Source organism: Kitasatospora sp. NPDC058184 (assembly GCF_042883725.1).
Lineage (GTDB): Bacteria > Actinomycetota > Actinomycetes > Streptomycetales > Streptomycetaceae > Kitasatospora.
Window position 1 is genome coordinate 1 of record NZ_JBHVVE010000014.1, and the last position, 225,229, is coordinate 225,229.

Here is a 225,229-nt window from a genome sequence, read left to right on the forward strand (position 1 = left end):
ATGGTACTGCAGGGGGGACCCTGTGGGAGAGTAGGACGCCGCCGAACAATTCTTCAGAAGAACCCCCATCCGGGTCCCGGATGGGGGTTCTTCGCGTTTTCAGAGCCTCTTCGCGTTTCCGGGCCGGCTGCGGGGCGGGCCGGAAAGAATCTTGGCCGGCCGTGTCGAGAACCCGTGCCCGGCACCGTCCCCGGAGTGGACGCGGCCACAATGGGTCGCACCAGCTCCGAGGATCCGAGGAGAAGACGATGGCCAAGTACCTGTTGCTGAAGCACTACCGGGGCGCCCCGAGCGCGGTCAACTGCGTGCCGATGGACCAGTGGACGCCGGAGGAGGTCACGGCGCACATCCGGTACATGCAGGAGTTCGCGGACCGGCTGGAGAAGACCGGCGAGTTCGTCGACGGCCAGGCGCTCGCGCCCGAGGGGACGTGGGTCCGGTACGACGGCGAGGGGCGTCCGCCGGTCACCGACGGTCCGTTCGCCGAGACCAAGGACCTGATCGCCGGCTGGATGGTGATCGACGTCGACAGCTACGAGCGGGCCGTCGAGTTGGCCGGGGAGCTGTCGGCCGCTCCCGGGGCCGGGGGCGAGCCGATCCACGAGTGGCTGGAGCTGCGTCCGTTCCTGGCGATGCCGGCGACCATCACCGAGTGACGTCCCCGATGGACGAGGCCCTGCTGAGGAGTCTCACGCCGAGTGTCATCGGTGTCCTCGTCCGCCGCGGAGCTGACTTCGCGGCGGCCGAGGACGCGGTGCAGGAGGCGCTGGTCGAGGCGGTCCGGCTCTGGCCGGCCGAGCGGCCGCGCGATCCCAAGGGCTGGCTGGTCACCGTGGCCTGGCGCAAGTTCCTGGACGCGACCCGGTCGGAGGCCGCCCGCCGGCGCCGGGAGGACCTGGTCGACCAGGAGCCGGAGCCGGGGCCCGCGGCCGCCGTGGACGACACGCTGCAGCTCTACTTCCTGTGCGCCCACCCGTCGTTGACGCCCTCGTCGGCGGTGGCGCTGACCCTGCGGGCGGTGGGCGGGCTGACCACCCGCCAGATCGCCCGGGCCTACCTGGTGCCCGAGGCGACCATGGCGCAGCGGATCAGCCGGGCCAAGCGCACCGTCTCGGCCGTCAGGTTCGATCAGCCGGGGGACGTCGCGACCGTGCTCCGGGTCCTCTACCTGGTCTTCAACGAGGGCTACTCCGGCGATCTCGACCTCGCGGCCGAGGCGATCCGGCTCACCCGGCAGCTCGCCGCGGTGATCGACCACCCCGAGGTGGCCGGACTGCTGGCCCTGATGCTGCTGCACCACGCCCGGCGGGCGGGCAGGACCGCGCCCGACGGCGCGCTGGTGCCGCTGGCCGAGCAGGACCGCGGCCGGTGGGACACCGGGCTGATCGCCGAGGGCATCGGGATCCTCCAGGGGGCCCTGGCCCGGGACCGGCTGGGCGAGTTCCAGGCCCAGGCGGCCATCGCGGCGCTGCACGCCGACGCGCCCACCGCCGGGGAGACGGACTGGGTGCAGATCGTCGAGTGGTACGACGAGCTCGTCCGGTTGACCGCGAGCCCGGTGGTGCGGCTCAACCGCGCGGTGGCGGTCGGCGAGGCCGACGGTCCGCGCGCGGGGCTGGCGGCGCTCGCGGAGCTGGACGACGCGCTGCCCAGGTACGCGGCGGTGGCGGCGTACCTCCACGAGCGCGACGGGGACCTGGTGGCGGCGGCCCGGTTGTACGCGGAGGCGGCGCACCGGGCGCCCGACCTTGCCGAGCGCGACCATCTGACCCGTCAGGCGGCCCGGCTCAACACGCTTCTGAAGGATCGTCGGACGGACTGAGTCCGGCCGGGGGAGCGGAGCTCAGAGCCGGCCGGCGGCCTTCAGCGCCAGGTAGGTGTCGGCGAGGGCCGGGGCGATCCGGGTCGGCGGGGCGTCCAGGACGGTGACGCCGTGGCGGGTGAGGTGCTCGGCGGTGGCCCGGCGGTCGGCCCGGGTCTGTTCGGCGGCGGCCGCGCCGTAGACGGCCTCCAGGGTGCCCCGCCCGGCGGCGAGGGCGTCCAGCTGCGGGTCGGCGACCGAGGCGAGGACGACCTCGTGGCGCTTGGTGAGCATCGGCAGCAGCGGACGCAGGCCGTCCTCGACCGGGGCCGCGTCGAGGCCGGTGAGCAGCACGATCAGCGAGCGCTGCGGCGCCATCTTGAGCGCGGTGGCGACCAGTGAGCGCATGTCGGTCTCGTGCAGCGCGGGTTCCAGCCCGGCCATCGCGTTGGTGAAGGCGGGCAGCACCTCGTGGGCCGAGCTGCCGGCCACCGCGACGCGCTTGCGGGAGTCGTGGGCGAGCAGGTCGACCCGGTCGCCGGCCCGGGTGGCGAGGGCGGTGAGCAGCAGTGCGGCGTCGAGGGCGGCGTCCAGGCGGGGCGCGTCGCCGACCCGGCCGGCCGAGGTGCGGCCGGTGTCGAGGACGACGAGGATGTGCCGGTCGCGTTCGGGGCGCCAGGTGCGGACGGCGACGGTGTTGCGGCGGGCGCTGGCGCGCCAGTCGATGGAGCGGACGTCGTCGCCGGGCAGGTACTCGCGCAGGGAGTCGAACTCGGTGCCCTGGCCGCGGGTCAGGACGGAGGTGCGGCCGTCGAGTTCGCGCAGCCGGGCGAGCCGGGAGGGCAGGTGCTTGCGGCTGGCGAACGGGGGCAGCGCGCGGACCGTCCAGGGGACGAGGTGCGAGCCCTGGCGGGCGGCCAGGCCGAGCGGGCCGAGCGAGCGGACCGTCACCCGGTGGGCGTGATGGTCGCCGCGGCGGGTGGGGGTGAGCACGGTGGTGATCCGGCGCCGTTCGCCGCCGGGGAGGGCCAGGGTGTGCCGGGAGGCGGCCTCGGCGGTGCCGGGGCGCCAGGCGGAGGGGGCCCAGGCGTCGCGGACCAGGCCGCGGAGCGGCCGGCCGGACGGGTTGGTGACGGTCAGTTCGACGGTGGCGGGCTCGCCGAGCCGGACGGTGGTGTCGCCGGCCCGCCCGAACCGCAGGCCGCGGACCGGGGCGGCGAGCACCAGGTCGACCGCGACGGCGACCAGCACCGCACCGGTGACCAGGCCGATCCCGGTCCAGGACGGCAGCAGCAGGCCCACGACGAGCGCGCCGAGTGCGGCGAGCAGGGCGGTTCGCCCGGTGAGGGCCATGCGGTGCGCTCCTTCGGAAGCCCGTGCGTCGGAACCCGTGGGCCGGCGGCCGGAACGGGGGCGGTACGGCGGGGTGGGGTCAGCGGGGTGCGGGCGTCTGGGTGAGGACGGCCTGGATGACGGAGTCGGCGGTGACGCCCTCCATCTCGGCCTCGGCGCGCAGCGCGACCCGGTGCCGCAGGGTGGGCAGGGCGAGCGCCTTGGCGTCGTCCGGGGTGACGTAGTCGCGGCCGGCCAGCCAGGCCCAGGCGCGGGAGGCGGCGAGCAGGGCGGTGGCGCCGCGCGGGGAGACGCCGATGGACAGCGACGGGGACTGCCGGGTGGCCCGGCAGAGGTCGACGATGTAGGCGAGGACCTCGGGGGAGACAGTCAGCTTGGCGATCTGCTCGCGGGCGGCGGCGACGTGCTCGGGGCCGGCGACCGGGCGGACGCCGGCCGCGCCGAGGTCGCGCGGGTCGAAGCCGGCGGCGTGCCGGGAGAGCACCTGGAACTCCTGGTCGCGGTCGGGCAGCGGCAGGACCAGCTTGAGCAGGAAGCGGTCCAGCTGGGCCTCGGGCAGCGGGTAGGTGCCCTCGTACTCGACCGGGTTCTGGGTCGCGGCGACCAGGAACGGGACGGGCAGCGGGCGCGCCTCGCCGTCCACCGTGACCTGGTGCTCCTCCATGGCCTCCAGCAGGGCGGCCTGGGTCTTCGGCGGGGTGCGGTTGATCTCGTCGGCGAGCAGCAGGTTGGTGAAGACCGGGCCGGGCTGGAAGGAGAACTCGGCGGTGCGGGCGTCGTAGACGAGCGAGCCGGTGACGTCGCCGGGCATCAGGTCGGGGGTGAACTGGATGCGCTTGGTGCCCAGGCTGAGCGCGGTGGACAGGGTGCGCACCAGCAGGGTCTTGGCGACGCCGGGGACGCCCTCCAGCAGCACGTGGCCGCCGCAGAGCAGGGCGACGACCAGGCCGGTGACGGCCGCGTCCTGGCCGACCACGGCCTTGCCGATCTCGGCGCGCAGGGCGGTCAGCGCGGCGCGCGGGTCGGTGGCGGGGGTGGCGGGCGCCGTGCCGGGGACGGGGCGGAGCTGGGCGGTTGCCTGGTCGGTCACGGGTTCCGTACCTGCCTTTCGAGGGCGTCGAGGTCGTCGGCGAGCCGCAGCAGTGCGGCGTCGTCGGTCGGGGGCGGGCCGTACAGCAGGGCCCGGACGTCCCCGGCGGGCCGTTCGGACAGCCGGTCGGCCAGGGCGACGCAGAGCGCGTCGGGGTCGGGTGCGCCGGCCTGGAGCGGGACGCCCAGGGCGGGGGCGAGGCGGTGCGCGGTGGCGCCGCGCAGGGCCTCGGCAGCGCGGCCGCGGGCCTTGGCGCGCCGGTAGAGGCGGGCGCGGCCCTCGGTGGTCTCGGCGGCGCGGACCACCACGGGCAGGTTCTCGCTGACCACCGGGCCGAGCCGGCGGCCGCGCCAGAGGGCGGCGAGCACGGCGGCGACGGCGAGCTGGTAGCCGGCCCAGTGCCAGCCGCTCGGCAGGAAGTCGCCGAAGCTCTTGGTGCGGGCGCCCTCGGGGAGCGGGGCGGAGTAGTCGGGCAGGTGCCAGGTGAGGCGGGGCTGCGAGCCGAGCAGGCCGAGGGCGAGGGCGGCGTCGCCGTCCTTGGCGAGTTCGCCGTTGTGCAGGAAGGTGCCGCTGCCGAGCACGACGACGTCGCGGTCGCCGTCGCCGGCCGGGAGGACGACCAGCGGGTAGCCGTGGGCGCGCGGGTAGCAGCCGGTGCCGCGGCTGCCGCTGGTGTAGAGCATGCCGCCCTGCTGGGCGCTGCCGGCCCGGACGGCCTCGGTGAGGGCGCACTCCGGGGGAGTGGAGCGGACGGAGGCGTACGGGAGCCCGCCGGCGTCGTCGGACAGCCGGATGCCGGGGGCGAGCGCGGTGAGCGCGGCCGGGCCGGGGGCGACCAGCACCAGGCGCCGGTGCCGGGCGGCGGCGACGGCGCGCAGCTGGGCGGGGTCGAGCAGGTCGGGTTCGGGCAGGACGAGGGTGTCCGGGCCGGCCGCGGCGGTGGCCGGGTCGGTGGTGAACTCGGCCTTGAGGCCCTGGCGTTCGAGCAGGGCGACGACGGCGTGGGCGCCGTCGCGGTCGTACGAGCGCGGGTCCAGCGGCGGGTAGCGGCGGTCCTGGCCGAGGGCGGACACGGCGGCGGCGCCGATCAGCAGGGCGGCGAGGACGGCCAGGTACCAGCGGGCGCGGCGCCACAGGCCGCGGGTGGTCGGGGCGAGGCTGGTCGCGGCGGCGGCGGCGGCGGGCGGTTCGGCGCCGGGCGGTGCCGCGGGTGCGGGGGCGGGGACGGTACTGGTCATGCCGCTCCTCCCGAGGACGGAGCCGGAGCCGGTGCGGGGGGCGCGAGGACCGGGCGGGTGCGCTCCAGCGTCCGGTCGAGCTCGTGCAGCAGCCGGTACGCGCTCTGGTCGGCGGTGCGCTCGCCGTACGCGATGTCGTCGAAGGTCCGGGCGGCCGCGGCCAGTGCGGCGGCGTGCTCGGGCAGCGCCCGGCCGGCCTCGGCGGCGGCCTCGTCGGCGGTGCGGCCGGGGCGGTTGTCGAGCAGGGTGCGCTCCTCCAGGCCGCGCACCAGGGCGCGCATCTGTTCGCGGACGGCTTCGGTCCAGCGTCCGGCGGCGGCGTGCCCGGCGGCGTCCGTCCGGTACTGGTCGGCGCTGCGCGGGCCCTCGGCGCCGTACACGTCCTGGACGGTGCGGGCGGCGCGGCGGGGTGCGCCGAGGCGCCACCAGACCGCGCCGCCGACCAGCACCGCGACGATCAGGAAGAGGACCAGCCCGGTGGTGCCGGTGGTGCCGTCGCCGGAGATGCTGTCGAGCGCCTTGGCGATGTGGTCGTAGATCCAGTCCGTGACGCGTTGCAGTACGGACGGGTCGTGCTTGTGGTACTCCGCGTCGAGCAGCTCGTCGCGGGCGGCCTCGCGCGCCGGGTCACGCGGCACGGTGACGGGTGCGCCGCCCGCGGCGAGGAGCCTGTCCCCCCAGTTAGGCATCCGGTTCAGCGCCTCGCCGGTGCCGGGTCGCCCTGCGCGCCCCAGCCGGTGCCGCTCTGCTCGGGCAGGCCGGCCGCGCGGGCGAGTTCGATGTCCAGGGCCTCGCGGCGGATCCGCTGGTCGATGTAGACCAGCACGCCGACGGCGGCGATGAAGGGGGTGGTGAAGGTGCCGGCGATGATCCCGGCGACCGCCAGCAGGAGCAGCATGGCCACGCCCTGGTCGGCGGTGTCGGGCAGGCCCTGGGCGTCGAGGCTCTCGAAGCCGAGCAGCAGGCCGAGGAACTGGAACGGGACGACCACGACCATCGCGACGACGAGCGCCAGCACGTGGCCCAGCAGGTTGATGCCGAAGACCCGCCACCAGGCGCCGCGGACCAGCCGCCGCGAGCGCGACAGCGCCGTCAGCACGCCCTGCTTCTCCAGCATCAGGGCGGGCGCGGCGAGGCTGAAGCGCATCCACAGCCAGACGGCGACCGGCACGGTCAGCAGGCCGACCAGGGTGAGCAGGCCGGCGATGGCGACGGAGCCCTGGCCGGCGAGGGTGTAGCCGATCAGCGGGGTGAAGCCGAGCAGGACCACGCCGGGGCCGAGCAGGACGGTGAGCAGGGTCAGCCCGAGCAGCTGCAGCAGCCGGGGGCGGGCGTCGCGCCAGGCCTCCCCGGCGGTCGCCGACCGGCCGAGGACGGCGCGGCTGACCACGATGGTGAGCAGCGCGGTGGCGAACACGTTGAGCAGCAGTTCGAGCGGCAGTCCGGCCAGCATCCGCAGGGTCTGGGTGGCCTCGCCGGTCTTGCCCTTGACCAGCAGGTTGACCAGGAGGCTGCCGGCCTGGGCGACCACGGCGAGGCCGAGCGAGAGCGCGAGCACGGTGCGCCAGTGCCGGCGGACGGTGGTGACGGCACCGTCGAGCAGTTCGCCGAAGCTCAGCGGGCGCAGCGGGATGACGCCCGGCTTGGGGCTCGCCGGGGCGCCCCAGCCGTACGGGCGGTGGCCGCCGGGAGGCTGCTGGCCCCACTGCTGTCCCCAGTGCTGTCCGTTCCCGGGGGCGCCGGCCGGGCCGGTCCAGCCGGGGGCGGCCTGTGGTGGTGCCGACGGCCCGGGCACGGCGGCGGGCGCGTCGGCCGGGGGCCGGGCGTCGTCGCGGGGCGGCTCGGACGAGCTGGGCGAGGCCCAGCCCGGGGTGTCGGTCATCACTGCTCCTCGGAGGGCGTCACGGGCGCGACTGCGAACGGATCTTCCGCCCGCGCGCAGCGCCCATCGTGCCATGGGGCCGGAAACCGGCCCCATGGCGATCCGGTTGCTGATCGGCAACGGTCCTCCGCGGCGGGTCGGGCGGTGGTCCGGCGCGGGTTCGCGGGGGGTCCGGAGGCGTTTCCGGGGGAGCATTCGCCCGGTATGGCCGGAATGCACCGGTGGGGGAGTTGGCCGTTCTGGAGCATTGGCACTGCTGTGCGGCAGGTCACAATCCGGTAATGAGAAGATGGACGCATGAAGGGACGCGTCCTCGTCGTTGATGACGACTCCGCACTGGCCGAGATGCTCGGTATCGTGCTGCGGGGTGAGGGTTTTGAGCCGTTTTTCGTCGCGGATGGGGACAGGGCGCTAGCCGCCTTCCGGGAGACCAAGCCGGACCTGGTCCTGCTCGACCTGATGCTGCCCGGCCGGGACGGCATCGACGTGTGCCGGCAGATCCGGGCCGAGTCCGGCATCCCGATCGTGATGCTGACCGCGAAGACCGACACGGTCGACGTGGTGGTGGGCCTGGAGTCGGGGGCCGACGACTACGTCACCAAGCCGTTCAAGCCCAAGGAGCTGGTGGCCCGGGTTCGCGCCCGGCTGCGCCGCGCCGAGGAGCCGACGCCCGAGCAGCTGACCATCGGCGACCTGGTGATCGACGTGGCCGGCCACTCCGTGAAGCGGGACGGCCGGGGCATCCCGCTGACCCCGCTGGAGTTCGACCTGCTGGTCGCGCTGGCCCGCAAGCCCTGGCAGGTGTTCACCCGCGAGGTGCTGCTGGAGCAGGTCTGGGGCTACCGCCACGCGGCGGACACCCGTCTGGTCAACGTCCATGTGCAGCGCCTGCGTTCCAAGATCGAGAAGGACCCGGAGCGCCCCGAGATCGTGGTGACCGTCCGCGGCGTCGGTTACAAGGCGGGACCCAGCTGACGTGACGGAGCGGGCAGACGACACCCCGTCGGGTTCCGCGACCGACGGGGCGGGGGCCGTGCGCGGCGACGTGCTGAGTTCGACCACCCGTCGCCGACGCGGCCCTTCCGGCGTGTTCGCGCTGGTGAAGCGTCAGCTGCGCCGTCCCACGCACCGGGTGGCCGCGCTGTACCGCCGGTCGATCCAGCTGCGCGTGGTCGCGGTGTCGCTGCTGGCGTCCATCGCGGTCGTCCTGGTGCTGGGCGTGGTCGTGGTGGCGCAGGTGCGCACCGGCCTGCTCGGAACCAAGACGGACGCCGCCCGCGCGCAGGCCCGGATCGGCTTCCAGGTCGAGCAGAAGAAGATCGACGAGGCCCGGGACCAGAAGCTGCGGGGCACCGCCGACCCGACCGTCGACGAGATCGGCACCTGGCTGCTGCGGCAGGTCAACGACCTGGCCGGGAGCGGGCAGACGGTCTACTCGGTGATCGCGATGTCCCCCGGCACCGGCGCCGTCGTCCCCGACGGGGGCGGCTTCGCGCCGCGCTACTCGGGCGACATCCAGCCGATCAGCATCCCGGACACCCTGCGGGCCAAGCTGGCCGCCGAGCCCGGCCAGATGTTCGACCAGCCGACCCGGATCCAGCGCTCGCCCGGGAGCAGCGTCACGTCCGAGCCCGGGCTGGCCCTCGGCATGCAGTTCCGCGGCCCGGCGGAGACCTCGTACCAGCTGTTCTACGTCTTCTCCTTCGGCCAGGAGACCGACACCCTCAACCTGGTCACCGGCACCCTGGCGACCGCCGGGGTGTTCGTGGTGATCCTCATGGGCGGCATCGCCTGGGTCGTGGTGCGCCAGGTGGTCACCCCGGTCCGGATGGCCGCCGGGATCTCCGAGCGGCTCGCCGACGGGCACCTGGAAGAGCGGATGAAGGTCACCGGGACGGACGACATCGCCCGGCTCGGGGAGTCCTTCAACCGGATGGCCAACGCCCTCCAGGCGCAGATCCGCCAGCTGGAGGAGCTGTCCCGGGTGCAGCGGCGGTTCGTCTCGGACGTCTCGCACGAGCTGCGCACCCCGCTGACCACGGTCCGGATGGCCGCCGACCTCATCTACGACAGCCGCGAGGACCTGGACCCGATGGCGGCCCGCTCGGCGGAGCTGCTGCAGGGCCAGCTGGACCGCTTCGAGTCGCTGCTCGCCGACCTGCTGGAGATCAGCCGCTTCGACGCCGGCGCCGCGATCCTGGACGCCGAGCCGGTCGACCTGCGCGAGATCGTCGCCCGGGTGGTGGAGGCCGCCGAACCGCTCGCCGAGGCCAAGGGCAGCGCCGTGGTGATCCGCGGCGACGGCGAGCCGGTGCTGGCCGAGGTGGACTCCCGCCGGATCGAGCGCATCCTGCGCAACCTGGTGGTCAACGCGCTGGAGCACGGCGAGGGCCGCGACGTGGTGGTCCGGCTGGGCTCGGCGGACGGCGCGGTCGCGGTCGGCGTGCGCGACTACGGCATCGGCCTCAAGCCGGGCGAGGCGTCCCGGGTGTTCCACCGCTTCTGGCGGGCCGACCCGTCCCGGGTGCGGACCACCGGCGGCACCGGCCTCGGCCTGTCCATCGCGGTCGAGGACGCCCACCTGCACGGCGGCTGGCTCCAGGCCTGGGGCGAGCCCGGCGGCGGCTCGCACTTCCGGCTCACCCTGCCGCGCACCCGCGGCGGCGAGATCAGCCGGGCGCCGTTCCGGCTGGAGCCGGAGGACTCCCGCAACAACCGGGGCCTGGGCGCGCAGGGCACGCCGTACCGGCGGGCGATCAGCCCGGCCGGCTCGACGGCGACGGCCGCCGTCGAGGAGCAGGCGGAGACGCCGGAGACGGTGAGCGGCGGCCTCGGCAGCGGTCTCGGCGGGGTGCTGAACATCGGCCCCGGGCTGGGCCGGCGCAAGCTGCCGGAGGGTCCGCGCGCGGACCCCTCGGGCGTGTGGACGGCCGCCGGGTACGGGGCCACCGGCGCCCAGGTGATGGTGGACCCGACGCCGGGACGGCCGTCGGTGGCACAGCGGACGGCGGAGCCGGACGCGACGGGTGGGACGACGGACGCGGAGGGGTCGCAGCGTGCGAAGGACGAGCAACAGGACTGAGCCGCGGCTCCTCGCGGTGGTCGGCGGGCTGCTCGGCGCCCTGGTGGCGAGCGGCTGCGCGGCCATGCCGGATTCCGGCGGCATCACCAGGGTGGAGCTCTCCCAGGGCTCGGCCGACAAGGACCTGCAGGCCCGGGTCTTCCCGGTGGCGCCCGCCCGGGGCGCCAAGCCGCGCGAGCTGCTGAACGGGTTCCTGGACGCGGTGACCGCCGACGAGGGGTACGACACGGCGCGCAAGTACCTCACCGAGAGCGCCGCCGCCACCTGGAACCCGGACGCCGGGACGAAGGTGCTCTCCGCCACCGGCATCCCGGTCGGCCAGGACGTCACCGACGCGGACACCACGGCGTCGTTGCAGGTGAGCGGGCAGCTGGTGGCCGGCGTCGACGAGCGGCACTCGTACGCGCGGGTCGCCGGGCAGAACAACGACTCGTCCGACTTCACCTTCGTCCGGCAGAAGGACGGCGAGTGGCGGATCGACAGGCTGGCGCCCGGCGTGATCATGAACGAGACCAACTTCCGGAACAGCTTCCGGCAGGTCGAGCGGTTCTTCTACACCGCGCCCGACCCGTCCTCGGTGGTGTCCGGGAGCACCGGCCAGGAGGTGCTGCTCGCCGACCCGGTCTACCTGCGGCGCCGGATAGACCCGCTCACCTCGGCCGTCCGGGCGCTCGTCGACGGCCCCTCCGTCTGGCTCTCGCCGGTGGTCCGCACGGCGTTCCCGGCCGGCACCACGGTCGACAAGGTGAGCATCGACGACAACCGGGTCGCCCACGTGCAGCTCGGCAAGGCGGACACCGGCGAGCCGATGGCCTGCCGGCGGATGGCGACCCAGCTCTTCTACACCGTCGCCGACCAGGGCAAGGGCCAGATCACGCGGCTGGAGCTGAAGGGGCCGCACGGCTCCTGCACGGCCGCCCGCGGTGACTCGCCGTCCACCGGCCCCGGTGCCCTGGCCGGGTCGACGACGGCGACGCAGTACTACCAGCGTGCCGACGGAGCCCTGGTGGCGACCGACGAGGTGCGCCCCGGCGATCCGGTCCGCGGGGTCCTCGGCAAGCCGCAGTCGAACACCAAGCCGCCGCTCGGCGCCTTCGCGGTCAGCCGCACCGGCTCCCAGGCCGCCGCGATCAGCGAGGACGGCCACCAGGTCTGGTCGGTGCCGCTGTCGGACAGCGCGGTGGCCATGGGCGAGCCGGTGCTCACCTCGCCGGCCAAGGGCGGCGACAAGGAGGACGGCTTCGCCTCGCCCACCTGGGACGGCCGCGGCGACCTCTGGGTGGTGGACCGCAACAAGCAGGCCCCGCGGGTGGTGATGGTGCGCGGCGCCAAGTCGTACACCGTGCCGGTCGAGGGGCTGACCGGCCAGACCGTGCAGGCGCTGAAGATCTCCTCGGACGGCGTCCGGGTCGCCGTGGTGGCCAGGACCCCGGGCTCGGCCGTCCGCTCGCTGTGGTTCGGACTGGTCGTGCACGACGGCACCCCGCAGGCGCCGACCGTGAAGATCACCGCGCTGCACCGGGCCGCTCCCACGCTCACCGACGTCGCCTCGGTGTCCTGGGCGGAGACCGACCAGCTGCTCGTGCTCGGCAAGGAGGCCGACCGGACCCAGCAGCTGTACTTCATCAGCACGGACGGCTCGCAGAGCACCGAGACCCAGCTGCAGAGCGCCGAGAGCATGCTGACCGTCTCGGCCTCGGAGTCCCGCGGGGACAGCCTGACCCAGACGCCGCCGGTGCTCGCGATGGGCGAGGTCAAGCAGACGGACGGCAAGCCGAGCGAGATCAAGGCCTTCCGCCTGGTCAACAACCAGTGGCGGGAGACCTCGCTGATCGACAAGCCGCGGTCCTTCTTCTACGCGGGCTGACGCCGCGTCCGAGCCTCTCCGGGGCCTCCGGCCCGGCCCGGCGGGGTGTCGGCGGCCGCGGTGACGGTCAGTCGGACGGGCGCACCGTGGCCGCGACGGTGGCGCCCGCCCGGACCGGGAGGCCGGCGTCGGCCAGCGCCCGGGCGGCCTCGGCGAGGCTGGCCCCGGTGGTCACCAGGTCGTCCACCAGCACCGGGTGACGGCCCGCCAAGCTCCCCGGTCCCGCCAGGCTCCCCGGTCCCGCCAGGCTCCCCGGTCCCGCCAGGCCCGCGCGCCCGGTCCGGGCGCGCGGCAGCACGGTGAGCGCGCCGTGCAGGTTGCGGCGCCGTTCGGCCGCGTTCAGCCCGGCCTGGTCGGCGACCGGCCGGGCGTGCCGCAGCAGCGGTTCGGCCCGGACGTCCAGGCCGGCCCGGCGCAGCGAGCGGGCGGCCGCCCCGGCCAGCCGCAGCGTCGGATCGTGCCCGCGGGCGCGGACGGCCGAGCGCGCCGAGGGCATCGGGACCAGCAGCAGAGGTGCGGCCCCGGCGCGCGCCCCCAGGGCGGAGCGCACGGCCCGGCCGAGGGCCTCGCCGAGCGGCGCGGCCAGCCGCAGCGCGCCCCGCTCCTTGTGGGCGAGCAGCAGCTGCCGGACCGGACCGGTGTACGGCGCGGCGGCGTGCGTCCAGGGCAGCGGGGTGGGGGCGGGCCGTGCGGTGGCCAGGGCGTGCCGGCAGGCCGGGCAGAGCTGGGTGCGCTCGCTGCCGCAGCCCGCGCAGTCGGCGGGCAGCAGGACGTCCAGCAGCCCGGCCAGTGCGTGGCCGAACGGCCCCTGGGCGGACGGCGGAGGAGCGGGGGAGGGGAACGGCGGCACGGCTGCTCCTGGCGGCGGCAGGCACGGAGAGTCAGCACAGAATCGGCCGTACGGGGGGCGTTGTCCAGGTATTTACCCTTACTTCACCCGCGAGAGGGTAGACAGGGTGGACCAGCTTGACCGCCCGACCGCAGTATCGGGTCATACCCTCCTTATCGCCTGGGGAGGCGAAAAACCCGTGTGAGGTGTTCGATAAGGCCCAGGGGGTTTCAAACGTCCCTGGTGGGGAGGAAGTGAGGTGAGGGCCAGTCGTTTCCGCCGCTGGCGGCGGGGACGGGGGGCCGGCAGTGGATGGGCTGGTCCAGCTGGGTCTCAGTCCGGTCCGGTAGCACCCGGATCGGCGTCAGCACGAGGGATCGGAGTTCTGCGTGGACATCGTCGTCAAGGGCCGCAAGACCGAGGTGCCCAAGAGGTTCCGCGAGCACGTGGCCGAGAAGCTGGAGAAGGTCCAGAAGTTCGACGCCAAGGCCATCAGCCTCGACGTCGAGGTGTCCAAGGAACACAACCCGCGGCAGGCCGACCGCTCCGACCGGGTGGAGATCACTCTCCGCAGCCGCGGCCCCGTGATCCGGGCGGAAGCCGCCGCCGGTGACCCGTACGCGGCGCTCGACCTGGCTTCCGCGAAGCTCGACGCGCAGCTGCGCAAGTCCGCGGACCGGCGTCGGGTGCACAAGGGCGGCGCGAACGGCCGCACCCCGATCAGCGTCGCCGAGGCGACCGCGGCCCTGGCCGCGCTGCCGGAGACGACGGCGCCGGAGGGCGAGACGAACGGCGCCGTCCGCAAGACCATGATGGGATCCCTGGAAGTGGAGGGCGAAGGCCCGCTGGTGGTCCGGGAGAAGACGCACCCGGCCGCCCCCATGGCGCTGGACCAGGCGCTCTACGAGATGGAGCTGGTCGGCCACGACTTCTACCTCTTCGTGGAGAAGGACAGTGGCCTGCCGAGCGTGGTCTACCGCCGGCACGGTTACCACTACGGCGTCATCCACCTGCAGACCGACCTCGCGGCCGGCCCGGGTGGCGGGGCGGGCGGCGCGATCGGCGGGGCCGACGACGAGGACTGACCGTCCGAACAGCGATGGAGGGGTGACCCCGGCGGCCGTGGCCGCCGGGGTCACCGGCGTTCGGGGGCGGTTGGGTTCGAACGGCGGCACGGTTCGAACAGCGGTGCGTCGAGGGTGCGGTGCGGTTCCAACGGCGGTGCGTCGAGGGCGGTCTCGCGCCCCGGACGGACGGGTCACCCGTTGCGGGGGAATCGGCATCGGAGCGTGACCGGGGCGGCGCCGGGGCGTGGAATGATTGGCGCACGACGACCCGCGAAGGGGGAGGAGCGGATGGGGGATCACTTCGGGCTGGGGCCCGGGGTCGGGCCAGGGCTGCCGTTGGGGGCGGAGGATGAGCCCGCGTACGAGCCGCACCGGGGTGAACCGATCCGCGTGTTGGTGGTGGACGACCACGCGCTGTTCCGTCGGGGGCTGGAGATCGTCCTCGCGGAGGAGCCGGACATCAAGGTCGTCGGCGAGGCGGGGGACGGCGCCGAGGCCGTGCTGAAGGCCGCCGACCTGCTGCCCGACATCATCCTCATGGACGTCCGGATGCCGCGCCGCAGCGGGATCGAGGCCTGCACGGCGATCAAGGACGTGGCACCGAGCACCAAGATCATCATGCTGACGATAAGCGACGAGGAGGCCGACCTCTACGAGGCGATCAAGGCGGGGGCCACCGGCTACCTGCTCAAGGAGATCTCCACCGACGAGGTCGCCACCGCGATCCGCGCGGTCGCCGACGGGCAGTCGCAGATCAGCCCCTCGATGGCGTCCAAGCTGCTCACCGAGTTCAAGTCGATGATTCAGCGCCGCTCCGACGACCGGGACCTGGTGCCCGCGCCCCGGCTCACCGACCGGGAGCTGGAGGTGCTCAAGCTGGTGGCGACCGGGATGAACAACCGGGAGATCGCCAAGGAGCTGTTCATCAGCGAGAACACCGTGAAGAACCACGTGCGCAACATCCTGGAGAAGCTCCAGCTGCACTCGCGGATGGAGGCGGTGGTGTACGCGATGCGGGAGAAGATCCTCGAAATAGGGTGAGCCTGGCGGGACTTAGCGGTCCGCCAGTAGCTTCTCCAGGGTCGGGCGCAGCCGCTCGTCGTGCAGCGTCCCGACCCGCACCGCGTCGCAGCCGACCCAGTCGGCCGCCTCGCGCAGCGCCGTCGCCAGCGTCTCGACGTGCCGGGCGCCCCGCCCCGGACCGTCCAGGGAGACCTGCCGGGCGACCAGGGTGCGCCCCTCGCGGGCCGGGTCGACCCGGCCGACCAGCCGGCCGCCGGCCAGCAGCGGCATCGCGAAGTAGCCGTGCACCCGCTTGTGCTTGGGCGTGTAGGCCTCCAGCCGGTGCGTCATGCCGAAGATCCGCTCGGTGCGGGCGCGGTCCCAGACCAGGGAGTCGAACGGCGAGAGCAGTGTGGTGCGGTGGCGCCCGCGCGGGGCGGTGGCGAGGGCGGCCGGGTCGGCCCAGGCCGGGGCCGGGGCGCCGTCCGGGCCCCAGCCGGCCACCTCGACCGGGACGAGCCCGCAGTCGGCGAGCACCGGGTCCAACTGCTCGGCGCGCAGCCGGTGGTAGTCCAGCAGGTCGGCCCGGGTGGCCACGCCGAGCGCGGCTCCGGCCTGGGCGACCAGGGTGCGCACGCACTCCCCGTCCGACCGCTCCTGCCCCAACAGGGCGTCGGGGATGGCCTGTTCGGCCAGTGCGTAGACCCGCTTCCAGCTCCGGCGCTCGGTGCAGACCACGTCGCCGAAGGCCAGCGCCCGCTCGACCGCGATCTTGGTGTCGGACCAGTCCCACCACTCGGCGGTCTTCTTGGCGCCGCCCAGCTCGGTGGAGGTCAACGGCCCCTCGGCCCGCAGCTTGTCCAGCACGGCGCGGTAGGTCTCGGGCGGGACCTGGTGGCCCCAGAGGTGGCCGCGGTCGCGGTAGCGGCGGCGCCGGAAGGCGAACAGCGGCCACTCCTCGACCGGCAGGAGGCAGGCCGCGTGCGACCAGTACTCGAAGCTCGTGCCGCCGCCCCAGTACGCCGCCTCGACGGCCGGGCGGCCGACCGCGCCGAGGCGGGCGTACGGCACCAGCTCGTGCGAGCGGGCGAGCACCGAGATGGTGTCCAGCTGGACGGCGCCCAGGTGCCGCAGCACCCCGCGCACCCCGCCGCGGCGGTCCGGCGCGCCCAGCAGGCCCTGGGCGCGCAGGGCGATCCGGCGGGCGTCGTCCGCGCTGAGGACGGCGGCGGGGGCGGGGCGGGCGGCAGCGGCGGTCATGCCGGGGAGCGTAGTCCGGGGCACCGACAGCGCGGGCCCGGGTCGGGACGGAGGGCCCGGGTCGGGGCGGAGGGCTCAGGCCAGGTCGGAGGGCAGCAGGGAGGCGATCCAGGAGTCGTGGAAGGCGCCGCGCTGCTCGGCGTACGAGCGCAGGGTGCCCTCGAAGCGGTAGCCGGCCTTCTCGGCGACCGCGCGGGAGCCGTCGTTGCCGACGTAGGCCAGCCACTCCAGGCGGCGCAGGCCCAGCTCGCGCAGGCCGTAGCGGGAGACGGCGCGCGCGGCCTCGGTGGTGTAGCCGCGGCCGCGGAACTCCTTCACGGCCCACCAGCCGATCTCGGCGCAGCCCGGGTCCTGGGGGCGCAGGACGAGCCCCTGGGAGCCGACCAGGGCGCCGGACTCGCGCTCGAACACGCACCAGATCAGGTTCGCCCCGGTGCGCCGGCCCTCGATGGCGAGATCGCGTACGAAGAACTCGGCGTCCTCGCGGCGGTAGGGCGACGGGACGACCGTCCAGCGCTGGATCTCCGGATCCTGGCAGGCGGCGTAGACCGCGTCGATGTCCGACTCCTGCGGGGGGCGCAGGACCAGTCGGTCGGTGGTGAGGGCGGGAAGTTCGGCGCGAAGTTCGTCCATGAACGGATTATTCCGCCAGGGGAGGAAGGCGGGCATCCGATTATTCGCCCGCCTTGGCGTCCAACTCCACGACCCGCCGACCGTTTTGTCCCGGTGGACGGTGCTATCGGGCCATGTGCTCGCCAGGGTGACACGGGAATACCGTGCTGACGCACCTCCCGGGGGGTTGGACTCCTCGCATACGATGGCCCGTGCGGTGGGGTGGACCCGCCGTGCAGTCGTCCAGTGCCAATACAGGCAAGGAGCCCGCTCATCGTGTCCGTCTTCGACAAGATCCTGCGCGCCGGCGAGGGCAAGATCCTTCGCAAGCTGCAGCGGATTGCCGCCCAGGTCAACTCCATCGAAGAGGACTTCGTCAACCTCACCGACGCCGAGCTGCGCGCACTGACCGACGAGTACAAGCAGCGGCTCGCGGACGGCGAGACCCTGGACGACATCCTCCCCGAGGCGTTCGCCACCGTCCGTGAGGCCGCCAAGCGCGTGCTCGGCCAGCGGCACTACGACGTCCAGCTCATGGGCGGCGCCGCGCTGCACCACGGGTACGTCGCCGAGATGCGCACCGGTGAGGGCAAGACCCTCGTCGGCACGCTGCCCGCGTACCTGAACGCGCTGACGGGCAAGGGCGTCCACCTGATCACCGTCAACGACTACCTCGCCGAGCGCGACTCGGAGTGGATGGGCCGGGTGCACCGCTTCCTCGGCCTCGAAGTCGGCGTGATCCTGGCCAACATGACGCCCGCCGAGCGCAAGCGCCAGTACGGGATGGACATCACGTACGGCACGAACAACGAGTTCGGCTTCGACTACCTGCGCGACAACATGGCCTGGTCGCAGGACGAACTCGTCCAGCGCGGCCACTACTTCGCGGTCGTCGACGAGGTCGACTCGATCCTGATCGACGAGGCCCGTACCCCGCTGATCATCTCCGGCCCGGCGGACCAGGCGACCAAGTGGTACGCCGACTTCTCCAAGCTGGTGCTGCGCCTGAAGATCGACCGGGACTACGAGGTCGACGAGAAGAAGCGCACGGTCGGCATCCTGGAGGAGGGCGTCAGCCGGGTCGAGGACTACCTGGGCATCGACAACCTCTACGAGTCGGTGAACACCCCGCTGGTCGGCTTCCTGAACAACGCCATCAAGGCGAAGGAGCTGTACAAGCGGGACAAGGACTACGTCGTGATGAACGGCGAGGTCATGATCGTCGACGAGCACACCGGCCGCATCCTGGCCGGCCGCCGCTACAACGAGGGCATGCACCAGGCGATCGAGGCCAAGGAGGGGGTGGAGGTCCAGAACGAGAACCAGACCCTGGCCACCATCACCCTGCAGAACTTCTTCCGCCTGTACGACAAGCTCGCGGGCATGACCGGTACCGGCACCACCGAGGCCGCCGAGTTCCACCAGATCTACAAGCTCGGCGTGGTGCCGATCCCGACCAACAAGACGCCGCTGCGCATCGACCAGCCCGACCTGATCTACAAGTCGGAGCCGGCCAAGTTCGCCGCCGTGGTCGAGGACATCGCCGAGAAGCACGAGAAGGGCCAGCCGGTGCTGGTCGGCACCGTGTCGGTCGAGAAGTCCGAGTACCTGTCGCAGGAGCTGCGCAAGCGCGGCATCCCGCACGAGGTGCTGAACGCCAAGCACCACGAGCGCGAGGCGCAGATCGTCGCGCAGGCCGGCCGCAAGGGCGCCGTCACCGTCGCCACCAACATGGCCGGCCGCGGCACCGACATCATGCTGGGCGGCAACTCCGACCACCTCGCGGCGGCCGAGCTGGCGCAGCGCGGGCTCACCCCGACGGACACCCCGGAGGAGTACGAGGCCGCCTTCCCGGCCGCGCTGGAGAAGGCCAAGGCCTCGGTGAAGGCCGAGCAGGACGAGGTCAAGGAGGCCGGCGGCCTCTACGTCCTCGGCACCGAGCGGCACGAGTCCCGCCGGATCGACAACCAGCTGCGCGGCCGCTCCGGCCGTCAGGGCGACCCGGGCGAGTCCCGCTTCTACCTGTCGCTGGGCGACGACCTGATGCGCCTGTTCAAGGCCGGCATGGTCGAGCGCGTGCTCTCGATGGCCAACGTCCCCGAGGACGTGCCGATCGAGTCCAAGATGGTCACCCGCGCCATCGCCTCCGCGCAGACCCAGGTCGAGCAGCAGAACTTCGAGATCCGCAAGAACGTCCTCAAGTACGACGAGGTGCTCAACCGCCAGCGCGAGGTCATCTACGGCGAGCGCCGCCGGGTGCTGGAGGGCGAGGACCTCCAGGAGCAGGTCGGCCACTTCATGGACGACACCGTCGAGGCGTACGTCCGCGCGGCCACCGGCGAGGGCTTCGAGGACGACTGGGACCTGGACAAGCTCTGGACCGCGCTCAAGCAGCTCTACCCGGTCACCCTGGACCTGGAGGAGCTGGAGGAGGAGGCCGGCGGCCCGGCCGGGCTGACCCCCGAGTTCCTGATCAAGTCCGTCCAGGAGGACATCCAGGGCCAGTACGGCGCCCGCGAGGACCAGCTGGGCGCGGAGATCATGCGCGAGCTGGAGCGCCGGGTCGTGCTGTCGGTGCTGGACCGCCGCTGGCGCGAGCACCTCTACGAGATGGACTACCTCCAGGAGGGCATCGGCCTGCGGGCCATGGCGCAGCGCGACCCGCTGGTCGAGTACCAGCGCGAGGGCTTCGACATGTTCACCGCGATGATGGAGGGCATCAAGGAGGAGTCCGTCGGCTACCTGTTCAACCTGGAGGTCCAGGTCGAGCAGCAGGTCGAGGAGGTCCCGGTCGAGGACGCCCAGGTGGCGCTCGACAAGCTGGAGAAGGACGCCGCCCGCCCGGAGATCAAGGCCAAGGGCCTGGAGGCCCCGAAGCCGCAGCGGCTGCACTACACGGCCCCCTCGGACGAGGTCGGCGGCGGTGTCATCGAGGGCGACTTCGACGACCTCGCGCCGGAGGACGAGGGCGACGGGATGACCCGCGCCGAGCGCCGCAAGGCCGCCAAGTCGGCCAAGGGCCGCCGCCGCAAGGGCTGAGCCGGCCGCCGGCCACCAGCCAGGACGCCACGCAGGGCGCCGTTCCCGGACCGGGACGGCGCCCTGCGCCGTTCCGTACCGCCGGGCGTGTGGTCCGTACCGGCGGGCGCGCGGCGGGGCGCTCACCGGGCCTCCACGGCGGTGCACTGCCACTGCCCGGCCGGGCCGCGCTGCTCCAGCCGGAAGGCCACCATGTGGTGGCGCCGGCCGAGGTCGACCCGCACGCAGGCCTCGACCGCGTCGGGTGAGGGCGAGCGGTCGTGCACCGGGCCGAGCCGGGGCCGGTCGGCGGGGCCGCCGCGGCGCAGCGCGCCGGCCCGGACCAGCGAGGCGAGCTGCCCGTAGCCGTCCAGGCTGGTGTGCCGCATCAGCTGGCCGGAGGGCCGGGCGCCGGTGAGCACCTCGACCAGCTGGCGGGCGAACCGGGCGGCCAGCGCCCCGGAGCCCGGCCCGGCGTTCGGCCCGGGGGTATTGGTGCAGGCGGCGCGCGGGTGGCGCGGGCGGCGGCCGGCCGGCTCGCAGCCGCCGGCGTCACGCGGACGGCGGTACGGGCGGGCGGCGGGGTGGGCGCTGTACCGGACGGTCACGGGGTGGCTCCTCGGCTGGGTGGTGCGGGTACGGACGGGTCCAGGCTGGGGGCGTCCCGCGCGGGGCGGCAACGGGTTTCCGGGGCGGCCGGGACGGGCCCCCGAATTCACCTATCCGGGGGAACCGGCCTGTGCGGCGCCGGGCCGGAGGGGCCGTCCGACGGCACCCGGTTGACGTGCGGGGACGGGCCGTACGGTCCAAAAGGGGACGCTCCGGCTGGGCGGACCGGGTGGCGGCGCCCGGCCGCCGCATTGCGCCGTACGGGCGCGGCGCGCACCATCGGAGCCTGACCGGGAGCGGACCGCCGGGCTCCCACGACGAGGGACGGCCGGTATGACGACACGGGTGGCGGCCCCGGCGGCCGCGGGCACCGCCCCGCCCGCCGGCGAAGGCGTGCCGCGGTACGGCGTGGTGCTGGGCGGCGGCGGGATGCTCGGCGCGGCCTGGACGGTCGGCGCGCTGTGCGCCGTCGAGGAGGCCACCGGGCGGCAGCCGGGCGGGGCCGACGTCCTGCTGGGCACCTCGGCGGGTGCGATCCTCGCCGCGATGCTGGCCGGCGGCGTCCGCCCCGAGCAGCTGCGCGACCACCAGCGCGGCCTGCCGATCACCGAGGGGCCGCTGGCCGGGACGGCCTTCGACTACGACACCGCCGTCGGCGGCGCGCTGCCGCCCCGCCCCCGGGCCGGGATCGGCTCGCCCGGCCTGCTGCGGGACGCCGTCCGGCACCCGCGCGAGTACCCGCTGCTGACCATGGTCTCGGCGATCGCGCCGCACGGCCGCGGCTCGCTGGCGCCGGTCGGCGAGCTGGTGCGCGGCCTGCTCGGCGACGGCGGAGAGCCGGAGCCCGGCGGCGGGGGATCGCCGCTGCGGGTGGTGGCCGTGGACTACCGCAGCGGCCGGCGGGTGGTCTTCGGCGACCCGGACGCCCCGGCCGTCCCGGTGCCCGACGCGGTGATGGCCTCCTGCGCGATCCCCGGCTGGTTCGCGCCGGTGCGGCTGGACGGCTCGGCGTACGTGGACGGCGGCTGCTGGTCCGCCACCAACGCCGACCTGATGCTCGGCCGGGGCCTGGACGAGGTGTACGTGCTCGCCCCGATGGCCCTGCGGCTGGACCCGAGGCCGGGGCGGGCCTGGCGGCGGGGCCGGGAGGACCGGGAGGGGCAGGACGGCCGGGATGGCCGGCTCGGGGGCGGCCGCGACACCCTGGCCGCCCTGCGCGAGTGGCGCGCCCGGGACCGTCCGCGCGGCGTGCTCGCCCAGCTGGTGAGCCGCTACCGCCACGCCGTCACCCGGCAGCTGCTGCGCGAGGCCGCCCAGCTGCGGGCCGAGGGTGTCCGGGTGCGGCTGCTCGCGCCGACCCTGGCGGACCTCGCGGTGATGGGCCCGAACATGATGGACCCGGCCCGCCGCGGCGCCGTCCTGGAGAGCGCCCTGCGCACCAGCCGGGAGGCGCTCCGGGCCTAGCGCGGGCCCGGCGCGGGTCCGGCGCGGGCCCGGCGCGGGCACCGCCCGGCCCCAGCCGGCCCCGGCCGCGGGCGCCCGCCCCCGGACCAGGGGTGATCACGGGCGGCCCGGCGGCGCTTATTCTTGGGGCGCTGGAGACTGTGCTGCTGGACGAACCCCGCTGGACGAACCGGAGAGTGCCCCCGATGCGCGTGTACGTGCCCACCACCCTGGCCGGCCTGGCGGCGGCGCACGAGGGCGGCGCCCTGGACCAGTCCGCCGCGTACGCGGTGACGCCCGCGCTGCGCGAGTGGTACGTCAGCGACGACCTGGAGGAGCTGGAGTACGCGGCGCTGAACCGGGCCGCCCAGTCCTCGCTGCGGCTGCTGGCCGCCGACCCGGGGGCCCCGCGCCGCCGGGTGGTGGTGGCGCTGGACGTGGCGGACGGGTCGGTGCGGCCGTTCCCCGGCGACGAGTACCAGGACCAGGCCTCGCTCGGCCGGGTGGTGCTGGCCGGCCCGGTGCGGTTGGCCAAGGCGGCCGCGGTGCACGCCGACGTGTCCGACGACGAGGTGGTCACGGACGTCGCGGCGGCGGTGGCGGCGGTGGCCGCGGCCGACGCCGGCGACCAGGACGCCCAGTTCACCGTGGACGGAGCCGAGGACCACGACCTGCTCTGGTTCGCGACCCAGGAGATCCCCTCCCTGCTCGGGTGAGTTCCGCCCTACCGGCGTGTCACCCGGCCGGGTTACCGTTTCACCCCGTGCGCACTCACATCGTTTGGGACTGGAACGGCACGCTCTTCCACGACATGGAGGCCGTGCTCGGGGCGAGCAACGCCGCGTTCGCGACCATCGGCGTCGGGCCGATGACGCTCCAGGAGTACCGCGAGCAGTACGAGATCCCGATTCCCCGCTTCTACCAGCGCCTGCTCGGCCGGACGCCCTCCGCGGAGGAGTGGCTGAGGCTCGACGACGCGTTCCACGACCGCTACCGGGAGCTCAGCCCGTCCTGCGGGCTGACCGAGGGCGTGCGCGAGCTGTTGGACGGCTGGCGGGCGGCCGGGAACAGCCAGTCGCTGCTGTCGATGTACGAGCACGACAAGCTGGTGCCGCTGGTCGACACCTTCGGCCTGAGCAGCGGCTTCCTGCGGGTGGACGGCCGCAGCGGCCCGTCCGGCGGTCAGAAGGCGGAGCACCTGACCCGGCACCTGGCCGCGCTCGGCGAGCTGGTGGACCCGGCCCGTACGGTGCTGATCGGCGACGCCGCGGACGACGCCCTGGCGGCGCTGGGCGCGGGCGCCCACGCGGTGCTCTACACCGGCGGTTCGCACACTCGGGAGAAGCTGGAGCCGGTCGGCGTCCCGGTGGTGGACAGCCTGGCCGAGGCGGTCGAGCTGGCGGGCCGGATCACGGGCTGAACCCCGGGGCCCGTCCGGAAGGGGCGGGACGGGATACCGGCGGACGTGGCGGGCGCCACGTCCGCCGTCCGCGTGTCTGAGCGGGCGGATCGCGCCCCGGCTGGTCAGGCTGGTGTCACACCCGACCAGCCCCAGGACGGAGCCCGCCATGCCCATCGACGCAGTCACCGAGGTGCCGGTCCCGGTCAACGAGCCGGTGCGGGCGTACGCGCCCGGCAGTCCGGAGCGGGACCGGCTGGTGCGGCGGCTGGACGACCTGGCGGCCGAGCAGGTGCCGCTGCCGATGACGATCGGCGGTGAGCAGCGCTTCGGCGGCGGCGAGCGGATCGAGGTGGTGCAGCCGCACCACCACGCCGCCAAGCTGGGCGTGCTCGGCAACGCCACCCGGGAGGACGCCCGGGCGGCGGTGGACGCGGCGCTGGCCGCCGGCCGGCAGTGGCGCTCGCTCTCCTTCGACGACCGCGCGGCGGTCTTCCTGCGCGCCGCCGACCTGCTGGCCGGCCCCTGGCGGGAGACGCTCAACGCGGCCACCATGCTCGGCCAGTCCAAGACCGCGCAGCAGGCGGAGATCGACTCGGCGTGCGAGCTGATCGACTTCTGGCGGTTCAACGTGGGGTTCGCCCGGCAGATCCTGGCGGACCAGCCGATCTCCTCGCCCGGCGTGTGGAACCGCACCGACCACCGCCCGCTGGAAGGTTTCGTCTACGCGGTCACCCCGTTCAACTTCACCGCGATCGCCGGCAACCTGCCGACCGCCCCCGCGCTGATGGGCAACACCGTGGTCTGGAAGCCCGCGCCGACCCAGACCCTGGCCGCGTACCACCTGATGCGGCTGCTGGAGGCGGCCGGCCTGCCGCCCGGGGTGATCAACCTGGTGACCGGCGACGGCCTCCAGGTCTCCCCGGTGGTGCTCGCCGACCCGGCGTTCGCCGGGCTGCACTTCACCGGCTCCACCGCCACCTTCCGCTCCCTGTGGCAGACCGTCGGCGCCAACATCGGCGGCTACCGCGCGTACCCGAGGATCGTCGGCGAGACCGGCGGCAAGGACTTCCTGCTGGCCCACCGCTCGGCCGACCCGGAGATCCTGAGGACCGCGCTGATCCGCGGCGCCTTCGAGTACCAGGGCCAGAAGTGCTCGGCGCTGTCCCGCGCCTACCTGCCGCGCAGCCTCTGGCAGCGGATCAAGGACGACTTCCTGGCCGAGGTGGACGCGCTCGCGGTGGGCGACGTGACCGACCTGTCCAACTTCATGGGCGCCCTGATCGACCGGCGCGCCTTCGAGAAGAACCGGGACGCCATCGACCGGGCGAAGGCCGATCCGACGATCGAACTGGCGGCCGGAGGACAGTACGACGACGCGATCGGCTGGTTCGTCCGGCCGACCGTGCTGGTCTCCTCCGACCACCGGGGCGAGATCTTCCGGACCGAGTACTTCGGTCCGATCCTCGCCGTCCACGTCTACGAGGACTCCCGCTGGGACGACGTGCTGCGCCGGGTCGACGCCGGCGCCCCGTACGGCCTGACCGGTTCGGTGATCGCGCAGGATCGTTACGCCATCGCCCAGGCCGTCGAGGAGCTGCGGTTCACCGCGGGGAACTTCTACATCAACGACAAGCCGACCGGCGCGGTGGTCGGCCAGCAGCCCTTCGGCGGCGGCCGGGCCTCCGGCACCAACGACAAGGCGGGCGCCGCGCAGAACCTGCTGCGCTGGACCTCGGCCCGGTCGATCAAGGAGACCTTCGTCCCGCCGACCCACCACGGCCACCCGCACATGGGCTGAGAGTGAACACCGGGCTCCGGTTTGGACATGCTGTCCAGGACGGACCCGACTTCCTGCGGGTTTGCGCCGACCTGTCCCTGTCCACCTTCGATTGATCCGGTTAGGCTGGCTGGCGTCGTCGGGTGGCTGCAGGACGAACGGAACGTCCTACCCGCTGGGAGGGCGTTTCATGCGTGCCATGAGCCCCTTTCAGTCGGATGGTGCGGCAGGATTGCGGTGACCCGTCGGTGTACATCCACACACCACCGAGTCACGCAACGGCGCGCGACAGGAGCCAAGAAGTCATGCAGACCAAGCTGGACGCAGCCAAGGCCGAACTGCTCAAGAAGGCAGCCGCAGCCGCTGAGAACAGCCAGGTGGGGGGAGCGGCGCCGGGGGAGGGTCTGAGCAACGGCGCTCTGACCGCGTACCTGCACCACTACTACCTCCACACCGCGCCCGAGGACCTGGTCGACAGAGACCCGGTCGACGTGTACGGCGCGGCCGCCTCCCACTACCGCCTGGGCCTCAAGCGCCCGCAGGGCACCGCCGAGGTGCGGGTCCACACCCCCTCGGTCGAGGAGAACGGCTGGTCCTGCGGCCACACCGTGGTCGAGGTCGTCACGGACGACATGCCCTTCCTGGTCGACTCCGTCACCAACGAGCTGTCCCGCCAGGACCGCGCGATCCACGTCGTGATCCACCCCCAGCTGGTCGTCCGCCGCGACATCACCGGCAAGCTGCTGGAGATCCTGGACGTCGACGCCTGCTCCCGCAGCCAGGCCGCCGGCACCGAGTGGCCCGCCGACGCGACCGTCGAGTCGTGGATGCACATCGAGGTCGACCGCGAGACCGACCGCGAGGACCTGCGCGCCATCGAGGCCGACCTGCGCCGCGTGCTCGGCGACGTCCGCGAGGTCGTCGAGGACTGGGGCAAGATGCGCGAGAGCGCCCTGCGCCTGGCCGACGAGCTGGCCGAGGAGCCCCCGGCCGGCCTGCCCGAGCAGGAGGTCGGCGAGGCCTGGGAGCTGATGCGCTGGCTCGCCGACGACCACTTCACCTTCCTCGGCTACCGCGAGTACGACCTGGTCGAGCACGAGGGCGAGGAGGTCCTCAAGGCCGTCGCCGGGACCGGCCTCGGCATCCTGCGCTCCGACCCGCACAGCCACGACGACGCCCACCACGCCGTCAGCGAGGCCTTCGGCCGGCTCTCCGCGCCGGTGCGCGCCAAGGCCCACGAGAAGAAGCTGCTCGTCCTGACCAAGGCCAACAGCCGGTCCACCGTGCACCGCCCGGCCTACCTGGACTACGTCGGCGTGAAGAAGTTCAACGCCGCCGGCGAGCCGATCGGCGAGCGCCGCTTCCTCGGCCTGTTCTCCTCCGCCGCCTACACCGAGTCGGTCACCCGCATCCCGGTCGTGCGCCGCAAGGTCCAGGAGGTGCTGGAGGACTCCGGCTTCTCCAGCGAGAGCCACGACGGCCGCGACCTGCTCCAGATCATGGAGACCTTCCCGCGGGACGAGATCTTCCAGACCCCGGCCTCCGAGCTGCTCTCCATCGCGACGAGCGTGCTCTACCTCCAGGAGCGCCGCAAGCTGCGGCTGTTCCTGCGCCAGGACGAGTACGGGCGCTACTTCTCGGCGTTCATCTACCTGCCGCGCGACCGCTACACCACGCGCATCCGGCTGCTGATCACCGACATCCTCAAGGAGGAGCTGAACGGCGCCACCATCGACTACACGGTGTACGCCACCGAGTCGGTGCTGACCCGTCTGCACTTCGTCGTCCGGGTCGCCCCGGGCACCGCGCTGCCGCACCTCAGCGACACGGACATCGAGCGGATCGAGAACCGGCTGGCCGAGGCCGCCCGGTTCTGGATGGACGGCTTCCACGACCAGCTGCACACCGAGCTGGGCGAGGAGCGGGCCGCCGAGCTCGGCCACAAGTACGCCAACGCCTTCCCCGACGGCTACCGCGCCGACTTCCCGCCGCGCACCGCCGTCGCCGACATCAAGCAGATCGAGTCGCTGCACGGCGAGGGCGACTTCCGCCTGAACCTGTACCAGCCGGTCGGCGCCGGCGACGACGAGCGCCGCTTCAAGATCTACCGGGTCGGCGGCCCGATCTCGCTGACCGAGGTCCTGCCGGTGCTCCAGCGCCTGGGCGTCGAGGTGCTGGACGAGCACCCGTACGCGCTGCGCCGCTCCGACGGCAGCACCGCGTGGGTCTACGACTTCGGCCTGAAGCTGCGCGAGGCCACCGAGCTCACCGACGAGGCCCGCGAGCGCTTCCAGGAGACCTTCGCCGCCACCTGGACGGGCAAGGCCGAGAACGACGGCTTCAACGAGCTGGTGCTGACCGCCGGGCTGACCTGGCGCCAGGCGATGATGCTGCGCGCGTACGCCAAGTACCTGCGCCAGGCGGGCTCCACGTTCTCCCAGGACTACATGGAGGACGCGCTCCGCAACAACACCCACTCCACCCGGCTGCTGGTCAACCTGTTCGAGGCCCGGCTGAGCCCGAGCCACCGCGCGGGCGCCCTGGAGCTGACCGAGGGCATCCTGGAGGAGCTGTCCGGCGCCCTCGACGAGGTCGTCTCGCTGGACGAGGACCGCATCCTGCGCTCCTTCCTGAACCTCATCAAGGCGACCCTGCGGACCAACTTCTTCCAGCACGCCGCCTCCGGCGAGTGGCACTCCTACGTGTCGATGAAGTTCGACCCGAAGGCCATCCCGGACCTGCCGGCCCCGCGCCCGGCGTTCGAGATCTGGGTCTACTCGCCGCAGGTCGAGGGCGTCCACCTGCGCTTCGGCAAGGTCGCCCGCGGCGGTCTGCGCTGGTCCGACCGGCGCGAGGACTTCCGCACCGAGATCCTGGGCCTGGTCAAGGCGCAGATGGTCAAGAACACCGTCATCGTCCCGGTCGGCGCCAAGGGCGGCTTCGTCGCCAAGCAGCTGCCGGACCCGGCGGTCGACCGCGACGCCTGGCTGGCCGAGGGCGTCTCCTCGTACAAGACCTTCATCTCGGCGCTGCTCGACATCACCGACAACCTGGTCGGCGGCGAGGTCGTGCACCCGGCCGACGTGGTCCGCCACGACGAGGACGACACCTACCTGGTCGTCGCCGCCGACAAGGGCACCGCGACCTTCTCGGACATCGCCAACGGCGTCGCCGAGTCCTACGGCTTCTGGCTGGGCGACGCGTTCGCCTCCGGCGGCTCGGCCGGCTACGACCACAAGGGCATGGGCATCACCGCCCGCGGTGCCTGGGAGTCGGTCAAGCGCAACTTCCGCGAGCTCGGCGTCGACACCCAGACCGAGGACTTCACCGTCATCGGCATCGGCGACATGTCCGGCGACGTCTTCGGCAACGGCATGCTGCTCAGCGAGCACATCCGCCTGGTCGCCGCCTTCGACCACCGGCACATCTTCCTGGACCCGAACCCGGAGGCGGCCTCCTCGTACGCCGAGCGCCGCCGCCTGTTCGAGCTGCCGCGCAGCTCCTGGGACGACTACGACCGGTCGCTGATCTCGGCCGGCGGCGGGGTCTTCCCGCGCAGCGCCAAGTCGATCCAGCTGACCCCGCAGGTCCGCGCCGCCCTCGGTGTGTCGGCGACCAAGCTGACCCCGGCCGAGCTGATGCGGGCCGTCCTCCAGGCCCCGGTCGACCTGTTCTGGAACGGCGGCATCGGCACCTACGTCAAGGCCTCCACCGAGACCAACGCCGAGGTGGGCGACAAGTCCAACGACGCCATCCGGGTCAACGGCGAGCAGGTCCGGGCCCGGGTCATCGGCGAGGGCGGCAACCTCGGCTGCACCCAGCTCGGCCGCATCGAGTACGCGGCCACCGGCGGCCCGGAGGGCACCGGCGGCTGGATCGACACCGACGCGATCGACAACTCGGCCGGTGTGGACACCTCGGACCACGAGGTCAACATCAAGATCCTGCTCAACCAGGTGGTCGCCGAGGGCGACATGACGGTCAAGCAGCGCAACGTCCTGCTGGCCGAGATGACCGACGAGGTCGGCCACCTAGTGCTGCGCAACAACTACGCGCAGAACGTGGTGCTGGCCAACGCCGTCGCCCAGGCGCACAGCATGGTCAACGTGCACGCCCGGATGATCAGCCGCTTCGAGTCGGCCGGGCAGCTGGACCGCGGGCTGGAGTTCCTGCCCGCCGAGCGCCAGATCCGTGAGCGCCAGCAGAACGGCCGCGGCCTCTCGCAGCCCGAGATGTCCGTCCTGCTCGCCTACACCAAGATCATCCTGGCCGAGGAGCTGCTGGCCACCGAGCTGCCGGACGACCCGTTCTTCCGCACCTCGCTGCACGAGTACTTCCCGACCGCGCTGCGGGCGAGGTTCGCCGACGCGATCGACAACCACGCGCTGCGCCGCGAGATCATCACCACGCTGATCGTCAACGACACGATCAACCGCGGTGGCTGCACCTTCGCCTTCCGCCTGAAGGAGGAGACCGGCGCGACCTACGAGGAGATCGCCCGGACGCACACCGCCGCGCGGGCCGTCTTCGACCTGGAGCCGATCTGGGCCGAGATCGAGGACCTGGACAACAAGGTCCCGGCCCGGGTGCAGACCAAGATGCGGCTGCACTCGCGGCGCCTGGTCGAGCGCGCCACCCGGTGGATGCTCAACAACCGCCGCCAGCCGCTCGACATCGCCGGCACCATCGAGTTCTTCCACGACCGGGTCAACCAGGTCTGGGCGTCGCTGCCCAAGCCGCTCCGCGGCGAGGACCTGACCTGGTTCGAGTCGATCTACGGCGAGCTCGCCGCGGCCGGCGTGCCGGAGGAGCTGGCCACCCGGATCGCCGGCCTCTCCTCGGTCTTCCCGACCCTGGACGTGGCCGAGGTCGCGGACCGCTCCGGCAAGGACGTCGCCGAGGTCGCCGACCTCTACTACGACCTGGGCGACCGGCTCCAGATCTCGCACCTGCTCGACCGCATCATCGAGCTGCCCCGCACCGACCGCTGGTCGTCGATGGCCCGGGCCGCGATCCGCGAGGACCTCTTCGCGGCGCACGCGGCGCTGACCGCCGACATCCTGGCCTGCGGCCCCGAGGGCGCGACCCCGGAGGAGCGGTACACCGCCTGGGCCGAGCTCAACGCGACCCTGCTGAACCGCGCCAAGAGCACCCTCGACGACATAAGGGGTTCGGACAACTACGAGCTGTCCAGCCTCTCGGTCGCGATGCGCGTCATCCGCACCCTGCTGCGCACCGGTTCGATGCGCTGACGGACGGCTGTACCGGAGGGGCCCGCGTCCACGGACGCGGGCCCCTTCCGCATGTCCGGCCGCCCGCCCGGAGGGCCGTCCGACGGCCCTCCGGAGAAGTCGCCCCGAGGGTCGTCCTGAGGTCCGTCCTGAGGTCCGTCCTGAGGTCCGTCAATTCCGGAGCGTGACAGCGGAATCACGCTGCGCGCGAATCGAAGTGTGGTCGGGATGTGTCCCTATGGTTAACGCGGCGTCACGAATGCCGCCATTTCTTGTCAGAGTTCCCAGCAAGTCGTGGAATTTCGCCCCAACTGCCCTTTTTGCTATCTGTTCTGACATGGCATGAGGTGCAGTAGGCTGACTCCGCGATAGGCGTCGCCGCAGGTCTCGTACCGGAACGCACTTCGATGTGGTGTGACATCGGGTGCCTTTCGGAGAGGTTCAGGCCGCCAGTCCCATTCGCGTTCCGGGGCCCGGACCGGCCCCACGCGATGCCACCTGAAGAGAGTTTCATGACGTCATTTGTGCAGGAACCCTTTTTCTGGGTCTTCATCGTGGTGATGCTCGTATCCGTCGGAGCGGCCCTCCAGGCCCGCCGGACGAACCTCGCCCTGCGACGGCGCAACGCCTCGCTGGAGGAGGAGAGCGCCCTGGCACAGCGGCAGCGCGAGGAACTCGCCGTGCTGCACGACCGCCTGCAGGGCCAGCACGCCTCCGAGCTGACGGCCGTCCGCCGGGACGCCGAGGAGGACACCAAGGCCGTCCTCAAGGCGGCGATGCGGACGCTGCAGGGCTTGGCCGACGAGCAGCAGATCGTCATCGACAAGGTGCAGCGGAAGTACGGCGACAGCCCGCAGATCCTCGCCGACCTGATGACGATCGACCACACCAACAGCCAGTTCGGCCGGCGTGCCCAGGGCATCGCGGTGCTCTGCGGCGGCTGGTTGGGCCGCCGTGAGAGCGTCGCCTCGGTCTTCGACGTGGTCCGCAGCGCCCAGGGCCGGATCCGGCACTTCGACCGGGTGCGGATCCACTCCCGGGTCAGCGTCTCGCTCGCCAGCAAGGTCGTCGAGCCGGTCGCCGTCGTGCTGTCCGAGCTGCTCGCCAACGCGACCAACTACTCCGCCCCGGACACCCCGGTGGAGGTCAGCGTCCAGGCCGTCCCCACCGGCGTCTGCCTGATCATCGACGACGCCGGCCTCGGCATGGGCCAGGAGGAGAAGGACCGCGCGTCGCTGCTCCTGAACCCGGGCGCGCCGATCAGCCTCACCAGCCTGGGCAACCCCCCGAAGTTCGGCTTCGCCGTCTCCGGCATGCTGGCCGCCCGCTACGGCTTCCGGGTCTCCGTCGACTCCGTCTCCCCGTACGGGGGCGTGCGGGCCGTGGTGCTGCTGCCGGCCGAGCTGCTGAGCAGCGAGGTCGCGGCCCCGCCCGTCGCCGAGCACACCGACTACCCCGACTACCAGGCCGCGCCGGTGGAGCAGCCCGCGCAGGCCTGGGCGCCGGGTGCCGGCCAGCGGCTCGTGTCGCTGTCCGAGCCGACGGCGCCCCTGGCCCCGGTGCCGACGCCGTACGCGGCGACGGCGGGACCGGAGACGACCGCGGACGGACTGCTGCCCCGGCGCCGCCGCCAGCGTCCCGTGTCGGTCGTCCCCACCCCGCAGGAGCCCGGTCCCGGTCGGGCCGAGGATCCGCGGGGCACCGGCCAGTACACGCCGTCCCGCCTCGGCGCGTTCCAGCGCGGCACGCTGTCCGGGCGCAACACCATGACCACGGAAGGAACCGAGATCCAGTGAGCCGCGATCTTTCCTGGGTGCTCAACGACGTACTCCAGGTACCGGGCGCCCGGCACGCTATCCTCGTCTCCGCCGACGGCCTCCTGCTCGAACGGTCCAGCGAGATCGGCCGCGACGAGGCGGAGACCAACGCCGCCGCGATGAGCTCGATGCAGTCGCTGAGCCGCGCGGTCGCCCCGTTCGTCGGCGGCGGCGCCGGGGTCTGGCGCCAGACCCTCCTGGAGTACGACCACGGCTGGATCTTCCTGATCGCGGCCGGCAGCGGCGCGTACCTGGCCGCCTCCACCGCCCCCGACGTCGACATGGAGGCGATGTCCTTCCGGATGCAGCAGCAGGTGGGCGCGCTCGGACGGGCGATGTCGGCGGCGCCGCGCCAGAGCACGCTCAGCGGCTCATGACGACCGGCGGCGAGGAACAGCGGGTCTCCGGCGGCTTCATCCGCTCCTACGTCATCACCGGCGGGCGCGCGTTACCGAGTGCGGACGACCTGTCTCTGATCACCCTGGTCACCATCGCGCCCGAGCAGGACCTCCCCGCGCTGCCGAGCCCGGAGACCCGGGCGATCTGGGAGCTGTGCTCCGGCGGCTACCTCTCGGTGGCCGAGGTCGCGGCCAGGCTGGAGCTGCCGGTGGGGGTCGTGAGGCTGCTGCTGACGGACCTGATCCGTGAGGGGCGGCTGCTGCGGCGGTCGGCCCCGCCCCCGGCCCAGGCCCCGGACCCGAGACTTCTAGAGAAGGTACTGCATGGACTTCAACGCCGGTTCGCCTGAGGACATCTACGTCCCGGGCGCGGTGACGACCGCTGTCAAGATCCTGGTCGTGGGGCACTTCGCGGTCGGCAAGACGACGCTCATCGGGGCCCTGTCGGAGATCGCCCCGCTGAGCACCGAGGAGAGCATGACGCAGGCGTCCGTCCGCGTCGACGACCTCCGCGGGGCGCCGGACAAGAAGACCACGACCGTCGCCCTGGACTTCGGCCGGCTGACGCTCGGCGACGACCTGGTGCTGTACCTGTTCGGTACGCCGGGCCAGCAGCGGTTCATGCAGCTCTGGGAGGACATGGCGCGGGGGGCACTGGGGGCGCTGCTGCTGGCCGACCCGACCCGCCTCGCGGACACCTTCCCCGTCATCGACCTGATCGAGCAGTACGGCCTGGAGTACGCGGTCGCGGTCAACAGCTTCGACCGGGAGAGCGGGTACACCGAGGACCAGCTGCGCGAGGCGCTCGACCTGCTGCCGCACACGCCGGTGGTGTTCTGCGACGCGCGGGACCAGCGCTCCTCGGCCAACGCCCTGCTGACGCTCGTCCGGCACCTGCTCGACCGCGCCTCCTGACCTCCCCACGGCTCCTCCCTCCCCCACGCCTTCCTCCCCTCACGTCTCCCGGGTCCGCACCCGCCCGGGGCCTCCTCCAAGGAACGACCCATGGAATCTCTGCAGCGACCCGTACCGCAGTCGCCTCCGCCGGGCTGCCCGATGCACGCCGGCGTGAGCACGCCGCTCTACGGGGAGATGTTCTCGGCCGACCCCGGCGCGGTCTACGACAAGCTGCGCGCCAACGGCCCGGCCGCGCCGGTGGAGTTGGCGCCGGGGGTGGACGCCACCCTGGTCACCTCGCACGAGGCCGCGCTGCGGGTGCTGCAGAACCCGGGCATGTTCGCCCGGGACTCGCGGCGCTGGGCGGCGCTGAACGAGGGCCGGGTGCCGATGGACAGCCCCGTCCTGCCGATGATGTTCTACCGGCCCAACTGCCTCTTCACGGACGGCGCCGAGCACCTGCGGCTGCGCAAGGCCGTCACCGAGAGCCTGGACCGGCTCAACGACAACCGGCTCAACCGGCACGTCGAGCGGATCGCCGGCTACCTGATCGACCAGTTCAGCGCGCTGGGCCGGGCGGACCTGCTCAACGACTACGCCAAGCTGCTGCCGCTGCTGCTGTTCAACCAGCTGTTCGGCTGCCCGGCCGACATCGGCGACCGGCTGACCCGCAGCATGTCCGCGCTCTTCGACGGCCTCGACGTGATCCAGGCCAACGAGGAGCTGACCTCCTGCCTGATGGACCTGGTCGCGCTGAAGCGCCGCCAGCCGGGCGACGACATCACCTCCTGGCTCATCCAGCACCCGGCCGGGCTGCGGGACGAGGAGCTCAAGGACCAGCTGGTCATGCTGATGGGCGCCGGCGTCGAGCCCGAGCGCAACCTCATCGGCAACGCGCTGCTCCTGCTGCTGTCCGGCGAGGGCGGTGCCGGACTGCGCATCGAGGACGCCCTCGACGACGTGCTGTGGAACAACCCGCCGATCGCCAACTACGCGACGCACTACCCGATGCAGGACCTCAACCTGGGCGGCGTCCCGATGGACGCCGGCAGCCCGGTGGTGATCAGCTTCGCCGCCGCCAACAGCGACCCGGTGCTGACCGACGCCCGACTGACCCTCAGCAAGGGGGCCCACCTGGCCTGGGGCGCCGGCCCGCACGCCTGCCCGGCCAAGTCCCCGGCCCAGTTGATCGCCCTGAGTGCGATCGAGTGCCTGCTCAACGCGCTCCCGGACGTCACGCTCGCGGTGCCCGCGGAGAGCGTCGAGTGGCGGCCGGGCCCGTTCCAGCGCGGCCTGGTCTCGCTGCCGGTGCGGTTCAGCCCGGTGGCCGCCCGCACCGCGGGGCCGGCCGTGGGCGCGGACACCGCCCCCGCTCCCGCGCCCGCGCAGGCCGCCGCCGAGCAGGTGCAGGCGTACCCGCAGGCCGCCGCCGGTCCGGCCCGGGCCCCGCAGAAGAAGGGCTGGTGGAGCTCCTTCCTGGACGTCTTCCGGGTCTGAGGCGTCCCGGGCTCCGGGCTCCCGGCCCGACCCGCCGTCGTGGGCCGTCCGGGCAGCGGCTGTTCGGTCACGGGCCGTCCGGGCAGCGGCTGTTCGGTCACGGGCCGTCCGGGCACGGGCCGTTCGGGTACCAGCCGTTCGGTCACCGGTTGTTCGGTCACCGCGAGGTGAACGGCGTGCGACGACGGTGCAGTACGTGACGGGGGCAACACGGATCGACGCTTGAGCGCGCTGGTGCTGGGTAGTACGCCGCCGTACTGCCCGCCCGCGTGTTGAAGGAGCCCGTGTGACCGCCATGTTGGAAGCCCGCCCCGCGGAGTCGGAGCACCCTGACGGCAGGGTCGACCGCCGTGCCGCCGTCCCGCTGCTGCGGAGGCTGCGGTCGGCCGAGGGGCTCGCCGACCCGAGCCCGGTCTACGACGGGCTGCGGGCGCTCGGGGACCTCGTCCCGGCGCCCTGGGGCGGCTACCTGGTCACCGGTTACGAGGCCTGCGACCAGGTCCTGCGCGGCAGGACCTGGCTCGTCCCCGACTTCGCCTGGCAGGAGCGGCAGACCGGGACGGAGCGCTGGGAGGCCGTCGCCACCCAGGAGATGAGCCGCACCCTCTCCCGCCTCAACGCCCCCGAGCACACCCGGCAGCGGCGCAGCCTCGGCAGCCTCTTCGACCGCAACACCCTCCGGGACATGACGCCGCGGATCGAGGCCGACGCCACCGAACTGCTCGACCGCCTGGCCGAGCGAATACAGGCGGACGGCGAGGCGGACTTCGCCTCCGTGGTCAGCGAGCAGCTGCCGATCGGCACCATCGGTCGCTGGCTGGACATCCCCCGCGCGGACTACCCGCACATCCTGACGATGACCCACAACCAGGTGCACGCCCAGGAACTGCTGCCCACCAAGAGCCAGCTGGCGGTCTCCGAGCAGGCCACCATGGACCTTCGCGAGTACTTCACCCGGCTCGTCCGGGAACGCCGCGACAACGACGGCGACGACGTGATCGCCGGCTGGATCCGCACCTGGGACGCGCTGGAGTCCGACCCCGAGGCCACCGACCGGATGGTCTACCAGCTCACCATGTTCGTCACCATCGCCTCGCTGGAGACCACGGCGACGCTGCTCTCCTCGCTGGTGTGGCAGCTGCTGCGGTCGCCCGGGACGTGGGACTGGCTGCGGGAGCGGCCCGAGCACATCGACGAGGCGATCGACGAGGCGCTGCGCTACGACCCGCCGATCCGCGTCAACAGCCGCGTCGCGGGCGAGGACACCGTGCTGGCCGGAACGTTCCTCCCCAAGGACACGATGGTCCACGTGATGTACGGCGCGGCCAACCGCGACCCGCGCCGCAACCCGGACCCGCACGCCTTCGACCCGCTCCGCCGGGGCACCCACCTCACCTTCGGCGGCGGCGCCCACTACTGCCTCGGCGCGGGCCTGGCCCGGCTGGAGGCGCGGGCCCTGATCGGTCAACTGCTGGAGCGCTTCCCGACGCTGCGGGCGGTGAGCCCGCCGGAGCACGCGCCCCGGATGGTCTTCCACCGGGTGACGTCCCTGAGAGTGTCCGCATGAACGTCTCCCCGCAGGCTCCCCAGTACCCCCCGTACGCGATGCAGCCGCCGCCGTACGTCCCGCACCCGTCGACGACGACCGGCTGGTACCCGCCGGCCCCTCAGTCCCCGCCGGTCCCGCAGTCCGCGCCGGTCCCCGAAGGCGCTCCCGCTCCCGAAGGCGCTTCCGTCCCCGAAGCCGCGGTGGTCCCCGAATCCGCGCCCGCCCGTACGGTCCGTTCCGAGCTCCGGGGCGCGGTGCTCCACGTCGAGCTGGACAGCCCGGGGACGGGGAACGCCGTCACCTCGGCCATGCTGGACGAACTCCTCGCTCTCCTCGCCGTCCCCGACCCGGCCGTGCGGGTGATCGTGCTCTCCGCGGCCGGCCGCGACTTCTGCCTCGGCGGCGACCGCGACGAACTCCTCGCGGGCCTGGACGAGGACCCGACCGGCGGCCGCATACGGGCCTACGGGGACAAGGCCCGCCGGGTCTGCGACGCCCTCGTCAACAGCCCCGCCGTCACCATCGCCCGGGTCCAGGGCCGGGCGACCGGTGCCGGCTTCGCCCTGGCGCTCGCCTGCGACCTGCGGGCCGGCGCCGACAACGCCGTCTTCCGGCTGCCCGAACTGGCCCTGGGCCTGCCCGTGGCCTGGGGCGGCCTGCTGCCCCGGCTGCTGCACGAGGTCGGCGCGGCCCGGGTCCGCGAGATCATCCTGACCGGCCGCCCGGTCGGCGCGGTGGAGGCGCGGGAGCTCGCCATCCTGCAGCGCGTCGTCCCCGAGCAGGAGCTGGACGAGGCGGTGGCCGAGTGGGCCCGCCCCATCACGCGCCGCTCCGAGGCCGCCCTGCGGGTCACCAAGACGCTGCTCGCCTCCCACGCGTCCGCGACCCGGCTGGCCGACGCCGCCGTGCTGGACTCCGAGCTGATGGCCTCCGTCCTGGCCGCCGCCCACTACACCCGGAGCCTGGCCGACCGGGGGCCGGCCTCCTGACCGGTGCGTGCGCGAAGGGGCCCGCGTCCTCGGACCCGGGCCCCTTCCGCGCGTGGGGGAGCCGGTTGTCGATCGTGCCCGCACGTTCGCTACCGTGTGCGGTCGACGAAGGAGAGATGATCATGGTGGGGACGACGCGCGGCGGGCGCGTGGCCGGGGCCGTACTGACGACGGCGCTGGTCATGGCCGGAGCGGCGGCCTGCGGGGGAGACGGGGGCGGCGCTGCCGAGGCGGCGGCCAGTACACCGCCGCAGCCGTTCGGCGCCGCCGGCTACCGCGGGCTCCAGCTCTCGATGACCAAGGAGGAGGCGCTCACCTCCGGAGCCCTGGAGCCGTCTCCGGTCTCGCTGCTCAACGGCTGCACCGACTACGCGTACAAGGGCGGCCCGGCGCCGGACCCGGTCCGGATGGCGGCCGAGGCGGAGGTCCGTACGAAGGCCGACAAGGCCCTGGCCAGGATCGACGAGATCAAGGCGGCCAGGAAGCCGCTCGCGCCCCCGCCGTCCGGGGCCTCGTCGAAGGAACTGCAGGAGTACCTCGCGGGCCTTCGGGAGCAGCTCGACCAGACCGAGGCGGGGCGGCGGGAGATGGCCGTGCTCTACAAGGACCTGGACCTCCTCGGGCCCGCCCGCAAGAACCGGGACCAGGCCTTCCTGACCACCGGCCGGGTCAACTTCGGCACCGAGGGCCTGCGCCAGCTGGTCGCCCCGGCGGGCGCCCGCACCGCCGAGGGCATCGGCGCCGGCTCGACGGAGGAGGAGCTCAAGCGCGCCTACGAGGGCAGGGACCTCAAGCCGATCAAGGAGGGCGGTTACGAGCTCCCGTCCGAGAGCGGCAGCGGCGGCCCGGACTGGTTCTACGAGTTCACCATGGCCGACGGCAAGGTCGCCGGGCTCGCCCTGGTGAAGCACAACACCTACTGCGCCTGAGAAACCGGTTGTGGATCGTGGCCGCACCCTCGGTACGGTGACCCTCGAAAGATCATGTGGGGGTTTGTGACATGGGGAAGAACCGGGCCACGGTCCGCGCGGTGGGCGTGGGCATCTCGGTAGTACTGCTGGCCGCCTCGGCGGCGGCCTGCTCGTCCGACGACAAGAAGGACTCGGCGAAGGCCGGGGGCGCCGCCGCGGCACCCTCGGCGGCGCCCACGACGAAGGGCCCGGAGGCCTTCGCGGCGGCCGGGTACCAGGGGATCAAGCCGGGCATGGCCAAGGACGCCGGGCTGGCCACCGGCGCCCTGGAGCCGTCGCCGGTCTCGCTGCTCGGCGGCTGCACGGACTTCGTCTACAAGGGCGGACCGGCGCCGGACCAGGCCCGGATGGCCGCCGAGGCGGCGACCGAGGCCCGCTACAAGGACCTCAGCGCCAAGGCCGACGCGGCCAGTGGGAAGGCGCCCGCCCCGGCGGGCACCCTGCCGCCGAACGCCTCCGCCAAGGACGCGGCGGCCGCCGCCGCGGGCTCCGCCGCCGGGGCCAAGGACTCGGCCGCCGCCGCCAAGCTGATCGCCGACTCGACGATGGCCCTGGTCGACCTGAGGGTGGCGCAGGAGGCCAAGGACAAGGCGTACCTGGCCACCGGCCGGGTCTCCTTCGCGGAGGCGGGCCTGCGCGAGCTGGCCGCCCCGGCGGAGGCGAGGACGGCCGAGGGCATCGGCGCCGGCTCCACCCTGGAGGCGCTCCAGCAGGCGTACGGCGCCAAGGGCCTCCAGCAGGACAAGAGCGGCAGGTACGTGCTGCCGGTCGAGGGGCAGCCGGGCTGGCAGTACGAGTTCACCGTGGACGCCGGGAAGGTCGCCGGGATGGCCGCGGTGAACCGCGACATCAAGTGCGCCTGACCGGCTGATCGTCCGACCGGTCGATGAGGGCCCCGCCGAACCGTCCGGTTCGGCGGGGCCCTCTGCCGTGCTCTGCCGTGCTCTGCCGTGCTCCGGCGGGAACCCGGCGGCCCGTGCGGACAGGTGGGGATGTGGAACTGTCACAGCGGGCGCGATTGAGGAGCGGCGACCAGTGGGCGTTCGGGGAGCTGTTCGATGAGACGGCGGACGATCTGTACCGGTACGCGGTGCGGGTGGTGGGGGACCGGGCCGCGGCGGAGGACGTCGTCCAGCTGACGTTCCTCGAAGCGTGGCGCCTGCGCGGCAGGCTGCGGGAGGACGACGGGCCGGTGCGGCCCTGGCTGTTCGGGATAGCCGCCCAGGTCCTGCGCAACACGACCCGGGCGGCCCGGCGGCACCGGGCGGCGCTGGCGCGGCTGCCCGACCGGGGTGTCCTGCCGGACTTCGCCGAGGAGTTGGCCGGGCGGCTCGACGACGACGCCCGGCTCGCCGCCGTCCGGCGGGCACTGGGTGGGCTGCGGAAGGCGGAGCGCGAGGTGTTCGGCCTCTGCGTCCTGGCGGGCCTGGACTACGTGAGCGCGGCCGAGGCACTCGGGGTGCCGATCGGCACGGTGCGCTCCCGGCTCTCGCGCGCCCGCACCAAGCTGCGCGCGCTGGTGGACGAGGAGCTCCGGGGCAGGCGGGAACTCCTGCCGGACACCGGACAGGTACGGGGTGGCCGCACCGAAGCGGCCAGGTCGACGACACCGGGGAGGACCCGATGAGTCCGATGAATCCGATGAACGAGGACGAACTGCTGCCACCGCCCACGGGGCCGGGGCTCCCCGCCGACCGCCGGCGGCAGCTGCGGGGGCACCTGATGAGCGAGTTCGCGCGCGGGCCGGCGGCCGCGCCCCGGCGGAAGCGGCTCGGCTGGGTGGCCCTGCCCGCGCTGGCGGGCGGCCTGGCGCTGTCCCTGGTGCTGGCCGGCGGGCCGACCGAGCGGGGCGCCGACCCCACGCGGCCGGTCGCGGCCGTGGTCCTGGACCGCGCGGCGCGGGCCGCCGAACAGCAGCCCGCCCCGGCGGCGCGCGGGGACCAGTTCGTCTACGTGAAGAGCCTGGACAACTGGGCGAAGTCGCAGGGCGAGGCGCCGCAGACCCGGGAGCTCTGGATGTCCGTTGACGGCAGCAAGCGGGGACTGCTGCTCGTGGACGGGCACCGGCCGAACCCCGGAGGAAGCGACGAGCACGGGGAGGCCGAACCCGTGCCGAACGCCGGGAGGTTCGGCAGCTACGCCTACGTCGCCGCCCTGCCGACCGACCCGGATGCGCTGCTGGCCAGGATCCACGCGGACACCGAAGGCCACGGGCCCGGCCCCGACGAGGAGGCGTTCAGGACCGTCGGCGACCTCCTGCGCGACCAGATCGCCCCACCGGCCGTCAGCGCTGCGCTCTACCGGGCGGCCGCGAAGATCCCCGGCGTCAGGGTGATCGACTCGGTGACCGACGCGGCAGGCCGCCCCGGCATCGCGGTCGCGCGCCGGGACAGCGGTGCGAGGGCCGAGGTCCAGTGGATCTTCGACAGCACCGACTACACCTACCTCGGCGAGCGCAGCGTCGCCGTCACCGACGGCGCGACCTTCAGGAAGGGCGACATCACCAGCCAGATGGCCGTCCTCGCCCGCGCCGTCGTCGACCAGCCCGGCACCCGTCCCTGAGGAGAGGCGCGCTTCTGCAGGCGGCGATGGTGCGATGGAAGGTCAGCTGCCCAGCGCCACGGCGGACGGCGACTGCCACCCCCGTAGGGCGGCGCGGGCGCGGGCGACGCCTCCGGGGGTCGCGGGCGCGCCGGTGCCGACGGCGACGGTTCTCGTGCCCAGGCCCGCGCAGGCGCGGCAGATGCCGGGGCGGGGCACCGGGTCGTGGCAGCGGCCGCACTCGGCGTACGGCGTCGGTGGGGGCGCGGCTCGTTCCGGCGGCAGTTTCCGTTTCAGGCGGTCCCGGAGGATCGCCACCGGGGAGTGCATCGGCTGCGGCAGCCCGGGGAGCAGGGCGTGGGCCAACTCGGCTTCGTCGCAGCCCCGTTCCAGCCACTGCGTGACGAGCGGTGCCAGCGCGCGGGCCTCGGCCTCGCCGAGGCGCAGGCGGGGTTCGGGCCGGATCACCCGGAACAGGGTGGCCACGGCGGCCCGCGTCCGTTCATCCGGGAGGGTGGGTTCTTGTCCCGGGTCCTTTACGGGAGGGGTGACAGCGCGGCCGGAACTCCCTCCACCGGAGGCCGGGCGGGGGACAGCCGGTTCGGGCTGCGGGGTGTCGAAGACGTGGGCCTCGGACCGGACCGTCCCGTCGGCCATCCGGACCCTGTCGACCCGGTAGTACCCGGCGTCCTTCAGTTCCTTGAGGGCCCGCCGGACGGCGCCCCGCCCCTGCGGACTGCTGTCCGCCATCTGCCGCCCGTCCTCCCGCCACCCGTCGGGGCGGGAGAGCAGGTCGGCGAGGAGGCCACGAGCGGTGTAACTCAACCGCCGGTCCTGCAACAGGCCGTTCGGAAGGACGGCGAACGCGCGCGTCTGAACGCTACGATGAATCCGCATCTGGAGGTCTGACTCCTGGTGCCTGACCCCGGGGTGTTCCACCACCGCCGGGGTCTCCTATGTTCTGTTGATGATGCGGAAAGTAGCACAGCGACTACGAAGAGTGCGAACCGTTCGAGCGTGAAAGCCCAAGCCCCCCGCGCCGAGTGCGCCCCCACGCCGGGCGAGGTGTTCAGGAGCACCGAGCGAGTCGATGCGGGCCGAGGTAGCAGGACAGGGCGGCGTGCGACGGCCCATCCGGAACCCCGCCGCTCGTCAGCAGCTTCACGCCCGGTTCGCTGCTGGTCATGCCCTGGTCTCCCGTACCGTTCGCGCCGGTCCTCGGCCGCCCGCCATGGGGCGGGCGCGTTCGAGGAGCCCGCGCACGTGGGGGTTGCGGCGGTGCGGCCGGGTCGCGGAGAGCATCGAGCGGAAGCGGTCGTCGGCCCGGCCGGACTGGATGGTCGGATAGTCGTCCAGGGCGAGGTGCCAGTTCTGGACGGCCTCTTCCAGTCGGCCGGCTTCGAGCTGCCACTCGGCGAGCATCGAGCGGTGACGCACACGGCCCCGGCGATAGACCGCAGGCCGGATCTTCGCGGAGTGCTGCAGTGCGCGGATCGCGCTTTCACGGTCACCGAGCTCGTAGTTGACCTGGGCGATGTGGTACGAGAGCGTGGCGGGATCGTAGGAGCCGAACGCCTTCTCTTTGGACTCGGCCCGCTCCATCGCGACTTCCGCTGCCCGCAGATGGTGCAGGGCTCCGGCCCTGTCCCCGGTCTGGGCGAGGGCATGGGCCTGCTGACCGGCGAGGAAGGCCCTCATGCGGGGGCCGGCCTGTGGGGAGGCGGAGGAGGCTGCTTCCGCGAGTCGCAGGGCGGCGCTGCCGTGGCCGAGGTCGACGGCCTGAACGCTCATGCCCCGCAGGGTGGTGCAGTAGGTGAGGTGGTCGCCCGCGTGCCCGGCCAGCTCCAGGGCCTTCAAGTAGTAGCGCTGGGCCAGGGAGTCGTGGCGTTCGTCCACGGCCATGTAGCCGGTCAGGTAGCAGTGGTCGGCGGCGGCCGACAGCATGGCCTTGCGGACGTCCTCACCGGCGTCCGCCCGCAGGTACGGGACGATCGTGTTGACCAGGAACGAGGCGGCCATCGGACGGGTCATCCGGCCGCCGAACTGGTCGTCCAGGTCGCTGATCCGCTCGGTCATCGCCGCGACCGCCTGGACCTCCGCCATGCCGATCCGCAGGTGGGGGTCGGTCCGCAGTCTCTCGAAGCGGCCCACCACGTCGGGCCAGCCGGGGATGGTGAGGGCCACCGAGTAGAGGCTGGCCGTGAGGATTCCGCGCCGGGACGGGTCCATATCGAGGCTCCCCAGGTCGATCAGCCCTGACACCGTATCCGTCGGCTGGTCGACAGGGGTAGGTGTCCCGCGGAATCCGGCCTCGACGGCGGTGATCGGCCGCTTGAGCCTCCGCGCCAGTGTCTCCAGGACGACCGGCAGGGCCTTCGCCGTAGGCGAGGTGCCGCTGAGCCAGTGGGAGACGGCCGAGGCGTCGTACTTCAGCCGCTGCCCGGCCTCGATGCCGGTCCGGTTGACGGCCCGAGCCAAATCGCCGTTGCCCCAGGCGGCTTCGGCCATCAGTGAGGCGAGCCTGTGGTTCGGCCCACGGTCGGTTCGCACGACAGTTCCCCCTGGCAGGTGGGTTTCAAGGGTTTCAACGTCCGGGCGCGCCCCGACCATAGCCGACCGCAGGGCATGGATGTTGACTGTTCGTCATCGGCCAATCACCAGCCGTGGTGCGAATGGTCCCGTCCGCGTTCCCCTTCGAGGTGCCCCCATGCTGATGTCCCGCCGCCCGCGCATGTTCGTCGCACGCCTCGACGCGCGGACCGAATCCACGCCCCTCGCGCGGTACTTGCTCCGGGCCTACCTCTCCGGGCTGCCCTCCGGGGACCGCTACCGCGACACCGCCGAACTGCTCCTCGGCGAGCTCTTCGCCAATGCCGTCCTGCATTCCGACGCCCCCGACGACCGCCACATCGAGGTCCGCTTCGCCCTCACCGGCTCCCGCTTGCGCCTCGAAGTCCACGATGCCGGCACCGGACGGCCGATCCTCCGGACCGCCGTCCCCGACGATGAGAAGGGGCGCGGTCTGTTCCTTGTCGACGAACTTGCCGAACGGTGGGGTTGCGCCGCCCGCCCTTGTGGTATCGGCAAGTTCGTCTGGGCCCATATCGCCCCCGTCACCACCCTCGCCTGAGAGCCGCTTCTTCCATGAACCTCGTCACCCTCGCCCGGCACACCCTCTCCCGTGGGGCCACCCCGGCCGCGACCTACGCCCTCCTGGCCCGCCTCGGCCACCCGCCCCTGCCCGTCGCGCGCGCCGTCTGCCTCGCCCTCGACATCCCCCACGCCGAAACCACCCGCCGCCTGGCCGAGTGCTACGACGCCCTCCTCGCCGACCCACGGCCCGACACCGAGACCGACACCGGCGAACTCCTCGAAGCCCTCGGCGTCTTCGACGTCCCCAAGTCGCTCACCGACACCGAACTCGCCGTCGTCGAACACTTCCTCGTCGCCATCGACGCCATGGGCGGCATCCGACCGGGCCACCACCACGGCCTCCAACGCTGGTTCACCACCGGCAACCTCATCTCCGCGTACCTCTCCCTCGCCGCCGCGCATCCCCTTCCCCGCACCGGTGACCCCGCCCTCTACTGGACCACCCTCGTCACGGCCGGCGAACTCCTCGCCACCACGCTCCCCTCCGACCGCCGCATCACCTACGCCCTCACCCGCTGCCGCGCCCGCGCAACCCACCCGTAAGCACGGGAAGTCGGCCCGGCCGACTTCTCACGCAGGAGTGGCCCGGCGCCGCTTCGGCAAGGCCGAAGCGGCGGCGGATGACGGGGTGAAGTGAGTGCTGCTCGGCGGCGGTTCCGGCGGCCCGGCCCTTCTCGGTCGGGCCTGCCTGGGCTTTGTCGTCCTGGCGGGCGGGCGACCTGCGGCGAGGAGCGCGGCGGTTGTGGCTCTCCCCGCACAGGAAGTCGACCTGACGACTTCCGGTGCGGGGAGTGGTGCCTGATGCCGTTGCCGCTTCGGGGTGGCCGAAGCGGCAACGGGGTGTGAGGCGAGGTGGCCGGGGTCACCGGCCGCGTGGGAAGTCGGCCGGGCCGACTTCCCACGCACAAGGCGGTGCCCGGAGGGGTCAGCGGGCGGCGGCGCGTTGGAGGGCGCTGGCGAGGAGGGCGAGGTCGGTGGGGCCGTTGCCGAGTTCGCGGACGGGCCGGCGGGCCGGCGGGGCGCCGAGCTGGAGCGGGTCTATCGCGACGACGGTGGGCCGCAGGGTGGCGGTGCGCGGGATGCGGCCGCTGATCCGGGCGGTCTGGAAGGCGGTGACGCCGCCGTCCGGGAGGCGGAGGTAGCCGCGGCCGGGGGTGTCCTCGGGCAGGGCGACCGCGTCGCCGAGGTGGATCAGCAGGTCGGAGTCGGCCGGGTCCTCGGTGCGCAGGGCGATCCGCAGCAGCGCGGCCTCGTCCACCTCGGTGCCGGCGCTCTCCTCCGGGCGGCCGGTGGCGACGGCGAGGTGGACGCCGAGCGGTCCGCCGCGGCGGGCGACGGCGGCCAGCGCGCGGGCGAGCGGGCGGCCGGCGGCGGAGGTGGGGGAGAGCAGGGCGTCGTAGTCGTCGACGACGACGACGAGCCGGGCGGGGGGAGCGGCGGGGCCGGTCGGGCGGGGGCCCTCCGCGCTGCGCGGCGGGATGATCCGGGGCGTGGTGGCCGCTCCGCCGCCGACGGCGGCGGGCACCGGGACCTTGGGGTGCTCGGCGTCCGCTTCCGGCCCGTCCAGGCTCTGCGCGTCCAGGATGCGGGCGGCATGCCAGGAGGCGAAGTCCAGCCCGTCGAACAGCCGTTCCCGCAGGGTGAGTTCGTCCTCCAGTGCCTCGGCCGCGAGCAGCGCTGCGCGCGGGTCGGCGGCGGCGTTCACCCGGCCGCTGACGTGCGGCAGCTCGGTGCAGCCGTCCAGTCCGTCCTGGCCGTCCGAGGTGGCCCGGCCCTCGATGATCGTGACGGCGAGCCGCCCGGGCCGCTCGGAGACGGCGAGCGAGGCGACCAGGGTGCGCAGCAGCTCGGTCTTGCCGGAGCCGCGGGCGCCGCCGATCAGCAGGTGCGGGCCGCCCGGGTCGGGGGAGGGGACGGTGAGTTCGGGGTCGGCGAGGTCGAGGGTGCAGAGCTCGTCCCGGGTGGTGCCGAGCAGGGCGGTGGCGGCGCCGATGCCGCCGGCGTGGGCGTCCCAGCGGGCGGACAGCTTGGCCGGGGTGACGGTGTCGAGCTGCAGCAGGTCGAGCAGCCGCAGCACGTCGGGCAGCGGGCCGCGGGCGGCCGGGGTGGCCTCGCGCAGCGGGGCGAGGACCCGGGCGAGCCGTTCGGCCCAGGCGTCCGAGACGGCGTCCAGCGAGACCTCGTGGAGGGTCTCCCGGCCGCGGGCGACCGGCCGGGACAGCGACAGCTGGGTGCCGACCTCGCCGGTGATCAGGGCGGTGGCGCCGAGGCCCCGGGGGAGCAGTTCGGGCTGCTCGGCGAGGCAGATCGGGAAGATGCCGACCGCCGGGCCCTGGCGCAGCAGCAGGTCGAGCGCCTGCCGGGCGGCCTCGGTGGCCGGGCGGCCGTCGACCACGACCACGGTGGCGGGGTGGCCGCCGAGGCCGCTGGGGCCGCTGAGCCGGGCGGTGAGCTCGGTCAGCCGGGCGGTGGCCTGTTCGTCGTCGAGGCCGATCAGCAGCCGGCAGTCCTGGCCGTCGACCGGGCGCAGGTGGGGCAGCCACAGGGCCCAGGCCCAGGTGTCGACGCGGTCCTCGGCGGCGCGGGCCGGGTCGGCGTCGACCACGACCAGGCTCAGCCCGGTCGGCGGGTGCAGCGCGGCGAGCTGGGCGACGACGGCGCGGGTGAGCGCGTCCAGGCGCTCGCGCGGGCCGCTGAGGCCGAGGCTGCCGGCGGTCTGCAGGTCGAGGGTGACCGGGACGGCGGGCAGCATGGTGCCGGGCGTGGTGCCGGGGCCGCCGGGGCGGTCGGCGGTGCCGAGCCGCAGGGTGAGCGCGTCGGGGTGGCCGGGGCCGCGCTCCCAGAGCCGGGGGCCGGGGCCGACGGCGTTGAGCAGCAGGGTGGCGAGGTCGGGCCAGCGTTCGCGTTGGGCGGCGGTCTGGCGCAGCCGGACCGCGGCGTGGTGGCGCTCGGCGCTCTCCTGACCGGGCGGTTCGGCGGCGCGGCCGGGCAGCAGGGAGAACAGGCCGCGGCCGCGGCCGGGCGCGGGTTCGGGGGCGGCGGGCGGCTCGACCACGGGCGGTGCGGGCCGGACCGGCCCGGGGGCGGCGAGCTGGAGGTGGCCGTGGCCGTCCGGCAGGGCGGCGCGGACGGCTCCGGCGGCCTCGGCCGGGTCGGGGGCGGTCACCTGGAGGGTGGACTCGCCGATCCGCAGCACGGCGCCGGGCTCCAGCGGGACGGCGGCCTCCGGCGGGACGGGCGGGACGAGCCGGCCGTCCAGGGCGGTGCCGTTGGTGGAGCCGAGGTCGCGTACGGAGATCCGGCCGTCCTCGGCGAGGTGCAGGGAGAGGTGCAGCCGGGAGACGTCCGGGTCGTCGAGCGGGACGTCGGCCTCGGCGGAGCGGCCGATCCGGATCTCCCGGCCGTGCAGCCGGTGCACGCCGCCGGCGTCGGGGCCGCCGACCACCCGCAGTTCGGCGGCGGCGGGGGCGTCGTCGGGGTCGTCGGCGGTCGGGTCGGGCTCGTTCAGGCTGAGGACGGCGCCGTCGAGCAGCGGGGGGTGGCCGAGCAGGGTGTGCTCGTCGACCCGGTGCGCCCCGGCGTACAGGTGTACGTGGGTGGCGGCCCGCGGCCCGCGCACGCCCACGGCACCCGCGAGCGCGCCCGCGATGGCGCCGAGTGCGGTGCCGACGGGCGCGGTCACCAGCACGTCCACGTAGGGAATGGCGGAGCCGGTGGCGGACGGGCCGCTGCGCGGTCGGAGGACGGTCAGCCGGATCTGCATCTCGCCCGCGGGTCCCTTCTGCTGATGTGAAGCCTGGTGCCGCTGCCCGGTGCCAAGGGCACCGTTGGGCCACACGAGTGGCGAGTGTCCATCCTGCCATCCGTCGTGGACGGTCCGCGCACCGTACCGGATTTGACGATCTTGCGATCGTGGCCGTGGCGGGGGCGACGGGGAGTCAGGTTTGCCGCCCCCTCGCAGCGTCCCGGGGACCTTCCCTAGGGGATCTCCCCCAACCCTTCCCCAGACCGTGCGGATGGCCTACCGACCACCTCAAAAACCCGTACGGTCACCGTTAGAGTGGCCGCAGACACGGGCCCGGCAGGCTCACCGCACCGGCGGAGGAGCGCCCCGCGCGGGCGGCACGGCGAGGAGTGCGACAGGTGCGGCCAGTCGGCAGCAAGTATCTGCTGGATGAGACCCTCGGGCGGGGTGCGACCGGCACCGTCTGGCGCGGCGTGGTGCGCGAGGACGTCCAGGTGCCGGGCTGCCCGCCCGGGCAGCGGGTGGCGATCAAGGTGCTGCGCGAGGAGCTGGCCGCCGACCCCGACGTGGTGATGCGCTTCCTGCGCGAGCGCTCCCTGCTGCTGCGGCTGACCCACCCCAACATCGTCCGGGTCCGCGACCTGGTCGTCGAGGGCGAGCTGCTGGCCCTGGTGATGGACCTGGTGGACGGCCCCGACCTGGCCCGCTACCTGCGCGCCAACGGCCCGTTCAGCCCGATCGCCGGCGCCCTGCTGATGGCCCAGGTCGCGGACGCGCTGGCGGCCAGCCACGCGGACGGGATCGTCCACCGCGACCTCAAGCCGGCCAACGTGATGCTCGCCTCCACCGTGGTGGACGGCGTCGAGCGGATGCACCCGCTGCTGACCGACTTCGGCATCGCCCGGCTCGCCGACTCCCCGGGCGTCACCCGCACCCACGAGTTCGTCGGCACCCCCGCCTACGTCGCGCCGGAGTCCGCCGAGGGCCGTCCGCAGACTTCCGCGGTGGACGTGTACGGCGCCGGGATCATGCTGTACGAGCTGGTCACCGGCCGCCAGCCGTTCCAGGGCGACAGCGCCCTCGCCGTGCTCCAGGCCCACCTGGCCCAGGAGCCGCAGCGGCCCAGCACCATGCCCGAGCCGCTCTGGACGGTGATCGAGCGCTGCCTGCGCAAGGACCCGGCCCAGCGGCCCGGTGCCACCTCGCTGGCGCACGCGCTGCGGGTGGTCGCGGCCGGGGTCGGCGTGCACGCCTCCCCGGCGGCGGTGGACGAGGCGCTGGCGGTCGGCGCCCTGCTGCTGCCGGACCCGCAGCCGACGGCCGTCCCCGGCAGCGTGCCGCCGCTGCCGCCCGTGACGGTGCCGGGCGCCCTGGCCCCGGGCTTCATGGTCCCCGGTACGGCCCCCGGCGCCGAGGATCACACCCAGGTGCTGCCGCCGACCAGCGGGCAGTACGATCCGGCCGCGGCGACCGCGGTGATGGGCACCCAGCCGCCGCCCCCGCAGGGCGCCCCGGACCGCACCCGGGTGATGCCGCCCGCCGCCGTGCCGCCGCCCCCGCCCGCCGGGCCGCCGCAGGAGGAGGCGCCGCACCCGTGGCAGACCCAGCTGCGCGCGGCGCGGGACCGCAACCAGCAGACCCAGGTCGGCTACTTCGGCCCGGAGGACTACGAGGACCTCCCGCAGCCGCAGGTCGCCCCGCAGCCCTACCAGGCCGGGCAGGGGGGCCCGGCCGGACCGGGCGGCCACGGCGGCCAGGGACACCGGCCGGGCCAGGGCGCCCCGGGCGGGCGCCCCGGCGGGCAGCAGCCCGGCGGCTACCGCCAGGCCCCGCCCCCGCCCGGCTACGCCCAGCGCCCGCCGGTGGCCCCGCCGCCCTACCAGGCGGGCCAGGCCGGCCAGGGAAGCCAGGGCGGCCAGCGGGGCCAGGGCGGCCGTCCGCAGCCGCCCGGCGGCTACCGGCAGGCCCCGGGCGGGTACGGCCAGTCGCAGGGCGGCTACCCGCCGCCGCCCGCGCCCACCCCGGTGCCGCGCCGGGCCGAGCCGCCCGCGCCGCAGTACCGGGAGGCCCCGCCGCAGCGCCGCGAGGAGCCGCCGGCCCCGGCCCGCCGCGAGCCCGGGCCGGCCCGCGAGCCGCGCCCGCGCAGCCGCAACCGGATGTACATCCCGGGGCTCGGCTGCTTCAAGGGCTGTCTGATGGTGCTGCTGGTGCTGGCCGTGGCCGGGGTGGCGCTGTGGAACTTCACGCCGCTGCCGCACTACTGGGACAACGTCGTGGGCTGGTTCGACTCGGCGCGCGACTGGGCGAACAGCCTCTTCGGCAAGTAGCGCCGCCCGAGGCCGGAGCCGATCCGGAGCCGGAACCGGTCCGGGTCCGGACGGCGTTCCGGCCTCCGGCCCGCCCGGGCGGCCACATTGACGCTATGTCGACAATTATCGAGATTTCTCGGCCGGGACTCCCGCTCCGGGCCCTTCGGGCGGCCCCCGCAGGCCCTCCGGGCGCGTAGGTTGGTCGCTGTTGTCCCGCCCCACCGAGCGCGCCGGACCCCCGGAGCGCTCCCGCGCCGCCCACGGAGCAGCATTGGCACGCAAGATCGGCAGCCGGTACACCGTCCACCAGGTGATCGGCCGGGGTTCGGCCGGGACGGTCTGGCTCGGTGAAGGGCCCGACGGCCCGGTGGCGGTCAAGCTGCTGCGCGAGGACCTCGCCGCCGACCAGGTGCTGGTCGGCCGCTTCGTCCAGGAGCGCACCGCGCTGACCAGCCTCGACCACCCCCGGGTGGTCGGCGTGCGCGACATGGTGGTGGACGGCAGCGACCTCGCCCTGGTGATGGAGCTGGTCCAGGGCACCGACCTGCGCTCCCGGCTGGAGCGGGACGGCGCGCTGCCGCCGCAGACCGCCGCCTCGGTCATCGCCGACGTCGCCGACGGCCTGGCCGCCGCGCACGCGGCCGGGATCGTCCACCGCGACGTCAAGCCGGAGAATGTCCTGCTCGACCTCGCCGCCGCCCCCGGCCCCGGCGGCGCCCCGCGCGCCAAGCTCACCGACTTCGGGGTGGCCCGCCTGGTCGACGCCCCGCGCCGCACCCGGGCCACCCGGATCATCGGCACCCCGGACTACCTCGCCCCCGAGATCATCGAGGGCCTGGAGCCGCGCGCCGCCGTCGACATCTACGCCCTCGCCACCGTGCTGTACGAGCTGCTGGCCGGCTTCACCCCGTTCGGCGGCGGCCACACCGGCGCGGTGCTGCGCCGGCACGTCACCGAGCAGGTCCCGCCGATCCCCGGCCTGCCGGACGGGCTGTGGCGGATCATCTCCGAGTGCCTGGCCAAGGCCCCGGCCTCCCGGCTGCGCGCCGCCGAGCTGGCCTCGCGGCTGCGCGAGCAGCTGCCCTCGCTGGCCGGCCTGCCGGTGCTCGCCGTGCCCGGCCAGGGCCGGGCCCCGGCCGAGGAGCAGCTGACCCCCGGCGAGGCCGTCTACGCCGAGATCGACGCCGGCCCCGGCATCCACAAGCGCCGCCGCGGCCCGGCCGTCCCGCTGGTGCCCGGCGCCGCCCCGGACTCCACCCGGGACACCCACACCAGCCTGCGCCGCCCGTCGGCCGACGAGCTGGCCGCGTACGCGCTCGAGTCCCGCGCCCAGCGCGCCGCCCCGGGCCACCGCCGGGACCGCCAGGCGCTGCTGCGCCGCCGCCGGCTGCTGGCCGTGCTGATCGCCACCGTGCTGCTGCTGGCGGGCGCCGCCGCGGCCTGGACGGCCTTCGCGGCCACCGTCCCGGACGGCGGCCACCCGGCCCGTCCGGCGGTGTCCGGCACGGCCCCGCGGGCGCCGTAGCCGGGGCCGTGGCCGCCGTCGTGAGGCCGGGGGGACCGGGGGTGTCGTCATGACCACTCCCGGAACCATTACCCTGGGGGCGTGGCAGCCGTCGATCCTTCCGAAGAGCTCAAGAACCTCGATACGACCATGGGGTCGATCGAGGCCGTCATCGACCTGGACAAGATCCGGGCCGACATCGCGGTCCTGGAGGAGGAGGCAGCCGCCCCCACCCTGTGGGACGACGTCGCGAACGCGCAGAAGGTGACCAGCCGGCTCTCCTTCCTCCAGGGCGAACTGCGCCGGGTCGAGGGCCTGCGCAGCCGTATCGACGACCTGGGCGTGCTGTTCGAGCTCGCCGAGGCCGAGGACGACGCGGACACCCGCACCGAGGCCGAGAACGAGCTCGTCGCCCTCCAGAAGGCGGTCGAGGAGCTGGAGGTCCGTACCCTCCTGTCCGGCGAGTACGACGCCCGCGAGGCGCTGATCAACATCCGCGCCGAGGCCGGTGGCGTGGACGCCGCCGACTTCGCCGAGCAGCTCATGCGCATGTACCTGCGCTGGGCCGAGCGGCACGGGTACCCCACCGAGGTGTACGACACCTCGTACGCCGAAGAGGCCGGCATCAAGTCCGCGACCTTCACCGTGAAGGCCCCGTACGCCTACGGCACCCTCTCGGTCGAGCAGGGCACCCACCGCCTGGTCCGCATCTCGCCGTTCGACAACCAGGGCCGCCGGCAGACCTCCTTCGCCGGTGTCGAGGTGCTCCCCGTCGTCGAGCAGTCCGACCACGTCGACATCGACGAGGGCGAGCTCCGGGTGGACGTCTACCGCGCCTCCGGCCCCGGCGGTCAGGGCGTCAACACCACCGACTCGGCGGTGCGCATCACGCACATCCCGACCGGCATCGTGGTCTCCTGCCAGAACGAGCGCTCGCAGATCCAGAACAAGGCGTCCGCGATGAACGTCCTCCAGGCCAAGCTGCTGGAGCGGCGCCGCCAGGAGGAGAAGGCGGCGATGGACGCGCTCAAGGACAGCGGCAGCTCCTGGGGCAACCAGATGCGCTCCTACGTGCTGCACCCGTACCAGATGGTGAAGGACGTCCGCACCGCGTACGAGGCCGGCAACCCGCAGGCCGTGCTGGACGGCGACATCGACGGCTTCATCGAGGCCGGGATCCGCTGGCGCAAGCAGCGCGAGACCAGCGCCGAGTAGCGGCAGACGACGACGAAGGCCCCCGACCGCAGTGGTCGGGGGCCTTCGTCGTACGTCTCGTGGGTTGTCAGGCCAGAGCCTGCCGCGCGATCAGCGCCACCGCGAGCAGCCCGGCCAGCAGGGCCAGCAGCATCGCGGGGGAGAGTGCGGCGAACGGGCTCTGCTGCTCCTGGATCCGGGCCCGGTTGGCCCGGCACACCGGGCAACGCCCGTCGCTGACGCGGCCGTTGCAGTTGGCGCACACCAGATGGTCGCAGGTCATGCGATCTCCTCCTCGCTGCTACAGCCAACGCGCCGGACGGGGCTTTGGTTCCATGTGCTGCCCTGTACGGGGGAGCGGCCGTGACGCGGTCGCCCCCTCCACTCTGCCAGGTTCCGGCGGTTCCGGCTCCCGGGCTGTGAGATGACCCCCGATATTCGGGGCATAAACGGACATTCTCCCCCAGGGGGCGGGCGTTGTCGCGGGCGGCCCCTGCGGGCCGGATGCCGATTCGCGTATGGTCCGAGTCCGGGAGCGGCCCTCCGCGCTCCCTTCGACCGCCCCCGGGCCGGGCCCCAGGGGCGGACCGACCCAAGGACTGGCGCCGCCTAGGATGGCCTCCGTGATGCAGCCGTGATCAGATTCGACAACGTCTCCAAGACCTATCCCAAGCAGAACCGTCCCGCCCTGGACAACGTCTCGCTGGAGATCGAGAAGGGTGAGTTCGTCTTCCTGGTCGGCTCGTCCGGCTCGGGCAAGTCCACCTTCCTGCGCCTGTGCCTGCGCGAGGAGCGCCCCACCACGGGGGCGGTGCACGTGCTGGGCAAGGACCTCGGCAAGCTGTCCAACTGGAAGGTGCCGCACATGCGCCGCCAGCTGGGCACCGTCTTCCAGGACTTCCGCCTGCTGCCGAACAAGACGGTCGCGCAGAACGTCGCCTTCGCGCTGGAGGTGATCGGCAAGCCCAAGAGCGCCATCAACAAGGTGGTGCCCGAGGTGCTGGAGCTGGTCGGCCTCGGCGGCAAGGAGGACCGCATGCCGGGCGAGCTGTCCGGTGGTGAGCAGCAGCGCGTGGCGATCGCCCGGGCCTTCGTGAACCGTCCGATGCTGCTCATCGCGGACGAGCCCACCGGCAACCTCGACCCGCAGAACTCGGTCGGCATCATGAAGCTGCTCGACCGCATCAACCGCACCGGCACCACGGTGCTGATGGCCACCCACGACCAGGCCATCGTCGACCAGATGCGCAAGCGCGTCATCGAGCTCGACAAGGGGCTGCTCGTCCGCGACCAGGCCCGCGGCGTCTACGGGTACCAGCACTGACCGACCAGCGCTGACCCGTAGGGCCGCCGGCCCGAACCGCCAGTCCCGGAGCAGTACCGACCCTGGAGTTGTTTCCCGCATGCGTGCCCAGTTCGTCCTGTCGGAGATCGGTGTGGGTCTCCGACGCAACCTGACCATGACCATCGCGGTCGTGGTCAGTGTCGCGCTCTCCCTCGCCCTCGCCGGTTCCTCGCTCCTGGTCCGCGACCAGGTGAACTCCATGAAGGGGTACTGGTACGACAAGGTCGAGGTGAGCATCTACTTCTGCACCAAGGCGGACGCCCGGAACTCGCCCCAGTGCGACAAGGGTGCGGCCACCGACCAGCAGGTCCAGGACATCAAGGACCAGCTGGACAAGATGACCTCGGTGGTCCAGTCGTCCACCTACGAGAGCTCCGCCGACGCGTACAAGCACTGGAAGGAGATGAACCCGGACAACCCGCTCATCTCCGTCCTGGGCGCGGACGCCATGCCGCAGTCCTGGCGGGTCAAGCTCAACGACCCGACCAAGTACGACGTGATCCAGAGCGCCTTCGCCGGCAAGCCCGGCGTCAAGTCGGTCGAGGACCAGCGGAAGATCCTGGAGAACCTGTTCGGCCTGCTGAACGGCCTCCAGACGGCGGCCTTCGTGATCATGGTGCTGATGCTGTTCGTCGCGCTGCTGCTGATCGTCAACACCGTCCGGGTGTCGGCGTACAGCCGACGGCGTGAAACCGGGATCATGCGCCTGGTCGGTGCGTCGAACTTCTACGTCCAGATGCCGTTCATCGCCGAGGCGGCCTTCTCGGCGCTGCTGGGCGCGATGATGGCCTCCGGACTGCTGATCGGCGGGCACTTCTTCGTCCAGAACTGGCTGGCCGACCGGGTGCAGTTCATCCACTTCATCGGCCTCGGCTCGGTGCTGGCGGTGATACCGCTGCTGATCGTGGTGGGTATGGGCATGGCCGGTGTGGCGGCGTTCTTCACGCTGCGCAAGTACCTCAAGGTCTGATTCCCGGACGCCCCGACGGCCCCGGACGGCACTGCGCCGTCCGGGGCCGTCGGCGTTCCGGGGCCCGTCGTTCCGGTTCGTCCCGCTCGGAGCGGTGTCTACACTCCGGTCCATGCTGCAAACTCCGCGCAGGGCCCGCCAGGTGGCCGCGCTCAGCCTGGTGTTCGGCGCCGTGCTGCTGGCCGGCGCGGCCACCGGCGCCTGGGGCGACCCGGGCGGGCCGCCGCACAGCCCGTCCGCCGACACCGCCCGGGCCACCGGCGGGCTCCCGGCGGACCCGGCCGGCGCCGCCCTGTCCGAGCAGCAGGCCGAGCACCTGCTGGCGGCCGGCGGCGACCGCTGGGGCGCGTACTACAGCGCCCAGGAGTACGCGGAGTTCAGCCAGGGCCTGGACGGCCGGTACCCGGGCGTCGGCCTCTCGGTCGGCCGCGGCCAGGACGGCGTCACCGAGGTCTCCCAGGTCGCGCCCGGCGGCCCGGCCGCCGCGGCCGGGATCGCCCCCGGCGACCGGCTCGTACGGATCGGCCAGGACCAGGCCGACCACCTGCCGGTCACCGAGGTGGTGGCGCGGCTGCGCGGCCAGGGCGAGGAGCGCCGGGCCGGCTCCGAGGTCACCCTGGCGGTCCGGCGCGGCGAGGGGGAGGAGCGCGAACTGCGGCTGCGGCGCGTGCTGCTGGACAGCCGGCAGGTCACCGCGGAGCAGCTGGGCAAGGGCGTGCTGCGGGTGACCGTGCGCGGCTTCACCAGCGGCGTGGCCGACCAGGTGCGCGCCGCGCTGCGCGCCCCGCACGCCGGCGTGGTGCTCGATCTGCGCGGCAACTCGGGCGGGTTGGTCGACGAGGCGGCCGGCACCGCCGGGATCTTCCTGGACGGCGGAACGGTCGGCTCGTACCAGGAGCGCGGCGAGACCAGGGAGTTGACCGCCCCGCCCGGCGGCGACCAGCGCACCCCGCTGGTGCTGCTGGTGGACGGCGGCACGATGAGCGCCGCCGAACTGCTGGCCGGAGCCCTCCAGGACCGCAGCCGCGCCGTGGTGGTGGGCTCGCGGACCTTCGGCAAGGGCACCGTCCAGCAGCCCAGCCGGCTCGCCGACGGCGCCGTGCTGGAGCTGACCGTCGGCCGCTACTACACCCCGGCGGGCCGCTCCCCGGACGGCACCGGCCTCACCCCCGACGTCCCGGCCGGCTCGGGCGAGGAGGCCGACGAGCTCGCCCTGCGGGTCCTCTCGGGGCTGGGCACCCGCGCCTAAAGCAGCTGCCCGATCCGGCCTCGAAGTGCGAGAATGGCCGCGTTATGGCAAAGGAAACCGGACAGAAGCTGATCGCGCAGAACAAGAAGGCGCGACACGAGTACACGATCCTCGACACCTACGAGTGCGGCCTCGTCCTCACCGGAACCGAGGTCAAGTCGCTGCGCGAGGGGCGGGCCAACCTGGTCGACGGCTACGCGTACATCCAGAACCACGAGGCGTGGATCGACAACGTCTTCATCCCCGAGTACACCCAGGGGACGTGGACCAACCACGCGGCCCGGCGCAAGCGCAAGCTGCTGCTGCACAGGATGGAGATCCACAAGATCGAGAGCAAGGTCCGCGACGCGGGCCACACCCTGGTCCCGCTCTCGCTGTACTTCAAGGACGGCCGGGTGAAGCTCGAACTGGCGCTCGCGGTCGGCAAGAAGCTCTACGACAAGCGCCAGACGCTGCGCGAGAAGCAGGACACCCGCGAGACGGCCCGTGCGGTGGCGGCGGCCCGCCGACGCCAGGGTTAATCCGCTGGACCCTCGCCCGTCGCCTCGCGTACTATGGCGCAAGCAACACGGACGATGACCGTCCGAGCTGTTTCTCAACAAAACATGGGGATGATCGGTTTCGACAGGGGATGTTGAAACAGGGGAAGCGAGCCGAGGAACGCGGCAATGATCTCGTTAACCACGTGTCGCAAAAAAATAATCGCCAACTCTAAGCGCGATTCCCAGCAGTTCGCTCTCGCTGCCTAATAAGCACCGATAGCGCTTGGGTGTCAGACCGGGGAGTTCCCGACCCGGACCCTGGCATAATCTAGGGAACTCAACCGTCCGCCCGGGCTGCGAGGGCGGATGGGAAATCAAACAGCAGCTGGGCCTGTTGGCGGCTTGTCCGTGTGACCGCCAGGGCCGAGAAAATCACAGCGGACTGCGCTCGGAGAAGCCCTGAATTAACTCCACTGGACCCGGGTTCGATTCCCGGCATCTCCACCACCCCATGTTGACACGAAGGCCGTCCTCCGCTCCGCGGAGGGCGGCCTTCGATTTTTGTACGTTCCGGAGCAGCGCGGCCGGGGGGTCGCGGCGTAGGATCATCCGTCCGCTCGTTTTCCGGAGCCGGATTCCGCCGCTACCACCGAGGCCATGCAGAGCAACACGCCCACCACCCCCGCCACCGACCACGAGACCGTCCGCGCACGCGAGATCGCCGGTGAGCAGCAGCACCTCGACACCGTCTACCACCGGTTGGAGGAGAAGCTCGCCGAGGCCGAGTACATCCTGGAGGACGCCGCCAAGCGGGTCCAGGTCGGCACCCCCGGCGCGCTCGCCGAACGCGACGCCCAGGTCTACCGGGCCGGCGCCCACCTCCAGCGTCTGAACAACGAGTTCGAGGACTTCCTGTTCGGCCGGATCGACCTCCAGCGGGCCGACGCCCCGGAGGAGCACGGCATCCCGTCGAACACCCCGCTCGACCCGGCCGACCCGGCCGTCGCCGAGACCCTCCACATCGGCCGACTGGGCGTGCTGGACGCCGAGTACGGCCCACTGGTGATCGACTGGCGCGCGCCCGCCGCCGCCCCCTTCTACCGCGCCACCCCGGTCGAACCGGGCCGGGTGATCCGCCGCCGGGTGATCCGCTCCAAGGGCCGCAAGGTGATCGGCGTCGAGGACGACCTGCTGCGCCCCGACCTCACCCCGACCCTGGACGGCGAGGAGCTGGCGGTGGTCGGCGACGGCGCGCTGATGGCCTCGCTGGGCCGCGCCCGCAGCCACTCGATGCGCGACATCGTCTCCTCCATCCAGAAGGAGCAGGACGAGGTGATCCGCGCCGCCGCCGCGGGCGCCACCCTGGTCACCGGCGGCCCCGGCACCGGCAAGACCGCCGTCGCCCTGCACCGGGCCGCCTACCTGCTCTACCAGGACCGCCGCCGCTACGCCGGGGGCATCCTGGTGGTCTCGCCGACCGCGCTGCTGGTCTCGTACACCGAGGGCGTACTGCCCGCGCTGGGCGAGGAGGGCCAGGTCGCCATCCGGGCGGTCGGCTCGCTGGTGGACGGCATCGAGGCGGACACCTACGACACGCCCGAGGCGGCCCGGGTCAAGGGCTCGGCCCGGATGGTCCAGCTGCTGCGCCGGGCCGCCCGCGCGGCGCTGGAGCTGGGCGCGCCGCAGGAGCTCAAGGTGGTCGCCCGGGGCGAGGTGCTGAAGCTGGACGCCTCCCGGCTGAAGGCCGTGCGCGGCAACGTGGTGGGCTCCGGCGGCACCCCGCTGAACCTGCTGCGCCCGCGCGCCCGCCGGCTGCTGCTGGACGCCCTGTGGCAGCAGGCCACCAGGGACCTGCCGAAGCCCGCCGACCACTACGCCCGCGAGCAGCGCCAGGAGGAGAAGGAGTCCTTCGACGAGTACGTCTCGGACGAGGCGTCGTTCCTGGACTTCCTGGACGCCTGGTGGCCGGCGCTGACCCCGCGCCGGGTGCTCGCCACGCTGCGCCAGCACCGGCACACCAACCGGATCGCCCGCCGGGCCGTCACCCCGGACGAGGCCAGGCTGCTGGCGGCCTCCTGGCGCCACCTGTCCGGGCGGGGCGAGGGCGCGCTGTCCGCGCACGACGTCGCGCTGATCGACGAGCTCCAGGTGCTGCTCGGCGAGCCGGCCCGCCCGAAGGTCCGCGAGGTGGACGCGGTGGACCTGCTGAGCGGCCTGGACGAGGTCACCACCTTCGCCGACCGCAGCGCCCGCCAGCGCGACCGCCAGCCGGTCGAGCGCACGGAGTACGCGCACATCATCGTGGACGAGGCGCAGGACCTCACCCCGATGCAGTGGCGGATGATCGGCCGCCGGGCCCGGATGGCCACCTGGACGATCGTGGGCGACCCGGCGCAGTCCTCCTGGCCGTTCCCGCAGGAGGCCCAGGCCGCGCTGGACGAGGTGCTCTCCGGCAAGCCGCGCCGCCGCTTCACGCTGACCGTGAACTACCGCAACCCGGCCGAGATCGCCGAGGTGGCGGCCAAGGTGCTGGCGCTGGCCGCGCCGGGCACCCCGTCGCCGAGCGCGGTGCGCCACGTCGGCGTGGAGCCGCGCTTCGCGGCCACCACCGACCCCGCGCCGGAGGCCTTCGGCAAGGCCGCCCGGGCCGAGCTGGAGCGGCTGCTGGCCGAGGTGGACGGCACCGTGGCGCTCGTGGTGCCGATGGACCGCCGGGGCGAGGCGGCCGGTTGGGCCGAGGGCCTGGGCGGGCGCGTGGTGGTGCTGGGCAGCCTGGAGGCCAAGGGCCTGGAGTACGACGCGACCGTGGTGGCCGACCCGACCGGCATCGCCGGCGAGTCGGAGGCCGGCCTGCGGGTGCTGTACGTGGCGCTGACCCGCGCGACCCAGCGGCTGACCGTGCTCTCCGGTCCGGACGACCTGCCGGACGCGGCCGGCGTGCCCGCGCTGCTGCACGGCTGACGGACCGTACCGGGTCCGACGGAAGAAGGCCCCTCACCGGGTGGTGAGGGGCCTTCAGACGTTTACGACACCGACCCGCCATGCTCGCCTCGCGGCAAGTGGTCCCTCGAAGGGACGAAGGTTGGGCCCGGGGGCTTGGATCGAGCCGGTGTCCCGTCCAATGTAACGCATCGGCCGGGAGAGGCAAGGAGCGAGCGGCGGGAGCCGGACGGCCATCGGGTGGGATTGTCGGGTCCGCACACTCAATGAACGTTATTTCTGGCTACCCCTTGGAAGGTGCGACGATCGACGTCTAGCATGCGCAGGCGATGCCTTCAACAAAATGTTGAGCCTGCGGGACAGACGGAAGAAGGAAGCGTCGATGGCGACGGTGCCCAGTGTCTCCAACTCGATCACGGTACGGCTGGAGGTCCCGGCCCGGGGCAACGCCGTCAGCGCGATCACCACGGCCGTGGAGTCCTCCGGCGGATCGGTGACCGGTCTCGACGTCACCGCCTCCGGGCTGGAGGCGCTGCGGATCGACGTCACGGTGGCGGCGGCCTCGGTCGCGCACGGCGAGGAGATCGTCGAGAAGCTGCGCACGATCGACGGCGTGTCGATCGGCAAGGTCTCGGACCGCACCTTCCTGATGCACCTCGGCGGCAAGATCGAGATGTCCTCCAAGCTGCCGATCCGCAACCGTGACGACCTCAGCATGATCTACACCCCGGGTGTCGCCCGGGTCTGCATGGCGATCGCGGAGAACCCCGAGGACGCCCGCCGCCTGACCATCAAGCGCAACAGCGTCGCCGTGGTCACCGACGGCTCCGCGGTGCTGGGCCTGGGCAACATCGGCCCGGAGGCCGCGCTGCCCGTCATGGAGGGCAAGGCGGCCCTGTTCAAGCGCTTCGCCGGGATCGACGCCTGGCCGATCTGCCTGGACACCCAGGACACCGACGAGATCGTCGCCATCGTCAAGGCGATCGCCCCGGGCTTCGCCGGGATCAACCTGGAGGACATCTCCGCGCCGCGCTGCTTCGAGATCGAGGCCCGGCTGCGCGAGGCCCTGGACATCCCGGTCTTCCACGACGACCAGCACGGCACCGCGATCGTGGTGCTGGCCGCCCTCACCAACGCGCTGAAGGTGGTCGGCAAGCGGATCGGCGACATCCGCGTGGTGATGTCGGGCGCCGGCGCCGCCGGCACCGCGATCCTCAAGCTGCTGATGGCGGCCGGCGTCGAGCACGCCACCGTGGCGGACGTGCACGGCGTGGTCCACCTGGGCCGCGGGGACCTCAACGAGAACCTGCGCTGGATCGCCGAGCACACCAACCGCTCGGGCCGCACCGGCAGCCTCAAGGAGGCCGTGGCGGGCGCCGACGTCTTCATCGGCGTCTCGGCCCCGAACGTCCTGGACGGCGACGACCTGGCCACCATGGCCGAGGACTCGATCGTCTTCGCGCTGGCCAACCCGGACCCGGAGGTCGACCCGGCCATCGCCCGGCAGACCGCCGCCGTGGTCGCCACCGGCCGCAGCGACTTCCCGAACCAGATCAACAACGTGTTGGTCTTCCCGGGTGTCTTCCGCGGCCTGCTGGACGCCCAGAGCCGCACCGTCAACACCGAGATGATGATCGCCGCCGCCCGTGCGCTGGCCACCACCGTGGCCGACGACGAGCTGAACGCGAACTACATCATCCCGAGCGTGTTCCACAAGGACGTGGCCAAGACCGTCGCCTCCGCGGTGCGCGAGGCGGCCCTGGCGGGGGCCCAGGAGGACCGCGCGCCGGCCCGTCCGACCCCCGGCATCGTGGGCACCCTCGACACCGCCGCGTTCCCCACCGTCAAGCTCTGACGGACGGCTCGGGCGACGTGTCGCAGATCGCTCAAATGTGCGAATAGCGGTCATACCCGCCCAGCTCGCCCCGAACCCTTGCGACACAAGGGCGAGGGGCGTGTTTGGGCTTGTCAGTCGTAGGGCGTACCGTAGCCCTGCACGGGGCAGGCGTGTCCGACAAGTACGGAACGTCCCCCTGGTCTTCCGGCGTGTCGTCCCGACCGCCGCCCGGGTCCGGTCCGCCGGAGCCGACGGAGCGTCACACCTCCGACGGGCGGGCGATGTTCGGGTGGCTCGGCCGGGGCCCGATTGGCTTTCTCGGGGCCGGTCGGGGCAGGATTCGTACCCAGGCGGGCGGGCGGGCCTTCGACGGCTCCGGCGCGCGGCATCGGGTACGGACCCGGCCTGCGACCACGCATTGCCTGCATGAGCACAGTGTGCGGACCTGCGGCCTATCCGGGTGCCCCCCGGTGGGAGCACCGATGGGCCCCCGCGCACCGCAAGCGAACAGACCACAGGAGTACACATGAACCGCAGTGAGCTGGTGGCCGCGCTGTCCGAGCGCGCCGAGGTGACCCGCAAGGACGCCGACGCCGTTCTGGCCGCCTTCGCCGAGATCGTCGGCGAGGTCGTCGCCAAGGGCGACGAGAAGGTCACCATTCCCGGTTTCCTGACCTTCGAGCGCACCCACCGCGCTGCCCGCACCGCCCGCAACCCGCAGACCGGCGAGCCGATCCAGATCGCCGCGGGTTACAGCGCCAAGGTGAGCGCCGGCTCCAAGCTGAAGGAAGCCGCCAAGGGCGCTGCCTGAGCCACCCCTTGAACGCCCGAGAGGCCGGGCTCCCCACTGGGGAGCCCGGCCTCTCGCCGTTGTGTGCTCGGACCGTCAGGCGTCGACCAGCTGCTCGCTGGGCAGCTCGACGTGGGCGCCCAGGTCGCGCAGCTTGTCCATGAAGTTCTCGTAGCCGCGGTTGATCAGGTCGATGCCGTGCACGGTCGAGGTGCCCTCGGCCGCCAGCGCCGCGATCAGGTACGAGAAGCCGCCGCGCAGGTCCGGGATGACCAGCTCGGAGCCGATCAGCTTGGACGGGCCGGAGACGACCGCGGAGTGCAGGAAGTTGCGGGCCCCGAAGCGGCACGGGGTGCCGCCCAGGCACTCGCGGTAGAGCTGGATGTGCGCGCCCATCTGGTTCAGCGCGCCGGTGAAGCCGAGCCGCGACTCGTACACCGTCTCGTGGACGATGGACAGGCCGGTGGCCTGGGTCAGCGCGACCACCAGCGGCTGCTGCCAGTCGGTCTGGAAGCCCGGGTGCACGTCGGTCTCCAGGGCGATCGCCTTGAGCTCGCCGCCGGGGTGCCAGAAGCGGATGCCCTCGTCGTCCACCTCGAAGGCGCCGCCGACCTTCCGGAAGGTGTTCAGGAAGGTCATCATCTCCAGCTGGCGGGCGCCGCGGACGTAGATGTCGCCCTTGGTCGCCAGCGCCGCGCAGGCCCAGGAGGCGGCCTCCAGGCGGTCCGGCAGCGCGCGGTGGTTGTAGCCGTTCAGCTCGTCCACACCGGTGATCAGGATCGTCCGGTCGGTGCCCAGGGTGATGATCGCGCCCATCTTCTGCAGCACGCAGATCAGGTCGACGATCTCCGGCTCGATGGCCGCGTTGCGCAGCTCGGTGACGCCCTCGGCGAGCACCGCCGTGAGCAGCACCTGCTCGGTCGCGCCGACCGAGGGGTAGGGCAGCTCGATCTTGGTGCCGCGCAGCCGCTGCGGGGCCACCAGGTAGGTGCCCTGCGGGTGCTTCTCGATGCTGGCGCCGAACTGGCGCAGCACCTCGAAGTGGAAGTCGACCGGGCGGCCGCCGATGTCGCAGCCGCCCAGGCCGGGGATGAAGGCGTGGCCGAGGCGGTGCAGCAGCGGGCCGCAGAACAGGATCGGGATCCGCGAGGAGCCGGCGTGCGCGTCGATGTCCGCGACGTTGGCGCTCTCGACGTGCGAGGGGTCGAGGATCAGCTCGCCGTCCTCGTCACCGGTGCGCACGGTCACGCCGTGCAGCTGCAGCAGGCCGCGGACCACCTTGACGTCGCGGATGTCCGGGACGTTGCGCAGTCTGCTGGGGCCCTGCCCGAGGAGGGCGGCGACCATGGCCTTGGGCACCAGGTTCTTCGCTCCGCGGACGCGGATCTCGCCTTCGAGCGGGTTTCCGCCGTGGACCAGCAGGACGTCGTCGGTCATCGTTCTCGCAATCCGGGGTGCCAGAGGAGTCGGGGGGAGGGCTCCGGGAGAGAGCCGGTGGTGGACCGGTCGTACGGGCGCGTTCGGGCCCCCGGCGAAACCGAGTCGGCACCGTATAAAGGCGTCCACCAGACGTAGATGGTAGTAGGCGTGCCGTTGGTTCCCGTGAGCCTCTCCCGTGATGGTGCTCTCTCCGGGCCCGGGCCCGCCCCCCGGTACGGCCGTACGGGTGTTCGTGGGCGTGGCCGTTTCCGGGCGTTGCGGTGTCCGAGCGGTGCGGTTCTGCGGGATCATGTGGGCATGACGGCGGCCCATTCGCACGGAGGCCGGTCCCAGACCGGCCGTCTGCTCGTCGCGACGCCCCTGCTCACCGACCCGAACTTCGCGCGGGCGGTGGTGCTGCTCCTCGACCACGACGTCGAGGGGGCGCTCGGCGTGGTCCTGAACCGGCCGACGCCGGTCGAGGTGGGCAGTGTGCTGGACGGCTGGAACAGACTCGTCGGACAGCCGGCCGTGGTCTTCCAGGGCGGCCCGGTGGCGCTGGACTCGGCGCTCGGCCTCGCGGTGGCGCCGGGGGAGCCGGGCACCGGCGAGCCGCTCGGCTGGCGCCGGGTGCACGGCGCGATCGGCCTGGTGGACCTGGAGGCGCCGCCCGAGGTGCTGGCCGGCGAACTGGGCAGCCTGCGGATCTTCGCCGGGTACGCCGGCTGGTCGCCCGGGCAGCTGGAGGCGGAGCTGGAGAGCGGCGCCTGGTACCTGGTGGACTGCGAGCCGGGGGACGTCTCCAGCCCCGAGCCGGAGCGGCTGTGGCGCTCGGTGCTGCGCCGCCAGCGCGGCCCGCTCGCCCTGCTGGCGACCTACCCGGACGACCCGACGATGAACTGAGCCGACCGGCCCGGAGCCGCGACACTGGCCGGGTTTCCGGAGGCGCCCATAGACTTGGCACCCATGAGCACTCTTGAGCCCGAGCGCGGCCTCGGCACCGGCACCCTGGTCGAGCCCGTCCCGCAGGTGTCCCACGGGGACGGCGACCACGAGCGCTTCGCGCACTACGTCCAGAAGGACAAGATCATGGAGAGCGCGCTCTCGGGGTCCCCCGTGGTGGCGCTCTGCGGCAAGGTGTGGGTGCCCGGTCGCGACCCGAAGAAGTACCCGGTCTGCCCGATGTGCAAGGAGATCTACGACGGCATCGGCAAGCCGCAGGGCGGCGACGGCGACAAGAAGTAGTCCGCGGCGCCCCGCACAACGCCGTTTTGCATAGCACCAGGGTTCCCCTGGTGGTCTATGCCAATCGTCGGGGCGTGGGCAGGATGTCGGAATGGACCTCATTCCCGCACCTTCGAGTGCCGCCCGCCGCCCGGACGAGGACTATCCGCTCGACGCCGCCACCACGCTGACCGCACCCCCCGCGCTGGCCGACGCCGAGCGCTGGCTGCGGGCCACGCTGTCCGCCGCCACCGGGCTGCCGCTCGGCCCGGGCCGGCCGGGCGCGGGCATCGAGCTGGTCCAGGACGGGACGCTCGCCGCCGAGGCGTACCGGATCACGGTGCGCCCCGGCCACGCCCTGCTCGCCGCGGGCGGCCCGGCCGGCGCGCTGTGGGGCGCGCAGACCCTGCGGCAGCTGCTCGGGCCGGACGCCTACCGCCGCTCGCCGCTGCGCCACGAGGGCTGGGTGCTGCCCGGCGCCGACATCGAGGACGCCCCCCGGTTCGGCTGGCGCGGCGCGCTGCTCGACGTCGCCCGGCACTTCCTGCCCAAGGCGGACGTGCTGCGCTTCGTCGACCTGCTGGCCGCGCACAAGCTCAACGTGCTGCACCTGCACCTGACCGACGACCAGGGGTGGCGGGTCGAGATCAAGCGCTACCCGAGGCTGACCGCGCGCGGTTCCTGGCGGGACCGCTCGATGGTCGGGTACCGGGCCGGACAGCGCCGCGACGACCGCCCGCACGGCGGTTTCTACACCCAGGACGACCTGCGCGAGATCGTCGCCTACGCGGCCGCCCGCGGGATCACCGTCGTCCCGGAGATCGACCTGCCCGGCCACACCCAGGCCGCCGTCGCCGCCTACCCCGAGCTGGGCAACACCGACGTGGTGGACACCGCCGCGCTCGGGGTGTGGACCGACTGGGGGGTGAGCCACAACGTGCTCAACGCCTCCGAGGAGACCCTGCGCTTCTTCGAGGGCGTGCTGGAGGAGGTCCTGGAGCTCTTCCCGTCCGAGTTCGTCCACCTCGGCGGCGACGAGTGCCCCAAGGAGCAGTGGAAGGACAGCGCCGCCGCGCAGGCGCGGATCCGCGAGCTGGGCCTGGCCAACGAGGACGAACTGCAGAGCCACCTGATCCGGCACTTCGACCGCTGGCTGGCCGAGCGCGGCCGCCGGCTGATCGGCTGGGACGAGATCCTGGAGGGCGGGCTCGCGCCCGGCGCCGCGGTCTCCTCCTGGCGCGGCTTCGGCGGCGGGATCGCCGCCGCGAAGGCCGGGCACGACGTGGTGATGTGCCCCGAGCAGCACGTCTACTTCGACCACCGGCAGGCGGACGGGCCGGACGAGCCGATCCCGGTCGGCTTCGTGCGCACGCTGGAGGACGTCTACCGGTTCGAGCCCGTCCCGAAGCAGCTGGACGAGGCCGCCGCCCGGCACGTGATCGGCACCCAGGCCAACCTGTGGAGCGAGTTCATGGACAGCGCCCGGGACATCGACTACCGGGCCTTCCCCCGGCTGGTCGCCTTCGCCGAGGTCGCCTGGTCCGCGCTGCCCGCCGAGCCGGCCGAGCGGGACTTCGCCGGTTTCGAGCGGCGGCTGACGACCCACCTGAAGGCGCTGGACGCGCTCGGCGTCGAGTACCGCCCGGCCGACGGGCCGCACCCGTGGCAGCGCTGGCCCGCCCCGGCCGGCCGGCCGATCGAGGGCCCGCCGCCGGTCCGTTAGGGCGTGTCCCGGGGGCCCTTTCCGGGGCCGCCGGGACCCCCGTGACACGCCCCGGTCGTGCTGACCGGGAACTTCTGAGCGGTCATCGGACGTCAAGAACTGATGAACATCTGCCCTGGCCCGGAGCGGGTCGGGGCAGATACCGCCCGGTATCGGTCCCAATCGGGCAGCCCCGTTCACCGGCCCCGAAATGATCATCGAGCATTGTGTGCCAGAGTTGCCCAACCCGGCCCGATCGCCCGTACCCTACGGGCCAGGCCGGGCTGCTGACGCAGGACGGCACGGCCGCAGGCCGGCGGGCGGCAGGCGATCGATGAGCAAGTGGAGCACGGTGGGACCCAGGTGAACCGGACGATCATGCTGCCGGCCTCCCTCGACGAGGCCGTCGACGCGCTGGCCGCCGCTCCGGCCGCGGTACCGGTGGCCGGAGCCACCGACCTGATGGAGGCCGTCAACGCCGGCCGGTTGCGCCCCGCCGCCCTGGTCGGCCTCGGCCGGATCACCGAACTGCGGGGCTGGCGCTACGAGGACGGCGGCACCGCCGTCCTCGGCGCCGGACTCACCCACGCCCGGATGGACCGCCCCGACTTCGCCGCGCTCATCCCCGCGCTCGCCGACGCCGCCCGCACCGCCGGCCCGCCGCAGGTCCGCAACGTCGGCACCCTCGGCGGGAACATCGTCACCGCCGCTCCGGCCGGCGACACCCTCCCGGTGCTCACCGCGCTGGAGGCCGGCGTCACCCTGACCCGGGCCGGGGGCACCCGCGAGGTGCCGGTCAGTCACCTGCTCACCGGACTCGACCCGGTGCGCCCCGGCGAACTGCTCACCTGGGTGCGCGTCCCGCTGCTGCACGCCCCGCAGGTCTTCCTCAAGGCCACCGGCCGCAGCGGCCCGGCCCGCGCCACCGCCTCCGTCGCCCTCGTCCTCGACCCGGCCAGGCGCTCGGTGCGCTGCGCCGTCGGGGCCGTCGCACCGGTGCCGCTGCGCCCGCTGGAGGCCGAGGCCTGGGTGGCCGGCTGCATCGACTGGGACGGCAGCCGGGAGATCGACCCGGCCGCGACCGCCGCCTTCGGCGAGTACGTGGCCGCCGCCTGCGTCCCCGACGACTACGGCGCCGAGGGCGCCTGGGAGGCCGTGACCGAGGGGCCGACAGCGGCCGCCGTTCGGCTGCGGCGTACCGTATCGGTGCTGGCCCGACGGGCGCTGGGAAGGGTGCTGAAGTGACCACAGACCCCATCGAGACCCTCGACGCCGACCCGCTCGGCCTCTCCCCGCAGGTCAGCCGCGAGCTGCGCCCGTGCGCCTCGTACACGCTGCGGGTCAACGGTTTCGAACGGCCCGTCACCGACGCCTGGATCGGCGAGAGCCTGCTCTACGTGCTGCGCGAGCGGCTCGGCCTGGCCGGCGCCAAGGACGGCTGCGAGCAGGGCGAGTGCGGGGCCTGCTCGGTGCAGGTGGACGGCCAGCTGGTGGCCGGCTGCCTGGTGCCCGCCGCGCTGGCCGCCGACAGCGAGATCAACACCGTCGAGGGCCTGTCGGCCGCCGGCGGCGCGAGCGCCGTCCAGCAGGCGCTGGCCGCCTCCGGCGCCGTCCAGTGCGGCTACTGCACCCCCGGCATGGCGATGGCGGTGCACGACCTGCTCCAACGCAACCACCGGCCCACCGAGGTGGAGGCCCGTCAGGCCCTGTGCGGCAACCTCTGCCGCTGCACCGGCTACCGGGGCGTGCTGGCCGCCGTCCAGACCGTCGCGGACGCCCGCGCGCTGGAGGCCGAGCAGGCGGAGGAGGCCGCCGAGGCCGCCGCCGCGCAGGCCGCCGCCGGGCCCGCCGCCGAGGCGCCGGCCGAGCCGGTCGCCGAGCCCGTCGCCGAGCCGCCCGCCGCACGGCCGGCGGAGGCGCCGATCGAGCCCGGGCAGGCCGTCGAGCCGCCGGTCTACGCCGACGCCGGGGACTGGATCGAGCACGTCCCGCAGCAGGCCGTCGAGCAGCAGCCCGTCCCGCAGCAGCCCGTCGAGCAGCACGCCGTCCCGCAGCACGCCGTCGGGCAGCCGGGCGTCGGGCCGGCCCCGGCCGGAGTGCCGTACGGCGACCCCCAGGGCGGCTACGACACCGGCGTGTACGACACCACCGTGCTGGCCCCGATCCGGGACGCCATCCCCGCCCAGGCCGCCGACGAGCAGGTGTACTACCCGCCGCAGGGCTACCCCGAGCAGCCCTACCAGGCCACCCCCGCGCACGGCACCTACCTGCCCTACCCGGACGGCCACCAGCAGCAGAACGGCTACGACACCGGGTACGACGCCCCGGTCTACGAGCCCACCCCCGCGCACGGCACCCCGCTGCCCGGCGCCGGCTACGACGGCACGCCGCCGCACGGCACGCCCGCGCACGGCACCCCGCTGCCCGGCGCCGTTTACGACGGCACGCCGCCGCACGGCACCCCGTACCCCGCTCCGCACCCGCACGGTGCCCCGGCCGAGGGCGGCGCCCCGGCCGGTGTCCCGTACGGGGCCACCCCCGCCCACGGCATCCGGCTCCCCGAGGACGACCACGCATCATGACGTCGCCTACCGACATCGGCGCAGCACTCCAGCAGGACGGCGGCGAGGGCGGCGCACCGGAGCCGATCGGCCTGGGCAGCTCCCCGCTGCGCGGCGACGCGCTGCCCAAGGCGCTCGGCATCTACCCGTACGCGGCCGACCTGTGGGCCGAGGGCCTGCTGTGGGGCGCGGTGCTGCGCTCGCCGCACCCGCACGCCCGGATCCGCGGCATCGACACCTCGGCCGCGCTGGCGCTGCCCGGGGTGCACGCCGTGGTCACCGCCGCCGACCTGCCGCCCGGCCCGGACGGCACCCCCGACGGCGCCCCGGCCGGGCCGATCGTCTCCGACCGGCCGGTGCTGGCCGCCGGCGTGGTGCGCCACCACGGCGAGCCGATCGCCGCGGTGGCCGCCGACCACCCGGACACCGCCCGGCTGGCGGTCGGCCTGATCGCGGTCGACTACGAGCCGCTGGAGGCCGTCACCGACCCGGAGCAGTCCTTCACCGCGCCGCCGCTGCACCCGGACGGCAACCTGTTCCGCCACCTGCCGCTGCGCACCGGGGACCCGGACGCGGTCGGCGAGATCATCGTCGAGGGCCTCTACCAGGTCGGCCGGCAGGACCCGGCCCCGCTGGGCGCCGAGGCCGGGCTGGCCGTGCCGCGCCCGGACGGCGGCGTCGAACTGCACCTGTCCTCCACCGACCCGCACGGCGACCGCGACCGCACCGCCGCCTGCCTCGGCCTGGAGCCGGACCGGGTCCGGCTGGTGGCCACCGGTGTGCCCGGTGCCACCACCGACCGCGAGGACCTCTCGTTCCAGGTCACCCTGGCCCTGCTGGCGCTGCGCACCGGCCGCCCGGTGAAGATGACGCTCACCCGCGAGGAGTCCTTCCACACCCACACCTCGCGCCACCCCGCGCTGCTGCGCTACCGCCACCACGCCGACGCCGAGGGCACGCTGGTGAAGGTCGAGGCGCAGATCCTGCTGGACGGCGGCGCCTACGCGGACGTCTCCGCCGAGGCGCTGGCCGCCGCGACGGCCTTCTCGGCCGGTCCGTACGTCTGCCCGAACGTCTTCGTGGACGCCTGGGCGGTGCGCACCAACAACCCGCCGGCCGGCCGGATGCGCGGCGAGGGCGCCCTGCAGGCCTGCTTCGCGTACGAGTCCCAGCTGGACCAGCTGGCCGCCCGGATCGGCGTGGACCCGGTGGAGATCCGCCGCCGCAACGCGATGTCCACCGGCGACCCGCTGCCCACCGGACAGGCCGTCACCTGCCCGGCGCCGGTGCGCGCCCTGCTGGACGCGGTCGCGGCCGAGCCGCTGCCGGCCCTGCCGGTGGACGACCCGGACGCCGAGTGGCTGCTGCCCGGCGGGCCCGGCGGCGCGGGCGACCCGGCGGCGGTGCGGCGCGGCATCGGCTACGCCGTCGGCATGGTGCACATGCTGGGCGCCGAGGGCGAGGACGAGGTCTCGACCGCGACGGTGCGGGTCAGCGGCGACCACGCGACGGTGATCTGCGCGGCGGTCGACGCCGGGCAGGGCTTCGCCACGCTGGCCCGGCAGATCGTGCAGACCGTGCTGGGCGTCAGCGAGGTCTACATCGCGCCGGCCGACAGCGACCAGTCGATCGCCGGGCCGTCCGCCCGCGGCCGGCACACCTGGGTCTCCGGCGGCGCCGTCGAGCGGGCCGCGCTGATGGTCCGCCACCAGCTGCTGCAGCCGATCGCGGCGAACTTCGGGATGTCGGCGGAGCTGCTCCAGATCGCCGACGGCAAGATCACCTCGTACGACGGGGTGCTCGGCATGCCGGTCGCCGAGGCGCTGGAGGGCAAGGAGCTGTGGGCGACCGCGCAGTGCCGCCCGCACCCCACCGAGCCGCTGGACGAGTCCGGGCAGGGCGACGCCTTCGTCTCCATCTCGTTCTGCGCGATGCGCGCGGTGGTGGACGTGGACATCGAGCTGGGCGCCGTCCGGGTGGTCGAGATGACCGTCGCCCAGGACGTCGGCCGGGCGCTGAACCCGCGCCAGATCGAGGACCGGATCGAGGCGGGGGTGGCCCAGGGCGTCGGCCTGGCGCTGCTGGAGGACCTGCGGACGGAGGGCGGGGTGCTGCAGAACCCCTCGCTCACCGGCTACCGGCTGCCCACCGCGCTGGACACCCCGGAGGTGCGGATCGCCGCGCTGCTGGAGGAGCGCGACGTGGTGGCCCCGTTCGGCGCCAAGGCGGTCGGCGCCGTCCCCGCGGTGGTCGCCCCGGCGGCCGTCGCCGCGGCCGTGCGCGCGGCCACCGGCCTGCCGGTCGGCCGGCTGCCGATCCGGGCGGAGGACGCCGTCACCGCCTGACCGGACGGTTCGGAAAGGCGACGGAAAGCGGTGCAAACAGCGGAAAGGAATTGCCGGCCGACTTTTCCGGGTCGACCGGCAATTCCTTTCTCCACGAGGCCATGGCGGGGATCGAACCCGCGTGTACCGCTTTGCAGACGGTTCCCTAAGCCACTCGGGCACACGGCCAGTGAATTCATAGTGGCCGATCCGGGGAGAGCGGTCAACGCTCCTTTGTAAATTCTGTATGGCAGTGTGTGCTACCGTCGGAGACCGGTGGCGGCATTTCCGCCACCCCGGACGAGCGCGTCGTACCCGGTGACGACAAGACGGCGCAGTTCAGCGGCAATCCGGCCGCTGTGGACTGCGGAGGCACCACCGTCATGGCCTGGCTCGTTCTGATCCTCTCGGGTTTCCTCGAAACCGTCTGGGCGGTCGCCCTGGAATCGTCCAAGGGCTTCACCCGCCTCGTTCCCAGCCTCGTCTTCGGCGTGGCCCTGCTGTTCAGCATGGGCGGGCTGGCGTACGCGATGCGCACCATTCCGATCGGCACCGGCTACGCGGTCTGGGTCGGCATCGGCGCGGTCGGCACCGCGGTCTACGGCATGGCCGTCCTGGGGGACGCGGTGACCATGGCCAGGATCGGCTGCCTGCTGCTGATCGTCTCCGGCGTGGTGGGCCTCAAGGTGCTGCACTGAGCCCCGGCGGGCCCGCGGCGTAGGTCCCGGGGCGGAGTCGATCACCGACCGGGGTCAGGGGTCATCGAGGCGGACGGCTCTTACGATGTTACGTATGACCACTGCCTCCCCCACCTCGGTCGACCCTGTTCCGATACCCCTCGACGACGACCCCGGTGGCGGGGTGCTCGGCGGCCGCTACCGCGCGCTGACCCTGGGGATCGTCTCGGTGGTCCTGGTGATCGCCTTCGAGGCGACGGCCGTCAACACCGCGATGCCGACCGCGGCCCGCCAGCTGAACGGGCTCGGGCTGTACGCCTTCGCCTTCTCCGGCTACTTCACCACCACCCTGTTCGCCCTGGTCGTCTCCGGCCAGTGGTGCGACCGGAGCGGCCCGCTGAGGCCGCTGTTCAGCGGCATCGCGGTGTTCGGCGTGGGGCTGGTGGTGGCCGGGACGGCGCCCGGGATGTGGGTGTTCGTGGCCGGCCGGGCGATCCAGGGCCTGGGCGGCGGGCTGGTGATCGTCGCGCTGTACGTGGTCGTCGGCCGGGCCTACCCGGAGCGGCTGCGGCCCGCGGTGTTCGCGGCCTTCTCCTCCGCCTGGGTGCTGCCCTCGATCATCGGCCCGCTGGTCTCCGGGGCCGTCACCCAGCACCTGGGCTGGCGCTGGGTGTTCCTGGCCGTGCCGGCGCTGATCCTGCTGCCGCTGGCCGTGATGGGCCCGGCGCTGGCCCGCTCGGAGCGGGAGCGCCCGGTGGTCCGGGGCGCGGCCTTCGACCGCCGTCGCACCCTGCTGGCCGCGATGGCGGCGGTCGGCGCCGGCCTGCTGCAGTACGCGGGCCAGCGGCGCGACCTGATCGGGCTGCTCCCGGGGATCGCCGGGGCGGCGCTGCTGGTGCCGGCCGTCCTGGGGCTGCTGCCGACCGGGACCCTGCGGGCCGGGCGGGGGCTGCCGGCGGTGATCCTGCTGCGCGGGATGGCGGCCGGGGCGTTCCTCGGCGCCGAGGCCTTCGTCCCGCTGATGATGACCACCCAGCGGGACCTCTCGCCGACGCTGGCCGGCCTGACCCTGACCAGCGGCGGCCTCACCTGGGCGGTCGGCTCCTGGCTCCAGGGCCGGCCCGGGGCGGAGCGCTACCGCGAGGCGATGATCCGGGGCGGCCTGCTGCTGACCGCGGTGGCGATCGGGGGCGCCGCGCTGGTGCTGTTCCCGGCGGTGCCGGCCTGGGTCGCGTCGGTGGCCTGGGGCGTCGGCGGCATCGGGATGGGGATGGCGATCGCGAGCGTCAGCGTGCTGATGATGAAGCTCTCCACGCCGGAGGACGCCGGGGCCAACTCGGCCGCCCTGCAGATGAGCGACGCGCTGGGCAACGTGCTGCTGACCGGGATGGCCGGGGTGCTGTTCGCGGCGCTGGGCGGCGGCTCGCTCGCCGCCGCCCACGAGGGCGGCGGGGCGGCCGGCTCGCCCGGCGCCTTCGCGGTGATCCTGCTGTCGATGGCCGGGGTGGCGCTGCTCGGCGCGCTGCTGGCCGGCCGGGTGCGGGCGAAGGCCTGACGGTCAGGACCCGGCGGGGGCTCCGGCCCCCACCGGGGCGCCGAGGAAGGCCTCCCAGCCGCCGGCCGGGGCCTGGCCCGGGGCGAGGGTCTGGAGCTTGCGCAGCACCGCCGGGTCCTGGGCGTCCAGCCAGTCGACCAGCTGCCGGAAGGAGACCAGCCGGACCTCCGGCTTGCCCGCGATGGTCCGGAGGACGTCCTCGACGGCGTTCATGTAGATGCCGCCGTTCCACTCCTCGAAGTGGTTGCCGATGACGTACGGCGCCCGGTTGCCGTTGTAGGTGCGGTCGAAGCCCATCAGGTAGGCGTCGCGGGCCTGGGTCTGGAAGCCGGGGTGGAGCGCCGGGTCGGCCTTGGTGTTGGGGCCGCACTGGTTGTACATGATGTTGTAGTCCATCGAGAGCACCTGGAAGGTGTGCCCGGGGAACGGGATGGACTGCAGCGGGAGGTCCCACAGGGCGCCGCCCTGGATCTTCTGCGGCCACACCTGGGTGCCGTTGCCGCTGCTGTCGTAGCGCCAGCCGCGCTTGACCGCGGTGGGCAGCAGGTTGCGCTGGCCCTCCAGACACGGGGTGCGGCTGCCGATCAGCTCCTTGCGGTAGTCGAAGGGCAGCGCCGGCAGGTCGGTGAAGCCGGTGTTGGTGCGCCAGTTCGTCACGAAGTCCATCGCCTGCTGGATCTCGCTGTCCCACTCCTCGGGGGACCACTTGCCGACGCCGGTGGAGCCGCAGAAGTGGCCGTTGAAGTGGGTCCCGATCTCGTGGCCCTCCAGCCAGGCCGCGTGCACGTTCTCCAGGGTGTCGCGGATGTGCTGGTCGCTCAGGTAGCCGATGTCGGAGGCGCCGGCCCTGTGCTGCGGCGGGCGGTAGAGGTCCTTCTTGGACTCCGGCAGCAGGTAGAGGCCGCTGAGGAAGAAGGTCATCTTCGCGTCGTGCTCCTGCGCCAGCCGGCGGAAGCGGGCGAACAGGCCGTTGTCGAGCTCGCCGGCGCCGTCCCAGGAGAAGACCACGAACTGCGGCGGGCGCTGGCCGGGCTGCAGCCGGTCGGGGACCGGCTGGTGCGGCTGGGCGCCGGTGTCCGAGGTGGAGCCGTCGCCGATCAGGACGGCCTGCGGCTTGGGGGCCGGGGCCGGGGCGGGGGTGTCGCCCCGCTCGTCGGCCGCGCCGGTGGCCGGGACGACGGCTCCGGGCACCCGCACTCCGCCGGTGGCGTGGTCGCTGCCGCAGCCGGCCGCCAGGGTGGCGGCGGTGGCGGCGCCCGCCGCCAGCAGGGTGCGGCGTGAGAGGGCTTCCATGGTCACTCCGTTCGTGGGGCGGTGGGGCGGCGTGCGGGAGTGCGGAGTCCGGTCGGACAAGTGGGTGATACAACCCGTGGCCGGGTCAGCATGGCACGGGGGCGGGGCCGGTCGGAGAGGCGCAGCGCGTCGTCCGGAGCGATCGCCCGAACGCCGCAACCGATCGGGTCCGTAGAACCGTCGGTAGCTCGTGTCGGGAGTGTTCCTGCGGCGATCGTATGCGGGGGGCGGCCGTCGCGCTCCGCGACCGGGTGCCCACGGGGCGCACGAAAGAGGGCGTCAGCCCTGCCGATCGGCGGGTGCCGGTACGACCGTCGTATGGACGTGCCTTACAGTCCGTTCCGGTTGAATTGTTTCCCAGGAAACTCCCAGGAAGCGGGGTTCCGTCGGCAGAGGGGAGCGCCCGTGGGCGTCCAGCAGAGCAGGGGGCCCTGGCCGGGCACCCTGGCGGCGGGTGCCGCGCTGGTGCTCGGTGCCTGGCTCGTGCACGACGGAGGCCCGTCGCTGCCGCCCGCACCGGGGGCCGGCCAGGCCCAGGCCGGGATCACGCCGGTCTCGGTCGTCCCTCCGCTGGGCCCGTCCGCGCCGACCCGGATCCGCATCCCGGCGGTGCGCCTGGACGCCCCGGTCACCGCGCTCGGACTGGACGCGGACGGCCACCTGCAGACCCCGCCCGAGGCGGACCGCAACCTGGCGGGCTGGTACCGGGGCGGGGCCAGCCCCGGCCAGCGCGGTACCGCGATCCTGGCGGGACACGTCGACAACAAGACCGGCCCCGCGGTCTTCTATCATCTGGGCGCGCTCCGTCGGGGGGACCGGATCGAGATCGCCCGGGCGGACGGCGCCACCGCCGTCTACCAGCTCTACGCCATCGAAGTGCACGACCGAAAGGACTTCCCGGACGATCGGGTCTACCGTCAGGCCACTGACGCGCAGCTGCGGGTGATCACCTGCGGCGGCTCGTACAGCGAGGAGCACGGCTACGACGGCAACGTCGTCGCCTACGGCTTCCTGGCCGACACCACCCCGCCGGGCAAAGCCGCATGAGCACGCTGACCCTTGCCTCCCGCTGGAACCCGATCGACTGGCCGCTCACCGAGGGCCTGATCCCGCACGCCGTGCTGGCGGCCGGCTGGGCGGCGCTGATCGCGCTCGCCGTCGGCCGCGGCCGGAGCTGGTGGCGGGTCCGCCTGCCCGCCGCCCTGATCACCGCCGCGGCGCTCAGCTGGCTGCTGGACGTCGTGGTCGACGGCTGGTGGCACCCCTTCCCGGAGGGCACGCCCAAGTACGTCACCTGGTGGATAGCCATCGCCCTGACCGGGCTCTGCCTGGCCGGCTACCGGATGCGCCGGCTCACCTGGCGGCGGCGGGGGCTCGCGCTGGGCCTGTGCGGCCTGGTGGTGCTGATGGCCTCCTCCGAGGTGAACATCGGCTTCGGCCAGTTCCCGAGCGGGCGCGTGATGCTCGCGCCGTGGCTGACCAAGACCGACGGGCTGGTCGCCGACAAGGCGGGCCAGACCGTGGCCGCCCCGCCGGGCAAGACGCTGGAGGAGGTCTGGCAGCCCCCGGCGGACCTGCCCGAGAAGGGCACCGTGTCGGTGGTGCCGATCCCCGGCACCAAGTCGGGCTTCAAGGCCCGCGACGCGTACGTCTACCTCCCGCCCGCCTACCAGGCCACCCCGCGGCCGCTGCTCCCGGTGATCGTGATGATCACCGGTCAGCCCGGCGTCCCGGGGGACTGGGTGCTCTCCGCGCAGATCAACGAGGCGCTGGACGCCTACGCCGCGGACCACGGCGGCCTCGCGCCGATCGTGGTGATGCCCGACCAGCTCGGCTCCACCTGGGCCAACACGCTCTGCCTCGACTCCAAGATCGCCAAGACCCAGACCTACCTGGCGGTGGACGTCCCCGAGTGGGTGCACCAGCACCTCCAGACGGCGGCCGGCCGGAAGTCCTGGGCGATCGGGGGCGCCTCGATGGGTGGAACCTGCGCCCTCCAGCTCGGCGTCAACGCCTCCGACGTGTACGGCACCGTCCTCGACATGTCCGGGCAGGAGGAACCGACCCTGGGCAGTCGGGAACAGACCGTCAAGGCCGCCTTCGGTGGTGACGAGAAGAAGTTCGACGCGGTCGATCCGCTCCAGGTGATGGCCCGCAAGAAGTTCCCGGACACCAACGTCGCGTTGGTCGTCGGCGAGACCGACGAGGAGTTCAGACCGCAGATGGAGAAGGTCTACCAGGCCGCGCAGGCGGCCGGAATGAAGTCCAAGTTCGAACTGATGCCGGGTGGCCACGGCTGGGTCGTCTTCCGGCCCGGCATCGCCCAGCAGCTCCCGTGGCTCGCCCAGCAGACCGGGCTGACCCGGTGACCGGGGCGGGGACGGCGCTGGCCACCGTCGGCGAGCAGCGCGGGCCGGGGCCGGACGCGGAGCGCTCGGCCGAGCGCGGCACCGACCGGGCCGACCGGGCGCCGGTCACCCGGACGCCGGAGCCGCGCCCGCAGAAGGTCCGGCGGGCGGCCGGGGTGCTCGGCGCCAGGCTGCGCTCGGCGCCGCTGACGCTGGCCCTGCTGGCCGGGCTCTGGCTGCTCGGCGCGGCCACCCGCAGCCTGGGCCGCGGCCCGTCGGACCGGCTGCTGGAGCGGGCCGGCATCGGCCTGTCCACGCTGGCCGAGGGCCACTGGTGGACGCCGGTCACCTCGATGTTCTGGTGCTCGGGCCGCGGCTCGTACGTGTTCACCAGCCTGCTGCTGCTCCTGGTCGGCCCGGCCGCCGAGCACCGGCTCGGGCGGCTGCGCACCCTCGCGGTGCTGGTCGGCGGGCAGGTGGTCGGCACCCTGCTGGGCACCGGGCTGGTCGCGTTCGGCTCCTCGGCGGGGGAGCAGTGGACCGCCTCGGTGGCCGACCAGATCTCGGTCGGCCCCGGCGTCGGCGTGTTCGCGCTGGCCGGGGTCCTCGGGTACCGGCTCACCGTGCTCTGGCGCCGTCGGCTGCACCTGCTGGTGCTGCTCGTCCCGCTGGTGATGACGCTGTACGTGGGCCACCTGCAGAGCGTCCAGCGGTGCGCCGCCGCGCTGGCCGGGCTCGGCCTGGGCGCGCTGGTCAGCCGGGGCCGCCCGCACCTGCGCACGCACCGCTCCTCGCACTCGGAGACCCGGGTGCTGGTGGCGCTCTGCCTGGTCGCGGCCGCCTTCGGGCCGCTGCTCGCCTCGCTGTACGACAACGCCAGCGGGCCGTTCAACACCTTCTCCGAGCTGTACTTCTCGCACCGGCTCAGCCCGGACGAGGTGGCCGACTTCTGCGCGCAGTCGGCGCACGACTGCGCCCGGGCGCACGCCGTCGTCCGGATCTTCGACACCCCGGGCCGGATGATGGCCGCGCTGATCCCGGCACTGCTGCTGGTGCTCGCCGAGGGGCTGCGCCGGGGGCTGCGGTTCGCCTGGCTGGTCACCGTGGCCACCGAGCTGCTCTGGGCGGCGCTGCTGTGCTGGCTCTACCTGGACGCCGGGCCGGTCAGCCGGGACGTGGTGCAGTACTTCGTCGAGGCGCTGCTGCTGCCGCTGCTGACCACCGGGCTGCTGGTGGCCACCCGCAAGCGGTTCCTGCTGCGGCTGTCCGGCCGCTCGGTGCGCCGGCTGGCCCTGGTGCTCGGCGGCGCGGCGCTCGCCTCCGCGGCCACCTACGTGGGGGTCGGGCGGCTGGTGGCCGGGGAGTTCGAGCCGGGGGCGTCCGCCCGCCGGCTGATGGCCGGGCTGCCGGCCCAGTTCCTGCCGCCCGCGTACAACGACCTGCTGCCGGACTACCCGATCGCGGTCGGGCCGGTGGCGCGCTTCCTGGAGACGTACTGCGGGCTGGCGTTCTGGGCGGTCGCGCTGGCCGTGCTGCTGTCGGTCTTCCGCCGGCCGGTGCTGCACACCGACGCGGCGGCGGCCGCCCGCGCGCGGGCGCTGCTGGCCGAGCACGGCGGCGGGACGCTCTCCTTCATCGCCACCTGGGACGGCAACCACTACTGGTTCGACGAGGGCGGCCGGGCGGCCGTCGCCTACCGGGTGGTGGGCACCGTCGCGCTGACCACCGGCGACCCGTTCGGCGCGCCGGAGGACCGGGCCCGGGCGGTGGCCGGCTTCGCCCGGTACTGCGACGCGCGCGGCTGGACGCCGTGCTTCTACAGCGTCTGCGGCGAGACCAGGGCCGCCACCGCGCAGCTCGGCTGGCGCTCGGTGCAGGTCGCCGAGGACACCGTGGTGCCGCTGCCCGAGCTGGCCTTCACCGGCCGCAAGTGGCAGGACATCCGCACGGCCCTCAACAAGGCCGGCAAGCAGGGCATCTCCGCGGAGTGGTGGGCGTACCACGAGGCGCCGCTCGCGCTGCGGGAGCAGATCCGGGCGATCTCCGAGGAGTGGGTCTCCGAGAAGGGCCTGCCGGAGATGGGCTTCACGCTCGGCGGGCTGGAGGAGCTGGACGACCCGGACGTGCGGGTGCTGATCGCGGTGGACGAGCAGCGGGTGGTGCACGGGCTGACCAGCTGGATGCCGGTGTACGAGAACGGCGTGCCGGTCGGCTGGACGCTGGACTTCATGCGCCGGCGCTCGGACGGCTTCCGCGGCGTCAGCGAGTTCCTGATCGCCTCGGCGGCGCTCGGCTTCAAGGAGGAGGGCGCGCGCTTCCTGTCGCTGTCGGGCGCGCCGCTGGCCCGGACCGGGCAGGACGAGGAGCCCACCGGCCTGCAGCGGATGCTGGACTGGATGGGCAAGGTGCTGGAGCCGGTGTACGGCTTCCGCTCGCTGCTGGCGTTCAAGGCGAAGTTCCAGCCGGAGTACCGGCCGATGTACATGGCGTACCCCGACCCGGCCGCGCTGCCCGGCATCACCAGGGCGATCGGCAAGGCGTACCTGCCGCACCTGACGGCGGCCCAGGGCGTCCGGCTGATGCGCAAGCTCTCGGGCTGACCCGCCCCTGGGGGCGCGACCGTACGGGCTTCCCGGGCCCCGGACCCGGGTCGCCGCGCGACGGACGCGGACGGACGGTTCACCACGCGGGCGGGCGCGTCACGGCCCGGAAGCACGGGGGCGCTCCCGCGGGCCGGCGCCCCCGTCAGCCGAGCAGCTGGGCGAGCGCGCGGTCGGCGTCCAGGTGCAGGTGCTCCTCGCCCTCCGGGACGACCAGCCGGCTGCGCCACAGGAAGCGGCGCAGGTCGGCGGCGTCGAACTGGAGCAGCGCGGTGCCCTCGGGCGCCCGCAGCTCGACCATGGTGCGCCGGCCGACCGCGGGCCGGACGTGGACGTCCCCGGCGCCGGACGGCAGCTCCAGACCGGCCGAGAGCAGCTGGCGCGCGAAGACCCAGACGATGTCCTCGGAGCCCCGGCGCTCGGCCGGGTCGTCCAGCGAGAACTCGGCGGGGAAGGCCATCCGGACGGCCAGCGGGTCCTCCGGCAGGTAGGAGAGCCCCACCCGCAGCCGGACGGAGCGGTGGGAGGAGAGGATCAGGCGGGCCTGGACGGTCTCTTCGACGGTGCGCACGGGCGGGGTCCCTTCGGTTCGGTGCGAGGCTGCGTGACAGCGGTGAGGGTTGCTGCGGCCTCACCCTGGTGAGAGTCCCGGGACGGGTGGTGCTTACCGGGTTCCACGAGGCAATCGGTGTGATCCGGGTCACATCGATTTCCGGCCGCGCGGGCCCGGCGCGGGGCGCCGCCTGGAGGCCCGAACGGCGCCGGACCCGGTACGCTGGGCGGGTTGTCCGATTGCCGCCCGACCGCGGGGTGAGGCCGCAAAACCGCCTCTGACCTGCGATGATCCCCCTCGGAGACCGTGAGTACTGCCGCCGCCTCCTCGATGCCGCTGTTCTCCGACGTACCGGAGCCGCAGGCGCCCGTCCGATCCGTCGGCCACGCCGCGCCCGCCGGTTCGCACCACCTCTCCCCGGCCTTCCCCGGCCGCGCCCCCTGGGGCACCGCGGGCAAGCTGCGGGCCTGGCAGCAGGGCGCGCTGGACAAGTACATCGAGACCCAGCCGCGCGACTTCCTCGCGGTCGCCACCCCGGGCGCAGGCAAGACCACCTTCGCGCTCACCCTGGCCTCGTACCTGCTGCACAACCACCTGGTGCAGCAGGTGACGGTCGTCGCACCGACCGAGCACCTGAAGAAGCAGTGGGCCGAGGCCGCCGCGCGGATAGGCATCCGGCTGGACCCGGCGTACTCCTCCGGGCCGCTCTCCCGGGACTACCACGGCATCGTGGTCACCTACGCGGGCGTCGGGGTCAACCCGATGCTGCACCGCAACCGGACCGAGGCCCGCAAGACCCTCGTGATCATGGACGAGATCCACCACGCCGGTGACTCCAAGTCCTGGGGCGAGGCCTGCTTCGAGGCCTTCGAACCGGCCACCCGCCGGCTGGCGCTGACCGGTACGCCGTTCCGCTCCGACACCAACCCGATCCCGTTCGTGGCCTACGACGCGGGCGGCGACGGCATCCGCAAGTCCATCGCCGACTACACCTACGGCTACGGGCACGCGCTCGCCGACCACGTCGTCCGCCCGGTGATCTTCCTCAGCTACAGCGGCAACATGCGCTGGCGCACCAAGTCCGGCGACGAGCTGGAGGCCCGGCTCGGCGAGCCGATGACCAAGGACCTGATCGCCCAGGCCTGGCGCACCGCGCTGTCCCCGCAGGGCGAGTGGATCCCCTCCGTCCTCCAGGCCGCCGACCGGCGCCTCACCGAGGTCCGCAAGGCGATCCCGGACGCCGGCGGACTGGTCATCGCCACCGACCAGAACGTGGCCCGCGCCTACGCCAAGATGCTGCGCGAGATCAGCGGCGAGAAGGTCACCCTGGTCCTCTCCGACGAGACCGAGGCCTCCAAGCGGATCTCCGACTACGCGGAGGGGACCTCGCGCTGGATGGTCGCCGTCCGCATGGTGTCCGAGGGCGTCGACGTGCCGCGGCTGTGCGTCGGGGTCTACGCCACCTCGATCTCCACCCCGCTGTTCTTCGCCCAGGCCGTCGGCCGCTTCGTGCGCGCCCGCAAGCGCGGCGAGACGGCCTCGGTGTTCCTGCCGACCATCCCGATGCTGCTGGGCTTCGCCAACGAGATGGAGCTCCAGCGCGACCACGTGCTGGACCGGCCGAAGAAGGAGGGCGACGGCCTCTTCGACGAGGAGGACCGGCTGCTCGCCGAGGCCGAGCGGGCCAACGACGGGCCGGACGGCGCGGGCGGCGACGAGTTCTCCTACGAGGCGCTGGGCTCCGAGGCGGTCTTCGACCGGGTCCTGTACAACGCCATGGAGTTCGGCATGCAGGCCCACCCGGGGAGCGAGGAGGAGGAGGACTACCTCGGCATCCCGGGCCTGCTGGAGCCGGACCAGGTGCAGATGCTGCTCCAGAAGCGCCAGCACCGGCAGATCCAGCGCAGCAAGACCAAGCCCGCCGAGGAGGCCGACCTGCTGGAGCTGCCGGCCGAGCAGCGGCCGGTGGTCACCCACCAGGAGCTGCGGGAGCTGCGCAAGGAGCTGAACGCGCTGGTGGCCGCCTGGCACCACCGCACCAACCAGCCGCACGGCACCATCCACAACGAGCTGCGCCGCCAGTGCGGCGGGCCGCTCACCGCGCAGGCCACCGCCAACCAGCTCAAGGCGCGGATCGTGAAGATCCGGGAGTGGGCCAACTAGTCCGGGCGGCGGCCCGGCGGGGCCTGTCGGCGGAGGGGCTTCGAAGGGCGGCGCGTCCGGTCATCGGACCGGGGGCGCGTCCGGAGCCCGACGCACCCGGCGAATCGCGGGGGTTCGTCCCGAATTCGAGGCGCTGTTGGAGTTGATCACGCCCGAATTTTGGACAACCACTTCCGTCGCGTCATTTCCTTCACTACCTTTCCCCCACGCTCTTCCGTCGGGCAACCCCCGCGGGACGGCGTCGCAGGGCCGTGCGCGTCAACGACGACGCCGTACGGCCCGAGCGCGGCCACCCCCACCTGCGCGCGACACCGACCTTGGAACGGCGCCGCCCGCCCCGCGAGCGCCGCGGAAAGGATTGCCCGTCGTGACAGCCGAGACCTCCCAGACCCTGGACCGCGGCGTCCGGGTCCTCAAGCTCCTCGCCGACTCCGAGCGCGGGCTCACCGTGACCGAGCTGGCCGCCCGGCTGGCCGTCAACCGGACCGTGGTCTACCGGCTGCTGGCCACCCTGGAGCAGCACGGCCTGGTCCGCCGGGACATCGGCGGGCGCGCCCGGGTCGGCCTCGGCGTGCTGCGCCTCGCGCACCGGGTGCACCCGCTGCTGCGCGAGGCCGCGCTGCCGGCCCTGCGCAGCCTCGCCGAGGACCTCGGCGCCACCGCCCACCTGACCCTGGTGGACGGCAACGAGGCGCTGGCCGTCGCCGTGGTCGAGCCCAGCTGGACCGACTTCCACGTCGCCTACCGGACCGGCCTGCGCCACCCGCTCACCGAGAGCGCGGCCGGCCGGGCGATCCTGGAGGCGCGCACCTTCCCCAGCCAGCGCCGGCCCGAGCAGGGCTTCGTCATCACCCGGGCGGAGGAGCAGTCCGGGGCGAGCGGGGCCGCCGCCGCGCTGGTCGGACTGAGCGGCATCGAGGGCAGCGTCGGCGTGGTGATGCTGAACGGCATGGTGCCCGAGCGGGTCGGCCCCCGGGTGGTGGAGGCGGCGACCGAGGTGGCCGACGCCCTGAGGTAGCGCCCGCACCCGGTGTCGGGTGTGTTTGGATTCCCCTTGTGTCCGACACCAAGCTCTCCAAGGCCCTCACCTCCCCGCGGACCCGCGCGCTCACGCTGTGCGGGGTGCTGGTCGCCGCGCTGTTCGGGGTGGCCGCCTTCGTCCCGCTGCCGTACACGATCACCTGGCCGGGCCTGACCGCGGACACCCTGGGCTCGTACGAGGACAAGCCGGTCCTCACGATCACGGGCGCGCCGCTGCGCACCACCGAGGGCGAGCTGCGGATGGTCACCATCACGGCGACCAACCCGGGGCAGAAGAACACCTTCTGGCGCTCGATGCAGGCCTGGTTCGACCCGAAGGAGGCCGTGCGCCCGACCGAGACGGTCTACCCGGAGAGCAACCCGGTGAAGGCCGACGAGGCGACCGCCGCGCAGATGGCCGAGTCGCAGGACGCCGCCACCGCGGCCGCGCTGAACTACCTCCGCCTGTCGCCGGACCAGGTGAAGGTCAAGGTCGACCTGGGCGCGGTCGGCGGCCCGAGCGCCGGCCAGATGCTGGCGCTGGGCATCGTCGACAAGCTGGCCGGTGACGGCAAGGGCGGCGACCTCACCGGCGGGCTCACCGTGGCCGGCACCGGCACCATCGAGGCGGACGGCACCGTCGGCCCGGTCGGCGGCGTCCCCCTGAAGACGCAGGCGGCGGCCCGGGACGGCGCGACGGTGTTCCTGCTGCCCAAGGACGAGTGCTCGGACGCCAAGGTGAACACCCCGAAGTCGCTGCGGCTGGTGCCGGTCGGCACCCTCGGCGAGGCGGTCTCCGCCCTGGAGGCGCTGAAGAGCGGCGGCAGCGTCCCGTCCTGCTGACCCCCGGCCGGCCTCGTGCGGGCCTCCGACCGGCCGGGCGTCCCCCCGCACGGGGTCGGCCCGGCCCGCGCGGTCAGATTCCGAAGGCGACCGCGGCGAAGTCCTCGCCGAGCCGGGTGCGCAGCTCGGCGGCGATCCCGGCCAGCCGGTGGGCCTGGGCCATCGGCAGGGAGACCGAGATCGCGCCGATGCCGTTGCCCGCGACGATCGGCACCGCCGCACCCGCCGAGCCGAGCGCGTACTCCTGGAACTGGGTGATCGGGACGGCCCGCCGCGGGCCCTGGCGGGGCAGCAGCGGCAGGCAGGCCGGGTCCCGCAGGGTGTACGGGGTGAACGGCACCATCGGGTAGCGGGCCAGGTGGGCCCGGCGCTCCTCGGCGGTCATCAGGGCGAGCAGGGTCTTCCCGGCCGCGTGGGCGTGGGCGCCGACCCGCCAGCTGTGCCGGTCGATCAGCGGCGCGCCGGGGGCCTCGGCGGCCTCGATCAGCTCCACCTCGCCGTGCCGGTACCAGGTGAAGTAGACGGCGGCGGACAGCTCGTCGGCGAGCAGGCCCAGCAGGGCCCTGAGCCGGGCCCGGTCGGTGGCCGGGCCGTCGTCCCGGACCAGCCCGGTGACGGCGGGGCCGGTCAGGTAGCGGCCGCTGTGGCGCTCCAGGTAGTGGTCGTGCACCAGGGTGCGCAGCAGGTGGTAGGCGGTGCCCAGGGCGAGGTCGGTGTCCCGGGCGAGTTGCTTGGCGGTGGCGCCCTTGGGGTAGCGGGCGGCCGCCGCCAGCAGGCGCAGGGCGCGCTGGGCGGAGGCGATGAGGGTGGGGGCGGTACCGTCGGCCGCGACGGCGTTCGTCATGCGGGGGCCGACCAGGGGGAGGGCGCGGCCGCCACGGGTATCAGCGGGCCGGAGAGCGGCGCCAGGATTTGTAGAACGTTCATACATAAATCTTGCGGCCCCCGACGCCTCCTGCCTATGCCGAATCGGCGCGTGGCGTGGCGCGGACCCTCCTACTCGGCGGCGGCCTGGTCCACCAGCGGCAGGATCCGGTACGGCACCGGGTTCTCCAGCACGATCGCGGTGGACGAGCGGACGATCCCGTCGAAGCCCAGCACCCGGTCGATCACCCGCTGCAGATCGGCGTTGGACCGGGCCACGATCCGCACCAGCATGTCCCCGATCCCGGTGATGGTGTGCAGCTCCAGCACCTCCGGCACGCTCGCCAGGTGCGCCCGCACGTCCGCGCCCTGCCCCTGGGAGATCTCCAGGGTGGCGAAGGCCGTCACCGGGTAGCCGATCGCCGCCGGGTCCACCTCCGGGCCGAAGCCGCCGATCACGCCCTTGGCCTGGAGCCGGTCCAGCCGGGCCTGGACGGTGCCCCGGGCGACCTGCAGCCGGCGCGAGCACTCCAGCACCCCGATCCGGGGCTCCTCGGCGAGCAGCCGGATCAGCCGGCCGTCCAGCGGGTCGATCGTGTCGTTCGTACTGCCCACGATGGAATTCCCTTGAGGGGCAGCGGAGTTGGGGGAGCCGGGGGAGCTCGGCGAGTGGGCGGGGGGCATTCGCGGCACCGTCCTGTGGTGGGCATTCTGTACAGCGGCGCGGCCGATTCTCCCGCTCCGGGGCACAGCTTGACCAGGAGGAAACGGAACAGTTGCGCGCGGGTCGGCCCGGCGACACCCTCCAGCCACACCCCCGTGCGCAGGGCCCCACCCCCGGTGCCGGGGGCGGCCACGATGGTCCGTACGCCTACCGGGAGGGCAGTCATGACCGACACCGCCGCCGAACCCGCCCTGTTCGGGGCAGACCTCCCAGCGGACCCGGCGGAGGCGGGGCCGCTGCCGATGGGCCGCGCCGACGCGGTGGTCTTCGCGGTCGCCGACGCCGAGCGGGCGGCCCGCCGCTACTGCGCCGCGCTCGGGCTGCGATGTACCGCGTACGCCGGGCCGGAGACCGGCGAGCCGGAGCTGCTCTCGTACGTGCTCGCGGCGCCGGGCACGCGGATCGTGCTCACCTCCCCGGTGCCCGCCGCCCCGCCGGGGCCCGCCGCGCCGGTGCGGACCGCCTCCCGGACCGCCTCCCGGGTGCGGACCGGCGGCCCGCGCGGCCGGGAGCTGACCGCGTACCTGGACCGGTACGGGGACGGGGTGCTGGACCTCGCGGTGAGCGTGCCGGACGTCTACTACGCCTACGACTACGCGGTGGACCGGGGCGCGCTGTCGCTGGCCGAGCCGTACGAGGCGCGGGACGACTACGGCGCGGTGCTGCTCGCCACCATCGGCGTGCCGGGCGGGACCAGGCACACGCTGGTGGACCGGGCGGGGTACGTGGGGCCGTACCTGCCGGGGTACGTGCCGTGCGACGGCCTCTGACGGGGCGTCGTGTGGCGGACCGGTTCCTGACGGTCCGCCGGGAGCGCCTCAGCGGATCGCCGTCTCCACGATCGGCGGGTGGCCGTTCCAGGAGGCGAAGACGGAGTTGGCCTCGTCGCCCCGGGTGAAGTCGACCCGCAGCCACTGGCCGTCGGTCCACACCTGCATCTGCCAGCCCGGGTCCGGGGTGGCGGAGACCAGGGTGGCCCGGTCCGGCTTCAGGTCCAGCGCGACCTTGCCGCCCGGGATCGGGTAGCTCTTCACCGTGGACGTCGTGGTGGCGGTGGGGACGGGCCGGCGGGTGGGCGGCGCGGCGGCGGTGGTGGCGGGGGCCGGGCCGTGCGGGGCGGTGGCGGTGGTGGCGGCGTTGGTGGTGCCGGTGGTCGGGGAGGCCGCCGGGGAAGGGGTCGTGGACTGTGCGGCGGAGCGCGGCTGGTCCGCGGTGGCGGGCGCGGAGTGCAGCGTGCCGTCGGCCTTCGGGGAGGGCAGCGGCAGCGCCGTGGGCCGTTCGAACGCGGCGCCGGTCAGCACCGCGTGCACGCCGAGCCAGGACAGCGCCACCGCCGCCCCGGTGGCCGCCGCCCAGGCGCCGAGCTGTACCAGTCCGTTCCGCATCGTCCGCACATCCTGCCGTATTTCCATACGGATGGAGACCGGCACCCCCGGTATTCAGCAGGGCAGTTGCACAATGTCCGGACCCACCCCCGAGGTACAGACCATTGACCGGCGATGGCGTACCGTGCAGGCCCATGGCAACAGTGCTCGTGGTCGAGGACGACCCCTTCGTACGATCCGCCCTCATCCGGCACCTGACCGACACCGGTCACGCGGTCCGCAGTGTGGGCACGGCTCTGGAGGCGCTGCGGGAGGTCGCCCAGGTCGGCTGTGACCTGGTGATCCTCGACCTCGGCCTGCCGGACCTGGACGGCAGCGAGGCGCTCAAGATGATCCGGGGCCTGACCAACGTGCCGGTGATCATCTCCACCGCCCGGGACGACGAGGCCGAGATCATCCGGCTGCTCAACGACGGCGCCGACGACTACCTGGTGAAACCTTTCTCCGGGGAGCACCTCAGCGCCCGGATGACCGCCGTGCTGCGCCGCTTCGGCAGCGGCGCGGCCCCCGTCGCCCAGGTGCTGCGGGTCGGCGGACTGGCCATCGACCTCCAGCGGCGGGAGGCCGCGCTGGACGGACGGCCGCTCGACCTGACCCGCCGTGAGTTCGACCTGCTGGCCTTCCTGGCCGCCCGGCCCGGCGTGGTGGTGCCGCGCAAGGAGATCCTCGCCGAGGTCTGGCAGCAGACCTACGGCGGCGACCAGACCATCGACGTCCACCTCTCCTGGCTGCGCCGCAAGCTCGGCGAGACCGCCTCCAACCCCCGCTACCTGCACACCGTCCGGGGCGTCGGGGTCCGACTGGAGGCCGCCGGAGGACTGCCGGAGCACCGGACATGAGGCGGTTCGGGCGCTCGCTGCGCTGGGCCCTGATCAAGGCCGCGGTGGCCGGGACCACCATGGTCGCGCTGGCCTTCCTGATCCCGCTCGGGCTGATGGTCCAACAGACCGCGCGGGACCGGGCCTTCACCGCCGCCGAACGCCAGGCCGCGGCGCTCGGGCCCGCCCTGGCCATCACCACCGACGAGGACGCGGTCAACCGGGCCCTGGCCAGTACGGACGCGGGCGGGCAGGGGCGGATGGCGGTGCACCTTCCGGCGGCCGGGCAGCCCGCCGGAGCGGGCGGCGCCGACGCGGCGGCCGCGGGGACGGGCGGGGGAGGCCCCGGGACGGTGGCCGCGGGGACGGGCGGAGGCGGCCCCGGTGTGGCGGCCGCCGGGACCGGCGGGGGCGGCCCGGGTGTGGCGGCCGCCGGGACCGGCGAGCCCGAGGGCCCGATGCTGGGGGAGGGGCGCGCCGCCGCGGCCGACGTGGCCACGGCCGGCGGAAAGGGCCGCTCCTTCACCGTGAAGGTGGCCGGCGGGTACGCCCTGCTCCAGCCGGTCGCGGTGGACACCGGGCGGACCGCGGTGGTCGAGGTGTTCGTGGCCGAGAGCGACCTCACCCGGGGCGTGGCCACCGCCTGGCAGGTGCTCTCCGCCGTGGCGCTCGGCCTGGTCGCCATCTCGGTGCTGGTCGCCGACCGGATGGGCAGCCGCATCGTCGCCTCCGCGCGGAAGCTCGCCGCCGCCGCCCGCTCGCTCGGCGCCGGGAACCTCGCGGTGCGGGTCCCGGTGGAGGGCCGGCTGGTCGCGGGCAGCCCGGAGGAACTGCGCGAGGCCGGCCAGGCGTTCAACACCATGGCCGACCGGGTGGTCCAACTCCTCGCCGCCGAACGGGAACTGGCCGCGGACCTGTCGCACCGGCTGCGCACCCCGCTGACCGTGCTGCGGCTCAACGCCGCCTCGCTCGGCGAGGGCGACGCGGCCGACGCCACCCGGCACGCGGTCGCCCAACTGGAGCGCGAGGTCGACCAGATCATCCGCTCGGCCCGCCGCGCCCCCGAGGACGCGCCCGTCGTCGCGGTCGGCTGCGACGCCGCCGAGGTGATCCGGGAGCGGGTCGCCTTCTGGTCGGCGCTGGCCGAGGACGAGGGGCGCCGCTGGCAGCTGGCCGGCGCCGAGCGGGCGGCGCCGGTGCCCGTCCAGCGCGGCGACCTGGCGGCCGCCGTCGACGCGCTGCTCGGCAACGTCTTCCGGCACACCGCCATCGGCACCGCCTTCTCGGTGGACGTACTGGCCACCGACTGCTCGGTGATCGTGCTGGTCGGCGACGCCGGACCGGGGTACAGCGACCCGGCCGCCGCCCTCAAGCGCGGCGAGGGGCACGGCGGCGAGGGCTCCACCGGCCTCGGCCTGGACATCGTCCGCAAGCTCGCCGAGTCCACCGGCGGGGACCTCGCGCTCGGCCGCTCCGCGGTGCTCGGCGGCGCCGAGACCCGGCTGCGGCTGCGCACCGGGCCGCAGGAGGCGGCGCCCGCGCGGGGCGGACGGCGGCGGAGCCGGGGCGCGCTGTTCCAGAAGTGACGGGGTTTCGGGGTGGCCGGGCGCCAGGTGTGGCGGTACGGCGCCCGTGCGCTCTTCCTTAACGGCGGCCTAAGGGACCTCTACCGCTCGCTCAGCCCGCCCGCCGCGCCCCCGGCCCACCGCTAGCGTCGGTCGCGCCGACCTCCACCCCGGCGCCGACCCCACCCCGGCCGTCACCCCCACGGCGACCGGTGTGCCCGTTCCCCCGGTCGGCGCCGGGGCCGGACACACCCTGTGCGTGGACACCCCGCTCCACCCGCCGTACGACCTGGTCGCAGGGGCCAAGGCCCATGCCGACGCGACGTGCTCCAGCGTCGTCCAGCGGCCGCCGGACTTCACCCGGGCCCTGGGGGCGTACACGGGCTGAGGGTCGCGATCGCGTGATCGCGTGATTCCCGGCCCTGGCCGTCCGTGCCCCGCTCGCGGCGAAGGACGGCTGGTCAGGGCCGGTTCGTCACGCCGGGTAGTCGATCGTGTCCGGTTCCGTCCGGGCGGCATCCGGTATCGTCGCTGGTTGGCCCAGCCGTGGACGGAGTGGACAGTGACAGCGGTGCAAGACGAGCGCAGCCCGGTGCGGACCGCACCCGACCCCTCGCCCGCCCCCCTGTCGGACCGGCTGCGCCGGGCCCTCGGCGCCCCCGTCCGGGCGCTGCGCGAGGCCCCCCGCCGCCCGCTGCTGGCGGCCTCCGCCGTCGCGCTGCTGTCCCTGCTGGTGTACGCGGTGGTCCGCCACTTCGTGCACACCTCGATGGTGGACATGATCGTCTACCGGGCCGAGGGCGCCGCCGTGGCCAACGGCACCGACCTGTACGCGCTGCGTGTCACCGAGTGGAACCTGCCCGCGACCTACCCGCCGTTCGCGGCGATGCTGTTCGTCCCGACCACCTGGTTCCCGGTCCCCTTCCTCCGGGTGGCGATCACTCTCGGCAACATCGGGCTGCTCGCCCTGCTGACCCACCTGTCCTTCAAGCTGGCCGGGTGGCCGCGCCGCGAGCTGCGGCCGATCGGCGTGATCCTGGTGACCGGCCTCGGGGTCTGGCTCGAACCGGTCTTCACCACGCTCCGTTACGGCCAGATCAACCTCGCGCTGGCCTGCCTGATCCTCTGGGACCTCACCCGTCCGGACGGGCGGCGGAGCAAGGGCGTGGCGATCGGCATCGCCGCCGGCATCAAGCTCACCCCCGGCCTGTTCGCGGTCTACCTGCTGATCACCGGACGGATCCGGGCCGCCTTCGTGGCCGGCCTCACCTTCCTCGGCACCTTCCTGCTCGGCGCCCTGGTCCTGCCCGACGCCACCTGGGGCTTCTGGACCAAGTACCTCTACGACTCCTCCCGGGTCGGCAAGACCTGGATCGTCGACAACCAGTCGATGCGCGGCGCCTTCGCCCGCCTGCTGCACAGTGCCGACCCCGGCACCGTCGCCACCCTCGGCGCCGGCCTGGTCGCGGTGGCCGGCCTCGCCGTCGCCGCCTGGGCCGCGCGCAGCGGCCGCTGGCTGCCCCGGGCCGAGGCCTGGGGCGTCTGCTGCGCGGCCGTCACCGCCGTCCTGATCTCGCCGATCAGCTGGACCCACCACTGGGTCTGGTGCGTGCCGATGCTCGTCCTGCTCGCCGCCGAGGCCTCGGTCGAGCACGCCCGCCCGGTCGGCGTCCGCCGACTGCGCTGGCGGGCCGCCTTCTGGGCCACGCTGGTCGCCTTCCTGTCCTTCGCGATGTGGGCCGCGAAGCCGGTCGGCCTGGCCGTCCTCGACATGTCACCGTGGCGCCAGCTGCCGACCTCCGTCTACCCGTGGGTCGGACTCTGCTTCCTGCTCGCCGCCGCCGTCCGGATAAGGGCCCGACGGCGCTCGGCCGGCGCGCCGCTGGTCCGGCTGCCCGGACAACGGGAGACCGGCGGCCCGGACGCCGCCCGCGGTCGTCAGCAGGCCCCCGCGGCCCGCTGAGCCGGCGGGGGCGCCGCTCCTGCTTCCCTGTTCCCGCGCTCGCGGTTCCCGCCGAGCCCGCTGCCCGTGCTCGTGGTCGCGGCCGCGGTCGTGCTCTCGCGGGTGTCCGTGTCCGTGTCCCTGCTGCTGTCCGTGCCGGTGCACGCTGCGGCGCACGCCTAGGCGAGCAGCTCGGCGAGCGAGCCGTCCATGTCCAGCGCGGCCAGCTCGCTGCCCGGCGGGACCAGCCGGTGCGCCCGCTCCAGCCAGGCCGCGACGATCGGCAGCGGGGCCTCCAGCAGGGCGTCCCCGGCGGGCGAGCTCAGGGCCAGACAGAGCACGCTGCGCCGGCCCGAGCGGGTCGGCCAGATCCGGACGTCGCCCTGGCCGCACGGGCGGAAGGTGCCCTCGACCAGCAGCTCGCGGGCGAACACCCAGGTCACCGGGGAACCGGTGTCCAGGTGGAAGGTGATGTACACCGCGTACGGGTCGTGGCTGCCGTAGGACAGTCGGGCCGGGACGGGGACGCTGTGCTCCGGCGAGAGCACCAGGTTGAGCTCCAGCTCGTGCTCGACGACGCTGACGGGACGCTCCATGATCGTCTTCCTCTCTGCCTTCGGGCGGTGCCCGGTTCCGGGCCCCTGTGACCTTTGAGAGGGCGGTCCGCACCGGCTCTTACACACGTTTCCGGGATTTCTTCGGGAAGTTTGGTGAGGGGTGGTGAACGGCGGGTGGCACGGCGCGCGGGCCATCGTCGTGCGCTGGGTTCCTTACCTTGAGCCACCCTCCGCTGTCCGGGGATTCGCGAACTTTCCGTCACGGCTTCGATGAGGTACTACCCTTTGTGACTGCCCGGCGACTGTCCGCCCATCGGTGGCTCCCCCACGCGCGCCGAACGCCGGGCGCGCGCCTGGTCGTGCGCGCGGGGGGACGCGTCTGCGGTGGTCGGGCCCGGTCGGCCCGCACCGTCCTCGTCAGGCCCTGCCAGGAAAGAAGACCCCCATGACGGACCGCCCCTTCGCCGCCGCCGGCGACCCGGCCGTCGCACCCGAGCCCGGCTACTACCCCGACCCCTCCATCCCCGGCTTCATCCGGTACTGGGGTGGCTCGGCCTGGGTGCCCGGCACCAGCCGGCCCGCGCCCGCCGAGGGCGAGGTGCCGGCGCCGCCCCGGTACGCGACCCGCCCTCCCGTCCCGGGCGGGCCGGCGGCGCGGGCGGTGCCGCCGCCGGTGGTGCTGCTGGAGGCGGTGGCGCCGGAGGCGGGGTGTGCGGAGCCGGTGGCTCCGGAGCAGGTGGCCCTGGGGGCGGTTCCCCTGGGGTCGGTTCCCCCGGGGTCGGCGCCTTCCGGGGTGGCGCCCCCGGGGTCCGTGGCGGAGGTGCGGGGCGGGCTGCCGGCGGGCGGGGGCGACACCGGGCCGGTGTACTTCGACCAGACCTCGGGCGGGGCGTCCTTCGTGCTCGGGCCGCGGGTGGCGGAGGTGATCGGCGGGCCGGTGTTCCGGACGGTCGACGGGCCGGGGGTGCTGTCGGGGGTTTCGCCGGGGGTGCCGTTCGGGGTGCCCTCCGGGGCACCGTCCGGGGGGCCGTCGGGTTTCGCCGGCGCCGAGCCGCCCGGGGTCGTGGACGCGCCGGTGGCCTTCGGCGCGGTGCCCGAGGCGGCCCCCGTCCCGGGGCTGGGGCTGGGGCTGGGCCCGGCTCCGGCCCCGGCCGCCGCTCCGGTCGCCGGGGATTTCGAGTCCGGCTGGCAGGCCGATCCGCGGGCGCAGCGGGGCCTGATGGAGACGGGCGACGCGCCCCGTTGGGTCTCCTGGGGGGTGCTTCCGGAGGCGCCCGACGCGGAACAGGGGTGTGCGGAGCCCGAGCGTGCTCCGATTGCCGCGGAACTGGCCGCCGCCGGCGCTCCCGCCGTGGCGGTGGCGGTGCGGGAGGCCCCGGTGCCGGCCGTCCTGGCCTCGGGCCCGGTGCCGGTGGTCGGCGAGGAGATGCTCCGGAGCCCGCTTCGGGCCCCGGTCCCGGCCGCGACCGCGGCCGCCTCGAAGCCCCTGGCCGCGGCGGCGGCGACCGCCTCCGCCCACGCCGCTCCGCTGCCCGCCGTACGGGCGGTCCGGGAGACCGCCGTCCAGCCCCGCCCGTCCGCCGCCACCCCCGTCCCCGCGCCCTCCCGGGCCGCCCGGACCTCCCGGGACGCCCGGACCACCCGGATCCCCGGGCCGGCCGGCCTCGGCCGCCGACTGGCGGCGCGAACGGTGGACACCGCCGTGCTGCTGGTGGTCGCGGTCGCCGCCGGGATCCCGCTCGGCAACTCGGTCTCCGACCACCTCCGGCAGAAGGTCGACCAGGCCCGGATGGCCAGCGCCCTCACCCGGCGCCAGGTCCAGGTCTGGCTGGTGGACGACGTGGTGCTGGGCAAGATCGCCGTGCTGATCGGCATCCTGCTGTTCGTCAGCCTGCTCTACGAGGTGCTGCCGGTCGCCCGCACCGGACAGACCTTCGGCAAGCGGATCGTCCGGATCCGCGTGGTGGACGCCGCCGCCCCCGCGGCCCGCACCAGGCTGAGCCTCGGCCGCTCGCTGCTCCGCTGGGCCGTGCGGCAGCTGGGCGCGGTGCTGCTGCTCGGCCTGGTCTGGCCGGTGTTCGACCGTACGGCGCGGCGGGGCTGGCAGGACCGCGCGGCCAGGACCCGGGTGGTGCGCGGCTGAGGACCGGTAGGGCCTGGTGCAAAACGGACAAAATGTCCCGAACATCAAGAATGTGTGATGTTCTACTCGGGGGCATGAGCACCCACGACCCCTCAGGCCCCCAGCCGGAGGGGGGCGGTACGCCCTCCTTCGACAAGCAGCCCCCGCAGCCGGGCGGCGGCACGCCGGAAGGCGAGCCGCCGGGCCCGACCCCGTCCCACGACCCGTCCGGTGACCGGTCCGGCGGCCCCGGCGCCTACCAGGGCACCTACGGCGGAAGCCCGTACGGCGAACCGACCCCCGGTCAGAACCCGTACGGCCAGAACCCGTACGACCAGCCGCCGCCCGGCCACGGCACCGGCTACGGCCCCGGCGCGTACGGCACCCCCGGCGCCGGCCCCGTCCCCGGCATGCCGCCGATCGGCACCTGGCCCAAGCGGTTCCTCGCCCGGCTGATCGACTACCTCCTGATGCAGGCCGTCGGCGTGATCATCGTGGGCCCCTTCACCGACCTCAGCACGCGCAACGGCTCCACCGAGGCGTTCTGGCTCGGCTGCGCCATCTACCTCGTCTACGAGGCCCTGATGCTCAGCCGGGACGGCCAGACCCTCGGCAAGAAGGCGATGAAGATCCGCGTCGCCATGCTCGTCGACGGGAACAAGCCCACCCAGTCCGCCGCCTGGACCCGCGCCGCCGTCTTCATCCTCCCGGCCGTGCTCTGCTGCGCCGCCCTCTGGTGGATCGTCGACGGCCTCTTCGGCGTCTTCGACAAGCCCTACCGGCAGTGCCTGCACGACAAGGCCGCGAAGACCGTGGTGGTCACCACGGAGGTCTGAGCGGCGCGGCGGGACGCGCCCGCGCCCGGCGGCGGATCAGCGCTGCCGGGCGTACGCGTGCCCGGCAGCGGTCGCGGTGGGGCGCGGCGGGGCGGCCGGGGCCCCGGAGCCCGACGCCACGGTGGCGGACCTGGCCGCGGCGGCGGACATCGAAAGCACCGTCACCACGGTGCCGAGCGCCAGCGCGAACCCCACCAGCACCACGACCGCCAGGACGCCCGAGGCGCCCGAGACGGCCAGCAGTGCCACCGTGGTGGCGACGACGGTGAACGAGCCGAGGCAGGCCTGGGCGACGGAGGGGCGCGGCATGGCGGGGGTCCTTCGCACGTCGGGGGAAACGGGCGGGAGTGGAGCCGGTTCCAGTGGTGCTACCCCGCGGGGAGGACGGGTACGTCCAGGCTAGCCCCCGGAGGCGGGGGCACAGGGGGCGCACGGGCTCACCCCGGGGTCGTCCGGCCCGCTCGGTACGGTGAGACCGGCGCCTGCCACGCACTGTCGCTGAGCACGTATCACCGAGCACCACGTACCCGGGGGAACCGACCATGCCCATCCCCGCCGACTGGCCCACCACCGAGGCCGAGGCACTCGCCGAACAGGAGCGGCTGCGCCCGCTCGTCCAGCCCCACGACGACCCGGGCCGGGACCCCGCCGCCCCCGGCACCCTGATCGCCGGTGTGGACGTCGCCTACGACGACGAACACGACCTCGTCGCCGCCGCGGCCGTCCTGCTCGACCGCGACACCCTGGACGTCGTCGAACAGGCCACCGCCGTCGGCCGGATCGCCTTCCCGTACGTCCCCGGACTGCTCGCCTTCCGCGAACTCCCCGCCGTCCTCGACGCGTTGGCCGCCCTCACCCGCACCCCCGACACCGTCGTCTGCGACGGCTACGGCCTCGCCCACCCCCGCCGCCTCGGCCTCGCCAGCCACCTCGGCATCCTCACCGGACTCCGCACCCTCGGCGTCGCCAAGACCCCCTTCACCTTCGACCACCACGAACCCGACGCACCACGCGGCTCCTGGACCCCCCTCACCGACCCCGCCACCGGCGAGGAGGTCGGCCGCGCCGTCCGCACCAGGGCCGGCGTCAAACCCGTCTTCGTCTCCGTCGGCCACCGCACCGGCCTCGACACCGCCGTCCGCACCACCCTCGACCTCGCCCGCCACTACCGCCTCCCCGAAACCACCCGGCACGCCGACTCGCTCTGCCGCCGCGCCCTCGCCGACGCCCGACGCACCGGGACGAACGCGAACTGACCATGCCCCGGGCGGGATTCGGGCCCGGTGTGTTAGACATGAGACACCGGGGCCCGGCCCCGGCCGCCAGGGGGACGGACGCACGGGGGAGGCGCCGACATGGGCACAGGAACCACCGGAACCGGATCGACCGGCGGAGCCGGACAGGGCTACCGCGTCGAGGTCGAACAGCTCCGCGCCTTCGCCGGCCAAGTACGGCTGCTGCTCGCCGACTTCCAGAAACACGCCGACGGCACCGACGCCCACGGCCGCAGCGGCATCGGCAAGACCGCCTTCGGGACCTTCGCCGAGGCCGCCGAGATCCACGGCCGCTACGGCACCATGCGGGACGCGCTGCGCGACGTCCTCAACCAGCTCCAGGAAGCCGTGAACGAGGCCCAGCAGAAGGCCGACCTCACCGCCACCAACTACGAGGAGCAGGACCAGCACACCGCCACGAAGCTCAAGCTCGGCGACGACGGCTGGTCCGTCGCCCAGCCCTCCGCGAGCAGCCAGGCCGCAGCCCAGCAGAACCGCACCCCGTCCACCCGCGGCAACGCCACCGTCTGACCGCCGCCCGCCCGCCCCGAACGGAGGCCGACCGCCCGTGGTCTACACCGACTTCACCAAGTACAGCCACGCCCAGCTCCGCACCATGGCACAGGCCCTCGACCCCGGCGCGGTGATGGCCGCCGGCGACCCCTGGCGCAAGGCCGCCGACACCCTCAAGCAGATCCGCCAGACCCTCACCAAGGCCAGCACCGAAGCCGCCACCTCCTGGGAAGGCACCACCAGCGACGCCTTCCACACCCGCATGCTCACCCTGGCCGCCAGCATCAACAACGCCGCCGCCTACGCCAACGACGCGGCCAACACCCTCCACAACACCTCCGAAGCCATGGCCAAGGCCAAGCGCGACATGCCCGAGGAACCCGGCAACTGGGACAAGGTCAAGGACACCGTCGGCGACGCCCTCTTCGGCGACGACGACGAACACATCCCCCTCGCCGACCGCAAGAAGGCCGAAGCGGCCGCCATCATGCAGACCCTCGCCATGCACTACCGCGTCGCCACCCCGGCCCTGAAGCCCCCGCCGATGACGAACCAGCGTGTCGACAAGCCCGTTGAGCAGGGATCACAGGACGACCCTGGCAACGCCGCGGCGATGGCGGCGGCGGTCATGTCGGGTACCTCGCTCGGAGCCGGGGGAACGTCCGCGCGGACCGCACCCGCCCCCGGGCCGCAGCGTCCGCAGTCCTCCCAGCCTCCGATGGCGGCCGGCTCCTCGGCCAGGAACGCGGCTGTCGCGACCGACTCCGGCATCAAGGGTGGTACGGCGCAAGCCCTGTCGAAGCCGTCGAGCACGGTGGGTCGCGGTCCCGAAGCGGGTATTTCCGGCACTCCGGTGTCCCGTCCGAGCGGTAGCGTGCCGACGCCTCCCACTTCGGGCACCCAGACCTCCGGCCTGAGCACCGGCCCGGTCACGGGCCCCGTGACCGGGCCGGCCCCGACCGGAGGCGGGCAGACGGTCGTCGGCCCGGCCGGACCGACCGCGCAGAATCCGGTGGCCCTGCCCGGGATCGGGAACGGCAGGCCCGGATACGGAGGCAGCGGGTCCACCAGTGGCGAGACACCGGTGCAGGGCGTGAGCCCGCGGGCGGGCCGGGCTGTCGCAGGTGGTGGCGGTGAGGTCAATCCGGGCTTCGGAGCCGGCGGCCGTGGAGCCACCGGAGGCAAGCAGACCGGTGCGCCTCAGGGCCGACCAGGCGGTTCCGTCCGAGGGGCGACGCCGCCCGATGCCGGGGCACACGGCAAGCAGGCGTTCACGGAAGGCGGGTCCGGGCTGGGAGTGCGGAACCGCCTCAGGGGCGAGTCCGGCGTCGCAGGTGCGAACGGCATGTCTCCTGGTATCCCGCTGACCGGTACCCAGGGACGCAAGAAGGAACGGGAGAAGGACGGCAAGCGGCCGGACTACCTCGTCGAGGACGAGGAGACCTGGGCGTCGGACAAGCCGACCAACCCGAACGTGGTGGAATGAGGCCGGTCCGTAGGCGGACTGGTGATCTGATCGCATCCCGCAGGTCGGTGGCCTGCGGGATGCCTCGCTGAGTGGGGTGACCGGGTTTGACGAGCCGCTGGTTGGCGCGTGGTACGGCGGTCCTTGCTGCCGGGGCACTGGTCTGGGGTGTTGCCGGGCCGGCGGCCTTGGCCGATCAGGTCAGGGACCAGCAATGGGCTTTGAAGACCTTCGAGGCCGAGGCCAAGGTCTGGCCGGTCAGCCAGGGCGAGGGCGTCGTCGTCGCGGTGATCGACACCGGGGTGAACCCGGACCACCAGGACCTGACCGGGCAGGTTCTTCCAGGGGCTGATTTCTCGGGTACCCAGTCGGATGGTCGTGTTGACACCAATGGGCACGGGACGGGCATGGCGAGTCTGATCGCCGGCCACGGCCACGGCACTCAGGCCGGAGTGATGGGCCTGGCTCCGAAGGCGAAGATCCTTCCGGTGAAGGTGCGGACGAACGACGAAGGCCCCATCCCCGAGCAGAACGACCTGGCGGCGGGCATCCGCTTCGCGGTGGACAAGGGCGCGAAGGTCGTCAACATCTCTCTCGGGGGGGGCTCGCGATTCGACTCGCAGACGCGAAAGGCGGTTGCGTACGGGGTGTCGAAGGACGTCGTTCTGATCGCGGGCACGGGCAACGACGGTTCAAGCAACGGCGTAGGGTATCCGGCCGCCTTCCCCGGCGTCGTGGCCGTGGGGGCGGCAGATTCCAAGGGTGTTGTGTGGGGCGATTCCACGTCCGGCCCCGAGACCACGCTCATCGCGCCAGGCGTCGGGATCAACCACGCCGGGGCGAAGTCACCGACGAGCTACCTGGTTGCGAACGGCACCTCCGATTCCACGGCCTACGTCGCCGCCACTGCCGCGCTGATTCGGTCGAAGTACCCCGACCTGTCCGCCGGGCAGGTGATCAACCGCATGATCAAAACGGCCACGCCGCCGGCCAACGGGACGGCGGTACCCGACAACCACTACGGCTACGGGCTCGTCGCGCCGGCGAAGGCCCTGGAGGCGAATCCCGCTGTGGACAACGGGCCCCGGGAGAACCCCCTGCTCGGGCGGATGGAGGCGAAGGGCACTCCGCCTCCGGTGGACGAGGAGACCGACGAGCCCGCCGTCGTGCCCATGGTCCCCGAGGGGGACAAGGGGAGCGGCGGGAACGGGGTCGGGGTGGTCGTGGGGGTGGCGGCCGGGGGGTTGGTGTTGGTGGTTGCCCTTGTCGGGGTGTTGGTGGTGCGGAGGCGGCGGGGGGCGGGTCAGTGAGTGGCGAGCCATTCGTCGCGTAGGGCGGCCATCTGGAGGACGTCCCAGTAGCGGTCGTCCCAGTGGTGGGCTTGGCGGGAGCGGCCTTCGAGGGTGAAGCCGGACTTGCGGTAGGAGTGGGCGGCGCGTTCGTTGTACTCGAAGACTTCGAGGTGGACGCGGTGGAGGCGGATGGTCTCGAAGGCGTGGCGCAGGACCAGGAGGGTGGTTTCGGTGCCGATGCCGCGGCCGGTGTGGTCCGGGGTGAGGGCGATCCGGTAGCCGGCGGAGGAGTTGTCGGGGTCGACGTCGTTGAGGGCGGCCTCGCCGAGGAAGCGGCCGGTGGCGGGGTCTTCGACGGCGAGGTCGAGGCGATCGGGCTGTTGGGCTCGGGTGGTGCACCACTGGTGGATCCGGTCGCGGGTGAAGGCGGTGCGGGTGCCGGTGAGCCGTTTGGTGGTCTCGTCGGCGCAGAGTTCCCACATCGGGTCGGTGTGCCGTTCGTCGAGGGGGACGAGTCGGATGGTGGGGCCGTGCAGGGTGGGCTTCACGGCGAGGGCGGCGAGATCGGTGGGAGCGGTCATGGCGGCCAGGATGGATGGTCGGCTTCCGGTTCGTCCACGTGTTTAGTCCTGGCGTGCGGGCGCGCACCGGTTGGGGTGCGCGCGGGGACAGGGGCGTGTGTCGGGCGGACGCGCCGGGTGAATGCGCCGGGGGTGGCAGTATTTCGGCGACCGCTGGCGTCATTGCCGCTGGTGGGGTTCCCCCGGTGGCGGAGATGCTGGGCCCATGAGCACTCCTGAGCGCACGCGGGTCGAGAGCACGTCGATCGCCGCCACGAACACCGCCGACGACGGGATCGTCCCCGACACCAAGGACTGGACCTGGGTGCTGGAACGCCCGTGCCCCGACTGCGGGTTGGAGACTCCGCGGGTGGTGCGGGAGGACGTGGCCGGGATGGTCCGGGCCAATGCGGAGGGCTGGCTGGCGGTGCTGGCGGGGGATGTGGACGGGTTGCGCCGGCGGCCGGCTCCGGGGGTGTGGTCGGACCTGGAGTACGCGTGCCACGTCCGGGACGTCTTCCGGCTGTTCGAGGTCCGGCTGAACCTGATGCTGGACCTGGAGGACCCGCTGTTCCCCAACTGGGACCAGGACGAGACGGCCGTCGCCGAGCGCTACGGGGAGCAGGACCCGAAGGTGGTGGCCGGGGAGCTGGCGGAGGCCGCTGAGACGCTCGCCGCCGCTTTCGAGCGGGTGGCGGGGGCGCAGTGGGCGCGGACCGGGAGCCGCAGCGACGGGGCGCGGTTCACGGTCGAGTCGTTCTCCCGGTACCTGATCCACGACCCGGTGCACCACCTGTTCGACGTGACGGGCGAGCGGGTCTGAAGCCGGTCCTGAAGCCGGTCCTGGAGCCGGCCCCGGGAGCGGGGCCGAGGCCCGGTCTGAGGCCGGACCGGAGGCGGCCGGGGCGCGGGGTCACCAGCCGGAGGCCTCGCGCAGCATGGTGCGGCGCAGCCGTCCGGCCACGCTGGCGGCGTCGGTGCCGATGACGTCGGCGATCTCGGGGGCGGCGAGGCCGACGACGTAGTGCAGGATCGCCAGGTCGTCGTCGGCCGGGTGGCGGTCCGGGGCGGGGGTCGCCTGGCGGGTGTGGTCGGCGACGGTGCCGCGCAGGATCTCCCAGGCGTGCGCGGTGGGGTTGGAGCTGCCCATCAACTCCCGCCAGTGCACCGCGATTTCCGCGAAGGCCTGTTGGACGGCGACGGCCGCGGCGCTGTGCTCGGTCAGCCACACGCGCGCGTAGCTGAGGTACCGGGGGCGGTGGAGTTCGCAGAACGCGGTGAACTCCAGGGGCACCTCCGCCGGCTCGCCGGGCCTCGGGGGCGGCTCGGCTGAACTCTCGTGACGGTTGGTCATCTCGGCTTCTCGGAAAGGGAGATGGGTTTCTGACGGTCGATCATCTGTGCTCACTCTACGGTAGGCCCTCGGTGCGCTGGGTGACCAATCCGATGGAATGCCCGGAACCCGCCGCCGCCAGGCCGGTTCCGGTGGCGACCGGGTGCGGCGAGGTGGCGGGACGGCCGGGCGGAGGGCCGGCGAGGGCCGGTGGGGCGGTGCTGCGCAGTGGCGCGGGAGTCGTAGGTGCGAGCGTGTCGCGGCTGGTCAGAGGGTGTGGGGCGACGGCGGCCGCAGGGCGGTTGATGTGCCACCGTAGGCCCTGTGGAGGCTGGCGTCCACGCCCAGGGCGCGAACCTGGGTGCGCACAACCACCCGCACAACCGCACTCACGATCGTGGGGAAGATCGCCACGGAAGAGGGCATGGTCGTCACCGCGATGACGTCCGCGCGGGCGGGCCGGACGGCGTGCGCGGAACGGGTGCGCCGTGGACGCGGTGGACCCGGCGCCCGCCGCGCGCCGGGGCGGAGGGCGCGCTGGTGGGGCGGCCGTTGGACGGGGTGGTCCCGCGACCGCCGGTGTGCCGCCGGGCGCGTCCGCCACACCCCGGCGGCCCGGGTCGGGCCGGGCGGAACGCCGGGGGCGGGAGGGCGGGCGGAGCGGCCGGCTGTCCGTCAGGAGGTCGTCCGGGCCTCCGTGGGGGAGATCCGGTCGACGGCGGTGTCCCGTTCGACCTGGGTGGGGAAGGCTTCGACGGCCCGTCGCCGGGCCGCCTGCGCCGCCGCGGCTGCCGCGGCCGCAGCCGCCGCAGCTGCCCCGGCGGCGGCCTCCTCGCGCTCGCACCGGTGCGCCGGGCCCGTGTGCGCCGCGCCCGTGGCGTGGGCGCCGGCGGCATGCGGACCCGCGGCGTGGGCGCTCGCCGCGTGCACACCCGTGGCGTGCGCGGCGGGGGCGTGCACGCCCCCCGCGAGCGCCCCGGGGGCGTGTCCGGTGGCCCGTCGTCGGCGGCCGAGCGCGGCTCGGGCGGCATGCTCCTCGGCGGCCTGTCTAGCGGCCAGGTAGGCCTGTACGGCCGCCATGCCGTAGACGGGCTGGATGAGCTGGTGGCCCTTGAAGAAGGGCCTGGCCGGGGCGAACCCGGCGGCGACCACGAGGTCGCGGATCTCTGCTATCTCGGCCTCACTGCGGGCGGTGAAGCGGACCTCCCAGCCCTTCTTGTACGTATGCCCCTTCTCGCCGCTGCGGCGGGCGGGGTCCGGGCGGCGGACGTATCCGGGCAGACGGCCGAGGCGGAGCTGGGCCGCGCGGAGGCCGGCGGTCTCGTCACGTGACATGACGTAAGCCTAGGCAATCCCCGGGGCGGGATTGACGCCTTGGGGGTCCCTCGCCGTATGCCTTTGATCACTCTGGGTCAGGCGACCAGGTCGGCGATCGTTTTCGATCACATATGACAACCTGATGAGCGTCAATTACTCCAAATGAGTGAGGGTATGAGGACTTTAGTGCGGGCTGATCCCGGTTTCGCGACGGTTGGGTAACAGTGCGTCAGGGTCTCGGTCGCGGGTCCGGACGGTTGGGGATGGTGTCGGCATGAGCTACCGGATTCCGTCGCCGCCGCCGTCCCTGGAGGAGCTGGCGAAGCGTCAACAGAACGTCGTCACCGCGAGCCAGCTGCGCGCCCGGGGCGTGCCGGCCCGGATCATCACCGAGCACTGCCGCCGGGGCGGCCCCTGGCGGCGGGTGCTGCCCCGGGTCTACCTGCTGCAGTCCGCCGAGCCCACCCCGGAGCAGCGGATGTGGGCCGCGCTGCTGTACGCCGCGCAGAACGGCCGGGAAGAGGGCCGCCGGGAGGGCGCGGTGATCACCGGTACGGCCGCGCTGGCGCTGTACGGCTTCACGGTTGTGCCCCGGCTGCCCGCGGTGACCGGGGTGGACGTCCTGGTGCCCCGGCAGCGCCGGCTGAAGGACGTCGGCGAGGTGCGGATCCGGCGCACCGAACGGGAGTTGGTGGCCCGCTCGGTGCACGGCCTGGCCTGTGCGCCGGTGGCCCGGGCGGTCGCCGACGCGCTGGTCGAGTGGACGGCGGAGCCGGGTGGCGCGGCGCCGGTGCGCGAGGTGCTGCGGGAGGCCGTCGCCCTGCCCGGGAACCGCTGCACGGTACGGGAGTTGGTGTCCGAGCTGACCGACTCGGGGCTGACCTGCGAACCGCGGGTTCGGGCCGCCCTGGACGAACTGCTGGCCGCCGAGCGGGACTTGGCGCTGGAGCGGATCGGCCGCCTGGTGGACGAGCGGCTGCTGCCCGCCCCGCTGAACGCCCCCGAGCTGCGGATGCGCGGCGGCACGTACATCGCAGTCCCGGACCTCTACTGGCCGGAGCGGGGCGTCGCGGTGGAGGTGGACTCGGAGCTGCGCAGCGTGAGCGAGGGCGAGGCCGCCTGGGTGCGCGGCGGGCAGCACCGGATGGAGTACCTGGGCATCCGGGTGGTGTACGTCTGCGGGGCCGCGCTGGCCGCCGACCCGGACGCGGTCGGCGGCGAACTGCGCGAGGCGTACCGGGTCGGCGGGACGGACGTGGTGGAGCTGCTGGTGGTCTGAGCGGGCGACGCCGGCCGACCGGAACACGCCGGCCGCACCCACAACACGCACCCACAACACGCCCGCACGGCACGCCCCCCGAATGCCGTTACGAACGGACCACCGGCGCGCCGACCAGCTCGACCCCGGCCGCCCGCAGCTCCGCCAGCGCGGCGGCGGTGGTCTCCGGGTTCACCCCGGCGGTGAGGTCCAGCAGCACGCGGGTGGTGAAGCCCGCCCGGGCGGCGTCCAGCGCGGTCGCCCGGACGCAGTGGTCGGTGGCGATGCCGACCACGTCGACCTGGTCGACCTGCCGCTCGCGCAGCCACTCCACCGGACCGCGGTTGTTCTCGTCCAGCCCCTCGAAGCCGCTGTACGCCGCCGAGTGGGCGCCCTTGTCGAAGACCGCCTCGACCGCGCCGGAGATGACGGCGGGCGCGAAGTTGGGGTGGAAGCCCACGCCCTCGGTGCCGGCCACGCAGTGCGGCGGCCAGCTGTCGACGTAGTCCGGCTCGGCGGAGAAGTGGTCGCCCGGGTCGATGTGGTGGTCGCGGGTGGCGAGGATGTGCCGGTAGCCGGGGGAGGACTCGGTGATCAGGTCGGTGATGGCGGCGGCCACCTCGGCGCCGCCGGCGACGGCCAGGCTGCCGCCCTCGCAGAAGTCGTTCTGCACGTCGACGACGATCAGTGCCCGGTGCATGACTCGCATCCTCGGATCTCGGGGGCCCGCGGGAGGCGGCGCCCCGGTGGGGGAGCCCTCGGGAGTACGCGGCCCGGCCGTGCCGGGCGCGGGGGGTACTCGGGGAGCTCCGGGGGAACTCGGGGAACTCTACGGCTGACTCTAGGGAGTGGCGCCCGGGGGCGGAAGCCCCGGGGCCGGTCCGGGACATCCCGTCCGCGGGGGCGGGAGCCCCGGGGCCGGTCCGGTGGTCCGGCCCCGGGTTCCGGTCAGCGGCCGGGGCCGGCCGGCAGGACCAGTTCGGTCGGCAGCACCGGGTCGCCCTTGGACAGCTGGGTGGCCGACAGCGGCAGCGCGGCGCGGGCGCGCACGTGCCGGTCGCGGGCGGCGCTGAGCGGTTCCCGGCCGACGGTCTCGCCGCCCAGGACCAGCGGCACCTGCGTCAGGTGCGGGCGCAGGTAGTCCGGGACGGGGCCGGTGCCGACCACCTCGGCCTCGGCGACGCCGTCGGCGTCGGGCCGGCGGGCCGCCCACTTGCGGCCGCCGATGCTGGTCTTGCCGCCGGCCGCGCGCTTGGCGACCGGGATCAGCGGCCCGCCGTCGGTCTCGGCCCGGGCGACCAGCTTGTAGACCATCGCGCAGGTCGGGTGCCCGCTGCCGGTGACCAGGCTGGTGCCGACGCCGTAGCCGTCGACCGGGGCGGCGGCCAGGGCGGCGATCGCGTACTCGTCGAGGTCCGAGGTGACGATGATCCTGGTCCGGTCGGCGCCGAGGTCGTCCAGCTGGCGGCGGACCCGGTGGGCCAGCAGGGTGAGGTCGCCGGAGTCGATCCGGACGGCGCCCAGGTCGGGGCCGGCCACCTCGACCGCGGTGCGCACGGCCTCGCGCAGGTCGAAGGTGTCGACCAGCAGGGTGGTGCCCTTGCCCATGGAGGCGATCTGCGCCTTGAAGGCGTCCCGCTCGCTGTCGTGCACCAGGGTGAAGGCGTGGGCGGCGGTGCCGGTGGTCGGGATGCCGTGGGTGAAGCCGGCCTCCAGGTCGGAGGTGGCGGCGAAGCCGGCCACGTAGGCGGCCCGGGCGGCGGAGACGGCGGCGTGCTCGTGGGCCCGGCGGGCGCCCATCTCGATCACCGGGCGGCCGCCGGCGGCGGCGGTCATCCGGGAGGCGGCGGCGGCGATGGCCGAGTCGTGGTTGAGGATCGAGAGGATCACCGTCTCCAGGATCACGGCCTCGGCGAAGGTGCCCTCGACGGTGAGCAGGGGGGAGCCGGGGAAGTAGACCTCGCCCTCGGGGTAGCCGTGGATGTCGCCGCGGAAGCGGTAGTCGGCGAGGAAGCGCAGGGTTTCCTCGTCGACGACGCCCTGGTCGGCCAGCCAGTCCAGCTGGGGCGAGGTGAAGCGGAAGTTCTCGACGGCGTCCAGCACCCGGCCGGTGCCGGCCATGACGCCGTAGCGGCGGCCGCTCGGCAGGCGGCGGGTGAACACCTCGAAGACGGAGCTGCGGTGCGCGGCCCCGCTGCGCAGGGCGGCCTGCAGCATGGTGAGCTCGTAGCGGTCGGTGAGCAGGGCGGTCGAAGCGGCCGCTCGCACGGAAGTGGCGTCCATACGGATGATGCTACTACCACTTAGCGTCAGAGTGACGATTTCTCGTCGAGCGTGCCGGGGCGGAATCGCCCGGGTGTCCCCCGGATGGCAGCATGGGGCATGAGTGGTTACGGACGACTGTGCAGCGAGGAGGACCGGGGTGAGCGTCGCGCCCGTGGAGATCGAGCGCCCGGAGGTCGAGGGGGTGCCGGTGACCGAGCCGGACACGCCCTGGGTGACCATCGTGCACAACGACCCGGTCAATCTGATGAGCTACGTCCAGTACGTCTTCCAGGCCTACTTCGGCTACCCGAAGGACAAGGCCCGGAAGCTGATGATGGACGTCCACACCAAGGGCCGGGCGGTGGTCTCCAGCGGTTCCCGCGAGGAGATGGAGCGCGACGTCCAGGCGATGCACGGCTACGGCCTCTGGGCGACGCTGCAGCACGACTGATGCCGGGCCGACTGACGCCGAGCCGACTGACACCGGGCCGACCGGCGCCGGCCGTACGACCGAAGACGACGAAGACGGGCTGACCGATACAGATGGCTGGGTTGTTCGAGAGCGCCGGCAGTGGTGGCGCGGCGATCGCGCTGGACGAGTGGGAGGCCTCCATCCTGCGCTCGCTGGAAGTGCAGGTGCTGGAGCTGATCGGCCCCGGTCCGGGCGGGGAGGGCGACGACCCGCTGGCCGCGCTGTTCGCCGAGGGCCCGACCGAGGCGCCCGCCGACCCGGTGCTGGCCCGGTTCTTCCCGGACGCCTACAGCGACCCGGAGGAGCCGGCGGACGAGGAGGCCGAGGTCGCGTCCGGGGAGTTCCGCCGTTTCACCGAGCTGGACCTGCGGGCCCGCAAGCGGGACGACGCGCTGTTCGTCGTCCGGGCGCTGGACGGGCTCGGCGGCGGCGGGGTGCTCAAGCTGGCCGCGCCGGACTGCCTGCGCTGGCTGGGCGCGCTGAACGACCTGCGGCTGGCCGTCGGCGTCCGGCTGGAGGTCACCGAGGACGACGAGGACGGCCTCTATGAGCTGCCCGACGAGGACGAGCGCAAGCCGCTGGTGATGGCGTACCTGTGGCTGGGCGCGCTGCAGGAGTCGCTGTTGGAGGCGATGGCGGACTGACCTGCGCGGACCGCTCCGCGGGGGTAGCCGTATACGCACCGTGTCGCACGGATCGCCCTGCGGGGTCGATCCTGCCCGATTCCGGGCAAGCCCCGGCCGTTTTGTCCAGAATATGGACGATCAGCCGGGGCTTTTCCCATCAAAACGGGACAGAACATACCAGGTCATGCTCAAATAACGCTCAGATGGACGCCGCTATCCGAACCCTGCGTGGTACGACTTCTCCACCCCCGAGACCGACCAGGACGGTGCACAGTGGCCGAGAAGTTGTACGACGAAAGGGTCGATACTCCACCGGATGCGGAGGGCTACGAGCGCGGGCTCGGCAGCCGCCAGATCCAGATGATCGCGATCGGCGGTGCGATCGGCACCGGTCTGTTCCTCGGCGCGGGCACCGCGATCTCCCGCTCCGGTCCCAGTCTGATCCTCTCCTACGCCGTCGCCGGCCTGGTGATCTTCGTGATCATGCGGGCGCTCGGTGAACTGCTCACCTACCGCCCGGTCTCCGGCAGCTTCGCCGAGTACGCCCGGGAGTTCCTCGGTCCCTTCGCCGGCTACGTGACCGGCTGGACGTACTGGCTGTTCTGGGTCGTCACCGGCATGGCGGAGACCACCGCCGCCGCCGTCTACGTGCGGTTCTGGGCGCCCGGCATACCGCAGTGGGCCAGCGCGCTGACCTTCCTGGTCCTGCTCTACGCGGCCAACCTGATCTCGGTGAAGCTGTTCGGCGAGATCGAGTTCTGGTTCTCCATGGTCAAGGTCACCGCCATCATCGGCATGATCCTGATCGGCGTCGGCGTGCTGACCCTGGGCTTCAGCAAGGCCGGTGACACCGCGTCACTCGGCCACCTCTGGCAGGACGGCGGCTTCTTCCCCGAGGGCATCGGCTCCACCGTGATGACCCTTCAGATCGTCATGTTCGCCTACCTGGGCGTCGAACTCGTCGGCGTCACCGCGGGCGAGAGCGAGAACCCCGAGAAGACCCTGCCGCGGGCCATCAACACCCTGCCGTGGCGGATCATGCTGTTCTACATCGGCGCCCTGGTGGTCATCCTCTCGCTCGTGCCGTGGACCGAATTCCGGCCCGGCGTCAGCCCGTTCGTCGCCGCCTTCGGCAAGATCGGCATCCCGGCGGCGGCCGGCATCATCAACTTCGTGGTGCTCACCGCCGCGCTCTCCTCCTGCAACTCCGGGATGTACTCCACCGGCCGCATGCTGCGCGACCTCGCGCTGCGCGGGCAGGCCCCGGGACGGCTCACCAGGCTCAACTCCCGCCGCACCCCGGCCTTCGCGATCACCGTCTCCTGTCTGCTGATGGGCATCGGCGTGGTGCTCAACGGCGTCGTCCCGGCGCGGGCGTTCGAGTACATCACCTCGGTCGCCACGGTCTGCGGCCTGTGGACCTGGGCGATGATCCTGATCTCCCAGATCCGCTACCGCCGGGCCTGGCGGGCCGGCCACCTGCCGCCGCCCACCTTCAAGGCGCCCGGGGGCACCTGGGTCAGCGGGGCCGCGCTCGCCTTCCTCGCGGTGGTCGTGGTGCTGATCGCGCTGGACCGGGACAACCGGATCTCGCTGTTCGTCTTCCCGGTCTGGGCCCTGCTGCTGGTCGGCGGCTACCAGGTGCTCAAGCGCCGCGACCCGCAGGCCGTCCTCGGCGCCGCGCCGGACGGGGCGCCCGCCCCCACCGGGAACGCCTCCACCGGGAACGCCTCCACCGGGAACACCCTCGACGGGAACGCCCTCGACGGGAACGTGGACGCCCGCTGACCGAGCCTCGGACACCCGGCGGACGGCCGCCGGGGCGTGGCTATCCTGACCGCATGCTGACCATCACCCGAGAACTCCGCGACCGGATCGTGGCCCACGCCCGCGCCGACCACCCGGACGAGGCCTGCGGCGTGGTCGCCGGACCGGCCGGCAGCGGCCGGCCCGAGCGGTTCGTCCCGATGCTCAACGCGGCCCGCTCGCCCACCTTCTACGAGTTCGACTCGGGCGACCTGCTCAAGCTCTACCGCGAGATGGACGACCGGGACGAGGAGCCGGTGATCGTCTACCACTCGCACACCGCCACCGAGGCCTACCCCTCCCGCACCGACGTGAGCTACGCCTCCGAGCCGTTCGCCCACTACGTCCTGGTCTCCACCGCCGAGGGCAACGGCGAGGAGGACCCCTACCAGTTCCGCTCGTTCCGCATCGTGGACGGCGAGATCACAGAGGAAGACGTGCAGGTCGTCGAGGCCTACCCGGTGTGACCGGTACCGGTGCGGACCCGGCCCGCCGACCCCTCCGAGGGGGCGGCGGGCCGTCGTCGTCTCAGCCCTGGGAACGGGAACATCCGGATCCCGAGACGGGCATGTCGAAGCGAGCCCGGGAATCTATACGATGAGCCCATGCGTTCCGTCGATGTGAGCACCCAGGCCCCGGGCACCCGCCTCGTGGCGCGCCTGCACATCGACCTGTGCCGGCACGCCGGTGCGATCTGTCCCGGCACGCCCGCGCGCTCGCGCTGAGAGCCGCTTCACCACCTCACCCGGGCCCGCCGCCCCGCGGCGACGCCGGGCCCCGGGCGCCCGCCCCGCCGCGTCCGCCGCGGCCCACCCACTCCACGACTCGCACAGGAGCGCACCCATGGCCATCGAGGTCCGCATCCCGACCATCCTCCGCACCTACACCGACGGCGCCAAGGCCGTCGAGGGCAACGGCAGCAACCTCGGGGAACTCTTCACCGACCTCGACGCCCGCCACCCGGGCATCGCCGCCCGCCTGGTCGAGGGCGGCGAGCTGCGCCGCTTCGTCAACGTCTACCTGAACGACGAGGACGTCCGCTTCCTGGAGGGCATCTCCACCGCCCTCGCCGACGGCGACAGCGTCACCATCCTGCCCGCCGTGGCCGGCGGCGCCCGCTAGCGTTGACCGGTTCCCCCGTCGCCACGGCGGGGGAACCATCCCTCTCCACCCTCACCGCCGTGGCCGGAGGCCTCCCTTGCGTTACGACAGTCCGCTCGAAGCCGTCGGCAACACCCCGCTGGTCCGCCTGCCGCGGCTGTCCGCCGCCGTCCCCGGCAACGCCGACGGCCTGGTGACCCTCTGGGCCAAGCTGGAGGACCGCAACCCCACCGGCTCGATCAAGGACCGCCCGGCCCTGCACATGATCGAGCGCGCCGAGGCCGACGGCCGGCTCACCCCCGGCTGCACCGTCCTGGAGCCCACCAGCGGCAACACCGGCATCTCGCTGGCCATGGCCGCCAAGCTCAAGGGCTACCGGATGGTCTGCGTGATGCCCGAGAACACCAGCGAGGAGCGGCGCGAGCTGCTGCGCATGTGGGGCGCCGAGATCATCCCGTCCCCGGCCGCCGGCGGCTCCAACACCGCCGTCCGGATGGCCAAGGAGATCGCCGCCGAGCACCCCGACTGGGTCATGCTCTACCAGTACGGCAACCCCGACAACGCCGGTGCCCACTACACCGGCACCGGCCCCGAGATCCTCGCCGACCTGCCGACCGTCACCCACTTCGTGGCCGGCCTCGGCACCACCGGCACCCTGATGGGCGTCGGCCGCTACCTGCGCGAGAAGGTCCCCGGCGTGAGGATCGTCGCCGCCGAGCCGCGCTACGACGACCTGGTGTACGGGCTGCGCAACCTGGACGAGGGCTTCGTCCCCGAGCTGTACGACGCCGAGGTGCTCACCACCCGGTTCTCGGTCGGCTCCGCGGACGCCGTCCGCCGCACCCGTGAACTCCTCCAGCAGGAGGGCATCTTCGCGGGCGTCTCGACCGGCGCCATCCTGCACGCGGCGATCGGCGTCGGCCGCAAGGCGGCGGCGGCCGGCGAGCGCGCGGACATCGTCTTCGTGGTCGCGGACGGCGGTTGGAAGTACCTCTCCACCGGCATCTACACCGCCGAGTCCACCGAGGCCGCGGTCGAGGCGCTGCAGGGCCAGCTCTGGGCGTAGGGCCTATCCGCCCTGCAACACCTTCCGCGCCCGGGCCCAGACCTGCCGGTCCACCGTGCCGGCCCGGCGGCGGAAGTCCGCCAGCGGCACCTCGCGCAGCTCGTCGGTCTCCAGCCAGCTGGCCCGGCCCTGCCGGTCGCCCACCACGCCGGGCGGCAGCGGCAGCACGCCCGGGCGCTCCGCGTGGTGCTTGCTGGTGATCTTCGCGACGGTGGCGGTCCGGCCGCGCACCCGCAGCACCAGGCACGGGCGGTCCTTGGCACCGGGGCCGTCCTCGAACGGCACCAGCGCCCACCAGACCTCCTGCGGCCGCGGGCCGGCCCCCGGCCCCGGCCGCGGCCGCGGACCGGCCGGCCCGGACGGACGCGGCGCCGGACGGGTGCGCCGCACCAGCGCCGCCGCGGAGGCGGCCAGCAGCGCGACGCCCAGCAGCGACAGGACGAGCCAGGTAGCGGTCATGCCGTTCATGCGGCGAACCGTACCGGGCCGGGGGTGAACGCCACCACCGCGACGGCCGGACACCCGTCCGGGCATTTGTCCGCGCATTGCTCCCGGTTCGTCACGGAACTGCCACAATGCCCGTTCTGCGCCCGGAGCCCCGGCCGTCCCGGCAAGGCTGCGTCACGAACGTCCGCCCCCGTCCCCCGGAGGTGCCCCGTGGCCCGTGGCCCCGAGCTGTGGTCCTACGCCGAGATCGCCCGCCACATCAACGTCCGGCGCGAGACTGTCCGCAGCTACCGGAGGCACCGGCTGCTGCCCGATCCGGACGTGATCGACGGCAGCGGCCACCCGCGGTGGTACCCGTTCACCATCCGCAGCTGGGCCCGCAACCGGCCCCGCCGCCGCTGATCCCCCGGCCCGTCAACCGCCCGCGCCCCCGCCCCGGGCGTTCTGGTGATTCCGCCCACAGCCCGGCACGGGGACGGGGGCAAAGTGCCGCTCCGCCCTTACCCTCGACACACCAACGCAGTGCTACCGGCCGGTCCACCGGGCCCGGCCTGCCGTTTTCCATGCTGTTTTCCACGCTGTGCCCGTGGAGGACGGCGATGCCGTTTTCCAGCAGCAGCCAGGATGTGTCGGGGCGGAGGGGCTCGGATGAAACTGACCGTGGTGGGGTGCTCGGGGAGCTTCCCGGCCGCCGACTCGCCCTGCTCCAGCTACCTGGTCGAGGCCGAGGGCTACCGCGTCGTGCTCGACCTCGGCAACGGAGCCCTCGGCGCCCTCCAGAAGTACACCGGCCTCTACGACGTCGACGCCGTCCTGCTCAGCCACCTGCACGCCGACCACTGCGTCGACCTGTGCGCCTACTGGGTGGCCCGCAACTACCGCGCCGAGGGCTGCCCCGAACTGCTGCCCGTGTACGGTCCGGCCGGCACCGCCGAGCGGCTCGCCCGCGCCTACGACATGCCGGAGAACCCCGGCATGAAGGAGGTGTTCGAGTTCCGCACCCTCACCCCCGGCGGCTTCCGGCTCGGCCCGTTCCGGATCGACGTCGCCCAGGTCAACCACCCCGTCGACGCCTTCGCCTTCCGGCTGGAGCACGACGGCCGCTCGCTGGTCTACAGCGGGGACACCGGCGAGAGCGCCGAACTCGTCGAACTCGCCCGCGACACCGACCTCTTCCTCTGCGAGGCCGCGTACATCGACGGGCGCGACACCTACCAGGCCGTCCACCTCAACGGCCGCGAGGCCGGCGAGCACGCCGCCGCGGCCCGCGCCCGCCGGCTCGTCCTGACCCACATCCCCCCGTGGACCGACGCCGAGCACAACCGGCGGGACGCCGCGGCGGCCTACCCCGGGCCGGTCGAGGTCGCCCGGGCCGGCGCGGTGTACGAGGTCTGAGAGCGGACCGGCGAGGTCTGAGAGCGGGCCGGCGGGGTCGGGCGGGATTCCCGGAAAAATGCTTCGGGACGACCCGCAACCTCCGCGCCCCCCGCACGTCCTTGTGAGTGAGCGGCGGGAAACGCCGCCGGAACGGCCGGCCCGTCGGGCACGGACGCGATCACACTACTCATCAGGCCCGCTTCGTGCTGCCCGGATCCGGTCGTACCGGTCCGGGACGGATATCCAGGGGGAAATCCCATGCGCAAGACCAACCGTGCCCTGAACCGGGCCCGCCGGCTCACCCCGGCGCTGGCGCTGACCGCCGCGCTGCTCGCCGGCGGCGCCGTGACCGCGGCCCCGGCCTTCGCCGCCGCCGGGCCGCTCAGCCTCACCGTGCACACCCCGGCGGTGGTCGGCTTCGCGGGCGGGCCGGTCGAGTTCACCGAACACCTCGGCAACCCGGGTGACCAGGGCACCTCCGTCGTGCTGGACTTCGAGATCGAGAGCGACCTCGGGACGCCGCCGAACGCCCTGAGCCTCGACTACTTCAGCGAGCTGACCGGCGGCTGGCTGCCGGTGGAGCTGACGGAGCGCCCCGGGACGGACAAGGTGGTCAACGCGGGCGGCACCGGCAAGGTCGTGGTCCCGGCGGGCGGCACCGACGTCCGGCTGCGGCTCGGCGTGCCGATGGGCAGGCCCCACGACGGGGCCACCAACGGCGGCACCGGTCCGAGCCTCACCTTTCGCACCGGCGTCAAGGGCTGGTCGCAGGACTCCCCGGTCGAGCCGCCGCTCACCGACAGCCACGTGGTCAAGGTGGAGGGGATCAGCAACGGCGTGTCCGGGGTCCCGGCCGAGGTCGTCGCGGGCGGCGAGCCCGTCGAGTTCGACGCGGTGCTCTCGAACCCGACGCCGTCCGCCTACACCAACCTCGGCAACGTGCTGTTCACCGACCGCCTCGCCAAGGTCGAGGTCCGCGGCGCCGACGGGAAGTGGACCACCGTGCCGGGCGTCACGGCCCCGGCGGAGCCCGTGGCGGGCCACTACCTGGACGGTCGCAACTCCTCGGCGGCGCCCCAGAGTTCGACTACCCGGCGGGTCCGGGTCAGCTACCCCGCCGACAGCCCGCTGGGCAGGACGGCGCTGAACCCCTGCGTGTTCGTCAACGAGGGCGAGGAGATGCCCTTCCGGGGCACCACCATGTGCTCGCAGGGCGCCACCACCGAGGTCGTCGCCCCCGCGCCGAAGCCCTCACCGACCGGCACCCACAAGGCCGGCGAGCCCTCGACCGGGCCGGCCGGCTCCGACGGCTCGCAGCCGAAGCCGGACGGCGGCGCGGGCGTCGCCCAGCCGGCCGGCGACACCACCACGGCGCCGGCCGCCCCCGCTCCGGCCGCTTCGCAGCCCGCCGTGTTGTCCGCGGACAACGTTCCCGCCGCGGCCGCCCGGCCGGTGGACGCGAACCTGGCCTCCACCGGTGCGGACAGCGACCGGACCGGCCTGATCGCGGGCGTCGGCGCGCTGCTGGTCGGCGCCGGTGCGGGGGCCTTCGTGCTGATCCGCCGCCGCCGCACCGGCTGACCGCGCACGGCCGTTCCGTCGGCGGGCGTACGGCTCTAGCGCAGGCCGGGGACGGGCAGCCCGAGGTGGTCCCGCAGGGTGGGGCCGGTGTAGTCGGTGCGGAAGACCCCGCGCTCCTGGAGCAGCGGGACCACGCGGTCGACGAACTCGTCCAGGCCGCCCGGGGTGAGGTGCGGGACGAGGATGAAGCCGTCGGCCGCGTCGCTCTGCACGAAGCGGTCGATCTCGGCGGCGACGGTGGCGGGCGCTCCGATGAAGGACTGCCGGCCGGTCAGCTCGATCACCAGTTCGCGGCTGGTCAGCTTCTTCTCCGCGGCCACCGCCCGCCACCGTTCGGCGACGGCCACCGGGTCGGCGTGCCGGACCCGGCCCTGGACCAGGCCGCTGTCCGGGTCGGGGTCGACGGCCGGCAGCGGCCCATCCGGGTCGTGGTCGGACAGGTCGACGCCCCAGACCTGCTCCAGGAAGGCGATCGCGGTCTGCGGGCTCACCTGGGCCCGGCGGATCTCCCGGGCCCGTTCGTCCGCCTCGGCGTCGGTGTCGCCGAGGACGAAGGTGGCCCCGGGCATGATCTTCAGCTCGTCCGGCTTGCGGCCGTACGCGGCGAGCCGGCGCTTGACGTCGGCGTGGAAGGCCTGGCCGTCGGCGAGGGTGGAGTGCCGGGAGAAGACCACGTCGGCGGTGGCGGCGGCGAACTCGCGCCCCTCGTCGGAGTCCCCGGCCTGGATCACCACCGGGTGGCCCTGCGGCGGCCGCGGCAGCGAGAGCCTGCCCTCGACCTCGAACTGCGGGCCGGAGTGCCGGACGGGTTCCTCCCCAGCGTCCCAGAACTCCCGTGCCAGCTGGACGGATTCGGCGGCCCGGGTGTAGCGGTCGGCGCGGTCCAGGTACCCGCCGCGGCGGAAGTTCTCCCCGGTGAAGGCGTCCGAGGAGGTGACCACGTTCCAGGCCGCGCGGCCGCCGGAGAGGTGGTCCAACGAGGCGAAGCGGCGGGCCAGTTCGTACGGCTCGTTGAAGGTCGCGTTGACGGTGGCGGCCAGGCCGAGCCGTTCGGTGACGGCGGCCAGCGCGTTCAGCACGGTGATCGACTCGGGGCGGCCGACCACGTCGAGGTCGTGGATGAGGCCCTTGGTCTCGCGCAGCCGCAGGCCCTCGGCGAGGAAGAAGAAGTCGAACTTCCCGCGCTCGGCGGTCTGCGCGAGGTGGCGGAAGGAGGAGAACTCGATGTGGCTGCCGGCGGCCGGGTCGCTCCACACCGTGGTGTTGTTGACGCCGGGGAAGTGCGCGGCGAGGTGGATCTGCTTGAGCGGTCGGTCCGTCATCGGGTCACCTCGGCGAGGGCGGGAGCGGCGGTGAAGGCGGGGGAGGCAGGGGAGCCGTCGGCGGGGCGGGCGGCGTAGCGGCTGGCCGGGCGGGCCAGGCCGAGGTGGTCGCGCAGGGTGCGGCCGGTGTACCCGGTGCGCAGCAGTCCGGCGGCGCGCAGGGCGGGGGCGATCCGGTCGGCCAGCGCGGCGAGGTCGCGCGACGGGTCGGCGGGGGAGAGGTGGAAGCCGTCGACGCCGGTGCCGGGCGCGGTGAGCTCGGCGAGCAGCCGCTCGTCGGCGGCCCGGTCGGGCAGGGCGGACAGGTCGGCGTCGAGCCGGGCGAGAACGCGCAGGTTCTCGCCGGCCCGCAGCCGCAGTTCGGTGGCGGCGGTCAGCCGGGTGGCGCGGTCGGGGGCGTCGAGCAGGACGACGTCGGCGTGCCGGATCGCGGCGTCGACCCGGGCCCGCCCGCCCGGGGAGGCGTCCGGCGCGAGGTCGGCGGCGGCGACGGGCACCACGACCACCGGGCGGCCCTGCGGCGGGCGCGGGGTGATGGACGGGCCGCGGACGGAGAAGCGCGGGCCCTCGAAGTCGATGTAGTGCAGCTTGTCGCGGTCGATGAACCGTCCGGTGGCGGTGTCGCGGATCTCCGCGTCGTCCTCCCAGCTGTCCCAGAGCCGGGCGGCCACCTCGACGGCGTCGGCGGCCTCGGCCCACAGCTCGTCCTCGGCGGCGACGGGGCGGCGGCCGAAGGCCCGCGCCTCGGCCTCGGTCGTGGAGACGCCGACCAGCCAGCCGGCCCGGCCCTCGCTCACCCAGTCCAGGGTGTTGACCGAGATCGAGGTGTGGAAGGGCTCGGTGTGGGTGGTGGTGACAGTCGGCACCAGCCCGACCCGGCCGGTCAGCGGGGCGGTCCGGGCGAGGGCGGCGAGCGCGTCGGGGCGGCTCGGCTGGGCGGCGAAGGAGTCGTCGAGGGTGACGAAGTCCAGGGTGGCCCGCTCGGCGAGGCGGGCGAGGGCGGTGTAGTGCCCGGCGTCGAGACGGCCGGGGCTGTCGAGGGCTGCGGACAGGTGCAACTGGCGGGGCATGGTGAGCCTGGCTTCCTCGTGCGGACGCGTGCGGGCACCGGCGCGCCCGTACGGGGACACGGGTGCGCGGGGGCGCGCCGGAGCGCAGTGGCGGCCCGCGGGCGGAGCCCGTACGGGCGGGGGAGGGAGGACCGGCGCCGGGCGGGACGTCAGCCGGGCGGCGGTGGGGGAACGGTCAGCTCAGCCGCGACACGCCGCGGACCACACGCGACCGAAGTCGATGTGGCTGCGGGTGACCAGCGGGCACGAGGCGTTCACCGCTTCAGTTGACCAGGGCGTCCGGCGGTTCGTCAACCGTCGTTTCCGCCCGCCTGAGCCCGCCTGAGCCCGCCGGAGCCCGCCGGAGCCCGCCGGGAGTCCGGTCGGGGACCCGCCGGAGCCGCGTGGGCGCGGCCCGGGTACGCCGAAGGCCCCGCCCCGCCGCTGGGGGAGCAGCGGCGGGACGGGGCCTCGGGAGCGGGCGGTGACGCGGGCGTCAGGCCTTGGTGACGTCCTCGATCTCGTCGTCGTCCTCGCGACCGGGGGTCTTGAGGTCGAACTTGGTGATCGCGAAGCGGAACAGGAAGTAGTAGACCGCGGCGAAGGCCAGGCCGAGCGGGATGATCATCCACGGGTCGGTGGCCTTGTTCCAGGCCAGCGCGTAGTCGATCAGGCCGCCGGAGAAGGTGAAGCCGTCGTGCACGCCGAGCGCCCAGGTGACGGTCATCGAGACGGCGGTGAGCAGCGCGTGGATGACGTACAGGACCGGGGCGATGAAGACGAAGGCGAACTCGATCGGCTCGGTGACACCGGTCACGAAGGAGGTCAGGGCCAGCGAGACCATCATGCCGGTGACGGCCTTGCGGCGGTGCGCCTTGGCGGCGTGGGCGATGGCCAGCGCGGCGGCGGGCAGCGCGAACATCATGATCGGGTAGAAGCCCGACATGAACTGTCCGGCGGTCGGGTCGCCGGCGAAGAAGCGGGTCAGGTCGCCGTGCACGACGGTGCCGTCGGGCTTGGTGAAGTCACCGGTCTGGAACCAGGCGTAGGAGTTCACGAACTGGTGCATGCCGACCGGCAGCAGACCGCGGTTGACCAGGCCGAAGGCGCCCGCACCGAACGCGCCGGCGCCGATCAGGGTGTCGTTCAGGCTCTTGATGGCGTCGCCGATCGGGCCCCAGGCCAGACCGAAGAAGACGCCGACGGCGGTGCCGACGAAGGCCATGATGATCGGGACCAGGCGGCGGCCGTTGAAGAAGCCGAGCCAGTCGACCAGCTTGGTGCGGTGGTACTTCTGCCACAGCACCGCGGCCAGTAGGCCGATCACGATGCCGCCGAGCACACCCGGGTTCTGGTAGGTGGCCGCCTCGTCCTTGCCGGGGAGGATCTTGTACTCGGTGATCGGGAACGCGGTGAGCACGTTCTTGTACACCAGGAAGCCGACCAGGGCGGCGAGGGCGGTGGAGCCGTCCGCCTTCTTGGCGTAGCCGATCGCGATACCCACCGCGAAGAGCATCGGCAGAGCGTCGAAGACCGAGGTGCCGGCGGTGTTGAACACCGCGGCGACCTTGTCCCAGCCGAGGCCGTCCTTGCCGAACACGTCGTCCTGGCCGAGACGCATCAGCAGACCGGCTGCGGGGAGCACGGCGATGGGCAGCTGGAGGCTGCGACCGATCTTCTGCAGACCCTGGAGGAGGTTCTGGCCGAACTTCTTGGCGGGGCTGGGTGAGGCCGGAGCCGTGGCGGGCGCCGGTGCCTGCGCAGACTGACTCATGGGGGTGGGTTCCTAACGGCATGGCGGTCGGTCGGGGGGAAGGCACAGGGGCCGAACCGCGAACTGGTCTACACCACACGTGGTGTAGACCAGTTTTGTAGCACGGGTGGAGAAGTCGAGGAACCCCGGAAAGCGGTGTCGCCGGGAAGCGCTATGAAATCGAAACCTACTTACCGAATGGCGATCATGGTAGCGACCGCGATTGGGATTTTGGCCGACTGCGCAACAAAATCGATTTTGGCTAATCGCGCAACAAAAGCACAGCGTGCTCCGGTGGGCCCTGCCAGGCGCGTTGGGCCCGCTCGGCCGGGCTTTCGGAAATGCCGAAGGCCCCCGGACCGGTGGTCCGGAGGCCTTTGCGGGGATAACTCGGGTGACGCCCGGGTTCAGGCCTTGGTGACGTCCTCGACCTCGGCCTCGTCCTCCCGGCCGGGAGTTTTCAGGTTGAATTTGACGATGATGAACCGGAAGAGCGCGTAGTACACGACGGCGAAGCAGAGGCCGATCGGGATGATCAGCCACGGTTTGGTGGCCAGTCCCCAGTTGATCACGTAGTCGATCAGGCCGGCCGAGAAGCTGAACCCGTCGTGCACCCCGAGCCCCCAGGTCACCGCCATCGAGGCGCCGGTCAGCAGCGCGTGCACGGCGTACAGGGCCGGGGCGATGTAGGCGAAGGAGTACTCGATCGGCTCGGTGACGCCCGTCACGAAGGAGGTCAGGCCGACCGAGAGCATCAGGCCGTAGATCTCCTTGCGCCGGTGCGGCTTCGCCGAGTGCGCGATCGCGAGCGCGGCGGCCGGCAGCGCGAACATCATGATCGGGAAGAAGCCGGACTGGAACTGGCCGGCCGTCGGGTCGCCCGCCAGGAAGCGCGGGATGTCGCCGTGCACGATCGCGCCGTCCGGCCTGGTGAACTCCCCGAACTGGAACCAGACGAAGGTGTTCAGCAGCTGGTGCATGCCGATCAGCAGCAGGGCCCGGTTGAACAGGCCGAAGATGCCGGCGCCGCCCGCGCCCAGGTCGGAGAGGGTCTGCGAGAAGTCGTTCAGGCCGCGGCCGATCGGCGGCCAGACCCAGAGCGCCACCACGGCGGTCAGCATGCCGACCAGCGCGGTGATCATCGGCACCAGGCGGCGGCCGTTGAAGAAGCCGAGCCAGTCGACCAGCTTGGTGCGGTGGAACCGCACCCACAGCCAGGCCGACATCAGGCCGATCAGGATGCCGCCGAGCACCCCCGGGTTCTGGAACGTCGCGGCCGCCGCCTTCGCCGAGCTGTAGTCCACGCACTGGTCGCTGACCAGTACCGTCGGCGGCTTGCAGCTCTCCGGGAAGGCGTGCAGGACCTTGTAGTACACCAGGAAGCCGACCACGGCGGCGAGCGCCGTCGAGCCGTCCGCCTTCTTCGCCATGCCGATCGCGACGCCGATGCAGAACAGCAGCGGCAGGCCGAAGGAGGAGTCGAGCAGCGCGCCGCCGGCGGAGGCGAAGACCTTCGCGACGTTGTCCCAGCCGAGGCCGTCCTTGCCGAACACGTCCGGCTGGCCGAGGCGGTTGAGGATGCCCGCGGCGGGGAGCACCGCCACCGGGAGCTGCAGGGAGCGGCCCATCTTCTGGAGGCCGCCGTAGAAGATGTGCCATCGTTTGGCCTGCGGGGCCGTGGCGCCTGCCGAACTCATCCTTCGCCCTCCGAGAGCAGTTGCCTGCCGGGGGCCCGGCGGGACCCTCGGGCAGGGCTCGGGAACACCCGGGGCCGTTCCCGCGTTCGTCGGAGTACACATATATTGGTGTAGACCACTTGACGCAGGTCGCACTCCGGAGGCGCGAGCCCCGCTGATCGTCATCCTCGGGCGGCGATCCGGAGCCTGCCCGCCGGAATGGGCCGAAAGTGGACTAACGTGGCGGACCGGACCGGCACGGGTGATGCTGGTCGCGCCGCTCGCAGGCCGACCGCGGCCGAACCCGCGTCAGCCACCGGCACGCACCTCACCGCACGACGGTCGAGGGACACCCAGCACCAGCGCAGGACGGCACCCGGCAGAGCCGCCGAAGGGCCGAGACAGAGGGAGAAACCAGATGGCCAGCAAGGCTGAGAAGATCGTCGCCGGTCTGGGCGGCATCGACAACATCGAAGAGGTCGAGGGCTGCATCACCCGCCTGCGCACCGAGGTCAAGGACGCCTCCCTGGTCGACGAGGCCGCCCTCAAGGCCGCCGGCGCCCACGGCGTCGTGAAGATGGGCACCGCGATCCAGGTCGTCATCGGCACCGACGCCGACCCGATCGCCGCCGACATCGAGGACATGATGTGAGCTGAACCACCCAGGTTCAGCCCGCCCGGCCCGCCGACCCGCTCAGGGGGACGGCGGGCCGTGGCGCGTCCCCGCCCTCTCCGGCTCGCCTCCGGAAGCGGCCCCCCGGAGCGACTACGCTCAGTGCCTATGTCACGCATCGACGGCCGCACCCCCGACCAGCTCCGCCCGATCACCATCGAACGGGGCTGGAGCAAGCACGCCGAAGGCTCCGTCCTCATCTCCTACGGCGACACCAAGGTGCTGTGCACCGCCAGCGTCACCGAGGGCGTGCCCCGCTGGCGCAAGGGCAGCGGCGAGGGCTGGGTCACCGCCGAGTACTCCATGCTCCCGCGCGCCACCAACACCCGCGGCGACCGCGAGGCCGTCAAGGGCCGCATCGGCGGCCGCACCCACGAGATCAGCCGGCTCATCGGCCGCTCGCTGCGCGCCGTGGTCGACCACCGCGCGCTCGCCGAGAACACCATCGTCCTCGACTGCGACGTCCTCCAGGCCGACGGCGGCACCCGCACCGCCGCCATCACCGGCGCCTACGTCGCCCTGGTCGACGCCGTCGCCTGGGCCCGCGACAAGAAGCTGCTGCGCGCCAAGGGCCAGCCGATCACCGGCGGCGTCAGCGCCGTCAGCGTCGGCATCATCGACGGCGTCCCGATGCTCGACCTCCAGTACGAGGAGGACGTGCGCGCCGAGACCGACATGAACATCGTCTGCACCTCCGACGGCCGCTTCGTCGAGGTCCAGGGCACCGCCGAGGGCGCCCCGTTCGACCGCGAGCTGCTCGACCGGCTGCTCGACCTCGGCAGCCTCGGCTGCGCGGAGCTCGACGAGATCCAGCGCAAGGCCCTGGAAGGCTGAACCGGCGAGGGCCCCGCGGCCGTGGAGCGGAACGGACGGACGGTCAACCCGTGGGTGGGGACGGCCGTTCGGACCGGTACGGACGCGCGTACGGGCCGCGGGTGGGGCCGCGGGGCGAACGGCCCGCCGAAGGGTCGACCTGACGGTCGGCCTGCTGTACAGGCCGGGTCCGGAGACCGTACGGTTCCCGCAGCACCCCCGCTGCGGGAACCGCGCACCCCTCTGCGCGCGTCCCACCCCACGGAACCCGCGCCCCCCCAGGAGGATCGGATGCCGTCGAGCATCGCCCGCCCCGCCGCCCTCGCCGTGGCCGGACTCATCGCGATCCTCCCGCTCAGCATGGTGAGCTGCTCCGCCGCCCAGAAGGCGCTCGACTGCGGCAACACCGCCGTGAGGATCACCGGCGACCTCGCCGACGTCACCCAGGCGTACGACAACGCGAGCAACGACTCGGCGGCCGCCGGGAAGGCCCTGCAGAAGCTCAAGAACGACCTCGACCAGGTCGGGAAGAACTCCAAGAACACCGACGTCGCCAAGGCCGTGACCGATCTGCAGAAGCAGGTCGAGAACGTGCAGCGGGCGGCGGACAGGAACGAGGTCCCGGACCTCAAGCCGCTCGGCAACGCGGCCGGCAACCTCACCTCGCTCTGCACCGGCTGACCGCCTCCGGCCACTCGGTAGGGTGGGCGATATGTCCACCCGCCTGATCCTCGCCACCCGCAACCAGCACAAGGTCACCGAGCTCCGCGCCATCCTGGCGGACGCCGGCCTGGACGTCGAACTCGTCGGCGCCGACGCCTACCCGGAGATCCCGGACGTCCCCGAGACCGGCGTCACCTTCGCCGAGAACGCCCTGCTCAAGGCCCACGCCCTGGCCCGCGCCACCGGCCTGCCCGCCGTCGCCGACGACTCCGGCCTCTGCGTGGACGTGCTGAACGGCGCGCCCGGCATCTTCTCCGCGCGCTGGTCCGGCAAGCACGGCGACGACCGCGCCAACCTCGACCTGCTGCTCGCCCAGCTCTCCGACATCGCCGAGCCGCACCGCGGCGCCCACTTCTTCTGCGCCGCCGCCCTCGCCCTCCCCGACGGCACCGAGCGCGTCGTCGAGGGCCGCCTCCTCGGCACCCTGCGCACCGCCCCGGCCGGCGAGGGCGGCTTCGGCTACGACCCGATCCTCCAGCCCCTCGGCGAGACCCGCACCTGCGCGGAGCTCACGGCCGACGAGAAGAACGCCATCAGCCACCGCGGCAAGGCCTTCCGCGCCCTCGCCCCGGTGGTGAAGGACCTCATCGCCTGACGCCCCGCAGTAACGAAGATGGCCCGCTCCCCTTCGATTCGAAGGGGAGCGGGCCATCTGGCCTGGTGCGCCCGGTGGGACTCGAACCCACGACACTGCGGTTCTAAGCCGCATCTCTCTTGCCAGCTGGAGTACAGGCGCGTGCCAGGTCAAGCCTACCGGCTGTCGCGCGTGGTGGTGGCACGATTCTTCCGGCGACAGTAGGTATCGGTGATGGCATGGCAGTTCGGGCAGAGCAGCCGGAGGTTGCCCGGGCGGTTGTCCGACCAGTCGCCGTTGACGTGGTCGACCTCCAGCGTCATGGGGCGTCCTCGCCACTCCGGCCCGGTGCCGCAGTCCTCGCACAGCTCGGGTCGGCCGAGTTCGGCCAGCGCACTACGGATTCGAGCGCCGGGGATTCGCTTCGCGCTCTGGGCGCGTCGGACCAGCAGTTGATCGGCTGGGATCCGCGTCGGAGCGTGCCCGCCGCGATTGTGGGCCTGTCCGGTGAAGTGCGACGTGTCGATGCCGAGGTCCTTGATGCGCCGCCCGATGTGGGCCTGGGTGCCGCCGGCCTGTCGTCGATCGAGGTAGCGTACGACGCCGGCCACGCTGTGGGATGCGGCGACGGCCTCCTGGAGCAGCTCCTTCGTGTAGATCGTCCCGGGCGTCGGGAAGTGCGAGGCGTCGACGCCGTACGCCTTGATCCGTTGCCGCAGGTACTTGCGGTTGTACTCGTTCGGCTCGCGATCGAGCGCGAGCAGCATCTCGTCGAGCGTGGTCGCGAGGGCTGCGGCTTCGGCCAGCGCCTCCTTCGAGTACTGGCGCTGACGGTAGGAGCGGCAGCCCTGGTCGAAGTGTGCGGTGTCGATGCCGTAGTGGTGGAGCCGCTTGGTGAGGTAGCTGTGTGTGCCACGCGCCATCGGGATGCCGAGCTTGCGCATCATCTCGTTCACGCTGCTCGACTCGGCGGCGAGCGAAGCCAGCAGCTCGCGGGTGTACGTGACCGGCATGATGGCCCCCAGTGCGGGCTCGTGCGGGTCCTCCCTCGGATGGGCCAACGAGCGGGGCGGGGTCGGGTTACGGGTGGCGGTGGGTTTCGGCCAGGGGGCTGACTGGATGTCGCGCGCTCCCGACCTGTGATGTTTGGCTGTTGATTACCAATTGGTACAGACCTATTGACCTATGTGGTTCAGACCACATAGCTTCTCCGCCAATTGCAACCCCCCACGTGCGTGCTCCCCCACAGGCACGCGCCGACACTCTCTCCTGGAGGACCGAGTGTTGATCCGAAACACGGCGGAGCGGCGTCCCACCGCCGCGCACCGCCGGAAGAGCCCGGCGGCCCGCGCCGGTGTGGCCTCGCTCGCGGCGGCCTCGTTGGCCGGACTGCTGATGGCGACGCTGGGTGCGGCGCCCTCGCAGGCGTCGGCGGCCGTCGACAACGCGGCCTGTCGGCCCGACGGCCTGTACCAGACGCCCGGTGTGGACGTCCCGTACTGCTCCGTCTACGACACCAGCGGGCGCGAGAAGATGGGCGCGGACCACCAGCGCCGCATCATCGGCTACTTCACCGGCTGGCGCACCGGCAAGAACGGCGACGCCCCGTACCTGGCGACCGACATCCCCTGGGACAAGGTCACCCACCTCAACTACGCCTTCGGCCACGTCGGCGGCGACAACAAGCTCTCGGTCGGCACCGACGGCCCGACCAACGAGGCCACCGGGATCTCCTTCCCCGGCGTCCCCGGCGCCGAGCTGGACCCGAGCCTGCCGTACAAGGGCCACTTCAACCTGCTGACGAAGTTCAAGAAGCAGTACCCGAACGTCAAGACCCTGATCTCGGTGGGCGGTTGGACCGAGACCGGCGGCTACTTCGGGGACGACGGCAAGCGCGTCAACTCCGGCGGCTTCTACTCGATGACCGTCAACCCGGACGGCAGCGTCAACCAGGCCGGCATCGACACCTTCGCCGCCTCCTCGGTCGACTTCATCCGCAAGTACGGCTTCAACGGCGTCGACGTCGACTACGAGTACCCGACCTCGATGAAGGACGCCGGCAACCCGCTGGACTGGCAGCTCGCCAACGCCAAGCGCGGTTCGCTGGCCAAGGGTTACGCGGCGCTGATGAAGACCCTGCGCGAGAGCCTGGACAAGGCCGGCGCCGCCGACGGCAGGCACTACCTGCTGTCGGTCGCCGCCCCGTCCTCCGGCTACCTGCTGCGCGGCATGGAGACCTTCCAGGTGGCGAAGTACCTGGACTACGTCAACATCATGTCGTACGACCTGCACGGCGCCTGGAACAAGTACGTCGGCCCGAACGCCTCGCTGTACGACGACGGCAAGGACGGCGAGCTGGCCGCCGCCAACGTCTACGGCACCGGGCAGTACGGCGGCATCGGCTACCTGAACGCCGACTGGTCGTACCACTACTTCCGCGGCTCGATGCCCGGCGGCCGGATCAACGTCGGCCTGCCGTACTACACCCGCGGCTTCAAGAACGTGCAGGGCGGCACCAACGGCCTCTGGGGCACCGCCTCGGCGACCACCTGCCCGGCCGGCTCCGGCCTGACGGCCTGCGGTGACGGCGCGGTCGGCATCGACAACATCTGGAACGACAAGGACGACGCGGGCAAGGAGTCCCCGGCCGGGTCGAACCCGATGTGGCACGCCAAGAACCTGGAGAAGGGCATCCTGCCCGACTACCTGGCCAAGTACGGCGTCTCCGACACCGCGCTGCAGGGCACCTACACCCGCAACTACAGCTCCGCGCTGGTGGCGCCGTGGCTGTGGAACGACGCCAAGAAGGTGTTCCTCTCCACCGAGGACGAGCAGTCGGTGGGCGCCAAGGCGGACTACATCGTCAACCAGGGCGCCGGCGGCGCGATGATCTGGGAGCTCGCGGGCGACTACAAGTGGGACGCGGCCGCCAACGGCGGCAAGGGCGAGTACGTGCCCGGTTCGACGCTGACCTCGCTGATGTACGACAAGTTCAAGTCGGCGGCCCCGTACGGCGCGGTCCGCGCGACGACCGCGCTGCCGCAGCAGACCCTGCCGATCGACGTGTCGTTCACCAACTTCGCGCTGGGCGACTCGAACTACCCGATCAACCCGAAGCTGCACATCGTCAACAACTCGACGCTGACCCTGCCGGGCGGCACCGAGTTCCAGTTCGACTACGGCAACTCGGCCCCGGGCAACGCCAAGGACCAGTCCGGCTTCGGCCTCCAGGTCATCAAGCAGGACAACCCGGGCCCGGGCAACGTGGGCGGCCTGAAGGGCACCTACAACCGGGTGTCGGTCAAGCTGCCGGGCTGGCAGTCGCTGGCGCCGGGCGCCTCGATCGACATGGACTTCGTCTACTACCTGCCGGTGTCCACCCCGTCGAACTGGACGGTCAACGTGGGCGGCACGCTGTACGGGATCAAGGGCGACCTGACCCGCGGCGCGGTGGACGGCGGCACGCCGACCCCGACCCCGACGCCGTCGCAGACGGCCACCCCGACGCCGACCCCCACGGGCACGCCGACCGGCACGCCGACGGCCACCCCGACCGGGACGCCGACGCCGACCGCGACCCCGACCTCGGGCACCTGCGCGGCCGCCCCGAGCTGGGACGCCGGCACCACCTACGCGACGCCCACCAAGGTCTCGTGGAAGGGCCACTACTACCAGAACAAGTGGTGGACCAAGGGCGACGACCCCGCGGCCAGCGGCTCGTGGGGCGTCTGGAGCGACCTCGGGACCTGCTGATCAGGGCGGTCCGCTGAGGTGAGGACGGCGGTGGCGGTGCACCCGGTCGGGGGGTGTGCCGCCACCGCTTCGTCGTACCGGCCGTGCTTACGCGCCGACGCTTACGCGCCGACCTTGAGGTCGCGCAGCAGCTTGGCGACGTGGCCGGTGGCCCGCACGTTGTAGAACGCGTGCTCGACCTTGCCGTGCTCGTCCACGACGATCGTGGAGCGGATGACGCCCAGGTACGTGCGGCCGTAGTTCTGCTTCTCGCCGAAGGCGGCGTACGCCTCCAGCACCTCCTTGTCCGGGTCGGACAGCAGGGTGACCTTGAGGTTCTCGGCCTCGCGGAACCTGCCGAGCTTCTCCGGCTTGTCCGGGGAGATGCCGATGACGTCGTAGCCGGCGTCCGCGAGGACCTCCAGGTTGTCGGTGAAGTCGCAGGCCTGCTTGGTGCAGCCGGGCGTCAGGGCGGCGGGGTAGAAGTAGACGATGACCTTGCGGCCCGCGTGGTCGGCGAGGGACACCTGGTTGCCGTCGGCGTCGGACAGGCTGAAGGCGGGCGCGGTGTCGCCGGGCTGGAGACGCTCACTCACGGTCGTACTCTCCTGGATGCTGGGACGGGCGGTCGTACCACGGCAAACTTACCTCCGATGGTGGGTGGGGCCGCGCGACCGTGTGCGGCAGCTGACACACTGGGTCAGTCGCACCGATCGCAGGGATCGGATGGAACAACATCGGCGAGTGAATGGGGTGGCCCGAGTGGGCGAGGCGAGCACGCAGGACAAGTCGGCGCGGACGACCGCCCAGATCGAGGCGGACATCGAGCGGACGCGTGACCGGCTGGCGTCGACCCTGGACGAGCTGGCCGTCCGCGTCCACCCGAGCACGGTGACCGCCCAGGTCAAGGCCAAGGCGGTGGCCGCCGTCGAGGAGAAGACCGCCCGGGCGTACGTGGCCGCCAGCGGCGTGGTGGAGAAGGTCCGGGCGCAGTTCGTGGACGAGAAGGGGCAGCCGCGCCGCGAGCGGATCGTCCCGGCCGCGCTGGTCGGCGTGGGCCTGGTGCTGCTGGTCGCCTCGGCGCGCAAGCGCCGCAAGGGCTGAGCGCACAGCGGGACGGCGGGGCCGGGCGCGACGGGTGCCCGGCCTTTCGCGTGCCCGGGCTTCCGGGTGCCCGGCGCTCCGCCTGCCGGGCCTTCCGGATACCGGGCCAGCGTCACGCCCCGCGCCCGGGGGAGGTACCTTCGGGACCGTGAGTACGAACCACGAACCGACGCGCTCCGACGACGCGCAGGAGCCCGCCCGCCACGACCGGCTCGGCGAGAAGCTGCCGATCCGGATGCTGCACGACCGCGTGCTGGTGCGGATCGAGGGCGGCGAGGGCGAGCGCCGTTCGACCGGCGGCATCCTGATCCCGGCCACGGCGGAGCTGTCCAAGCGCTGTACCTGGGCGGAGGCCGTCGCGGTGGGCCAGAGCGTGCGCTCGGTGGAGCCCGGCGACCGGGTGCTGTACGACCCGGAGGACAAGCTGGAGGTCGAGGTCCGCGGCGCCACCTACGTGCTGCTGCGCGAGCGCGACCTGCACGCCGTCGCCGCCACCCGCTTCGGCGACACGGAGGGCTCGACCGGGCTGTACCTGTGACGGTCTGATCCGCTCCGTGCCCTGAGGTGCCCCGACCCGGGTCGGGGGCACCGTGCTTTCGCGGCGGGGGTCCGCGACATGGCGTTCCGCCGCGGGGATCGGGGGCGTTGTCGGTGCCGCGCGCTAGGGTCCCGGCATGAGTGTGCCGGTGATCGGGGACGGGGAGCGTCGGGCCAGGCTGGGGCGGCGTCAGCTGCTGGCGCCGTCGGTGCGGGCGGCGCGGGTGGAGGACGTGGCCGACGCGGTGGTCGGGCTGCACGCGACGGACGCGGCCACGGTGTACCTGTCGGCCTGCGCGCGGCTGGCCGAGCCCTCGGCGGCGGAGGTGGACCGGGCGCTGTACGAGGACGTCTCGCTGGTGAAGCTGCTGTCGATGCGGCGGACGATCTTCGCGGTGACGGAGGGCCTGGCCCCGTACGTGAGTTCGGCGGCGGCACGGGCGATCGCGGCGAAGGAGCGGGCGACGCTGCTGAAGCACCTGCGGGACCACGCCGAGGGCTGGGACGAGGCCAGGCTGGCGGAGGCGGAGCGCGAGGTGCTGGCCGCGCTGGCCGGGCGCGGCGAGGCGACGACCAAGGAACTCTCCGAGGACGTACCGCAGTTGCGCGAGACGATGCTGATGTCCGCGGGCAAGGCGTACGAGGCGCGGCAGAGCGTGGGCAGCCGGCTGCTGCGGCTGCTGGCCTCGGACGGGCACGTGCGCCGCTGCCGTCCGCGCGGGTCGTGGCTGAGCAGCAGCTACCCGTGGGCGCTGGTGCCGCAGTGGCCGGAGGTGCCGGTGCGGGAGGCGAAGGCCGAGGTGGTGCGGCGCTGGCTGGCGGCGTACGGGCCGGCGACGGTCGAGGACGTGAAGTGGTGGACGGGCTGGACGCTGGGGGACGTCCGCCGGGCGCTGGCCGATCTCGGGGCGCTGGACGTGGCGTTGGCCGACGGGGCGCCCGCCCTGGTGCTGCCGGGCGACGAGGGGCCGGTGGCGGAGCCGGAGCCGTGGGCGGCGCTGCTGCCCGCGCTGGACCCGGCGGTGATGGGCTGGCGCGGGCGGGACTGGTACCTGCGGCCGGAGGACGTGCCGGCGCTGTTCGACCGGGCGGGCAACGCCGGGCCGACGGTGTGGTGGTGCGGCGAGGTGGTGGGCGGCTGGACGCAGCGCGCGGACGGCGAGGTGGTGTGGCGGTTGTTCCGGGGGGCCGGGGCGGAGGCGGAGCGGGCGGTCGCGGCGGAGGCGGAGCGGTTGGCGGGCTGGCTGGGCGAGGTGCGGGTGACGCCGCGGTTCCGCACCCCGCTGGAGAAGGAGCTCAGGGGCTGACCGGGAGCCGATCGGGGGCTCAGGGCGTCGGGGGCGGCGGCACCGGGTGGCTCGCGGGGCCGCCGGTGGCGCTGGGCAGGGCCGTGGGGCGGGTCGGCTGGACCAGGGTGGGCTTCGGGGTGGGGCTGGGCTGCTCCGGGTCCGTGGTCGTCGGCCTGGTGGCCTGCGGGCTGGGGGTGTTGGGACCGGTGGGGGGCTGGCCGGTGGCGGCGGGGGCGCTGGGCGTGTGGCCGGCGGGCGTGCCGGGGGCCGGGTCGGTGGTGGCGGGTTCGCCGCCGGCGGCCGGGGCGGTGGTCGGGGTGGTGGCGCTGGGGCTGCTGCCGGCGGACACGCCGGGCCAGGGGGTGGCGGTGGTGGCGCCGTGTCCGGTCCGGAGGTCGAAGTCCTGGGTGGGGGTGCCGTCGAGGGCGGCGGCGGTGTAGGCGGTCCAGATCCGGGTGGGGAAGGCGCCGCCGTTGATCCGGCTGAGTCCGGCGGTGCCGGCCAGCGGTTCCTTGGCGTGGGTCTTCGGGTTCTCCCGGAACAGACCGACGGTGGTGGCGAGTTCGGGGGTGTAGCCGGCGAACCAGGCGGAGAGGTTGGAGTCGGTGGTGCCGGTCTTGCCGGCGGCGGGGCGGCCGAGGTCGAGGGCGGCGGCGCCGGTGCCGCGCGGGCTGATGACGTCGCGCAGCACGTCGGTGACGGAGTCGGCGATCTCCCGGTCGAGGGCGTCGGTGGGGTTGTGCTCGGGCATCTTGGGGACGTCGACGGCGCCGCCGGGGTTGACGCGTTCGAGTTTGAGGACGGACCAGGGGGTGTGCGCCTGGCCGTGGTCGGCGAGGGTGGCGTAGGCGCCGGCCAGGTCGAGGGCGCTGGGGGTGGCGGTGCCGAGGGTCATCGAGGTGTTGGCCGGGTCCATGCCGCGGACGCTGTCGGGGATGCCGAGCCTGACGGCGGTCTCCCGGACGCGGGCGAGTCCGGCGTCCACGCCCTCCTGCGCGTACACGGAGTTGACGGACTTCACCATGGCGTAGCGCAGGGTGATGTTGCCGTAGTCGACGCCGTCCTCGTTGGGCGGGGCGTAGGGGGTGGGGCCGCCGGTGACGGGGCGTTCGCTGGTGCCGTCGTAGCGGGACTCGGTGGTGATCGGGCGGCCGTCGAGGTCGTGCTGGGCGACCAGGCCGGCGGCGAGGTCGATGGGCTTGAAGGTGGAGCCGATCTGGTTGTCCTGGCGCAGCGCGTCGTTGTAGGGCTGCTTGGCGTAGTCGGGGCCGCCGTAGACGGCGACGACCCGGCCGGTGGCGGGTTCGACGGAGGCGCCGGCGACCCGGACGTCGGTGTCGGTGGTGGGGCGGGCCTGGGGGTCGAGTTCGCCGGTGAGCTGCTCCTGGACGGCCTTGGCGAAGGCGTCCTGCCGGGGCTTGTCGAAGGTGGTGGTGATGCGCCAGCCGCCGGCCTTGAGGGTGGCGGCGTCGATGGTGCCGGAGGAGACGAGGTAGTCGTCGGCGACGCCGACCAGGTAGCCGGCCTGGCCGGCGAGGCCGGTGGCGGGCTGGGGGTCGATCGGGTCGGGGAAGGTGGTGGCGGCGCGGTCGGCGGGGGTGAGGAAGCCGAGTTGGACCATGCCGTCGAGGGCGTAGTTCCAGCGGGCGACGGCCTTCTCGCGGTTGGCGGGGGTGGCGGTCTTGACGTCGTAGAGGCTGGGGGCCTGGAGCAGGGAGGCGAGGTAGGCGCCCTGGCCGAGGGTGAGTTGGGAGACGTCGACGCCGTAGTAGGCGTGGGCGGCGCTCTGGATGCCGTAGGCGCCGCGGCCGAAGTAGCTGCTGTTGAGGTAGCCGGCGAGGATCTCGCGCTTGTCGCGCTGCTGGTCGACCTTGAGGGCGATGAGCAGTTCGCGGCCCTTGCGTTCGATGGTGCGGTCCTGGGTGAGGTAGTAGTTCTTGACGTACTGCTGGGTGATGGTGGAGCCGCCCTGCATGCCCTTGCCGAGCAGGGTGTTCCAGCCGGCCCGGAGCATGCCCTTCAGGTCGACGCCGCGGTTCTGGTAGAAGGTGCGGTCCTCGGCGGAGACGACGGCCTGCTGGGTCGGGAGCGGGATCTGGTCGATGGTGACGTCGGTGCGGTTGACGGCGCCGGTGCGGGCGATCTCGGTGGTGCCGTCGGCGTAGAGGTAGATGTTGTTCTGGGCGACGGCGTGGGCGTTGGGGTCGGGCACCGGGACGATGACGTAGAGCACGGCGAAGCCGCCGGCGGCGAGCAGGAGCAGCGCGGTGAGGGTGCCGAGGGTGATCCGCCAGGTGGGCAGGAGCCGGCGCCAGAGCGGGAGGGCGCGGCGGGCCTCGCGGCGGGCGGCCCGTTTGGCCTGGCGGCGGGTGCTCAAGGTCATGCCGAGATTATCTGCTATTTGACGTCGGCTCAGGTCGGAAAAACCGGGTGCGGGTGGTGCGGGCCGGAGGTACGGTGAAAGGTGAAAACCGCATAGCGCACCGACTTTTCGGTGCACTGGCCTTCCAGTGCACCGGCTTTCCGGCGCACCGACTTCCGCAGCTCCGCCCGCCAGGCCCGGCACCCCCCGGGTACGGCCGGTCGGAGCCGCTGGGGCGTGCGCGGATGTCGAGGGGCGCCTCCCTCTGCCCATATTTGTCGACAAGGAGACAATATGCTCTACGCCGCCGTTGCCCGCGGCGCCTTCCGCCGCTACTCCACCTACCGGGCCGCCACCGTGGCCGGCACCTTCACCAACACCGTCTTCGGCATCATCCTGGCCTCCTCCTTCCTCGCCCTCTGGCAGGCCCGCCCCGGCCTCGGCGGCTACGACCAGAGCCAGGCCGTCACGTACATCTGGGTCAGCCAGAGCCTGCTGGTCACCGTCGCGGTGTGGGGCGGCGGCTTCCAGGACGACCTCCAGGACCGCTTCCGCAGCGGCGACATCGCCGTCGACCTCTACCGCCCGGTCGACTTCCAGGGCTGGTGGCTGGCCTCCGACCTCGGCCGGGCCGGCTTCCAGGCGCTGGTGCGCGGCACCGTGCCGATGCTGATCGGCGCGCTGGTGTTCCGCATCCGGCTGCCCGAACACCCGCTGACCTGGGCGTTCTTCCTGCTCTCGGCGCTGCTCGCGGTGATCGTCAGCTTCGGGCTGCGGTTCCTGGTCTCGATCACCGGCTTCTGGCTGCACGACTCGGAGGGGGTGCGCTCGGTGATGCTGGTGGTCTCGATGTTCTTCTCCGGGATGCTGCTGCCGGTCGCGCTGTTCCCCGGCTGGCTCGGCGAACTCGGCCGGGTGCTGCCCTGGTCGGCGCTGGTGAACGTCCCCACCGACGTCTTCCTGGAGCGGACCGGCGGCGCCGCGCTGCTCGGGGCGCTCGGCTTCCAGCTCGGCTGGGCGGCGGTGCTGCTCGCCGCCGGGCGGGGCGCCCAGTGGCTGGCCACCCGCAGGGTGGTGGTGCAGGGTGGCTGAGCAGCTCGCACGGCAGCCCCTCGGGCCCCGCGACTCCTTCGGGCCCCGCGAGCCCCTCGGGCCCCGCGCCGCCTGGGCGCTGCGCTCCTGGTGGCTCTGCGCCCGGATGTGGATGCGCTCGATGATGGCCTACCGGGCCTCCTTCGCCCTGAACCTGGTGGCCAGCCTGGTCACCCACTCCCTCGACTTCGTGGTGCTGGTGATCATGTTCCGGCACACCGACCGGCTCGGCGGCTGGAGCCTGCCGGAGACCGCCTTCCTCTACGCCACCGCGGCCTTCTCGCTCGGCACGGCCAACCTGCTGGTCGGCTCGGCCGAGGGCCTGGGCGCGCGGATCCGGAGCGGCTCGCTGGACACCATGCTGATCCGGCCCGCGCCCGCGCTCTCCCAGCTGTGCGCGGAGCGCTTCTCGCTGCGCCGGCTCGGCCGCCCGCTCCAGGCCGTCGCGGTGCTGGTCTGGTCGCTGACCGCCCTGGACGTGCACTGGACCTGGGACCGGGTGCTGCTGGTGCCCGTCCTGCTGCTCTGCGGCACCGTCATCTTCGGCGCGGTCTACGTCGGCGGCGCCACCGTCCAGTTCTGGTGGGGCGAGTCCAAGGAGATCCAGAACTCCTTCACCTACGGCGGCGCGACCCTGCTGCACTACCCGCCGACGATCTTCGCCAAGGAGCTGGTCGCCGCGGTGGTCTTCGGCGTCCCGCTGGCCTTCGTCAACTGGCTGCCCACGCTGCGCATCCTCGACCGGCCCGACCCGCTCGGCCTGCCCACCGCCTTCCAGTTCGCCTCCCCGGTGGCCGCCGCGGTCTGCGTCCTCGCCGCCGGACTCGCCTGGCGGGCCGGGCTGCGCGCCTACCGCGGCACCGGCAGCTGACCTCCCCGCTTCGCTTCGCTTCGTGAGGAACCCCATGGCACTGATCGAACTCCAGGACGTCCACCGCACCTTCACCGTGCGGACCCGCACCGGCCGGTTCAGCCGGGCCAGGCGCGAGGTCCGCGCGGTGGACGGGCTCGGCTTCACCGTCGAGGCCGGCGAGTGCGTCGGCTACATCGGGCCCAACGGGGCCGGCAAGTCCACCACCATCAAGATGCTCACCGGCATCCTCGTCCCCAGCTCCGGACGGCTGCGGGTGGCCGGGGTCGACCCGACCCGGGAGCGCGTCGCGCTGGCCCGCCGGATCGGCGTCGTCTTCGGCCAGCGCACCACCCTCTGGTGGGACCTGCCGCTGCGCGACTCCTTCGAGCTCGCCCGCCGGATCTACCGGATCCCGGACGCCCGGTACCGCGAGAACCTCGACCGCTGCGTCGAACTGCTCGACCTCGGCGGGCTGTTGGACACCCCGGTGCGCCAGCTCTCGCTCGGCCAGCGGATGCGCGGCGACCTCGCGGCGGCGCTGCTGCACGACCCCCGGGTGCTCTACCTGGACGAGCCGACCATCGGCCTGGACGTGGTCAGCAAGGGCCGGGTGCGGGAGTTCCTGCGCGAGGTCAACCGGGACCGGGGCACCACCGTGCTGCTCACCACCCACGACCTGACCGACATCGAGCAGCTCTGCGGCCGGGTGATGGTGATCGACCACGGCCGGCTGGTGTACGACGGCGGGCTGGAGGGGCTGCACGCCACCGGCCGCAGCGAGCGGACGCTGGTGGTGGACCTCGCGCAGGAACTCGGGCACCCGGTCGAGGTGCCCGGGGCCCGGGTCACCCGGGTCGAGGGGTCGCGCCAGTGGCTGGCCTTCCCGGCCCAGGAGAGCGCCGCGCCGATCGTGGCGGCGGTCGCCGCGCGCTACCCGCTGGTGGACCTGTCGGTGCGCGAGCCGGCCATCGAGGACGTGATCGCCCGGATGTACGCGGAGGTCGCGATCGGCTGACGGGTGCCGGGTCCTGGTTCGCCTTCCCGGCCGTCGCTCACCCGTGCGACGGCCGGGGGTGCGTTCGGTTCCTAGTCACCGGTGTGGGTGATCGTCGTGACCCCCGGCCCCCACCGTGAGTTGACCCGGCATCACTCGCCGATGTCCGGAACCGGAGGCCCGCCACCCGATGGCCGTACCCGACGTGACCGTGGTGGTCGCGGTCTACAACACCATGCCGTACCTCACCGCCTGCCTGGACTCGCTGGTCGGGCAGTCCCTGGCGCCGGGGCGGCTGGAGGTGGTGGCGGTGGACGACGGCTCCACGGACGGCGGCGGGGAGCTGCTGGACGAGTACGCCGCCCGCCACCCCGGGCTGTTCACGGTGGTGCACCAGTCCAACTCGGGCGGCCCGGCCGGCCCGACCAACCGTGGCCTGGAGCTGGCCCGCGGCCGCTACGTGCTGTTCCTCGGCGCGGACGACTGGCTCGGCGAGGAGGCGCTGGAACGGCTGGTCACGGCCGCCGACGCCTGGGGCTCGGACGTGGTGGTGCCCAAGCAGGTCGGGGTGAACGGGCGGCTGGTGCCGCAGGGGATCTTCCACGCCGACGCCGAGTCGGTGGGCTTCGCCGACTCCGCGCTGGCCTGGGCGCTGGCCGACACCAAGCTGTTCCGGCTCGACCTCGTCCGGCGCCACGGGCTGCGCCGCGACGAGGGGTTGAAGGTCTTCTCGGACCAGCCGTTCACCCTGGAGGCCTGCCTGCGGGCGGCCAGGGTGTCCGTCCTCGCCTCCTACGACTGCTACTTCCTGGTGCTGCGCGAGGACCGGGGCAACGTCACCGAGCGGGCCGGGGTGCTGGACCGGCTGCGCGGGATCGCCGCGCTGCAGCAGGTGGCCGTCGAACTGGCCGAGCCGGGCGAGGAGTTGGACGCCATCCGGGCCCGCAGCTTCGGCTGGGACGTGCCCCGGCTGCTGCGGGAGGGCTTCCTGCTGCTGACCGCGGACATGCAGGAGCGGGTGTGCGTCGAGACCGCCCGGCTGGTCGAGCGGTTCGGCGCCCGCGAGGTGTACCACCGGCTGCCGGTCGCCGAGCGGGTGCGGCTCGAACTCGCCTGCGCGGTACGGCCGGAGGCGCTGCGCGACCAGGTCCGCTACGAGGCGGCGCACGGCGATCCGCCGGTGGTGGTGGACGGACGGCGGCAGTACGCGGGCTACCCGGCGTTCCGGGACGCCCGGCTCGGTCTGCCGGACGAGCTGTTCCTGCTGCGCGAGGAGGCGGCGGTGGCGGAGGTCGAGGCGGCCGCCGGGCCGCTGGACCTGGCGCGGCAGCTGTGGCGCGGTCTCGTCCCGGAGCAGGTGCGGCGCGGGCTGCGGAGGAACCCGGCGTGGCGCCGGCTGGCCGACTCGGTGAACGGAGGACGGGGATGAGCCTGGACGTCTGCGTGGTCGGGCTGGGCAAGCTGGGCCTGCCACTGGCGGTGCAGTTCGCGCTGAAGGGCCACCGGGTGACCGGCGCGGACATCGCGCCGGGCGTGGTGGACAGCGTCAACCGGGGCGTGCCGCCGTTCCCCCGGGAGGCGGGCCTGGACCAGGCGCTCAAGCGGGTCGTCGCCGAGGGCCTGCTGCGGGCCACCACCGACACCGCGGCCGCGGTCGCCCGGGCCGAGGCCGTCGTCGTGGTCGTCCCGCTGGTCACCGCCGCCGACGGCAGCCCGGACTTCGCCCTGCTGGACGCGGCCACCGACGCCGTCGCGGCCGGGCTGCGCCGGGGCACCCTGGTCAGCTACGAGACCACCCTGCCGGTCGGCACCACCAGGGAGCGCTGGGCGCCGCGGCTGTCGGCCCGGTCGGGGCTCGCGGCCGGGACGGACTTCGCGCTGGTGTTCAGCCCGGAGCGGGTCCGCACCGGACGGGTCTTCGCGGACCTGCGGCGCTACCCCAAGCTGGTCGGCGGCCTGGACGCGTCCTCCACCCGGCGCGGCGCCGAGTTCTACCGGGCGGTGCTGGACTTCGACCCGCGCCCCGACCTGCCCCGGCCCAACGGCGTCTGGGAGCTGGCCTCGGTGGAGGCGGCCGAGTTCAGCAAGCTCGCCGAGACGACGTACCGGGACGTGAACATCGCGCTGGCCAACCAGTTCGCCCGCTACGCGGACGAGGTCGGGGTGGACTTCGCGGAGATCGCCGACGCCTGCAACTCGCAGCCGTACAGCCACCTGCACCGGCCGGGCATCGCGGTCGGCGGGCACTGCATCCCGGTGTACCCGCGGCTGTACCTGTGGAACGACCCGGGGGCGACGGTGGTCCGGGCGGCGCGCGAGGCCAACCTGGCGGTGCCGGGGTACGCGGTGGGCGTGCTGGCGGGCGCGGTGCCGGGCGGGATCGCCGGGCAGGGCGTGCTGGTGCTCGGCGCCTCGTACCGGGGCGGGGTCAAGGAGACGGCGTACTCCGGGGTGTTCCCGCTGGTCGAGGCGGTGCGGTCGGCGGGCGCGCGGCCGTACGTCAGCGACCCGCTGTACGAGGCGGAGGAGCTGGCGGCGCTCGGGCTGCCGCCGTACGGCGGGGAGCCGGTGGTGGCGGCGGTGCTGCAGGCGGACCACCCGGAGTACCGGGACCTGGCGCCGGTGGACCTGCCGGGGGTGCGGGTGCTGCTGGACGGGCGGCGGTGCACGGACCCGAAGCGCTGGGCGGGCGCGGAGGTGCGGCGGATGGTGCTGGGCGGGGAGTGAGGCCCCTCCTCGCCCGGCCTGTGAGGCCCCTGGGGCGCGTGATCGCGATGCGCGCCCCCGTCCGCGCCGGGCAACGGGCAGACTGGCGGGGTGAGTGACGATGCCTTCAGCGGGACCGGCCCCGGAGTCCGGTTCACCGCGGCCGACGAGGAGAAGAGACGCGGCGTCCGCCGGATGAAGACCATCGCGACCGGCCTGCTGGCCTTCGCGACCCTGGTCTTCGCCCTGGCCACCTGGGCCAAGGCGGCCGGCGCCGGCCCCTGGGCCGGGTACGTGGCGGCCGCCGCCGAAGCGGGCATGGTCGGCGCGCTGGCCGACTGGTTCGCGGTGACCGCGCTGTTCCGCCGGCCGTTCGGCCTGCCGATCCCGCACACCGCGATCATCCCGACCAAGAAGGACGCCTTCGGCCGCTCGCTCGGCGACTTCGTCGGCGAGAACTTCCTCTCCGGCCACGTGGTCCGCGGCCGCCTGGCGGCGCTCGGCATCGGCCGCCGGCTGGGGGAGTGGCTGGCCGCGCCGGGCAGCGCCGAGCGGGTCACCAAGGAGGCCTCGGCGGCGCTCCGCGGCCTGCTCGCGGTGCTCCGCGACGACGACGTGCGGGCGGTGGTCGCCGAGGCGGTGACCAGGCGGGCCGCGGCCACCTCGGTGGCGGAGCCGATGGGCCGGATGCTCGGCAAGGTGGTCGCGGACGGCGGGCACCACGGGGTGGTGGACCTGGTCGCCGTCCGGGCGCACGGCTGGCTGACCACCAACCACGAGGAGGTGGTCCAGAAGGTCACCCAGAAGACCCCGGGCTGGACGCCCAGGTTCATCGACCACCAGGTCGGCGAGCGGGTCTACAAGGAGCTGATGCGGTTCGTCACCGAGATCCGGGACGACCCGGACCACCCGGCCCGCGGCGCGATCGACAACTTCCTCGCCGACTTCGCGACCGAGCTGCAGACCGATCCGGAGACCATCGCCCGGGTCGAGCGGGCCAAGGGCGAGCTGCTGGCCCGCCCCGAGGTGCAGGACCTGATCAACTCCACCTGGGCGGCCGTGCGCACCCTGGTGATGGGCGCGGCCGAGGACGAGGACAGCGAACTGCGCCGGCGCATCCGCGACGGCGTGCGCCGCTTCGGCGAGCGCCTGGCCACCGACCCCAAGCTCCAGGCCAAGGTGGACGGCTGGATCCAGGACGCCGCCCAGTACCTGGTCGACACCTACCGCACCGAGATCACCTCGCTGATCTCCGAGACGGTGGCGGGCTGGGACGCCGACGACGCCTCCCGCAAGATCGAGGCCAACGTCGGCCGCGACCTCCAGTTCATCCGGATCAACGGCACCGTGGTCGGCGCCCTGGCCGGGCTGCTGATCCACACCGTGGCGGTCGCGCTCGGGGGGTGAACCGGGGACGGCGCCCCCGGCGTGGGCCTATCCTGGGCCGAACTTCGCGATACGCGCGTAGAAGCACGGAGAAGGAAGAAGGGAACCACCGTGGTCCAGCCGGACGGAAGTCGGATCGTCCCCCACACCAGCCGGATCGGCTCCACCGACCGGAGCATCGAGGCGTTCATCGCCGGGATGCCCAAGGCGGAGCTGCACGTCCACCACGTCGGCTCGGCCTCGCCGCGCGTCGTCGCGGAGCTGGCCGCCCGGTACGCCGGGAACTCCAAGGTGCCGACCGACCCGGCGGCGCTCGCCGAGTACTTCACCTTCACCGACTTCGCGCACTTCATCGAGGTCTACCTCAGCGTGGTGGACCTGGTCCGGGACGCCGAGGACGTCCGCGCGCTCACCTACGGCGTCGCCGAGGACATGGCCCGGCAGAACATCCGGTACGCCGAGCTGACCATCACCCCGTACTCCTCGGTCCGCCGGGGCATCCCCGAGGTCGCCTTCATGGAGGCGATCGAGGACGCCCGGCTGCGCGCCGAGAAGGAGCTCGGCGTGGTGCTGCGCTGGTGCTTCGACATCCCGGGCGAGGCCGGGCTGCGGTCCGCCGAGGAGACCGCCCGGCTGGCCACCGAGCTGGGCCCCGAGGGCCTGGTCAGCTTCGGCCTGGGCGGCCCGGAGATCGGCGTGCCGCGCCCGCAGTTCAAGCCGTACTTCGACCGGGCCCGGGCGGCCGGCCTGCACAGCGTGCCGCACGCGGGCGAGACCACCGGGCCGGAGACGGTCTGGGACGCGATCCGGATGCTCGGCGCCGAGCGCATCGGGCACGGCACCCAGGCGGTGAAGGACCCGGCGCTGCTCGATCACCTGGGCGAGCACCGCATCCCGCTGGAGGTCTGCCCGACCTCCAACATCGCCACCCGGGCCGTGGAGCGGATCGAGGACCACCCGATCAAGCGGATGGTGGACGCCGGACTGCTGGTGACGGTCAACAGCGACGACCCGCCGATGTTCGGCACCGACCTCAACACCGAGTACGCGGTGGCGGCGCGGCTGCTGGGCCTGGACGAGGCCGGGGTGGCGGGGCTGGCCCGCAACGCCGTCGAGGCCTCCTTCCTGGACGGGGCGGGCAAGACCCGGCTGACCGGGGAGATCGACGCCTACCTGGCGGGCTGGCAGCAGGCCTGACCTTCCCGCGGTCCGCGTTTCCCCTGGTGAACCGCCCCGTCGACCCCCTCGTTCCCGGGGGTCGGCGGGGCGGTTCCGTGTTCCGGCACGGGTTGGCGTCACCGCCGTTCGGGTGATGGCGCCACAGTGGTGCCATAAATGCTCGACATGGTGCCATCGCTGTGCCATGCTTACGGCCATGGACCTCACGCCATATGTGGAAAACCTCCGGAACGAGCTCGCGGTGGCCGCCGCCACGGGCGGGGACGAAGCCCGCGCGCTGGCCGAGCGGCTGACGCTCCCGCTGGAGTCGGCCGTGCGGCTCACCCTGCTCAACGCGCTGTCGGCGGCCATGGGAGAAGTCACCCGCGACCTCGCCCCCGGCTCGGTGGACGTGCGCCTGCGCGGACTCGACCCGGAGTTCGTGGTGACGGCGCCGCCCGGATCGGATGCCTTCCACGGCGATATGGCACCACCGTCGGCGCCGGTGGCACCAGTCGTGCCGACCGTGGTGCCACCGGTGGTGCCTCCGGTGGCGTCGGAGTCGGACGAGACGGGCACCGCCCGGATCAACCTCCGGCTGCCCGCCCACCTCAAGGCCCGGGCGGAGGAGGCCGCCGTCGAGGCCGGCCTCTCGCTCAACGCCTGGCTGGTCCGGGCCCTGGCCGGCGCCCTGGAGGGCGGTGAGCCGGCCCGCCGGCCGGTCGCCGACCCGGGCAGCCGGGTCCCGCGCAGCATGGGCGGCCAGGGCTTCACCGGCTGGGTCCACTGACAGCTCCGTAGCGCCCGCAGCACCTCCCGCACCACCTTCTGCACCTTCGACGTCACCCCCGCTCCGACCAGCGGGGACACCCACACGAGTCAAGAGGACGGGACAGCCATGCCTACGTACGAGACCGACGGACCGATCTCCGCCATCCTCGAGTTCGACATCGGCTCGGTCTGGATCAAGGCGAGCAAGCGCACCGACGCCGTGGTCGAGGTCCGGCCCGCCAACCCGGCCAAGGAGGCGGACGTCAAGGCCGCCGAGCAGACCCAGGTCGACTTCTCGGGTGGCCGGCTCGGCATCAAGGCGCCCAAGCAGCGCTCCGTCTTCAGCGGCAAGAAGGGCGCGGTCGAGATCCTGGTCGAGCTGCCGGTCGGCTCCGAGGTCCACAGCGAGTCCCCGATGGCCGAGTTCGTCACCGAGGGGGCGCTCGGCGCCTGCCGGCTGAAGACCTCGCTCGGCCGGATCCAGGTCGAGCACGCCGACAGCGCCCGGCTCGACAGCGGCTTCGGGGACATCCGGCTCGGCGGGACGGCCTGGGACGCCGAGGTCTCCGGAGCCGGCCGGATCGAGATCGGCTCCGTCGGCGGCCGGCTGACGGTCAAGAACAGCAGCGGCGACACCGAGATCGACGAGGTCCGCGGCGAGCTGCACGCCAACGCCTCCAACGGCCGGATCCACGTCGGCCAGGCCGAGGGGAACGTGACCGCCAAGTCGGCGCACGGCCACATCCGGGTCGGCCGGGTGGTCCGCGGCCAGGTCACCCTGCAGACCAGCGTGGGGGACGTGGAGGTCGGCATCGCGGAGGGCACGGCGGCCTGGCTCGACGTGCACAGCAAGGTCGGCGGCGTCCGCAACGACCTCGGCCCCACCAAGGGCCCGGGCGACGCGGTGGAGACGGTCGAGGTCCGCGGCCGCACCCAGGTCGGCAACGTCATCGTCCGGCGGGCGTGATGGCGGCGAACGCGGCGGCCCCGGCGGACGCGGCGGTCCGTTCGCTCCCGGCGGTCTCGGCGACGGGGCTCACCAAGTCCTACGGGGACAAGGCGGTCCTGCGGGGCATCGACCTGGAGATTCCGGCGGGCAGCGTGTTCGCCCTGCTCGGGCCCAACGGCGCCGGCAAGACCACCACCGTGCAGATCCTCTCCACCCTGATCCCCGCCGACGGCGGCTCGGCCCGGGTGGCCGGGCACGACGTGGAACGCGAGGCGGACGGGGTGCGGAAGGCGATCGGGGTGACGGGCCAGTTCTCCGCGGTGGACAACCTGCTCACCGCCGAGGAGAACCTGCTGCTGATGGCCGACCTCAACCACCTCCGCCGTCGGGAGGGGCGGAGGCGGGCCGAGGAGCTGCTGCGGCGCTTCGACCTCACCGAGGCCTCCCGCGAGGCCGTCGCCACCTTCTCCGGCGGCATGCGGCGCAAGCTCGACCTCGCGATGACCCTGGTCGGGGACCCGAGGGTGATCTTCCTGGACGAGCCGACCACCGGGCTGGACCCGCGCAGCCGGCGCACCATGTGGGAGATCATCCGGAGCCTGGTCGCCGACCACGGGGTGACGATCTTCCTCACCACCCAGTACCTGGAGGAGGCCGACCAACTCGCCGACCGGATAGCCGTCCTGGACGGCGGCCGGATCGTCGCCGAGGGCACGGCCGAGGAGCTGAAGCGGTACACCCCCGGCGGGCGGATCCGGCTCCGGTTCACCGACGCCGGCTCGCTGGCCGCCGCCGCCGCCCTGTTCCCGTACGCCACGGCCGACACCGAGGCGCTGCGGCTGGAGATCCCGGGGGACAACTCCGTCCTCACGGTGAAGGCCGTGCTGGACGCCCTCGACAACGCGTCCGTGCAGGCCGAGTCGCTGGTCGTGGAGACGGCCGACCTGGACGACGTGTTCCTCCAACTGACCGGGGAGGGCACGCGATGAGCACGGCCACGCACACGGCCACGCGTACAGCCACCAGTACCGCCGGCCACGCGCTCGGCGACTCGCTGACCATGCTGCGCCGCAACCTCAAGCACGCGCTGCGGTACCCGTCCCTGACCTTCGCGGTCGTGGTGACGCCGGTCATGATGCTGCTGCTCTTCAACTACGCCTACGGCAGCACGCTGGGCGCCGGCATCGGCGGCGGCCACTACATCGACTACGTCACGCCCGGCATCGTGCTGATGGCGGCCACGTCCGGGGCGCTGGTCACCGCGATCGGCATCTGCACCGACATGACCGAGGGCATCGTCAACCGCTTCCGCACGATGGCGATATCGCGCTCCGCCTTCCTGGCGGGGCACGTGGTCGGCAGCGTCATCCAGACCATGATCGGGCTGGTGCTGGTGGTCGGCACGGCCCTCGCGATGGGCTTCCGGCCCAACGCCGGACCGGTGGAGTGGCTGGCCGCGGCTGGGCTGCTGCTCTTCCTCACCATCGCCCTGACCTGGATATCGGCCGGCATCGGCCTGGTGGCCAAGACGGTCGAGAGCGCCAGCAACATGCCGATGCCGCTGCAGTTCCTGCCCTTCATCGGCAGCGCCATCGTGCCGACGGACTCCATGCCCACGGCGCTGCGCTGGTTCGCCGAGTACCAGCCCTTCACGCCCATGATCGAGACCCTGCGCGGGCTGCTGCTGGGCACCGGGATCGGCAGCAGCGCCTGGATCGCCCTCGCCTGGTGCACCGCGCTGACGCTGGTCGGCTACTTCTGGTCGCGGAGCGTCTTCTACCGGCGGTGACGGGGGTATCGCCGGTGCGCCGGGTGACCAGGGCCGAGTGACCAGCGCCGGGTGACCAGCGCGGAGTGACCAGGCCGGGCGGCCCGGACAGCGGAGCACCCGCCGTCCGGGCCGCCCGGCACCCCCGTAGTAAAGTCCCGGCAAAGGGCAACTCCGGGGGGAGCAAATGACGGTGACGCGCCGCGGGCAGGTCGTCTGGTGGCTCCGTGGCGCGGCGCTGGCGGCCTTCCTGGTGTACCTGCCGGGCTACTTCTCCTCCCGCCAGGGCGGGCTGGTCGAGGTCGAGCGCTGGCTGAACCACCCGGTGCTGCTGCTCGGCACGGCCGTCACCCTGGCCATGGCCTCGGCGGTGGCCCAGGTCGAGTTCCGCACCAGGTGGGCGCAGATCGGTTTCGCGGCCGTCCTGTCGCCGCTGCTCGTCATCGGGGCGGCGGTCGGCGGCCTGGCGTACGTCTTCGGCGGCGACGGCCGGCTGGTCGACCGCAAGCCCGACCCGAGCCGCTCCGACCACGTGCTGAGCGTCACCGACGTCGCCTTCTCGATCGATCCGGTCTACCGGGTGGAGCTGGTGGCCGGCAGCGGCTGGTCGGCCCGTCACTGGGGCCTCGGCACCTGGGAGGAGGACGATGGCTTCGTCAGGGCCGAGTGGTCCGGTCCGGGCCGGATCACGGTGACCTTGGAGAAGGAGATCGAGGTCTTCACTGTGGGCGAGGACGGGACGCCGGCCGGCCCGTCGTCCACGCCCCGGCCGCGGTAGCGGGCCTGTAGTAGGGTCCGCGCCAAAGTTCGGTCAAGAACCGCCGGGGGGCGAAGGTGACAGCGGTACGCCGCAGAGGGATCGCGTGGGGGCTCAGAGGCGTGGCGCTCGTGGCGCTGTCGGCCTACCTGGTGGGCCGGCACGCCTCCCGTTCGGGTGGGCTGGTGGAGCTCGAACTCTGGTTCCACCGGCCGGTCCTGCTGGTCGGGGCGACGGTCGTGCTGGTTCTGGTCTCGTTGATCGTCGAGCTGGACTTCCGTACGCCGGAGTCGCAAGTCGGCCTGGCCGGCGGCCTGGTGGCGCTGGTCCTGCTCGGGGTGCCGCTCGCGCTGTCGACGCTCGCGGCCGGGGACTCCGGGGTGCGGACCGCGCGGGAGGCCGCCCCGGGCCACCCGGACCGGGTGCTCGTCTTCACCGATGCCGCCGACTCGTTCGAGCCGGACCGCCGGGTGGAGCTGCTGACCGGCAGCGGCTGGTCGGCGCGCCACTGGTCCCTCGGTGCCAGGGGGCCGGGCGAACGCCTGCTCAGGGCCGAGTGGTCGGGCCCGGACCGGATCACGGTGACCTCGGAGAAGGAGGTCCAGGTCTTCACTGTGGGCGAGGACGGGACGCCGGCCGGCCCGTCGTCCACGCCCCGGCCGCGGTAGCGGGCCTGTAGTAGGGTCCGCGCCAAAGTTCGGTCAAGAACCGCCGGGGGGCGAAGGTGACAGCGGTACGCCGCAGAGGGATCGTGTGGGGGCTCGGAGGGGCGGCGCTCCTGGCGCTGCTGGCCTACGCGGTGGGTCGGTACGAGTCCCGGTCGGGAGGGCTCGTGGTGGTCGAGCGCTGGCTCGACCACCCGGTCCTGCTGGTCGGGACGGCGGTCGTGCTGACCGCCGTCGCGTTGTACATCGGGATGGAGTTCCGGACCTGGGTGTCGCAGATCGGCTGCGCCGTCGCCATGGTGGCACTGGTCTTCGGTGGGCCGCTGATCGCGTTCCTGGCGCTCGTGAGCGGCGAGGGGCGGACCGCGCGGACGGCCGCCCCGGGCCACCCGGACCGGGTGCTGACCATGACCAACGTGGCCTCGATCGACCCGGTCTACCGGGTGGAGCTGGTGGCCGGCAGCGGCTGGTCGGCCCGCCACTGGAGCATGGGAATCTGGGACACCCGGGGCGGCGACTTCGTGCGCGCCGACTGGTCCGGCCCGGACCGGATCACCATCACCGGCCGCAGGAAGCTCACGGTCTTCGACGTCCACCCGGACGGCAGCCTGAGCGCGCCCCGGGAGGAGCCCAAGCCCCCGGAGGGCTGAGTCCGGCCCGGCCCTCCTCCGAAGTCCGGGGGAGGGCCGGGGCGTTCGGGCTCAGCGGGGCGGTGTCACCACGTGTCGATGTGCATCGTGTTGGCCGCGTTGTGGATGGCGTTGTAGTGCGGGATCGACATGTCGGACCTCTTCTGGCTCGCCGGCAGGTTCTTGTCGGCGGCGCGGAACTCGTCGCGGGCCTCCGCCAGCAGGCTGACGCCGTGGGAGACCGGGACGTCCTTCGTGCCGTGCGCCGGGTGGGACTTGGCGGCGGTCTTGCTGCCGGCGTTGATCAGGGTGCCGCGGGCCTGGTTGTAGTCGGCCACCTTGATCGTCTTCGGGTTGCGGAGCTCCGCCTGCACCCCCGCGGTCGGCGGCGTCTGCTCGGCGGCCAGGGCGGCGGGAGCGGCGGCGGTGGTGAGCGCACCCGTCACGATGACGGTGGCGAGGGCGTTGCGGAGGGTCCTGTGCATGAGGGTGTCCTTCCGATAAGAAAGCATCAAGGATTTCGCGCCCGCCGTGATGATGAAACGGTCGGGATGCGAACGTCTCGGCCCTACCCCGGCCCCCGGTGGCGGAAAACCGGCTTCCGTTCCGGGAATTCGCAGAGGATGAGATCAGGCCTTTTTCTGATCATGCGCAAATAGGACTGGCGTAATGGTGAGCCGAGGGACTGCGCCGGAGGGAGGGGGAGCCCGGGCGCAACTCCGCGCTGCGGCAGACGGGGCAATGCGATTCGTGCGTTGACTCCACCCGGGTTACTTGCCGTTGCGGGCGCCCGGTGCGGGTGGTTCCCTCGGCTCCGTGGCCCTGTACGCGGTCACGGAATTCGAGGAATCACCCTCGCAGAAGGAGAGATCCTTGTTCAGCATCAAGAAGGCGGCTGCCGTCGCGACCGCCGCCCTGGCCGTCACCGGCGCGGTGGCCTCGGCCTCGCCCGCCTCGGCGGGCGAAGTGCGCGTCGGCGGCCAGGAAGTGCGCTTCTACAACGAGTCCGTGAACGGCTTCCTGGACTCCGCCAAGTACGGGACCGACGCCATCACCTGGCAGGCCAACGGCACGGTCTGGCAGGACTGGATCCTCCGCCCGACCCCCGGCGGCTACCTGATCGAGTCCAAGGGGAAGCCCGACAAGTGCCTCCAGGCGTTCGCGGAGCCCGGCACGCCGATCCCGCTCGTCGCGTGCAACCCCAACATCCCGACCCAGCAGTGGCAGATCGACCGGACGGGCGACAGGTACGTCATCGCCGAGGCCACGGACCAGGACTACGTCATCGCGGCGCAGAGCAACGGCGCCAACGTGGTGAAGGCGCTCCGTGACGACAGCCCGCGTCAGCTCTGGGACGTGGTTGCCCCCGCCGCCCCCTGAGCCTCCGGCGACACCTTCCCGCCCCCGCCGGACGATCCGGCGGGGGCGGGTTCGTGTCCCGGGGGCTCCGGCTCACGACGGCGAACGCCGGGGCCGGGTGATCCGGGTCAGTAAAGGTAGGTGCCCCAACGCTGTTCGGCGCGCCCGGTGCACGGTTCGATGGTGATCTGGTTGCCGTACCCGTTGTCGGTCAGGCACTTGTTCCGCTCGGCCACCGAGTAGACCTCGTACCAGCCGTCTCCCTTGCCGAAGAAGGCCCACATGCCGTTGGCGGTGGCGTCCCAGTGGTAGAGCTGGACGTCGCGGTTGTTGGAGCCGGCGAGGTTGAGGACCTGCGCGTCCCGGAGGCGGCTGGTGAGCGCGTACTGCGGGACGCCGTCGCCGGTGTCCCCCTTGCGGTCCAGCCGCCAGCCCTGGGAGGCCTCGTTCGGGTTGTGCTGGTTCCAGGCCTGGATCTTGTTGCCGTCGCCGAAGGCGCCGTTGGCGGAGTCGACCGCCCGGCCGGTGCCCTGGTTGACGAGGGTGACCCAGGAGCCGTCGGGGTGGCCGCCGCGCTGGCCGTTGTTGCCCGCGCCGTGGGTGCCGCGGTCACCGCCGCCGCTGGGGATGTCGTTGACGGTGGCGGGGAGTTCCTGCCCGCAGCCGACCTCGTACGAGGCGGTCTCGTACCAGTTGACGTCGCTCGGGGCGTTGAGCTTGACGCTGCTCCGCAGTTCGCGCTTCGCGACCCCGTTGACCGGGTTCTTGAGCGTCACCGTGTACGTCCCGGTGCTGTCGGCGTGCGCGACGCGCACGTAGAGGGCGCCCTTCCGGCCGGGGTTGACGGTCACCTGGCGCGTGCCGGTGTACTCGTTGGTGTAGGACCACTTGTGCCCGTACTGGGTCTCGATGCTCAGCGACACCTTGGTGATGAGCGAGCCCAGGATCCCCGGCGAGGTGGACAGCCCCACCGACACGGACGTGCTGTCCTCGGAGGTCCGCGACTGCCGGAAGCTCAGGGACATGGTGTCGGCCGTGGTCTTCCCCGGGGCGCAGTTGCTGTGGGTCTCCCCGCGCTGGTAGTCGGTGAAGCCCTGGGTGTAGCTCTCGCTCCGGTAGGTGCAGTTGGCGGTGTTGTTCGGGTCGCCCGGGAAGTAGCCCTGGGCGCAGGCCTGCAGCCAGTCCTTGTCGCTGACGGCCTTGGGCCACTCGGCGTTGAACTTCTGCGCGTCGGAGTTGTTGCACCCGTACGCCCACGGCTGGACGCCCTCGGCGAAGTTGCCGTTGGGGATGTCCACGCAGAGCTTGTTGCCCTCGGTGGTGTAGATCGGCGTCCCCTTGGAGTTGTAGTACCACCAGCTCTGCGTGGGGTTCTTCCGGTTCGAGCAGGCGTCGAGGACCAGCGGCGTCTGCTGGTCCGTCCGACCGCCCTCCATGGACAGGCACTTGCCGGTCGCCTTGTTCCGGATCTGGTAGAGGCCGCCGTTCCAGTACCAGATCTGCGCGTCGGAGCCGTTGCAGGTCCACAGCTGCACCTTGGGCCCGGTGCCGTTGGACGCGTCCAGGCACAGGTCCGGCCGCTTGTCGGCGGTGAACGACAGCCACGAGGAGTCCGCTTCGGCGCTCGCGGCCGGGGCGAGGAGGCCGACGAGGCCCAGGGACATGAATAAGGCCAGGAGGGCGCTCAGGTAGCGGCGGTGAGAGCGGCGCTTTTCCATGGGTTCTCCGAACTGGATACTCGACACGGCCGGATCGCGGGCCGTGGCGTCATTGCACCGCCAGTTGGTAGACAAAAGATCAACACCGGTACGGGAGGGCCGTTGCCGTCCTCGCCGGGATGGGGAACGCGGAAGGGTCCGGCACCTGTGTGGTGCCGGACCCTTCCGGTGATGGAGCGCCAGGCCCGGGTTGCACGGACTCTTCCTACTGAAAGTAGGACGTGCTCTGGTAGCACCGCTGACGCCTGGCGAGGAATCATGTTCCTCGCGACAGAAGAAAGATTAGCAGCTCAACGCCGGTGTGCCGAATCGTGGTTCGGGGGCGACCGGGCCGGCGGGCGCGGCCCTTGTCGCCGGGGTGGGGAACGCGAAAGGGCCCGGCACCTGTGTGGTGCCGGACCCTTCCGACTGTGGAGCGCCAGGCCCGGGTTGCACGGACTCTTCCTACTGAAAGTAGGACGTACTCTGGTAGTACCGCTGACGCCTGACGAGGAATCATGTCCCTCGCGACATCAGGAATATTAGCAGTTCAGTGCCGGTGTGCCGAATCGCGGTGCCACGAGGCCGGGCGGGCAGGCTCAGGGGGTGACCGCGTACTCGGTGAACCCGCCGCAGGGCCGGAATCCGAGGCGGCGGTAGACGGGCTCACCGTCGGAGGAGGCCTGGAGGACCGCGGTGCGGTAGCCCGCGTCGTAGGCCGTGCGCAGGGCGGCCAGGGTGACGGCTCCGCCGTAGCCACGCCGGCGCTCGGAAGCGAGGGTCGCGATGTTGTAGATCCCGGCGACCCCGGCGAAGAGGAAGACCTCGGCCGAGCAGACCGGTCGCCCGGCCACGTACCCGACGAGGTAGCGGGCGGGGCAGTCGGGGGAGAGGGCGTACTCGGTCGCGTCGGCGTAGAAGCGGCGGACCGTGGCGGCCGGCGGGTCCCAGTTCGCCGCCACGATCGTCGCGTAGTCGGCGAGTTGTTCGGGAGTCGTCACGAGACGGATGTCCAGGCCGTCGGCGGACGGCTCCGGCGGGGCGGTGTGCAGGTCCAGGCACATCCCGGTCTCGGTCTCGGAGGCCTGGAGGCCGGCGGCGGAGAGGAGGGCGGGGAGATCAGGGGGAGTGGTGGCGGGGCTGACCCACCAGGAGAAGGGGCGGCCGGTCCCGGTGAGCGTCCGGACGGTCTCCGCGATCCGGGAGGGAGCGGTGTCGGCGGTGAAGCGTGCCGCCGCAACGATGTTGAAGGTGTCGTCGTCGAGCCCGCTGTCGGCGACGACGAGGTCGGCGGTCTCGGTGACGGTCGCGTGCTCCAGGTGGCGGTGCAGGTGGCAGGCGTGCTCGGCGAGGTTCTGTTCGATGCTGCTGTGCAGGTCGGGAACGGGTGGCTTCGTCTGGTCCATGCCCGCCACGATGTCAGTCGGGGGAGAGGATGCCGAGTGATTAAGTGCCGGGGGGAACGCGAAAGGGTCCGGCACCTGTGTGGTGCCGGACCCTTCCGGTGATGGAGCGCCAGGCCCGGGTTGCACGGACTCTTCCTACTGAAAGTAGGACGTGCTCTGGTAGCACCGCTGACGCCTGACGAGGGCTCATGTTCCTCGCGCTGAATGAAATATTAGCAGCTCAGTGCCCGTGCGCCGAATCGGGGCCGCCGGGGCACCGGCCGGAGGGTGGAGCGGGCCGGCCGGTGCGGCGGGGGAGGCGTCAGACGTCGAACTCGCCCGCGCGGATGGCGGAGACGAGGTCGCGCCATTCGGTGGGGGTGAGCTGGGCGACGGCGTCGGGCAGGAGGCTGCTGCGGACATAGACGGCGTCGGTGGTGATTGCTACCTCTGGGCAGTTGCCCGCATTGGAGCACGCGTTGGGCCGGGTCCAGGAACGGTTCTCCATCGGCTATATCTCCTTCTTGATCTTCGCGATCAGATCGCGGGAGTCGGCAACCGAGAGAGACCTGTCAGCCATCTGTTCAACGACTGCGCGGTACTCCTCCAGGTGCTCAGCCAGATGGAGGAAGATCGGGCCCTCCATGGAGTCATAGCTGACGGTGTCGAGCCTGGGTACGAGCCCGTTCGCGTAGTAGATGGCCTGGCCGGGTCCCTTGAAGCCTCCAGCCGCGAAGCTGATCACTCGAAGCGTGACATGTGGCAGCTGGGACAACTCCAGCATCCAGTCCAGCTGTTCCCGCGCCACGTCACGGCCGCCGAACTGCATGCGAAGAGCCGCCTCGTGGACGATCGCCGTGTATGGATGGGTGCCTTTCGCCATCAACATCTCGGATCGCAGCATCCGTTGCTCGACACGCGTCTCAACGACGCGCGGAGTCAACCGGACCTGGTTGTCCTGGAAGATCGCGCGACTGTAGCGCTCCGATTGCATGGGGCCCGGCGGATGGCAGATCTGGTACGAGTACATGCCCTTCGCATGGTGCTCGAACTCGCAGATGTCGAGGAAGCCCTGCGGAACCGATCCGCGATACTCCTCCCACCAACCCTTGGTCTTGTCGCCCGCAATCGCCGCGAGGGCCTCGACGTACTCGGAGTCGGCTTCGCCGTACTTCTGAGCCAGCGCGACCACTCGTTCGGGAGACACGGAGTAGGTCGCCTGCTCGATGAGTGTGATCTTCGTGCGATCCACGCCAAGGACGGTGGCCGCCTCTGTGGTGGTCGTACCGGCGGCATCGCGCATCTTCCTCAGCTCGATGCCAACCCGCTGCTTGCGTGCACTTGGGGTAGGTGGCATGTGCCCAAGCATCCACCGGGGCACTACAGCGAGTCCAGCCGCATTTAGGGGTACATGTGTGAGAAGTGCTCGCACATGTACCGTCCTATGCCCTACAGTCTGTGATGCACCGATCACCGAACGGATCGTCAGTAACGCCGCTCGGGCACCGAAGAACACCCATGTCCAGTGGGTTCGTTCACGGCGACGCATCCGCCGGTCTCACCCTTTCCCCCATCGGGAGACACTGTGCGCAACATCAACTCCCCCTCCCTCACCCTCTCCCGCGACGCCCTCCGCGACGGCATGGCCAGCGCCGGCTGGCCGCCCTCCCTCATCGCGGACGCCGAGCTCGCCATGGTCGAACTCATCGTCAACGCCTGGCGCCACGGCGAGACGACCTCCCCGGTCATCCTCATCGACCACCGCGTCGACACCCTCCGCGTCGCCGTCTCCGACCGCAGTCCACTCCCCCCGACCCTGGGCCCCCACGCCCTCCTCTCCGAGACCGGCCGGGGCCTCCAGCTCGTCGCCGGCCTCACCCACCGCTGGGGTGTCGACCCGCAGCATCTCGGCAAAACCGTCTGGTTTGAGCTGCGGCAGGACGGTGCCGCGTGAGCGCCCACCACCCGATCCACCCCGCCGACCCGGCCCTGCTCCACCTCACCTCGCGCCAGGTCACCGAGCTCATCGTGGAACTCCGCACCGAGGGCCGTGAGTTCGGCCTCCTCTGGCCGTCCGCCATCCCCGGGGACATCAACCTCCACGGCCGCCGCCTGGTCGACATCGGCAACGTTCCGGCGAGCACTCTGATCAACCTCCTCGCGCTCATGCGCGAGTACAAGCGCAACCGCGACGTCCGCCACCGGCTGGAGTGACGACACCTTCCCGGGAACAGTCCCGCTCTGTGATCCTGTTCGCATGCTGCTCCCCGACGTCGCCTCGCAGACCGTCCTCATCGAAGTGGTCCGGATCGCGGATCCGAGGAGCGCCTACGGCTCGGACTCCGTCACCGGCGAGGTCCTCACCGTCTGGGATTCCGAGCACCTCCGGCAGGCCCTCGACCTGATGGGCGAGCTGCCGGAGGGCGAACTGCGCCGCTGTTTCGCGCCCGGGTACGGGATCCGAGCGCACGGCCCCGGCGGGCTCCTCTTCGAGGTCTCCTTCTGCTTCAGCTGCCACGGCGTCTGGCTCGCCGGCCCCGGGGTGCCGTCCGACCTCCACGGCATGCAGGCCTTCGACGCCGACAGCCCGCCCGCCCGCGAACTGCTCCACCGCTTCCGTACGTCCGCCGGAAATCCGGCGTGACACCTCACCCCTGACCGGACCGACCGCACCCCGAGGAGCCGCCATGCCCGTACCGCAGCAGCCCGCCGACCCGTACGCGGCGATCGGCGTCGTGGGCCCCGCCCCCGAAGGGGTCACCCTGCCGTTGCCGCCGGTGTTCGACTCGGTGGGGGAGGAGCGCCGGTACCGCAAGGAGCAACTCGCCGCGGGCTTCCGACTGTTCGGGCGGTTCGGCTTCTCGGAGGGCGTCGCCGGGCACATCACCGTCCGCGACCCGGAGCACCCGGACCGGTTCTGGGTGAACCCGTTCGGCATGAGCTTCAGCCAGATCAAGGCCTCCGACCTGATCCTGGTCGACCACGAGGGCACCCTGCTGCACGGCACCCGCCCGGTGAACCGGGCCGCCTTCGCCATCCACTCCCAGGTGCACGCCGCCCGCCCCGACGCGGTCGCCGCCGCCCACTCGCACTCGCTCCACGGCAAGGCCTTCTCCAGCCTCGGCATCCCGCTCGCCCCGCTGACCCAGGACGCCTGCGCCTTCTTCGAGGACCACGGCCTGTACAGCGACTACCGGGGCGTCGTGACCGACACCGAGGAGGGCAAGAGGGTTGCCGCCGCGCTCGGCAGTCACAAGGCCGTCATCCTGCAGAACCACGGCCTGCTGACCGTCGGCCAGTCCGTGGCCGAGGCGGTCTGGTGGTTCGTCACCATGGAGCGCTCCTGCCAGGCGCAGCTGCTCGCGATGGCGGCCGGCACCCCCAAGCCGATCGACCGGGAGACCGCGCTGATCACCCGGGGCCAGGTCGGGACCCCGCTGGCCGGCTGGTTCCAGGCCCGCCCGCTGTGGGACCAGATCACCGCCTCCGACCCCGACCTCTTCGACTGACGGTCCCCGCCTTCCCCGTCCGCCTTCCCCGTCCGCCCACCCCTCGGAGAAGCCCCCCGTGCCCGCCACCCCCGCCCAACGCAGGCTCCGGATCGCCGTGTTCGGCGCCGGCTCCATCGGCTGCCACCTCGGCGGCATGCTCGCCGCGACCGCCGACGTCACCCTGATCGGGCGGCCGGCGGCGATGGCGGCGATCGACGCGGCCGGGCTGACCCTCACCGGCCCGGGCGGGGCCCGCCGCGAGGTACGGGGCCTGACCGCCGCCACCGACCCGGCGGCCGTGGCCGGCGCCGACCACGTCCTGGTCACCGTGAAGTCCGCCGACACCGCGACCGCCGCCCGCGAACTCGCCCCGCACCTCGGCCCGGACACGGTGGTGGTGAGCTTCCAGAACGGCCTGCGCAACACCCGGGTGCTCGCGGCCGCGCTGCCCGCCCACCGGGTGCTGGCCGGCATGGTCCCGTACAACGTGGTGCGGACCGGGCCCGCCGCCGTTCACCAGGGCAGCGGCGGGTCGCTGATGCTGGCGGCGGGGGAGGGCGCCGCCGCCCTCGCCGGGGCGGCCCGGGCGAGCGGGCTCCGGCTGGACCTGCGGCCGGACATGCCGGCCGTCCAGGCGGCCAAGCTGCTGCTGAACCTCAACAACGCCGTCAACGCGCTCTCCGGGCTTCCGCTGCGCGAGCAGGTCGGGCAGCGGGCGTTCCGGCGGTGCGTGGCGCGCTGCCAGCGGGAGGCGCTGGCGGCGTTCCGGGCCGCCGGGGTCGCACCGGCGCGGCTCGGCCCGGTGCCGCCGGGGCTGATGCCCTGGGTGCTCGGCCTGCCCGACGCCCTGTTCCAGCGGCTGGCCGGGGCGAGCCTGCGGATCGACGCCACCGCCCGCTCCTCGATGTGGGAGGACCTCCAGCGCGGCCGCCCCACCGAGATCGACTCGCTCCAGGGCGAGATCGTCGCCCTCGCCGAACGCCACGGCCTCACCGCCCCCGCCAACGCCCGCCTGATCACCCTCGTCCGCCGGGCCGAGGCCGCCGCCCCCGCCGCCACCCCCGCCTGGACCGGCCCCGCCCTCCTTGCCCAACTCCCCCCGGCCCGCTGACGGCTGGCGCCCGTCGACCTGGTTGGATCGCCGCATGACGGACTGGTCGCGCCTCCACCACGCCTACGGCTCCGCCGAGGACGTACCCGCCCTGCTGGACCGGATCGCGGCGGAGCCCAGCGGCGAGCTCTGGAACGACCTGTGGTCGGCCCTGTGCCACCAGGGCAGCGTCTACCCGGCCAGCTTCGCGGCACTGCCCTGGCTGGCCGACCTGGCCGGGCGCGGGGACCGGGACCAGGCGGTCAACGCCGTGGTGCTGGCGGGCGCGATCACGGCCGGCGCCGACCAGCTGCACGAGGCGGGTGACGTCCGCGCGGAGCACGCGGCGGAGATCGCCGGCCTGCTGGCAGCCGCGAACCGGTACCTGCGGACGGCCACGGACCGCGGGGAGTACGTCCACCTCCTGGAGGCCGTCCTGGGCTTCGAAGGCGTCGCGGGGTGGAGCGAGGACCTGGCCTGGGGGCTCGGGAGCGAGGAGTACGAGGTCTCCTGCCCGGGCTGCGGGGAGGGCCTGTTCATCGTCTTCGGCGAACGCGGCCACTTCTCCACCGGCGAGGACTACGCGCTCGCCGACGGGGACATCGAGACCCGGCCCCTGCGGCCGGCCGACCCCGCGGACCTGGACGGCATCGGGCGGCGCCTCCACGACCTCGCGCTCGCCGACGGACAGCGCGAGGTCGCGCACGCGCTCACCCACGTGTTCGGCGGTGCGACCTGCCCCGACTGCGGGACCGACTTCCCGGTCGCAGACCGGATCCGGGCCTCGGGCTGAACCGCTTGCCGAGCTGCGACCGGCGGGCGGCGGGCGGCGCTTGCGGGCGGGCGCCGCTCAGTAGTCGAACCAGACCACCAGCCGGACGTTGTCGTCACCGTGCTGCGAGGCGAGGGCCTCCATGACCGTCCAGACCGGCTTCCACTCGCCGTCCTCGCGGACGGCGTCGCGGCGGTCCATCCGCTCGGAGCGGTAGACGATGTCGTCGACCACCCACTCGCTGCCCTCGGGCCAGGTCCGCACCTCGCCCGGCTCCGACCCCGGTCCCGGTGTCGGCACCGGTTCGGGAATGCCGAGGGTCTCGCCGAAGCGCCGGTTCCAGGCGCTCTTGCCGACGAGCGTGAGCCCGTCGGGGGTCCGCCGGTACTCGTGGAGCCGGCTGTCGGGTGCCTCCGCCGGCTCGGCCCAGTCCACGGCCCTCACCTCGGCCCAGGTGATCCAGGTGGTGCCGTAGAAGGTGGTCCCGTAGGTGTCCACCGCCGCCCGCACGGTCTGCGAGGCGTCCGGCGGCAGTCCGCGATCGGCGGCCAGCGGACGGAAGTTGGCGTGGTTGCGGACCCCGAAGAGGCAGCCGAAGGCGTCGTAGTTCCTGGTGGTGTTGAGGAGGTCGAGGGCGACGGCGGCCTGCCAGGCCGGCTTCCCGTCCTCGTCGCGCGGGAACCATGCCCGGCACTCGATGAATCCGTTGATGTCCGTTCCCATGCCGGGCATTCTCCAGGCCGCCCCGCGCGAGAAGTCGGCCCCGCCGACTTCCCGTGCGCTCCCCTGCCGGGCCGACGTCCCGCGCGGCGCCCGCGTCGGCTCAGTCGCGCGGCCAGGGGCGGCCGTCGAGCCGCTCGATGCCGGTGTTGAAGCGGCGCAGGAAGCCGGCGAAGGAGGCGATGTCCTCCTCCGGCCAGTCCGTCATCACGAGGTTCAGTGCCCGTACGTGCGCCTCGCGTTCCGCGTCCAGCCGGCGGCGGCCCTCCTCGGTGAGGCGGAACTTGCGGGCGATGCCGCCGTCCGGGTCCGGGATGCGTTCGAGCAGTCCCGCGCTCTTCAGGGCCGCCGTCTGCCGGTTGAGGGTGGAGACGTCCAGGGCGAAGGCGTCGCTCAGCTGGCCGATGGACATCGGCCCTTCGGCGTCGACCCGGCTGAGCAGGATGTAGGCGCTGCGTTCGAGCTGGCTGCCCTCGGGGCGGGCGTTGACCTGGCTGAGGTCGCGGTGCCGGGCGAACACCAGGAACTCGAGGGCGACCTCGTGCGTGGGGCTGGTCATGTCGAAGTCCCTTCATCACCGCTTCGACCTGCGGGTTCTCCGTGGATCACCCTTCAGTATGCCAGAGGCATGCGCGGCACACATGATGTGCATCGCGCACATCCTGTGTAAGCTGACCGTCTTGTGTTTCATGCACATCGTGTGTTTTGTGCATGTTTCCGCTCTCGAACGCTCTTCGAACGTTCTTCGACTGCTCTTCGACCGCCCGAGGAGGCCCGTCATCAACGGCCCCGCCCCCACCCCCCGCACCGGTCCGATCGTGGCGGTGCTCGCCTTCACCGGCACCGTCGCCGCGATCATGCAGACCCTGGTCACCCCGCTGATCAGCCAGCTCCCGCAACTCCTGCACACCAGCGCGTCCAACGCCTCCTGGGTCATCACCGCGACCCTGCTCTCCGCCGCCGTCTTCGTCCCGATCAGCGGCCGCCTCGGCGACCTCCTCGGCAAGCGGACGATGCTCATCGCCTCCTGCGTCCCGCTGCTGCTCGGCTCGGTGCTGTGCGCGGTGGCCGACTCCGTGGTGCCGATGACCGCCGGACGGGCCCTGCAGGGCATGGGCATGGGCCTGGTGCCGATCGGCATCAGCCTGCTGCGCGACGTGCTGCCGCCCGAGCGGCTCGGCTCGGCGATCGCCCTGGTCAGCGCCTCCATGGGGATCGGCGGCGGCCTCGGCCTGCCGATCGCGGCCGGCGTCGCCGACTACGCCAGCTGGCGCGTGCTGTTCTGGGGCACCGCCGTACTGGCCGTCGTCATCATCGGCCTGCTCTGGGTCATCATCCCGGCCCCGGCCGCTTCCGCTTCCTCGGACGGCCGCCCCGCCGCCGGCGGCCGCTTCGACTACGTCGGCGCGATCGGCCTGAGCGTCGGCCTGGTCTGCCTGCTGCTGCCCGTCTCCAAGGGCGGCGACTGGGGCTGGGGCAGCACCCGGACCCTCGGCCTGTTCACCGCCTCCGCCGCGATCCTGCTGCTCTGGGCCCGCTGGGAGCTGCGCGTCACCGAGCCGCTGGTGGACCTGCGGGTCACCGCGCGCCCCCGGGTGCTGCTGACCAACGCCGCCTCCGTCCTGGTCGGCTTCGGCATGTACGCCCAGGCGCTGATCGTGCCGCAGCTGCTCCAGCTGCCGGAGGCCACCGGCTACGGGCTCGGGCAGTCGATGCTGGCGATGGGCCTGTGGATGGCGCCCGGCGGGCTGATGATGATGGTCGTCTCCCCGTTCGGCGGCAAGCTGTCGGCCGCGCGCGGACCGAAGTTCACCCTGGTCGCCGGGGCGCTGACGATCGCCGTCGGGTACGGGCTGGCGCTGCCCCTGATGGGCTCCACCTGGGGCGTGCTGATCGTGACGATCGTCTGCAACAGCGGCGTGGGCCTGGCCTACGGCGCGATGCCCGCGCTGATCATGAGCGCGGTGCCGCTGACCGCGACGGCCTCGGCGAACAGCTTCAACACCCTGATGCGCTCGCTGGGCACCTCGGTGTCCGCCGCCGTGATGGGCGTGGTGCTGTCGCAGATGACCGTCACCCTGGGCGGCCACACCCTGCCCTCGGAGGGCGGCTTCCGGGTCGGCCTGGTGATCGGCTGCGCCGTCGCGCTGATCGCGGCCGCCGTCGCCGCCGTCATCCCCGCGCCGCCCGCGTCCCGGCTGCGCTCCGTTCCGGTGCCGGCGGGGGCCGGCGCCGAGGAGGCGGACCAGGCCAAGGCCTGAGCTCCGCCGGTCCTCGAAGCCCCGCCCCGGGCGCGCCGTGCTCGCGCGCCCGGGGCGGTTCGTCTTTCCCGGTCCGCCGTTCCGCCGGGCCCGGGCCACTCGGACGGGTCAGGAGCTGTCGCTGTGGAGCGGGATGTTGCCAAGCATGGGGACGTACGGGCCCCTCGGCCGCCGAACACCGACCAGGAGAGGGATCCCTCGGTGCGTGAACTCCACAGTCCCCCCAGCCACCGCCGACCGGGCCGGAGGTGGACGCCGCAGCGGACGGTCGCGCTGATCGTGGCGGCCTCCGGTGTCGCCGTGCTCGCGGCCTGCAGCAGCAGCTCCTCGGGCACGGCGGCCGGTTCGGCGTCGGCCACGCCGCCCAACGCGGGCGCCTTCTCCGGCGAGCCGCCCTCCGCCGTCGCCTCCGCCGCCGAGTCGCTGCTGGCCTCGGCGTCCGCGGCCATCGCCTCGGCCTCGGAGGCCTCGGCGGCGTCCGTCGCCTCCAAGGCCGCGGCGGCCTCCGCCTTCGAGGCCTCCGTCTCGGCGCAGCAGGTGACGACCAGGGAGAAGGCCGCCTCGGTGCTCAGCGGGGAGCCGGACGGCGGCAACGCGGTGAACGACGTCGCGATCACCGGCATCAACCGGCAGAACACCGGCGGCCTGCACGCCGTGGTCGTCACGATCCGCAACCGGGGGCTCGAAGCGGCCTCCTACGCCGTCCAGGTCGACTTCACCGACACCAGCGGCAAGACCGTGGACAGCGCCGTCGTCGGCGCCGAGAACGTCCCGGCGAACGGCACGGCCGAGCCCGTCGCCTTCAGCAGGCAGCCGGCCGACCGGACGCTGCTGCCGGTGGTGGTCAAGGCCGTCCGGTACTGACCCCCGGCCTAGCGGAAGTCCGCCGCGTGGTCCCGCACCCAGCTGCGGACATCGCGCGGCGGACGCCCTAGCACCTCCCGCACGGTGCCGGTCACCCGCTCCGGCTCCCGGGTGAACGACTCCCAGGCGCGCAGCCGGGCCGCCACGAACGCGGCGTTCCCCCAGGCCGCCGTCAGCTCCTCGCGGACCGTCTCCGGCGGCAGCTCCTCCCACCGCACCGCGACGCCCAGCTCCTCGCCGATGATCCCGGCCGGCTCGGCGTGCGAGAGCGACTCCGGGCCGGTGAGCACGTACGCGGCGCCGCCGTGCCCGTCCTCGGTGAGCGCCCGCACCGCGACGTCCGCGATGTCCCGCTCGTGCACCAGTGATCGCCGCGCCCGCCCGTACGGCCGGCGGAGCACGCCCTCCCGCACCTGGTCGGCCCAGGCCGGCAGGTTGCCCGCGAAGTCGATCGCCCGGACGAAGGTCCACTCCAGGCCCGAGCGCCGGATCAGCCGCTCGATCTCCTGGTGGAAGACGACGGCCGGCTCGTCGTCGGCGAGGTCCGCCACGTCCGTCGACAGGCAGACGACCCGCCGGGCGTGCCGGGCGATCAGCTCCACCACCCGGGGCCGCACGGGCAGCCCGGGCCACATCAGGTAGACCGCCTCCACCCCGCCGGCCAGCGCGGGCTCCAGGCTCTCGGGCCGCGTCAGGTCGCCCTGGACGGCCTCGACGCCCGCCGGGAGCCGGGACGCCGCCTCGTCCCGCACCAACGCCCTTGCCTCGTGGCCGCCTTCGACCAGCGAGGCCACAACGTGCCTGCCCACACTGCCGGTTGCGCCGATCACCAGAACCTTGGTCATGCCCGCCCCCGACACCGGTGCGCCCGGGGCTATGCCCGGGCGGCTACCGGCCCGACTCCACCCGCCCGACTCCACCGGCCCGGTTCGCGGGCGCGTCCCGGGTTACGTCACGCCGCCGGGGGGTTACGTGACGCCGTCCGCGCGTTCCCGCTGCCGGGTGCGGTAGGCGCGGGAGCGGCAGCGGGGTGAGCAGTAGCGGGGCGGGCGGCCGCCGGGGCGCGGGCCGGCGGGGGAGGGGGCGGGGGCCGTCAGCGGGCCGCCGCAGGCGGGGCAGGCCGGGGCCGGTTCGGGCTCCTCGCCGGGGGCCGGGGCGTCCGGGACCGGGTGCGAGGTCAGGCCCAGCCGTTCGGCGACCACGCCGGCCTGGAAGCGGCTGTGCGCGCCGAGGCCGTCCAGCAGGTCCGAGACGTGGCGGCGGCAGGTGCGCAGGGAGATGCCGAGGCGGCGGGCGATGGACTCGTCCTTGAGGCCCTTCGCGAGCAGCACCAGGATGCTCTGCTTCATCGTCTTGGTGACGTCGTGCGCGGCCTGCGGGCCGCTGGCGAACGGGGCCGCGTTCTCCCAGTCCCGTTCGAAGACCGTCAGCAGGTAGGAGAGCAGGTCGGGCTCGCGGATGATCAGGGCGCCGCCGGAGCTGGCTGGCAGCAGGGCCAGCGAGCCGTCCACGATGATCAGTTGCGGCAGCACCTCCGGCAGCGTCCGGATCTCGGCGCCGGCCTCGATGAGCTGCTCGGCGTGCACCCGGGTGGGCTGGTCGAAGCGGGTCGCGTGCTGGTAGAGGCTGCGCATCCGGACGCCCCGGTCGAGCAGCGCCAGGTCGCGCGGCAGCGCCTCGCGCAGGGCGGCCGGGGAGAACGAACCGCCGTGCTTGGAGACCAGCACCTCGCTGCGGCAGGAGTCGATCACGTCGGCGAGCAGCGAGCGCACCGCGAACTTGTCCGGCAGGCGGTCGATGGTGCCCTGGGGGAAGGCGTGCTGACGGGCCTGGAGGTAGACGGGCACCAGCGCCGCGAGGCCGTCGCGCTGCTGCTGGACGATCCGCCGCTGCTCGCGCAGGGCCTCCTCCCGGGCGCGCAGGGCGGTGTCGCGGGCGGAGAGCAGCTGGGCGGTGGCGGCCTGGGGGCTGACGGGCTGCCAGGCGACCGGGGGCGCGTCCGTACGGGTCCCCTCCGTGCGGCGGTCGTCGGGGAACAGTTCCTGGAGGAGGCAGGCCCCGGTGAGCTGCCGGACGGCCGCCTCGCACTCCGGCAGGGTCAGGTCGGTCTCCGACGCCGCCTGCGCGAGGGTGGCCGGGGTGAGGCGCTCGTGCACCACCGTCCACCGGTAGAGCGTGACGGCCGCGCTGTCGAGCGCGGGCACGTCGGCGGTCGGGTCGGGGCCGGTCGGGTCGGGGCCGGTCACGGGGTGCATCGCATGCCTCCTAAAGCTGCCAGGCAGGCTCATGATCCCCTGCGGGGGATGCCGTGGCCATCCGCCGCCTGGCAGGGTGACGAGCACGGACCGGGCGATGCGGCAGGAACTGCGGAAACGCCCGGAACGTGTGGAACCGTCCCCGAAGTGATGGGAGTTGTCGTCATGCGAGGAATCGTGACGCGGACACTGGCCGTGGTCGCGCTGGGTGCCGCCGCCTGGTTGGGCGGGGTGGCTCCGGCCGGCGCCTCCGTGTTCGACGGCGCGACGCTGACGGAACCCGGCGGCGTGCACGACGGCCACCACTGCGTCCAGACGACGGCCTGGGGCGACGCCTGGTGCCCGGGCAAGCCGCTGAGCTGACGCGTCGTCGCGGGCGACTCCCGTCCCCTCCTCATCGAAAGGGAAGTCCTGTCATGCACATGGCTCTGAAGCGTTCCGTCCGTACCGCGCCCACCGCCACCGGCCGGGCCGGCTCCGCGTCCTCCGCCTCCTCCGCCGGGGCCTCCGCAGGGTCCGCGAGCTGATCCGCCCGGTGAAGTGACGTAGCGCGCCCTGCACGGGAAGTCGGCGGAGTCGACTTCCCGTGCAGGGCGCGTTGCCGTACCCGCGGGTGCGAGGGGCTCAACCGCCGACGCGCACCACGTACTTGCCGGTCGCCCGGCCCTCCTGCATGGCGTCGTGGGCGGCCGGGACGGCGTCGAGGCCGGGCAGTTCGGTGACCGGCAGGTCCAGGCCGCCGTCGGCGAGGAGGCCGAGGACCCGGCGGACGGCGCGGGCCAGCCGCTCGGGGGCGGTGGCGGCCAGGCCGCGGTGGCTGAAGCCGGTGACGGTCAGGTTGCCCGCCATCAGGCGGCCGAGCGGGGGCAGGTCGGCGACGGCGCCGCCGCCCGCGTTGCCGAACAGCACGATCCGCGCGCCGGGTGCCGCCACGGCGAGGTCGAGGTCGAGGGCGGCGGTGCCCAGCGGGTCGAGCACCAGGTCGACGCCCCGGCCGCCGGTGGCGGCGCGGATCGCCTCGGCCGGTCCGCCGCCGTTGCTTCCGTCGGTGCCAGGTCCATCGGCGCCCGGTCCGTCGGCCGCGCCGCGGGCGAAGACGTGGTCGTAGCCGGAGGCGAGCGCCGCCGCGGCCTTCTCCGGCCGGCCGACCGTGCCGATCAGCCGGCCGCCGCCGAGCAGCGGGACGAGCCGGGCGACGGCGTTGCCGATCCCGCCGCCCGCCGAGTGGACCAGGACGGTGTCCCCGGCGGTGAAGCGGCCCGCGTCGGTCAGCAGCAGCATCGAGGTGGCCAGGCCCAGCGGGACGGCGGCGGCCTCGCGCAGCGCCACCCCGTCCGGGAGCGGCACGGTGAGCGCGGCCTCCGCGACCACCACCTCGGCCAGCCCGGCGCCGACCGGCGCGGCGACCACCCGGTCGCCCACCGCCAGGCCGGTGACCCCGGCGCCGAGCTCGCGGACCGTACCGGACACCTCCTTGCCGGGCCGGTACGGCCACTCGGCGGCGTACGCGGCGTCGCCGCGGCGGGTCATCACGTCCACGAAGTTCAGTCCGGCGTGGGCGACGTCGACCGCCACCTGGCCCGGTCCGGGGTGCGGCACCGGGACCTCCCGGACCTCCGAGTTCTCCGCTCCACCGGGTGCGGTCATCACCAGCGCACGCATGTCGGGCCCCCTCGACTACGATGTTCGACGAACGACGAAATTGGCGCTGGACAGTGGTACCACGCTATTTCCATGGATGTCGAACATCGCAGATCAGGGAGGTCGACCCATGCCCCGCAGCACCCGCCGACGACCGGCGCTCGCCCACCCCGCGGCCGAGGAGATCGACCTCTTCGACGTCCTGCACGCGCTCTCCGACCCCACCCGGATGACCATCGTCCGCGTTCTGCGCACCGAGCCCGAACGGGCCTGCGGCACCTTCCCGGTGGACGTCGCGCCCTCCACCCTGAGCCACCACTTCAAGGTGCTGCGCGAGTCCGGCCTGATCGTCCAGCGCGAGGAGGCCAACCGGCGCTTCTCCGCCCTGCGCACCGTCGACCTGGAGCAGCGCTTCCCCGGGCTGCTCGACACCGTCCTCGCCGCCCACGCGGCCGCCGTCGCCCACGCCGGTACGGCGGCTTAGGCGACACCGGGGCGCTCAACGCCGGTGCCAGACCGCCCAGTTCTTCCGGGCGTCGAAGCGCTCGACGTACCAGTCGGCGGGGTGGCCCGGCCAGTACGCCTCCGGCGGTTTCCCCTCCCCGGGCAGCGGGAGGACCATCACGTTCGCCTCCGCCGGGACGGGCTGCCAGCGGGGGTCGCGGGACCAGACCCGCCCCCGGTAGACCTCGAAGGTCTGGGCGGCGCGCAGCGACCAGTCGACGTCCCAGGCGAACACCACGTTGTCGTCCGCCGTGATCCCGGCGGCGCGGGTGAAGCCGGTCGCCAGGCCCTCGCGGCCCTCCGCGTGCGGCCGGGCGACCTGGGCGGTGATCGTCGTGGTGGCGAAGGCGGCGAACAGCGCCAGCGAGACGCCGAGCGCCCCGAGCACCCGGCGGCCCCCGGCGTGGCGGACCAGGACCGCCGCACCGAGCAGGACCAGCACGGCGGCGCAGGTGCGGGGCAGGTCGATCCGGCCCCAGTCCGCGGCCAGGAACGAGACGTCGGGCAGGGTCCAGGGGATGAACATCGACGTGTGCAGCCGCTCGCCGGCCGCCAGCGCCACGACCCCGGCGAGCAGCAGGACGAGCCCGGCCGCGACCGCCGCCGTCCGGACCAGCGCGCGGCGACCGTACCGCGCGAGCACCGCGACGCCCGCGACGAAGGCCGACGGGACGAGGTAGGAGGTGTACCGGGCGTACACCCAGTCGTCGACCCGGCCGTCCAGCGGCAGGGCGGCGGCGGAGGCCACGGCCGTGCCGAACAGCAGGGCCACCAGCACGCCGCCGGTGGTCCGCAGGGCGGGCGGCCGGCGGCGGTCGAACACCGCGCACAGGCAGGCGACGACGGCGAGCCCGCCGACACCCCAGGTGGAGACGGTGAAGTACCAGATCTGACCGGCCGCCCGGGCGAGGGTCTGCACGGCGGTGCCCGGATCGGTCAGGCCCTTCCAGAGCGAGCCGCCGACGTCGCTGTCCGGGACGGTGAACCGCGCGTGCAGCCAGGCCGACAGCAGCTCGGCGCCGAGCACGCCGAGGCCGAGCGCCGCGAGCCCGGCCGCCGTGGCACGCCACGGCGCCCGGCGCGGCAGCAGGACGCCGAGCAGGACGGCGGCGGTCAGCGCCACCACCACGCCGCCGCGGTCGTGCACCGCCATCGCGTAGCCGGCCGACGCCCCCGCCCCGACGGCGTGCCAGGTGCGGCGCCGCGGCGGGCCGTCGGCGAGCCAGCCGTGCAGGCAGAGCAGCCAGGCGAGCACCAGGACGGGCAGGACGGCGTCGGTCAGCACGAACTGCGAGTAGAAGACCACCGGCGGCAGCAGCGCGGTCGCGGCGGCGAAGGCGTACGAGAGGCGGCGGTCCAGGCCGAGGCGGCGCAGCGCGACGTGGGCGAGCGGGAAGACCAGGGCGTTGACGGCGGCGTTGACGCCCATGACCAGGTGGTAGGCGGTCGTCGGGTCGTCGGCCAGGCGCAGCGCGGGGGAGATCAGCAGGGGGTAGCCGCCGGGGATGACCACGCCGACCGGGATCTCGGTCGCCGAGCCGCCGGCCAGCACCCGGGCCTCGGCGAGGTAGGAGTCCTCGTCGGGGTGGACGGACGGGAAGTCCATGGACCGGACGAGGACGAGGCGGAACAGCAGCTCGGTCAGGTAGCCGACGAGCAGCACGACGGCGGGCCGGGTGGCGGCTGTCCGGAGGACGGCGGCGCGGACGGTGGCGGCTGTGGCACGCACGGCGGTTCGGGCGGTGCTTCGGGCGGTGCTTCGACCGGTGGCGAGCGGAGTCGGGTCGGGCCGGGTCGTGGTGCGGGGTGGCATGGGCGCGCCCCCTTCTGTCGACTGTCGGACGACTGTATATGTCGTTGGACTGCATATGCAGTCCGACTGGTTCAACGGAAGGGGGCGGGTGCCTACGGGCCGGGCCGGGTCATTTCGCCGGCGGGGTCGGGTACAGGCTCGCCAGCGGGTTGACGTACTCCTTGGCCGGCATGCAGGAAGGGCCCGGGGACTTCATCAGTCCGGCCTGCATCTCGCGGGAGCTGTTGGCCGGCGAAGTCCTGGCCAGCGGCAGGTAGATGAAGATCTCCGTGCCCGCCGGGAGCCGACGGGGGTGGACGGTCAGCACGAGCGGCTCCCCGGGCCCGTGCTCGATGTCCCACCCGGCGGTGAGGTCCACGTGGGAGGGCTGCTTCGGCTCGCGCGCCTTGCAGCCCGGCTCGCCGGGGTAGACCCGGGCGCGGATCCCGAACCGGTCGATGTCGCGCTGCAACTGGTCCGCGTCCACCGGCTTGTAGTCCTCGAGGATGGTCAGCCGAACCACCTCCTCCTCGCTCTCCAGGGTGTACGCGACACCGCTGCTGCTGCCCAGCGACCGTCCGCTGTCGTCGCCGCCGGGGGCGGAGCCGTCGGCGCCGGTGGTGAGCAGGACCCCGGTCAGCGCGGCGGCCAGCCCCAGCGGGAGGGCGGCGCCCAGGAGCAGGCCGCGTCGACGGGCGGTGCGCCGGGGAGCGGAGGGGGTGCCGTCCGGGTCGGTGATGCTGTCCAACAGGTGCTCCTTGAGCAGGAGGTGGCGGCTCCGGGGGAGGACCGGAGCGGCCGGGGCCGGCAGCAGCCGGGCCAGCTCCTCCCGATCGGCCTGTTCGGACCGGTGCCGGGGGGTGGCGCTCATCGGATCGTCTCCTTGGTCGGCCGGACCGCGGGAGTGCGGTCACCTGGTACCTGTCCGGTGCTGCCCGGGCGTTGCGCGGTCTCCGCCGCCCGGTGGCCCGCCCGCTGCCCCGGCTGCGGCGCGCCCGGCTGCTCCGCCGCCGCCGCGCCCCGCCGCTCCGCCCGCGCCGAACGCGCCGCGGCCAGCTCCCGCTCGGTCAGCTCCCGCAGCCGGGCGCGGGCACGCGAGAGCCGGGAGCGGACCGTACCCACCGGGCGGCCGAGCGCCTCGGCGACGGCCGCGTGGTCCAGTCCCTCCCACACGTACAGCGCGAAGACCTCCCGCTCGGCCGGCCGCAGCCGCTCCAACGCGGCCTTCGCGGCGGCCAGTTCCTCGGCGTCGGCGATCCGGCCCGCCAGCTCGCCGGAGAAGTCCGGCGCCACCTCGCGCGGCGGCAGCTTGGCCATCGCCTTCTGGTGCCGGCGCGCCGCCCTGCGGGTGTTGCGGATGACGTTCCCGGCGATGCCCAGCAGCCACGGCGCCAGGCTCTCCGCGCCGTCCTCCCGCTCGGGGGCGATCCGGGCGCGCAGCCGCCAGGCCTCCAGGAAGGTCAGCGAGACCACGTCCTCGGCGACGGTCCGGTCCCCGGTCATCCGTACGGCGTGCCGGTACACCGCCCGGGCGTGATCCTCGAAGACCTGCCCGAACGCCTCGGCATCCCCGGCGCGGATCCGCGCCCGTATCGATTGCTCCACACCCGGTCCTGTCCGGCGGGCCCCGGGCGCTGCCGTGATCCGCGTCACATGCCTGCCCGGCTCTGCTTCAGGCCGTCCGAGGGAGCGTCATCGCCGCCGACGGCGCCCGGTGGCGGCGGTGGTACGACACGGTGACGGCCGCCAGCAGCGGCGCCCAGGCGACGGTCGGCAGGTAGAGGAAGCCGACCAGAGTGCGGCCGAGCGGGGTCATGCCCGTACCCGGCAGGGCCCACCAGCCGACGAACGGCGTCCACAGCAGGGCCAGGCCGACGGCGCCGAGCGAGGCCGCGAGCACCACCGCACGCGGGCGGACCGGGCGGCCGCCGAAGAACGGTACCCAGCGCGGCGGCACCGTGCCCCACGGGCGGACCAGCCCGATCGTGAGCAGCGCCAGCGCCTCGGTGAACAGGCTCAGGAAGACCGGCCACACCGCGCCCCACCCGGTGAGGCCCATCGCCCGGTAGCCCGCCTCCGTGTACCCGCCGTGCCAGCCCGCCACCAGCCCGAGCCGCCACAGCCCGGCCGGCAGCGCGGTGACGGCGGCGAGGTGGGCGGCGCGCACGGCCCAACGGGGCGCGGCGGGAACGGCGGTGGAGGCGGCGGCAGCGGGCCGGGGCGTCGTCATGCCCCCACCCTTCCGCGCGGCCCGGGCCCGCCGCGTCCCCCCGGCGGCCGGGGCGCCGCCCGGATCAGCGCAGCCGCGAGGAGGACAGGATCGACGCCAGGTGCGCGACCACCATGCCCCAGGTGATCGCCGTGATGCCCGCGAGCGTCCACCGGGTGGCGTCCAGGTTCCCGAGCCCGGCGTCCACCGCGGCCGCCGCCAGCAGCACCAGCGAGGCCTCGATGCCGTTCGTCACCCGGTGGATCTTGAACAGCGAGGCGACCTTGCGGGCCGTCGCGATGCCCTGGGAACGCGGCTGCGTCGACTCCTCGGTCGCCGGCAGCTGCCCGCTGCGGGCGCGGGCCACGTCCACCAGGTCCGTCGAGGCCTTGAGCAGCACCACGCCCAGCGCGGCCGCCAGACCTGCCGACACCCACAGCTCCGACCCGCCGCGCGCCGCCCGGACACCCGCACCGATCATCAGCGCGGCGTCCGCCAGATAGGCGCCGAGCCGGTCCACGTACACCCCGGCCATGCTGAACTGGCGCTTCCAGCGCGCCACTTCGCCGTCCACGCAGTCGAACAGCAGGAACAGCTGGAACAGCACGACGGCCAGCACCGCACCGACCGGGCCCGGGATCAGCAGGGCCGCGCCGCCGCCGACCCCGCACACCACCATCACCCAGGTGAGGGTGTTCGGCGACACCGAGGTGCGCACCAGCTGCCGGGTGGTCCGCAGCGAGATCCGCCGCATGTACATCCGGCCCGCCCAGTGCTCGCCGTTGCGGCTCTGAAGCTTGGCCTGCGGCTGGCACACCTCGCGCAGCTCGGCGAGCGCCGGAGCAGCCACCATGACGACATCCCTCCACCTGTCCCGAAAACGATCACCACAGGCTACGGCCTCCGGGGGAACGCCCGGACCAGGTGGCATGCCGCCGGAGGTACGGGAGGTGTCCGTCGTCGGAACGTCCGGTGCTCATACCGCGCGCGAGCGTCGCGGGCGTCCGCCGGAGCGCCCGCGGTGAAAACCGGTGGGCCGCCCGAGCGCCCCCGGGCTAGGCTGCGCGGGTTCGCCGGAACCCGAAGCCCCGGGCCCGACTGCCCGCCCCCGTACGCCGGTTGACGCGGTCCGCGGTCCCGGAGCGGAACGAGGAGCGCAGACCCATGGTGACCACGGGCGGCCCGTCCCAGAGCCCCGACCCGGCCCGACTGCTGGCCGACCACCGTCCGCGCGGCCCGGTGGAGACCGCCGACCACGAGCGCGCCCGCCGCCTCCTCGGCGTCGCCGACGCCTGGAACAGGGGCACCTTCCCGCTGCACTTCACCGCCTCCGCGCTGATCGTCCACCCGCCCACCCGCCGCGTCCTGCTGCGCTGGCACGTCCGCCAGCAGGCCTGGCTGCACGTCGGCGGCCACGGCGACCCGGGCGAGACCCGGCCGCTGGACATCGCCCTGCGCGAGGGCCTGGAGGAGACCGGCCTGACCGACCTCGCCCCCTGGCCCGGCCCCGCCCTCGTCCACCTCGCCGTGGTGCCCGTCCCCGCCTCGCCCGCCGAACCCGCCCACGAGCACGCCGACCTGCGCTTCCTGCTGGCCACCGCCACCCCGGAGCAGGCCCGGCCGGAGAACCCGGCGTCCCCGCTGGAGTGGCTCACCGTCGAGGAGGCCAAGCGGCGGACCACCGAGGACAACCTCCGTGAGACCCTCGACCGCGCGGCCCGCCTGCTGCCGTCCGCCTGAACACCCTGGAGACCGACCGGATGCACACCGACCAGACCCTGATCTTCGACGCCGACGACACGCTCTGGGAGAACAACGTCCTCTTCGAGCGGGTCATCGACGGCTTCCTGGACTGGGTCGCCGCCCCGCAGGAGCAGCAGCGCACCCGGGCCCTGCTGAACGAGATCGAGGCCGTCAACTCCGCCACCCTCGGCTACGGCGCCGCCGTCTTCCGGCAGAGCCTCGCCGACTGCCTCCAGCGGCTCAACGACCGCACCCCCACGGCCGCCGAACAGGCCCGGATCGACGACCTGCTCACCCCGCTGACCAGCCGCGACGTCGAACTGATCGCCGGCGTCGCCGACACCCTGGCCGCCCTCGCCGACCGCCACCAGCTGCTCCTGCTCACCAAGGGCGACCAGGGCGAACAGCAGCGCAAGGTGACGGCGTCCACCATCGACCACCACTTCCGCGGCGTCCACATCGTCGCCGAGAAGTCGGTCGACACCTACCGGCGGCTCACCGCCGACCTCGGCCTCGACCCGGGCCGGACCTGGATGATCGGCAACTCGCCCAAGTCCGACATCGCCCCCGCCCGCCGGGCCGGCCTGCGCACCGTCTTCATCCCGCACGAGCACACCTGGGTGCTGGAGCACGCGGAACTCGGCCCGGACGAGGCGACGCTGCGGCTCGGGGCCTTCCCCGAGCTGCTGCGCCACTTCTGACGGCCCCTCCGGGCCGTCAGCCCATCATCGCGGCCGCCGGCACCGGCGTCCCGTCCCGGTACAGCCAGGCCCGCTCGGCGGCCGACCAGACGCCGGCCGTCAGCAGGTAGAGCACGGCGGCCACCGGGACCAGCGCCGCGAACAGCACCGACCCGAACGACAGGTACGGCAGCAGTCCCGCCCCCGGCTGCGGGGCGGGCTGCGCCGTCGCCGCTGCTGCCGCGGCCGTGCGCCGGGCCCGGCGGAAGTTGACGACCCCGACCGCCGCCAGCCCGGCGAACAGCACCCCGAACACCGCCCACTGCCCGGCGCCCTGCGCGCCCGTGACGTGCAGGCCCAGCGGCACCCCGAACAGGGTGTGGTCCAGCAGGTCGTTCGGGGTGGTGAACAGGCGGTACATCACCGAGAAGAACGGGATCTGCACCAGCACCGGCAGGCACCCCGCGAACGGCGACACCTGCTCCTTCCGGTACATCTCGGCCAGCGCCTCCCGCAGCCGCTCCGGGCGGTCCCTGTGCTTCCGCTGCAACGCGGCGACCTTCGGCGCCAGCCGCGCCCTGGCCCTCTCCCCGCGCGCCGCCGCCCGCGCCAGCGGGTGCAGCGCCAAGCGGACGGCGACGGTGAACAGGACGATGGCCAAGGCGGTCGGCACCAGGTGGGCGACGGCGGCGACGACGGCGTGCGCCACGGCGACGGCAGGGTCGAGAACAGCGAGTACGGACATGGTGGAGCGAGCCCTCCGGGGTCTCAGGACATGAGTGATCGGCGGAGGACGGCCACGGGGAACGCCTGGAAGAACGTCCGGCAGGAATGATCGGAAGAACGCCTGGAAGGACGTCGGACGGAACTACGCGGCCGCCGGGGCCGCTCCCGGCGCCCTGGGGCGTCGCCTGCCCCGGGCGTCCGGATCACGCTGCGGAAGGAACGCCGTACCGAACGCCCGGCGCCGCAGCACCCCGCTGCGCACCGCCGCCGGCGCCCGCGCCCCGAGGAGCCGTGCCCCGGCCAGCGCCCCGGCGACCGCCCCGGCCACCAGTGCCACGGCCGCGACGGCGGCCACCGACGCCAGCGTCCCGCTGTCGGCCACCAGCTCCCCGGTCAGCACCCGGAGCAGGCCCAGCAGCATCGCCACAACGGCCACGACGCGCTCCCCCTCCCGGTGTCCCATCGGCTTCCTGACGTACCAGCAGGACGATCCTACGAGCCCCCGGGTTCCCGCCTGTGTCGGGGACGTCCCCCACGGCGCCCCCGCCTGGTTCCGCCCGATTCCGTTCGTACCCGAAGGCCCCCTCCTCGGAGCGGCGAAAAGCGGCCGTCCGGGGTGTAGCCGCCGGGGCTACACGGGGCTACCGTGGAGAGGTGAAGACGATTACCCAGCGGGAGTTCCGGAACAACTCCGCCGCCGTGATGGACGCGGTGGAGGCGGGGGAGACGTTCCACATCACCAGGAACGGGGTCGAGGTCGCGGAGCTGCGGCCGGTGCCCGGGCGTCGGCGGCTCACGGCGGAGGAGCTGGTGGCCCGGCACGTGAAGCTGCCGCGCGTGGACTACCAGCAGATGCGCAAGGAGGCCGAGGAGGACTTCGGCCCCGAGGAGCTGGTGGGCGACGACGGCGACGACCCGTTCGAGCGGCGGCGTGGCTGAGCGCCGCAGAGCACCCCGGCGGCGGCCGGCCGGGGTGCTGGACACCTGCGTCTACATCGACCTGGCGCTGCTCAGCCCCTCCGACCTGCCGGCCGTGCCCGAGCTGACCGCGATCACCTTCGCCGAACTGCAGCAGGGCGTGTCGATGGCCCGCGACCCGGCCAGCCGGGCCGCCCGGCTGGAGGTGCTGGGCGCGGCGATGGCGGACTTCGACCCGCTGCCCTTCGACGCGGCCGCCGCCGCCCGCTACGGGACGCTGGTCACCCTCACCATCGCCGCCGGACGGCAGCCGCGCCCGCGCCGGATCGACCTGATGATCGCTGCGGTCGCCTCGGCCCACGGGCTGCCGCTGTACACCCGCAACGTGGCGGACTTCCGGGGGCTGGGCTCCGCGGTGGAGGTCATCGGGGTGTGAGGTCCGGGCGGGTCCCGTGGGCCGGGCGGGGAGCGGCGGTCAGGAGGCCCCGAGGGCGGCGGCCCCGTCCCGCTCGACCCGGTCGGCCAGGGCGGCCGCGGCCTTCATCGCGGCCGGGCGCCGCCTGGTCCGGGCGACGACCTGTCCGTCGGCTCCGTCGATCCGGGCGGTGACCGCGAAGTGCGGGCGGCCGGTCAGTTCGATGAAGAGCCAGCGGGACAGCAGCGTCAGTCCGATGACGGCCGCCGCGACGACCTCCATGAAGGGGACGAGGGCGAGGAGGTTCAGCAGCTTCTCGCTGCGGCTGCCCTCCTCGGGGCCCTGGTACTCGCCCAGCCAGGAGAGCGAGACCGTGACCGGCCGGCTGTCCGGACCGGTCACGTCCACGACATGGGTGAAGACGGTCCGATCCCCGCGGGCCCAGGCCTTCCGCTGAAGCGCCATCGCCCCGGCGCCGGAGCGCTCCTGGAACCGCCGGTCCCGCTCCTGGTCCTGCCGGATCCGCTCCTCGTGCTCGGCGGTGCGTGCGGCCCGCCGTTCCCCCCGGTTGCTCATGGCGGCCATCGTAGGAGACGAGGTCAAGGGAGGGTAAAGCGGGCCGCACGGCCGTCAGCCCGGGCGGACCGCCGTCCCGGTGGCGGCGGAGGTGCGGGCGGCCTCCAGGACAGCCAGGGCGGCCACCGCGTCGCGCGGGTCGACCGGGGGCGGGGTGCCCGGGGTGGCCAGGGCGGCGGCGATGCCCGCGTAGAAGGCGGGGTAGTCGCCCGGGTCGGTCGGCAGCCGGATCGCCGACTCGTCGGTGCCGAGGGTGCCGTAGTGTGCGGGCTGGTCGGTGCCCCAGGGACGGGTGCCGTCCGGGCGCAGGCCCGCCCGCAGGTCGGCCTCCTGCGGGTCCATGCCGGACTTGACGTAGCCGGCGGTGTCGCCGAGCACCCGCAGCCGGGGGCCGATCAGCGGGGTGATGGCGCTGGTCCACAGGTGCGAGCGGGTGCCGCTGGTGTGGGTGAGGGCGAGGAAGGCGTCGTCGTCCACCACCGCGCCGTCGCGCCGCACGTCGATCTCCGCGTACACCGTCTCGACCGGCCCGAACAGGGTGAGCGCCTGGTCGACGAGGTGGCTGCCCAGGTCGTACAGGGTGCCGCCGACCTCGGCCGGGTCGGCCAGCTCCCGCCAGCCCGGCTTGGGCTTGGGGCGGAAGCGCTCGAAGCGGGACTCGAAGCGGTGCACCCGGCCGAGCGCGCCGCCGCGCACCAGCCGGCTCGCGGTGAGGAAGTCGCCGTCCCAGCGCCGGTTGTGGAAGACCGAGAGCAGCACGCCCTGCTCCTCGGCGAGCCGGCACAGCTCCAGCGCCTGGGCGGCGGTGCCGGCCAGCGGCTTGTCCACCACGGTGGCCAGGCCGGCCCGCAGGGCGGCGCGGGCGAGCGGGGCGTGGGTGCGGTTGGGCGAGGCGATGACGACCAGGTCCAGCGCGTCCGGGTCGGCGAGCAGCTGCTCGGGCGTGTCCACGGCGCGGGCGCCGGGGTGCTCGCGCGCCAGCTGGGCGCGCCGGTCGGGGTTGGCGGTGACCACGGCGTCCAGCCGCAGCCCCGGCGTGGTGGCGATCAGCGGCGCGTGGAACGCGGAGCCGGCCAGGCCGTAGCCGATCAGGCCGACGCGGAACGGACCGGGAGTCGTCTGCGGGTTCATGCGCCCACTCAATCACGAGGCGCCCGGTTGCTCCCGGTTTCGGCGGACGGGACGACGGGCCCGCCGCCGCGCCCTCGTCCGGGTGAGGCTGCCGCCGCGGCCCGGAGCGCGGTGATACGTGTACGCGGCGATACGTGCACGTATCACCCCACGGACTGCGACGGAGGATCACATGGCCGCCAACGGCTGGACCGACGACCTGCTCGACCGGATGCGCACCGTCGGCGACCCGCTCGGGGACGCCGCCATCGCCGAGACGTACGAGCTCGGACAGCAGGACCAGGTGCGACAGACCCTGCTCGGCTTCGGCCGCAACAGCGACGCCGTCCCGGCCGGGCTGCCGCCCAGGCTCCGGGCGTACTTCGAGGAGTCCGCCGTCCTGCCGTCCTGGGCGGACCGGGCGCGGATGGCGCGCGGCCACGAGCTGCTCGGCCGCTACCAGCCGCTGATCGCCTCGATCCTGCTCTGCGGCTCGCTCCCGCTCTGCTACACCTGCGGCAACGGCGCCGAGGTGCTCGTCCGCTCCCAGCGCCTCACCTCCGGGGTGTACCGGCGCCTGATGGAGACCTCGCAGTTCGTCGTCGACGTCCTCGACAACGACGGCCTGGGGCCGGGCGGCCGCGGACTCCGGTCGGCCCAGAAGGTCCGCCTGCTGCACGCCACCATGCGCTACCACGTCTCCCAGCTGGGCGACTGGGACGCCGCCGCCCTGGGGGTGCCCGTCAACCAGGAGGACCTGGCCGGCACGCTGATGAGCTTCTCGGTGCTGATCCCGCTCGGCCTCGCCGAACTGGGCGTCGAGCTGCTGCCCGAGGACCGGGAAGCCTACTTCCACATCTGGCGGGTGGTCGGCCACGTCCTGGGCGTCGACGAGCAGCTCAACCCGGCCAAGTTCGGCGACGGCGCGGCCCTGAAGGACGCCATCGTCCGCCACCAGCAGCGGCCCTCGGAAGCCGGACGGGTGCTGACGAAGGGCGTCCTGGACTTCATCCGGGAGGTGCTGCCGGTCCCGTCGGGAGCGGGCCCCACCCTGATCCGGCGCCTGATCGGCGACAAGTCCGCCGACGTCATCGCGGTGCCCCCGGCGGACAGCCTCACCAAGCTCGGGCTGAGCGCCGCCGCCCTGCCGAACTTCGGGTACGGCAGGACAGGCGACACCCTGCCGCCGCTCGCCGAACTGGCGAGCCAACTGGGGCTGCTGGTCTTCAAGGAGGGGCTGCTGCTCACCAACAAGGGCCGCCGCCGGGAGTGGCAGGTCCCGACCGGCCTGACCGACTCGTCGTCCTGACCGGGGCGCCACCGTGCGGCCACCGGGCCCGGCCCGTGCGGTCACCGGGCTCGGCCCATGCGGTCACCGGCCCCGGGGTGTGCGGCCACCGGCCGGGCGGGGGCCGCGCGGTGGCGGTGCGGGCGACTACGCTGGTCGGAGTTGGGGCAGCCTGTGGCGCCCGACCGGCCGAGGGTGTCCGGTCTGGGCATGTGCGAGAACGTTCAGACCTGTGCAAGACCGAGGAGACACCTACGTGGCAGAGCGCAAGCCCATCGAGTCCTGGCTGACCGACATGGACGGGGTCCTCATCCACGAGGGCACGCCGATCCCCGGGGCGGAGGAGTTCCTGCGCAAGCTGCGGGAGTCCGGCAAGCCCTTCCTGGTCCTCACCAACAACTCCATCTACACCCCGCGCGACCTCAGCGCCCGGCTGGCCGGCATGGGCCTGGAGGTGCCGGAGGAGTGCATCTGGACCTCCGCCCTGGCGACGGCCAAGTTCCTCGCGGGCCAGCGCCCCGGGGGCACCGCGTACGTGATCGGCGAGGCCGGCCTCACCACCGCGCTGTACCAGGCCGGTTACGTGCTGACCGACAACAACCCCGACTACGTGGTGCTCGGCGAGACCCGCACCTACTCCTTCGAGGCGCTCACCAAGGCGATCCGCCTGATCAACCAGGGCGCCCGGTTCATCTGCACCAACCCGGACGAGACCGGCCCCTCCACCGAGGGCGTGCTGCCGGCCACCGGCTCGGTCGCGGCCCTGATCACCAAGGCGACCGGGGTCGAGCCGTACTTCGTCGGCAAGCCCAACCCGCTGATGATGCGCGAGGCGCTGAACACCGCCGGCGCCCACTCCGAGACGGCGGTGATGATCGGCGACCGGATGGACACCGACATCGTCGCGGGCATGGAGGCCGGCATGGAGACCATCCTGGTGCTCACCGGCCTGACCTCCGCCTCCGACGTGGAGCGCTTCCCGTACCGGCCGACCCGCGTGGTCCAGTCGATCGCGGACCTGGTCGAGCTGGTCTAGCCGCTGGGTTCTCCCCCCGCGTTCTCGTCGTGGGCCCCGTTCCGGCAGGTCGCCGGGGCGGGGCCGCTCCGTGCCCGGGGTGCGGGGCCGCCTGGTGCCCGCGGGGAGGCGGCCGTTGTCGGTGGGGCTGTGTAGCGTTCGGGGTGAAAGAGGGCGTGCGGCGCAACAGCCGCGGTGTGGGAGGTAGATGTCGTGACGGACACGGTCGAGGCGGGCGTGGTCGAGGCCGGCGAGGGCGGCGGGCTGGAACTGCCCGAGTCCTGGCGCGGGGTGCTGGGCGCCGAGACGGAGAAGCCGTACTTCGCCGAGCTGGCGGCCTTCGTGGCGGCCCAGCGCGCGGAGCACGAGGTGTTCCCGCCGAGCGGCCAGGAGTTCGCCGCGCTGGAGGCCACCCCGTACGACAAGGTCCGGGTGCTCGTGCTCGGCCAGGACCCGTACCACGACAACGGCCAGGCCCACGGCATGAGCTTCTCGGTGCTGCCGGGCACCAAGACGCCGCCGTCGCTGCGCAACATCTTCAAGGAGCTGGACGCCGACCTGGGCGTCCCCGCCCCGGACAACGGCTACCTGATGCACTGGGCCGAGCAGGGCGTGCTGCTGCTCAACGCGGTGCTCACGGTCCGCGCGCACGAGGCCAACTCGCACAAGGCGAAGGGCTGGGAGAAGTTCACCGACGCGGTGATCAAGGCGGTGAGCGACCGCGACGAGCCGGTGGTCTTCGTGCTGTGGGGCAACTACGCGAAGAAGAAGCTGCCGCTGATCGACACCGCCAAGCACGTGGTGGTGCAGGGCGCGCACCCGTCGCCGCTGTCGGCGAAGCTGTTCTTCGGCAGCCGTCCGTTCTCGCAGATCAACGCCGCGCTGGACTCCTTCGGCGCCGAGGCGATCGACTGGCAGGTGCCGAACCTGAAGGAGGCCTGAGCCTCCGCCCGGAGCGCCTGCCGGCGTTCCGGGGTGCTGGTCGGCGGGCGCCGGCAGCCAGTGGTGGCCGTGGTTCGGACGGGTTCGATGTCCCGTCCGCCCACGGCCACTTGGCGTTCACCACCGGTGGCCGTCGGCCGGTGCCGGGTGTGCTTAGCTGGTGCCGACCGGTCGCCGGACCGGGGCCGGGGAGGGGCGGTACGTGCACGGGCTGGGGCGGACAGGGACGTTGCGGGGCGCCGTCGGGGCGCTGCTGGCCGGGGTGGTGCTGGCGGCCGGGTCCGGCTGCACCGGTTCGGACGGCGGGAAGCCGGGAGCCGGGTCCGTGTCCTCCGCCGCCGGGGCGGGCGCGGGGGCGGGTGCCGGTGCGGGCTTCGCCCAACTGCCCGGGCAGGCCTTCTACGTCTCCGACCGCACCAACGCCGCCCAGCAGGTGACCGCGCTGCGCGGCCAGGGCCGGACGGCGGAGGCCGACGCGCTGCTGCGGATCGCCGGCCAGCCCTCCTCGCAGTGGCTCGGCGAGCAGGGTGCCCAGACGATCGCCGAGCAGGTGAGCCGACGGGCCGCCGAGGCCGGCCGCACGGCGGTCTTCGTCGCGTACGACATCCCGCACCGCGACTGCGGCCAGTACTCGGCCGGCGGCGCCCCCGACGCGGCCGCCTACCGGGCCTGGATCACCGGCGTCGCCCAGGCCCTCGGCGACCGCAGGGCCTGGGTGGTGCTGGAGCCGGACGCCGTCGCGCACACCCTGGACACCTGCGGGATCAAGGGCGACCTGGCCGCCGAGCGGTACGGCCTGTTGGCCTTCGCCGTCCAGGAGTTGAAGAAGAACCCCAACGCGCGGGTCTACCTGGACGCGGGCAACCCCGGCTGGGCACAGGACCCGGAGGAGATGGCCACCGCCCTGCGCAAGTCGGGCATCGCGGCGGCCGACGGCTTCGCCGTGAACGTCGCCAACTTCTACGACACCGAACGGAACGCGGCCTACGGCGCCAGGCTCTCCGCGGCCCTCGGCGGGAAGAACTACGTCATCGACACCAGCCGCAGCGGCAACGGGGCGCTGGGCGGCGCCGCCTGGTGCAACCCGCCCGGGCGCGCGCTCGGCGAGCGGCCGACCACCGAGACCGGCCGGCCCGGGGTGGACGCCTACCTGTGGATCAAGAACCCGGGGGAGTCGGACGGCGACTGCGGCCGGGGCGAGCCCCGGGCGGGCGAGTTCTGGCTGCCGTACGCGCTCGGGCTGGCGCAGGCGGCGCGCTGAGGCCGCCTGCGCCTGACCTCGGGCCCTGTGCGTCGTGCGGTTCACACGGCGCGCGGTCTACGCGGTGATCTGGATCCAGCGGGCGACCGACGGGGTGCCGGCGGCGTCCGTCAGGAACAGCATGTACCAGCCCGGCGGCAGCAGGTTGGGATTGCCGGGCAGGGTGAGCGAGACGCCGTCCGCCGTCCGTCCGGCGACGTCCAGGGCCACCGAGCGCTGCTCGACGTCCGTCACGTGGGTGACCGAACTCGGCCGGATCAGCTTGGCGGTGGCCACCGCCTCCGGGCGCGCCGTCCCGACGGCGAGGGTGCCGCCGAGCCGGGCCGCCCGCGGAACGGCGCCGACCTCCGGACGGTCGCCGTGGTACAGGTACGGCGGGGTGTAGATCTCGATGCGCTGCTCGAAGCCGCCCGGCTGGGTCTCGGCCTTGTCCGCGAAGAGCGGGTTGGAGCCCAGCACGGCCACCCGTCCGTCCGGCAGCAGCAGCGCCTCGGAGTGGTAGTTGCGGCCGACGGTCGGCTCGGCGGCGGTGGTGAAGCCGTTGGTGTCCGGGTGGTACACCTGCGCCTTGAGCAGGTCGCTGTCGCCGCGGCCGCGGTAGCCGCTGGAGCCGCCGGTGGTGAAGACGGTGTCGTCCGGCAGGATCACGCTGTTGAGGTAGCGGGTGCCGCCGGCCGGCAGGTCCGGGCCCGGGGTGAAGGCGGGAGCGGCGGAGGAGAGGTCCGCGATGTCGGTGCGGGCCGTGGACAGCGGCGACTCCCCGACACCGCCGCCGCCGAGCACCATCACCTTCTGCGCCTGCGCGGGCGGCAGCAGCACCGAGGAGGAGGTCTCGGTGAGGCCGGGGTCGCGCAGGCCGGGGACGGGCTGGAAGGCCCCGCTCGACAGGTCCCACACGCCGGGCTCGCGGCCCTTGTCGCCGGGACCGTAGCCACCGTTGGAGCCGGAGTAGAAGAGCTTGCCGGAGGCGGTCAGGAAGACCGCCGGGTAGGTCGGGAAGTAGTGGTCGGGGCCCTTGGACCAGGACTTGGTCCTCGGGTCGTAGATCTCGTTGTCGTTGCCGCTGAGGATCTCCCCGGTGTCGTCCAGCCCGGAGACGGTGACCACCCGGCCGTCGCCCAGCCCGGTCAGCGTCGGGTACCAGCGGGCGTGGGCCATGTCGGTGACCGGCTCGTACAGCTCGGTGTCCGGGTTGAACTCGAAGGCGGAGCGGATGCCCTGGTACTCCTGCTTGTCCAGGGTCAGCTTCTCGCTCTGCCCGTACAGGTTGTGGGCGTCGGTGCCGCTCAGGCCCTTGATCCGGTACTGGGCGGGGGAGTCGGCGACGAAGTCCTGGCCCGGGCCGACCGCCTCCACGTACACGTGCTGCTCGCCGGCGGTGACCACGGTCTGCTTGCCGGAGCCGGTCTTGGTCGCGGCCGGGACCGTCACGGCGGCGGTGCTGGCGTACTCGTGGCCGTTCGGGGAGACGAAGACGGTGCCCTTGGGGAAGGTCCGGTCGCGCTCCGGGCTCTCGTTGCGCACCCGCATGATGCCGGCGGCCTTCTTCACGGCGCCCGCCAGCTTCTCGTAGCGCTGGGTGCCGCCGGCCACCAGGACGCGGCCGTCCGGCAGCGAGGTGTGGCCGCCGCAGAACATGTCGGCCGGGGTGGGGACCAGCTTGTAGGTGTTCCGGGCCGGGTCCCAGAGCAGGCTCTTGAAGGTGCCCGCGTTGAACTGCTTCTCGTCGTTGCCGGAACCGGCCACGATCAGGACCTTGCCCGTGCGCAGCACGGTCGCGTGCACGGCGTTGACCCGGAACTCGGTGGGCAGCGACAGGGTCTGCCAGTGGCCGTACTGCGCCTTGTACTCGGGGCGGTTGATCACGTAGTGGTGGTACTGCTGGGAGGCGAAGCCGAGGACGGCCGGCGCGTTCATCCCGGCCACGGTCAGCGCGACGGTGCTGCCGAGGGCGAGGCGCTTGGTGCGGCCGGCCTTGTGGATCTTCACGGTGGGTGCTCCCCTCGGGAGGCGGTCGGGGGCTCTGGTCGGTGGGCGGCTCTGTTCGGTGGGTGGTGCTGTTCGGCGGGGCGGTGCTGGTCGGTGGGTGGTGCTGGTCAGGCGGCGGTGCCGGTCAGTGGGAGGGTCTGCCGCTGTCGGCGTGGTCGGGTGAGGTTCGTCCGGGTCGGGGGGCGGGAGGTGCGGGCTGCGCCGGTCCGGCGGTCCGGACGGCTCGGGGGTCGCGGGCGTGGCGCGGGCGGCGCTTCTCCAGGACGACCTGCGGGGCCGCCGTCGGGTCGCCGGTGACGGTGAGAGTGGCGGTCGGGCGGGTCCGGCGGCGGCGTACGGCGTCGCCGGCGCTGATCAGGACCGGCAGGAGGGTGAGCAGCAGGGCGATCCAGGCCCAGGTGCGCATCGCGACGTGGTCGTAGCCGGTGACGTAGGAGGCGGCGATCGCGCCGCCGAACACCAGCGTCCAGAACAGGTGGAAGCGGAAGGTGCCGAGCCGGTCGGTGCTGGCCGAACTGCCCTTGGGCGTCACCACGAAGCGGCTGCGGCGGCGGACCAGCGCCTGGAGCAGCGAGGCCGCGTAGACCGGACCGCAGAGCGCCGACATCACCATGCCCGCGACCCCGGAGGAGCCGGCCGGCTCGTGCGGGCTCACGTTGTGTTTGCGGTTCCAGGTGTAGAGCAGGAGCTGGAGCGCGGCGGCGTCGCTGTAGAGCATCATCCAGATCTCCGAGGAGACGTGCACGCCGGAGGCGCCGAAGCCCAGGTAGAGCACGCTGGACAGGCCGCCGAGCAGCCAGGTGAGCGCCGCCATCGGGTAGAAGCCCACCATCAGCGAGTAGTTGAGCAGCCGGCCGGGCGACAGCCGCCACAGCACCCGCCAGTACTGGGTGAACAGGGTCTCGTAGGTGCCGCGGCTCCAGCGCAGTTGCTGGGAGAAGAAGTCGGTCCAGGAGGACGGGCCTTCGCCGACCGCGAGCACGTCCGGGGTGTACACGGACTTCCAGCGTTCTCCGGTCTCCGGGTTCCGGCTCCGGTGGAACTCCAGACCGGTCGCCATGTCCTCGGTGATGGAGTCGTACAACCCGCCGATCGACTGGAGAGCGCTGATTCTGACGGCGTTGTTGGTGCCCACGAACATGGGCGCGCCGTAACGGTTTCCGGCGCGTTGGATGAGGGCGTGGAAGAGGTACTGCTGGCTCTCGGAGAATTTGGTGACGGCCGATCCCGAGCTGCGGTAGTTCCCGTACACCTGGGGGCCGACCACGAATGCCACGTCGGGGTCGCGGAAGTAGCCGAGCATCCGCTCGCAGAAGTCCGGCAGCGGAACGTGGTCGGTGTCCACGGACACCCAGAACTCGTAGTCGTCGCCGTGGGCCTGGAGCCAGGCGTTGTAGTTGCCGTGCTTGGTCCCGGCGCGGAACCGGCCCTTCGGCCGGTTCCAGTGCGGCCGGCCGGCGCGGGTGAAGTGGCGCACGCCCAGCTCGGCGCAGAGCTCCCGCATTGCAGGATCGTTTCCCTCGTCCAACAACCAGACGTCGTACGGTCCGTTGTGCCGGACGGCCCGTGCCGCCGTCAGCGTGGCCCGGACCATCTCCGGCGGTTCCTTGCCCGGCACGCAGGTGGTGAGGAAGGCGACCCGGGTGCCGGGCACCGGCGTCACCGGGACCGGGTCGCGGGCGACCAGCGTGGCGTGGGTGTTGGAGACGACGTTGACCAGCCGGAACACCTCGACGACGGCGATGATGCCGATCATCACCTTGTCGCCGAGCAGCACCAGGGTGTTCGTCTCGTCCAGCCGCTCGGGCCAGTGCTCCGGCAGCAGCAGCCAGACCAGCAGCACCGCCTCCACCACGGGGGCGGCCATCAGCAGCAGCGCGGCGCGGATCCGGTGCGGCTCGCGGCGCAGCAGGCTGCGGTACCGGACGCGGTAGGGGGCCGCGGGGGGCGGCTCGTACGGGGTGGCCGTCGGGGCGGGGCCGTACGAGGCGGGGCTGTATGCGGTGGGGTCGTGCGGTCCGTCGTGGGAGGGCGGGTGCGGTGCGACCGGTTCGGGCCAGTAGACGCCGCCGCCGAGGTCGTCGTCCTCGTCCGGGTCGTACGCCGGGCCCGCGAGACGGCTGAAGTGGCCGTAGTCGTAAGGGGCTTCGGGTATGGGAAGGGCGCGCAGGGCGGCCTCGTCCAACTCCCCGGCACCTCGCCCGTGGGCCGTTCCGACGCCCTTGCGTCGTGAGAACGGCGGCGTGGTCATAGCTGCTCCCCCCGGAGTTCGCGCCTTGCGCGGCTCGCTCGGTTCACTCGGCTCGCTCGGCTCTTGCGTGGGTCTGCCTCGACTCGGAGCCGTCCGGGTGGAACAGGGTGGAACCGGCCGGAATCAGCTGGAAACAGCTGGGAACAGCCGGAACCGGCTGGAACGAGACCCGGCGAACTGCGGTTCTCAGGCAGTTCCCGGGTCGTCCGGCAGATTCGGCGTGTGCGACCGGTTCGGTTGTGCGTCGGTACGGCGGCCTCGAATCCGGGATCCCGATGCACTTTCCAGCTTCCCCTCCGGGTACGTCGGGATCCTTGGCCGCCTCAACTCTCCCTGAGCGCAACGGTGATCGCAACCAGTCCGGGAGATCGCCGTCGCCCAGGCATGAAGATGCCACGGTTTCCGGCCGATCCGGCGGGCGTTGGTGCTAATGCGGTGAATTCGCTCCGGCCCGGGCGGTCCATGGAACTCGGTGGTGGTGGAGGGCTGTTGCGGAGTTGCCCGTGGAGCCGTTCGCGGGGTCGCTGTCGTGTGCCGGTGGGGGCAGCGGAACGGCCGGACCGCCCCTCGGGGCGATCCGGCCGTCCGTACGGGGCCGGGCTGGACAGGCAGGCTGGTCAGGCGGGCTGGTCAGAGCGGGGGCAGCAGGGGCGCGCCGGTCGCGGCCTGGACCTCGGCGAAGTCCACGCCCGGCGCCGTCTCCACGACCCGCAGCCCCTCCGGGGTCACGTCGACCACCGCGAGGTCGGTGACGATCCGGTCCACAACCCCCCGGCCGGTCGCGGGAAGTGACAGCTTCTCGACGATCTTCGGCGAGCCGTCCCGGGCGGTGTGCTCCATCACCACGATCAGCCGACGGGCCCCGTGCACCAGGTCCATCGCGCCGCCCATGCCCTTGACCATCTTGCCGGGGATCATCCAGTTGGCGAGGTCCCCGGCGGCCGACACCTGCATCGCGCCGAGCACCGAGACGTCGATCCGGCCGGCCCGGATCATGCCGAAGGAGAAGGCGGAGTCGAAGTACGAGGCGCCGGCGGCGACCGTCACCGTCTCCTTCCCGGCGTTGATCAGGTCGGCGTGCTCGGCGCCCTCATCCGGGTACGGGCCGACGCCGAGGATGCCGTTCTCCGAGTGGAGCACCACCTCGACGCCCGGCGGGAGGTGGTTGGGGATCAGGGTCGGCAGGCCGATGCCCAGGTTCACGTACTGGCCGTCGCGCAACTCGCGGGCGGCGCGGGCGGCCAGGGCGTTGCGGGGATCGAGAGCGGTGGCGGTGGCGGCGGCGGTGACGGGGGCGGGGGCGGCAGGGGTGCCGAGGGCGGTGGCGGCGGTGGTGGTGGCGCGGACTGCGGTCTCGGTGGGCATCGGCTCAGGCCTCCTGGAGTGCGGGGCGGACGGTCCGGCGCTCGATGCGGCGGTCCTCGGGGTCGGCGGCCACCACCCGGTCGACGTACACCCCGGGCAGGTGCACCGCGTCCGGAGGGAGCTCGCCCGGTTCGACGATCCGGTCCGCCTCGACCAGGGTGATCCGGCCCGCCGCCGCGCAGAGCGGGTTGAAGTTCCGGGCGGCGGCGTGGAACACGCAGTTGCCGTGCCGGTCCGCCACCTCGGCCCGGACCAGCGCGAAGTCCGCCGTGATCGCCTCCTCCAGCAGGTAGCGACGGCCGCCGAACTCCCGGACCTCCTTCGGCGGGGAGGCCAGGGCCACCGAGCCGTCGGCCGCGTAGCGCCAGGGCAGCCCGCCCTCCTCGACCTGGGTGCCGACCCCGGCCGGGGTGAAGAACGCCGGGATGCCGGCGCCGCCCGCCCGGAGCCGCTCGGCCAGCGTGCCCTGCGGGGTCAGCTCGACCTCCAGCTCGCCGGAGAGGTACTGCCGGGCGAACTCCTTGTTCTCCCCGACGTACGAGGAGGTCATCCGGGCGATCCGGCCCGCCCGCAGCAGCAGGCCCAGCCCCCAGTCGTCCACCCCGCAGTTGTTCGAGACCACCCGCAGTCCGGTGGCGCCGGAGTCCACCAGGGCGCCGATCAGCGTGCTGGGGATGCCGCAGAGGCCGAAGCCGCCGACGGCCAGCACCGCGCCGTCGGGAACGTCCCCGACGGCGTCGGCGGGGGAGTCCAGGACCTTGTCCAAGGGGTCACCTCGTGAGGGAGTGGGCGGAGGGGGTGGAAGAGGAAGGGGCGGAGCGCGGCCGGGGTGGTGCGGCGGCCGGGGAAGGTGGGACGGGCAGGTGGGACGGGCTTGTGGGAGGGGTGGCCGGCGGGCTCGGCCGCCGCGCGGAGCCCGTGGCCGTACCAGGCCGGGCTGGGGTCCTGCCTGGGCCGGACCGGGGTCGGGCACGCCGCTGGGGTTGGCTGCCGTCGGACGGGCTCCGCGCCCCTCCACCGTCACCGGGCAGGGGTGGGCGCAGCCATGGCGGCCACCCCCATGGGTGGGCGCGGAGCCGTGTCGGCGGGCCACACCCGGGCGCCCGGGGGACGGCGGCGGGCCGACGGTATGTCGACCAGAGCCACATCCCGACCGGCTGATACGTCGACCGGGCACATGTCGCCGTTCCCACCGCACACCTACGGTTCCCGCATCCACCCGCCGCACTTCAGGAGTCGGTCACCATGCGCAGCTCGACAAACCCCTCCAGGACCGCCTCCGGCGTTCGCCTGGGCGACTCCCTGACCGGCGGCCCGGCCCGGAAGCTCGCCGCCCTCGCGGCCTGCGTCCTGCTGGCCTCGGGCTGCGCCAAGGCCGGCACGGCCGGGACGAGCGCGGCGGACGGTGGATCGAAGGGCCCGATCAAGGTCGGCCTGGTGTACTCCAAGACCGGGCCGCTGGCCGCCTACGGCAAGCAGTACCTGGAGGGCTTCAAGGCCGGCCTGAGCTACGCGACCAAGGGCACCGGCGCGGTCGACGGGCACAAGATCGAGTTCGAGGAGCAGGACGATGCCGGCGACCCGGCCAAGGCGGTGTCCGCCGCCAAGGACCTGATCGCCAAGGGCTACAAGGTGCTGGCCGGTTCCACCGCCTCCGGTGTGGCCCTCCAGGTCGGTCCGATCGCCGCCCAGAACAAGGTGCTCTTCATCAGCGGCCCGGCCGCCGCCGACAAGGCCACCGGTCTGAACAAGTACACCTTCCGTTCCGGCCGCCAGTCCTACCAGGACATCAAGACCGCGGCCTCGTTCATCGGTGACGCCAAGGGCAAGAAGGTCACCGTGCTCGCCCAGGACAACGCCTTCGGCCAGGCCAACGTGGCCGCCGTGAAGGCACTGCTCGGCGCCGAGGGCGCGACGGTCGACCAGGTGCTCGCCCCGCCGAGCGCCACCGACCTCACCCCCTTCGCCACCCAGGCCAAGACCGCCAAGCCCGACCTGCTGTTCGTCGCCTGGGCCGGCGACACCGCCTCGGCCCTGTGGACGGCGCTCAACCAGCAGGACGTGTTCGCCGACACCAAGGTCGTGACCGGCCTCGACCTGGCCGCCTCCTACCCGCTGTTCGGCCCGGCCGCCGAGAAGATCTCCTTCCTGAACCACTACTTCGACGGCGCCGCCGGCACCCCGGTGGAGAAGGCCATGATCGATGCCGTCTCCGCCGCCGGAGGGAAGACGGACATCTTCACCCCGGACGGCTTCACCGCCGCCCAGATGATCGTGCACGCCGTCGAGTCCAATCACGGCTCCGCCGACGACACCTCGGCCCTGGTCAAGGCCCTGGAGGGCTGGAGCTTCGACGGGGTGAAGGGGAAGACCACGGTCCGCGCCGAGGACCACGCCCTGCTCCAGCCGATGTTCCAGGTGCGGCTGACCGGCAGCGGTACCGCCGCCAAGCCCTCGGTGGAGAAGACCCTGACCGCGGACGAGGCGGCACCCCCGGTCACCCCGATGGCGGGCTGATCCCGATGCCCGCCCGCACCACGTCGACTCCTGCCGCCTCCTCCGCCGCGTCCACCTCGTCCGCGCGGTCCTCCGCGTCCTCCTCTCCGGTGCTGCGTCTGGACGGGCTCGGCTGGGCCGTCCGCGGCGTGCCGATCGTCGAGGACGTCTCCTTCTCGGTCGGCGAAGGCGAGTTCATCGCCTTCATCGGGCCCAACGGCGCCGGCAAGACCTCCCTCTTCAATCTGATCTCGGGCATCTACCCGGCGACCCACGGCAGCCTCCACCTCGACGGCGCGGACATCACCGCCGAGACGGTGCACGCCAGGGCCCGCCGCGGGCTCGGCCGCACCTTCCAGACCTCCTCCCTCTGGCCGGGGATGACCGTCGCCGACCACGTCCGCCTGGCCGCCCAGGCGGCGGCCGGACCGGGTGCCTCGTACCGGCTCTGGCGCCGCGCCGAACGCTACGAGCAGCAGCTGGCCGACACCCTGGAACGTACCGATCTCACCCACCGCGCGGACACCCTGGCCAGTGCGCTCTCGCACGGGGAGAAGCGCAAGCTGGAGCTGGCCGTCCTGCTGGTCTCGGAGCCCCGGCTGATCCTGCTGGACGAGCCGATGGCCGGAGTCAGCGCGGAGGAGGTGCCCGCCCTCACCGAGCTGATCCGTTCCGTGCACCGTGACCTGGGCCGGACCGTCCTGATGGTCGAGCACCACATGGACGTCCTGCTCGGCCTCGCCGACCGGCTCGCGGTGATGCACCACGGCACGCTGCTCGCCCTGGACACCCCCGAGGCCGTGATGGCCGACCCGACCGTTCAACAGGCCTACCTGGGTGAGGCGTTGTGACCTCCTCTCCGTTCTCCGCTCAGCGCCCCGCTCCTTCGGCGCACTCCGCCTCCTCTCCGTCGTCCGCGTCCTCGCCGTCGTCCGATGCCGAACCCCTCCTCTCCGTCCGCGATCTGCGGGTGGTCATCGACGGGCTGCACATCCTGCACGGCGTCGACTTCGACGTGGCCCCCGTCGGGGTGACCGCGCTCCTCGGCCGCAACGGCGCCGGGAAGACCACCACCGTCAAGGCCGTCATGGGCCTGGTGCCGCGCACCGGAAGCATCCGGCTGTCCGGCTCCGAACTCTCCTCCCTTCCCACGCATCTGGTCGTTCGTCATGGCATCGGCTACGCGCCCGAGGACCGGGGGATCTTCGCCGGCCTCACGGTCGCCGAGAACCTCCGCCTCGCCGAGCGCGCTGCCGGGAGTGGGAGCGGGAGTGGGAGTGGCGGCGAGGCCGGTGAGCCCAACTACGCACTCGTCCACGAGCTCTTCCCCGAACTCAAGCAGCGGGCCGGGCAATTGGCCGGGACGCTCTCCGGCGGCCAGCAGCAGATGGTGGCGATCGGCCGGACGCTGCTCAACCGCAACCGGTTGATCATCGCCGACGAGCCCACCAAGGGCCTGGCCCCGAAGATCGTCGCCGAGGTGGCCGAGGTGCTGGCGCGTGCGGCCGAGGCCGTGCCCGTCCTCCTGGTCGAGCAGAACCTCGCCCTCGTCCGCCGGCTGGCCGGCACCTGCGCCGTCCTGGCCGACGGCCGTACCGCCCACCGCGGAGACACCGCCGAGCTGTTGGCCGACGAGGAGGCCGCCCGCCGCCTGCTCGGCGTCGGCTCCCGTCACCCGCTCGCCGGCGGGCCCCGGCCCGCCGCCGCCCCGGCCTCCCCGGCCGCCCCTGTCGTCACCGCCGAGGTGAAGCCCTGATGGACACTGTCGTCCTCCTTTTCTGTACCGGACTCGGTCTCGGTGCGCTGTACTTCCTGGTCGCCTCCGGTCTGTCGCTGATCTTCGGTCTGATGGACGTGCTCAACTTCGCGCACGGCGCCCTGCTCTCGATCGGCGCCTACGCCACCTGGTGGGCCGGTGCCGAGGCTGGTCTCTCCTTCTGGCTCGCGGTGCCGTTCGGCACCCTGGTCGGAACGGCCGCCGCCGTCCTGCTGGAGCTCTTCCTGATCCGGCCGCTCTACAGCCGGCCGCGCGACCAGATCCTTGCCACCGTCGGGGTCGGGCTCGCCGTACCCGCCCTGCTGATGGGGATCTGGGGCGCGGACTCCCGCCCCTTCCCGCAGCCGGAGCTGCTGTCCGGCACCTGGCACGTGCTCGGTGCGACCGTCCCGGTCAACCGCTTCGTGCTGGTGGCCGCCGCCGCCCTGCTGCTGCTCGCTCTTCGGTTGTTCCTCGCCCGCACCCGCTACGGGCTGATCGTCCGGGCCGGCGTCGAGGACCGGGCGATGGTCACGGCGCTCGGCATCGACGTCCGGAAGGCGTTCACCCTCGTCTTCGCCCTCGGCGGGGCGGCCGCCGCCCTCGGTGGCGCCCTCGGCGGCCTCTACTTCGGTTCGGTCAATCCCGGCCAGGGGACCGGCCTGCTCATCTTCGCCTTCGTCGTCGTGGTGATGGGCGGCATGGGCTCCGTGACCGGAGCCGCCGTCGCCTCGGTGGGCGTCGGCCTCGTCCAGCAGTTCGCCAACTACTACACCGGCGCCGGGCTCGGCGACCTCTCGGTCGTCGTCCTGCTCGCCGTGCTGCTTCTCGTCCGACCCCGTGGACTCACCGGGAGGCTCGCGTGAGCGCCGAAACACCGATCACGAGCACCGGTGGCCCCGCGGCCGGCCGCAGCGCCGCCGCTCCGGCAGGGGGGACTGACACCAGCCCTGCCGTGACCACCATGTCAGCAGAGGGGACTGACACCAGCTCCACCGACACCGCCACTGTGGCAAGGGGGACTGACACCGGCCTTGCCGAGACCCATTGTGAACACAGGGCCGAGTCCGGCGCCATCCCTCGAACGGGTGATCCAGTCACTAATCGCTGGACTGGCGTGCACAGAGCGCTACGCTGGTGGCCGATCGCTCTGCTGATCACGCTCCTTGTCGCCCCATACAGTGCGCTTCCCGTCCCGGGACTGCTCGACGGCCCGCTCGGCAGCCCCGGAAGCCTCCAACTGCTCGCCCTGTGCCTCCTCTACGGCGGGCTCGCCACCGGTTACGACCTCCTGCTCGGTCGGACCGGACTGCTCTCCTTCGGCCACGCGCTCTACTTCGCGACCGGCCTCTACGCCACCGACCTCGGCATGCTGGAGCTGCGACTGCCGTTCGCCGCCGCCGCGGTGTTCGGCGTCTCCTGCTCCGTCCTGCTGGCCCTGCTGCTCGGCTCGGTCAGCCTGCGCGTCACCGGCATCGGCTTCTCCATGGTCACCCTCGCCTTCGCCCAGGCCGGCTCGATCCTCGTCCAGCGCAACCCCGGTGGCGCCACCGGTGGCGAGGAGGGCCGGTCCGCCCCGGCCGACCTGCTGCCCTCCGGTCTGCTCGGGATCGAGAACACCGCCAACCTCTACTGGATCGCCGTCGGCTACCTGGTGCTGACCGTCGCCGCGGTCCACTGGGCCGTCAAGTCCCCGATCGGCCGGGTCTGGGAGGGCATCAAGGAGAACGAGCGCCGGGTCGAGGTGCTCGGACTGCGGCCGTACGGCTACAAGTTGGTCGCCTTCGTGCTGGCCGGCGGACTCGCCGGGCTGGGCGGGGTGGTCTACCTGCTGCTGACCGGTGGCGCCACCCCGCAGGCCGCCACCTCGGACGCCACGCTCGCGCTCCTGGTCATGGTCGTCCTCGGCGGCTCCGGCACCCGCTGGGGGCCGCTGCTCGGCGGTGTCCTCTACACCTGGGCGAGCCACCGGCTCGGCGACCTCGCCAACTCGTCGGCCGTCGCCGACCTTCCGGCGGTGCTGCGCGTGCCGCTCTCCCAACCCCTGTTCCTGCTGGGCGCCCTGTTCGTCGCCGTGGTCTACCTGCTGCCCGGCGGCCTGGCTAGACTGCCTGCCCGCATCCGATCCGCCCGCACCGGCCGTTCCGCCCCGGCGCCGGCCGGCCTCGGAACCGCCCACCCCACCGGAGGTACCCCCGCGTGAGCCAGTCGCCGCTGAAGCCCGAGGAGTTGACCGTCCCCGTGCCCGGTGGGGACCTGGCCGTCCTGCGCTGGCCCGCCGAGGACCCGCAGGCCCCGACGGTCGTGGCGGTGCACGGCATCACCGCCAACGGCCTCGCCTGGTACGAGGTCGCCCGCCGGCTCGCCGGCCGGGTCACCCTGCTCGCGCCCGACCTGCGGGGCCGCGGCGCCAGCCGCTCGGTCACCGGACCGTACGGACTGGCCCGGCACGCCGACGACGTGGCCGCGCTGATCGGCGCGCTCGGCTCGGGGCCCGTCACGGTGGTCGGCCACTCGATGGGGGCCTGGGTCACCGCCCTGGCCGCCGTCCGGCACCCCGACCTCGTCCGCCGCGTCCTGCTGGTCGACGGGGCGGTGACCTTCCCGCTGCCGCAGGGCGTCCGCGAGGAGGACGCCCTGGCCGCGGTGCTCGGCCCCGCGCTGGCCCGGCTGTCCACGACCTTCCCGGACCGGGAGGCCTACCGGGAGTTCTGGCGCGGGCACCCCGCCTTCGCCGGCGAGTGGACCGAGGGGATCGACGCCTACACCCAGCGCGACCTGGTCGGCGCTGAGCCCGAACTGCGCTCCTCCTGCGTGCTGGAGGCCGTGCAGGCCGACGGCGCCCAGGTCCTGCTGGACGAGGACGCGGCCGCCGCCGTGCACCGGCTGCCCTGCCCGGCCGACCTGATCTGGGCCGAGCGCGGCCTGTTCGACGAGCCGCAGGGCCTCTACGACCACGAGCGGATCGGGCTGGCCGGACTGGACTCGGAGCGGGTTCCGGCCTCGCCGGTGCCGGACACCAACCACTACTCGATCCTCTGGGGCGAGGCCGGGGCGGACCGCATCGTCCGCATCCTGCTCGCGGACGCCCTCACCGCCGGGTAGCCGGTCCGTCCCGGAACGCCGACGGCCGGCGGGGGCCCGCACCCCCGCCGGCCGCCGCCGGTGCCCCGTCCCGCCGCTCCCCGGCGGGTCAGCCCGCCGTGCCGAGGAAGCTCTCCCAGCCGCCCGCCGGCGCCTGGCCGACGTTGAGCGAGCGCAGCTTGCGCAGGGTGGACTGGTCCTGCACCTCCAGCCACTCGACGAGCTGCTTGAAGGAGACCAGTCGGACGTCGGGCTTGCCCGCGATGGTCTTGAGGGTCTCCTCGACGGCGTCCATGTAGATGCCGCCGTTCCACTGCTCGAAGTGGTTGCCGACGAAGAACGGCGCGCGGTTGCCGTTGTACGCGCGCTCGAAGCCCGCCAGGTAGGAGTTGGTGGCCTGGGTGCGCCAGTCGCCGTACTTGGCCGGGTCGCCCTTGGTGCTGCCGGCGGACTGGTTGGCCAGGATGTTGTAGTCCATCGACAGGACCTGGAAGGTGTGCCCGGGGAACGGGATGGACTGCAGCGGGAAGTCCCAGACCTTGCCGTCCTGCACCTTCTGCGGCCATATCTGCAGGCCGCCCGAGGAACTGGCGTCGTACTTCCAGCCCAGCTTGGCGATGGTCGGCAGCAGCGCCTTCTGGCCCTCCAGGCACGGGGTGCGGCCGCCGATCAGCTCCTTCTTGTAGTCGAAGGGGAGCGGGTCGACATCGGTGAAACCGGTGTTGGTCCGCCACTGGGTGACGAAGCCGATCGCCTGGTCGATCTCGCTCTGCCAGTCCTCCGGGGTCCACACGTTGACCCCATTCTTGTCCGGACGGCTGGAGCAGAAGTGCCCGTTGAAGTGGGTGCCGATCTCGTGCCCGGCCAGCCAGGCCTGGCTGACGAGCTTGAGTGTGCTCTTCACCGCGCCGTCCGACAGGTACGGGATGTCGGAGGCGCCGACCGAGTGCTTCGGCGGGTGGTAGAGGTCCGCCTTGCCCTTGGGCAGGGCGTAGATGCCCGAGAGGAAGAAGGTCATCGTGGCCTTGTGCTGCTCCGCCAGCTTCAGGAAGCGGGGGAACTGGCCGTCCTCGGTGCCGCCGGCGCCGTCCCAGGAGAAGACCACGAACTGGGGCGGCCGCTCGCCCGGCTTGAGCTTCTCGGGCTTGGGCTGGTTCGGCTGCGGGCCGGTGTCCGCGTTGGAACCGTCGCCGATCGGGGTGCCCTTGGGCACCACCGCCTGGGTGGGGTCGCCGCTGCCGCCCTGGGTGGTGCTCGCGCCGCCGGGGCCGGGGGAGGGGGAGCCCTGGCCCGAGCCGGACCCGCCGCTGGAGCAGGCCGCGACCGCGCCGAGGGCCGCGGTCGCGGCGGTTGCGCTGAGCACCGTCCTGCGCGAGATGCTGGTCATGGTCTCCCCTGGGTGCCGATACCGGTGGTGAGGGCGGCCCACGGCCGCACCGGTCAAATCGGGCAATTGATGAATATTCCGCCGTTAGCATGTCATGTCGCCGCAGCGGCCACCAAGGTCGCCGAGCGCTGACGACTCTCAACACGCCGGGCGCGTACGGCTGGGCTGCGGGGATGCCTCGACTGTTGCCGTCCTGTGACGCTTCCCGCCCCGTGCGGTCCGGTCAGTACGCTACCGCCGGTCGGTCCGCTCCCCGCCGGAGTTCGTCAGCGTTCGGCCCGGTTGGTCGCCCTTTTGGGAAAACTTTTGCCCCTTGCTGGGCCGGGCAGCCCGAAGCCCGCTATGGGGCCGCTCCGGGCGGGCCGGGAGGGAGGGGAAAGGAGGGAGAGAAGGGGGAGAGGCGGCCGGGAGGGCCGTCAGAGTGCGGCGAGTCGCCGGGTGCGGCGCACCATGCGCGCGATCGCGGTGCTGATGGCGGTGGCCGCCGCGCAGGAGACCACGAGGCTCAGCCAGGCGGTGTTGAACCAGTGGCTGTTCAGCCAGCCCAGCGTCACGATGTAGGCGGCCCAGACCAGCGCCGCCAGTGCCGACCAGTGCAGGAACCGGTGCGGATGGGCGGGGGAGTGGCCGATGGCCAGGTCGAGGACGGTCCGGCCGGCCGGGACGAACCGGGCGACCACCACCATCGCGGCGGCCGCTCCGTGGGGGCGTTCGATCAGGGCCTCCTGGACCCGGGTCACGCTGGCCGCCAGTTTCGGGCGCCGGGCGAGCCGGCGGTGCAGCACCGGGGCGCCGCGCCGGGCCAGGTTCAGCAGCAGGAGGTCGCCCAGGAAGGAGGCCACCGCCACGCCCAGTCCGAGCATCAGGGGCGCGCCGTTGATCTGCGAGGTCTTGAGCACGGCCAGGATGACCAGCGTCCCGCTGGGGATGAACGGCAGGAGGGCGTCCCCGAGCACGGCGACGAGCGCCAGCGCGCAGATCCACGAGGATCCGATCGCGGCCACGAAGTTCAAGACCCTTTACTCCCTCCGTGCCTCCCGGGGGAGCAGGTGGCTGCAGGGGTCAACGCTAGCGCCTCGACTTTTCATGCCATGAAGCACCCCGGTATGGCATGGATCACGAGTGCTGATTCCGGCCGTGCCCCGAGGCGGCGGGCCGTGTGTCCGGGCCGTATGTCCGGGTCGGCCGGGGTGAGGGGCGCCCGGGCGGCGGAGGGCCGCCGAAACCGAACGAGCCCCCGGGGCGGGGTGCCGCGCCGAGGGCTCGCAGTGATCGTCCGGTGCTGGTCCAGCCCGACGATCTTGCTGGTGGAGTGCGGATCCCGCTCCGGCGGTCCGCCTCTGGGCCCAAGCCTGCCGGACGCCGACCCCCGGTCGCGAGGGCCCGGGCTGGCGACTTCCGGCGCTGGCGGGAAGTCGCCAGCCGTGTTCGCCCACTGGCTCTCCGTCAGCCGAACGGTCGGTCGGACGCCCGTGCGAAATGGCCGAAACCCACTCGGACCGTGGCCGGACGACATCCCCGAGGCGGGAACAGCGAGCCCCCGGCCGTGGTTGACCCCGGTCGGCGACAGCGACCGGCGGACCACCCGGGCCCGCGCGGCCGGCCACGACGGTCGGCTCAAGGACGGCAGCCAGGAGGGCGGACGGGATGACCACCGAGGACCAGCAGGAGCACGGGGCCGAACCGGCGGCCGACACGGCGATCCGGGGCACCGCCCGGGGAACGGCACCCGCCCCGCTCTCCATCCTCGACCTGGCCACGGTCGGCGTCGGCCACACGCCCGCCGAGGCCCTCGCCGCCACCACCGAACTGGCCCGCCAGGCCGAACAGTGGGGCTACCACCGCTTCTGGGTGGCCGAGCACCACGGCATGCCCGGAGTGGCCAGCTCCACCCCCGCCGTCCTGCTCGCCCACCTCGGGGCCAACACCACCACGCTGCGGCTCGGCTCCGGCGGCGTCATGCTCCCCAACCACGCCCCGCTGGCCATCGCCGAGCAGTTCGGCCTGCTGGAAGCCCTGCACCCCGGGCGGATCGACCTCGGACTCGGCCGCGCCCCCGGCACCGACCAGGCCACCGCCCGGGCGCTGCGCCGCGGCCTCGCCGAAGGCGCGGACGACTTCCCGCAGCAACTCGCCGAGCTGACCCACTTCCTCGACGGCGACTTCCCGGACGGCCACCCGTACGCCCGGCTGACGGCCGTCCCCAAGGGCGAGGGCCGCCCGCCGGTCTGGCTGCTCGGCTCCTCCGGCTTCAGCGCCCAGCTCGCGGGGCGCCTCGGCCTCCCGTTCGCCTTCGCCCACCACTTCAGCAGCGCCAACACCGTCCCGGCGCTGGACCTCTACCGCTCGTCCTTCCGCCCCTCCGCCGTGCTCGCCGAGCCGTACGCGCTGATCGGCGTGAGCGCGGTCGCCGCCGACGACGAGACCTCGGCCCGGCGCCTCGCCCGCTCCGCGGCCCTCGGCATGCTCCGCCTGCGGCGCGGCAACCCCGGCCCGATCCCCACCCCGCAGGAGGCCGAGGAGTACCCGTACAGCCCGGTCGAGGCCGACTTCATCGACAGCTGGCTCGACAACGTCGTGCTCGGCGACCCGGGCCGGGTCGCCGACGGGCTGGAGGCCCTGCGCAAGCGGACCGGCGTGGACGAGCTGATGGTCACCTCCCACATCCACGGCCACGAGGCCCGGCTCCGCTCGTACGGCCTGATCGCCGAGGCGTACGGCCTGACGGCGACGGTGTGACGGCTGCGGCCTGACGGCTGTGGCGGGACCGACGGCCTGCGGTCCTGCTACAGCCGTGACCGCCGCCGGGAGGTTCGACGCCCCGGGCCGGCCGGGGCGCGGGCCGAGCGCCACGCGGTGGTGGGCCACACCACCGCGGGCCGGGCGGACCGACCCGTCGGCCCGCCGGCCCTCGGCTGTTGCTCACTGCGGCCGGTTCGGCTTCGCCGGGGGCGGGCGAAGTGCCGGCTCCGGGCGGGCGCCGGCCGAGGCCTCGTCCCGTTCCGGCCCGCCTCCCGCGGCTAGCGGCCCTGTAGGGCGGGGCGGCCGTCGCGGAGTATGGCCGCGACGAGTTCGGCCTCGCCGGGGCGGGCGAAGTACCAGCCCTGGGCGGTGTCGCAGCCGGTCAGCCGCAGGCGTTCGGCCTGGGCGGCGCTCTCGATGCCCTCGGCGGTGACGGTCAGGCCGAGGGTGTGGGCGAGCTGCACCATCGCGCCGACGATCTGCTCGTCCGCGTCGCTGCGGCGGGAGCCGAGTTCCGGGCGGCCGGGCCGGTCCGTCGGGGAGGGCTCGCGGAAGCCCTCGATGAAGGTGCCGTCGAGCTTGAGCACGTGCACCGGCAGCCGGGAGAGGTAGGCCAGGTTGGAGTAGCCGGTGCCGAAGTCGTCGATCGCGATCCGCACGCCCATGTCGGCGAGCGCCTGGAGGGCCTGGAGGGGCCGGCCGCCGGGGCCGAGCAGGGCGCTCTCGGTGATCTCCAGTTGGAGCAGCCGGGCCGGCAGGCCGGTGCGTTCGAGGGCCCGGGCGACGTCGGCGACGATGTCGGAGTCCCAGATCTGGCGGGCGGCGAGGTTGACGCTCACGAAGGTCTCGGTCTCGGGGAACTCGGCGAGCCACTGCCGGGCCTGGCGGCAGGACTCCTCCAGTACCCAGGTCCCGAGCGGCACGATCGCGCCGGTCTCCTCGGCGAGCGGGATGAAGCGGTCCGGGGAGAGTGTCCCGTAGCGGGGGTGGCGCCAGCGGACCAGCGCCTCCGCGCCGTGCACGGTGCCGTCGGCCAGGCCGACCAGCGGCTGGTACTCGATCGCGAACTCGCCGCGTTCCAGGGCCGGGCGGAGCGCGGTGGCGAGCAGCTGCCGGGTGAGCTGGTGGGCGCCGCGGTCCGGGTCGTAGAGGGTCCAGCGGGCGCGGCCGTCGGCCTTGGACCAGTAGAGCGTGGCGTCGGCGTCCTTGACCAGGTCGGTCGAGGTGGTCTCGTGCACGGACCGCTCGACCACGCCGACGCTGGCGGTGACCACCAGCCGGTGCCCGGCCACGTCGAAGGGACGTTCCAGCACCTCCAGGATCCGGGCGGCCAGTTCGGTCAGCTGCTCGCTGCCCAGGCTGTCGGTGACCAGCACGGCGAACTCGTCGCCGCCCATCCGGGCCACCAGGTGGGTGTCGCGCCCGTCGAAGCCGCGCCGCAGCCGGGTGGCGACGGCGATCAGCAGCTGGTCGCCGATGTGGTGGCCGAGCGCCTCGTTGATCGCCGCGAAGCCGTCGAGGTCCAGGTAGCAGACCCCGACCCGGCGTTCGTCCGGGGCGCCGACCGGGCCCGGCTGGTCGGCCGGCGCGAGGCAGGCGGCGTCGAGCCGCTCGAAGAAGTAGGTCCGGTTGGGCAGCCGGGTCAGCGGGTCGTGCAGGGCCTGGTACTCCAGCCGGTCGCCGAGTCGGCGCTGCTCGGTGATGTCCTCGACCAGCGCGAGGGTGTAGAGGGGGTCCCCGGCGCCGTCCCGGATCAGCGAGACGGTGACCTTGCTCCAGACCGTGTGGCCCTCGCGGTGCTTGAGCTGTTTCTCCACGCGGAACCGTTCCCGCTCGCCGCGGACGAGTTCGGAGAAGAGCCGGTCCGGCATGCCCTCCGGGTCGATGATCTCGTGCAGGTGGGTGCGGACCAGGTCGCCGACGCCCTGTCCGATCAGGGCGGCGAAGGCGGGGTTGACCTCGATGATCCGGTCCTCGGCATCGATCAGGGCCATGCCGATGACGGCGTCGCAGAAGGCGGCCCGGAACCGGGACTCGCTGGCCCGCAGCGCCGCCAGCAGCCGGTCGGTGTCGATGCTCTCCCGGCCGCTGCCGCGGGTGAGCCCCCGCTCCCGGCGGGCGTCGCCGCTGAGCGGGGCCGCGCAGGTGGGGCAGAGCAGCGGCTCCGGCTCGGTCAGCGTCCCGCAGGCGGTGAAGGAGGTGACGGGCCCCGCGGCCGGCCCGGTGACGGATCCGGAGACGGGCCCGCCGCCCGTTCCGCCGGTCGATCCGACGACAGGTCCGACGACAGGTCCGACGGCTGATCCGGCGGTGGGTCCCAGGGTCGGTTCAAGGGCCGGATCGAGGACCGGTTCCAGGACCGGAGAGGCGAGGTGGCGGTGGCACGGTGACTCCTCGTGCCGCCCGCCCGGGTGGTGTGCGTCGGCCCCCTCGTTCTGGCCCGGCACGGCATGCTCCCGTCCGCTGCTGACGCTTGACGATGTCCGGCCGGCCAGTCGGGACCCGGCGGTCGGCTCCGCACTCTGTCGTGGTCCTCGGAGTCGGTCCGCTGCGGGGCCGCCCGTCGTGGGGCGCCGGTGCGCGGGGACCCGCCTGAAGGACAGGGCGCTGCGGCCGATCATAGGCCGCGACGGCAACACGCGGTGACCGCCGCCAGGGTGATTCGCCCGCTTTGTGATCATGAATGGCGGTACGTGCAGACGCCCCCGGTGCACATCACATGATGTGCGCCAGGGGCGCGTGCGCTGAAGCCGCGCCCCTGGGCGCCGACCGTGCGCCGGACGCGGACCGGTCGCGCGCCGACCGCGGGCCGGACACCGGCCGGGAGCCGGACGCCGGCCGGTCCCCGAGGGGCGCGGTGAAGAAGAAGAGGAGAAGAGGGGTGCGGTTCAGGCCAGCTTGGCGGTGAGGGTGATGGTGGTGCCGGTCAGGGCCTGGCTGACCGGGCAGTTGGCCTTGGCGTCCTCGGCGGCCTTGACGAAGCCCGCCTCGTCCAGGCCCGGCACCGTGCCGGTGACGGTCAGGTGGATGCCGGTGATGCCCTCGCCCGGCTGGAAGGTGACGTCGGCCTGGGTCTCCAGCGTGGTGGGCGGGGTGCCGGCGCCGGTGAGGCCGTGGGAGAGGGCCATCGAGAAGCACGCCGAGTGGGCGCCGGCGATGAGCTCCTCCGGGCTGGTCTTGCCGTTGGCCTGCTCGGCGCGGGACGGCCAGGACACCGGGTACGTGCCGATGCCGGACGATTCGAAGGTCACCTGGCCCTGGCCGGCGACGAGGTTGCCCTCCCAGGCCGTACGGGCGGTGCGGGTGGTTGCCACGATCGGTTCCTCCAGTGCTGAGGGAGAGTGTTCGAGCGGTCACTTCCGGTCATGCGTGCCCCAGCCTACGGGCAGGGGCCTCCCCGCTCCGGCGTGTCACGCCGCAGCGGGGAGGCGGTGCGCGGTGCCGGCGGGCGGCTCCGGGGCACTGTCCGGATCGTGGACGGTTCTGTTCGACGGTGCGGGGCCGGAGCGGGGGCCCTGTTAGATTTGCCCGGGCCCGAGCCCGGCCGGCGTACGGTCGGGCGCCCACTCCAGACACCGGGAGCCGCCCCGATGACGGACCACTCCACGACCCCCGACGCCGCTCTGCCCCAGGGGATCGACGACGCCGTACGGGCCGAGCTGACCAGCCTGCGCGAGAGCATCGACAACATCGACGCCGCGGTGGTCCACATGCTGGCCGAGCGTTTCAAGGCGACCCAGCGGGTCGGCCGGCTCAAGGCCGAGCACAAGCTGCCGCCGGCCGACCCGGCGCGCGAGCGGGACCAGATCAAGCGGCTGCGGGAGCTGGCGGCGGGGGCGAAGCTGGACCCGGTCTTCGCGGAGAAGTTCCTGAACTTCATCATCGCCGAGGTCATCCGCCACCACGAGGCCATCGCCCGCGCCTGACCGGGCCGGAGCCCGCACGCCCGGAGGCCCCGCGCCCAGAGCCCGCACCCCACCCGGAGACGGAGACGGAGCGGACCGCCGGCAGCGGGCCCCGGTCGTTCCCGGCCCCTCCCGGCCGTTCCCAGGTGACCCCCGGTGATCCCCGGTGCGCCCCCCGGGGCTCCCCTGGGACACCCGGCGATGTCGGCGGCGGCTAAATGACCGATTTCGTCAGGCTCCACGGTTGGCGTAGCGTGCAGGTTTCCCCAGCCGGAGAGGTGGAGCAGCGACGATGGCGGTGAACCTGCCCGAAACGCCCAGCGGGGCCGGAGCCCCCAGCGGCTCCGCGTCGAACGTCCACGAGGTGTCCGGCGGCCGCGCCGAGGCCCGCCGTCGGGCGCGCGGTTCGCGCGGCCGTACGGACCGCCGCGCGGGCCGGCGTCCCCGGCCGTGGTGGATCGAGCTGCCGGTGATGGCGGCGGTCGGCCTGGTGGTCGCGCTGCTGATCAAGACCTGCCTGTTCCAGGTGTTCACCATCCCGTCCGGCTCGATGGAGAACACCCTGCGGATCGGCGACCGGGTCGGCGTGAACAAGCTGGCGCCGCTGACCGGCTGGGAGCCGGAGCCGGGGCAGCCGGTGGTGTTCAAGGACCCGGGGGGCTGGCTGCCGCCGCAGCCGACCGACCCGAACCCGGTCACCAACACCGTGAGCTCGGTGCTCAGCTTCGTCGGCCTGGTGCCGCCGAAGGACGACAACTACCTGGTCAAGCGGGTCATCGCGACCGGCGGCCAGACCGTGCAGTGCGAGGGCACCACACTGACCGTCGACGGGCGGAAGGTCGACGAGCCGTACCTGCACCCCGGGGACGACTCCTGCGCCGGGCTGGACTTCGGGCCGGTGAAGGTGCCCTCGGGCTACGTCTGGGTCGAGGGCGACCACCGCAGCGACTCCGCGGACTCCCGGTACCACCAGCACGGCCCGGGCGGCGGCGCCGTGCCGGTGGACAACGTGGTCGGCCCGGTGTCGGCCGTCGTGTGGCCGCTCAGTCACCTCGACTGGTTCGGCTGGACCGGCCGCTGATCCCGCGCTCGGCGGCCACCCGGTCGGGGACCCCGGGCCCGGCGGCTCCAGGGCCGTCGGCCCCCGCGTCTGAACCCGAGCCCGATCCCGATCCCGTTCCCGAGCCCGAACCCGTCCCAGCCCCCGAACCCGCCTCCGCGGGCTTGCTCGCCTGCGCCGCGAAGGCGCCGGTCAGCACCAGCAGGCCGCCCGCGATCTGCGGCACCCCGAGGTGCTCGCCGAGCAGCACCCAGGCCGTCACGGTGGCGACCACGGCCTCCAGGTTGGCGACCACCCCGGCGATCGGCGGCGAGAGGTAGCCGACCGAGATCACCCCGGTCAGGTAGGCGAGCACGGTCGCGATCAGGACCATCCACGCGGCCGGGACGAACGCGGGCAGGGTGTGCCCGTTCATCACCACCGACCCGCCGAGCCGGCTCCAGTCGGCCTGCCACGGCCGGGTGAGGACGGTGAGCAGCACCGCGCCGACGAGCAGCCCGAACGCGCTGACGGCGAGCGGGTCGACCGGGCGGTCGCCGTGCCGGCCGGCGTCGGCGAGCACGAAGTAGCCGACCTGGCAGAAGGCCGCGCCGAGGGCGAACAGCACGCCCAGCGCGTCGAAGCTCAGACCGTTCCAGACCTCGACCACGCAGGCCAGCCCGGCCACCGCGACGCCGGCGCCGATGGCCGCGCCGCGGGTGATCGGCTTGCGCTGGACGAACTTGACGTAGCCGATCAGCAGCGGCGGGCCGAGGTACTCGATGAGCAGGGCGACGCCGACCGGGATGCGGGAGATCGCCGCGAAGTAGCAGGCCTGGACGCCCGCCACGGCGAGCAGGCCGAAGCCGAGCAGCAGGCCGGGGCGGCGCAGGACGGCGTCCCGGTGCCGGTAGGCGATCGGGAGGAGTGCCACCGCCGCCCCGGTGACGCGGAGCCACACCACGTGCAGGGGGGAGAGTCCGGCCTCTATCAGCGGCTTGGCCGCGGTGCCGGAGCCGCCGAAGGCGAAGGCGGAGACGAGCGCGAGGCCGAGGCCGAGGGTTCTGCCCGAAGGGAGGGTGGGCGAGGCCGTTGATCTGTGCACGGCCGCATTGTGACAGTCATACCAATGATCGGGTAAGGCGCCATTCCGTCATTCGGTCCTGCCCTTCACCGTACGCGGCGGCGAAATCACTCGGCCCCGGCCGCCCGGTCTCAGCTGAGAGCGGGCGGCCGGGGCCGAGTGAACGGGCCGGGGTGATCGGACCCCGTCAGCCCCCGGACCGGGACGAGGCGCCCGCCCCCGTGAGCGCGTCCGTCCCGCCCGTCCCGCCCGTGGGCTGGCCGGTCGGCTGGCTGGTCGGGGGCGCGGTCGGCTGGGTGGTCTGCGTCGGCTTCGAGGTGGGCCGGGGCGGCCGGGTGGGCTGGGTGGTGGGCTGGCTGGTCGGCGGGGCCGTCGGCGCGGTGGTCGCGCCGCCGTCGGTGCCGCCCGACGGGGTCGAGCCCGAGCCGTCGCCCGGCGCCGTGGTGGGGCCGGTGCTCGGAGCGCCGCTGGGGGCGCCCGTCGACGGGGCGCTGCTCGGCGTGCTCGGGGCGGTCGGCAGGTCGGTGGCGCCCGAGGAGTCGCCGCCCGCCGGAGTGGCGAAGTCGCTGACCGGCTGGCCCTTGAGCGCGGACTTCATGTAGCTGGTCCAGATCTGGGCCGGGAACTGGCCGCCGGCCGCGCCGTCGATGCCGCCGACGCCGCTCAGGCTGACCTGGGAGCCATTGCCCGGGTCCTGGCCGAACAGGGCGACCGAGGTGACCAGCTCGGGGGTGTAGCCCACGAACCAGACCGACTTCTGGTCGTCGGTGGTGCCGGTCTTGCCCGCCACCGGTCGGCCGAGGCCCTTGGCTCGCCAGCCGGTGCCGCCCGGGTCGCTTACCACGCCCTGGAGCATCGAGGTGACCTGGTTGGCGGTGTCCTCGCTGATCGCCTGGGTGGTCTTGTGCGCGGGCAGCGCGACGTTCTCGCCCTCACGGTCCACCGACTGCACCAGCCACGGGGTGATCTGCTTGCCGCCGTTGTCCAGCGTGGCGTACACGCCCGCCATGTCGAGCACGCTCGGGGTGGCCGCGCCCAGCGGGATGGACGGCACCGGGTCGAGGCCCGGGGTGTTGCCGGGCAGGCCCATCGCGACGGCGGTGTCCTTGACCTTCTGGAGCCCGGTGTCCTGCGCGAGCTGCGCGAACGCCGAGTTGACCGACCAGTCGGTGGCCTGCTGGAGGGTGATCTGGCCGTAGCTCTTGTCGCCCTCGTTCGGCGGCGCGTACGGGGTGCCCTTGCCGCCGCGGACCTTCCGGCCGCTGGTGCCGTCGTACACCGTACGCGGGGTGACGGTGCGACCCTCCTGGGTCTTGGCGTTGTTCTCGAAGGCGGCGGCCAGCGCGATCGCCTTGAAGGTCGAGCCGGCCTGGTAGTCGCGCCGGGTGGCGTTGTCGACGTAGTGCTTCACGTAGTCGACGCCGCCGTACAGGGCGACGACCGCGCCGGTCTTCGGGTCCACCGAGGCGGCGCCGGCCTGGGCGGCCGCGTCCTTCTTCCGCTTGTCCGGGTTCAGGCTGTCGTGCAGCTGGGCCTGGACGGAGTCCTGGAGGGCCTGCTGGCGGGCCGGGTCGATGCTCAGCTTGATCGTGTAGCCGCCCTTGGCCAGCTCGGTCTCGTTGATCACGCCGCTGGAGGTGAGGTACTGGGTGGCCGCGTCGACCAGGTAGCCGGCCTGGCCGGACAGGCCCGGGTTGGGCTGGGGGTCCCGGACCTCCGGGAAGGCGGTCCTGGCCCGCTCGTCCGCGGAGAGCCAGCCCTCCTTGACCATGCCGTCGAGCACGTAGTTCCAGCGGTTGACGGCGTTCTGCTTGCCCGCCGCGGTCGCGGTGGCGACGTCGTAGGCGCTCGGGGCGTTCAGCAGGGTGGCCAGGTAGGCGCCCTGGGCGGGATCGAGGGCGGACGCGTCGATGCCGAAGTACGCCTGGGAGGCGGCCTGGATGCCGTAGGCGCCGCGGCCGTAGTAGGAGGTGTTCAGGTAGCCGGAGAGGATGTCGTTCTTGCTCTCGGTGGCGTCCACCTTGATGGCGATGAACAGTTCCTTCACCTTGCGGGTGACCGACTGCTTCTGGTTCAGGTACGTGTTCTTCACGTACTGCTGGGTGATGGTGGAGCCGCCCTGGGTGCCCTGGCCCTTGGCGGTGTTGACCGCGGCCCGGGCCAGGCCCTGGACGTTGACCGCGCCCTCGTTGTAGAAGTTCCGGTCCTCGGCGGCCAGCGCGGCGTGCTGGGCGGCGGGGGAGACCTTGTCCAGGGAGACGTTCTGCCGGTTGGTCTGGCCGGTGCGGGTGAGCACCGAACCGTCCGCGTAGAGCCAGGTGTTGCTCTGGGCGGTGGCGGCGGCGTGCGCGTCCGGCACCTTCACCAGGGCGATCCCGAGGGCGAACAGACCGATGCCGAGCAGCAGCGCGGAGCCGAAGCCCAGCAGGGTCATCCGCCAGGTGGGTATCAGCCGGCGCCAGCCGGTGCGCTTCGGACGTCGCGGCTTCCTGCCGCCGGACCCGCCGGACCCGCCGGCCGGGCCGGCGGAGCGCTTGAGCCGTTTGACCGGCCGGAGACTGATCGACGGCGTGCGACGGCCGCCCTGGGCGTTTCTGGACAAAGCGCGGCCTTTCCTGCGGGCGCATCGAGGCAGCCCGGCACGGACGGGGACATCGGCGGTTGGGGACCTTTGTCCCGATTCCGGTTTTACTGCCCTGGACGAGCAGAACGGGCCGGATAGCTCCGGCGGATCGCCAATCGAGACCGACATCACACGCAAAACGGACGTCGGAGGCCAAAAAATCGGGGAGCCCCTCGCTGCTGCGAGAGGCTCCCCAAATGTCTGTGCGCCGCCAGGGACTCGAACCCCGGACCCGCTGATTAAGAGTCAGCTGCTCTAACCAACTGAGCTAGCGGCGCCTGCTGACCTGGAAAACAATACACGGTTCCGAGGGGTGCCTCGAACCATCACCGAGCCATCACCGAACCGTCGCCGGGCTGCCCCCGGGTCGTCCCCGGGTCGTGCCCGGGCACCCGCGAACGACCCGGGCGGCGGCCGATCGATCCACCCCTTTCCTTCCGGTTGGTCCGGAGTTCGCCGCTGGTTAGGGTGGAACGGTGCCCCGCCCCCAGCCAGGCCACCGCGCCGCGCGGACGACGGTCGCCACCCTGCTGCTGCTCAGCGCCGTGGCGTACACCGCCTGGGTGCTGGAGGTCGTGCTGAGCACCGGACTCGACCCGGTGCAGGCGTACATCAGCGAACTCGCCGCCGAGGACCAGCCGCTGGGCGGCCTGTTCCGGGCCACCGACCTGGCCGCCGGGCTCTGCCTGCTCGCCGCCGCCGGCACCGCCCTCGCCACCGGGCGGGTCGGGGCCTCGCGGCGGCGGCGCTGGGCGCTGGCCGGCTGGTCCGCGCTCGCCCTGTTCGGCGCCGCGACCGCCGCCGACTCCCGGCTGCCGCTCAGCTGCGCCCCCACCAGCGACGAGATGTGCGCCGCCCGGGAGACCGCCGGGCTCGTCCCCGCCACCCACACCGCGCACGCGGTCACCAGCAGCCTCGCCATGGCCGGGGCGCTCACCGCGCTGGTCTCGCTCACCGTGGCCGCCCGGCGCTACCGCTGGTGGCCGCCGGTGCGCCGGTTCGGGCCCTGGCTGCTGGGCGCCGAACTGCTCGCCACCGGCTGGAGCCTCGCCTCGATCGCCGCCTTCCAGGCCGGGCGCGGCACCTGGGCGCTCGGGGCCGGGCAGCGGCTCCAGGTGCTGCTGGTCGCGCTCTGGCTCGGCCTGCTGGCCCTGGGCGTCGCCCGCTCGGACGGTACGGACGAGGACGCCGAGGACGCCGAGGTGAACCAGGGGGACGAGGGGCGGCGCCGACCGACCGAACCGTCCCCGGGACGGAGGCCGACATGAGCACCGCCGGACCGGAGGCCGTCGACCGGGCGCGCTTCCTGCGCGTCGACGGCGTCCCGCTGCACGTCCGCACCGAGGGCAGCGGCCCGGTCTGCCTGCTCTCCGGCGGCCTCGGCAGCAGCTGGTTCGACTGGGACCTGGTCGTCCCCTTCCTCACCCCGTACCGCACCGTGGTCCGCTTCGACCGGCCCGGTTACGGGCTGAGCGCCGGGGAGCCCGCCACCGGGCGGCCCGCGCCGACGGCGGCCGGCGAGGCCGGGCGGATCCGGGCGGTGCTGGACGGCCTCGGGCTGCGGGAGCCCTGCACCGTGGTCGGGCACTCGCTGGCCGGCTTCCACGTCGAGGCCTTCGCCCGGCTGCACCCCGAGCGGACCGCCGGGCTGGTGCTGGTCGACGGCAGCGTGGAGGCGGCGGCCCGGCCCTACCCGGCACCCGCCGCGCGCGACCTGGCGGCCCGGGCGGTGGCCGGCGCCGCCACCGCCCTCGCCGTGCCCTACCTGCTGGGCCCGACCGCCCGCCGGGCCATGGCCCGGCTGTCCACCGTCCGCCGCGAGGATCTCGCCCCGGCGCCGCTGGTCCGGCACTGCTACCGCACCGGGCGGGCGCTGCGCGCGCTGCTGCGGGAGAACGGCCGCTACCTCGACACGGCCGCCGAACTGGACGAGCTGCGGCGCATCCGGCCGCTGGCCGAGGACCTGCCGGTGACCGTGTTGGCCGCCGACGACGGCTGCCGGACCCGCCGCACCGAGGACTGGCTGGCCCGGCAGCGGGAGCTGGCGGCACTGCTCGGGGCGGACTTCCGCACCACCGCCCCGGCCGGGCACCTGGTGATGTTCGACCGCCCGGACGCGGTGGCCTCGGCGGTGCTCGACACCCACTGAGCGGTCGGCCCGGGAGCCGGAGGCCGCGAGGGCGGGTGCCGGAGCACGGATCAGCCCCCGGACTGGGACCTCCGCCGGGTGATCTCCCGCTTCACGGCCCGGGGGACCGGCAGGTCGCGGGCCAGCTGCCGGACGGCGTGCCGGGTCTCGGCGCCGTCCGGACCCCGGTAGAGCCGGCGCTCCAGCCCGGCCGCCCCGATCAGGCCGGCCAGCTGCCGGTCGCGCTCGTCGGCCGGATCGGTCGGATCAGCCGCACCGGTCGGACCAGAGAGACCAGTCGGACCAGAGAGACCGGAGAGCCCGGAGAGCCCGGCGCGCGCCAGCGTGGCCGCCGTCCGGGCGGCGATCAGCGCTCCGGCGTCCGGCCGCACGGCCGTCCAGCGGCGGTAGGGCAGCCCGAGGAAGCGGTGGCTCCGGACGGTCAGCACGCCCTGCCCGACCATCCGGTCCAGGTGGTGGTGGGTCGCCCGGCCGTGCGGGTGGGTCAGCGCGCGCAGCGCGTGTTCGAGGGTCCGGGGCCGGCCCTCGCCCGCCTGCCCGAGGTCGGCCAGGACGGCGGCGGCGAGTTCGTCCTGGCCGCCCGGCGGCCGGTGGCCGGTGATCCGGCGCCCGTCGACGGTGATCGTGCCGGCCAGCTGGAGCTCGGCGAGGACGGCGCCCGCGACTGCCGTCGAGAGGGTGAGGGCGGGGATCCGAAGGCGTCCGTCCGCCGGGTCGGCGCAGAGCAGCAGCAGTTCCTCGGCCAGGGGCCGGGTGCCGGTGTCGGGGGAGTTCATGGGGAGAGGCCTACCCGGCCCGGAAACGCCTCAGGCCGCCCACCGGAGTGGACGGCCTGAGACCTTGCCATGTGCGCCGCCAGGGACTCGAACCCCGGACCCGCTGATTAAGAGTCAGCTGCTCTAACCAACTGAGCTAGCGGCGCTTGCTGACGTCGAAGACTTTACACGCCGCCGACCGGATCCACCGAATCGTGTTCGAGTGATCACCGATTGTCACTGCCCCCGGGTTGCCGGCTCCGGGTGGTGGCAGGCCGCCTGGTGGTCCGCCCCGGGGGCGCCGAGCAGGGCCGGCCGCTCCTGTTCGCAGCGGGCCCGGTCCGCCGGGGCGGTGAGCGCGGCGTAGCGCGGGCAGCGGGTGCGGAAGACGCAGCCGGTGCGGCGCTCGGTGGGCGGGGGCGGGTCGCCGGCCAGCAGGATGCGGTCGCGGGCGCGCTCGGCGGCGGGGTCGGGCAGCGGGACGGCGGAGAGCAGGGCGCGGGTGTACGGGTGGCGGGGGCGGTCGAAGACGGCGGAGACCTCGCCCTGCTCGACCGTCCGGCCGAGGTACATCACGCTGACCCGGTCGGCGAGGTGCCGGATCACCGAGAGGTCGTGCGAGACGAACAGGTAGGAGAGGCCCAGTTCGGCCTTGAGGGCCTGGAGCAGGTTGAGCACCCCGGCCTGGATGGAGACGTCCAGGGCGGAGACCGGCTCGTCCAGCACCAGCAGCCCGGGCCGGACGGCGAGGGCCCGGGCGATCGAGACGCGCTGGCGCTGGCCGCCGGAGAACTGGTGCGGGTAGCGGACGGCGTGCTCCGGGTCGAGGCCGACCTGGCGCAGCAGCTCGGGCACCCGGCGGGCGATCTCCTCGCGCGGGGCGCGCTGGGCGAGCAGTGGTTCGGCGACGATGTCGCCGATCGGCATCCGGGGGTCGAGGCTGGCCATCGGGTCCTGGAAGACGATCTGCACCCGGGCGCGGAGCCGGTGGGCCTCGGCCCGGGTGAGCGTCGCGGTGTCGTGGCCGAGCAGCTCGATCCGGCCGGTCTCCGGGGCGCCGAGCCGCAGCAGTTCGAACAGGGTGGTGGACTTGCCGGAGCCGGACTCCCCGACCAGGCCGAGGGTCTCGCCCTCCCGCAGGTCCAGGTCGACGCCGTCCACCGCGTACACCTCGCCGACCTTGCGCTTGAACACCGTGCCCTTGAGGAGGGGGAACGTTTTTTCCAGGCCGCTCACCGACAGCACCGGCGTCCGGGTGGAGCGGTCGACGGGGCCGGCGGCGGCCGGCGGCAGCTCCGGAACGGGGTAGACCTCGGCGGGCGCGGGCCGCCGCTCGGCGAGCTCCGCCGACCGTACGCAGGCGGACAGGTGCTCCTCCGTACCCTGCAGGGCGGGCTCGGCCGTCGTGCAGCGCGCCTCCGCGAGCGGGCAGCGCGGCGCGAAGGGGCAGCCCGGGGGCAGTTCGGCCATCGGCGCCGGGGTGCCGGGGATCGGTACGAGCGGACCGCCGCGCCCGTCCAGCCGGGGCAGCGCGCCGATCAGGCCGAGCGAGTACGGGTGGTGCGGGGCCGCGAAGAGCTCGTCCACCCCGGCCGTCTCGACCACCCGTCCGGCGTACATCACCGCGACCCGGTCGGCCGCCCCGGCGATCACCCCGAGGTCGTGGCTGACCAGGACGAGCGCCGCGCCGGTCTCCCGCTGGGCGGTGCGCAGCACGTCCAGCACCTGGGCCTGGATGGTGACGTCGAGGGCGGTGGTGGGCTCGTCGGCGAGCAGGATGTCGGGATCGTTGGCGACCGCCATGGCGATCATCGCGCGCTGCCGCATGCCGCCGGAGAACTCGTGCGGGAAGCTGTCCAGGGCCCGGTCGGGCGCCGGGATGCCGACCAGGTCGAGGAGTTCGGCGGCCCGGCGGCGCGCGGCGGCCCGGTCCACCCGCTGGTGGACGCGGACCGCCTCGGCGATCTGGTCGCCGATCCGGTAGACCGGGGTGAACGCGGACAGCGGGTCCTGGAAGACCATGGCGATCCGGCGGCCGCGGATCGCGGCGAGCTCCCGGCCCGGCAGCCCGACCAGTTCCCGCCCGTCCAGCCGCACCGAGCCGCTGACCCGCGCCGTGCCGGGCAGCAGCCCGAGCACGGACAGCGCGGTCACGGACTTCCCGGAGCCGGACTCGCCGACGATGCCGAGGGTCTCGCCGCGCCGCAGGGTGAGGTCCACCCCGCGGACGGCGGGGACCGGGCCGTCGGGCCCGGCGAAGTCGACCCGCAGGTCCCGGACGGCGAGCAGCGGGGTTTCGACGGTGGTGGTCACGGGAGCTTCCTACGGCTGGCAGGGCGGTGGGAACGGCGGGTGGACCGGGAGCGGCGGGCGGACCGGGAACGGCGGGGCGCGGTCCCGGAGGTGGGGTCGAGGGCGTCGCGCAGCCCGTCCCCGATCAGGTTGACGGCGAGCACGAACAGCACCAGCAGCGCCGCGGCGAAGTAGAACAGCCAGGGGAACACCGGGGCCTCGCCGGTCCCGGCGGCGAGCAGGGTGCCGAGCGAGACGTCCGGCGGCTTGACCCCGAAGCCGAAGTAGGAGAGCGCGGTCTCGCTCATCACGGCGCCGCCGACCGCGATGGTGGCGTCGATGATGAGGAAGGAGGCGACGTTCGGCAGGATGTGCCGGCTGATGATCCGCAGCGGCCGTACGCCCATGAACCGTGCGGCGCGGACGAATTCGCGCTCGCGCAGGGAGATGGTCATCGAGCGGACCACCCGGGCGGTGATCATCCAGTTGAACAGCGCGAGCAGCAGGACGAAGGCGATCCAGCCGGCGCTCTTCAGCCGGGACGAGACGATGGTGATGATCAGGAAGGCCGGGAAGACCAGCAGCAGGTCCACCAGGAACATCAGCGCCCGGTCGGCCCAGCCGCCGAAGTAGCCGGCGCAGGCGCCGACCACGGAGGCCAGCACGGTGGAGAGCAGCGCCACCAGCAGTCCGATGACCAGCGACTTCTGCAGGCCGCGGACGGTCTGCGCGAAGACGTCCTGGCCGACCCCGTTGGTGCCGAACCAGTGTTCGGCGGACGGGGGTTGGTGCAGGGCGGAGAAGTCGGGGGTGGCGTAGTCCCAGGGCGTCAGGTACGGCCCGCCGAAGGCGAGCGCGAACAGCAGCAGCACCATGACGGCGCCGACCACGGCCCCGCGGGCGGCGAGCAGCCGGGCGAGGACGAGCCGGCCGCGGCCGGTGCCCCGGGGGGCGGTGGCCGGGGCGGAAGGCTCGGCGACGGTGGTGGTCATTCGGCTCTCCTCCGGTCAGGACCGCACGCGCGGGTCGAGGGCGGCGTGCAGGGTGTCCGCGAGGAAGCCGGAGACGAGCACGACGACGGCGGTGAACAGGTTGATCGCCACCACCGAGTTGACGTCCTGTTCGTTGATCGACTTGATCAGCCACTCGCCCATGCCGTGCCAGCCGAAGATCGTCTCGGTGAAGATCGCGCCGGTGAAGATGCCCAGGAAGCTGTAGGCGAACATGGTCGACATCGGGATCACCGCGGTGCGCAGCCCGTGCTTGAGCAGTGCCCGGCCGCGGGTCAGGCCCTTGGCCTCGGCGGTGCGCAGGTAGTCGGAGCCGAGCACGTCGAGCATGGTGCCGCGCTGGTAGCGGCTGTAGGTGGCGAGGCCGCCGAGGGCCAGCGAGATGGTGGGCAGCAGCAGGTGCAGCGCCCAGTCGGCGAGGTGGGCGCCGAGGCCGCCGGCGAGCCCGGGGGTCTCGTAGCCGGTGAACGGGACCACCTCGTGGCCGGCCGCGTCCTTGGCGGCGATGGCGCCGTTCTTGAGGAACAGCGCGACCAGGAAGACCGGGGTGGAGAGCAGCACGAAGGACAGCACGGTGAGCAGCCGGTCGGAGATCCGGTACTGGCGCACCGCGCTCCACGCCCCGGCGGCGACGCCGAGGACCATGCCCAGCAGGCTGCCGAGCAGCAGCAGCCGCAGCGAGACCCAGACCCGGCGGCCGAAGTCGTCGGTGACCGGGGTGTCGTGGATGGTCCGGCCGAGGTCGCCCTCCAGCAGCCCGCCGGCCCAGTGGCCGAAGCGCTCGACCACCGGGGTGCGGTCGTTCAGGTTGAGCGCGGTGAGCTGGCGCTCGACCGATTCGACGGACGGCCGGGGGACCTTGGCCTCGAAGTAGGTGCGCGGCTGCAGGGCGGTCGCGGAGATCGCGTACGCCAGGAAGACGGCGGCGATCAGCAGCACCGCGTAGTAGCTCAGCCGTTTCGCCAGGAAGCGGAGCATCAACGGCCGCCCGTCGCGGTGCGGGTGGGGCCGACGCGTCTGGTGGGCATCGGGTGGTGGCCTCCGGTCCGGGCCCGGTGGGGGCGTCGGGTGACAGGGTTCGTCTGGGTTCGTTCTGGTTCGTCGGATCGTCAGATGGCGTGGTTCGTCCGGCAGTTGGGAAAACGCAGGTCAGAGTGAAGCACCCGGGCACTGAGGCGGTGTTGCGCCCGTGTTGCCGCGTGTGACTTTTCGATCAGGTGTGCCCTCCTCCCCCTGGTGGCGGATCTGATCCGCTGTTACCTTCTGCTCGCCCGGTGCCGAATTGGCTGCCCACGCTCAAGCCCCGTCACACCTCTCGCGCCCCAACTCCCGTCATCGATCCCAGGGGGACCCTCATGGACGCTTCCACCACGGCCCGCCGCCTCGGCCGGGCCGCCGCGCTCGCCGTCGCCGTCGCGCTCGCGGTCACCGCGTGCACCTCGGGCGGGGCCGGCTCCGCCGACAAGGTGGCCAAGAGCGAGCCGCCGAGACAGGACTCCGAGGACGTCAACCCCAAGGCGCCGGACCAGATCAAGGACGGCGGGGAGGTGCGCTTCCAGCTGGACCAGTGGATCACCCAGTGGAACCCGCTCCAGGTGGACGGCGGCTCCTACACCGACACGGTGAACCTCATCCGCGCCCTGGAGCCCTCGCTCTTCCGCACCGACGCCTCCGGCGCCTTCCGGGCGGACCCGGACTACCTGGTGGGGGCCGAGGTCACCTCGACCTCGCCGCAGGTGGTCACGTACAAGCTGAACCCCAAGGCCACCTGGTCGGACGGCAAGCCGCTGAGCTACCTGGACTTCAAGGCCGACTGGCAGGCGGGCAACGGCAAGGACCCGGCGTACAACATCTACGACCCGTCCGGCTACGAGCTGATCTCCGCGGTCGAGCAGGGCGCCGACCCGAGCGAGGTCAAGGTCACCTTCTCGGAGCCGTACGCGGACTGGCAGAACCTGTTCCGCCCGCTGATCCCGGCGGCCGGCATCGCCACCCCGGACGACTTCAACAAGGGCTGGGTGGAGAAGGTCCCGATCACCGCGGGCGCGCTGAAGATCGGTGTGGCGGACAAGACCGCGCAGACCATCAGCCTGGTGCCGGACCCGGCCTGGTGGGGCACCCGGGCCAAGCTGGACAAGATCACCTTCCGGGTGATGGACAAGGCCGCGAGCATCCAGGCGTACCTCAACAACGAGATCGACTTCGCCTCGGCCGGCACCGCCGCCGCGTACGGGCAGCTCAAGAACGCCAAGGACACCGTGATCCGGGCTGCCAGCCCCTGGGACGAGGTGCACATCTCCTTCGGCGGCACCGGCGCGCTGGCGGACCGGACGGTCCGCCAGGCACTCGGCAAGGCGCTCGACCGCTCGGCGCTGATCAAGATCGCCAACAACGGGGTGCCGGTGGAGTTCAAGCCGCTCGGCAATCACATCATCATGCCCAACCAGACCGGCTACCAGGACAACTCCGGTGAGTGGGCGACCTTCGACCTGGCCGCGGCCAAGAAGCTGCTCGACCAGGCCGGCTGGAAGGAGTCCGGCGGCGGCCAGCCGCGCACCAAGGACGGCAAGCCGCTGGAGCTGCACTGGGTGCTCAGCGACGGCACCGCGCAGGCCCAGCTCGACCTCGCCACCGCGGCGGCGGCGATGTGGCAGGCGGCCGGGGTCAAGGTCGACCTGGACAAGGTGGCGGCCAACGACTACTTCGCCAAGTACGTCACCCCGGGCAAGTTCGACATCGCGAGCTGGCGCAACACCGACTCGTTCCCGAACTCCAAGAGCCTGGCCAACTTCCGCCTGCCGGTGGGCGACAACACCTTCAGCAACCCCTCCCGGCTGGGCACCCCGGAGATCGACGCGCTGCTGAAGAAGGCGGCCGGGACGGTCGACCCGGCGGAGGCCGCGAAGCTCTACAACCAGGCGGACGCGAGGATCTGGGAGCTCGGCCACACCGTCGAGCTCTACCAGCGGCCCGCCGTGGTGGCGACCCGCAAGGGGCTGGCCAACTACGGCGCCTTCGGTCTCGCCCAGGAGGACTACAGCAAGCTCGGCTGGGAGAAGTAGCCGCCGCCGGGGCGGGGCGGGCCGCACGGCAGGCGCTGGCGAGCAGCGCGGTGATCACGAGGCCGGTGGCGCGGACGCGGGGGGATCGGCTCCGCCGCCCCCGCAATCCCGCCACCCGCCTTGACCTTCCGCGTTGCCCGCACGCCACCCGTGTCGTGGGGCCCGGCAGGGCCCGCGCTCTTCCAACCGGGGAAGAATCTAGCGGCGCTCCGGTCGCTCGCGACGCAGCGCGCGGGGCGCGCCCGGAAACCCGCCGCGCTGTCACCCGGTTCGCGCACCGGAGCGTCAACTACGGCTGACGGCAAGGAAAAAAGGGGACATACGGGGCCATCGTACCCGGAGGGCGCGCGGCCTTTCCGGGCCACGCCGGAGCGTGCACGGCCGTCGCGCCCGCGTGCACAGCCGTCGCGCCGGTGCGTGCGCCGGGCCGGGGCCGCTGCCAGGATGCGCGGGACGGTCCCCCCGCCCTCCTCCCGACTCCCCGGAGCAGCTCCGATGGCCAGTGACCCCGCCGCGACGGCACGCCCCAGCCACCCCGTCGATCCGCCGCCGGTGCGCCGGATGGTCCCGCGCGACCGGAACGAGCCGCACCGGGTCGCCACCCCGCTGGAGCTCTTCTTCGACCTCTGCTTCGTGGTCGCGGTCGGCCAGGCCGGGCGCGAACTGGCGGGCTCGCTGGCGGCCGGGCACTACGGCGACGGCCTGCGCGGCTACGTGCTGGCCTTCTTCGCGATCTGGTGGGCCTGGATGAACTTCACCTGGTTCGCCTCCGCGTACGACGTCGACGACGTGCCGTACCGGATCACCACGCTGGTGCAGATCGCCGGGGTGCTGATCCTCGCCGCCGGCGTGCCGCGGATCTTCGCCACCCAGGACCTGACGCTGGGGATCGTCGGCTACCTGGTGATGCGCCTGGCGATGGTCACCCAGTGGCTGCGCGCGGCCGCCGGCGAGCAGGGCCCGGCGCGCCGGGTCGCGCTGGGCTACGCGGCGGGGATCACGCTCTGCCAGGCCGGCTGGGTGGTGGTGCTGTTCCTGCCACAGGACGTCCGGCTCTACGTCATCCCGGTCGGGGTGCTGTGCGAGCTGGCCGTGCCGGTGGTCGCCGAACTGCGGGCGCGGACCTCCTGGCATCCGCACCACATCGCCGAACGGTACGGGCTGTTCACCCTGATCGTGCTCGGCGAGACGGTGGCGGCGGCGACCGTCGCGGTGCAGTCGGCGGTGGACGAGCACGAGGAGCTGGGCCGGCTGGTGCCGGTGGCCGCCGGCGGGCTGCTGATCTGCTTCGCGGCCTGGTGGATCTACTTCGCCCGGTCCGTCCACGAGCACCTGCGTTCCAACCGGCAGGCGCTGGTCTGGGGGTACGGGCACTACCTGGTGTTCGCCTCGGCGGCGGCGATCGGCACCGGGCTGGAGGTGGCGGTGGAGTCGGCGGTGCACCAGGCGCACATCTCCGAGACCGCCGCCACCGCGACGGTCACCGTGCCCACCGCGCTCTACCTGGTCACGGTCTGGTTCCTGCACTCCCGGCACACCAAGCGGGGCGCGGCGGCCCAGTCGGTGGCGCCGGCGGGGGCCGCGCTGGTGCTGGCCTGCACCGCGCTCGGCGGCTCCGGGGTGCTCGCGGCGGGCCTGGTCTGCGCGCTGATGGTGGCGGTGGGCGTGCTGGTCCACGGCCGGGAGAGCAGGCGGGCGGGCGCCCGCCGGGCGTACTGATCCGCCGGGCGTACTGATCCGCGGGGCGTACCGATCCACGGGGCACGCCCAGTCCGAACCGCCCTGTCCGAACCGCCCTGTCCGACCTGCCCGTCAGCCGACCCGGCCCAGCAGCACCGGCTCGTGCCGCGCCAGCCAGTCCAGGTAGGCCGGGTTGACCTTGGCCAGATCCAGGTAGGCGGCCCGCAGTTCGCCGTACAGCGCGTCCAGCGCGGGCGGGCTGAGCACGCGCGGACGCCAGGTGAACAGCAGCCGGACGGCCAGCGGGTCCCCGTGCACCGGGCGGACCACCGTGCCGGGACCGGGCAGCGAGGTGGGCTGGCAGGGGCGGACGGCCTCGCCGGAGGCGACCAGTTCGGCGGCGGTGGCGTTGTCCCGCACCTGCACCACCCGGGGGTTGAGCCCGGCCTCGGTGAACACCCGGCGCATCGCCGCGTACTCGTGGTCGGCGGTCGGGTCGACCATCCAGGTGTCCTCGGCGAGGTCGGCCAGGTGGACGACGTCGCGGGCGGCGGCCGGGTGCCCGGCGGCGAGCGCGACGAACTGCGGCTCCCGGGCCATCAGCACCCGGTGCTCGGCGTCCGGCGGTACCCGCAGCGGGAAGCCCTCGCACTCGTGCACGAAGGCCACGTCCAGCTGGTCGGCGGCGACCATCCGCAGCAGCGCGCTGGCCGAGATGTCGACGTGGATGGTGGTGTCGGTGTCCGGCAGCCGCTCGTGCACCCGGCGCAGCCAGGCCGCGACCGCCCGGCTTCCGACGCTGCCGATCCGCAGCCGCCGCTGCCGGCCGGGGCCGGCCGAGTCCCGCGCCTCCTGGCGGGCGGCGGCCACCAGGGCGGCCATCTCGGTGATCACCGGCCGGGCCCGGGAGAGCACCGAGTGGCCGAGCGCGGTGGGCCGGCTGCCGGTCTGCTCGCGGGTGAACAGGGTGCCGCCGATGGCCCGTTCGATGCGGTGCAGCTGGGTGGTGAGGGAGGGCTGGGTCATGCCGAGCTGGAGCGCGGCCTTGCGGAGGCTGCCGCTGTCGGCGATCGCGCACAGCACCCGGAGGTGTCTCACGTCGAGCTCCACGTCGGGAGCATAGACGCCGTCGCACCCCTTCGCCAAGGACATGACAGGCATTCAAGGCATGCCGAAGGGCCGGCCGACGGACCGACCGGCTGAACGGCCGACGGATCGACCGGTGCGCCGCACGACGGGGCCGGGCCGCTATGCGGTGGTGCTATCGCCGGTTGGCATCATCCGCGACGGCCCCGCCCGGGTCGAAGCTCGGGGCAGCAACCCGCCCCTCGGCCACCGCCCGGGGCGGCCCCCACCGTGCGCCCCGGCCGGGCCCGGCCCCCATCGGGCCCTGGCGAGCCGGCGCACCGCGAAACCGGAGTCCCCACATGAAGCGATCCGTGCTGTCCGCAGCCCTGGGCCTGACCCTCGCGGCCGGCCTGGCGGTCCTGCCCGCCACCGCCGCGAACGCCGCGCCGGCCGCTCCCGCCGCCCCGGCCGTCCAGGGCTACACCCCCTCGACGTACGCCGGTTCGGCCGCGGAGGCGGCGAACAACCAGGCCTTCTTCCAGGCCGTGATGGCCTCGGCCAAGGCCAAGCAGGCCGCCAACCCCGGCCTGGCGACCGTCACCGTCACCTACGACACCGCGAACGCGCCCTCCTTCACCAGCCAGATATCCCAGGCCGCGCAGATCTGGAACAGCTCGGAGACCAACGTCCAGCTCCAGGCGGCGAGCGGCAGCGGCGACTTCTCGTACTACGAGGGCAACGACAGCCGCGGCTCCTACGCCAGCACCGACGGCCACGGCCACGGCTACGTCTTCCTCGACTACCAGCAGAACCAGCAGTACAGCTCGCTCCGCGTGGTGGCGCACGAGACCGGCCACGTGCTCGGCCTGCCCGACGACTACTCCGGCCCGTGCAGCGAGCTGATGTCCGGCGGCGGCCCCGGCCCGTCCTGCACCAACCCGTACCCCGACGGCAACGAGCGCAGCCAGGTCGACTACCTCTGGGCGAACGGTCTCGCGGCGCGGAACTGACGCGAGCGGCAAGCGGGTTCGGGGTGGCGGGCCGCTCGGCCGGAATCGAGCGGCCCGCCACCCCGGGTACTTCCCCGGACCGGAGCCTAGCCGCCGCCGGAACGGAATGCCAGGGGCACGATTGAGTCAAGGCGAGGAAAAGACAGCTCAAATCGACTCCATAGCAGGGGTATTGAACGGTGCTATCGCGGGTTGGCATCATCCGCGCACGCGCCGGGTTGCCCGAAGCTCTGGGGACACCACCCGTTGACCAGGTGTTCCCCCCGGCCGGCCCCCAACCGGCCACGTCACCTCAGGAATCGGAGCCCCCACATGAAGCGATCCGTGCTGTCCGCCACCCTCGGCCTCGCCCTCGCGGCCGGCCTCGCCGTGCTGCCCACCACCGCCGCCGCGGCCGCGACGCCGACCGCCCCGGCCGTGCAGGGCTACACCGCCACGACGTACGCCGGTTCGGCCGCGGAGGCGGCGAACAACCAGGCCTTCTTCCAGGCCGTGATGGCCTCGGCCAAGGCCAAGCAGGCCGCCAACCCGGGCCTGGCGAGCGTCACCGTCACCTACGACGCCAGCTCCGCCCCCTCCTTCCGCAACCAGATATCCCAGGCCGCGCAGATCTGGAACGGCTCGGTCGCCAACGTCAAGCTGCAGTCCGGTTCGGCCGCCGACTTCCGCTACTACGAGGGCAACGACAGCCGCGGCTCCTACGCCAGCACCGACGGCCACGGGCGCGGCTACGTCTTCCTCGACTACCAGCAGAACCAGCAGTACAGCTCGGTGCGCGTGGTGGCGCACGAGACCGGCCACGTGCTCGGCCTGCCCGACCACTACTCCGGCCCGTGCAGCGAGCTGATGTCGGGTGGCGGCCCCGGCACCTCCTGCACCAACCCGTACCCGAACACCACCGAGCGCAGCCGCGTCAACTCGCTCTGGGCGCGCGGCTGAGCCGGGCGCTGAACCCCGGGCAGTGAACCCCGGACGGTGAACCCCGGACCGGCCGCCTCGGCGCGGCCGGTCCGGGGCCTCGTCGGTTCCCGGGTGCGATCCGGTCCGGGGCCTCGTCGCTCCCCGGCGTTGTCGGTGCCGCGTGCGAGCATGCGGCCGAGACCCGTACGCCCCGACCGCCAGGAGCCACCGCCATGCCCCGTTCCGCCCCCGACCGGCTCGCCGACCTCCCGTACGCCGAGCTGCTGCGCCCGCACACCGGGCCGCTGCGCGCCGACGAGCGGTACGACACCGCGCACTTCGACGGCGGCGAGCACACCGACGAGTCGGGCGCCGGGGCGGCCTTCCTGGAGTGCGCCTTCACCGGTGTCGCGCTCAGCGGGGTCAAGCTGCGCCAGGCAAGGTTCAACGAGGTGTGGGTGCAGGCCGGCCGCTGGGTCGCCTGCGACCTGAGCGACTCCGAGTGGCAGGACAGCTCCTTCGTCGGCGGCGTGCTCGCCGGGGTCGCCGGGTACGGCTCGGCGCTGCGCCGGGTGGTGTTCCGGGGCTGCAAGCTGGAGGCGGTCAACCTGCGCTCGGCCGTCCTGCGGGACGTCGTCTTCGAGGACTGCCTGCTGCGCGACGTGGACTTCGGCGAGGCGAAGCTGACCGGGGTGTCCTTCCCCGGCTCCACGCTGGAGGAGGTCCGGCTGCGCGGCGCCACGCTGAGCCGGACGGACCTGCGGGGCGCCGTCCGGCTCGGTCTGGTCGACGGCCACCAGGGGCTGCGCGGGGCGGTCATCAGCTCGCTCCAACTGATGGAGCTGGCCCCCCAGTTCGCCCACGCGCTGGGGATCGAGGTCAAGGACCGCTGAGCACCTGAGCCCCTTCGCCCGTTCAGCCGGGCGTCGCTCGGTGACGCCCGGGCGAACAGTCCGCCAAACCTGCCGTCGGCACCTGGTGGGCCGGTCGGGCCGAGGTGGAGACTTCTCCGCGATCGATGGCCCCGACTTGTGCACACAACATCGCCAGCGAAGGGACGGACCGGTCTGATGGCCGAGTTGAGTCGTAGGAAGTTCGTCACGCTGTCCGGCGCCGCCGCGGCAGGCCTCGCCGTGGCCGGCACCGGAGCCGCGGGGCCCGCGGGGGCCGCCCAGGGAAGTGGCGCAGCTCCCGCTTCCACCGCCGCGCTCAGCGCGACCGGCACCATCACCGACGCCCGGCACGTGGTGATCCTGATGCAGGAGAACCGCAGCTTCGACCACTACTTCGGCACGCTGCGCGGCGTGCGCGGCTTCGCCGACCGCAGCGCCATCCAGATCTCCGGCGGCTACAGCGTCTTCAACCAGCCGAACGGCCTGCTCGCCCGCCAGTACCCCTGGCAGTTCAGCCAGACCAAGCCGGCCGGCGGAGCGGACCCGGAGCGCCTCGCCCAGTGCAACGGGGACCTCAGCCACGGATGGGGTGACCAGCACAAGGCCTGGAACGGCGGCAAGATGGACTCCTGGGTCGCCGCCAAGGGCAACGTCCGCACGCTCGGCTTCCTCACCCGCCAGGACATCCCGTTCCACTACGCCCTGGCCGAGAACTGGACCATCTGCGACGCCTACCACTGCTCCGTGCTCAGCGCGACCGGCCCCAACCGCACCTACCACTGGTCCGGCCAGATCGACCCGGCCGGCACCGCGGGCGGCCCGGCCTACGACGGCGGCGACGAGAAGGGCCTGCGCTGGCAGACCTACGCCGAGGCGCTGGAGGGCGCCGGCGTCAGCTGGAAGGTCTACCAGAACGCCGCCGACAACTACGGCGACAACGCCCTGGCGTACTTCACGAACTTCACGGGCGCCCAGGCCGGCAGCCCGCTGGCCGTCAAGGGCATGGGCTCGGTGCCCAAGGTCACCGGGCGGACCCCGGACGACATCGCCGCCGCCATCAAGGCCGACGTGCTGGCCGGGACGCTGCCGCAGGTGAGCTGGATCGTCCCCGACCAGGCCTCCTCCGAGCACCCGTACGCCACCCCGGTGGACGGCGCGCACTTCGTCCACATGGTGATCGACGCGCTCAACGCGGACCCGAACGTCTTCGACTCGTCCGTCCTGTTCATCAACTACGACGAGAACGACGGCTTCTTCGACCACGTCCCGCCGCCCGCCGCCCCGGCCGGCACCCCGGGCGAGTTCTACAACGGCACCAACATCGGCCTCGGCTTCCGCGTCCCGCTCATCGCCGTCTCGCCCTGGACCCGCGGCGGCTGGGTCAACTCCGAGACCTTCGACCACACCTCGGTGCTGCGCTTCCTGGAGACCTGGACCGCCGCCCTCGGCAAGCCCGCCACCTGCCCGAACATCAGCGACTGGCGCCGCCGGGTCTGCGGCGACCTCACCAGCGTGTTCGACTTCGCCAACCCGGTCTACGGCCTGCCCGCGCTGCCCGACACCTCGCAGACCATCGGCCTGTCCGCCTGCGGCCCGCTGCCCAACCCGGCCCCGGTGAACAACCAGCTCCCGGTGCAGGAGTCCGGCACCCGGCCCGCGCGCGCCCTGCCGTACCAGCCGAACGCCAACCTGGACCACCTGGAGTTCGGCTCCGGCGGGGTGATGAAGGTCTGGATCGCGATGGACAACGGGGGCGCCACCGCCACCAAGTCCGCCCACTTCGCGGCCTACGCCAACGCCTACCGCAGCGGCGGTCCCTGGCAGTACACGGTGGACCCGGGCGGCAGCACCAGCGACTTCTTCAACTGCGGCACCAACTTCGGCGGCGGCCCGTACGACCTCACGGTGGTCGGCCCCAACCGCTTCCTGCGCCGCTTCAAGGGCGACGCGACGAAGGCGGGCAAGAACGCCGCCGTCACCGCCTCCTACGCGGTCGAGTCGGGCACCGGCAAGCTCGCGCTCTACTTCAAGCTCGCCAACTCCGGCAGCACCCCGATCACGTTCACGATCGCGTCCAACAACTACCGCACGGACGGCCCCTGGACGTACCAGGTCCCGGCCGGCGGCAGCGTGAGCGACTTCTTCAACGCCGTGGCGTACAGCAACGGCTGGTACGACTTCACCGTGACGGTGGATGCGGACAGCACCTGGTCCCAGCGCTTCACCGGCCACCTGGAGACGGGTGCGGCGAGCATCACCGGCTGACCGTCGTTCCCACCGCGCCGAACGGGGCCCCACTCCTCCGCCGAGAAGTGGGGCCCCCGTGTCACCGCCGCCAGAACAGGTGGTGCGCCACGCCGCTCGGGCTGGGGACGACCTCCAGGTGGAACCGGTCGAGCAGCTCGTCGGGGGACTCCCAGAGCTTCAGCCCGGTGCCGAGTTCCAGCGGGGAGACCGCGATGTGCAGGGTGTCCACGAGGTCGGCGTCGAGGAACTGGCGGATGGTGGTGACCCCGCCGCCGAGGCGGACGTCCTTGCCGTCGGCGGCCTCCCGGGCCTGCTTGAGGACGGTGGCCGGATCGCCGTCGACGAAGTGGAAGGTGGTGTCGGAGAGCGTGAACGACGGCCGGGTGTGGTGGGTCATGACGAACACCGGCGTACGGAACGGGGGCTCGGCACCCCACCAGCCGCGCCACTCGTGGTCCTGCCACGGCCCGCGCTGGGGGCCGAACTTGTTGCGGCCCATGATCTCGGCGCCGATGTTGCGGTCGAAGTCCCGGGTGAAGTAGTCGTCCAGGCCCCGGCTGCCGCCGGGGTCGGTGCGCATCGGCCAGCTCGCGGTGGCCCCGGCCCAGGAGAAGAGCCGCTCGGGGCGGTCGAGGCCGAACGGCAGCTCGAAGCTCTGGTGCTCGCCGGCCGCGACGCCGTCAGCGGAGACGTTGAAGTTCATGACTCTGAGCAGTTGGTTCATGACTGGGGCTCCTGTCCCGTTGATCGTGCGGCGGGGTGCCGCACACCGGGACGTCGGAGCGGACCCGGCGGGATTGACATCGGGCCCGGGATTCTTTCGAGGACTTTTCTCGGGGGCGGTCCGGGCCCGTCAGGCGAACGGGCCCCGGGGGAACCACGGGTCGTGGACCTCGCGGGGCCCGTCCGGGGTCAGCAGGGTGAGGCCGAGCGCGCCGGAGGCGTACTCCGCGAGCTGCACCGAGCCGTGCCGGGTCTCCAGTTCGGCCTGCACGGGCACCGGCAGCTTGGTCAGGGCCCGCCGCAGCTGCAGGGCGTCCCGCCGGCTGATCGGCTGCGGCGCGCGCAGCACCAGCCGCAGCGGGCTCATCGGCCCGGCCACCGGCACGCCGCTGCCCAGCTCGTAGCCGACCGCGCCGATCGGGCCCCAGGGCAGCCGGTGGTCCGCGACCAGCCGGCCGACCTCGGGCAGCAGGGCCAGGGCCGGGATGCCGGCGAGCCGTTCGGGGGCCAGGTGCCCGCGCCGGTCGGGGAGCTGTTCGGGCCGCAGGGTCCGGGCCACCGCCGCCCAGGGGGCCAGGGCGTCCAGCCGCTGGCCCGGGCGCGGGCCGCGCACGGTCACCGGGAACCACAGCTCGGGCGCGGCCTCCGGGTCCCGGGTGCAGCGCTGGGGGTGCGGCAGGTCCACCGGGTTGCCGACCACGGCGGGCGCCCGGCCGACCGTCACCCAGGGGTGCGCCCGCAGCACGGCCCGCGCCCAGTCCGGCAGTTCGCCGCCCGCGAGGGGCCGCAGCGAGCTGGGGCACTGCATCAGCAGCAGGTCGTGGGCGCCGGGCAGCCGGCCGTCCAGGGCAGCCAGCGGGCCGACCCGCCGGCGCGGTCCGTCGTGCTGGTCCTCGGCGGTGCGCCGGGCGGGGCTTCCGGGGTGTACGACGGTCACTGCGGGCTCCAGGGGGTGGCGTGGATGTCGCCGACGGCCACCACCCTCCGCCCGTCCGGCGGCTCCCGGCTACGGCCCTTGGACGCGTTCACCAGGGACCAAAGGCTCAAGGTGCGCCCGTCCGTGCCCGGTGTGAGAGTGGGGGACAGCCCGGCATTCCGTCGTTCCCCCCGGAGGAGGAGCCATGGGCATCTTCGACAGGTTGTTCCACCGGCCGCAGCACGAGTCCGTCGGGCAGGAGTCCGCCCAGCGGGCCGCCCTCGCCCACGACGAGGCCGCCGACGCGTACGGCGACGACATCGAGCGCACCCGGGAGCAGCAGGAACGGCTCGCCCAGGAGGAGGCCGACCGGCGCGCCGCCGAGAACATGACCGCCGAGGGCGACCCCTGGGGCTGAGCCCGGAGCTCAGGCCGTACGCGGCGGCAGCGGCGGGCGGCGCAGGTCCGGCCGGGGGGTGTCGGCGGACGGCGGCTCGGCGGCGGGGGCGTCCTCCAGCAGCTCCAGGGCCAGCTGGACGGCGGCGACCAGCTCCGGGTGGCGCCCCCGGGCCCAGTCGCGCGGGGTGCGCAGCACGTGCACGTCCGGTTCGACACCCCGGTTCTCCACCGTCCAGCCGAGCCCGCCGTCGAACCAGGAGGCGTTCTTCGGCACCGAGATCTGGGTGCCGTCGCCGAGGGTGTGCCGTCCGCTCATCCCGACCACCCCGCCCCAGGTGCGGGCGCCGATCACCGGGCCGAGCCCGAGCAGCTTGATCGCCGCGATGATCACGTCGCCGTCGGAGCTGGTGGCCTCGTCGGCCAGCGCCACCAGCGGTCCGCGCGGTGCGTGCCGGGGCCAGCGGACCGGGTGGCGGTCCCGGGTGAAGTCCCAGGCCAGGACGTGCCGGGAGAGCTTCTCCAGGACGAGTTCGGAGACGTTGCCGCCGGCGTTGCCGCGGACGTCCAGGACCAGCGCGGGCTTGTCCAGTTCGCGCCGCAGGTCCCGGTTGAACTGCGCCCAGCCGGAGCCGCCGAGGTCCGGGATGTGCAGGTAGCCGCACCGTCCGTCGCTGAACTCGCGGACCAGGGAACGTCGTTTGGCCACCCAGTCCTGGTAGCGGATGGGCCGTTCGTCGACCAGCGGGGTGATCACGATCCGCCGCACC

At 73.4% G+C, this 225,229-nt stretch carries 203 protein-coding genes, 4 tRNA genes, 1 other RNA gene and 1 riboswitch (1 of these 209 cut by a window edge); of the genes, 133 read left to right on the forward strand and 75 right to left on the reverse strand.

The features are described from left to right. Positions 1–248: 248 nt before the first annotated feature. Together ACFVXH_RS24885 and ACFVXH_RS24890 are read left to right on the forward strand one after the other, a co-directional pair. Positions 249–656, forward strand: coding sequence for a YciI family protein (locus tag ACFVXH_RS24885; protein ID WP_049659240.1), 408 nt, complete (start codon positions 249–251; stop codon positions 654–656). Between the two features lie 8 nt (positions 657–664). Continuing rightward, positions 665–1,822 carry an RNA polymerase sigma factor gene (locus tag ACFVXH_RS24890; protein ID WP_387827581.1) on the forward strand — a complete coding sequence of 386 codons (1,158 nt, stop codon included), beginning with the start codon at positions 665–667 and terminating at the stop codon, positions 1,820–1,822. 21 nt (positions 1,823–1,843) lie between these two features. Here ACFVXH_RS24890 and ACFVXH_RS24895 read toward each other — a convergent pair whose 3' ends face one another. From ACFVXH_RS24895 to ACFVXH_RS24915, 5 genes are all read right to left on the reverse strand, one after another. Then, positions 1,844–3,154, reverse strand: a complete 1,311-nt coding sequence (locus ACFVXH_RS24895; protein ID WP_117488066.1) for a DUF58 domain-containing protein — start codon at positions 3,152–3,154, stop codon at positions 1,844–1,846. A 79-nt stretch (positions 3,155–3,233) separates the two neighbouring features. Continuing rightward, positions 3,234–4,244 (reverse strand): AAA family ATPase, encoded by a 1,011-nt coding sequence (locus tag ACFVXH_RS24900; protein WP_387827258.1) that lies wholly within the window; start codon positions 4,242–4,244, stop codon positions 3,234–3,236. After that, a complete protein-coding gene (locus tag ACFVXH_RS24905; protein WP_387827260.1) occupies positions 4,241–5,482 on the reverse strand; it encodes a DUF4350 domain-containing protein in 1,242 nt (413 codons plus the stop codon). The genes ACFVXH_RS24900 and ACFVXH_RS24905 overlap by 4 nt, the downstream gene beginning before the upstream one ends. After that, positions 5,479–6,171: a DUF4129 domain-containing protein gene (locus tag ACFVXH_RS24910; RefSeq protein WP_387827262.1), complete on the reverse strand. Its 693-nt coding sequence runs from the start codon at positions 6,169–6,171 to the stop codon at positions 5,479–5,481. The genes ACFVXH_RS24905 and ACFVXH_RS24910 overlap by 4 nt, the downstream gene beginning before the upstream one ends. A gap of 5 nt (positions 6,172–6,176) precedes the next feature. Next, positions 6,177–7,364: a hypothetical protein gene (locus ACFVXH_RS24915; protein ID WP_380741831.1), complete on the reverse strand. Its 1,188-nt coding sequence runs from the start codon at positions 7,362–7,364 to the stop codon at positions 6,177–6,179. 297 nt (positions 7,365–7,661) lie between these two features. Between ACFVXH_RS24915 and mtrA the strand changes: the two genes are divergently transcribed. Genes mtrA through ACFVXH_RS24930 form a run of 3 tightly spaced genes read left to right on the forward strand, consistent with a single transcriptional unit; the run spans position 7,662 to position 12,313 of the window. After that, a complete protein-coding gene (mtrA, locus tag ACFVXH_RS24920; RefSeq protein WP_030247322.1) occupies positions 7,662–8,339 on the forward strand; it encodes an MtrAB system response regulator MtrA in 678 nt (225 codons plus the stop codon). 1 nt (position 8,340) lies between these two features. Next, a complete protein-coding gene (gene mtrB, locus ACFVXH_RS24925) occupies positions 8,341–10,446 on the forward strand; it encodes an MtrAB system histidine kinase MtrB (protein ID WP_074005004.1) in 2,106 nt (701 codons plus the stop codon). Next, positions 10,421–12,313 carry an LpqB family beta-propeller domain-containing protein gene (locus ACFVXH_RS24930; RefSeq protein ID WP_143204674.1) on the forward strand — a complete coding sequence of 631 codons (1,893 nt, stop codon included), beginning with the start codon at positions 10,421–10,423 and terminating at the stop codon, positions 12,311–12,313. The genes mtrB and ACFVXH_RS24930 overlap by 26 nt, the downstream gene beginning before the upstream one ends. A gap of 67 nt (positions 12,314–12,380) precedes the next feature. On the opposite strand, the gene ACFVXH_RS24935 is transcribed toward ACFVXH_RS24930, so the two are convergent. After that, the gene (locus ACFVXH_RS24935) at positions 12,381–13,163 is read right to left on the reverse strand and encodes a ComF family protein (protein WP_387827265.1); all 783 of its coding nucleotides are present in this window, start codon (positions 13,161–13,163) and stop codon (positions 12,381–12,383) included. Positions 13,164–13,531: 368 nt separating this feature from the next. Between ACFVXH_RS24935 and hpf the strand changes: the two genes are divergently transcribed. Together hpf and ACFVXH_RS24945 are read left to right on the forward strand one after the other, a co-directional pair. Beyond that, on the forward strand, positions 13,532–14,227 hold the full coding sequence (hpf, locus tag ACFVXH_RS24940) for a ribosome hibernation-promoting factor, HPF/YfiA family (RefSeq protein ID WP_049657308.1): 696 nt from the start codon (positions 13,532–13,534) through the stop codon (positions 14,225–14,227). Positions 14,228–14,497: 270 nt separating this feature from the next. Further along, entirely contained in the window at positions 14,498–15,250 is a 753-nt protein-coding gene (locus ACFVXH_RS24945; protein ID WP_082346073.1) for a response regulator transcription factor, read from the forward strand. A 12-nt stretch (positions 15,251–15,262) separates the two neighbouring features. Here ACFVXH_RS24945 and ACFVXH_RS24950 read toward each other — a convergent pair whose 3' ends face one another. Both ACFVXH_RS24950 and ACFVXH_RS24955 read right to left on the reverse strand, forming a co-directional pair. Further along, positions 15,263–16,471 (reverse strand): winged helix-turn-helix domain-containing protein, encoded by a 1,209-nt coding sequence (locus ACFVXH_RS24950; protein ID WP_387827269.1) that lies wholly within the window; start codon positions 16,469–16,471, stop codon positions 15,263–15,265. Between the two features lie 75 nt (positions 16,472–16,546). Next, complete coding sequence (locus ACFVXH_RS24955; RefSeq protein WP_387827272.1) at positions 16,547–17,104, reverse strand: GNAT family N-acetyltransferase; 558 nt, start codon at positions 17,102–17,104, stop codon at positions 16,547–16,549. A gap of 255 nt (positions 17,105–17,359) precedes the next feature. Between ACFVXH_RS24955 and secA the strand changes: the two genes are divergently transcribed. Then, complete coding sequence (gene secA, locus ACFVXH_RS24960) at positions 17,360–20,122, forward strand: preprotein translocase subunit SecA (RefSeq protein WP_049657305.1); 2,763 nt, start codon at positions 17,360–17,362, stop codon at positions 20,120–20,122. Positions 20,123–20,244: 122 nt separating this feature from the next. Here secA and ACFVXH_RS24965 read toward each other — a convergent pair whose 3' ends face one another. Beyond that, on the reverse strand, positions 20,245–20,709 hold the full coding sequence (locus ACFVXH_RS24965; protein ID WP_074005009.1) for an Rv3235 family protein: 465 nt from the start codon (positions 20,707–20,709) through the stop codon (positions 20,245–20,247). Positions 20,710–21,043: 334 nt separating this feature from the next. On the opposite strand from ACFVXH_RS24965, the gene ACFVXH_RS24970 reads away from it, so the two are divergent. The 16 genes from ACFVXH_RS24970 to ACFVXH_RS25045 all read left to right on the forward strand — a co-directional run bounded on the left by ACFVXH_RS24970 (position 21,044) and on the right by ACFVXH_RS25045 (position 41,243). Next, positions 21,044–22,174: a patatin-like phospholipase family protein gene (locus ACFVXH_RS24970; RefSeq protein WP_387827277.1), complete on the forward strand. Its 1,131-nt coding sequence runs from the start codon at positions 21,044–21,046 to the stop codon at positions 22,172–22,174. Between the two features lie 185 nt (positions 22,175–22,359). Next, the gene (locus ACFVXH_RS24975) at positions 22,360–22,869 is read left to right on the forward strand and encodes a DUF6912 family protein (RefSeq protein ID WP_049653861.1); all 510 of its coding nucleotides are present in this window, start codon (positions 22,360–22,362) and stop codon (positions 22,867–22,869) included. 47 nt (positions 22,870–22,916) lie between these two features. Then, the gene (locus tag ACFVXH_RS24980) at positions 22,917–23,573 is read left to right on the forward strand and encodes an HAD family hydrolase (protein ID WP_387827280.1); all 657 of its coding nucleotides are present in this window, start codon (positions 22,917–22,919) and stop codon (positions 23,571–23,573) included. A gap of 154 nt (positions 23,574–23,727) precedes the next feature. Then, the gene (gene pruA, locus ACFVXH_RS24985) at positions 23,728–25,353 is read left to right on the forward strand and encodes an L-glutamate gamma-semialdehyde dehydrogenase (RefSeq protein WP_387827584.1); all 1,626 of its coding nucleotides are present in this window, start codon (positions 23,728–23,730) and stop codon (positions 25,351–25,353) included. Between the two features lie 284 nt (positions 25,354–25,637). Next, positions 25,638–30,584, forward strand: coding sequence for an NAD-glutamate dehydrogenase (locus tag ACFVXH_RS24990; protein WP_387827283.1), 4,947 nt, complete (start codon positions 25,638–25,640; stop codon positions 30,582–30,584). A 491-nt stretch (positions 30,585–31,075) separates the two neighbouring features. Beyond that, positions 31,076–32,359, forward strand: coding sequence for an ATP-binding protein (locus ACFVXH_RS24995; protein ID WP_049653847.1), 1,284 nt, complete (start codon positions 31,076–31,078; stop codon positions 32,357–32,359). Beyond that, positions 32,356–32,757 carry a roadblock/LC7 domain-containing protein gene (locus ACFVXH_RS25000; RefSeq protein WP_049653846.1) on the forward strand — a complete coding sequence of 134 codons (402 nt, stop codon included), beginning with the start codon at positions 32,356–32,358 and terminating at the stop codon, positions 32,755–32,757. The genes ACFVXH_RS24995 and ACFVXH_RS25000 overlap by 4 nt, the downstream gene beginning before the upstream one ends. Beyond that, positions 32,754–33,128, forward strand: a complete 375-nt coding sequence (locus tag ACFVXH_RS25005) for a DUF742 domain-containing protein (RefSeq protein ID WP_049653843.1) — start codon at positions 32,754–32,756, stop codon at positions 33,126–33,128. The genes ACFVXH_RS25000 and ACFVXH_RS25005 overlap by 4 nt, the downstream gene beginning before the upstream one ends. Next, on the forward strand, positions 33,103–33,693 hold the full coding sequence (locus ACFVXH_RS25010) for an ATP/GTP-binding protein (protein ID WP_049653842.1): 591 nt from the start codon (positions 33,103–33,105) through the stop codon (positions 33,691–33,693). Before ACFVXH_RS25005 ends, ACFVXH_RS25010 begins: the two co-directional genes overlap by 26 nt. 90 nt (positions 33,694–33,783) lie before the next feature. Further along, the gene (locus ACFVXH_RS25015) at positions 33,784–35,172 is read left to right on the forward strand and encodes a cytochrome P450 (protein WP_074005014.1); all 1,389 of its coding nucleotides are present in this window, start codon (positions 33,784–33,786) and stop codon (positions 35,170–35,172) included. Positions 35,173–35,467: 295 nt separating this feature from the next. Further along, on the forward strand, positions 35,468–36,739 hold the full coding sequence (locus ACFVXH_RS25020) for a cytochrome P450 (protein WP_117491748.1): 1,272 nt from the start codon (positions 35,468–35,470) through the stop codon (positions 36,737–36,739). Continuing rightward, positions 36,736–37,710, forward strand: a complete 975-nt coding sequence (locus ACFVXH_RS25025; protein ID WP_387827288.1) for an enoyl-CoA hydratase/isomerase family protein — start codon at positions 36,736–36,738, stop codon at positions 37,708–37,710. The genes ACFVXH_RS25020 and ACFVXH_RS25025 overlap by 4 nt, the downstream gene beginning before the upstream one ends. Before the next feature lie 122 nt (positions 37,711–37,832). Continuing rightward, on the forward strand, positions 37,833–38,639 hold the full coding sequence (locus ACFVXH_RS25030) for a hypothetical protein (RefSeq protein ID WP_387827290.1): 807 nt from the start codon (positions 37,833–37,835) through the stop codon (positions 38,637–38,639). A gap of 71 nt (positions 38,640–38,710) precedes the next feature. Further along, a complete protein-coding gene (locus ACFVXH_RS25035) occupies positions 38,711–39,544 on the forward strand; it encodes a hypothetical protein (RefSeq protein WP_387827293.1) in 834 nt (277 codons plus the stop codon). Between the two features lie 131 nt (positions 39,545–39,675). Then, positions 39,676–40,308, forward strand: coding sequence for an RNA polymerase sigma factor (locus ACFVXH_RS25040; RefSeq protein WP_387827296.1), 633 nt, complete (start codon positions 39,676–39,678; stop codon positions 40,306–40,308). Beyond that, positions 40,305–41,243 carry a CU044_5270 family protein gene (locus ACFVXH_RS25045; RefSeq protein ID WP_387827299.1) on the forward strand — a complete coding sequence of 313 codons (939 nt, stop codon included), beginning with the start codon at positions 40,305–40,307 and terminating at the stop codon, positions 41,241–41,243. Before ACFVXH_RS25040 ends, ACFVXH_RS25045 begins: the two co-directional genes overlap by 4 nt. Before the next feature lie 42 nt (positions 41,244–41,285). On the opposite strand, the gene ACFVXH_RS25050 is transcribed toward ACFVXH_RS25045, so the two are convergent. Both ACFVXH_RS25050 and ACFVXH_RS25055 read right to left on the reverse strand, forming a co-directional pair. Then, positions 41,286–42,047: a hypothetical protein gene (locus ACFVXH_RS25050; RefSeq protein WP_387827302.1), complete on the reverse strand. Its 762-nt coding sequence runs from the start codon at positions 42,045–42,047 to the stop codon at positions 41,286–41,288. Between the two features lie 357 nt (positions 42,048–42,404). Next, entirely contained in the window at positions 42,405–43,730 is a 1,326-nt protein-coding gene (locus ACFVXH_RS25055; protein ID WP_387827587.1) for a tetratricopeptide repeat protein, read from the reverse strand. Positions 43,731–43,929: 199 nt separating this feature from the next. Between ACFVXH_RS25055 and ACFVXH_RS25060 the strand changes: the two genes are divergently transcribed. Together ACFVXH_RS25060 and ACFVXH_RS25065 are read left to right on the forward strand one after the other, a co-directional pair. Continuing rightward, positions 43,930–44,352, forward strand: coding sequence for an ATP-binding protein (locus ACFVXH_RS25060; protein WP_380745446.1), 423 nt, complete (start codon positions 43,930–43,932; stop codon positions 44,350–44,352). Positions 44,353–44,366: 14 nt separating this feature from the next. After that, the gene (locus ACFVXH_RS25065) at positions 44,367–44,918 is read left to right on the forward strand and encodes a hypothetical protein (RefSeq protein ID WP_049650826.1); all 552 of its coding nucleotides are present in this window, start codon (positions 44,367–44,369) and stop codon (positions 44,916–44,918) included. 382 nt (positions 44,919–45,300) lie between these two features. On the opposite strand, the gene ACFVXH_RS25070 is transcribed toward ACFVXH_RS25065, so the two are convergent. Beyond that, complete coding sequence (locus tag ACFVXH_RS25070) at positions 45,301–48,138, reverse strand: FHA domain-containing protein (RefSeq protein WP_387827306.1); 2,838 nt, start codon at positions 48,136–48,138, stop codon at positions 45,301–45,303. Between the two features lie 380 nt (positions 48,139–48,518). Here ACFVXH_RS25070 and ACFVXH_RS25075 point away from each other — a divergent pair, with 380 nt between their 5' ends. The 3 genes from ACFVXH_RS25075 (at position 48,519) to prfB (ending at position 53,148) form a co-directional block, all read left to right on the forward strand. Continuing rightward, the gene (locus ACFVXH_RS25075) at positions 48,519–50,447 is read left to right on the forward strand and encodes a serine/threonine-protein kinase (RefSeq protein WP_387827309.1); all 1,929 of its coding nucleotides are present in this window, start codon (positions 48,519–48,521) and stop codon (positions 50,445–50,447) included. 253 nt (positions 50,448–50,700) lie between these two features. Then, complete coding sequence (locus tag ACFVXH_RS25080) at positions 50,701–51,954, forward strand: serine/threonine-protein kinase (protein WP_117488036.1); 1,254 nt, start codon at positions 50,701–50,703, stop codon at positions 51,952–51,954. 81 nt (positions 51,955–52,035) lie between these two features. Then, positions 52,036–53,148: a peptide chain release factor 2 gene (prfB, locus tag ACFVXH_RS25085; RefSeq protein ID WP_049653430.1), complete on the forward strand. Its 1,113-nt coding sequence runs from the start codon at positions 52,036–52,038 to the stop codon at positions 53,146–53,148. A gap of 67 nt (positions 53,149–53,215) precedes the next feature. On the opposite strand, the gene ACFVXH_RS25090 is transcribed toward prfB, so the two are convergent. Beyond that, on the reverse strand, positions 53,216–53,410 hold the full coding sequence (locus tag ACFVXH_RS25090; protein WP_049653432.1) for a hypothetical protein: 195 nt from the start codon (positions 53,408–53,410) through the stop codon (positions 53,216–53,218). A gap of 351 nt (positions 53,411–53,761) precedes the next feature. On the opposite strand from ACFVXH_RS25090, the gene ftsE reads away from it, so the two are divergent. From ftsE to ACFVXH_RS25130, 8 genes are all read left to right on the forward strand, one after another. Next, positions 53,762–54,451, forward strand: coding sequence for a cell division ATP-binding protein FtsE (ftsE, locus tag ACFVXH_RS25095; RefSeq protein ID WP_049653434.1), 690 nt, complete (start codon positions 53,762–53,764; stop codon positions 54,449–54,451). A 79-nt stretch (positions 54,452–54,530) separates the two neighbouring features. After that, complete coding sequence (gene ftsX, locus ACFVXH_RS25100) at positions 54,531–55,442, forward strand: permease-like cell division protein FtsX (RefSeq protein ID WP_049653435.1); 912 nt, start codon at positions 54,531–54,533, stop codon at positions 55,440–55,442. Positions 55,443–55,554: 112 nt separating this feature from the next. After that, positions 55,555–56,691: a S41 family peptidase gene (locus ACFVXH_RS25105; RefSeq protein ID WP_074005024.1), complete on the forward strand. Its 1,137-nt coding sequence runs from the start codon at positions 55,555–55,557 to the stop codon at positions 56,689–56,691. 44 nt (positions 56,692–56,735) lie between these two features. Continuing rightward, positions 56,736–57,212, forward strand: coding sequence for an SsrA-binding protein SmpB (smpB, locus tag ACFVXH_RS25110; protein ID WP_049653438.1), 477 nt, complete (start codon positions 56,736–56,738; stop codon positions 57,210–57,212). A gap of 86 nt (positions 57,213–57,298) precedes the next feature. After that, positions 57,299–57,680, forward strand: a transfer-messenger RNA (tmRNA) gene (gene ssrA / locus ACFVXH_RS25115). A 150-nt stretch (positions 57,681–57,830) separates the two neighbouring features. Beyond that, positions 57,831–60,134, forward strand: a complete 2,304-nt coding sequence (locus tag ACFVXH_RS25120; protein ID WP_049653441.1) for a UvrD-helicase domain-containing protein — start codon at positions 57,831–57,833, stop codon at positions 60,132–60,134. A 361-nt stretch (positions 60,135–60,495) separates the two neighbouring features. Next, positions 60,496–61,968 (forward strand): NAD-dependent malic enzyme, encoded by a 1,473-nt coding sequence (locus tag ACFVXH_RS25125; protein WP_049653443.1) that lies wholly within the window; start codon positions 60,496–60,498, stop codon positions 61,966–61,968. 508 nt (positions 61,969–62,476) lie between these two features. Next, the gene (locus ACFVXH_RS25130) at positions 62,477–62,761 is read left to right on the forward strand and encodes an HU family DNA-binding protein (protein WP_030242980.1); all 285 of its coding nucleotides are present in this window, start codon (positions 62,477–62,479) and stop codon (positions 62,759–62,761) included. 75 nt (positions 62,762–62,836) lie between these two features. On the opposite strand, the gene murA is transcribed toward ACFVXH_RS25130, so the two are convergent. Beyond that, positions 62,837–64,177 (reverse strand): UDP-N-acetylglucosamine 1-carboxyvinyltransferase, encoded by a 1,341-nt coding sequence (gene murA / locus ACFVXH_RS25135; RefSeq protein ID WP_049653446.1) that lies wholly within the window; start codon positions 64,175–64,177, stop codon positions 62,837–62,839. A 300-nt stretch (positions 64,178–64,477) separates the two neighbouring features. Between murA and ACFVXH_RS25140 the strand changes: the two genes are divergently transcribed. From ACFVXH_RS25140 to ACFVXH_RS25165, 6 genes are all read left to right on the forward strand, one after another. Next, positions 64,478–65,062, forward strand: a complete 585-nt coding sequence (locus ACFVXH_RS25140) for a YqgE/AlgH family protein (protein ID WP_375874779.1) — start codon at positions 64,478–64,480, stop codon at positions 65,060–65,062. Positions 65,063–65,125: 63 nt separating this feature from the next. Then, positions 65,126–65,404 carry a DUF3039 domain-containing protein gene (locus ACFVXH_RS25145; RefSeq protein WP_049653451.1) on the forward strand — a complete coding sequence of 93 codons (279 nt, stop codon included), beginning with the start codon at positions 65,126–65,128 and terminating at the stop codon, positions 65,402–65,404. A 91-nt stretch (positions 65,405–65,495) separates the two neighbouring features. Beyond that, positions 65,496–67,106: a beta-N-acetylhexosaminidase gene (locus ACFVXH_RS25150; RefSeq protein ID WP_074005025.1), complete on the forward strand. Its 1,611-nt coding sequence runs from the start codon at positions 65,496–65,498 to the stop codon at positions 67,104–67,106. Positions 67,107–67,463: 357 nt separating this feature from the next. Continuing rightward, a complete protein-coding gene (locus tag ACFVXH_RS25155; protein WP_049659370.1) occupies positions 67,464–68,330 on the forward strand; it encodes a xanthine dehydrogenase family protein subunit M in 867 nt (288 codons plus the stop codon). Beyond that, the gene (locus ACFVXH_RS25160; RefSeq protein WP_387827319.1) at positions 68,327–69,667 is read left to right on the forward strand and encodes a 2Fe-2S iron-sulfur cluster-binding protein; all 1,341 of its coding nucleotides are present in this window, start codon (positions 68,327–68,329) and stop codon (positions 69,665–69,667) included. The genes ACFVXH_RS25155 and ACFVXH_RS25160 overlap by 4 nt, the downstream gene beginning before the upstream one ends. Continuing rightward, positions 69,664–71,991 (forward strand): xanthine dehydrogenase family protein molybdopterin-binding subunit, encoded by a 2,328-nt coding sequence (locus tag ACFVXH_RS25165; RefSeq protein ID WP_079272634.1) that lies wholly within the window; start codon positions 69,664–69,666, stop codon positions 71,989–71,991. Before ACFVXH_RS25160 ends, ACFVXH_RS25165 begins: the two co-directional genes overlap by 4 nt. Before the next feature lie 96 nt (positions 71,992–72,087). Here the strand turns inward: ACFVXH_RS25165 and ACFVXH_RS25170 are convergent. Further along, positions 72,088–72,159, reverse strand: a tRNA-Cys gene (locus ACFVXH_RS25170). A gap of 84 nt (positions 72,160–72,243) precedes the next feature. Beyond that, positions 72,244–72,309, forward strand: a riboswitch (guanidine-III (ykkC-III) riboswitch). A gap of 44 nt (positions 72,310–72,353) precedes the next feature. Here ACFVXH_RS25170 and ACFVXH_RS25175 point away from each other — a divergent pair. Both ACFVXH_RS25175 and ACFVXH_RS25180 read left to right on the forward strand, forming a co-directional pair. After that, positions 72,354–72,668 carry a multidrug efflux SMR transporter gene (locus ACFVXH_RS25175; protein ID WP_049656934.1) on the forward strand — a complete coding sequence of 105 codons (315 nt, stop codon included), beginning with the start codon at positions 72,354–72,356 and terminating at the stop codon, positions 72,666–72,668. Between the two features lie 94 nt (positions 72,669–72,762). Then, a complete protein-coding gene (locus ACFVXH_RS25180) occupies positions 72,763–74,202 on the forward strand; it encodes an MFS transporter (RefSeq protein ID WP_049656932.1) in 1,440 nt (479 codons plus the stop codon). Positions 74,203–74,205: 3 nt separating this feature from the next. Here the strand turns inward: ACFVXH_RS25180 and ACFVXH_RS25185 are convergent, their stop codons facing one another. Next, positions 74,206–75,495 (reverse strand): hypothetical protein, encoded by a 1,290-nt coding sequence (locus ACFVXH_RS25185; protein ID WP_199823158.1) that lies wholly within the window; start codon positions 75,493–75,495, stop codon positions 74,206–74,208. Between the two features lie 405 nt (positions 75,496–75,900). Here ACFVXH_RS25185 and ACFVXH_RS25190 point away from each other — a divergent pair, with 405 nt between their 5' ends. From ACFVXH_RS25190 to ACFVXH_RS25200, 3 genes are read left to right on the forward strand one after another with little or no spacing between them, the layout of a single operon-like run. Further along, a complete protein-coding gene (locus tag ACFVXH_RS25190; protein WP_049656930.1) occupies positions 75,901–76,542 on the forward strand; it encodes a class F sortase in 642 nt (213 codons plus the stop codon). Next, positions 76,539–77,864, forward strand: coding sequence for an alpha/beta hydrolase (locus ACFVXH_RS25195; RefSeq protein WP_387827325.1), 1,326 nt, complete (start codon positions 76,539–76,541; stop codon positions 77,862–77,864). Before ACFVXH_RS25190 ends, ACFVXH_RS25195 begins: the two co-directional genes overlap by 4 nt. Further along, positions 77,831–80,443, forward strand: coding sequence for a rhomboid family intramembrane serine protease (locus ACFVXH_RS25200; protein ID WP_387827328.1), 2,613 nt, complete (start codon positions 77,831–77,833; stop codon positions 80,441–80,443). The genes ACFVXH_RS25195 and ACFVXH_RS25200 overlap by 34 nt, the downstream gene beginning before the upstream one ends. 145 nt (positions 80,444–80,588) lie before the next feature. Here ACFVXH_RS25200 and ACFVXH_RS25205 read toward each other — a convergent pair whose 3' ends face one another. Continuing rightward, positions 80,589–81,014: an SsgA family sporulation/cell division regulator gene (locus tag ACFVXH_RS25205; RefSeq protein WP_049654781.1), complete on the reverse strand. Its 426-nt coding sequence runs from the start codon at positions 81,012–81,014 to the stop codon at positions 80,589–80,591. A 312-nt stretch (positions 81,015–81,326) separates the two neighbouring features. Between ACFVXH_RS25205 and ACFVXH_RS25210 the strand changes: the two genes are divergently transcribed. From ACFVXH_RS25210 to ACFVXH_RS25220, 3 genes are all read left to right on the forward strand, one after another. After that, on the forward strand, positions 81,327–83,159 hold the full coding sequence (locus tag ACFVXH_RS25210) for a DEAD/DEAH box helicase (RefSeq protein ID WP_049654780.1): 1,833 nt from the start codon (positions 81,327–81,329) through the stop codon (positions 83,157–83,159). A 367-nt stretch (positions 83,160–83,526) separates the two neighbouring features. Continuing rightward, positions 83,527–84,177 (forward strand): IclR family transcriptional regulator, encoded by a 651-nt coding sequence (locus tag ACFVXH_RS25215; protein ID WP_049654777.1) that lies wholly within the window; start codon positions 83,527–83,529, stop codon positions 84,175–84,177. Positions 84,178–84,215: 38 nt separating this feature from the next. Next, the gene (locus ACFVXH_RS25220) at positions 84,216–85,022 is read left to right on the forward strand and encodes a S16 family serine protease (RefSeq protein ID WP_074005030.1); all 807 of its coding nucleotides are present in this window, start codon (positions 84,216–84,218) and stop codon (positions 85,020–85,022) included. A gap of 73 nt (positions 85,023–85,095) precedes the next feature. Here ACFVXH_RS25220 and ACFVXH_RS25225 read toward each other — a convergent pair whose 3' ends face one another. Both ACFVXH_RS25225 and ACFVXH_RS25230 read right to left on the reverse strand, forming a co-directional pair. Beyond that, the gene (locus tag ACFVXH_RS25225) at positions 85,096–85,866 is read right to left on the reverse strand and encodes a helix-turn-helix domain-containing protein (RefSeq protein ID WP_049654774.1); all 771 of its coding nucleotides are present in this window, start codon (positions 85,864–85,866) and stop codon (positions 85,096–85,098) included. A gap of 152 nt (positions 85,867–86,018) precedes the next feature. Then, on the reverse strand, positions 86,019–86,501 hold the full coding sequence (locus tag ACFVXH_RS25230) for an Lrp/AsnC family transcriptional regulator (protein ID WP_181970601.1): 483 nt from the start codon (positions 86,499–86,501) through the stop codon (positions 86,019–86,021). 273 nt (positions 86,502–86,774) lie between these two features. On the opposite strand from ACFVXH_RS25230, the gene ACFVXH_RS25235 reads away from it, so the two are divergent. After that, positions 86,775–87,380 carry a VOC family protein gene (locus tag ACFVXH_RS25235; protein WP_387827333.1) on the forward strand — a complete coding sequence of 202 codons (606 nt, stop codon included), beginning with the start codon at positions 86,775–86,777 and terminating at the stop codon, positions 87,378–87,380. Positions 87,381–87,428: 48 nt separating this feature from the next. Here the strand turns inward: ACFVXH_RS25235 and ACFVXH_RS25240 are convergent, their stop codons facing one another. Then, positions 87,429–87,995 (reverse strand): hypothetical protein, encoded by a 567-nt coding sequence (locus ACFVXH_RS25240; protein WP_074005032.1) that lies wholly within the window; start codon positions 87,993–87,995, stop codon positions 87,429–87,431. 134 nt (positions 87,996–88,129) lie between these two features. Between ACFVXH_RS25240 and ACFVXH_RS25245 the strand changes: the two genes are divergently transcribed. The 4 genes from ACFVXH_RS25245 to ACFVXH_RS25260 all read left to right on the forward strand — a co-directional run bounded on the left by ACFVXH_RS25245 (position 88,130) and on the right by ACFVXH_RS25260 (position 92,341). Beyond that, entirely contained in the window at positions 88,130–88,834 is a 705-nt protein-coding gene (locus ACFVXH_RS25245) for a response regulator transcription factor (protein ID WP_074005033.1), read from the forward strand. Next, positions 88,831–90,399 (forward strand): sensor histidine kinase, encoded by a 1,569-nt coding sequence (locus ACFVXH_RS25250; protein WP_387827337.1) that lies wholly within the window; start codon positions 88,831–88,833, stop codon positions 90,397–90,399. The genes ACFVXH_RS25245 and ACFVXH_RS25250 overlap by 4 nt, the downstream gene beginning before the upstream one ends. Positions 90,400–90,592: 193 nt before the next feature. After that, positions 90,593–90,766 (forward strand): hypothetical protein, encoded by a 174-nt coding sequence (locus ACFVXH_RS25255; RefSeq protein WP_387827340.1) that lies wholly within the window; start codon positions 90,593–90,595, stop codon positions 90,764–90,766. A gap of 174 nt (positions 90,767–90,940) precedes the next feature. Continuing rightward, positions 90,941–92,341 (forward strand): glycosyltransferase 87 family protein, encoded by a 1,401-nt coding sequence (locus ACFVXH_RS25260; protein ID WP_387827343.1) that lies wholly within the window; start codon positions 90,941–90,943, stop codon positions 92,339–92,341. Between the two features lie 158 nt (positions 92,342–92,499). Here the strand turns inward: ACFVXH_RS25260 and ACFVXH_RS25265 are convergent, their stop codons facing one another. Then, complete coding sequence (locus ACFVXH_RS25265) at positions 92,500–92,916, reverse strand: SsgA family sporulation/cell division regulator (protein ID WP_049658875.1); 417 nt, start codon at positions 92,914–92,916, stop codon at positions 92,500–92,502. A gap of 406 nt (positions 92,917–93,322) precedes the next feature. Between ACFVXH_RS25265 and ACFVXH_RS25270 the strand changes: the two genes are divergently transcribed. After that, entirely contained in the window at positions 93,323–95,020 is a 1,698-nt protein-coding gene (locus ACFVXH_RS25270; RefSeq protein ID WP_387827346.1) for an RDD family protein, read from the forward strand. A gap of 74 nt (positions 95,021–95,094) precedes the next feature. Next, positions 95,095–95,835 (forward strand): RDD family protein, encoded by a 741-nt coding sequence (locus ACFVXH_RS25275; protein WP_387827349.1) that lies wholly within the window; start codon positions 95,095–95,097, stop codon positions 95,833–95,835. Between the two features lie 36 nt (positions 95,836–95,871). On the opposite strand, the gene ACFVXH_RS25280 is transcribed toward ACFVXH_RS25275, so the two are convergent. Beyond that, on the reverse strand, positions 95,872–96,144 hold the full coding sequence (locus ACFVXH_RS25280) for a hypothetical protein (RefSeq protein WP_074005038.1): 273 nt from the start codon (positions 96,142–96,144) through the stop codon (positions 95,872–95,874). A 233-nt stretch (positions 96,145–96,377) separates the two neighbouring features. On the opposite strand from ACFVXH_RS25280, the gene ACFVXH_RS25285 reads away from it, so the two are divergent. The 4 genes from ACFVXH_RS25285 to mycP all read left to right on the forward strand — a co-directional run bounded on the left by ACFVXH_RS25285 (position 96,378) and on the right by mycP (position 100,397). After that, on the forward strand, positions 96,378–97,091 hold the full coding sequence (locus ACFVXH_RS25285; RefSeq protein WP_049657751.1) for an endonuclease V: 714 nt from the start codon (positions 96,378–96,380) through the stop codon (positions 97,089–97,091). 99 nt (positions 97,092–97,190) lie between these two features. Then, positions 97,191–97,640 carry a hypothetical protein gene (locus tag ACFVXH_RS25290; RefSeq protein ID WP_049657753.1) on the forward strand — a complete coding sequence of 150 codons (450 nt, stop codon included), beginning with the start codon at positions 97,191–97,193 and terminating at the stop codon, positions 97,638–97,640. An 85-nt stretch (positions 97,641–97,725) separates the two neighbouring features. After that, on the forward strand, positions 97,726–99,108 hold the full coding sequence (locus ACFVXH_RS25295) for a hypothetical protein (RefSeq protein ID WP_387827353.1): 1,383 nt from the start codon (positions 97,726–97,728) through the stop codon (positions 99,106–99,108). A gap of 200 nt (positions 99,109–99,308) precedes the next feature. Further along, complete coding sequence (mycP, locus tag ACFVXH_RS25300) at positions 99,309–100,397, forward strand: type VII secretion-associated serine protease mycosin (protein WP_206745855.1); 1,089 nt, start codon at positions 99,309–99,311, stop codon at positions 100,395–100,397. Here the strand turns inward: mycP and ACFVXH_RS25305 are convergent. Then, positions 100,391–100,960 carry a GNAT family N-acetyltransferase gene (locus ACFVXH_RS25305; RefSeq protein ID WP_074005041.1) on the reverse strand — a complete coding sequence of 190 codons (570 nt, stop codon included), beginning with the start codon at positions 100,958–100,960 and terminating at the stop codon, positions 100,391–100,393. The two genes, mycP and ACFVXH_RS25305, sit on opposite strands and share 7 nt — an antisense overlap. A 205-nt stretch (positions 100,961–101,165) precedes the next feature. Here ACFVXH_RS25305 and ACFVXH_RS25310 point away from each other — a divergent pair, with 205 nt between their 5' ends. Next, a complete protein-coding gene (locus ACFVXH_RS25310) occupies positions 101,166–101,762 on the forward strand; it encodes a DinB family protein (protein ID WP_079272640.1) in 597 nt (198 codons plus the stop codon). Between the two features lie 90 nt (positions 101,763–101,852). Here the strand turns inward: ACFVXH_RS25310 and ACFVXH_RS25315 are convergent, their stop codons facing one another. Both ACFVXH_RS25315 and ACFVXH_RS25320 read right to left on the reverse strand, forming a co-directional pair. Further along, entirely contained in the window at positions 101,853–102,293 is a 441-nt protein-coding gene (locus ACFVXH_RS25315; RefSeq protein ID WP_049657761.1) for a hypothetical protein, read from the reverse strand. A 654-nt stretch (positions 102,294–102,947) separates the two neighbouring features. Beyond that, complete coding sequence (locus ACFVXH_RS25320) at positions 102,948–103,607, reverse strand: hypothetical protein (RefSeq protein ID WP_074005042.1); 660 nt, start codon at positions 103,605–103,607, stop codon at positions 102,948–102,950. A gap of 256 nt (positions 103,608–103,863) precedes the next feature. Here ACFVXH_RS25320 and ACFVXH_RS25325 point away from each other — a divergent pair, with 256 nt between their 5' ends. Beyond that, the gene (locus ACFVXH_RS25325) at positions 103,864–104,868 is read left to right on the forward strand and encodes a hypothetical protein (protein ID WP_074005043.1); all 1,005 of its coding nucleotides are present in this window, start codon (positions 103,864–103,866) and stop codon (positions 104,866–104,868) included. Between the two features lie 88 nt (positions 104,869–104,956). Here the strand turns inward: ACFVXH_RS25325 and ACFVXH_RS25330 are convergent, their stop codons facing one another. Both ACFVXH_RS25330 and ACFVXH_RS25335 read right to left on the reverse strand, forming a co-directional pair. Continuing rightward, positions 104,957–105,547, reverse strand: a complete 591-nt coding sequence (locus tag ACFVXH_RS25330) for an isochorismatase family protein (protein WP_074005044.1) — start codon at positions 105,545–105,547, stop codon at positions 104,957–104,959. A 248-nt stretch (positions 105,548–105,795) separates the two neighbouring features. Beyond that, positions 105,796–107,130 carry a nicotinate phosphoribosyltransferase gene (locus ACFVXH_RS25335; RefSeq protein ID WP_049654311.1) on the reverse strand — a complete coding sequence of 445 codons (1,335 nt, stop codon included), beginning with the start codon at positions 107,128–107,130 and terminating at the stop codon, positions 105,796–105,798. A gap of 139 nt (positions 107,131–107,269) precedes the next feature. On the opposite strand from ACFVXH_RS25335, the gene clpS reads away from it, so the two are divergent. The 7 genes from clpS to ACFVXH_RS25370 all read left to right on the forward strand — a co-directional run bounded on the left by clpS (position 107,270) and on the right by ACFVXH_RS25370 (position 112,183). Continuing rightward, positions 107,270–107,563 (forward strand): ATP-dependent Clp protease adapter ClpS, encoded by a 294-nt coding sequence (gene clpS, locus ACFVXH_RS25340; protein ID WP_049654313.1) that lies wholly within the window; start codon positions 107,270–107,272, stop codon positions 107,561–107,563. Positions 107,564–107,655: 92 nt separating this feature from the next. Next, complete coding sequence (locus ACFVXH_RS25345; RefSeq protein ID WP_375874761.1) at positions 107,656–108,228, forward strand: DUF2017 domain-containing protein; 573 nt, start codon at positions 107,656–107,658, stop codon at positions 108,226–108,228. A gap of 255 nt (positions 108,229–108,483) precedes the next feature. After that, a complete protein-coding gene (locus ACFVXH_RS25350) occupies positions 108,484–109,998 on the forward strand; it encodes an amino acid permease (RefSeq protein ID WP_387827361.1) in 1,515 nt (504 codons plus the stop codon). Positions 109,999–110,051: 53 nt separating this feature from the next. Beyond that, positions 110,052–110,483 carry a Mov34/MPN/PAD-1 family protein gene (locus tag ACFVXH_RS25355; RefSeq protein WP_074005046.1) on the forward strand — a complete coding sequence of 144 codons (432 nt, stop codon included), beginning with the start codon at positions 110,052–110,054 and terminating at the stop codon, positions 110,481–110,483. A 138-nt stretch (positions 110,484–110,621) separates the two neighbouring features. Next, a complete protein-coding gene (locus ACFVXH_RS25360; RefSeq protein WP_310593142.1) occupies positions 110,622–110,741 on the forward strand; it encodes a putative leader peptide in 120 nt (39 codons plus the stop codon). A 118-nt stretch (positions 110,742–110,859) separates the two neighbouring features. Next, entirely contained in the window at positions 110,860–111,138 is a 279-nt protein-coding gene (locus ACFVXH_RS25365; RefSeq protein WP_030242903.1) for a MoaD/ThiS family protein, read from the forward strand. Positions 111,139–111,214: 76 nt separating this feature from the next. Beyond that, positions 111,215–112,183: a PLP-dependent cysteine synthase family protein gene (locus tag ACFVXH_RS25370; RefSeq protein ID WP_049654320.1), complete on the forward strand. Its 969-nt coding sequence runs from the start codon at positions 111,215–111,217 to the stop codon at positions 112,181–112,183. A gap of 3 nt (positions 112,184–112,186) precedes the next feature. On the opposite strand, the gene ACFVXH_RS25375 is transcribed toward ACFVXH_RS25370, so the two are convergent. Beyond that, the gene (locus tag ACFVXH_RS25375; protein ID WP_387827592.1) at positions 112,187–112,642 is read right to left on the reverse strand and encodes a type II toxin-antitoxin system PemK/MazF family toxin; all 456 of its coding nucleotides are present in this window, start codon (positions 112,640–112,642) and stop codon (positions 112,187–112,189) included. 198 nt (positions 112,643–112,840) lie between these two features. On the opposite strand from ACFVXH_RS25375, the gene ACFVXH_RS25380 reads away from it, so the two are divergent. The 3 genes from ACFVXH_RS25380 to ACFVXH_RS25390 all read left to right on the forward strand — a co-directional run bounded on the left by ACFVXH_RS25380 (position 112,841) and on the right by ACFVXH_RS25390 (position 115,588). Next, positions 112,841–113,032: a MarR family transcriptional regulator gene (locus tag ACFVXH_RS25380; protein WP_079272642.1), complete on the forward strand. Its 192-nt coding sequence runs from the start codon at positions 112,841–112,843 to the stop codon at positions 113,030–113,032. Positions 113,033–113,278: 246 nt separating this feature from the next. Further along, on the forward strand, positions 113,279–114,025 hold the full coding sequence (locus tag ACFVXH_RS25385; protein ID WP_074005047.1) for an MBL fold metallo-hydrolase: 747 nt from the start codon (positions 113,279–113,281) through the stop codon (positions 114,023–114,025). A gap of 240 nt (positions 114,026–114,265) precedes the next feature. Beyond that, positions 114,266–115,588, forward strand: a complete 1,323-nt coding sequence (locus ACFVXH_RS25390) for an LAETG motif-containing sortase-dependent surface protein (protein WP_387827366.1) — start codon at positions 114,266–114,268, stop codon at positions 115,586–115,588. Positions 115,589–115,623: 35 nt separating this feature from the next. On the opposite strand, the gene ACFVXH_RS25395 is transcribed toward ACFVXH_RS25390, so the two are convergent. From ACFVXH_RS25395 to ACFVXH_RS25410, 4 genes are all read right to left on the reverse strand, one after another. Then, positions 115,624–116,910 (reverse strand): LLM class flavin-dependent oxidoreductase, encoded by a 1,287-nt coding sequence (locus tag ACFVXH_RS25395; RefSeq protein ID WP_387827369.1) that lies wholly within the window; start codon positions 116,908–116,910, stop codon positions 115,624–115,626. Beyond that, the gene (locus ACFVXH_RS25400; protein ID WP_387827372.1) at positions 116,907–117,980 is read right to left on the reverse strand and encodes an LLM class flavin-dependent oxidoreductase; all 1,074 of its coding nucleotides are present in this window, start codon (positions 117,978–117,980) and stop codon (positions 116,907–116,909) included. Before ACFVXH_RS25400 ends, ACFVXH_RS25395 begins: the two co-directional genes overlap by 4 nt. A 475-nt stretch (positions 117,981–118,455) precedes the next feature. Next, positions 118,456–119,733 carry a PTS transporter subunit EIIC gene (locus ACFVXH_RS25405; RefSeq protein WP_049655708.1) on the reverse strand — a complete coding sequence of 426 codons (1,278 nt, stop codon included), beginning with the start codon at positions 119,731–119,733 and terminating at the stop codon, positions 118,456–118,458. A 386-nt stretch (positions 119,734–120,119) separates the two neighbouring features. Beyond that, entirely contained in the window at positions 120,120–121,409 is a 1,290-nt protein-coding gene (locus ACFVXH_RS25410) for a PTS transporter subunit EIIC (RefSeq protein WP_049655706.1), read from the reverse strand. A gap of 397 nt (positions 121,410–121,806) precedes the next feature. Here ACFVXH_RS25410 and ACFVXH_RS25415 point away from each other — a divergent pair, with 397 nt between their 5' ends. The 4 genes from ACFVXH_RS25415 to rdgB all read left to right on the forward strand — a co-directional run bounded on the left by ACFVXH_RS25415 (position 121,807) and on the right by rdgB (position 124,192). Beyond that, complete coding sequence (locus tag ACFVXH_RS25415; protein ID WP_030060521.1) at positions 121,807–122,040, forward strand: glucose PTS transporter subunit EIIB; 234 nt, start codon at positions 121,807–121,809, stop codon at positions 122,038–122,040. 129 nt (positions 122,041–122,169) lie between these two features. After that, positions 122,170–122,895 (forward strand): ribonuclease PH, encoded by a 726-nt coding sequence (rph, locus tag ACFVXH_RS25420; RefSeq protein ID WP_049655704.1) that lies wholly within the window; start codon positions 122,170–122,172, stop codon positions 122,893–122,895. Between the two features lie 270 nt (positions 122,896–123,165). Next, on the forward strand, positions 123,166–123,555 hold the full coding sequence (locus ACFVXH_RS25425) for a hypothetical protein (protein WP_049655703.1): 390 nt from the start codon (positions 123,166–123,168) through the stop codon (positions 123,553–123,555). Positions 123,556–123,586: 31 nt separating this feature from the next. Further along, complete coding sequence (gene rdgB / locus ACFVXH_RS25430; RefSeq protein WP_380742008.1) at positions 123,587–124,192, forward strand: RdgB/HAM1 family non-canonical purine NTP pyrophosphatase; 606 nt, start codon at positions 123,587–123,589, stop codon at positions 124,190–124,192. A gap of 63 nt (positions 124,193–124,255) precedes the next feature. On the opposite strand, the gene ACFVXH_RS25435 is transcribed toward rdgB, so the two are convergent. Both ACFVXH_RS25435 and ACFVXH_RS25440 read right to left on the reverse strand, forming a co-directional pair. After that, positions 124,256–124,333: transfer RNA gene (locus tag ACFVXH_RS25435), tRNA-Leu, on the reverse strand. 14 nt (positions 124,334–124,347) lie between these two features. Beyond that, a complete protein-coding gene (locus ACFVXH_RS25440; RefSeq protein ID WP_387827378.1) occupies positions 124,348–125,184 on the reverse strand; it encodes an HNH endonuclease signature motif containing protein in 837 nt (278 codons plus the stop codon). Between the two features lie 382 nt (positions 125,185–125,566). On the opposite strand from ACFVXH_RS25440, the gene ACFVXH_RS25445 reads away from it, so the two are divergent. Beyond that, positions 125,567–127,924, forward strand: coding sequence for a chitinase C-terminal domain-containing protein (locus ACFVXH_RS25445; protein WP_369808333.1), 2,358 nt, complete (start codon positions 125,567–125,569; stop codon positions 127,922–127,924). Positions 127,925–128,025: 101 nt separating this feature from the next. Here the strand turns inward: ACFVXH_RS25445 and bcp are convergent, their stop codons facing one another. Continuing rightward, positions 128,026–128,499 (reverse strand): thioredoxin-dependent thiol peroxidase, encoded by a 474-nt coding sequence (gene bcp / locus ACFVXH_RS25450; RefSeq protein ID WP_387827381.1) that lies wholly within the window; start codon positions 128,497–128,499, stop codon positions 128,026–128,028. A 166-nt stretch (positions 128,500–128,665) separates the two neighbouring features. On the opposite strand from bcp, the gene ACFVXH_RS25455 reads away from it, so the two are divergent. From ACFVXH_RS25455 to ACFVXH_RS25465, 3 genes are all read left to right on the forward strand, one after another. Next, positions 128,666–129,007, forward strand: coding sequence for a DUF3618 domain-containing protein (locus ACFVXH_RS25455; protein ID WP_049655697.1), 342 nt, complete (start codon positions 128,666–128,668; stop codon positions 129,005–129,007). Positions 129,008–129,242: 235 nt separating this feature from the next. Then, positions 129,243–129,545: a co-chaperone GroES gene (locus tag ACFVXH_RS25460; RefSeq protein WP_049655715.1), complete on the forward strand. Its 303-nt coding sequence runs from the start codon at positions 129,243–129,245 to the stop codon at positions 129,543–129,545. A 136-nt stretch (positions 129,546–129,681) separates the two neighbouring features. Then, positions 129,682–130,851, forward strand: a complete 1,170-nt coding sequence (locus ACFVXH_RS25465; protein ID WP_387827385.1) for a winged helix DNA-binding domain-containing protein — start codon at positions 129,682–129,684, stop codon at positions 130,849–130,851. A gap of 19 nt (positions 130,852–130,870) precedes the next feature. Here the strand turns inward: ACFVXH_RS25465 and ACFVXH_RS25470 are convergent, their stop codons facing one another. After that, complete coding sequence (locus tag ACFVXH_RS25470; RefSeq protein ID WP_387827388.1) at positions 130,871–133,216, reverse strand: transglycosylase domain-containing protein; 2,346 nt, start codon at positions 133,214–133,216, stop codon at positions 130,871–130,873. A 273-nt stretch (positions 133,217–133,489) separates the two neighbouring features. Here ACFVXH_RS25470 and ACFVXH_RS25475 point away from each other — a divergent pair, with 273 nt between their 5' ends. From ACFVXH_RS25475 to ACFVXH_RS25540, 14 genes are all read left to right on the forward strand, one after another. After that, on the forward strand, positions 133,490–134,287 hold the full coding sequence (locus ACFVXH_RS25475; protein ID WP_387827391.1) for an ABC transporter permease: 798 nt from the start codon (positions 133,490–133,492) through the stop codon (positions 134,285–134,287). Beyond that, a complete protein-coding gene (locus tag ACFVXH_RS25480; protein ID WP_387827394.1) occupies positions 134,280–135,158 on the forward strand; it encodes an ABC transporter permease in 879 nt (292 codons plus the stop codon). The genes ACFVXH_RS25475 and ACFVXH_RS25480 overlap by 8 nt, the downstream gene beginning before the upstream one ends. Positions 135,159–135,192: 34 nt before the next feature. Further along, the gene (locus ACFVXH_RS25485; RefSeq protein WP_387827397.1) at positions 135,193–136,155 is read left to right on the forward strand and encodes an ATP-binding cassette domain-containing protein; all 963 of its coding nucleotides are present in this window, start codon (positions 135,193–135,195) and stop codon (positions 136,153–136,155) included. Between the two features lie 169 nt (positions 136,156–136,324). Then, a complete protein-coding gene (locus ACFVXH_RS25490) occupies positions 136,325–137,563 on the forward strand; it encodes a glycosyltransferase (RefSeq protein ID WP_053111993.1) in 1,239 nt (412 codons plus the stop codon). A 2-nt stretch (positions 137,564–137,565) separates the two neighbouring features. Continuing rightward, a complete protein-coding gene (locus ACFVXH_RS25495; protein ID WP_049650311.1) occupies positions 137,566–138,861 on the forward strand; it encodes a nucleotide sugar dehydrogenase in 1,296 nt (431 codons plus the stop codon). A 90-nt stretch (positions 138,862–138,951) separates the two neighbouring features. Beyond that, positions 138,952–140,247: a DUF445 domain-containing protein gene (locus tag ACFVXH_RS25500; protein ID WP_387827400.1), complete on the forward strand. Its 1,296-nt coding sequence runs from the start codon at positions 138,952–138,954 to the stop codon at positions 140,245–140,247. A gap of 135 nt (positions 140,248–140,382) precedes the next feature. Then, a complete protein-coding gene (locus ACFVXH_RS25505) occupies positions 140,383–141,423 on the forward strand; it encodes an adenosine deaminase (RefSeq protein ID WP_375874793.1) in 1,041 nt (346 codons plus the stop codon). A 178-nt stretch (positions 141,424–141,601) separates the two neighbouring features. Further along, on the forward strand, positions 141,602–142,174 hold the full coding sequence (locus ACFVXH_RS25510; protein WP_387827403.1) for a toxin-antitoxin system HicB family antitoxin: 573 nt from the start codon (positions 141,602–141,604) through the stop codon (positions 142,172–142,174). A gap of 108 nt (positions 142,175–142,282) precedes the next feature. Then, positions 142,283–143,122, forward strand: coding sequence for a DUF4097 family beta strand repeat-containing protein (locus ACFVXH_RS25515; protein WP_049650301.1), 840 nt, complete (start codon positions 142,283–142,285; stop codon positions 143,120–143,122). Next, positions 143,122–144,093: an ATP-binding cassette domain-containing protein gene (locus ACFVXH_RS25520; RefSeq protein WP_387827597.1), complete on the forward strand. Its 972-nt coding sequence runs from the start codon at positions 143,122–143,124 to the stop codon at positions 144,091–144,093. The genes ACFVXH_RS25515 and ACFVXH_RS25520 overlap by 1 nt, the downstream gene beginning before the upstream one ends. Beyond that, positions 144,090–144,893 (forward strand): ABC transporter permease, encoded by an 804-nt coding sequence (locus ACFVXH_RS25525; RefSeq protein WP_387827406.1) that lies wholly within the window; start codon positions 144,090–144,092, stop codon positions 144,891–144,893. Before ACFVXH_RS25520 ends, ACFVXH_RS25525 begins: the two co-directional genes overlap by 4 nt. Positions 144,894–145,059: 166 nt before the next feature. After that, entirely contained in the window at positions 145,060–145,650 is a 591-nt protein-coding gene (locus ACFVXH_RS25530; RefSeq protein WP_049650298.1) for a hypothetical protein, read from the forward strand. Between the two features lie 110 nt (positions 145,651–145,760). Then, positions 145,761–146,297 carry a hypothetical protein gene (locus ACFVXH_RS25535; RefSeq protein WP_387827409.1) on the forward strand — a complete coding sequence of 179 codons (537 nt, stop codon included), beginning with the start codon at positions 145,761–145,763 and terminating at the stop codon, positions 146,295–146,297. Between the two features lie 83 nt (positions 146,298–146,380). Beyond that, positions 146,381–146,944 carry a hypothetical protein gene (locus tag ACFVXH_RS25540; protein WP_074005061.1) on the forward strand — a complete coding sequence of 188 codons (564 nt, stop codon included), beginning with the start codon at positions 146,381–146,383 and terminating at the stop codon, positions 146,942–146,944. 65 nt (positions 146,945–147,009) lie between these two features. Here the strand turns inward: ACFVXH_RS25540 and ACFVXH_RS25545 are convergent, their stop codons facing one another. After that, positions 147,010–147,408 carry a hypothetical protein gene (locus ACFVXH_RS25545; RefSeq protein ID WP_198959475.1) on the reverse strand — a complete coding sequence of 133 codons (399 nt, stop codon included), beginning with the start codon at positions 147,406–147,408 and terminating at the stop codon, positions 147,010–147,012. Positions 147,409–147,796: 388 nt separating this feature from the next. Between ACFVXH_RS25545 and ACFVXH_RS25550 the strand changes: the two genes are divergently transcribed. Further along, entirely contained in the window at positions 147,797–148,303 is a 507-nt protein-coding gene (locus tag ACFVXH_RS25550) for an RICIN domain-containing protein (protein WP_380743791.1), read from the forward strand. Between the two features lie 107 nt (positions 148,304–148,410). Here the strand turns inward: ACFVXH_RS25550 and ACFVXH_RS25555 are convergent, their stop codons facing one another. The 4 genes from ACFVXH_RS25555 to ACFVXH_RS25570 all read right to left on the reverse strand — a co-directional run bounded on the left by ACFVXH_RS25555 (position 148,411) and on the right by ACFVXH_RS25570 (position 152,721). Next, a complete protein-coding gene (locus tag ACFVXH_RS25555; RefSeq protein WP_387827414.1) occupies positions 148,411–150,000 on the reverse strand; it encodes a ricin-type beta-trefoil lectin domain protein in 1,590 nt (529 codons plus the stop codon). Between the two features lie 578 nt (positions 150,001–150,578). Beyond that, positions 150,579–151,343: a GNAT family N-acetyltransferase gene (locus ACFVXH_RS25560; RefSeq protein WP_387827600.1), complete on the reverse strand. Its 765-nt coding sequence runs from the start codon at positions 151,341–151,343 to the stop codon at positions 150,579–150,581. 343 nt (positions 151,344–151,686) lie between these two features. Then, complete coding sequence (locus ACFVXH_RS25565) at positions 151,687–151,872, reverse strand: DUF397 domain-containing protein (protein ID WP_380743787.1); 186 nt, start codon at positions 151,870–151,872, stop codon at positions 151,687–151,689. Between the two features lie 3 nt (positions 151,873–151,875). Continuing rightward, a complete protein-coding gene (locus ACFVXH_RS25570; protein WP_380743785.1) occupies positions 151,876–152,721 on the reverse strand; it encodes a DUF5753 domain-containing protein in 846 nt (281 codons plus the stop codon). Positions 152,722–152,949: 228 nt separating this feature from the next. On the opposite strand from ACFVXH_RS25570, the gene ACFVXH_RS25575 reads away from it, so the two are divergent. The 6 genes from ACFVXH_RS25575 to ACFVXH_RS25600 are packed head-to-tail and all read left to right on the forward strand — an operon-like array spanning position 152,950 to position 156,738. Then, on the forward strand, positions 152,950–153,318 hold the full coding sequence (locus ACFVXH_RS25575; protein WP_387827418.1) for an ATP-binding protein: 369 nt from the start codon (positions 152,950–152,952) through the stop codon (positions 153,316–153,318). Continuing rightward, positions 153,315–153,578 (forward strand): hypothetical protein, encoded by a 264-nt coding sequence (locus ACFVXH_RS25580; RefSeq protein WP_074005068.1) that lies wholly within the window; start codon positions 153,315–153,317, stop codon positions 153,576–153,578. Before ACFVXH_RS25575 ends, ACFVXH_RS25580 begins: the two co-directional genes overlap by 4 nt. Positions 153,579–153,621: 43 nt before the next feature. After that, entirely contained in the window at positions 153,622–154,008 is a 387-nt protein-coding gene (locus ACFVXH_RS25585) for a hypothetical protein (RefSeq protein ID WP_049650290.1), read from the forward strand. A 43-nt stretch (positions 154,009–154,051) separates the two neighbouring features. Beyond that, entirely contained in the window at positions 154,052–154,873 is an 822-nt protein-coding gene (locus tag ACFVXH_RS25590; protein ID WP_387827422.1) for a class II aldolase/adducin family protein, read from the forward strand. A 58-nt stretch (positions 154,874–154,931) separates the two neighbouring features. Then, entirely contained in the window at positions 154,932–155,966 is a 1,035-nt protein-coding gene (locus tag ACFVXH_RS25595) for a 2-dehydropantoate 2-reductase (RefSeq protein ID WP_387827425.1), read from the forward strand. 34 nt (positions 155,967–156,000) lie between these two features. Beyond that, complete coding sequence (locus ACFVXH_RS25600; protein WP_387827428.1) at positions 156,001–156,738, forward strand: hypothetical protein; 738 nt, start codon at positions 156,001–156,003, stop codon at positions 156,736–156,738. Positions 156,739–156,795: 57 nt separating this feature from the next. On the opposite strand, the gene ACFVXH_RS25605 is transcribed toward ACFVXH_RS25600, so the two are convergent. Both ACFVXH_RS25605 and ACFVXH_RS25610 read right to left on the reverse strand, forming a co-directional pair. Beyond that, the gene (locus tag ACFVXH_RS25605) at positions 156,796–157,440 is read right to left on the reverse strand and encodes a hypothetical protein (RefSeq protein WP_387827431.1); all 645 of its coding nucleotides are present in this window, start codon (positions 157,438–157,440) and stop codon (positions 156,796–156,798) included. A gap of 100 nt (positions 157,441–157,540) precedes the next feature. Then, a complete protein-coding gene (locus ACFVXH_RS25610; protein ID WP_049650286.1) occupies positions 157,541–157,996 on the reverse strand; it encodes a MarR family winged helix-turn-helix transcriptional regulator in 456 nt (151 codons plus the stop codon). 220 nt (positions 157,997–158,216) lie between these two features. On the opposite strand from ACFVXH_RS25610, the gene ACFVXH_RS25615 reads away from it, so the two are divergent. Next, on the forward strand, positions 158,217–159,698 hold the full coding sequence (locus tag ACFVXH_RS25615) for an MFS transporter (protein WP_387827603.1): 1,482 nt from the start codon (positions 158,217–158,219) through the stop codon (positions 159,696–159,698). A gap of 201 nt (positions 159,699–159,899) precedes the next feature. Further along, entirely contained in the window at positions 159,900–160,562 is a 663-nt protein-coding gene (locus ACFVXH_RS25620; RefSeq protein WP_380743773.1) for a hypothetical protein, read from the forward strand. Between the two features lie 8 nt (positions 160,563–160,570). Here the strand turns inward: ACFVXH_RS25620 and ACFVXH_RS25625 are convergent, their stop codons facing one another. Together ACFVXH_RS25625 and ACFVXH_RS25630 are read right to left on the reverse strand one after the other, a co-directional pair. Further along, positions 160,571–161,407 (reverse strand): NAD(P)H-binding protein, encoded by an 837-nt coding sequence (locus tag ACFVXH_RS25625; RefSeq protein WP_387827434.1) that lies wholly within the window; start codon positions 161,405–161,407, stop codon positions 160,571–160,573. 123 nt (positions 161,408–161,530) lie between these two features. Beyond that, a complete protein-coding gene (locus ACFVXH_RS25630) occupies positions 161,531–162,817 on the reverse strand; it encodes a LuxR C-terminal-related transcriptional regulator (protein WP_387827437.1) in 1,287 nt (428 codons plus the stop codon). A gap of 177 nt (positions 162,818–162,994) precedes the next feature. Here ACFVXH_RS25630 and ACFVXH_RS25635 point away from each other — a divergent pair, with 177 nt between their 5' ends. Beyond that, a complete protein-coding gene (locus tag ACFVXH_RS25635) occupies positions 162,995–163,180 on the forward strand; it encodes a hypothetical protein (protein ID WP_117487948.1) in 186 nt (61 codons plus the stop codon). A gap of 261 nt (positions 163,181–163,441) precedes the next feature. Here the strand turns inward: ACFVXH_RS25635 and ACFVXH_RS25640 are convergent, their stop codons facing one another. Continuing rightward, complete coding sequence (locus ACFVXH_RS25640; RefSeq protein WP_387827440.1) at positions 163,442–164,479, reverse strand: zinc-binding alcohol dehydrogenase family protein; 1,038 nt, start codon at positions 164,477–164,479, stop codon at positions 163,442–163,444. Positions 164,480–164,588: 109 nt separating this feature from the next. Here ACFVXH_RS25640 and ACFVXH_RS25645 point away from each other — a divergent pair, with 109 nt between their 5' ends. Next, positions 164,589–164,942: an ArsR/SmtB family transcription factor gene (locus tag ACFVXH_RS25645; protein ID WP_387827443.1), complete on the forward strand. Its 354-nt coding sequence runs from the start codon at positions 164,589–164,591 to the stop codon at positions 164,940–164,942. A gap of 15 nt (positions 164,943–164,957) precedes the next feature. On the opposite strand, the gene ACFVXH_RS25650 is transcribed toward ACFVXH_RS25645, so the two are convergent. The 5 genes from ACFVXH_RS25650 to ACFVXH_RS25670 form a co-directional block, all read right to left on the reverse strand. Then, complete coding sequence (locus ACFVXH_RS25650) at positions 164,958–166,691, reverse strand: hypothetical protein (protein WP_387827446.1); 1,734 nt, start codon at positions 166,689–166,691, stop codon at positions 164,958–164,960. 193 nt (positions 166,692–166,884) lie between these two features. Further along, on the reverse strand, positions 166,885–167,625 hold the full coding sequence (locus tag ACFVXH_RS25655) for a hypothetical protein (RefSeq protein ID WP_387827449.1): 741 nt from the start codon (positions 167,623–167,625) through the stop codon (positions 166,885–166,887). Beyond that, complete coding sequence (locus ACFVXH_RS25660; RefSeq protein WP_387827452.1) at positions 167,622–168,359, reverse strand: RNA polymerase sigma factor; 738 nt, start codon at positions 168,357–168,359, stop codon at positions 167,622–167,624. The genes ACFVXH_RS25655 and ACFVXH_RS25660 overlap by 4 nt, the downstream gene beginning before the upstream one ends. Positions 168,360–168,426: 67 nt before the next feature. Next, a complete protein-coding gene (locus tag ACFVXH_RS25665) occupies positions 168,427–168,984 on the reverse strand; it encodes a hypothetical protein (RefSeq protein WP_387827454.1) in 558 nt (185 codons plus the stop codon). 64 nt (positions 168,985–169,048) lie between these two features. Next, positions 169,049–169,816, reverse strand: a complete 768-nt coding sequence (locus ACFVXH_RS25670; RefSeq protein ID WP_074005079.1) for a CDP-alcohol phosphatidyltransferase family protein — start codon at positions 169,814–169,816, stop codon at positions 169,049–169,051. Between the two features lie 311 nt (positions 169,817–170,127). On the opposite strand from ACFVXH_RS25670, the gene ACFVXH_RS25675 reads away from it, so the two are divergent. Both ACFVXH_RS25675 and ACFVXH_RS25680 read left to right on the forward strand, forming a co-directional pair. Then, positions 170,128–170,703: an NUDIX hydrolase gene (locus tag ACFVXH_RS25675; protein WP_074005080.1), complete on the forward strand. Its 576-nt coding sequence runs from the start codon at positions 170,128–170,130 to the stop codon at positions 170,701–170,703. 20 nt (positions 170,704–170,723) lie between these two features. Further along, complete coding sequence (locus ACFVXH_RS25680; protein ID WP_074005081.1) at positions 170,724–171,407, forward strand: HAD family hydrolase; 684 nt, start codon at positions 170,724–170,726, stop codon at positions 171,405–171,407. A gap of 16 nt (positions 171,408–171,423) precedes the next feature. Here ACFVXH_RS25680 and ACFVXH_RS25685 read toward each other — a convergent pair whose 3' ends face one another. Together ACFVXH_RS25685 and ACFVXH_RS25690 are read right to left on the reverse strand one after the other, a co-directional pair. Further along, positions 171,424–172,131, reverse strand: a complete 708-nt coding sequence (locus tag ACFVXH_RS25685; RefSeq protein WP_387827458.1) for a YidC/Oxa1 family membrane protein insertase — start codon at positions 172,129–172,131, stop codon at positions 171,424–171,426. A 123-nt stretch (positions 172,132–172,254) separates the two neighbouring features. Beyond that, positions 172,255–172,548, reverse strand: coding sequence for a DUF6412 domain-containing protein (locus tag ACFVXH_RS25690; RefSeq protein ID WP_234348221.1), 294 nt, complete (start codon positions 172,546–172,548; stop codon positions 172,255–172,257). A 218-nt stretch (positions 172,549–172,766) separates the two neighbouring features. On the opposite strand from ACFVXH_RS25690, the gene ACFVXH_RS25695 reads away from it, so the two are divergent. After that, on the forward strand, positions 172,767–173,051 hold the full coding sequence (locus ACFVXH_RS25695) for a type II toxin-antitoxin system Phd/YefM family antitoxin (protein WP_049649701.1): 285 nt from the start codon (positions 172,767–172,769) through the stop codon (positions 173,049–173,051). Then, a complete protein-coding gene (locus ACFVXH_RS25700; RefSeq protein ID WP_049649700.1) occupies positions 173,044–173,466 on the forward strand; it encodes a type II toxin-antitoxin system VapC family toxin in 423 nt (140 codons plus the stop codon). The genes ACFVXH_RS25695 and ACFVXH_RS25700 overlap by 8 nt, the downstream gene beginning before the upstream one ends. 39 nt (positions 173,467–173,505) lie before the next feature. Here ACFVXH_RS25700 and ACFVXH_RS25705 read toward each other — a convergent pair whose 3' ends face one another. Beyond that, a complete protein-coding gene (locus ACFVXH_RS25705; protein ID WP_387827462.1) occupies positions 173,506–174,021 on the reverse strand; it encodes a hypothetical protein in 516 nt (171 codons plus the stop codon). 54 nt (positions 174,022–174,075) lie between these two features. Then, positions 174,076–175,152 (reverse strand): Gfo/Idh/MocA family oxidoreductase, encoded by a 1,077-nt coding sequence (locus ACFVXH_RS25710; protein ID WP_117487922.1) that lies wholly within the window; start codon positions 175,150–175,152, stop codon positions 174,076–174,078. A gap of 172 nt (positions 175,153–175,324) precedes the next feature. On the opposite strand from ACFVXH_RS25710, the gene ACFVXH_RS25715 reads away from it, so the two are divergent. The 4 genes from ACFVXH_RS25715 to ACFVXH_RS25730 all read left to right on the forward strand — a co-directional run bounded on the left by ACFVXH_RS25715 (position 175,325) and on the right by ACFVXH_RS25730 (position 179,637). Beyond that, positions 175,325–176,440, forward strand: coding sequence for an oxygenase MpaB family protein (locus ACFVXH_RS25715; protein ID WP_387827465.1), 1,116 nt, complete (start codon positions 175,325–175,327; stop codon positions 176,438–176,440). A 235-nt stretch (positions 176,441–176,675) separates the two neighbouring features. Next, entirely contained in the window at positions 176,676–177,455 is a 780-nt protein-coding gene (locus tag ACFVXH_RS25720; RefSeq protein WP_049649696.1) for an HAD-IIA family hydrolase, read from the forward strand. A 192-nt stretch (positions 177,456–177,647) separates the two neighbouring features. Then, positions 177,648–178,376 carry a uracil-DNA glycosylase gene (locus tag ACFVXH_RS25725; RefSeq protein ID WP_234348220.1) on the forward strand — a complete coding sequence of 243 codons (729 nt, stop codon included), beginning with the start codon at positions 177,648–177,650 and terminating at the stop codon, positions 178,374–178,376. A gap of 160 nt (positions 178,377–178,536) precedes the next feature. Then, a complete protein-coding gene (locus ACFVXH_RS25730; protein ID WP_387827468.1) occupies positions 178,537–179,637 on the forward strand; it encodes a glycoside hydrolase family 6 protein in 1,101 nt (366 codons plus the stop codon). Positions 179,638–179,694: 57 nt separating this feature from the next. Here ACFVXH_RS25730 and ACFVXH_RS25735 read toward each other — a convergent pair whose 3' ends face one another. The 4 genes from ACFVXH_RS25735 to ACFVXH_RS25750 all read right to left on the reverse strand — a co-directional run bounded on the left by ACFVXH_RS25735 (position 179,695) and on the right by ACFVXH_RS25750 (position 186,008). After that, on the reverse strand, positions 179,695–181,626 hold the full coding sequence (locus tag ACFVXH_RS25735; RefSeq protein ID WP_049649694.1) for a kelch motif-containing protein: 1,932 nt from the start codon (positions 181,624–181,626) through the stop codon (positions 179,695–179,697). 124 nt (positions 181,627–181,750) lie between these two features. After that, positions 181,751–183,811, reverse strand: coding sequence for a glycosyltransferase family 2 protein (locus tag ACFVXH_RS25740; RefSeq protein WP_387827471.1), 2,061 nt, complete (start codon positions 183,809–183,811; stop codon positions 181,751–181,753). A gap of 696 nt (positions 183,812–184,507) precedes the next feature. After that, the gene (locus ACFVXH_RS25745; RefSeq protein ID WP_387827474.1) at positions 184,508–185,242 is read right to left on the reverse strand and encodes a 3-oxoacid CoA-transferase subunit B; all 735 of its coding nucleotides are present in this window, start codon (positions 185,240–185,242) and stop codon (positions 184,508–184,510) included. A 4-nt stretch (positions 185,243–185,246) separates the two neighbouring features. Next, positions 185,247–186,008, reverse strand: a complete 762-nt coding sequence (locus ACFVXH_RS25750) for a CoA transferase subunit A (protein WP_074005090.1) — start codon at positions 186,006–186,008, stop codon at positions 185,247–185,249. Between the two features lie 479 nt (positions 186,009–186,487). Here ACFVXH_RS25750 and ACFVXH_RS25755 point away from each other — a divergent pair, with 479 nt between their 5' ends. From ACFVXH_RS25755 to ACFVXH_RS25780, 6 genes are all read left to right on the forward strand, one after another. Continuing rightward, on the forward strand, positions 186,488–187,759 hold the full coding sequence (locus ACFVXH_RS25755) for a substrate-binding domain-containing protein (protein WP_387827477.1): 1,272 nt from the start codon (positions 186,488–186,490) through the stop codon (positions 187,757–187,759). Positions 187,760–187,764: 5 nt separating this feature from the next. Next, positions 187,765–188,589, forward strand: a complete 825-nt coding sequence (locus tag ACFVXH_RS25760) for an ABC transporter ATP-binding protein (RefSeq protein ID WP_387827480.1) — start codon at positions 187,765–187,767, stop codon at positions 188,587–188,589. A 113-nt stretch (positions 188,590–188,702) separates the two neighbouring features. Continuing rightward, positions 188,703–189,494 (forward strand): ABC transporter ATP-binding protein, encoded by a 792-nt coding sequence (locus tag ACFVXH_RS25765; protein ID WP_259316879.1) that lies wholly within the window; start codon positions 188,703–188,705, stop codon positions 189,492–189,494. Further along, positions 189,494–190,360, forward strand: a complete 867-nt coding sequence (locus ACFVXH_RS25770) for a branched-chain amino acid ABC transporter permease (protein ID WP_074005092.1) — start codon at positions 189,494–189,496, stop codon at positions 190,358–190,360. The genes ACFVXH_RS25765 and ACFVXH_RS25770 overlap by 1 nt, the downstream gene beginning before the upstream one ends. A gap of 209 nt (positions 190,361–190,569) precedes the next feature. Then, positions 190,570–191,697 carry a branched-chain amino acid ABC transporter permease gene (locus ACFVXH_RS25775; RefSeq protein ID WP_380778298.1) on the forward strand — a complete coding sequence of 376 codons (1,128 nt, stop codon included), beginning with the start codon at positions 190,570–190,572 and terminating at the stop codon, positions 191,695–191,697. Further along, positions 191,694–192,599: an alpha/beta fold hydrolase gene (locus ACFVXH_RS25780; protein WP_074005093.1), complete on the forward strand. Its 906-nt coding sequence runs from the start codon at positions 191,694–191,696 to the stop codon at positions 192,597–192,599. The genes ACFVXH_RS25775 and ACFVXH_RS25780 overlap by 4 nt, the downstream gene beginning before the upstream one ends. An 88-nt stretch (positions 192,600–192,687) precedes the next feature. Here the strand turns inward: ACFVXH_RS25780 and ACFVXH_RS25785 are convergent, their stop codons facing one another. Both ACFVXH_RS25785 and ACFVXH_RS25790 read right to left on the reverse strand, forming a co-directional pair. Continuing rightward, entirely contained in the window at positions 192,688–193,965 is a 1,278-nt protein-coding gene (locus ACFVXH_RS25785; RefSeq protein WP_049649680.1) for a lipoprotein, read from the reverse strand. A gap of 416 nt (positions 193,966–194,381) precedes the next feature. Next, a complete protein-coding gene (locus tag ACFVXH_RS25790; RefSeq protein ID WP_234348218.1) occupies positions 194,382–194,969 on the reverse strand; it encodes a DedA family protein in 588 nt (195 codons plus the stop codon). A gap of 643 nt (positions 194,970–195,612) precedes the next feature. On the opposite strand from ACFVXH_RS25790, the gene ACFVXH_RS25795 reads away from it, so the two are divergent. Next, the gene (locus ACFVXH_RS25795) at positions 195,613–196,704 is read left to right on the forward strand and encodes an LLM class flavin-dependent oxidoreductase (protein ID WP_387827485.1); all 1,092 of its coding nucleotides are present in this window, start codon (positions 195,613–195,615) and stop codon (positions 196,702–196,704) included. Between the two features lie 281 nt (positions 196,705–196,985). Here the strand turns inward: ACFVXH_RS25795 and ACFVXH_RS25800 are convergent, their stop codons facing one another. Next, the gene (locus ACFVXH_RS25800; RefSeq protein ID WP_387827488.1) at positions 196,986–199,154 is read right to left on the reverse strand and encodes a putative bifunctional diguanylate cyclase/phosphodiesterase; all 2,169 of its coding nucleotides are present in this window, start codon (positions 199,152–199,154) and stop codon (positions 196,986–196,988) included. A 441-nt stretch (positions 199,155–199,595) separates the two neighbouring features. Continuing rightward, positions 199,596–200,021 (reverse strand): OsmC family protein, encoded by a 426-nt coding sequence (locus tag ACFVXH_RS25805; RefSeq protein WP_049649677.1) that lies wholly within the window; start codon positions 200,019–200,021, stop codon positions 199,596–199,598. A 276-nt stretch (positions 200,022–200,297) separates the two neighbouring features. On the opposite strand from ACFVXH_RS25805, the gene ACFVXH_RS25810 reads away from it, so the two are divergent. Then, a complete protein-coding gene (locus ACFVXH_RS25810) occupies positions 200,298–200,633 on the forward strand; it encodes a chorismate mutase (protein ID WP_049649676.1) in 336 nt (111 codons plus the stop codon). A 271-nt stretch (positions 200,634–200,904) separates the two neighbouring features. Further along, positions 200,905–201,693, forward strand: a complete 789-nt coding sequence (lepB, locus tag ACFVXH_RS25815; RefSeq protein WP_380743842.1) for a signal peptidase I — start codon at positions 200,905–200,907, stop codon at positions 201,691–201,693. On the opposite strand, the gene ACFVXH_RS25820 is transcribed toward lepB, so the two are convergent. From ACFVXH_RS25820 to ACFVXH_RS25830, 3 genes are all read right to left on the reverse strand, one after another. Continuing rightward, on the reverse strand, positions 201,656–202,756 hold the full coding sequence (locus ACFVXH_RS25820; RefSeq protein ID WP_387827492.1) for a DMT family transporter: 1,101 nt from the start codon (positions 202,754–202,756) through the stop codon (positions 201,656–201,658). The two genes, lepB and ACFVXH_RS25820, sit on opposite strands and share 38 nt — an antisense overlap. Positions 202,757–202,922: 166 nt before the next feature. After that, complete coding sequence (locus tag ACFVXH_RS25825) at positions 202,923–205,169, reverse strand: transglycosylase domain-containing protein (RefSeq protein ID WP_387827495.1); 2,247 nt, start codon at positions 205,167–205,169, stop codon at positions 202,923–202,925. A gap of 393 nt (positions 205,170–205,562) precedes the next feature. Beyond that, a tRNA-Lys gene (locus ACFVXH_RS25830) sits at positions 205,563–205,636 on the reverse strand. A 198-nt stretch (positions 205,637–205,834) separates the two neighbouring features. Here ACFVXH_RS25830 and ACFVXH_RS25835 point away from each other — a divergent pair. Both ACFVXH_RS25835 and ACFVXH_RS25840 read left to right on the forward strand, forming a co-directional pair. Beyond that, entirely contained in the window at positions 205,835–206,626 is a 792-nt protein-coding gene (locus ACFVXH_RS25835; protein WP_079272663.1) for a DUF998 domain-containing protein, read from the forward strand. Continuing rightward, positions 206,623–207,507 carry an alpha/beta fold hydrolase gene (locus ACFVXH_RS25840; RefSeq protein WP_387827498.1) on the forward strand — a complete coding sequence of 295 codons (885 nt, stop codon included), beginning with the start codon at positions 206,623–206,625 and terminating at the stop codon, positions 207,505–207,507. The genes ACFVXH_RS25835 and ACFVXH_RS25840 overlap by 4 nt, the downstream gene beginning before the upstream one ends. A gap of 50 nt (positions 207,508–207,557) precedes the next feature. On the opposite strand, the gene ACFVXH_RS25845 is transcribed toward ACFVXH_RS25840, so the two are convergent. The 5 genes from ACFVXH_RS25845 to ACFVXH_RS25865 all read right to left on the reverse strand — a co-directional run bounded on the left by ACFVXH_RS25845 (position 207,558) and on the right by ACFVXH_RS25865 (position 212,542). Beyond that, the gene (locus ACFVXH_RS25845) at positions 207,558–208,283 is read right to left on the reverse strand and encodes a GPP34 family phosphoprotein (protein WP_387827501.1); all 726 of its coding nucleotides are present in this window, start codon (positions 208,281–208,283) and stop codon (positions 207,558–207,560) included. Positions 208,284–208,355: 72 nt separating this feature from the next. Then, positions 208,356–208,429: transfer RNA gene (locus tag ACFVXH_RS25850), tRNA-Lys, on the reverse strand. A gap of 70 nt (positions 208,430–208,499) precedes the next feature. Further along, positions 208,500–210,575, reverse strand: a complete 2,076-nt coding sequence (locus ACFVXH_RS25855; protein WP_387827504.1) for a dipeptide ABC transporter ATP-binding protein — start codon at positions 210,573–210,575, stop codon at positions 208,500–208,502. Beyond that, on the reverse strand, positions 210,572–211,546 hold the full coding sequence (locus ACFVXH_RS25860; RefSeq protein WP_387827507.1) for an ABC transporter permease: 975 nt from the start codon (positions 211,544–211,546) through the stop codon (positions 210,572–210,574). Before ACFVXH_RS25860 ends, ACFVXH_RS25855 begins: the two co-directional genes overlap by 4 nt. A 15-nt stretch (positions 211,547–211,561) precedes the next feature. Continuing rightward, a complete protein-coding gene (locus tag ACFVXH_RS25865) occupies positions 211,562–212,542 on the reverse strand; it encodes an ABC transporter permease (protein WP_380778875.1) in 981 nt (326 codons plus the stop codon). A 377-nt stretch (positions 212,543–212,919) separates the two neighbouring features. On the opposite strand from ACFVXH_RS25865, the gene ACFVXH_RS25870 reads away from it, so the two are divergent. Then, a complete protein-coding gene (locus tag ACFVXH_RS25870) occupies positions 212,920–214,626 on the forward strand; it encodes an ABC transporter family substrate-binding protein (protein ID WP_387827510.1) in 1,707 nt (568 codons plus the stop codon). Positions 214,627–215,121: 495 nt separating this feature from the next. Continuing rightward, positions 215,122–216,345, forward strand: a complete 1,224-nt coding sequence (locus ACFVXH_RS25875) for a low temperature requirement protein A (RefSeq protein ID WP_387827513.1) — start codon at positions 215,122–215,124, stop codon at positions 216,343–216,345. A 93-nt stretch (positions 216,346–216,438) separates the two neighbouring features. Here ACFVXH_RS25875 and ACFVXH_RS25880 read toward each other — a convergent pair whose 3' ends face one another. After that, positions 216,439–217,416, reverse strand: coding sequence for a LysR family transcriptional regulator (locus ACFVXH_RS25880; protein ID WP_241853111.1), 978 nt, complete (start codon positions 217,414–217,416; stop codon positions 216,439–216,441). Between the two features lie 317 nt (positions 217,417–217,733). Between ACFVXH_RS25880 and snpA (ACFVXH_RS25885) the strand changes: the two genes are divergently transcribed. The 4 genes from snpA (ACFVXH_RS25885) (at position 217,734) to ACFVXH_RS25900 (ending at position 222,442) form a co-directional block, all read left to right on the forward strand. Next, on the forward strand, positions 217,734–218,384 hold the full coding sequence (gene snpA / locus ACFVXH_RS25885) for a snapalysin (protein WP_117487888.1): 651 nt from the start codon (positions 217,734–217,736) through the stop codon (positions 218,382–218,384). A 312-nt stretch (positions 218,385–218,696) separates the two neighbouring features. Continuing rightward, on the forward strand, positions 218,697–219,323 hold the full coding sequence (snpA, locus tag ACFVXH_RS25890) for a snapalysin (RefSeq protein WP_049652228.1): 627 nt from the start codon (positions 218,697–218,699) through the stop codon (positions 219,321–219,323). A gap of 194 nt (positions 219,324–219,517) precedes the next feature. Further along, entirely contained in the window at positions 219,518–220,177 is a 660-nt protein-coding gene (locus ACFVXH_RS25895; RefSeq protein WP_049652227.1) for a pentapeptide repeat-containing protein, read from the forward strand. 177 nt (positions 220,178–220,354) lie between these two features. Further along, entirely contained in the window at positions 220,355–222,442 is a 2,088-nt protein-coding gene (locus tag ACFVXH_RS25900) for a phosphocholine-specific phospholipase C (protein WP_387827518.1), read from the forward strand. A 61-nt stretch (positions 222,443–222,503) separates the two neighbouring features. Here ACFVXH_RS25900 and ACFVXH_RS25905 read toward each other — a convergent pair whose 3' ends face one another. Further along, positions 222,504–223,148: a dihydrofolate reductase family protein gene (locus ACFVXH_RS25905; protein WP_387827520.1), complete on the reverse strand. Its 645-nt coding sequence runs from the start codon at positions 223,146–223,148 to the stop codon at positions 222,504–222,506. 129 nt (positions 223,149–223,277) lie between these two features. Then, positions 223,278–224,084, reverse strand: a complete 807-nt coding sequence (locus ACFVXH_RS25910; RefSeq protein ID WP_117487882.1) for a phosphoribosyl-dephospho-CoA transferase MdcG domain-containing protein — start codon at positions 224,082–224,084, stop codon at positions 223,278–223,280. A gap of 184 nt (positions 224,085–224,268) precedes the next feature. Here ACFVXH_RS25910 and ACFVXH_RS25915 point away from each other — a divergent pair, with 184 nt between their 5' ends. Continuing rightward, complete coding sequence (locus ACFVXH_RS25915) at positions 224,269–224,481, forward strand: hypothetical protein (RefSeq protein WP_049651940.1); 213 nt, start codon at positions 224,269–224,271, stop codon at positions 224,479–224,481. Positions 224,482–224,490: 9 nt separating this feature from the next. Here ACFVXH_RS25915 and ACFVXH_RS25920 read toward each other — a convergent pair whose 3' ends face one another. After that, on the reverse strand, positions 224,491–225,229 hold the 3' portion of the coding sequence (locus ACFVXH_RS25920) for a S41 family peptidase (protein WP_387827524.1). 2,480 nt of this gene lie beyond the right edge of the window; 739 of the gene's 3,219 nt are visible here — the last part of the coding sequence; its start codon lies off the right edge, out of view; the stop codon is at positions 224,491–224,493.

What these genes read in the sequence shown, in the direction of transcription:
- ACFVXH_RS24885 (WP_049659240.1), top strand. Translation starts at nt 249, where the DNA reads ATGGCCAAGTACCTGTTGCTGAAGCACTACCGGGGCGCCCCGAGCGCG.
- ACFVXH_RS24890 (WP_387827581.1), top strand. Translation starts at nt 665, where the DNA reads ATGGACGAGGCCCTGCTGAGGAGTCTCACGCCGAGTGTCATCGGTGTC.
- ACFVXH_RS24895 (WP_117488066.1), bottom strand. Translation starts at nt 3,154, where the DNA reads ATGGCCCTCACCGGGCGAACCGCCCTGCTCGCCGCACTCGGCGCGCTC.
- ACFVXH_RS24905 (WP_387827260.1), bottom strand. Translation starts at nt 5,482, where the DNA reads ATGACCAGTACCGTCCCCGCCCCCGCACCCGCGGCACCGCCCGGCGCC.
- ACFVXH_RS24910 (WP_387827262.1), bottom strand. Translation starts at nt 6,171, where the DNA reads ATGCCTAACTGGGGGGACAGGCTCCTCGCCGCGGGCGGCGCACCCGTC.
- ACFVXH_RS24915 (WP_380741831.1), bottom strand. Translation starts at nt 7,364, where the DNA reads ATGACCGACACCCCGGGCTGGGCCTCGCCCAGCTCGTCCGAGCCGCCC.
- mtrA (WP_030247322.1), top strand. Translation starts at nt 7,662, where the DNA reads ATGAAGGGACGCGTCCTCGTCGTTGATGACGACTCCGCACTGGCCGAG.
- ACFVXH_RS24945 (WP_082346073.1), top strand. Translation starts at nt 14,498, where the DNA reads ATGGGGGATCACTTCGGGCTGGGGCCCGGGGTCGGGCCAGGGCTGCCG.
- ACFVXH_RS24950 (WP_387827269.1), bottom strand. Translation starts at nt 16,471, where the DNA reads ATGACCGCCGCTGCCGCCCGCCCCGCCCCCGCCGCCGTCCTCAGCGCG.
- ACFVXH_RS24955 (WP_387827272.1), bottom strand. Translation starts at nt 17,104, where the DNA reads ATGGACGAACTTCGCGCCGAACTTCCCGCCCTCACCACCGACCGACTG.
- ACFVXH_RS24970 (WP_387827277.1), top strand. Translation starts at nt 21,044, where the DNA reads ATGACGACACGGGTGGCGGCCCCGGCGGCCGCGGGCACCGCCCCGCCC.
- ACFVXH_RS24975 (WP_049653861.1), top strand. Translation starts at nt 22,360, where the DNA reads ATGCGCGTGTACGTGCCCACCACCCTGGCCGGCCTGGCGGCGGCGCAC.
- ACFVXH_RS24990 (WP_387827283.1), top strand. Translation starts at nt 25,638, where the DNA reads ATGCAGACCAAGCTGGACGCAGCCAAGGCCGAACTGCTCAAGAAGGCA.
- ACFVXH_RS24995 (WP_049653847.1), top strand. Translation starts at nt 31,076, where the DNA reads ATGACGTCATTTGTGCAGGAACCCTTTTTCTGGGTCTTCATCGTGGTG.
- ACFVXH_RS25005 (WP_049653843.1), top strand. Translation starts at nt 32,754, where the DNA reads ATGACGACCGGCGGCGAGGAACAGCGGGTCTCCGGCGGCTTCATCCGC.
- ACFVXH_RS25010 (WP_049653842.1), top strand. Translation starts at nt 33,103, where the DNA reads ATGGACTTCAACGCCGGTTCGCCTGAGGACATCTACGTCCCGGGCGCG.
- ACFVXH_RS25015 (WP_074005014.1), top strand. Translation starts at nt 33,784, where the DNA reads ATGGAATCTCTGCAGCGACCCGTACCGCAGTCGCCTCCGCCGGGCTGC.
- ACFVXH_RS25020 (WP_117491748.1), top strand. Translation starts at nt 35,468, where the DNA reads ATGTTGGAAGCCCGCCCCGCGGAGTCGGAGCACCCTGACGGCAGGGTC.
- ACFVXH_RS25025 (WP_387827288.1), top strand. Translation starts at nt 36,736, where the DNA reads ATGAACGTCTCCCCGCAGGCTCCCCAGTACCCCCCGTACGCGATGCAG.
- ACFVXH_RS25030 (WP_387827290.1), top strand. Translation starts at nt 37,833, where the DNA reads ATGGTGGGGACGACGCGCGGCGGGCGCGTGGCCGGGGCCGTACTGACG.
- ACFVXH_RS25035 (WP_387827293.1), top strand. Translation starts at nt 38,711, where the DNA reads ATGGGGAAGAACCGGGCCACGGTCCGCGCGGTGGGCGTGGGCATCTCG.
- ACFVXH_RS25045 (WP_387827299.1), top strand. Translation starts at nt 40,305, where the DNA reads ATGAGTCCGATGAATCCGATGAACGAGGACGAACTGCTGCCACCGCCC.
- ACFVXH_RS25055 (WP_387827587.1), bottom strand. Translation starts at nt 43,730, where the DNA reads ATGGCCGAAGCCGCCTGGGGCAACGGCGATTTGGCTCGGGCCGTCAAC.
- ACFVXH_RS25060 (WP_380745446.1), top strand. Translation starts at nt 43,930, where the DNA reads ATGCTGATGTCCCGCCGCCCGCGCATGTTCGTCGCACGCCTCGACGCG.
- ACFVXH_RS25065 (WP_049650826.1), top strand. Translation starts at nt 44,367, where the DNA reads ATGAACCTCGTCACCCTCGCCCGGCACACCCTCTCCCGTGGGGCCACC.
- ACFVXH_RS25070 (WP_387827306.1), bottom strand. Translation starts at nt 48,138, where the DNA reads ATGCAGATCCGGCTGACCGTCCTCCGACCGCGCAGCGGCCCGTCCGCC.
- ACFVXH_RS25090 (WP_049653432.1), bottom strand. Translation starts at nt 53,410, where the DNA reads ATGACCTGCGACCATCTGGTGTGCGCCAACTGCAACGGCCGCGTCAGC.
- ftsX (WP_049653435.1), top strand. Translation starts at nt 54,531, where the DNA reads ATGCGTGCCCAGTTCGTCCTGTCGGAGATCGGTGTGGGTCTCCGACGC.
- ACFVXH_RS25105 (WP_074005024.1), top strand. Translation starts at nt 55,555, where the DNA reads ATGCTGCAAACTCCGCGCAGGGCCCGCCAGGTGGCCGCGCTCAGCCTG.
- smpB (WP_049653438.1), top strand. Translation starts at nt 56,736, where the DNA reads ATGGCAAAGGAAACCGGACAGAAGCTGATCGCGCAGAACAAGAAGGCG.
- ACFVXH_RS25120 (WP_049653441.1), top strand. Translation starts at nt 57,831, where the DNA reads ATGCAGAGCAACACGCCCACCACCCCCGCCACCGACCACGAGACCGTC.
- ACFVXH_RS25125 (WP_049653443.1), top strand. Translation starts at nt 60,496, where the DNA reads ATGGCGACGGTGCCCAGTGTCTCCAACTCGATCACGGTACGGCTGGAG.
- ACFVXH_RS25130 (WP_030242980.1), top strand. Translation starts at nt 62,477, where the DNA reads ATGAACCGCAGTGAGCTGGTGGCCGCGCTGTCCGAGCGCGCCGAGGTG.
- murA (WP_049653446.1), bottom strand. Translation starts at nt 64,177, where the DNA reads ATGACCGACGACGTCCTGCTGGTCCACGGCGGAAACCCGCTCGAAGGC.
- ACFVXH_RS25140 (WP_375874779.1), top strand. Translation starts at nt 64,478, where the DNA reads ATGACGGCGGCCCATTCGCACGGAGGCCGGTCCCAGACCGGCCGTCTG.
- ACFVXH_RS25145 (WP_049653451.1), top strand. Translation starts at nt 65,126, where the DNA reads ATGAGCACTCTTGAGCCCGAGCGCGGCCTCGGCACCGGCACCCTGGTC.
- ACFVXH_RS25150 (WP_074005025.1), top strand. Translation starts at nt 65,496, where the DNA reads ATGGACCTCATTCCCGCACCTTCGAGTGCCGCCCGCCGCCCGGACGAG.
- ACFVXH_RS25155 (WP_049659370.1), top strand. Translation starts at nt 67,464, where the DNA reads ATGCTGCCGGCCTCCCTCGACGAGGCCGTCGACGCGCTGGCCGCCGCT.
- ACFVXH_RS25165 (WP_079272634.1), top strand. Translation starts at nt 69,664, where the DNA reads ATGACGTCGCCTACCGACATCGGCGCAGCACTCCAGCAGGACGGCGGC.
- ACFVXH_RS25175 (WP_049656934.1), top strand. Translation starts at nt 72,354, where the DNA reads ATGGCCTGGCTCGTTCTGATCCTCTCGGGTTTCCTCGAAACCGTCTGG.
- ACFVXH_RS25180 (WP_049656932.1), top strand. Translation starts at nt 72,763, where the DNA reads ATGACCACTGCCTCCCCCACCTCGGTCGACCCTGTTCCGATACCCCTC.
- ACFVXH_RS25185 (WP_199823158.1), bottom strand. Translation starts at nt 75,495, where the DNA reads ATGGAAGCCCTCTCACGCCGCACCCTGCTGGCGGCGGGCGCCGCCACC.
- ACFVXH_RS25195 (WP_387827325.1), top strand. Translation starts at nt 76,539, where the DNA reads ATGAGCACGCTGACCCTTGCCTCCCGCTGGAACCCGATCGACTGGCCG.
- ACFVXH_RS25210 (WP_049654780.1), top strand. Translation starts at nt 81,327, where the DNA reads ATGCCGCTGTTCTCCGACGTACCGGAGCCGCAGGCGCCCGTCCGATCC.
- ACFVXH_RS25225 (WP_049654774.1), bottom strand. Translation starts at nt 85,866, where the DNA reads ATGACGAACGCCGTCGCGGCCGACGGTACCGCCCCCACCCTCATCGCC.
- ACFVXH_RS25235 (WP_387827333.1), top strand. Translation starts at nt 86,775, where the DNA reads ATGACCGACACCGCCGCCGAACCCGCCCTGTTCGGGGCAGACCTCCCA.
- ACFVXH_RS25240 (WP_074005032.1), bottom strand. Translation starts at nt 87,995, where the DNA reads ATGCGGAACGGACTGGTACAGCTCGGCGCCTGGGCGGCGGCCACCGGG.
- ACFVXH_RS25245 (WP_074005033.1), top strand. Translation starts at nt 88,130, where the DNA reads ATGGCAACAGTGCTCGTGGTCGAGGACGACCCCTTCGTACGATCCGCC.
- ACFVXH_RS25250 (WP_387827337.1), top strand. Translation starts at nt 88,831, where the DNA reads ATGAGGCGGTTCGGGCGCTCGCTGCGCTGGGCCCTGATCAAGGCCGCG.
- ACFVXH_RS25265 (WP_049658875.1), bottom strand. Translation starts at nt 92,916, where the DNA reads ATGGAGCGTCCCGTCAGCGTCGTCGAGCACGAGCTGGAGCTCAACCTG.
- ACFVXH_RS25270 (WP_387827346.1), top strand. Translation starts at nt 93,323, where the DNA reads ATGACGGACCGCCCCTTCGCCGCCGCCGGCGACCCGGCCGTCGCACCC.
- ACFVXH_RS25275 (WP_387827349.1), top strand. Translation starts at nt 95,095, where the DNA reads ATGAGCACCCACGACCCCTCAGGCCCCCAGCCGGAGGGGGGCGGTACG.
- ACFVXH_RS25280 (WP_074005038.1), bottom strand. Translation starts at nt 96,144, where the DNA reads ATGCCGCGCCCCTCCGTCGCCCAGGCCTGCCTCGGCTCGTTCACCGTC.
- ACFVXH_RS25285 (WP_049657751.1), top strand. Translation starts at nt 96,378, where the DNA reads ATGCCCATCCCCGCCGACTGGCCCACCACCGAGGCCGAGGCACTCGCC.
- ACFVXH_RS25290 (WP_049657753.1), top strand. Translation starts at nt 97,191, where the DNA reads ATGGGCACAGGAACCACCGGAACCGGATCGACCGGCGGAGCCGGACAG.
- ACFVXH_RS25295 (WP_387827353.1), top strand. Translation starts at nt 97,726, where the DNA reads ATGGCACAGGCCCTCGACCCCGGCGCGGTGATGGCCGCCGGCGACCCC.
- ACFVXH_RS25305 (WP_074005041.1), bottom strand. Translation starts at nt 100,960, where the DNA reads ATGACCGCTCCCACCGATCTCGCCGCCCTCGCCGTGAAGCCCACCCTG.
- ACFVXH_RS25310 (WP_079272640.1), top strand. Translation starts at nt 101,166, where the DNA reads ATGAGCACTCCTGAGCGCACGCGGGTCGAGAGCACGTCGATCGCCGCC.
- ACFVXH_RS25315 (WP_049657761.1), bottom strand. Translation starts at nt 102,293, where the DNA reads ATGACCAACCGTCACGAGAGTTCAGCCGAGCCGCCCCCGAGGCCCGGC.
- ACFVXH_RS25320 (WP_074005042.1), bottom strand. Translation starts at nt 103,607, where the DNA reads ATGTCACGTGACGAGACCGCCGGCCTCCGCGCGGCCCAGCTCCGCCTC.
- ACFVXH_RS25325 (WP_074005043.1), top strand. Translation starts at nt 103,864, where the DNA reads ATGAGCTACCGGATTCCGTCGCCGCCGCCGTCCCTGGAGGAGCTGGCG.
- ACFVXH_RS25330 (WP_074005044.1), bottom strand. Translation starts at nt 105,547, where the DNA reads ATGCACCGGGCACTGATCGTCGTCGACGTGCAGAACGACTTCTGCGAG.
- ACFVXH_RS25335 (WP_049654311.1), bottom strand. Translation starts at nt 107,130, where the DNA reads ATGGACGCCACTTCCGTGCGAGCGGCCGCTTCGACCGCCCTGCTCACC.
- ACFVXH_RS25345 (WP_375874761.1), top strand. Translation starts at nt 107,656, where the DNA reads ATGGCTGGGTTGTTCGAGAGCGCCGGCAGTGGTGGCGCGGCGATCGCG.
- ACFVXH_RS25355 (WP_074005046.1), top strand. Translation starts at nt 110,052, where the DNA reads ATGCTGACCATCACCCGAGAACTCCGCGACCGGATCGTGGCCCACGCC.
- ACFVXH_RS25360 (WP_310593142.1), top strand. Translation starts at nt 110,622, where the DNA reads ATGCGTTCCGTCGATGTGAGCACCCAGGCCCCGGGCACCCGCCTCGTG.
- ACFVXH_RS25365 (WP_030242903.1), top strand. Translation starts at nt 110,860, where the DNA reads ATGGCCATCGAGGTCCGCATCCCGACCATCCTCCGCACCTACACCGAC.
- ACFVXH_RS25375 (WP_387827592.1), bottom strand. Translation starts at nt 112,642, where the DNA reads ATGACCGCTACCTGGCTCGTCCTGTCGCTGCTGGGCGTCGCGCTGCTG.
- ACFVXH_RS25385 (WP_074005047.1), top strand. Translation starts at nt 113,279, where the DNA reads ATGAAACTGACCGTGGTGGGGTGCTCGGGGAGCTTCCCGGCCGCCGAC.
- ACFVXH_RS25390 (WP_387827366.1), top strand. Translation starts at nt 114,266, where the DNA reads ATGCGCAAGACCAACCGTGCCCTGAACCGGGCCCGCCGGCTCACCCCG.
- ACFVXH_RS25395 (WP_387827369.1), bottom strand. Translation starts at nt 116,910, where the DNA reads ATGACGGACCGACCGCTCAAGCAGATCCACCTCGCCGCGCACTTCCCC.
- ACFVXH_RS25400 (WP_387827372.1), bottom strand. Translation starts at nt 117,980, where the DNA reads ATGCCCCGCCAGTTGCACCTGTCCGCAGCCCTCGACAGCCCCGGCCGT.
- ACFVXH_RS25405 (WP_049655708.1), bottom strand. Translation starts at nt 119,733, where the DNA reads ATGAGTCAGTCTGCGCAGGCACCGGCGCCCGCCACGGCTCCGGCCTCA.
- ACFVXH_RS25410 (WP_049655706.1), bottom strand. Translation starts at nt 121,409, where the DNA reads ATGAGTTCGGCAGGCGCCACGGCCCCGCAGGCCAAACGATGGCACATC.
- ACFVXH_RS25415 (WP_030060521.1), top strand. Translation starts at nt 121,807, where the DNA reads ATGGCCAGCAAGGCTGAGAAGATCGTCGCCGGTCTGGGCGGCATCGAC.
- rph (WP_049655704.1), top strand. Translation starts at nt 122,170, where the DNA reads ATGTCACGCATCGACGGCCGCACCCCCGACCAGCTCCGCCCGATCACC.
- ACFVXH_RS25425 (WP_049655703.1), top strand. Translation starts at nt 123,166, where the DNA reads ATGCCGTCGAGCATCGCCCGCCCCGCCGCCCTCGCCGTGGCCGGACTC.
- rdgB (WP_380742008.1), top strand. Translation starts at nt 123,587, where the DNA reads ATGTCCACCCGCCTGATCCTCGCCACCCGCAACCAGCACAAGGTCACC.
- ACFVXH_RS25440 (WP_387827378.1), bottom strand. Translation starts at nt 125,184, where the DNA reads ATGCCGGTCACGTACACCCGCGAGCTGCTGGCTTCGCTCGCCGCCGAG.
- ACFVXH_RS25445 (WP_369808333.1), top strand. Translation starts at nt 125,567, where the DNA reads ATGGCGACGCTGGGTGCGGCGCCCTCGCAGGCGTCGGCGGCCGTCGAC.
- ACFVXH_RS25460 (WP_049655715.1), top strand. Translation starts at nt 129,243, where the DNA reads ATGCTGCACGACCGCGTGCTGGTGCGGATCGAGGGCGGCGAGGGCGAG.
- ACFVXH_RS25465 (WP_387827385.1), top strand. Translation starts at nt 129,682, where the DNA reads ATGAGTGTGCCGGTGATCGGGGACGGGGAGCGTCGGGCCAGGCTGGGG.
- ACFVXH_RS25470 (WP_387827388.1), bottom strand. Translation starts at nt 133,216, where the DNA reads ATGACCTTGAGCACCCGCCGCCAGGCCAAACGGGCCGCCCGCCGCGAG.
- ACFVXH_RS25475 (WP_387827391.1), top strand. Translation starts at nt 133,490, where the DNA reads ATGCTCTACGCCGCCGTTGCCCGCGGCGCCTTCCGCCGCTACTCCACC.
- ACFVXH_RS25485 (WP_387827397.1), top strand. Translation starts at nt 135,193, where the DNA reads ATGGCACTGATCGAACTCCAGGACGTCCACCGCACCTTCACCGTGCGG.
- ACFVXH_RS25490 (WP_053111993.1), top strand. Translation starts at nt 136,325, where the DNA reads ATGGCCGTACCCGACGTGACCGTGGTGGTCGCGGTCTACAACACCATG.
- ACFVXH_RS25510 (WP_387827403.1), top strand. Translation starts at nt 141,602, where the DNA reads ATGGACCTCACGCCATATGTGGAAAACCTCCGGAACGAGCTCGCGGTG.
- ACFVXH_RS25515 (WP_049650301.1), top strand. Translation starts at nt 142,283, where the DNA reads ATGCCTACGTACGAGACCGACGGACCGATCTCCGCCATCCTCGAGTTC.
- ACFVXH_RS25520 (WP_387827597.1), top strand. Translation starts at nt 143,122, where the DNA reads ATGGCGGCGAACGCGGCGGCCCCGGCGGACGCGGCGGTCCGTTCGCTC.
- ACFVXH_RS25525 (WP_387827406.1), top strand. Translation starts at nt 144,090, where the DNA reads ATGAGCACGGCCACGCACACGGCCACGCGTACAGCCACCAGTACCGCC.
- ACFVXH_RS25530 (WP_049650298.1), top strand. Translation starts at nt 145,060, where the DNA reads ATGACGGTGACGCGCCGCGGGCAGGTCGTCTGGTGGCTCCGTGGCGCG.
- ACFVXH_RS25545 (WP_198959475.1), bottom strand. Translation starts at nt 147,408, where the DNA reads ATGCACAGGACCCTCCGCAACGCCCTCGCCACCGTCATCGTGACGGGT.
- ACFVXH_RS25555 (WP_387827414.1), bottom strand. Translation starts at nt 150,000, where the DNA reads ATGGAAAAGCGCCGCTCTCACCGCCGCTACCTGAGCGCCCTCCTGGCC.
- ACFVXH_RS25565 (WP_380743787.1), bottom strand. Translation starts at nt 151,872, where the DNA reads ATGGAGAACCGTTCCTGGACCCGGCCCAACGCGTGCTCCAATGCGGGC.
- ACFVXH_RS25570 (WP_380743785.1), bottom strand. Translation starts at nt 152,721, where the DNA reads ATGCCACCTACCCCAAGTGCACGCAAGCAGCGGGTTGGCATCGAGCTG.
- ACFVXH_RS25585 (WP_049650290.1), top strand. Translation starts at nt 153,622, where the DNA reads ATGCTGCTCCCCGACGTCGCCTCGCAGACCGTCCTCATCGAAGTGGTC.
- ACFVXH_RS25590 (WP_387827422.1), top strand. Translation starts at nt 154,052, where the DNA reads ATGCCCGTACCGCAGCAGCCCGCCGACCCGTACGCGGCGATCGGCGTC.
- ACFVXH_RS25600 (WP_387827428.1), top strand. Translation starts at nt 156,001, where the DNA reads ATGACGGACTGGTCGCGCCTCCACCACGCCTACGGCTCCGCCGAGGAC.
- ACFVXH_RS25605 (WP_387827431.1), bottom strand. Translation starts at nt 157,440, where the DNA reads ATGGGAACGGACATCAACGGATTCATCGAGTGCCGGGCATGGTTCCCG.
- ACFVXH_RS25610 (WP_049650286.1), bottom strand. Translation starts at nt 157,996, where the DNA reads ATGACCAGCCCCACGCACGAGGTCGCCCTCGAGTTCCTGGTGTTCGCC.
- ACFVXH_RS25625 (WP_387827434.1), bottom strand. Translation starts at nt 161,407, where the DNA reads ATGACCAAGGTTCTGGTGATCGGCGCAACCGGCAGTGTGGGCAGGCAC.
- ACFVXH_RS25630 (WP_387827437.1), bottom strand. Translation starts at nt 162,817, where the DNA reads ATGCACCCCGTGACCGGCCCCGACCCGACCGGCCCCGACCCGACCGCC.
- ACFVXH_RS25640 (WP_387827440.1), bottom strand. Translation starts at nt 164,479, where the DNA reads ATGCGTGCGCTGGTGATGACCGCACCCGGTGGAGCGGAGAACTCGGAG.
- ACFVXH_RS25645 (WP_387827443.1), top strand. Translation starts at nt 164,589, where the DNA reads ATGCCCCGCAGCACCCGCCGACGACCGGCGCTCGCCCACCCCGCGGCC.
- ACFVXH_RS25655 (WP_387827449.1), bottom strand. Translation starts at nt 167,625, where the DNA reads ATGAGCGCCACCCCCCGGCACCGGTCCGAACAGGCCGATCGGGAGGAG.
- ACFVXH_RS25665 (WP_387827454.1), bottom strand. Translation starts at nt 168,984, where the DNA reads ATGACGACGCCCCGGCCCGCTGCCGCCGCCTCCACCGCCGTTCCCGCC.
- ACFVXH_RS25670 (WP_074005079.1), bottom strand. Translation starts at nt 169,816, where the DNA reads ATGGTGGCTGCTCCGGCGCTCGCCGAGCTGCGCGAGGTGTGCCAGCCG.
- ACFVXH_RS25675 (WP_074005080.1), top strand. Translation starts at nt 170,128, where the DNA reads ATGGTGACCACGGGCGGCCCGTCCCAGAGCCCCGACCCGGCCCGACTG.
- ACFVXH_RS25680 (WP_074005081.1), top strand. Translation starts at nt 170,724, where the DNA reads ATGCACACCGACCAGACCCTGATCTTCGACGCCGACGACACGCTCTGG.
- ACFVXH_RS25685 (WP_387827458.1), bottom strand. Translation starts at nt 172,131, where the DNA reads ATGTCCGTACTCGCTGTTCTCGACCCTGCCGTCGCCGTGGCGCACGCC.
- ACFVXH_RS25705 (WP_387827462.1), bottom strand. Translation starts at nt 174,021, where the DNA reads ATGAGCAACCGGGGGGAACGGCGGGCCGCACGCACCGCCGAGCACGAG.
- ACFVXH_RS25710 (WP_117487922.1), bottom strand. Translation starts at nt 175,152, where the DNA reads ATGAACCCGCAGACGACTCCCGGTCCGTTCCGCGTCGGCCTGATCGGC.
- ACFVXH_RS25715 (WP_387827465.1), top strand. Translation starts at nt 175,325, where the DNA reads ATGGCCGCCAACGGCTGGACCGACGACCTGCTCGACCGGATGCGCACC.
- ACFVXH_RS25745 (WP_387827474.1), bottom strand. Translation starts at nt 185,242, where the DNA reads ATGCCCACCGAGACCGCAGTCCGCGCCACCACCACCGCCGCCACCGCC.
- ACFVXH_RS25755 (WP_387827477.1), top strand. Translation starts at nt 186,488, where the DNA reads ATGCGCAGCTCGACAAACCCCTCCAGGACCGCCTCCGGCGTTCGCCTG.
- ACFVXH_RS25760 (WP_387827480.1), top strand. Translation starts at nt 187,765, where the DNA reads ATGCCCGCCCGCACCACGTCGACTCCTGCCGCCTCCTCCGCCGCGTCC.
- ACFVXH_RS25770 (WP_074005092.1), top strand. Translation starts at nt 189,494, where the DNA reads ATGGACACTGTCGTCCTCCTTTTCTGTACCGGACTCGGTCTCGGTGCG.
- ACFVXH_RS25785 (WP_049649680.1), bottom strand. Translation starts at nt 193,965, where the DNA reads ATGACCAGCATCTCGCGCAGGACGGTGCTCAGCGCAACCGCCGCGACC.
- ACFVXH_RS25795 (WP_387827485.1), top strand. Translation starts at nt 195,613, where the DNA reads ATGACCACCGAGGACCAGCAGGAGCACGGGGCCGAACCGGCGGCCGAC.
- ACFVXH_RS25810 (WP_049649676.1), top strand. Translation starts at nt 200,298, where the DNA reads ATGACGGACCACTCCACGACCCCCGACGCCGCTCTGCCCCAGGGGATC.
- lepB (WP_380743842.1), top strand. Translation starts at nt 200,905, where the DNA reads ATGGCGGTGAACCTGCCCGAAACGCCCAGCGGGGCCGGAGCCCCCAGC.
- ACFVXH_RS25825 (WP_387827495.1), bottom strand. Translation starts at nt 205,169, where the DNA reads ATGACCCTGCTGGGCTTCGGCTCCGCGCTGCTGCTCGGCATCGGTCTG.
- ACFVXH_RS25840 (WP_387827498.1), top strand. Translation starts at nt 206,623, where the DNA reads ATGAGCACCGCCGGACCGGAGGCCGTCGACCGGGCGCGCTTCCTGCGC.
- ACFVXH_RS25845 (WP_387827501.1), bottom strand. Translation starts at nt 208,283, where the DNA reads ATGAACTCCCCCGACACCGGCACCCGGCCCCTGGCCGAGGAACTGCTG.
- ACFVXH_RS25860 (WP_387827507.1), bottom strand. Translation starts at nt 211,546, where the DNA reads ATGACCACCACCGTCGCCGAGCCTTCCGCCCCGGCCACCGCCCCCCGG.
- ACFVXH_RS25865 (WP_380778875.1), bottom strand. Translation starts at nt 212,542, where the DNA reads ATGCTCCGCTTCCTGGCGAAACGGCTGAGCTACTACGCGGTGCTGCTG.
- ACFVXH_RS25870 (WP_387827510.1), top strand. Translation starts at nt 212,920, where the DNA reads ATGGACGCTTCCACCACGGCCCGCCGCCTCGGCCGGGCCGCCGCGCTC.
- ACFVXH_RS25875 (WP_387827513.1), top strand. Translation starts at nt 215,122, where the DNA reads ATGGCCAGTGACCCCGCCGCGACGGCACGCCCCAGCCACCCCGTCGAT.
- snpA (WP_117487888.1), top strand. Translation starts at nt 217,734, where the DNA reads ATGAAGCGATCCGTGCTGTCCGCAGCCCTGGGCCTGACCCTCGCGGCC.
- snpA (WP_049652228.1), top strand. Translation starts at nt 218,697, where the DNA reads ATGAAGCGATCCGTGCTGTCCGCCACCCTCGGCCTCGCCCTCGCGGCC.
- ACFVXH_RS25895 (WP_049652227.1), top strand. Translation starts at nt 219,518, where the DNA reads ATGCCCCGTTCCGCCCCCGACCGGCTCGCCGACCTCCCGTACGCCGAG.
- ACFVXH_RS25900 (WP_387827518.1), top strand. Translation starts at nt 220,355, where the DNA reads ATGGCCGAGTTGAGTCGTAGGAAGTTCGTCACGCTGTCCGGCGCCGCC.
- ACFVXH_RS25905 (WP_387827520.1), bottom strand. Translation starts at nt 223,148, where the DNA reads ATGAACCAACTGCTCAGAGTCATGAACTTCAACGTCTCCGCTGACGGC.
- ACFVXH_RS25915 (WP_049651940.1), top strand. Translation starts at nt 224,269, where the DNA reads ATGGGCATCTTCGACAGGTTGTTCCACCGGCCGCAGCACGAGTCCGTC.